Genomic DNA, 230,686 nt, shown 5'->3' with positions numbered 1-230,686 from the left:
GGATCAGGAGATGGTGGACGATCTGGCGGAGACGATCCGTCAGCGGGGGATGAACGAATCCGTCGCCCTCATCAGCCTCACTCTCGACCCCGTGCGCTACAGTAAACGGGCCCCTATCCTCGGAGTTGGTCGGCACCGATCGCGTACACGCCAGTCGCAGGAGGAGGGGAAGCCAATGGACCTGCATGAATACCAGGCGCGTAGCCTCCTCAGCTCCCATGGGGTTCCCGTGCCCCCGGGAATGACGGTGACCCGTCCCGAGGACGCCCGACGGGCTGCGGCTCGCCTCCTAGGAGAAGGCGCGGATAGCGTGGTCGTTAAAGCCCAGGTGAAGACCGGTGGGCGAGGAAAAGCCGGAGGCGTCCGTGTCGCGCGCAGCGCCGATGAGGCCGAAGAGCACGCCCGTAAGATCCTCGGGCTCGACATTCACGGACACCGGGTCGACACCCTTCTCATTGCATCGCGCGCCGATGTCGTCGAGGAGTTCTACTTCTCGATTCTGCTCGACCGCTCCCACAGGCGCCACCTCGTGATCTGCTCGCACGAGGGCGGCATGGACATCGAGGCTCTCGCGAAGGACCGCCCCGAAGCCATCGTCCGCATCGGTGTGGACGCCGACACCGGGATCAATGAGAGGGTCGCCCGCCGACTCCTCGCGTGCACCGGCATGACCGCAGATCACCACAGGGGGCTCACGCAGGTCCTCATGTCGCTGTGGGACGTCTACCAGGGCGAGGACGCGACCCTGGTCGAGGTGAACCCCCTGGGAGTCACCGCCGATGGGGGCGTGTGGGCGCTCGACGCGAAAGTGAGCCTCGACGATAACGCGCGCTTCCGCCACCCCGAACACGAGGTCTTTATCGACGCGGAGTCTCAAGACCCCCTCGAGGCGCTCGCCGCCCAGTCGGGCATCAACTACGTGCGCCTCAACGGGCAGGTCGGCATCATCGGCAACGGCGCAGGCCTCGTCATGTCGACCCTCGACATGGTCGCGATGACGGGGGAGGAAACGGGGATCAGCCCCGCGAACTTCCTCGACATCGGCGGAGGGGCCGACGCTGAGACCATGGCGAAGAGCCTCGGCATCGTCCTGGGAGACGAACGAGTCCGATCAGTGCTCGTCAACGTCTTCGGCGGGATCACCGCCTGCGACCGGGTCGCCGAGGGGATCCTCACGGTGCTCGGCATGCTGTCCGACACGGCGACCACACCCATCGTCGTGTGCCTCAACGGCAACCGGGTCGACGAGGGCAAGGCGATCCTCGCCGCCGCCCGGCACCCGTTCATTCACATGGCGGACACCATGGATGCCGCTGTTCGCAAGGCAGTGGAACTCGCCCGCCTCGGCCGCGCCGACGAGGGCGGGGACCGACAGAGCACAGGGGAGGAGGACTGATGTCGATCTTCCTCAATGAGGATGCCCGCGTCATCGTCCAGGGCATGACCGGAGTGGAGGGACGCACCCATACGCAGCGGATGTTGAGCGCCGGAACGCGGATCGTCGCGGGCACCAACCCGCATTCGTGGGAGCGATCCATGAACTTCGAGGCCGGTGCCGCTGAGGTGCAGCTCCCCGTCTTCCGGACCGTCGCCGAAGCAATGGGGCAGACCGGGGCGAACACTTCCGTCGTCTTCGTTCCCGCACCCTTCGCCAAAGACGCTGCCCTGGAGGCGATCGGCGCGGGTATTGAGACTCTCGTCGTCATCACTGCGGGAATCCCCGTCCACGACTCCGTCATCATCGTCGAGCACGCCACTGAGCGGGGAGTCCGGCTCATCGGCCCGAACTGCCCGGGGATCTTCAGCCCCGGCGGATCGAATGTCGGCATCATCCCCGAGGGCATCGCACCCAAGGGGAGGATCGGCCTCGTCTCGAAGTCGGGAACCCTCACCTACCAGCTCATGTACGAGTTGCGCGACCTCGGATTCTCCACATGCCTGGGCATCGGCGGAGACCCGGTCGTCGGGACGACCCACGTTGACGCCCTCGCAGCTTTCGAAGAGGACCCTGATACGGACTTCGTCGTCATGATCGGCGAGATCGGAGGGGACTCGGAGGAGCGCGCCGCTGGGTGGATCGAGGAGCACATGACGAAGCCAGTCGTCGCCTATATCGCGGGCTTCAGCGCCCCGAAGGGCAAGACCATGGGCCACGCGGGCGCGATCGTGTCGGGAGCGTCGGGTACTGCGGCCGCCAAGGCTCGGGCGCTCGAGGCGGCGGGCGTGCCGGTGGGGAGGACCCCTTTCCACACGGCTGAACTGGCACGCGAGATCTTCGGCGGGTGAGGGCGCCTGAGTGACGCCTCACGGGTTCGGCGCATGATCGGCGCTTCGACCCGGCGGCGGCGCCGACGTGGGCGACGATAGGGGAACAATGAATGAGACTTCCAGGCCCAGGCCGCACCAGACGAAACGGACGACGACCTATGTGCCGTCGAGACGCACCATCCGGATCGAGGTTCCCGATGGGTGGGCTCGCGCTGTCCTGTCGGGAGCGGAGACCGTGTTCATCGGGTGGGCGATCGTCACCCTCGCATCCATGGCCGCCTATTCGACGGTATCGGACAACCCATGGATGGGGTCGATTACCTGGGAGAACGCTTTCGCATTCGGCACCGACCTGTGGGCAGCGGCCCTCGGCGCACCCGTCATCGTCGACTCAGTGGCCTACACGGCGACTCCGACACTGCTCGGCGCATTGCTCATCGCGATCCTGCGGCTCCTCCTCAGATCCGGTCGGGCATTCCCCGCTGCGGCGCACTGGTTCGCCGTCCCCACATTCGCGGCCACCTCGTTCATCATCGTCGGCGCCGGTGCGAATCACGCGCACTGGTGGCAGGCATGGCCGGGCGCCCTTCTCATCCCCCTCATCGCGGTCGGATGGGCCGTCGTCCAACACTGCGACGACAAGGAATCGCGTCTCGTTTTGCACGACTGGATCCGTGACGGCCTCACTCAGGGACTACGATTGACGGGCGCCGTCGTCGCGATGGGGTTCATCGCGTTATGCGCCGCATTGGTCGTGCATCGAGATGCGATCGCGAGCATCCACGCGCTGCTCCTGCCCGCCTCGAAGCTGCAGGACGGGCTCATCATTGCGGCTCAGGTTTTCTACTTGCCGACCCTCATCGCGTGGGCGCTCGCGTGGCTCGGGGGCCCCGGCGTGTGGATCGGAGTCGACGCCCCCCACTCGCCGACCGTGGCCTCGACCGCTCCGATCCCCGGCTTCCCCGTCTTAGGGGCACTGCCCGTTTCAGCGCCCGGCATGTGGGTGATCCTCCTCCCCATCGCCGTGGGAGTCGGAGTCGGCGTCTTCTTCGGTACGAGGTCGGTGTGTCGGACAATCGGAGAGCAGACGCGGCGGACCGCCGTCTCCGTCGGGGTACTCGCCATCGTCGTCGTCGTGTGGATGGCGTCTGCTGTGATGCACCTGGGGAGTGCGCGCATGGCGCTCCTCGGTCCGCACCCGGCGACTGCGGCGTTCGCCCTCGTCGCCGAAGTCGGCGGCGGAATGCTCGCAGGTGCTCTGCTCACCCACCCCGACGCGGTCGCGTGGTTGAAGTCCCAGTGGACCCAGTCTCTCCAACCGGTCGGCGAGGACGCACAGAGGGTCGTTTCCCTTCAGGAGGAGTCGCCCGGCATCGACGAAGCCGACACGGGCATCGAGGCAGACAGTGAGCCACGTGCGGACGCTCCCGACGAGTCTCCTGACGACGTGGGCGGGGCGAGCGACGAGTCCCCGATGGCGGCCATCGTGACCGCCGACGACGGGGGGACTGCTGACAGGATGGAAGAGACAGCTGAAACCACCACGATCAGCACTGATGTGGCACTCGAGGAGGTCATTGAGACGACTACGATGAGCCTCGTCAATGAGGCGGATGCGCCGACGGGACGGCTGAGGCCGTGGACCCCGAGCGAAGAAGCAGTCATCCCCGCAGTCGAATCCCCCGCCCGCCAGGCCGAACGAGAACCCGAGCAGGACTGACGAGCATCCGGGTGAGTGAGGCCCCTCAGGCGGGCCCCTGCTCCCGCAACATCACAAGGACTCGGATGCCGACCCCGCTCATCGGACATTAGACTGGATGCGGTCGCGACTGGCGAGGGTGGGGCACCACCGGGGAGCGGCCGGATAACCCGCGAGGCGCCGCCCGCCTGGGCGCCGGGCATGCACAATCACTCCTGGAGGAATCATGTCCGTAAGGCTGGACAACCTGGAATCCATTGACGTGCGCCCCATCAAGCGCGCCCTCATCTCCGTATACGACAAGACCGGGTTGGAAGAACTCGCCCGGGGCCTCGCTCAAGCGGGCGTCGAGATCGTCTCCACCGGGTCGACCGCGGCCCGCATCGCGCAGGCGGGAGTGTCGGTCACGCCCGTCGACGACGTCACCGGATTCCCTGAGGTGCTCGAAGGGCGCGTCAAGACCCTTCACCCGAAGGTCCACGCGGGCATCCTCGCCGACCAGCGCAAGGCGGACCATCGCGCCCAGATCACCGAGCTCGGCATCAGAGCCTTCGATCTCGTCGTCTGTAACCTCTACCCGTTCTCCGACACCGTCGCCTCCGGCGCCTCTTTCGACGAGTGCGTCGAACAGATCGACATCGGCGGCCCCTCGATGGTGCGCGCCGCCGCGAAGAACCACCCCTCCGTCGCGGTCATTACCTCCCCCGCGCACTACCCGGACATCGTCGAGGCGGCAGAAAGTGGCGGTTCCACCCTCGATGAGCGCCGCGAATACGCCGCAGAAGCGTTCGTTCACACGGCGACCTATGACTTGGCGATCGCCGGATGGATGACGCGGCAGGTCGAGCGCACCGACCTCGTCGAAGAACTCGATGAGGCCTGCGAGGATCACCTCGGAATCGATGATGATCTCTTCTCTCAGATGTTGGAGGGCATTTTCGCGCAGCCGGAGGGCGACGACGACGCCGAGGACGACGACACCGTCATCGTCGCCGACGACGAGGAGCCCGTATTCCCGGCCTTCGTCTCCGCGGCATTCCAACGACTCGACGCCCTGCGATACGGAGAGAACCCGCACCAACAGGCGGCGGTCTACGCTGAACTGCTCGAAGACGAAGAGGGCGCCCTCATCCTTCGCGACGAGGACGACGCCGCCGACGCCCCGCTCCTGCCGGGCATCGCCAATGCCCGCCAGCTGCACGGCAAGGCGATGAGCTACAACAACTACACCGACTCCGATGCGGCGCTGAGGGCCGCCTACGACCACGAGCGCCCCTGCGTGGCGATCATCAAGCACGCGAACCCCTGCGGCATCGCCGTCGCCGACGACATCGCTGAAGCCCACCGCAAGGCCCACGCCTGCGACCCGGTGTCCGCATTCGGCGGCGTCATCGCCGTGAACCGCCCGGTTACGGTGCAGCTCGCCGAGCAGATCGTCCCGATCTTCACCGAGGTCGTCCTCGCCCCCGCATACGAGGACGGCGCGCTGGAGGTCCTGGCGGCGAAGAAGAACCTCCGCGTCCTCGAAGCGCTGCCGCCCCTGCGCGGCGACATCGAATTCAAGCAGATCAGCGGTGGCCTCATCGTTCAGAACCGTGACGAGATCGATGCCGTGGGCGACGACCCCGCGAATTGGACTCTCGTCGCGGGAGAGCCCGCCGATGCGGCGACTCTCGCCGACTTGGAGTTCGCGTGGCGCTCCGTAAGGGCCGTCCGCTCCAACGCCATCATCCTCGTCAAGGATGAGGCGTCCATCGGGGTCGGCATGGGGCAGGTGAACCGCGTCGACTCCTGCAAGCTGGCGGTTGAGCGCGCGAACACCCTCGGCGGCCGCGCCACCGGGGACGCTGCGAAGGATGCGGGCGCGGACGTCCAGTCCGCCGGTGGCGCCAGAGCCGATGATGTTGTTGACGCGCCCGAGCAGCGCTCCATCGGCTCCGTCGCCGCATCGGACGCGTTCTTCCCCTTCGCCGACGGACTTCAGATCCTCATCGACGCCGGAGTGAAGGCCGTCGTCCAGCCGGGAGGATCCGTTCGCGACGAGGAATCCATCGACGCGGCCCGCGCCGCGAGCATCACCCTGTACATGACCGGAACACGTCACTTCGCGCACTGACACCGTGCTTGCGGCCACTGCGCGGATGAATAATCACAATCCTTCGTGAAGGCACTCCCTTCGCGACGAAAGGACAGCTCCGATATGCGAGACCCTCTCGCACGCGCAGCGGCCGACGCAGGCATTGCGCTGCCCCCGCTCGGTCCCACCCCGAGACATTGGATCGCCCCGTGGCGGACCCTGCGGGGGCCCGCGTGGCCACTGCCCGCGGCCGCCCCGCGATTCGCCCGCGAACTCCTGCGCAGACGCGTACCCGCCCTCGCACTGGGGGTCGCAGCGACGACCCTGGGCACAGTCGCCTCCGCCCTCGTCCCCTGGGCGATGGGCGGCGCCCTCGATACTGCCTTAGCGACGGGCGTGTCCGCGGACCTGGCGATCGCCGGAGGAGTGTTCCTGCTCGTCGTCGTCCTCGTCGCAGTGGGGGACGCCCTCACGCAGATGACGGAGATCACCACGTGGATGGGGTCGTCCGTCGGATCGGCCAGAACAGTCGCCTCCTACGCATCGATGCACCCACGCGCCGTCAAACGCGACTCGACGGCGGGCGACGTCGTCACCGCGACGAATTCGGACGCCTCCGCATTGGGCAGAGCGACGTCTCTCATTCCCGAATTCGTGGCCTCCGCTGCGGCGACCATCCTCGTCGCGTTCCTCATGCTGAGAACCTCGCTCTCGCTCGGGCTCATTGTTCTCATCGGGATGCCGATCCTCGTCATCGGGCTCATGGCACTCGGAGGACCCCTCGAAGCCCGGCAGTCAATGATGCGCGACGAGCAGGGGGAGCTGACGACGATCTCCACCGACGCCGTGCAGGGGCTGCGCATCCTGCGCGGGATCGGCGGAGAGGACTCGTATTCGCGGGCCTACCGCGCCCAGTCGCAACGGGCCAGGGCCGCTGCGGTTAAGGTCGCGCCGACTGCCGCCCTCCTGGCGGCGACCCGCTCCGCCGTGCCCATGCTGTTCTCCGTCCTCGTCGTCGCCCAGGGCGCGATGCTCATCTTCGACGGGGTGATGAGCGTCGGCCAGCTCCTCGCCTTCTACGGGTACATGACTTTCCTGCGCCATCCCCTGTGGATTCTCTCCGACTCGGTCGAACACCTCACTCGCGCCTGGGTCGCCGTGAAACGTGCTTCGTCGATCCTCGCGATCCAGCCACTGACCTGCGACGAGGTCGGCGCCTCCGCCTCATCACAGCGCGAGGACCACCCCACGGTCGACTCCGATTCGATCGACTGGGCGAGTGCGACAGTGGAGGACCCGTTGAGCGGTGTTCGCCTGCGCCCGGGGCTCACCACTGCCCTGCTCGCCCCGAGCGTGCAGATCGCCCGCGATGTTGCCCGCCGTCTTGCCCGCGTCAGCGATGACGAGTCCTCCGCGATCCTGTCCGGCTCCGGATTCCACGTGCCCCTCGCGAGCCTGCCCGTGGGCGACGTGCGCAAACACATCCTGCTCAGTGAGGAGACCCCGCAACTGTTCGCGGGCTCATTGCGTGAAAACCTCCTCGGAGCCGACACGCCCCCGCCTCCCCGTCGCCCGCTGTCGGACACCATCTACCGGGAGATTATCGCATCTGCTCCCACGGGTGAAAAGGTCCTCCTGTCCGTGAACCATGACCCCTCAGACGACGACCCCGCCCTCCTGGATGCGCTCACAGTTGCGGCGGCATCCGATGTCCTTTCCTCCCTGCCCGGCGGATTGGACGGGCTGCTCGCAGAATCGGGGCGAAATGTGTCGGGGGGACAGCGCCAGCGCATCGCCCTCGCACGAGCACTCGTGCATGACCCCGACATCGCCCTCTTCGTCGAACCCACTTCGGCGCTCGACTCCCACACCGAGGCCCTCATCGGGGAGCGCCTGGCGAAAGCGCGCGACAAACGCACGACCCTCCTCATCACGGAATCGCCATTGCTTCTCGACTATGCGGACCACATCATCATCCTCGACTCCGATGGGCGGGCCGTCGCGTCGGGGAACCTCAACGACCTTAGAGTCGCAGTGAACGACGGTGTCAAGGGTGTCGCCCAAACGCTGGCGCTGCTGCGCAGGGGGGATGCCCGATGAGACTCCCCCTCGCCTCGCCCGCCCTTACGGGAAAGCGCCTCGTCGCCCTCGTGCGTTCCTTCGCTGCGCCGATGACAGTGATCGTCGGACTGCAGCTGCTCGCCGCGCTCAGTGCAGTCGCCCTGCCCTGGATCGTCGGGGACATCGTTGACGCCATTGGCGCGGGGACGACACGCCAATGGGTGCTCGGGCGCATCACAGTTGCCTTCGTCCTCGTCGCAGTGAACTTCATCCTCGTGTGGCTCTCCGACTACCGCTCGCGCATGCTGGGCGAACAGATCTTCGCAATCCTGCGAGAGGACCTTGTCGACTCCGTCGTCCACCTGCCCCTGTCCACGGTCGAGTCCGCAGGCAGCGGCGACCTCATCGGGAGGACGACCCACGACATCGACCGGGTGCAGATGATGATCCGCAGGGGATTGTCCGCGATCCTCGTCCTCGTGACGACGGCACTCGTCACACTCGTCGCAGCCGCCATCGTGTCGCCGCGGCTCGTGTGGGTGCTCATCGCGGAGATCCCCCTCGTCGTGCTCGTCGCGAAGTGGTACATGCCGCGCACCATCCCCTCCTACCAGGCCTCCTCCGCGGTCGTCGCCGAGTTCTCCGGCGTCATTTCTGAGACCGTCAGCCAGGCGGAGACGGTGGATGCCTTGCGCCTGGGGTCGACGCGGTGGGCCAGATACGACTCCCTCATCGCGCAGATGTGGCGACTGGAGCGCTACGGCGCATGGATGCGGGTCTTCTTATTCATCGGGATGATCATCGTGACCCTCAGCCCGATCGTGGTCCTCATCGGATTGGGCGCCGTCGGCGTCCCCGCGGGGTGGGTGAGCGCGGGCGCAGTGACCACGATGGTCATGTACTGCTACCAGTTGCGCGGACCGTTGTGGGAAGCGACCTTTTGGGTCGATGAACTCCAATTCGCCTACACCTCCCTGCAACGCATCTTCGGCGTCGACCTCGTCGAGGCGGATCGCACGGCGATAGAGGGGGCCACGGGCGGCGGCACCATTGACGTCGACTCGGTGAGCTATGCCTACCGGGAGGGGTCGCCCGTCCTTCACGACGTGTCGCTGACGCTGCGCGAGGCTGAGACTCTTGCAATCGTCGGCCCGTCGGGGGCGGGCAAGTCGACGCTCGGGCGCATGATCGCGGGCATCCACCCGCCCTCGTCGGGCAGTGTGCGAGTAGACGGCGTCGACCTGGTCGATCTGCCCGAGAAGGAGTTGCACCGGACGGTCGTCCTGGTCACCCAGGAGCATCACGTCTTCGTCGGATCGATTGCGCAGAACCTGCGCCTAGCGGCCCCCGATGCGGATGACGACGCCCTGTGGGAAGCTCTGCGCGCGGTCGGCGCCGCCGATTGGGTGGCGAACGAAGGCGGCCTCGAGATACGCGTCGGAGCCGGGGGCGCCCAATTGCCGCCCGCCCGCGCCCAGCAGATCGCACTGGCGCGGATCATCCTCATGAACCCCTCGACTCTGGTCCTCGACGAGGCAACGTCTCTGTTGGACCCCGCGTCGGCGCGCAGCGTCGAACAGTCCCTGGCGCGGGTCCTGCGGGGCAGGACGGTCGTCGCCATCGCCCATCGGCTCCACACGGCACATGATGCGGATCGGGTAGCGGTCATGGTCGACGGGCGGATCGTAGAACTGGGGACTCACGATGAGTTGCTCGCTCTCGAGGGCGAATACGCGCACCTGTGGAGGGCGTGGCGCTGTGGCGACTGAGCGCATCCCTGGGACTGCGAGGCGGAGGCAGCGCTAGAGCCCCGCATCGGGGTGATCGGGAACCGAAGGCCACACCCCCGGAGCATGACTGTGGGCGGTGAGCGAGTGCGTCGGGATCTCGTAGGCGAGCGGTAGGAACGGGCAGATCAACTCGGCGAGGTCGTCGGGCCGCTCATCGGAGATGAAGACGACTTTCGGGTGCAGCTTCGCCGACTCGACGAGGTCGAGGATCGGGCGCGAATCCTCCCACTCCGACTCCACCCAATAGACCGTCCAATCGGGGCCGAGGGGCCCCTGGGCGCTCACGATGAGGCGTCTGACGCGGCAGCCCGGCGGCAGCGCCGTCACCACGTCCTCGTCGAGGTTGATCATGAGGCCGGGCCCCGACACGGCGGTCAGCAAGCCGGCGGGGACATCGCGCGGATCCTCCGCCGTGCGCGCCCAGTGGGGGATCGACGCATCGATCGGCTCTGTCGCGGTGGACAGGCGAGCCACCCAGTCGACGAATCTCCACGTCATCAGCTCCGGGCGGACATCGAGCATCTCGGGGACCGCCCAGCGGAACTGGCACACGGCGAGGAACCACTGGAGCGGATCGACGGGACCCAGGAGAAGGCCCTCGCGCAGGTAGAGTGCCCGCTGCATGATGTCATCGCGGATCGGGTCGTCGGACAGCTTGCGGGCCTTGCGCAGGCGACGGTGGAAACGCTTCTGCGCGGAGGCGTAGTCGTCACCGTTGATCCACTGGTCGCCCGGCCAGTTGTGCAGGCGAACGACCTCCTCGCGCAGTGAGAATCGCTCGCCGATGTGTCCGCGATGGGCGAGGACGTCGTCCCAGGCCTCCACCATGGTGAGCGCCCGTTCGAACTCGGCGGGGATATCGATGAGGGGGATGACGTGAAGATGCATGTCTGCGACCCGGATCTGCCAATTGCGCAGCTGCTCGCGCGTCACCGGCGTGCCCGTCACCCGCTTCCAGCGCTTGTCCTGCGCACGGCGGGTGAATGCCTCCGCCCATTCGTCGACGGCGGCGGTGAGATCCTCATCGGGCGCGGGCGGGGCACAAGCGGGATCGAGGTCGTCACGCGCGACGGAATTCTCAAGGAATGCGATGGCGGACAGCAGTAGGCCGCGTTCGGGCAGCTTCACCCCTTTGCGGGATGCGAGGGAGATCGGGTTGAGGAACTGGTGGAGCAGCCACGTCGTATCGGGCGTCAGGGCCTTCGAGGCCGCCCGTGCAGTCGCCTCGACGACTTCAGCGTTGAGGGAAGCGACGAGGGGGAGGCACTCGCGCTCGGCTTTCGACAGCTTGCGGCCGTCGGGGAAGCGCTTGTGTGCGCCGTGCATCCCCAGATCGGTGATGAACTCGGGTGCGGCCCGTTTCTTGCGCTTCTTCGGACTCATAGTGCCATTGTCGTCGACTCCGCCGCCCGCCGTGGGGCGTGCGCGCCGCGTGGTGAGTCAGTCGGCAGATGTGCGGGGTCCCGTCGGTTCCGCAGGTCCGGGTACCATTGGCGCGTGACTACCACTGCTCCCCGCCCCGTCCTCGTCATCGACTTCGGCGCACAGTATGCGCAGCTCATCGCTCGACGGGTCCGTGAGGCCCGCGTCTACTCCGAGATCGTGCCGCACACGATGCCGGTTGCCGACATGCTCGCCAAGGACCCGGCGGCGATCATCTTGTCCGGAGGCCCCTCCTCCGTGTACGAGGATGGTGCGCCTTCAATCGATCCGGCCCTTTTCGACGCGGGAGTCCCGCTGCTGGGGATCTGCTACGGATTCCAGACCATGGCGGCCGCCCTCGGCGGCACTGTGGGGCGAACCGGCACTAGGGAGTACGGGCGCACCGACGCCTCAGTCGCCCCAGACTCCTGTCTTTTCGCTGGAACACCGACCGAACAGGTCGTGTGGATGAGCCACGGGGACGCCGTCCAGGCAGCCCCCGAAGGATTCGCCGTCACAGCATCCACCGCCGAGACGCCGGTCGCCGCTTTCGAGGATCGGGGCCGCAGGCTCTTCGGTCTGCAGTGGCATCCCGAGGTGGGGCACTCGCAGTTCGGCCAGGACGCGCTGACACACTTCCTCTACGAGGGTGCGGGCATCGAGCCGACGTGGACTGCGGGATCTATCGTCGATGAACAGGTCGAGGCGATCCGTGCGCAGGTTGGCGACGCGCAGGTCATCTGCGCCCTGTCCGGTGGTGTCGATTCCTCTGTCGCTGCAGCATTGGTCCACAAGGCGGTCGGCGATCAGCTCACATGCTTCTTCATCGACCACGGGCTTCTGCGGGCGGGGGAGCGCGAACAGGTCGAGGGCGACTACGCGCGCGGCATGGGCATCCGGGTCATCACGGTGGACGAGTCCGAGCGATTCCTCTCCGCGCTCGCGGGAGTGTCCGATCCGGAGACGAAGCGCAAGATCATTGGCCGCGAGTTCATCCGCTCGTTCGAGGCCGCTCAGAAACAGGTCATCGAGGAGATCAGCGCCGTCGACGGCGAGGTGAAGTTCCTCGTTCAGGGCACGCTGTACCCGGATGTCGTCGAGTCCGGCGGTGGCGAGGGCGCGGCGAATATTAAGAGTCACCACAATGTCGGCGGCTTGCCCGAGGATATGACGTTTGAGCTGGTTGAGCCGCTGCGCGCCCTGTTTAAAGACGAGGTGCGCGCCGTGGGCCGCGAACTCGGGCTGCCCGACTATCTGGTGAATCGTCAGCCCTTCCCCGGACCCGGCCTGGGCATCCGGATCATCGGAGAGGTGACGAAAGAGCGGCTCGACATTCTTCGAGCCGCCGACCTCATCGCCCGTGAGGAGATGACCGCCGCGGGACTGGATTCTCAGATCTGGCAGTGCCCGGTGGTGCTGCTCGCCGATGTTCGCTCGGTGGGAGTCCAAGGCGACGGTCGCACCTATGGCCATCCGGTGGTGCTGCGCCCTGTGTCCAGCGAGGATGCGATGACGGCGGATTGGACGCGCCTGCCCTACGATGTGCTCGCCCGCATCTCGACGCGCATCACGAATAGCGTGCCCGAGGTGAACCGTGTCGTCCTCGATGTGACGAGCAAGCCTCCGGCGACCATCGAGTGGGAGTAGTCTCGTTTGCTTTACTAATAATGAAATGAGATTTATGGAAGTGCAGCTCAGACATGGCTGAACTGCACTTTTTGATAGTGGTTCCCCATTTACAGTCGCCGCTAACATAGGAAGAATCAATTGCGGATTACCGCCGATGACGGTATAAAATTGGCGGTAATAGAGAGGGACCGGGCTATGGGCTACCTACCGCCGTGTGAACGCAACGGGGTGGGTTCTAGGGGTGGTTGCGACACGTGTTCTGTCCTGAGCAGTAGTTCGAGGCGCTGCTTGGGTGTGTCCTAGTGTAGGGTTTTGCGTGGGCGGTCGCCCTGTTGGTCTGCGATGGCATCTAGGTCTGCTTCGGTCAGGGGTGATAGGTCGGTGCCTGTGGGCATGTAATTGGCGCAAAAGTCCGTTTGTGTTTTCGTTGGTGCCGCGTTGCCAGGGTGAGTGCGGGTCGCAGAAATACACATCAAGGCCCAGCTGTGAGCCGATCGTGCGGTGCTGGGCCAGCTCGCTTCCCTGGTCCCAGGTCAGCGACAATCGCAAGGAGAGTGGGGCAATCCCGCGAGCTTGTCGATGATGGCGTCTTGGACCTCGATGGCTGTATGCCCATGGGGCAGGTAGAGCAGCATCGTATACCGGGTGGAGCGCTCGACAAGTGTGCCGACGGCGGATTGGCCCTTCGCTCCAATAATCAAGTCGCCCTCCCAGTGTCTTGGTATGGCCCGGTCCTCTATGCTGGCGGGTCGTTGGCTGATCATCACCATGGGATCCTTGAATCGTGGCCGTACCTGACGGCTGTGTGCGTCTGGGCGTCTGTGGGTGCGTCCTTGGCGCATGAGGGACGCGATCTCCTTGCGGAGTGCGCCTTTGGCCTGGATGAAGAGGGACTGGTAGATCGTCTCCACGCACGGGTTCATGCTCCGATTATGCGGGAAACGCATGCGCAAGTAGGCGCAGATCTGCTCGGGAGACCACTTGATCTCAAGCTTGTCCCACATGATTGCCCACAAACGCGGATTGGCGCATTTGCGTGGCTTGGGGTGTTGGAGGCGCTTGCTTGCTCGCATGTGAGCAATGTAGGGGGTGTAGCACATGGAGGTAATCCCGTTTCGCCGAAGCTCTCGGCTCACCGCCCGGGGCGAACGCCCTAACTGTCGAGCGATGTCCCGGATCGAAAGGCCCTCCACGCGCCACCCGAAGATGAGCATGCGTTCCTTAAGAGACAAGAAACGTTTGCTGACCCGATGAGGCCGACACTTCATGTACAAACGGTACCAATCCGCTTGCGGAGCGATACTAGCTCGCTCACACCGCCCACTTGCGCGAGTACGACCATTACGCCACACTTTGCCTGTCCGCTTCGACACACCAACAGCATGAGCTGCCTGCGTGAAGTTCAAACCATCCCCAAGAACCAAAACAAACGACCGACGCCCAGCCTGACATGCCTCACAACGGGAGGAATACACAACCCCACCAAAACACGACCAACACCAGCCACAACGAACCCCCCTCACAAAGACTCCGCTGCAACCACCACAAGAACCTAGACCCCAAGACCACACATCAGGGGTCAACCAAACACACAGCAGACCCAGAAACCAGAGACTTCAAACCCCACCCACACCCCCAACTACGAAAAGCCAGATAAGCCTCGTCGCGGATGCGTCGTGCGTGTCTGCCATCGTCCCATCCTTCTTACGCTGGGGTCCGCAACTGGTCGACGGGGATGCGCTCCGGGTACGCGCCGGTGGTGAGGATCTGCTCAAGGTAGCGGTTGTCGAGGACCATGTCGTCCTCGATGAGCTGCCAATTGGCTTTCTTCCTGAAGAACACCTTGAAAATGAGGAAGTTCATGACCGGGCTGATAATGGGCGTCATCATGCCGAAGGCCTCGGTGTGGGTGAAACGACAGCCCTCGGACACGCGCTCACCCTCGAAGGTGATCACGGCGGTCTTCTTGTCGCTCACGAATACGTACCGGAAGCGGTCCGCATCGCGCACACTCTCGGTGATAGTCCCGGTCACGTCGTAATCGAGACCCATGACAATTTCGTAAAAGCGCACCTTGGAGCCCACGGCGAGGCTGTGGTCGTACAGGTTGCAGGCCAGGTGGTAGGGGCTCCACTTGACGAACTCTTCCTCAAAGGCGTCCACCCAGGCGCAGAGCTTCTCGAACGGAACCGCTATGTCGATCGCATGGCGTAATACCTTCATCGTGAATCTCCCTTGATGTGCCGTCTGAACTCCTCCCGCACTGCGTCCGGAGCATGGAGCGCATCGGCTGCGAAGTCGATGATGTGCTCGATGAGGCGGGCGCCGTCATCGTCCTTGCGCACGCGGCTTGAGGTCGAGAATTCGTAGACCATCTCGCCTATGCCGCCGGTGATGAAGAGTGCGAGCCCTTCCTTGGTCTCGTCGTCGGTGTCGAGCCAGTCGAGCTGGTTGATGTAGGCGCGCCAGAGCGCAACAAAGCGTTCGGCGACCACGGCGCGCAGGTCGAGGAGCATGAGTCGGTTGGCGGGGTCGGTCAGCGCCTCGTCGGTGTGTTTGTCCTGCGAGAGCGTACGAGCGAAAAGCTTGAGGACCTCGACCATCATCTGCTCGGGATTGTCGGCGTGCTGCACCATGCAGGCATCGACCTGTGCCAGGTAGCGGCTGGCGTACTCCTGCATGACGACCTGGTAGAGGTCTGCCTTGGAGGAGAAGTAATAGTAGAACACGCTGGGGGAGGCCGTCTTATCGCCTACCGCGTCGAGGATGTCGCGGACGGAGGTGCGCTCGTAGCCATTGGAGAAGAACAGTGAGGCGGCGGCCGAGACGAACTTGCTGCGCCGGACATTGGGGTCCTTCTTCGTCCTCGCCACAGACGTCGCCTCCTCAAATTTATAGAATGTTGCTCTATATTTAATATATAGAACGATATTTCACGTATGTCAACTAAGAGCAGAAAGACTGTTCGAAAAGAGATGCGGACGAATACTCGGACCACGGGACCGGAAGGGAGCATGCATGACGACGTGGTCGAGCCGACGCCGCTACTACTACGACTGGGTATGGATGCGCAGTTCATGGGCGACTTCTTCGGCGTCACCTTCTTGCTCGGCATCGAGAAGCACCTCCGCCCGGGCGATTCGGGTGACAAGGGCATCGGCATCATCAACGGTTGGTCTGGTATGGGGATTGGCGACGACCCGATGTGAGTGCGCTGTGGTGTGTTTCGGACGGATTATTCTCATGTCGAGGGCTTACCTGGAAAGTTCCGTGAGGACGCGGAGTTGAGTTTCTCCTTCGTCATAGACGCCTTCGACGAAGATGCGTGGACGTAGAGTTGTCTTCGGATCGTTTGATGGATCATTCCTGTCCCGATGAAGGAGAGCCCGATGGACTTCGCTTCGAACATGCGTCCCGACGACATGGAGCGCATCACCACCCCCGAACTGGCCGATGCTTTCATCGCTGAGGCAGTCGAGGCCATCCGCGCCCAGGTCGGCGACGGCAAGGTACTGCTCGCCCTGTCCGGCGGCGTCGACTCCTCCGTCGTCGCCGCGCTGCTCATCACAGCCATCGGCAAGCAGCTGACCAGCGTCCACGTCAACCACGGCCTCATGCGCAAGGGCGAGTCCGAGGAGGTCATCGAGGTCTTCGTCAAGGGGATGGGTGCCAACCTCGTGTACGTCGACGCCTCCGGCCGCTTCCTCAGCCTGCTGGCGGGAATCGATGAGCCCGAGGCCAAGCGCAAGGTCATCGGCAATGAGTTCGTCAACGTCTTCGCCGAGGAGGCCGCCAAACTCGAGGACATCTCCTTCCTCGGCCAGGGCACCATCTACCCCGACATCCTCGAATCCGAGAAGGGGGTCAAGGCTCATCACAATGTGGGCGGACTGCCCGAGGACCTCCAATTCGGGCTGGTCGAACCGGTCAAGCTGTTGTTCAAGGACGAGGTGCGCGTCGTCGGCAAGCGACTCGGCTTGCCCGCCTCCATGGTCGACCGTCAGCCCTTCCCCGGTCCGGGCCTTGGCGTGCGATGCCTGGGCGCCATCACCCGCGATCGCCTCGAAGCCCTTCGCGAGGCCGACGCCATCGTCTGTGAGGAGATCGAGGGCGCGGGCCTGAACATCTGGCAGTACTTCTGCGTCATTCCCGACGTGCGCGCCACCGGTGTCCGTGATGAGAAGCGCGCCTACGAATGGCCCGTCATCATCCGCTGCGTTAACACCGTCGATGCGATGACCGCCGAGGTCCCCGAACTCGAGTGGCCGCTGATGAAGAAGATGACGACTCGCATCCTGAGTGAGGTGCCCGGCGTCTGCCGCGTCGCCTATGACCTCACCCCCAAGCCCATCGGCACCATCGAGTGGGAATAAATCGTATTTAGCATTGGGGCTGGACTAGTTTAGTGTTCAGGAAGGCACTTGAATTGGCTCATGACCAGTAGATATAAGCCCAAGAATAAGTACGTTATGAACTCGCACCTCTCCGAGTGCACATTCAGGGAGTTGCTGAGGCTCTTCTGCGCCGACGTGACGGCCGCCTTTGCGGCCGAGCTGACGGGACTCAACCGCAACACGGTCAACCGCTACTACATGATGCTCAGGGCGAGGATCGCCGAGCTCTGCGAGCGGGACTCGCCGTTCAACGGCGAGGTCGACGAGAGCTCCGTCGGACCCAGGCGCGTCAGAGGCAGGCACGACCACGGCGCCGGGCGCAAGACGATCGTGTTTGGCCTGCTCAAGCGGGGTGGCAAGGTCTACGCACAGATAGTCCCTGACATCTCCAGGAGGACGTTGATGCAGGGCATCGAGAAAAAGGCGGACAAGTCGTCGACCATGTACACCGACGGCTTCAACTCCTCCGACGGCCTGGTCGACTGGGGCCACCGTCACCACTACCGCGTGCACCACGGCGCGGACGAGCTCGTGGAGACGAGAACCCCCCGCACTCACATCAACGGCATCGAGAGCTTCTGGGGATACGCCACGAACCGGCTGGTAAACACCAGGGGGCTGCCAAGGAGGGCTTCCACCTCCACCTCACGGAGCGCGAGTTCAGGTCCAACACGCGCGAGCAGGACATGTACAGGTTCACGCTGAAGGAGCTCCGCGAAAGAACACTAAACTAGACCAGCCCCTTGTGTTATAGGTCCGTGGCATGATTGTTGCATGGACGACTACCAGGCGTTGTCGAGCAGTGAGGCATACACAATCGCGGAGTTGTGCGCACTCGTAAAATCAGGTGGGCTGCGCGTGCCTCAGTTCCAGCGCTCGTTTCGGTGGGATGGGAAGGATGTGCTCAGCCTCTTCGACTCGATCATGCGCGGGTTCCCTTTCGGCAGTTTGTTGTTGTGGCAGCGTGAGGCCGAAGCAGACGATCTGCTTGTCGGCGCGTTGCATGTTGAAGCCCCGGCGCGGTCGGATACTCTGTGGGTGGTCGACGGCCAGCAGCGTGTCACCAGCCTGGTCAACGCCGTTGATCCTGAAGGGGTGCAGGACCCGCGCTTCGCCCTGGGGTACTCACTACGGCAGAAGAACGTGGTGGCCGGCCGGTGGCTTGAGGACCCACTAGCGATCCCATTGCCCGACCTGTTTGACTTCTCCCGGGCACTCGCCTGGCTCGCGGACAACCCTAACGCCGCCGACCAAGCGACACACATTCAGGACATGGCGGCCAGGCTCAACCGTGTGACCGTACCAGCCACGGTCATGAAGCAGACAGACGAGAAGACGCTCCGTGAGGTGTTCGACCGGATCAACTCCCGCGGCAAGCGCCTGAATGCAGCGGAGATCTTCAACGCCATCCACGGCGGGCCCGAGGCGGGAAACACCACCTCCGGCATCGCCGCCAACGTTGATGCGCAGACCCGCTTCGGCTCGCTGGATGACAAGGTTGTAGTCCAGGCGATCCTAGTGCGACGGCATACGGACATCACCAGGGACGTCCACGGAGAGTTCTCCGCCAGCCGTCGTCGCGTGAGCGACTTTCCCGAGGAGAGCGAGGCGGAGGCCTACCGGGCCACGGAGCGCGCGCTCGTACAAGCGGTACGTTTTTTACAGGGACGCTGCGGGATTCCGCATCTGGTGTTTCTGCTCTTCCGCTTTCAACTGCTGGTTCTCACACGTTTCTTCGCTCTCTTCCCCGAACCGGCCGATCGCAATCTGGAACTGCTGTCCCGTTGGCTGTGGCGCACGAGTGCGGGTGCCGATTCGCTGGGCATCAGTGGCTCACAGACGGACCTGCGCGACATGGCGGCACGGGTGAAACGGGGCGAGGAATCCGCATCGGTGCAGCGGCTCCTCGAGGCGGTCGATCTCAAAGAGGCCCCGAAGCCTCCGGACCTGACGGTCTTTCGTGCGACTCGCTCAGACTCAAAGATGATTCTCGCGGCATTGTGGAGCCTTCACCCGGTGGATGTGCGCACCAACCAACCGATGACCATTGAAGCCTTGGCTGAGCAGTTGGAGGGGGAGACGACACCGCGTGCCGTAGTAGCCGACCTCGTGTCCCTATCGGAACTCAAGGAGCAGGACCCGGTTGCTGCGTCGAAGCTCATCTCCATGCTGGATAAGAGGGAGCTGCTGACGCTCCTCGAAGCACAACTCGACCTGGGTTCCCTGCTACTGGATGAAACCATGCTGGAGCGGCTGCAAGACAATGACTTCAGTGAGTTTCTGCGACTGCGCGCGGAGGCGTTGCAGATGTATCTGAACGAGTTTCTGATGGTGCGTACCGCATGGGGACAGGAGGACACTCCGCCGCTGTCTGACTATGTGTCAGATGTGGAGAACCAACCGTGAGCGATCGAATATATGCGGTGCTTCTACACGGCAAGCACGTGGCCTCTATCTACAGACATGACCAGGATGACGGGGGACCATTCACAAAGCTAGTCTTTGACCAGGACTACTGGGATCGTCCGGGACGGATGGTCCTCGGACGCTGGTTTGAGGACCATCCACATAAGCAGCCGCACGCCACCAACCGGGTACCAGCATGGTTCTCCAATCTCCTTCCCGAAGGACGGCTTCGGGAACTCATCGCTCGTGAGCAAGGCGTTAACGTTCACCAGGAGATGGATTTGCTGGGTCGCGTCGGCCATGATCTGTCGGGGGCTGTAGAAGTGCGCCTGGATCCAAATGCAGATCCAGGTGCTGAGCCTTCTGACATAGTTGATGTTTCAGACGAACATTCTCGGCGACCAGTCGGCGCCCTGCGTTTCTCGCTGGCCGGTATGGCGCTGAAGTTCTCTGTTCGGGACGACGGCGGCCGCTTGGCGCTCCCCGCCCAAAGCGAGGACGGTGACTGGATTCTGAAGACTCCCGATCCGGCGTACCCGGGACTTGCCTCCAACGAACTGGCAGTAATGGAGTTGGCACAGCAGGTTGGGATCGAGGTTCCGGAAGCCGCGCTGTGGGCTCGGGATAAGATTGACGATCTGGGCCCGGGCGCCTGGCTCTCAGGAGAAACCGACGCCTACGCCGTACGTCGCTTCGACCGCTCGCCTGAGGGGCGTATACATATCGAGGACTTCGCGCAGGTCCTGAACCGCTACGGCACGGGTGACGGCAAGTATCAGTCCAACGTGGAGACGGTTGCCGGTTTGGCTTACCGCGGGCGGGATCACTTCTCCCTGCAGGAGATGGTGCGACGCACGGTCTTCAACCTGCTGGTTGGCAACGGGGATGCCCACCTGAAGAACTGGTCACTGATCTACCCCGACGGGCGGCGTGCGCGGCTCTCTCCTGCCTATGACCTCGTGTGTACCGCCGCCTACCCGAACCATTCGGAACTCGGATTGCCATTCTTCCGCGCCACCAGGCTGGCCGACGTCGCTCGGGAGCATTTCGTGTGGCTCCAGAACAAGCTTGATGTCGGTGATGAGGACGTGCTTGACGTCGTCAATGAGACGGTGGACCGTTTCTTTTCTGTCCGGGAGAGCATCGACGCCGCACCAGTGCCGGTGCGCGAGTGGATCATCGGCCACATGGAGCAGACGGCGAGCCGATTGCGTCACTGACTTGAGGCGGTGTGCACGACCGCGTGAAGGCGCCGAGCCATCCAGGGGGTGTCCCTGTGTGGTGTGTTAAGCGGCGGTGGCGAGTTTTTCTGATGGGTGTGGGTCGTAGAGGGTAGCGTCGCGGAGCATGGCGTGAAGGGTCAGGACGCGGCGGTGTGCGAGGGCGAGGACGGATTGGTTGTGTCGTTTTCCTTGTTCGCGTTTCTTGAAGTGTCGTGGGTTTGTGAGAGGCGTTGATTTATATAGGAGATAGTCTCAGATCGTGGCTGATGTGAAGTGTGATAAGGAAACCAATAGAGCGTGTGCTGTGCTTGCGCTACGAGGCGCTCGCTGGAGGTGGTTCCACTAAAGCAGGCGCCCGATGCACGATCGGCAGCATGGTGGATATCACTCCAACTACCCTCCACAACTGGATACGGAAATGCTGAAGCAAAACAGGCTGCCGGCACGGCCCAAACCGAGCAGGAGAAAGACGCTGAGCTTGCCCAGTTGCGCAAAGAAAACAAGCAACTGAAGGAAGCCAACGAGATCCTGAAGTTGGCCTCGGCTTTTTCGCCCAGGCGGAGCCGGGCCGCACACGCAAATAATCGTGGATTTCCTCCACACGTACCAGCACCAGTTTTCCATCGAGCGGATGTGCCAAGTTCTACGACAATCAATACCAGATCTCACCAGCAACGTACTTACCGCTACCAGGCGCGTCTCTTCGGGCCTACACCTGTTGAGTTGCGCGACGCGTATGATGCCAGGGTGTGTGTCTTAACGTGGTGTCATTTCCTGCTGGTGGTTCGTCGTCGTTGACGTGGAGAGGGGCCATCGTGGGAGGCCCCTGTTGTTTCCGGCAAGAAGCAAAGAAGTGATCCCACGATGACCCATAACCAGTCGGCCTTGTCCGCGCTGATCCAGGAAGTCCTGACCGATCCCGACCTCGCCCACTCGGACGTGTTCCGACGGATGCTGCAGGCGGGACTGCAGGACCTGATCAACGCTGAAGCGACCGCGAGGATCGGTGCGGCCCCGCACGAGCGGACCCCCGAGCGCACGACCCGGCGTAACGGGACGCGCCCCAAGACGCTGGCGACGCCGGCTGGCGAGGTGGAACTGGCGATCCCCAAGTTAAGGGAAGGATCGTTCTTCCCCTCTCTACTGTCTCCTCGCAGGAGGGTCGACAAGGCCCTATACGCGGTGATCTGCCAGGCCTGGATCGACGGCGTGCCCACCCGTCAAGTCGACCAGCTGGTGCGCGCCCTGGGCAACAAGACCGGTATGAGCCGTTCGACCGTGTCGCGGATCTGCACCGAGATCGACGAGGCCGTCGCCCACTTCCTGACACGCCGCCTCGACCACACCTGGTTCCCCTACCTGTTCCTGGACGCCACCTACCTCGACGTCAGGGTGCGAGGCCGGGTCGTCTCCCAAGCGCTCGCGGTCACCACTGCCGTCTCGGACGAGGGACGCCGCGAGATCCTCGGGATCAGCCTGGGGGACGCCGAGACCACCGACTTTTGGACCAGCTTCCTGCGCTCCCTACACGACAGGGGCCTGAGGGTCGCCACCAGCCACGACCCTCTGGGCGTCGCCATGGTCACCAGCGATGCCCATGCCGGCCTCAGGGCGGCGGTCAAGGCGATCCTGCCGGGAGCGGCCTGGCAGCGCTGCCGCATCCACTTCTCGCGCAACGTCACCCAGCGTCTCGGATCAGCCCACTCCAAGCCCGTGAACGCCCTGATCTCCACGATCTTCGCTCAGACCACGCACGAGGCTGTCACCGCCCAATACCGGGCGGTGACCGACTCCCTGACCGTTTCCTTCCCCCAGATCGCTGAGATGCTCACCGACGCCGACGCCGACCTCACCGCCTTCGTGACCCTCCCGCGAGACCACTGGCAAAAGGTCTGGTCCAACAACCCCATCGAGCGGCTCAACCGCGAAATCAAGCGCCGCGCCGACGTCATCCAGATCTTCCCCGACCGCCAGTCCGTCAACCGCCTCATCGGCGCAGTCCTCCTCGAACAGCACGAAAAATGGCAATACGGCGAACGCCGCTACTTCTCCAACACCTCCATACGCAAACTCATCCACATCCTCACCGACCAGCACGAAAGCACCAGACCCCAACTCCCCCTCACCGCCTAAGCAAGTGACACCACGACACGAGACTTGACCTGATGCCAACCGATTGGTGGACATCTGGACACGCAACAGGCGTGTCTACGGTCGACATAAGCTGTGGTGTGCAGCCACACGGGCTTTTCACAGATGAGGGTGTAGGGCGGTAGCCGGGTCGGCTGCTGCGACTGCTGGGTATTTAGGGTGTCCTGCGGCGCAAATCCACGCGTACGACAGTCGACAATCCGAATACCCCCGATTCGCTGACCACTGTAAGCGGGCGTGGTCGAGTGTTACTCGGCCGGATCACTGGTGGGTGGCAGACTTACCTACGTCTACACCCAGCAGGGAGTGTGCTATGTCGCTTTCATCGCCGACGTCTACTCCCGGAAAATCCTCGGATACGCCGTGTCCCGATCACAACAGACAGATTTCGTGCTTGACGCACTACGACAAGCACTCAGCGTACGAACCCGCCCCAACCCCCACTTCAGTCCTGTGGGCATTATCCACCACTTCGATGCAAAGGTCCCAGTACACCAGTGAGAGCCTGTGGGCCCTGCTTGCTCGAGAGCGGCTGACCGGCTCCACCAGCACAGTCAGTGATGCCTACGATAACGGGCTGATGGAGTCGACCATCGGCCTGTACAAAAGTGAGGAGACCCACATCCACAACCTCACCCGGCCTACCTGGCAAGACGTCGAGGCCACCACCACCGAATGAGTCTACTGGTACAACACCGAACGTATTCACGAATCCATCAGCTATATAACACCCGACGAACACGAAACCTGCCACCACCAAACCCCTCCCAGAAGGGAATCAACCAAAAGTCTCAGCAGCTTAAACACCCACACTCACAAAACCAGGACGAATCACCTCTGACTACATGGCTTCGGCGATAGGAGGGTGGAAGAATCTCCAGCTCACGCGCCCCACCGGCTCCATCAAAACGGGCTATGTAACAATCGAGTGGGAGTAGTCATCGCCTGATGTTCTCCAACAGTTGGTTTGTCGCCGCCTTATATCGCCGTAGTGCGCGATCATGCGGTATCTGCTGCAGGGAGGCAACTGCGGACAGAACGCTCATGGAGAAGTGTGGCTCCTGAAGGAATCCGGCAGGCGGTGTTTCGATAACGGTGCCTCCGTCGACTTCGATGAAAACCCATGAAAGAGCGGTTCGAGCTGGTTACGCCATTGCCCGGATTGTCGCGGCAATCCAATGCGAGATCGATCGGGTCGTTCGCGAGGGACAGACGCTCATTCTGGAGGGAGGACTCGTTCCAACGCCGGTCACTCGAACTCAAAGAGGAGCGCTTCTCGAGGGAAACGCGATCGTCGGCATCATGGTCCCGTCGTCCTCGGTATGGCATTCGGCATTGCTTGCCTCTGGCACAAGGACGTGCATGCGATGATGACGGCGCCATCGCCGAGGGGCGCGGATGACGCGGAGATACGTCGCCTATCGGGATACTCGCGCGCGGTGTTCGCCAGGGTCTTCTCCCTATTTCGGATCATGTCCACACTACGGCTGACACTCAGAGTTACAGGAGGAGAAATGAAGGTCAGCATCCAAAGGAAGCCCGCGTTCGTCGTCTCAGGGCTTATGCGTGAGACCATCGGGAACTCGGAGTGCCCCTCCACTTGGGACGCGCTCTGACGGGGACTGGGACGAAAAGATGCTCTCCGCGCCCGGAAACGGACGATGCTACGGCATGTGCTTCGACGTCGAGGCCCCGGGAACGATCAACTACCTGGCGGGCTATGACACATCGGATGGCGCGCCGGACTTCGAAGCGGACGGCCCGGGAGACATGCATGCGGACGACTACGAGATGGAGCTGTGGGTACCCATCGAGGAAGCGTCGAGCAGCCGACAAGAGGGTGTTCTCCTCAACGGTCAGGTACGGACGGGGCTGTGCTCCCGAAAGACGAAGCGGACGCGCTTCGTCCAGGAGGTTCTGGGGCAATTCCCGACGCCCTCTTGAATTCCGCTGCCCGCATGGTGTTATCTGTTGCCGACGGAACTTGCAAGTCGAACGGGGAGGGACTGTGACGGAACTGAGTGAACTGTCGAAAACCTTGTACGTCCCCCTCGCGGGGCGCATCTACGCGTCGAAACACTATCCTGCGATGATTGCCGATTTGAAGGTCCTCGCCCTCGAATCCGCCCTCCCCGCCGAGGCCGAGAGGATGCGTCACGGGCAAAGCGAGTACACGATGCTTGCGAGCGTCGCCCGCTCCATCAATATGGACCGCCGTATCCGCGCATTCCTTGCGGACTACCCTGACGCGGCTGTCGTCAATGTCGGATGCGGGTTGGAAACCGCGTTTTGGCGGTGCGACAATGGGCGTGCGCTGTGGTTTGAGCTCGACTTGCCCGAAGTCATCGACCTGCGCAATGAACTCCTCGGGTCGTCGGAACGTGATATCGGCCTTCCAGGCGACATGTTCGACTACTCGTGGATCGACCGGGTCAAAGAGTACGGCGAACGGCCGACCATCGTCATCGTGTCCGGCGTCTTCTACTACTTCCACGAGGACGAGGTCGTCGACTTCATCAATCACCTCGCTGCCTTCGACAATGTGCGCCTCGTCTTCGATTCGACCTCCTCAATCGGGGTCAAGATGTCGCAGTACTACGTGAAACGGATGAAGAACTCCTCTCTCATGCACTTCTCGATCGACAATCCGAAGTCATTCGTCGACGCCCTCGTCGAGGGGGCGCGACTCATTGAACACACCCCCTACTACCGTGATATCGACAGGCGCGGCATCGGGCTCGGCGCCCGGGTGGCCATGTGCATTTCCGACGCATTCCATATGGTCGCCATGAACACGATTCAGGTTCGGGGGTGAAAGAGCGGCAGTCATCCGTCGACCCCGACTATTCTGCATGCGACCCCTCACTGCCCCCGTCGGCACGGCATGCCACGACATCGAGCGGCTGCCATGCGTCGAAGAGGCGCTTCTCAATGATTCGCAGTCCCTGCTCGGACAAGAACGCCTCGAAAGCGCCGCCGTCCCAGTCGTGGGCGGATTCGAAGCCGAATCTGCGCAAAAGCTTCATGCGTCCAGAACCGGCCCGTGTTCCGTGGACGTAGTTCGGCACAATGATCAAGCCGCCGGGGCGTACCACCCGCTTTAGATGTGCGATCGCGTCCTCGGGCGAATCGAGAAGGTGGAGGACGTTGGCGCACACGGCCGCATCGAACACACCCGTCGGCAGGCTCAAAGCAGTGATGTCTTGAACCCTGAACGCGATATTGTGCAGGCAATGGTGCGCGGCTTTGCGTCGTGCCCGGGCGAGCATCTTCTCCGAGTAGTCGCATGCCATGACGAACTCGACCTTGGAGGCGAGCAGACAGGCGAACGCCCCCGTCCCGCACGCGGCGTCGAGGATGCGATCACAGGGACGGAGGAAACCTGCGATCCACGCGCCAGCCTCGGCGAGCTCCGCGTCCCCGGAGCGCGTTACGAGGTCGTAGACCCGGGCGTAGTGATCCCAGAAGCTTCGGTTCAACGCCTTCACTCTCCCATCCTCATTGGAGCTGTGCGGTCAAGTCATCCGCATCCAGGCTAGAAGGTGAAGTGTCCGACGGGGACGGACCTCGGTCACTTGAAGACGGAGAAACGGAGGACACGCAATCAGCGCATGAGGATCCTCGTTTACGGGTGCGGAGTCTCGACTCCCTCGCCGCCCGCAAGCTCATGCGTACAGGGAACGATGTCACTGTGCTCGCCCGGGGCGCTGGGAAGAGGTTTTCGATGAGGATGGGCTTGTCATCGATGCTCTCGACCCTGGCGACTGCTATGACCTTATCGCCGTCTTCATGACGATGCTCCGCTGAGGAGACTCGTCGGGCGACCGTGCACAAGCGTGTCTGTCGATGTGCTCTGTCGGGTGCGTGCCCAGGCGGGTTTCATTGAGGGCGACAGTCGTGCGGGCCGTCTCCAACGACTCACCCCTTAAGGAGGCGGCGGAGCTCGCCGCGTAGGCGTTCGCGTCCCTCGCCAGGTGCTCGCAACGTCCCGTCCCCTCACAGACATGTATTAAGGCCCCGGGGGTAGGCGTGCATTCACATGCGGAGGCGGATCACGTGTCTTGATGCGTCGAGGAAGGGAGAGGTTGACGGCCTGCGCTCCAACAACGTCGGTAAGCCGATCACCCTCAAGATGGTCACGGGCATGCCGCCCCCGAGGGAGGCGTGACATGGATGAGAGCGTTACAGTCCTTGAGGTGGCAGACGAGGACGCTGTTGGGGCGGGCGCGTGTCAGACCGCCGACTCAAGCAAGTTCGGTGCATACCTTGCCGACGAGTTCGGCGAGAGCACTCGTGTCCTCGACATCGACGAGGCGCATCGGCTTCGCGCCTTTGTAGGGGATCTCCTGCTTGTTCAGCGCCTCCGTCGAGGACGGCGTCTCCTTCATGAGGAATCGGTCGTCGTAGATTCCGCCGAAGAGTACGCCCTTCGAGTAGAGCAGATACTCCCCCATCATCTTGCGGTGGGTGATTCCGTCTACTCCGCCGAGCAGGTCGAGGACGTAGTTCAGGAATTCGTGAGATGACGCCATAATGGTTCCTCCTCTGTCAGACGGTTTTGATTTGGTGACGCAGACCGTCCCGAGCCTTTCGGGCGTTATCCGGAGCATGCTCTTCGATCGTATCTTCCACCGTCTCACACTGCTGATCGATCCGGCTTCCAATCCGGTGTTGCAGGTCGGGGCAGAATCGTTGCAGCGGAGATTCGAGCCTGATTATTTTAGTATGATATGACGCGCGGTGCGACGATGCAATCGAGTTCTGTCGGAACGTCGGAATCCGTTTCGTCATGCTTCACCCCTCTCCGAGCGCCTTTTCTGTGCACGGCGTTCGAGCGAAGACGGATTCGGATATGCAGAAGGCAGCCAAGCCCTGTGAAGCGGAGGGCGTCGGCTGAACCTCTCATCCCACTGCAGCGCGCTTAGCGCTCTGACATGTATTTCTCTATCTCGCCAGGGGTCGGTTTCCGCATCTGTGCGCCTGCGTGCTCTTTGTAGTCGTCAATGATAAAGGCGGGGGACATGCTGCCGCAGCCCTTTTCCCTGTGCCTCTTCAGGTAAAGTTGCAGATCCTCATTGTCTGCGAAGATCTTGTACGAGAGTCTGCCGCCCCCACCCTCTATTTCGTAGATGCCGCACGGCTTCGCCATAGTGTAGTCGGCGGTGCGCAGGTACAGCTTCGCGATGTCCAACGATTTGAAGGGGAAGTTCCACCGCTGCAGTCCGCGTTTGGGATCGCGCTCGATGCAGATGCACCTGCCGCCGACGTCGATGCGCGTGAGCGCGCGGGACTATCGCAGGGCACTACAATTCGAGTCTCATATATACGAGCTCTTGAAAACCAGTCGATCGTGAATTATACCCTTGGGGGTTACGCCCATATTCCTCGAACCCCGCGTTTTTGTACATGGATATCGCCCGTACATTATCGGCTACCACCTCGAGTTCGAGCTGCGCATAACCGGCTCTTCGGGCGCAGTCGATACATGCGCTCATCAACGCTCGACCGATTCCGGATCCCCAGTGCTTCCTCAACACACTGATCCCGCACTCGGCCCGGTGTCTCACCTTGTAGTTGCTCCCCACGGCTTTGACGGACGCCGTTCCAACGATTTCCTCGTCGGTCAGGGCGACGATCTCGATTTCGTTATCGCTTTCCTCCGCCTTCTTCAGAAGAAGGGATTCGTGATCGATGTCATGGATCTGCTCATCGGGATATGATAGAAGGTAGTCAGTTTCAGAATGTGTTCGACGCACGTTCTCATACACTGCGCGAGCGTCGGATTCCACTCCATTCCTCATATGGAGTTCCGTTCCGTCTTTAAGTGTCACTGTTTCATCATATCTCATTGTTCACCTTTCCGATCCTCTTCGTCATATGCTGCTTTCAATGAAAAATTGGAGAATGAATATAATCGTAACTCTCAGTCAGCTCTCATTCAAGTATCGCACTCGCCCGGCTGGTCTCATATGGTTGCACGTCACATCGACCCGCCCTTTCGTGTTGACAGAATCGAATCATTCTCGAATCAATGCCCGATGCGACCGCATGTCTTGCAGGTTGTCAATACGTCATATCACGCGAAGGCTTGAGCGCGTTGCGTGTGGAGCGAGCCCTTCTTGCAAACGGTGGACCGAAGCAATATTCGTAATTTGATTTCGGGAAGATTCCTGAAAGAGGGCCCAGAGGGCATTTTAGTTCGAATACGGACGGCTGACGATCCAGCGGCAGTGAGCTCTGCCGCCATGAGTTGGACCCCGGTCCCACGGTGTTCGGCGGCGCAATGGCCTCCCTCGTCGGACGCGGTCTCGAGTAGGAGAAAACGGCGACATGCCGCATGTGCAATCACGAGCAATCGGCGGTTTAACATGAGTGAGGGAGAATCGTGCGCCTACGAAAGGAGGCTGTGATGCCCAAGGCTGTGCGGATAGCGCTGCCCATCGTGCTCCTCGCAGCGGTGTACGCCGGTTGGGCCCCCATCGAGGCCCTTACGGCTGATGCTGGTGACGCGGGCGATGCCATGTGGTTCGTCTGGAGCGCAGCAGTACTTGGCGCTGGCTCTGCGAACGTGGTCAACGCGTGCCTCGACCGCGGGGAGGGCAGTCCGCGTAGACTCGCCTTTTGGGACATGCTGCTCAAGCTCTGCTTGATTCCGTTTTTCCTGTTCGTATTCGTCGCCGGATTCGTCATGTCCCTCGCATTGGCGGTGGTGCCCGGTCTGATTTTCGGCGCCCCCGTCGTGGTGGGCATATTGGTCGTGGTCGACTACGGTCTGCTGCTGTTCACGTCGTCGTACGGCTTCGCCGCAGTGGCGCGTGCACGCAGCCGAGGCCTCATTACCGGCACGGCTGCGGCGGTGCTGTCCGTGTTGCACGTCCTCTTCATCACCGACGTAGTAGCCGCGATCGTTCTGTACGTGATGGTGCGTCGAGCGGATGATGCCTCTCAGTCTCCGGAAGGGTACGCGTCCTCGGAACGAGTTTCGCCGGGAGCTCTTCCCCCGACCGAATGATTGCCGCGGTCGCGCATCCGATTGTGGGCCTGCGATCGCTTCCGCGTGCGAACCCGCTCTCCGGGCAGGCGAGTCGACGACGGCGCGCAGGCATATCGGAGAAGGCTATCGACTCGCTGCGGTCCGCGTGAGAGGATGCTTCTCAGAAGCCGATGCGGAACGAGGACGATCATGGACATGAAGCAGGCGATGAGGGAGAGACATGTGGTGCGCAAGTATCTCGACACGCCACTCGACGGCCACATCGTCGAGCAACTCAATCAGCGAGTTGCCGAGGACAACGCCGCGTACGGTACCGATATCAGACTGGTCGTGGATGGAGCCCCGGTCCTGAATGCCATCGTGGCTCTCATCGCGGCGAAGAATGTTAACAACTACTTCATCGTGTGCGCGCAAGACTCACCCGGCGTCGACGAACAGCTCGGACGATGCAGCGCCGACCTCATGTTGTATGCCCAAACACTCGGCCTCAACACGTGGTGGGTGGGTGGAACCTTCAACCGCAAGGCCGTCGAGCGCCAGGTAGAGCCCGATCGGCGGGTGTTCGGAGTGGTCGTCGTCGGTTACGGAAAGACGCAGGGGCAGGCTCACACATCGAAGAGGCCCGATGAGGTCGCCTCATATGAAGGGGATGCCCCCGAGTGGTTCACCGCCGGAGTCGTCGCCGCGCTGCTCGCTCCGACTGCACGCAATAAGCAGGCGTTCCGGATCGCGGGGTCGGGCCGCGCGGTCTCCTTCTCCTGCGACAACGGGCTCTTCAGCGGGGTGGATGCAGGGCTCGTGAAACACCATTTCGAACTCGGTGCAGGGATCGACAACTTCGAGTGGGCATCCTAACGGTCCATGATGCGGGCGCGCAGTGGCAGACGAGGGCCGGCGGCAGGTACGCGAGACAATGCTCCAACACATATCGAGGTGTGCGGCGCCGCATCGGCCAAGCCGGAGAACCCTGGGTGGGTGAGGCGGTGTACGACTTCGACATGATCGCCAATGCTGATTGGTTGAGCGACATGTGTCCGGGGGCGGTGATGCGCGAGGGTTCAGTGTAGTGGCAGATACCTCTGGGGGCGTTGCCTACCGGATCATGCCGGACGGCGTCAGCGTCGGTGGCCTCGTCGTCACAGGGAACGACGAGATGCTCCGCTTCGAGAAGGTCATGTTCTGACCATCGTGGGGACGCACGGATGACAAGTGTGTGAGGCGCTCAGGAGGAGAACTCGTCGTCGCGCGCGGGCGCGTCCTCGTCGATGGACGAGGACGGGGTGAGGCGGAGCAATGACTTCCACGAAGCGGCCGTCGCGTTCATCGTGGGAAGACGGAAGCCCAGCACACGATTGATCGCCTCACGGGCGAGGCAGCTGAGGTCGCCCAAGCGCTCGCGGCGCGCCGATTCGGCGAGGCTCGTCCGATGCGCCGCCATTTCTTGTGCGCTCGACACGATGGAACCGACGAACTGCTCCATGCGCTCATCAACAGTTTTCTCAATGCGACTGACAACTCGTGCGAACTGCGTGAGAGCAGAGACGGTCAGCGTGATGTCCACCGTCAAGATGATGATGAACGCGAAGGCAATGACTTCCATGACGAGTGGGGGCACCATCGCGTTGACGCGCAGTGCGAAGGGGAGCACTACGAAGTACACGCCGACGCCCGCAGCCCCGAAAAACAGCGAAGCGGGCAGACAGATGCGTCCGTGAATATTGAGCGGCATCTGCGAGTAGTCCCACCAGTAGGCGTGGAACAGCTTCTCCAGCGTCCAGTGAATGCCATACTCCAGCGGCATGGATCCGAGGAATGTCACGAGGAATATGTGCCACCAGGCAGGCTGAATGCCGGTGTGATGCAGCGACGCAGCGGCTCCGACGGCTCCGACGGCTCCGATTCCGTAGATCGGGCACAGCGGACCGTAGAGGAAACCGCGGCTCTGCCACTGTCTCTCAATGACAGTGCAGTAGAGCGTCTCCCACACCCAGCCGAGGAAACTGACGATGAAGAACCAGAAGACCGCGGCGCTCAACGACATATCGGCGTCGATTCTCGCCTGCACAGGACAGTCTCCAGCAGAGCGCAGATCTTGTCCGCCATACAGATGATCGCCCCTTCGCGACTCCTCGGGGGTCGCGTCGGCGGCCACGGCCACATATGCGACTCAATGGCCTGTGACATGCGTTCGGACACGTCGAAGTACTTCCGCGCATTCTCTGCCGCGCGAAGGGGATGCAGGTACGAGTGGCTCCATCCCGCGCCGTGCCAGTCGTAGAGGTAGAAGTCGTGGAGCAGCGCCGAGACGGCGAGATCGGATTCGCACGCCCGCCAGTTCAGCCGCCGGTTGAGCCAGAAACTGACGGAGGCGACATTGATGCAGTGGTCTAAGGTCGAGACTGCGCCGTGCTGGACGAAGGTTCGCATGAGCTGGACTTTGTCGTGGTCGAGATACGGCTCGAGAAGATGATCGAGCTGTGCGATCTCGTCGGCGGTGAGTCTCATGCATCGACCCTATAGCCGATTCGCAGCAGCATCTCCGACCGAAGTCACTTGCACATCCAGTGCGATTCTGGCATGGCGATCGGGACGATCCGCTGATGGAGCGCTGATGAGGCGACAGCGGAGGAACCAGTACACTCTCGGGGTGGGCCGACTCGTGAGGAGATGCCATGGATGATGCGATGGCGCGCAACAAACGCCTCCTCGTCGGCATTCTTGCGGCGATCGGCTGCGAAGTCCTGTTCGGACTCAGCTACGGCTTCACCAAACATGCGACACAGGTCGCCAGTGGACTGGCGCTGCTTGGTTGGCGATTCCTCGTTGCCGGGCTGGTCATGGGCCTGGCCGTGGGCTTCGGCCTCGTGAGGGTGAATCTGAGGGGAAAGCGGCTCGTGCCTCTGCTCCTCGTCGCGCTCTTCAATCCCTGCCTGTACATCGCGGCGGAGACCTTCGGCATCGCGTACACGACGGCGACCGAGTCCGGCGTCTTCCTCGCCTCCATTCCCGTCGTCTCCCTCATCGCGTCGACCCTCGTGTTGAAGAAGGGGCCGACTCTGATCCAGGTCATCGGCATCATCATCACCCTCGTCGGGGTCCTCGTCACGGTGCTCGCCGTCGGCGCCGCGTCGAGCCTGTCACTCATCGGGTACGGCGCCCTCGTCGTCGCGGTCGTCTCCTACGCCCTCTACTGCGTCTTCGTCGACAAGGCGTCGGCATTCTCCGCGGTCGAGCTGACTGTCGTCATGCTCGCAGTGGGTGCAGCGGTCTTCAGCGGCCTCGCCCTTGTCGAGGCCGTCGCGAACGGGGGAGTGGGGTCCCTTGTGATGCTGCCGTTCACGGATCTGGGTTTCGCGGCGGCCGTCGTGTATCAGGGAGTCGGCTGTTCGATTCTGGCCTTCTTCCTGGCGAATATCGCGATTGCGCGGCTCGGCGTCAATCGTGTGGCATCCTTCATCGGGATCTCAACGGTCGTGTCTATCCTCGCCGGCGTGCTGGTCCTGGCAGAGCCCTTCTCCCTCGCACAGCTTGTCGGAGCGCTCGTCATCGTCGCGGGCGTCTATGTTGCGAACGCCCGCAGCCTGCTGTCCGCCAGGTGAGGGGAGGACTCAGCCGACTCTCCCCCTACATTCTCGACCTCATGGACGAGGTCGCAGTCGGAATGGGACGGCGTCAACCGGGGTGGGATACCCATTGGGAACGGGTGGTCGGAGTCGTCATTCCGTAAAGAAAGTGCGCGTTTAGCTGCGGGGTCAGCGGTAGATCCTCGTCGGTGGCCGATCTCGATCGCGAGGACGATGAGGAACTCATCGCGGATGTCGCAGAGGATCCGGTAATCGCCGACTCTATAGCGCCACTTGCCGATCAATCCAGCCGTCAGTCCCTTGCCTTGAACGCGGGGATTATCGCAGCCGTCAATATTCTTCAGGATCCACGTGATGAGGATGCAGCGCACACCCGGATCCATTTCGTCCATCCCAATGCCACGTCAGTCTTCCCGGCGACATGTTCGACTACTCGTGGATCGATTACGTGACACGCTACGGCGAGCACCCGACCCTCATCATTGCAGCGGGAATCTTCCACTATTTCCATGAAGATCGCGTCATCGACAGGCGCGACCTGGATCTGATTGAGGCGGGCGTGTATGAGAATTTTTGACGCCTTCCACATGGTCGCAATGACGAGTATCGACCTAGCGGGGTGACGGGCGAGGTCCGCCGGATCGGACGGTGGCTACAGGGTCCAGAGCAGGGCGGACGCAGCGGGTGCGAAGGCGATTGTCGGCAGCGGGTCCGCCATCGTCAGGCTGGCACAATGCGGCTGTGGCCGCTAGCGTCGAGTGCATGAATGTACCACTGCCAGCAGCCGTCCTATGGGACATGGATGGAACCCTCGTTAATACGGAACCCCTGTGGCAGCGCTTCAGCCATGAGATCGTTGAAGAGGCGGGCGGCGTCCTCACCCCCGAGGATGCTCGGCGCATTCAGGGCGCTGGAATCAGGCTGCACGGCAGAATCCTCGCCGCCTCCGCGCCGCAGCTCGAGGCGGAAGCTGCGTTCCACGCCGTTGAGGATCGAGTCTGTAGGGCGCATGCATCGAGTATCGCCATGCCCGGTGCACTCGATGCTCTCGACCTTTTCCGCAGCCTGAGCATTCCCCAGTACGTCATCAGTGCATCGAGCACCAAAGCGGTGAGTTCAGCAATGCGCGCGTTGGGGCAGGAACATTTCGCAGGCTTCATCTCCGACGAGGCGGGCCTTCCCTCCAAACCAGCGCCCGATCCCTATCTGGAAGGCGCTCGCCGTCTCGGAGTGAGAATCCGCGACTGTGTGATCTTCGAGGACTCGGCGAATGGGCTCGCAGCGGCACGAGCGTCCGGTGCCGCCGTGTGGGACGTCAATGACACTCCGCTCACGGCACTGACCCTGGAAAAAGTGCGCTTGCTTTTCGCGCGCTGAGCGCACGTATCGACGAAGGAGATGCCGCCCTGGCCTATTAACGAGGGCGGGATCGCCTCGGTCGGACACCCACGGGCCGGGGCGGTCAGCAGCGATCCGTGGGAATCAGTTCAGATTCGCGATATCGAAACTCCGAGTTGCGGTCGGGAAATCCGGCCCGGCGAGAACCGCGTTCATGACCTCCACCTGAATTGCACGGGTGGTGGGCGCCGATCCCGGTATGCAGCCGGGGAATCGGCGCCCACATGCGGAGATACGCTGAGGATGAAGCGATGTGAAAGTCGAGTCGCTATGCACTATCCGACTTTGCGAACCGGTCCCGTCAACGCGTACAGAGAGGGAACGATGACGGCGATCACAGTCGTGCCGAAGACGATCGGCAACCAGGGGAGTCCACTCATGATGGAAACCGCCATCGCGGTAAGGAGCAGTGCTCCGCCTCCGATTGCACACGCGCCGAAGAGGGCGCGATGACGGAAGGCGTGTCCGATCGTCTGGCCGATTCCCGACATCAGGATGCACAGCAGGATCACGAAGACCAGGGCTTCCCATGTCACCGCCGTGCTCGGGATGCCCGCGTTGTATGACAGGGTGAATCCGTCATCCGTTGATACCTCGAGGGATGGGGCGGCATGGGCGACGAGAGACAGCACTGCCCACAGGGCGATGGCCGGGATGCCGTGGATCGCCACCGATATCCACTGCGCGGCGTAGTGCCGCTGGAGTCCCGCCCCGCTCAGGGCGTCGATGGGTGTTGTCAACGGCGCGACGATCCCGTCAATGAGGAAGATGATGACCCACGAGAAGATGAAGTTCGACAGACTGGCGGTGAGGACGGCGACGGGTCGCTCAACGGCTCCAGTGAGTTGATTCGCAATGATGTATATGATCGCGTTGGAAGCGGCGATTCCCCCGGAGATCAGCCAGAAGAACCAGGTGACGCGGACATTGACGAGGGCGAGGGCGATGGCGCTGGGCGCGCGCAACACGGCGGTGCGGGGTGCGGATACGGCGGTCATGAGAGTTTCTCCGAGTTGATGAGGGAGACGAAAGCGTCTTCGAAGGACAAAGAGCGGATATCGATTCCTTCGTTTTTGCAGGATGAGGCGAGGGAATCGGACAGGTCGAGCACACGGACCTCGGCATAACGGCCGATGGAGCGTGTCGACAGGACGGTGGGGGAGACGGGTGCGTTATCGAGCAGAGCCCGAATCTGCGACTCGTCGCCGACGAGGGCGGTGACGCTCGCGCGCACTTCTTCGGAGGTTCGCGTCATCACGATTCGTCCGGATGTCAGGACGATGACGTCCTCGACAACTGCTTCCAACTCGGATACGAGATGAGAGGCGAGCAGGAAGGATCGGTCGCCGTGAGCACTCAGTTCGATGATCTCCTCGGCGAGGGCTTGGCGCGTAGGTACATCGAGATGGGACGTCACCTCGTCGAGGATGGTGAGACGAGCCCCTGAGGCGAGTGCGAGGGCGGTCGCATAGAGGGAGAGTTGGCCGGCAGAGCGGCGAGACAGCGAACCGCGGCGCACGAGATTGAAACGCGTCGCCAGGTGTTCGAAGACTTCTTCGGACCATGTGGGGCGCAAACGCGCATAGAGCAGTGCCTGCTTCGCGGTCGCGCTCGACAGGGAGAACCCCGCGTCGCAGTAGAAGGCGAGTGCTGCGCGTTCGGTCCGTGTCAGGGGGTGGGAGTCAAGTGAGACCGTGCCCGATGCCGGTTCGAGGGCACCGGACAGGATCCGTGCCAGGGTCGTCTTACCGGAGCCGTTCGGTCCGATGATGCCCGTAATGCCGGGCCGAATGTCGACTGTCACCTCTTCAAGGGCAGGTGTTTCGCGTAGCCCGTAACGGTGGGTGATGTGACTCGTGGTGATCATTTGTCGTCTCCTGACTGGGAGAGGGTGAGAGTGGGGAGGAGTGCGGTGACGTGATCATGAATGTCATCCGCTGTCAGGCCGAGGGCGATCCCTTCGGCGAGGGCGGGCGCGAGGATGTCCGTGACATAGGTGGTGCGGCGCGATGCTGCGAGCGTTTCTCGTGATCCTTTTGTGACGAACATTCCGATGCCGCGGCGCTTCTCGACGAGTCCCTCGTCGACGAGGAGTGCGAAGGCCTTTGCGGCGGTGGCCGGGTTGATCCTGTATGTCGTTGCGTATTCGGTCGTCGACATGACACGATCGCCGTCGGCGAGTGCGCCGATGAGGATCTGATGACGAAGGTCGTCTGCGATCTGAATGTAGATCGGTGTTGTCGAGTCGAACTCCATGACACCTCCTTGCGTCTGCGGTTCATTACATGACTAATTAACCATAGAGGTAGTGTGATGTCAAGCGGTTTGCTCGAACAGTTATGACAACAGTCCGGTCGGTTCACGCCGATGAGTCCGCCATCGGCGAAATCATGCCGCAAATTGTGGGCATCCTCGGGCGCACCGTCCTAATGTCGAAGGGGATGCGCACCCGGACATCCCTCAACCGACAAGGACCACCCATGACGACCGTCGTCCTCCTCTTCCACCCCAACCTCGATGCCTCCACCGTCAACGCCCGCCTCGCCGAAGCGGCGCGCAGCGTCGACGATGTCATCGTCCGCGACATGTACGCCCTCTACCCCGACTTCGCGATCGACGCAGCCGCAGAACAGAAGGTGCTCGAAACAGCGGACCGCATCGTCTTCCAATTCCCTATGTACTGGTACTCCAGCCCCGCCCTGCTCAAGCAGTGGGAAGACACCGTCCTCGCTTACGGTTGGGCCTATGGGACCAATGGGACCGCCCTGCACGGCAAGCAGCTCATGATCGCAGTGTCGCCGGGCGCCCCCGCCAACCGATACGGCTCCGAGGGCATGTACAGATACACCGTCGAAGAACTCCTGCGCCCCTTCGAGACGATGACGGTGCTGACCGGCCTGGAGTACACGAAGCCGTTCATCACGATCGGCGCGCAGGACATCGCTGACGCGGATCTCGACGCCGCTGCAGCCGCCTACAGCGAGCGCCTGTCAGCGGACGAGTGGGAGCCCGCCAGATCATAGGATCCCCCTGTGGAAAACGGTGAACTCACAAACGCCCTGGTCGCCAGATCGAGCAGGGTCGGCGTGCACATCGCACGGACTGTCTTCCTCCTCCTCGCCCTCGGCGCAGTCGCGCTGCTCATCGTCGCTGTTCTTGACCTCGTTTCAGGGGCGAGTGAGGGCGCATCCGAGCTCGTCGTCTGGGCGCGCCTTGCCTTCCTGCTCATCGATGCGCTCGGCTGTCTCACCATCGTCGTCTTCGACTACACGATCGCCACCCGGCAGGCGCGCCTTGCCGCACGTGCGACGCTCGCCGTCGTCGTCTTCGCCCTCGTCTTCGACATCGCACATTCGGGGATCGCCGCGAACCAGCTGTACTACGCGCTCCAACTGGTCCTCATCATCGGATTCGTCACCGTGAGCGATCGCGAACTCAAAAGCGGTCACGTCCTGACTCAACCGTGGGAAATATCGACGGATACGAGTCGGAGGAACTTCATCCCCCTGAACTTCTTCAACGTCTTCTGGGTGTTCTTCGTCGCCTCGTTCGCTGGTCTCATCATCGAACTCGTGTGGCACGTGTTGACAACGGGCGAATACCAGGATCGTGCAGGTCTGCTGTGGGGGCCTTTCAGCCCCATCTACGGCTTCGGGGCACTCCTCATGACAGTCGCCCTCAATCGGTGGTGGAACCGGTCCAAGACCGTCATCTTCCTCGTTGCGGGCACCATCGGCGCTGCCTTCGAATTCGCAGTGAGCTGGTGGATGGAAAAGGCGTTCGGGATTGTCGCCTGGGACTACTCGGGGACATTCCTCAATATCGATGGGCGAACGAACGCAGCGTATTTCTGCGCATGGGGGCTCCTCGGCCTCGTATGGATCCGACTCCTCCTGCCCGACGTCCTCAAAGTCGTCGACCGGATCCCACTGCGATGGCGGGCCATGATCACTGTGATTGCGGCGATGCTCATGATCGTTGACGGCGCGATGACCCTCATCGCATTGGACCGGTGGAACGATCGGCACACCGGCGTCGCCCCGAGCGGGCAGATCGAGCGCTATATCGACGCCCGCTACGACGACGAGTTCATGACGACCCGCTTCCAAACGATGGAAATCGACACGGCACGCTCCTCCCACTGATGCGTTGAATACCCGGGGCGCGCGGGCGACTCTTTGATAACGATGCGCGGCAAGCCTCCCAAAGGCGTCCTCAATCCGCCGGTGATCTGTACGGTTGCATGAATACCATCTCGTCGGCGCATCGAGGTGATCGTCTCCCGTGCTCTCCGCCCTCGCCCGTGTTCTCGTAACGCGACGCCTCATCATCATCACGGTGATGAGCGCATTGACGGTGCTCTGCGGCTTCCTCATCCCCAAAGTCGGGGTGATCACGGACATGGCGGAGTTTCTGCCTGCCTCATCATCGATGCGCCAGGGCTTGTCGCTCATGGAGAAGGAGTTCCCCGAGTCATCCACCCCCTCAACGACGCGCATCATGTTCACAGGGCTGAGCGACTCCGAGGAAGAGGAGATCCTCGCCGAACTCGAATCCCTCCCGCACGTCTCCGCAGTCGATTACGAGGCCGACTCCGATATCTACCACTCGGGCGACCACACGCTGTACATCGTCACAACCCCCTATGACTACGGCTCCGCTGAGGAAAGTGCACTGCTCGCCGCCCTCGAAACCGACTTCGCCGATCGGGGCATCCAGATCCAATCCGACAACCCCTCTCCCGCCTCCGAACTGCCCGCGTGGATCGTCATCGTCGCCGTATCACTGCTGACCCTCATCTTGTTCATCATGTGCGCGTCGTGGCTCGAACCCCTCCTCTTCCTCATCACTATCGGCATGGCGGTCGTTCTCAACCTCGGGACGAACCTCATCCGCGGATCCATCGCCGACATCACCTTCACCATCGGCGCGATCCTCCAACTGGTCCTGTCAATGGACTATTCGATCATTCTGATGAATCGCTACCGCCACGAGCGCCTCACCGAGCCCGACCCGCGCGCGGCCATGGTGACAGCGGTGCGCGGAGCGTTCTCCTCCATCGCATCCTCGTCAATGACGACAGTCGTCGGCCTGCTCACCCTGTGCTTCATGTCGATCACCATCGGAGTGGACCTGGGCGTCGCCCTCGCAAAGGGCGTGTTCATCTCAATGGTCTGCGTCTTCACCATCCTGCCGACGCTCATCATCTGGTGCGACCGCGCCATCCGCGCAACCGCCAAGCCCTACCTCCAGCCGCGCCTCGGAGCACTCGCGCGCTTCGGCCACCGCATGCGATGGCCCATTCTCGTCCTCTTCATCGCCCTCTTCGCTGCGAGCGCCGTCACCGCGACCGGCACTCCCGTCGCCTATACGCTGTCGAAGGAAGACCCGATTGCGGATGTCTTCCCCACGCAGAACCAGATCGTCCTCGTCTACCGCAATAGCGACGAAGCGGCGGCTGCGCGGATTGCGGCCGACGTCGCCGAGGAGGATTTCGTGCGCTCGGTGTCCTCCCACTCGGAGACGATCGGCAAACAGCGCACCATCGAGGACATGGAGGCCGCGCTCGCACAGATGAACGAGGGCGGCCTCGCCCTCGACCGCGACTTCCTCGAACTCGTGTACTTCCTCGCTCACGGCGGCGAGGCGACCCCGACGATGACACTCGCGCAGTTCGTCGACTTCATCGAGTCGAGCGAGGCCGTGTCCTCCAGGCTCGACCCTGCGATGACGAGCAGGATCGATGAGATGAGGCCCTTCCTGGATAAGGACCGGATGGCGAGAGCCGCATCGCCTGCGGATCTGGCGCGCCTGTTGCGCATGACTGAGGACGAGGTCGAACGGATCCTCTTGCTGAGGGCGATCTCGGACCCGTCTATCGCGGCGGACTCCATGACGCTGCCTGGCTTTGTCTCCTTCATCCTCACCGACGTCGCCAACGACCCGCAATATGCTGCAGAACTCGGCCGAAAGGCTGTGGCGCAACTGCGGCAGGTGGAAGTCTTCACCGACGCCAACGAGATGACGACCCCGATGGGCTACTCGCGGATGAGTCGACTCCTCGGCGTCGAAGAACCAACAATACGGTTGCTCTATGCGCAGATGAGCGCCGAGTCCGGGGCACATGACTCGGTGCAGATGCCGATGCCCGCCTTCGTCGAAACCATGTCGACCGTCATCCAGTCAGCGCCCGGGGTCGGTTCGGCGATGAGCGCCGACCAGATCGCCGGACTCGAACGCCTCAGAACATTCACGGACCCCGCAGTGATCACTCGGCCGATGGACGTGTCAGGACTCGCCCAGCTGTTCGGCATCGACCCCGAACTCCTGTCCGCGCTCTTCGCGACGAACTCCCAATCCCAGGGGGAGACACCGCCCTCTCAGGGGCAGAACCCGCCGAGCATGGAGATGAGCCCCCTGAACTTCGCCGCCCTCGTCGTCTCCTCCGCCTCCGACCCGTCCTCCCCGGTTGCGCAGATGATGGAGCGCGAACAGATTGAACAGCTCACCACACTGGCCCGCGTCATGCAGTTGAGCACATCGGGAACCCCCATCCCCGTGAAGCAATTCGCGCAGATCGTGGGGATCGAAGCCCGACAGGTTGCCCTCATCCTCGCGATCGCGGACTCCGAGACCGTCGGCGCCGACTGGGCGTTCACCCCGCAGCAGGTCGTAGCCGCCCTCGAGGAGAATACGGATCTGCTCGACGCCGACCAGGCAGAGGACCTCGCCCGCCTGTTCACGATCATCAACGACTCGATCGCGGGACGTGCCTACACCCCCGCGCGCCTCGCCTCATTCACAGGTATGAGCGACTCCCAGGCGCGCCAACTCGCCCTCGTCCACACGCAGCGATACGGCGACACCTCCTCGTGGAATATGACGCCTCAAGACTTCGTCGCCTTCCTCGTCGACTCCGTCCTGACCAATGGGCGCTCCTCAACTCAATTCACCCCCGACCAGGAGACGCGTCTGCGGGCACTGCGCACGCTCATCGACGCCGTCGTCACCGACGCCGAGTTCACCCCCTCCGCACTGTCCTCACTGTTCTCCCGGCTCGGAGAATCTGTCGGCACCGACAAGCTCGCCCTCGCATACCTCGCCCACGCCGCATCCGGCCAGTCGGCGTCGACCCTGTCGATCGCGCAACTCGTCTCGACGCTCCAATCGAAGATCGTCCCCGATCCGCGCTTCGCACCGTTCCTGACGACGGATGCGACATCGGCGATCGCAGCGGCGGACTCTCAGATCGATTCCGCCTCTGCGCAACTCATCGGCGACACCTGGTCGCGCATGATCATCACGACGACGCTGGACGAGGACGGCGACCAGACCCTCGCTTTCATCGACTCGCTCGACGAGCGCTGTCGGGCGGAGTTGGAAGGCGGATGTCATCTCGTCGGGAACTCGGTGATGATCGCGGAGATGAGCAAGAGCTTCTCCACGCAGATGTCCCTCATCTCCTGGTTGACGGCCGGAGCGATCTTCCTCGTCATCGCGCTGACATTCTGGTCGCTGTCGGTGCCCCTCCTGCTCGTCCTCCTCGTCCAATGCGGCGTGTTCATCACGATCACGGCGATCGGCTTGCAGGGGTACGACTCCTACTACCTCGCCCAGTTGATGGTCCAGTGCATCCTCATGGGCGCAACCATCGACTATGGGATCCTGTTGACGACGCAGTACCGCGATGCGCGCCTTAGCCTCGACATTCCCGGTGCCCTTGCGCGGGCGCTCGACCGCTCGATCCACACAATCGCAACATCCGGCTCCATTATGATCGTCGTCACCGGAATCCTCGGCCACCTCTTCGAGAACCCCACCGTGGGACAGATCTGCAGGACCATTTCCATCGGTGCGATCGCGGCCACATTCCTCATCGTCTTCATCCTTCCGGGCCTGCTCGCAGCAGGTGATCGCTTCGTCGCCGGGCGGGGTGAGATATCTCGAATGAGATCTATTCTGCGGCCCGAGTAGCCTTCCCGTAGGGTGGAAATATGCTTGAGCTCCGCTCTATCACCAAGTCGTATACAACGGCATCATTGACGCAGACAGCACTCAACGACGTGTCCGTCGCATTCAGGGACAACGAATTCGTCGCGATCCTGGGCCAATCAGGCTCCGGGAAGACGACGATGCTCAATGTCATCGGTGGACTCGATCACTTCGATGCGGGCGACCTCGTCATCGACGGCATCTCGACGCACGACTACCGCCCCCGCGACTGGGACTCCTACCGCAACAACAGGATCGGCTTCGTCTTCCAGTCCTACAACCTCATCCCTCACCAGTCGGTCCTGTCCAATGTTGAACTTGCACTGACCCTGTCGGGAGTGTCCCGATCCGCTAGGCGCGAGCGAGCGCTCAATGCGCTCACCGAAGTCGGCCTCGCCGACCACGTCCACAAGCGCCCCTCACAACTGTCAGGCGGACAGATGCAGCGAGTCGCCATTGCCAGGGCACTCGTCAACGACCCCGAGATCCTCCTAGCGGATGAGCCGACCGGCGCACTCGACTCGACGACATCCCTGCAGGTGATGGACCTATTGCGAGAGGTCGCCAGGGACCGGCTCGTCATCATGGTCACCCATAATCCCAACCTCGCACACGAGTATGCGACGCGCATCGTCGAACTCGCCGACGGACGGATCACCGCGGACTCGAAGCCCTTCATCCCCGGGACTGAGGACGTGCGCGAGGCGAAACCCACGCGCAAGACATCCATGTCGCTGCTCACCGCGCTGTCCCTGTCGGGGATGAACCTGTGGACCAAGAAGGGGCGCACCCTCATGACCTCCTTCGCGGGGTCGATCGGAATCATCGGGATCGCAGCGATCCTCGCCCTCGCCAACGGCGTCAATGCGTATATCGCAAAGACTGAGGAAGACGCCCTCACCTCCTATCCGCTGACGATTCAGCGCACCGGCATGGATATGGCTTCGATGATGTCCTTCTCCGTGGCCGGCTCTCCGCAGACGGATCAGTCGCAGTCCGGGGCATCGGGACAGATCACAACGAGGAGCGCCTTCACGTCGATGATGGATTCGACGACGACGAACGACCTCAAGTCCCTCAAGAGCTACTTCGACGCCGACGGGGGCAACATCTCCGATCACGTTGCCGCCATCGAGTACAACTACGACGTCCAGCCGCAGATCTATCTCACCGACACATCGAATGGCGTCGTTCAAGTCAACCCCGAGCAGTCCTTCTCAACGATGACAGCCGCCTACGGGTCGGGGGCGTTCTCCTCCTTCGTGACAACGGATGCCTTCCATCAGCTCCCTGAGTCGCGCGAACTGTACGACGACGCCTACACGGTGCTCGCAGGACAATGGCCGACCGAATCGGATGAGCTCGTCCTCATCGTCGACTCCAATGGCTCCATGCAGGACCTGTACGAGTACGCGCTCGGGTTGCGCGACCACTCCGAACTCGACGAAATGATGGAGGAGTATTACTCGGGGAGTATGGGCTCCTCATCGTCGAAGCCCGACGACTCTCCGCAGTCCGCAGACGCTTCGAGGACCGCCTCCTACGACTATGAGAACATTCTGGGAACCACGTTCTCACTCGTGAACGCCACTGACAGGTACGTGTACGACGAGACCTACAAGGTGTGGACCGATAAATCCAAGGACTCGGCGCATATGAAGGACCTCGTCGCCAATGGCACCGAACTGACGATCGTCGCCATCGTCAAGCCCCTCGAAGAGGACACGACGATCTTGACGCAGGGCATCGGTTACACCGCCGGGCTCACGCGCGACATCATGAAGGCGGCCGCAGCATCCGACATCGTGGCTCAACAGATTGCGAATCCGACGATCGACGTGTTCACCGGAAAGTCCTTCGAGGACCTCACAAAGGAGGCCGAATCCTCGTTCGACATGTCTTCCCTCTTCACCGTTGACGGGTCGAAACTGCAGGCCGCATTCCGGATCGACCCCTCCGCACTGCAGATGGACCTGTCGGGACTCGACTTCTCCGGCATCAGCGCCTCCAGCCTCGATATCGGTTCCCTTGACATGTCGGGCATGGATCTCTCCGCCCTCGACGCCTCGCAGCTCGCGGGCTCCATCGACCTGTCGACACTGGATCTGTCGAGCCTCGACCTGTCGGATTTGGCGGCGAAATACCCGCAGCTCGCGGATATCGACTATGCGATGATCATTTCAAGGACCCTCAAAGACGGCGTCATCGCTGAGGGCGCGGGCGAGTATCTGTCGACGACGCTCACCGGCATCGTCAAGGGCTTCACCGCCTACTACTCGGAGAATGCGGACTCAGACGGCGACGGGATCCCCGACGTCGACGCGGGGACCCTCGCTCAGCGCTACCTCGCAACACCCGAGGTCCGCCAGACCCTCAATTCGCTGATCACCTCCGGGAAGGTGATCAACACGGCGAAGTTGACGAGCAATCTCGCGACCGCCCTCGGCGAGGATCCCGCTGTCGCCGATATCGCCGCCTCTGTATCCCAGAGGCTCGCCACCACCATCGGCACCCACATCGCGACCCAACTCGGGCAGGCGCTGAGCGGCGCCATCGGGGACCTCATGTCGACCTACATGACGCAGACCCTGTCGACAGTCATGACGCAGTTCATGACGACGCTGCAGACCCAGATCGGAGCGCAGCTGACGAATGCCATGACGCAGATGTCCGAATCGTTGGCGAGCGCCTTCACCATTGACGAGTCCGCCTTCGCAGAAGCGTTCACGTCGAATATGAACGCAGATGATCTCGCCTCGCTCATGTCGACCATGATGTCGACGAACCGCGCCTCCTACGACTCGAATCTGAGGAGCCTGGGCTGGGGTGAGGAGGCGAGCCCCTCGCAGATCAGCATCTATCCAACGACCTTCGAGGACAAAGACGCCGTCAAAGCGATCCTCGACAACTACAACCAAGCGAAGCGCGACGCAGGCTTCGATGACCAAGTCATCACCTACACCGACTTCGTCGGCCTGCTCATGTCATCGGTGACCAGCATCATCAACATCATCTCCTGGATGCTCATCGCCTTCGTGTCGATCTCCCTCGTGGTCTCTTCGATCATGATCGCGATCATCACCTTCATCTCCGTCCTCGAACGCAAGAAGGAGATCGGCATCCTGCGTGCGATCGGCGCCTCGAGGAGGGACGTGTCGCACGTCTTCAACGCTGAAACCGTCATTGAGGGCTTCCTCGCCGGCGTCATCGGCATCGCCATCACCCTGGGTCTGTGCGTCGTGGCGAATGCAATAGTGTCGTCGAGTCTGGGCGTTGAAAACATCGCCCAGCTGCCGCCCGCGGCCGCAGTCATCCTCATCGCCATCTCCGTGGTGCTCACCCTCATCGCCGGAGTCATTCCGGCGGGCAAGGCGGCACGCGAAGACCCCGTCGAAGCACTGCGCAGCGAGTGAGTCCAACGGGTAACCTCGAAGATACATGTGCCGACGAGGAGAATGATATGCCCACCCCGAATACTCTTTCGACCGATGCTGCGGTTGCGGTGCTCATGGCGCCCGGATGCGAAGAGGTCGAAGCGCTCGCAGTCGTCGATTGCCTCTACCGTGCGGGGATCCGTGCCGACCTCATCGCCGTGTCGGACTCGGAGACGATCGAATCGTCTCACAGTATCCGCATCGTCTGCGACCTGCTCCTGTCAGAGGCCGTCCTCGCCGACTACGCGCTGCTGTTCCTCCCGGGCGGCATGCCGGGCACCCTCGTCCTCGCCGACTCCCCGGTCGTCGCCGACGAGCTCGAACGGCGCGTGCGCGCATCTGGGCCCGTCGCCGCGATCTGTGCCGCCCCCTCGATTCTCGCCGATCGGGGACTGCTCGACGGAAGACGGGCGACCGCGAATCCTAGCTTCATGGATGCCCTGCGCGCAGGAGGGGCGACTGCCCTCGAAGACCCTGTCGTCGTCGACGGCGAGATCCTCACCAGTCGCGGCATGGGAACCTCCGCCGAGCTGGGGCTCGCCCTCGTACGCTATATGCTTGGAGACGACGCCGCAGCGGCGGTCGCCACTGGGATCGTGTATCAGGGCTGAGACCATCACAGGGCGCGATGATGAACGGGACGCTGCTACAGGGCTTCTCCTGGTATCTGCCCTCCGATGGGACGCACTGGGAATCAATGGCCGTCCAGGCTCGGCGATTGGCCGACCTCGGTGTGACAGCTGTGTGGCTGCCCCCCGCGTACAAGGGCCATGCGGGTGCTGATGACGTTGGATACGGGGTCTACGACCTCTACGACCTCGGCGAATTCGACCAGCGCGGCTCGACGCGGACCAAGTACGGGACCCGCGACCAGTACCTTGTGGCCATCCGGGCGCTCCAAGCAGAGGGGATCAGCGTCCTCGCCGACACCGTCCTCAACCACAAAATGGGCGGCGACGAGTTGGAATCCGTCCGCGCCACCCCGATCGACCCCGCCAACCGCTATGAGACGATCGGCCCCGAGGAGACCATCGAAACCTGGACGCGGTTCACCTTTCCCGGCAGACGAGGAGCATATTCCGACTTCACCTGGGACTGGACGTGCTTCCACGGCATCGACTGGGACGAAGCGACGCAGCGGCCGGGACTGTGGCTTTTCGAAGGCAAGGAGTGGAACGCCGATGTCAACTCCGAATACGGCAACTTCGACTACCTCATGGGCGCCGACGTGCACCTCACCGATCCGAAGGTGTACGACGAACTCGTGAAATGGGGACTGTGGTTCCTTGAGACGACGGGCGTTGACGGGTTGCGCATGGATGCGCTCAAACACATGGATCGCAGCTTCACCATGTCATGGCTCGAAGAGCTGCGTACGGCCTGCGGGCACGAGCTGTTCACCGTGGGGGAGTACTGGTCGGGCGACCTAGGCGAACTCCTCGCCTTCATCGGCACCGACCGCTCCCTCGCCCTGTTCGACGTGCCCCTGCACTTCGCCTTCCACCACGCCTCCCAGTCGAATGGGGACTACGACCTCGGGGGGATCTTCAACGGAACACTCGTGGCAGCGGATCCGACGATGGCCGTGACCTTCGTGGAGAACCACGACACCCAGGCCGGCCAATCCCTCCAATCCCCGGTCGCCGACTGGTTCAAACCCGCCGCCTACGCGCTCATCCTGCTGCGCGAAGCGGGCTACCCGTGCGTCTTCCAAGCCGACCTCGACGGCACGGAGGGTGAGTACGCGATAACAGCCGTACCGGGGCTGGAAACACTCATGCGGCTCAGGGCGACCCACGCCTACGGCGCCCAATACGATGCCCTCGACGATCGTGAGGTGATCGGCTGGGCGCGCGACGGCACCGACGACGATCCCTATACGGGTGTCTCCGTCGTCGTCTCCGACCGCGGAGCATCCTCCAAGCGGCTCTTCGTGGGATCACGCCATGCGGGCCAAACCTGGCAGTGCACCGTCGGCGAGGGCATTCCGATTGTCATCGACGAGGACGGGGCCGCGGACTTCCCCGTCGCCGACTCGGGGCTCGCCGTCTACATCCCCGCACGTTGACCGGCGTCGGCCTCAGTCGCGCGATGCGCGGTGGGGAGGAGCATTCGGATTAGGCTGGTGCCCATGACCATTGACGGGGCGGAAGCCTCGTCGGAACCACACGAGGGAAGAGGAGACAGATGGGCAAGCGCGGTCTTCGCAGGTGGCCGGGGGAGGATACTCCACTGGCGGCGCCGATCATGGACAATCACACGCACCTGCCCGTCCACGAGGGCGAGATCCCCCGCGCCGATGGGGTCAGGCTCCCCCTCGATGAACAGATCGCGAGGGCGAGGCGTGCGAATATCACCCACCAGGTATCGAGCGCCTGCGAACTGCCCGATTTCGACCCGATGATCGACCTCGCCCGCCGATACGAGGGAGTGCGCGTCGCCCTCGCCCTGCACCCGAACGAGGCGGCCCTGCACGCGGGCGTGAACGAGCCTTCTCCTGACGGACTCACCCCCAGGCTGCGCGACCACCACATCCCCCTCGATGAGGCGCTCAGCGAGGTGGAGGAGCGCCTGACAGACCCGATGGTGGTCGCAGTGGGGGAGTCCGGCCTCGACTACTACCGCACCGGCGAGTCGGGGCGCGACGCCCAAAAAGAGGCGTTCGTCGCGCATATCCGCCTCGCCGCACAGGCGGGCCTGCCCCTGCAGATTCACGATCGCGACGCCCATGCGGACACACTCGCAGTCCTCGCCGACGCTGCGAGCGATGACCAGCCGATCGTCTTCCACTGCTTCTCCGGTGACGGCGAATTCGCCGATGCCCTCGCGGCGCACGGCTGGTATGCGTCATTCGCGGGCCCCCTCACCTACCCGGCGAATAGCGATCTGCGCGATGGCTTGGCCCATATGCCCCCGCAGCTCGTCCTCGTCGAAACTGACGCGCCGTATCTGACTCCCGCGCCGCACCGCGGGCAGCCGAATGCTTCCTATGTGATGACTCATACTGTGCGCTTCATCGCAGACCTGTGGGATATGGATGAGCAAGCGGCATGTGAGCAGCTCATGAGGAATTCTCGCAGCGTCTACGGTCAGTGGTAGCCGCGTCGGTGGGGTCTTTCGCCGTGGTTGCTCGCCGCTGGACGCGCAGTGCCGATAAGTGAGACGCGTCACGAAAGACTGCGTGAATGATTACGGATTGATTACGGTGGATGCAACAGATCGTCATCGACCGAGGAGCGTCATGTCGCGAACCGGCCAACGACGAATCCTCTGAAGTCTGGAGTCACGTGAATTTCACGCATCCCTCACGTCCCGTCGTCATCACCACCGCCTCTGTTCTGGCACTGGCGCTCACGGCAACCGCCGGCACTGCCATTGCGACGTCGTATCACGACGTCACTCTCGAGGTGAACGGTGTCAGCGTTCCCGCCGAAGGATTCTTCACGACCGTTGATGATGTTCTCACCTCCGCCGAGGTTGAGGTCTCTTCGCACGACCTCATCGCCCCCTCGGTCGATACGCGGGTCAAAGATGGCGACACCATCGTCGTGCGCACCGCGACCCGGTACAACGTCACAGTCGACGGGGAATCCGTCGAAGCATGGTCCACCGCCGACTCCGTCGACGGCGTGCTCGACTCGGTGACCGCCGACGGCTCCATCATTCTCGCGGCCGACCGCTCCTCCGTTCGCGACGTCATGCCGGTCGCCGCTACCGCCACGACGATGACCGTCGAGGTCGACGGCACCAAGATCCCGGTCGAGTCGACCGGCAACGAGGACGTTGAGGATCTCCTCGCCACGGCGGACGTCACCGTGTCGCCGATCGACCGCGTCTCCTTCGTATCCGAGAACGGGCAGAAGGCGCTGCGCGTCACCCGCGTCACCCGTGGCAACGTCGTCGGTACCCAGGACATTGAGTACACGACGGAGAACCGCGACGACGACACCCTTTACGAGGGTGAGACCTCGGTCGTCCAAGAGGGGACCAACGGCTCTATCACCACGACCAGCTACCGTGAGACGGTTGACGGCGTGACCACGGTGGACGTCCTCCTCTCCGAGGAGCGCACCGAACCCGTCAATGAGATCGTCTCCGTCGGCACGAAGAAGAAGTCGGCGGCCACACCCTCCTCGTCTGCTGCCGTGTCCGTCCCGAATGTGTCCGTCTCCTACGATCCCGCCTCCGCTCAGGGCATCGCGGCGGAGATGGTCGCCGCCCGCGGTTGGTCGACCTCGGAGTTCCAATGCCTCGTCGCCCTGTGGAACCGTGAGTCGGGGTGGAACGTGACGGCGGGCAACGCCTCCGGCGCCTATGGAATCCCTCAAGCGCTCCCCGGCTCGAAGATGGCTTCTGCGGGTGCCGACTGGGCGACCAACCCCGCGACTCAGATCACCTGGGGCCTGGGATACATCGCCGGACGCTACGGAACCCCGTGCGGCGCATGGTCGCACTTCCAGTTGAACAACTGGTACTGACCAACCGCATAGGGGTCCGCACTCGGGTGGTGCGGACCCCTTGCGCGTAGACGTCGGGAGGGCGTGGACCTCATCACGAAGAGTCGTTGATCTTTCGCCAAAGCACACTCGCCCCGCGTACCGTTGAACACACATGTCCTCACGACACTCAGGGGAGCCCGCCGCGTGACACGTGGCTTCGCTTCGACGCACTGTAGCTATGGCGCCCGGGCCATTGTGCGCACCGCTCGTCGCCCGCAGCGGGATTGAACTGCATCCCAATGACCGCGTCGGTGTGACGGCCGAGGGGGAGACGGGGCTGACCATCACCGTGACCCGCGTCGAGTGCGGCGAGATCGTCGCCGAAGTCCCCATCGATTTCGAGTCCACAACCGCCTCCTCCGATGCCCTTTTCGAGGGCGAATCCCAGATCACCCAACAGGGTGTTGCAGGCGTTGCGGCGCAGAGCCAATGGCGGGAGAGCATCGGCGGCGTCACGAAGAACGTGACCACTGCGCAGCACACCGTCACCGCACCCGTTGACGAAGTGCGGACCAAGGGGACAAAGAAGGTGACGCCGGAAGCCCTCCTGCAGGCGGGCATCGACCCGAAGTCGCCGCTTGAGACGTCGACCGATGCGAATGGCGCTTCTCAGACGAAGTACTCAGCCGCCCTGGGATCCTCGTCCTCTGCTGAGGAGATCACTGCGAGCATCAATGCGATGACCGACCAGAATGAGAAGCTCGCAGCCGCAGCAGGGGCTCAGCGCACTGGACTGACGATCGCCTACGCGGGGCAGGACCCCAAGGAGACCGCCCATATCATGGTCGTCTCGCGCGGCTGGTCCGCTGCGGAATACCAGTGTCTCGTGAGCCTGTGGAACAGAATCGGGGTGGAACCCGTATGCGCAGAACGCCTCGTCGGGCGCCTATAGAATCCCCCAGGCGCTCCCTGGCTCGAAGATGGCGGCTGCGGGCGTCGATTGGGCGACGAACCCCGCGACTCAGATCACCTGGGGCCTGGGCTACATCGCCGGACGCTACGGCACCCCCTGCTCGGCGTGGGCGCACTCTAATGCAGTCGGGTGGTACTGAGGGGCGCGACTCGGTCCTCCTAGGAGCAACTGTGAGACAGGAACGGTGTGCCGTGAAACTCTTCAGTTTGAGAATCGGTGTCGGGGATGCAAGCCACGGTGACCGTGTCGTATTGTGAGGCTGCTGACGCCCGATGTTACGCAGGTGGTGGTCGTGATTCGATTCTCAGCCGACGCTGTGGATCCGCGTTCATTTCTGGGCGTCATGTCCATGTCTTCGCGTTGTTGGCGCACGTTGCACGTACTTGCCTGCGATACCGTCGTTGTGATCCTCGGATGAAAGCTACAGGTTGTCAGCCTCTTGTTTCTCGAGCATCGCGCGATCTCGAATAACTGAAAATGCACATGGCATTGGCTACGATTCACGAAGAATCAGCTGAACAGCTGATCTGTACGAGAATCCAGAGTGGGAGGGCACCACAGTGGCTGTGAACGAGCAAGTGATCAATGGAGTGGTCCTGCAGATTCTGCCACGCTATTTGGGGCCCTACGTTCGTCGACGCCTCGCAGAGGAACACCCTGATGTTGCGTGGGAGTCGCCAGTACGTCGCAGGCCAGGCGAAGCGCCTATGTTGGACGATCTCTCAGAACAGATCTTCGCTCTCACCGGCAAAGATCGACACGGGGATCCAATTCTGTCAACAGACATCGAGTTTCGTTCAAGACTGCATGCGATTCGTAAGGCGAGAAACAAGTACGCCCACCAGCAGCGCTTCGAGGTTCACGAGGTGCTCACTGTTCTCGGTCAGGTGATCGACATCCTTCGGGAAATCGGCGCTCCAGAGGGTGCAGCCGATGTGAATACTGTGCTTAAGCAATTCATGGCTCATCAAGTTCCGACAGTATTGACTGAGGACACTACTGAGATCAATTCCACGACTTCGTCCAACCCTGGGGACGAGACTGCATTGTCTCGAACGACCGATGAAGGAGCGGGGCATCATTCACCCGATGAAAACGTTGCGGAGCCGACGGGCATCATCGAATCCCCCGATGTCACGAGTGTCAGGTGCTGTGGCGATGTCGAAGCGGCTGAACGGGCGTTGCCGGGATCCATATCCATGGAACCTGGCAAGGGACTATCAGATGTATCAACAAGCGACACTGCAGAAACGTCCGTGCGAAAGACACCCGAAATCCGTGCCATCGATGCGCTCAGAGTTGAGTTCAATCACCCAGAGGTCTTCTCCTACGCGCACGCGGTGGCCCGTTTGAAACCGCGAATTGATGTCAACATCTTCACGGTTGCAGAGGACTACGTAGAGGATGACGACGGCTTGCCTGGTTCACAGACGGCGGAATCTCAAGAACAAATGGAAGGGGTCACCGCTTGCCCTGCGCCCGTTCTTCGCGGGGTACAGGTGACAGTCTCAGTCGAAGATGACGGAGAACCGCTCATCAAGCCATACTCTTTCGCACTTGAGACCGTCAACGGCAACCGTACGACTGTCATGTTCGAGCCCGAGTTCGAGGATCGTACACTTCTCCAAGCGGTATCGGAGTCTAATTCGACAATTATTGTGCGATTCGAGTGCGACGGGCAGTTCACTACTGTGCCCCTGAAAGGTCCGAAGGTTCTCTCGCCGCATCAATGGATGCGAACCAGTGACGAAACCTACGCTGCCTCAGCGCTTGCAACATTCGTGCAGCCACAGCATCCGGAGATCGCTCGTCTTGTGAAAGAGGCATCAATCATTCTAACTGAGGAGATAGGTTCTGGATCACTGGAGGGATATCAGGGCGGTTCTCAGCGAGTCGATGAGATAGTTTACGCTCTATGCCGGGCATTTTATGATAGACACATCGCTTACACGGTTCCGGCGAATAACTGGGCCGAGATCGGCCAACGTATCCGCAATGCGGAGGCAGTGCTTGATGGTGGTCTCGCCACGTGCCTCGATTCGACGCTCGTCCTTGCAAGCGCCCTCGAGTCCTTGAAAATTGAACCTCTCGTCATCGTTCTCGACGGACATAGTCTCCTCGGTTATTGGAAGACGCCGAAACACAATTCCGAGGAAGTCGCCATGCCGGGGTGGACTATCATCAATCCGATTGCGCGAGGCGAGATCGGACTCGTCGAGACGACTCTCTTAACCTCTGAGGCGTTGCCGCTCCTTCGAGTGCTGCACACGACCGGACGCAGGTCTCTGGGAGAAGATGGGACGCACGCGCGTTTCGTCTTGTCGATTCGTGAAGCTCGCGAACGGGGGATTCCCCCTCAGAAAACCCGCACACGAAACATCGATGGAAGCATCGTCGAGAATACTGCTCCTGTCATTGTGCGCGAGAACACGCTCACGCTTGAAAACTCTCACGGATCGCTTCCCGGTTCTGGCCCTCGTAAAGAAAGAGCACCGGAACGGGTCGAGAAATGGAAGTCGGATCTCCTTGATCTCAGCGTTCGAAACCGGCTCATCAACTGCTCTGAGAGAGCACTAGAATCTCATAAAATCATTGAGCTAGCCGTCCCTGAGACGCTCATTGGAGCGTTTGAAGATCTCATCAACTCCGGGAAAATAATTACCCTCGTTGCAGCAGGCGAGAGGGCAGCAGATGCCCGACGCCTTGGAAATGCTTTTCACCAGGAACTTGAGCCGCCCAAACTCGCTCCTCGTCTTTCTGATCATCGAGAAGTTCAGATTGACTTATCGGCTGAAGTCTACGATCCGATAATGCGTAGGCTCCGCTCTTCAGCGCGAACCCTCATCGATGAAACCGGTGCGAACAACCTTTACCTCGCTCTCGGAACACTCGTATGGGGGACGAAGGGAAAGGAGTTGCGCTCGCCGCTCGTCTTCATCCCCGTTGAGTTGGAGCATGTGTCGAAGAACAGTCCTTATCGTCTTCGCGTCGACCCGACGGGAGGTACGACGCCGAACTATTCGCTCATCGAACGTCTGCGCGTTGACCTCGGTCTCGAATTGCCCGAGTTAGCTGAGCCTATTGAGGACGAGTCGGGCATCGATCTTCCAAGATTATTCGATGTCGTTCGCAAGACGCTCTCCGACAACCGGCTCCCATTCCGCATTGAACCCACGACGTATCTTGGCATTTTCCAGTTCGGGTCGTTCCGTCTTTGGAAGGATCTTGACGAGTCCTGGAACCTCCTCGCACGAAACCCCCTTGTTAGGCATTTGATCGAAGCACCCGGTGAGATCTTCGAGGATCCTGCGGAACAAAGCCGCGTTCCGGATCTTGAGCAAGTTCTGCCCACCTTGCCGATCCCGGCTGACGCTTCACAAACGGAAGTGGTTGCGCACACCATCGCAGGGCGAACGCTAGTCGTTGAAGGGCCTCCTGGCACAGGGAAGTCGCAGACGATCACTAACCTCATCATCCGGGCGATTTCCGATGGCAAGAAGGTGATGTTTGTTGCAGAGAAACGGGCGGCGCTCGACGTTGTCGCGCGACGATTGAAAGCTGCGGGAGTCGGAGATCTTGTTCTCAATCTTCATGATCGCAAGCAGAAGCCCGACGATGTTCGACGTACACTTCTCGCCGCAGCAGATATCGATGTTCACCCGAATTCGACAGGACTCGATGTCCACAGGAGGCTCGCAGATAGCGCTCTGAGCACTCTTGAGCGCTATCGTAAGGCTCTTCATTCGCCTTCTTCCTCCGGTCTGACGGTCTACTCGGCTTATTCGACGCTCCTTGCGTACGGTGATTCGTCGGATGAACTCCCCATACCCGGCGAAGCGCTTATTCGCACCGATTCCTCAGCCGTTGATCAGCTGAAGAGCTCCGCGCTTCAGACTCTCTATAAATGTTTCCTTGAGTATCGCGAGGGCGCTGGTGATGCATATACCTTCCTCCAGCGTCCCGTTCCCCCCGATGAAACGGATGCCCTCTTCGGAGTTATCGAACGCGCTCAACATCTCAGATCGCTCGAGTTTGATCCAGAGATCATTGGAGCAATCTCTCGGCTCTCACAATCCGATCTTGAGAAGATCTTGTCCGTTCTCGACTCGACGGAGATCGACCCTCATTCGCTTAGAATCGTTCAAACTCCTGAATGGATGAATGCTGCTGCCCAGTTGGACGAGACCCTGAGGTATTGCGAGACGATGCCAAATGACACACTCGTATACTTCTATACGAGTGTCTTCTCCGCCGATCTCATGACCATTAGACACGAGGTCATCGATTCCAAGAATGCATGGTTCGGGAAGTTGAAGAAAATCGAGAAAGCCCTCAGCCCTCTCGCAGTCCACCGAACGTCGATCCCACTGCCATCGGATCCGGGTGTTGTTCTCGCTCTTGTCGACAGTCTGATCCAGCTTCAGCACACGCACCTGTTTGCGCTTGAGAGGTTGCGTGAAACTCTTCCTAGTTATGCAGCTAGACTACAACATCGTTGGTCGCCTTTCGATCTCGCGTGTCGACAAGAGGCTCTGGATGCGATCCGGTGGCTTCGTTCAGTAACCGACCTTGTTCCGAGCCCGGGAGACGAGGCTAATGAGCTCCAAGAACTCGCGGGTAAACTATTCGACATGCCGCATCGATCTACTGTGTCGACTCGTGTCCGAGAGTGCCTTCAGACTGTCATGTCGGTCGCTTCGACTCGTGTGCTGGAGGGTATTCCCTTATATGAGATTATCAACGCTCCACGGGCATCGGATTACGAGCAAGAGCGGCGCGACGACCTCGTTGCTCGTCTCGCACTGTTGGATGCTGTCGAGCCATTCCGACGGCTCGGATTCGATGAGGCTGCTGATGTTCTCCTGTCCCGACGTATTCCCACTGAAGACCTCGAAACAGCCCTTGAAAAGGGAGTAGCACGAGCAACCGTGGATGGAGGGCTCGCGAGTGGTCCGCTCCATTCTTTCTCGGCGGATACTCATGTGAAACTATCGACGAACTACTCGCAGGAACTGGGAAAGGTTCGAAGTCTACTTCCCGATCTCGTCGTTCAGAAGGCCGTTGACCAACGCTCTTTCTCTGACCCTATCAGTCGCAATTCTCGTTTCTTCTTATTGAAGAGCGATCTTGAAAGAAAACGGAAGAAGAAACCGATCCGCGATCTTATTTCTGACTACGGTGATCTCATTACTGAGCTAACACCGTGCGTACTTGTCTCCCCCGACTCGGTTGCTCGTTTCTTTCCTCCGGAAAGACAAGACTTCGACCTTGTTGTTTTTGACGAGGCTTCTCAGATCACTGTCGCGTCGGCGATCGGGGCTATGGGTCGGGGACGCGCGATAGTAGTCTGTGGTGATTCCAAACAGATGCCGCCGACATCCTTCGCCGAGCTCACTCGTGATGATGAAGATGATGATCGCCCTGTTGATGAGGAGTCCATCCTCTCTGAGTGCGTCGCTGCACATGTGCCACGAAAGTGGCTGATGTGGCACTATCGCAGTCAAGATGAGTCGCTGATTGCTTTCTCCAACACGCGTTATTACCAGGGTAAGCTCTTCTCGTTCCCGAGCCCGATCTCCGGTACAGTCAACCATGCCCCCGAAGGTTTCGGTGTGTCGATGAGACGAGTCAATGGACACTTCCTTCGTTCGATTCCGAGAGGTGAATCTCGAAGGCTCTTTCGAACGAATCCTGTCGAGGCTCAGGCTATCGTCGATGAGATTCGACATCGTTTTGATCGTAGGCCCGCACCATCGCTCGGTGTCGTCACATTCAATATTCAACAACGTGATCTTATTGAACACAAACTTCGAGAACTGGATGATCCAAATATCACTGCATCGTTGGAAAGTGATGACGGAATCTTTGTTAAGAACCTGGAGAATGTTCAGGGAGACGAACGCGACACAATCCTCTTCTCGATTGCGTTTTCCGCTGATCAGAACGGTGAGGTTCCGCTGAATTTTGGCCCTCTTAATCGATCAGGAGGAGAGCGGCGATTGAACGTTGCGATCACCCGTGCTCGTAAAGAGGTTATCCTTTTTTCGAGCTTCGCTCCGTCTGCGCTTCATGCAGAGCGATCTCAGTCATTGGGTCTCAATGACCTAAAGTCGTATCTCGAACTCGCAGACAAAGGGGCGTCTTCGCCAGATCAAGCGCGTCCTCTCCAAGACCTTCCTGATCATCACCGGGATGCCATTGCCAAGGCACTCAGGGATGCAGGACTCGTTGTTTCGACAGACGTCGGGCTTTCTGAGTTTCGCCTTGACCTCGTTCTCGCGAAGCCGAGTTCGCCCGATCGCCCTTCAGTCGCTGTGATGCTCGATGGCTCCGGGTGGAATCTTCGAAAGACTACCTACGATCGTGATGTTCTGCCGGGCGAGATCTTAAGATCAAATATGCACTGGCCTCATGTCGAACGCATCTGGCTGCCAGATTGGCTGTCAGATCGAGAGCGAATCATCCACCATCTGGTTGAACTCACATTAACCACAGAAGTTGGAGAAGCAGAGCCTTCAGATACGGCGAAGACGCTCGCTGCTGTGCATAACGAATCTTCGCGTGCAACGGTTTCCGATTTAATGACTGTTAATCCGCCGTCCGACAATCGATTGATCAAGAACTTCGAACAGGATGCCTCAAGTGATCCTGAAGAATGTGGCGGCAGTGATTGTTCAGAAACGTCTTCGAAGCCCTCTTCTATGCGGTCGGCCCAGAAAGACAATGTCACTGTGTTGACTCCCGATACCGACAATCGGGTGAACAATTCATCTGTGTCGGGGGAATCACTAAGGGACTTCTCGATCTTTCCTTCGCGCCGTAGTCTTCATAGTCACAATAGGGAACTGCATCGAGTCGTTTATCGAGACTTGTCAAAACCCGTGAATTTCATCCCCGCAAATGTAGGAATTCGTGGGACCCAAGTGTATCTCGATATGACGGAGCACTCTGGGGAGATTTGTGCCCATGTAAAAGAGACTGCACGCATGATTTGTGCACAGGAATTCCCTATTGAAGGACGTCGCTTCAGGTACCTTGTTGCCCGGGCGTATGGTTTTGAAAGGATGAAGGCATCGCGAGAGGAGCGAATTAAGAAGATAATCGGTACAGAAGACTACATAGTCGACGAATTCGGATTCTTTTGGCCGAATGATGTTGATCCTGCTGCTCTCATCTCATTCCGTCGAAATGCATTCGATCATGTGTCCTTAGAAGAAATGCATCCTCGTGAGCTCGATAATCTCACAAGAACCGTTCTGCGGAGTCGAGTCTTCGCTTCGCACGAAGAAAAGATCCGTACCATCTTCAATAACCTCGGTGAGTCGAATCATCGGTTGACACCGCGTCTTCAGAATGCATTGCAGGAATCCGTTCAAAGGGTAGAAAGAAATAGATATTAAGAGGCTTTTCGCAGATGAGAGTGTAGGTCACTTGTCGGGGTTGGGTGGTGACAGGGAGCGAGGTCCTTGGATGATGGACGTTGTCACACAGTCACCGCCAAATACCACGACATGGATAACGGGCTCTTCTTAATCATCGGAGGAAGGTGGGTCTGAAGCCTCCGGTGTCGAGGAGTGCTCGGTCGGTGTAGATGATGGAGAAGTCCGAGCCGTGGTCCGTGTGCTGTTCGAGGTGGCTGTTGGATCTCCTATGTTTGTCAAGTTGTTGCAAGTTGTGTGCGGGCTGCGGTGTTGAGGTGTCGGTAGATCTTGTGGGCTAGGTAGCGTTTGAGACAGCGGCGGATTTCGCGGAGTGTGCGTCCTTCAGTGGTGCAGTGGTGCGGCGTTCAACGTAGGTGCGGGTGCGGGGGTCCATGCGCATGTGGGTGACGATGGCCGTGTGGAGGGTTCGGTTCAATCATCGGTCTTTCCCTCGGTTGATGCGGTGCCGGACGGTGTTGCCGGAGGATGCGGGGATCGGGTTGACGTTGGCGAGGCTGGCGAACGCGGCCTCGGTTCTGATGCGCCTCAGGTGCGACCACGCGGTCAAGGTGACTGTGGCAGTGACCGGCCCGATTCCGGGCTGTTGGAGGAGGGGGCCGCGGGGCTCTGACGAACCGGGTCGGTGATTCGCTTGGTGACGTTCCGAAGCTCGTTGTCGAGTGCTGTGATGCGCTTGGCACGTGTCTGATGACTTCACCGCGTGCGATTGCGGTGGCGAGGTCTTCATCGCGTGTTCTCCATGCGGCGATCGTGACGATCTGCATGGTGGTGAGTGGATGGCGCGTCGATGCCGAGATCAACCACTCGCACCAGCGCGGTGAGCGCGTTGTTGATCGTCGCGGTGCGCTCGGTGCTCATGTGGTCGCGGGAGGTCTGAAGCACCTTGACGCCAGCGCGGACACCGCCATCAGTTCGTGGTTCGCGCAGCTGTGTGTCCTGAAGCGGGAGTACTGCGGCTCCAATGCGGCGGGAGTCCAACGTGTCGGACTTGCCGATGTCGTGGTTCGTGCGGGTATTCATGCGCGGGGCCTTGACGAGCGCGTATCCAGCATTCGATGCGGCGCGCGCCAGACGTGCCCCATAGGTACCTCGATCACCCAGAGCACACCAGCATCGCCACCGGCGCGTCGTCCGGCCCAGGACACAGCGCCTGACAGACCCGTTGTAGTGGTGGGGAACTGCGCCTCATCGACGATCTCACCGGTCGGGCAGGCCAGGATCGAAATGGCGTGGTTACGGGCGTGGGTGTCCACACCGATGATGAACGAACGGGTATGCGCGACAATGGCCATAACGATCGACGCTCCTTTCTTCATGATGAACATGGTCACGGTCGCTGAGCAGTCGACGCCGGTCCGAGAAGAAGTCACGTCGGGGCGAATCTGCGATGGGCCACGACCTGCAGGGTCAGGCAGTCTCCTGATGAGGTCACCGAGGTGGGCCAGACGAATACCGACCGCGACGATCTGAGCAGACAATTCAACGCAAAGGCACCACGAGCGGGCCAATAGCATTCGAGACTCACACCCGGATCAACACGACCGGCATCCATCCTGACCAGCCGATCCCAAACCAACCAAGACCAGACTCACAGACGGCCTCGCTTGGTCTGTTGTTGATCGGGGATGGTCTAGGTTGGCGAGGAGATCTCGCTCTTCACATTTGAGGGTTTAGGTCAGTAGTAGTGTCCGGCTGTCGACAGGGATTGACGTATTCTGATGATGGTAGTTATCACACTGCCTATCCAGATGACCTCGGCATGGACCACGCTACCTTCGCCACTGCTGATCTGACCAAGTTCTGCAGTCTCGACGACCTCGGTCTGACAGTACCGGGCCAGCATGCCAGAGCCATCTTGTCGTACCGTCGAGCGTCACCTTCAATGAAGTGACCGCAAATGCCTACGCACTCTGAGATCCTGATCATCGGAAGGAGTGATCGGATTGTTGGGTTATCGGACCACATTCACCGTGAACGTTGTAAAGTCCGAGGGAATCGAAGCGGAGAACGCGATCGACGTTCTCTTGCGTGAGGGATTCGACTGGCTGCGCAAACAAAAGCAGCTCACGGGGGTCGATGATCTGGAACCGTGGGTAGAAAAGCCTTTTCCTGATGGGTCGCGGGCGATCTACGGGAGGGGTACCACAGCGGCAGGTGACGAGTATGCCAAGCTCGTCTATTTTGATCGCCCACAGAAGGCGGGGCAATGGGTAACGACTCTCCTTGTCGGTCGTAGCCAAAAGAAGCAGTGGCTGTTCCCTCTTGTCTCCGTGGAGATCGATGTCCCGGAGGATCCGAACTGGCCGGGGCACCCGATGTTCTCCAATCGCCCTTGGCTCGTGAAGAACATCCTCGATGGTTATGCATGCTTCGATCGGAATATGAGGACCTCTGATGATCCGATCATCGTGTTCGATGAAGAGGGGGTGGAAGAATTCCTCGATCATTTGGCGGATGAGAAGCACCGGGGACTTATCATCGCCTGCGGCACCGATGGGACGGTCGAGGCAGCGACCTGGAGACAGATCCTCGATGATATTACGACCGAATGTGCCGGTCAGGCAACCGTCTTCCTCCTCCATCCCGCTGCGACAGAGATGGTTAATGCACGAGTTTCAAAGGCGCACGTTCTTACTCCGTATGCTCTGCGAACTTTCAAACCGGGTGCCCTCCTTGACGATCCCAGCGACGGACTGCGCCATCGAGTCCTCACAGCTCGCGCACTGCTGGGGAAGAACCGCAAAGAACTCGCGCGGATGTTCGGGCGCCTGAGCCGGGCGCATTCAAGCTCTCTTCCCCCCGATCCATTCATGCGCCGCCTCGATACGGTCACCGGAGCAGAGTTCGATCGCATGACTTTTGAGAGGAGCTCGAACGATCATAGTGATGTTCAACTTCCGTCGGCCGGACCACTATCCATCAATCCTGGGTCCCGCCCTGATAGTGGGGAGATCCTTGAACAACTCGAAGTGCCTGCATCCGCTGAGCATGCGGAGCCCGAGGCCACACCGACAGCGGCCTTTGAAGGGGAAACCGATGAGGAGCTTGAAATGCTTCGTATCGAGGTTCACGATCTTCGTGCACGTCTTGAGGAGAGGGAGTGTTCGCTCGCAGTGACCAAGACCGAGAACCTCCGCCTGCATGAAGAGGCGGCGCTTTCAAAAGCTCGATATGCTCGCTCAATCGAGCTCCACATCGATGAGCTCGATCGTCGACGACAAGAATATGAGTCGGCCATTGCGGGCTTGAATGCCGATCTTCAGGACAAGACACTTGAAGTTGAGATTCAACTTGAGGCGAAGAAGACTCTCGAAAAAGAACTACGCTCTATCCGGTACAAACTCGGAATCGCGGTGAGTGAGCTTCGGAAGAAAGGAGTCAATAATGAACTCTATCGCGAGAAGGAAGACCCCTATGAAGGCATCGACTTCTCCGAATGGGAAGAGCTTGAGATCCTCGGTCCCGAAGTCTTTACCCACCTATGGTTCACCTACGATCCGAAGGATACGAACGAGCTCAGTCGTCATGGGCGCTCATTGTCCTGGTTGAGAGAGACCTTCGACATCCTCGCAATGCTGGATGAGTATGCTGCTTTCCGCTCAAGTGAAGAAGGAAGAGAATTCAAAGGAGGGATCCATCAATACCTTCGGGAAGGCGCTCCTCCTGGGGCGCGTCTCATCGCCGCCGATCGGGTACGTGACTCTGAGTCCGATACCTCCCAGAATAAGTGGGGAGATCAGAGGACTTTCAAAGTTCCGAAGGAAGTCGATCCTACTGGATATCGGAAGATGCACGCTCATATTGAGATCCAACGCTTCAAGTCGGTGAGTCCCCGCCTGTACTTCGAGGATCGAACAAGCGATCTGGGGAAGGTAGTCATCGGGTATATTGGACGGCACCTGAAGAATACACAGAGCGCGTGAGAGTAAGGAATGAGTCTGTGTAAGGATTGGTGACACGTGATGTGAGCGTATCAGTGTGTTCTGGAGGGGTGTCATTATGCCTAGGGTGTGCCCCTCAAGAGTTCCGTGAGGGCGTTGTGTGTGGGGCGTACAAGTGATGTTCCTGTCGGTCAGGTTGCTGCTGATTTCGGTATTGCCGAGTTGCGCCTGTGCCGCTGGATACACAAAGCAGAGCAGGCTGAAGGCCCGAACGTGCCGACGGTTTCAGAGCCGACCGAGTGTCGGGCGTTGAAGCGGCGCATTCAGGGGCTCTTCGCATTTGAGGGTGTAGTGGCGGGGTAGCCGGGTTGGTGGCGTGCCCATGTGTGATCGGACCGTGTGGAAGATCGCTTCTGACTGAAGTGTTCTGGGTTTTGTTTTGATCTGTTTTGCTAAGGAGATTGGGTCGTGTCCTAGGAGTGCAGTCTTGGGTTTAAGGCTTGGGGTCTGGTGTTGGTTTTGGTGGCTGTGGAGTTTGGGTGGTGGTTGTTGTTTGAAGTGTCTTGGGTTTGTTTTCTGGGTGTTTGCTTTGGTTTTCGTTTTCTTTGTGGTGCTTGTGATGTGCTAGTGGTCGTTTTTGATCTTGTCCGGTGTGTGGTAGTTGAGGGGGTGGTGGGGGTGGGGTGTGTTCCGTCAGTTCGCCCGCTTGAACGTCGCGTTCTCGGTCTTGGGCGCATCGTGCCGGGTACGGTTATGGATCGACTCGTTCTTGTATGAGCCGTTCACGTTCTCAGCCAGCGCGTTATCGTAAGAAGCCCCAACCGTCCCAGTCGATGGCATGCTACCCGCATTGATAATACCTCTCGTTATACATAATGCTGACGTACTGCGATCCGTGATCCGAATGATGAACCAGCCTCACAGTCTCTTTTGCGCTGGTGATCGCATTGATTCGATGCGTGTAGCGGCAAGGCTTCAGTGCGCATCGAATCCGAAAGCGCCCATCCCACAATCTTGCGTGAGAGCACGTTCGTAACGAACGTTGTATAGACGAAGCCAGCCCTTGTGCGAACATAGGTGATATCAGCCACCCACCGGCGGTTCGGCTCAGGGGCGTAAAACTCACGATGCACTGAATCCGGCCTGGTATCTTCCGTCCTGCCTTTGCGTGTGGTGATCGGCGATCGGCCCCCCTTGCGGTTGCCTGACACTCCTGCCAAGCGCATCAACTGTGTGGTCTGCTCCCGTCCGACCTGCAAGCCGCAGCGGGAACGCGTGTGCCACATTTTCCTTATCCCGTACACACCGTAGTTCGTGGCATGTATCTGGCGAACCTTGCCAACAAGCTCCAGGTCCCGAACGCTCCTGACACTGGGCGAGCCATGCTTAGCGTAACGGTAACCGCGGGAGGTGATGAGGCCTCCCTAGCGCTGCTCATTTAACGTCTGATAGATGAACTCGACGCTGAAATGATCGCGGTATTTACCAATGAATGCGATCATTTCCGACGGTGGGGGTCGAGTTCCGACGCGAAAAAAGCCGAGGCTGCTTTCAATAACGCGTTCGTATCCCGTAGCTCTTGATTTCCCGGCGCAACCCGGGCGTTCTCAGCAATCAGATCCTCTTCAGCGCGCGTGACCCGACCCGTCTTACGTGCTTGTTGTAACCATTGCCGTGCCGTATGCCACAAGACCCCAAGCTTGGGCGCCACAACTTGGCGCGCATCGTGAATCGAGAGTCCCTCGGCAAGGATCCTGTCCTCAACCAACCAGACAACCCGACCCTTCGCTTCCTGATCACATTTTCTTCGGCATACTCCAGACTTTCCCATCCACTCAAACAGAAACAAACCCGGGACATTTCAACCTCCCCAAACACACCCTCATACACTCACATCACGTGCCACCAACCCCCACACCAGACCCTTCGAGGGGCATTTGTGTGGTGGCTCTTAGGGTGCGGGGCATGGTCCTGGCAGCGTTGGCGATGATGGCAGCGTCCTTCGCGTCGGTCTTGGCGCTGCCCGGTGTCAGGTCGGCGATGCGTCTCATGGACAGTGCGGGCAGGTAGCCTATGGCTTGGGCTACCGTCACGGCCAGGGCACCGATGGTGGGGGGCTGGTCGACCACCACCAGCACCCGTCCCTTCTCTCGTAGATGCTGGTAGACCTCGCGCAGCCGGTCCTCGTCGTTGGGCAGGGCCTTGTCACAGACCCTTCCGCCCGTCCCGGTTCAGGGCCGTAGCCCAGTGGTCCGTCTTGCCGACGTCGACGCCGATGAAGACCTCGACATCCTCGATATCCATCTTTCCTGCTGCCTCTGGCTTAAATGGGTGCGGGGCCAGCCGGTGGACGACCGGCCCCGCACCCACGCCTGCGAAAGACCTCACACCCAGTGGGCCGTTCCCCTTATCAGCGGTCACCAGCGCCCGACTGCCGCGGGTGACAACACTCCCCGGATCATTGGAGACAGGGGCAAGACATCATGCCCGCAGCAACTGGCCCAACCCCCGGCACCTACCACCAGGGACCACCAACAAAGCAACGGAGAAGGTGATGACCTCGGCGAAGGGTGGAGGTCGCTACAGCCACTTTTTGCGCTTGAACCACACCACCGACCCCACTGCGATGATCAGCGACAGGGCGATGACGCCGGGGTAGCCCCACCAGGCCGACAACTCCGGCATGTGCGTGAAGTTCATGCCGTACCAGCCGACGATGAGGGTCAGCGGCGCGAAGATCGCCGTGAGCACCGTCAGGACCGTCATGATGTGGTTCTGCTGGATGTCGAGGTGCATTTTGTGCAGGTCTCGCATTTGCAGTGCCTGATCGCGAAGCGAACCCGCCTGGTCGCGCAGTTTGTCGAGCCGACTCGAGATCGTCCGGAAGTAGCGCAGATCCTCGTCGCGGAAGAACCCGTTCTCGTTCTCCTCGAGCAGGTCCGTCAGGTCCATGAGATGCATGTAGTGATCGTCCAGATCGCGCAGTTCCGAGCGCATCTCATTGATGCGGGTCGCGAAGTGGCCGCTGGCAACCCCTGCAACGATCGCGTCCTCCATGTCATCGAGCTCGCGCTCGTAGCCGCGTAGCAGCTTCGCGTCGCCCTTGATGATCTGGCCGAGGAAATCCGCCAGGAACCGCTCCAACCCCGGTTGCCTCCACCTCTTCGTCGCCGCGATCGCGCGGATCAGGGTCGCCGCAGTGTTCTCCGCGTCAATGAACACGACGCCCTTCTCGTCGAGGGCGAACGCGAAGCGCGCCTCCGGAAGGTCCGGGTTGGCGCGATCGGGGATGAAGATCGTGCCCGTGATCGCGTCGTAGTTCGCGTCCGCCTGGGTGTCGAGGGCGGTGGCGACATCCGGGTCGAAATCGATCCCCATGTCGAAGGAGTCGCGCTTGCGGCTCCACCCCTCGGGAGTCAAGATGACGACGAACTGTCGGTCCGCCGCCGCGAGGTCGGCCTCGTCGCATTCGATGAGGTGCTCCCCGATGAGGTAGTGCATGGGTCCTCCTGAATGATCCGGTAACGCTACGAGTGTGCCACGCCCGTTGGGTTTCCATCGTCTTCGCGCCGGGTCGAATCGACCCGCTTCGGTGACGATCGGCATTGACACCAACAGTTGTTGTTCCTACCCTTCACATACCGCGCCGCCACGAGGGCGCCCCGTATCGAGCGAGCAGAGGAGGCAGCCGTGTCCGCCACCGAATGTGTCGAATGCTACAGCGCCGATCCTCGCACGACGCCGCTTCTCGAGCCGGAGAAGTGCCTGCGCGCCCACACCCAATACGTGTGCGGGACTTGCGGGCGCTGCATCTGCATCGAGGCCGATCCCGTGCGCGGACTGCATCGCTGGAACTTCCCCTTCCGCTCGCTCGACGTCGCCCGTCTCTACCTGCGTGCCGCCGACGCGACAATGGGGCGTGCCTGCGGCATCTACGCCATCGACAGTGCGAACGGCAGGCGTTCGTACAAGATCTTCACCGACCGGAAGGAGCTCGCGGCCTACCTCGAGAAGAACCGCGGGAGAACCTGTGCGAGCGGTGAGCCCGAGTTCGAAACCGGTCGGTTCCTCAAGTTCGCCAGGGCCCGCATCCGTCGCCTCGAGCCCGACGAGGTAGAGAGGTACCTGGCCGAACGGGCCTAGAACGGGGCGTTGGAGTCCCGCTCTCCGGTCACTGACCGGAGCCGCGGAGGATGATCATCGAGCAGTCCTTCGAGGCGGGGATCGCGGAGAAGAACGTGCCCTCACCGGGATCGTCGCCATCGCCGTGGAACCGGCGCGCACCGCGACAGGCGCGGTGACGAGGGCGGGGCGAACAGGTGGGAGAGGGCGCAGTCCCTCCTCTTGACGAGAGTCATGCGAACGCTATGATAAACAGTGTTCAGTGAACAGTGTTCAGAAAGGTGGGGACGTGCCCAAGCAGACGATCGAACGAGACCGCCTCGTCGATACCGCCTACGACATCGCCGAACGCGACGGCCTATCCGCCCTGTCCATCCGCCGCCTCGCTTCCGAATGCTCCATCTCCATCGGATCCGTCTACAACTTCTTCCCCGCCAAGACCGACCTGACGACCGCCGTCGTCGAGCGCTTCTTCCGCGCCGCCATCGTCGACGAGTTCTGCCGCGTCGAACCCGGTGAAGGATTCGTCGACTACCTGCGCAGACTCGAGGGCGCCCTCGTGCGCGTCCTCGGCGAGTACCGCACCACCTGGCTCAAGGAGATCCGCAAGCTCCCCTATGAAGAGCGAACAGCAGGGCGCGCCGCCCAGGCCGCCCGACTCGGCCACATCGAAACCGGCCTCGCGCGCGTCCTCGCCGCGGACCCCGACATCGAACCCGCCGCCCTCGTCGGGCCCCTCGCCCCGAAGGTCCTGTGCTCCTTCATCGCCGAGCACCTCCTCGCAGCCGTCCAGAACGGAACCGACTGCGCCACACTCTTCGCCCTCCTCGACTCCGCCCTCTACGGCGAGTCAGCAACCCACCACTGAACGGCGAAAGAACCACCATGACCCCTCTCATCGTCATCGCCTCCGGCACCATCACCCTCGCCCTCGTCTCCTACACCATCGGCGTCTTCGGTGAGCGCCGCGCCGGAACCCTCACGTCCCGCCACCTCGCCTTCTTCTGGACCGGATTCATCTTCGACACCGCCGGCACGACCGTCATGTCGAAGATCTCCTCCGAGGCAGGTGGGGGAGTCGCTCCCATGCACGCCGTCTCGGGGGCGCTCGCCCTCGGCCTCATGGCCTTCCACGCCGTGTGGGCCACGATCATCCTCATCCGGCGCAACGAGCGCCGGCTCGCCGGATTCCACCGCTTCAGCGTCGTCGTCTGGCTCTTCTGGCTCGTGCCCTACTTCATCGGCATGCTGCTGGGCATCCCCGCCGTGAACCTGTCGAACATCGCGATCATCACCGTCTCATTGGTCGCCGTCGCGATCATCGCCGCCGTCCTCAACCTTGGCCCGCGAGCAGCAGTGCGCATCAACAAAGAGAACCTCCTCGTCATCGCCGGAATCGTCTGGTTCATCGCCGGGATCAACGTCGCCAACCTCGGCATCCGCTCCGCGTTCACGCTCAATGGCACCGGGCTCATCATCGCCGCACTGCTCGGAGTCGGCGGCGTTGCCGTGTTCCTCGCCTTCCACACCATGTTCGGGCGCATCGTCAAGAAGAACTCCGCGCGCATTCGCGCTCTCGTCGTCCCCGCGCAAAGTCCCCTGCGGTTCCTCGACGCCAAGGGATACATCATCATGGCCGTCATGATGGGCGGCGGCTTCGGGGCGCGAGCCGCCGGGCTCGCACCCGACTGGTTCGTCGCTTTCTTCTACACGGGGCTGGGCATCGCATTGGCTCTGACCGGAGTCGGATTCCTCATGCACCGCGCCCGCGGGGAGGGCTGGACCTTCCACGCGAAGAAGGAATTCGCGGCCTGAGGCCGACTTAACGGACGCGGCCTCAGCCGGGCACCCCGTTCAGCCAGGCGGCCAACTCGGCCCCGGACTCGGCGGGCTCGAAGCAGGCCCATCGTCGTCGATGGATTCCCAGGGGCCTTTGTGGCGGATGAGTTCGGCTTTGTACAGGGAGTTCAAGGCTTCGGTTAGGGCGTTGTCGAGTGGAGTCACCTGTGGAGCCGACTGAGGCGACGGCCTTGCAGTCGTCTGGGGCTTGGCCGTAGCGGACTTGCCCGGTACTGGATGCCCTGGTCGGAGTGGTGGACGAGGCCGGATAGGTCGGCCCCTGTCGCGTTTTGTGTTGCCAGATCGCCATCTTCAATGCGTCGAGGGCGAGGTCGGCGTACACGCTGGTGGGGTCTGCCACCCGACGATTTGACGTGAGAATCACGTTGGCGGGTGAACGCGACGATTCACCCACCCCGAGAAGGTGCGCACGTAGACGGGGGCACCTCCCGCTTGCGGGGGAATGTCCGCCACCCACAACATGTTCGGAGCCAATGCCGCGAAATGCCTGTTGACCAGTGTCTATCGGGCACAATTCCTTGGGCGCGGACCGGGTGGTCTTCGGGCTCTTCGCCCAGCGGATACCGCTGATCCCATGGCTGTTATGAGGCGTTCGACGGTGCATCGGGCGACGTGACCTGCCCGATGCTGGGCTTCGACCTCGAGCAGGCCCCGCACCACGTGCATCTTTGGGGCCCCGAAGGCCTCGTAGTTGTCGGCATGAATCCGCACGATCTGTTCCTTTCAAGACCTCATCACGCCTGCTTCGCACCGACCACAGGCCGACTCTTGCGCGCCCAATAAGCCGACGGGGCGACCTGTACGCCAGCTGCGGTCAGCTGTTCACAGATCGGCTAGGCCCCGTACTCTGCTCGGTTCGCGTCGATGAACCCATCGACACCCCCTTATCGGCGGCCCGGCTCCGCCTGGGCGCAATACGCGCTCGCTTTGCGCAGGATCTCGTTTGCCCTACGAAGCTCGCGGTTCTCTTTCTCCAACTCCTTGATCCGCTGAGCATCCGCACCCTCATCCCCGCCCGAAGACCCCCATCAATCTCAACTCTTTTGACCCACGTGTGCAACGCATTCTGGATGCACACCCAGCTCGCCGGCGATCCTATCGATCGCGCCCCTGGAACGCTCAGGGTCCCGACGGGCCTCAAGAGCCAAACAAGTCGCGCGCCCACGCAACTCATCCGGATACTTCCCCGAACATAGTCATGACAATGATCCTTCCCACTCATCACTGCCTCTACCAAACCCAGGACGATCTAGTGGCCGTCTTTGTCCCAGGTGATGGTCGACGTCTGTAAGGCGCGTTGTATTGAGGCGAGTTGACTTGTTGGGGTCCACGAGTAGGACACGGCGCCGTCGGGCCCGTCCTCGCGGGTGCGGCGCCCGGCCTCGTCGTAGGATAAGACGGTCGTAGACGATCCCTGCGGGGTCTGGACCTGGTAGGAGGCGACGCGGCCCAGCTCGTCGGTGTCCCACTGTTGGGTCAGGCCCTCGGCGATCATACGGGTCGACGAATCGGCGTACTCATACGACACGGTCCCGAACGCGCCGCCCTCGATGCGCACCAGCGCCCCGTCCTCGTCGCGCACGTACACCAGGTCGTCAGAGGCCTCGTCGCACGCCACGTCGCCCGGAGTCGGCACCGCTGCCAACGCGTCGACGCGCACCCCATCGGGGGACTCGGTGAACAGGAGACGACCGGCGGCGTCGTAGCCGGCTCGCCACGTGCGCCCCACAGGGTCAGTGACGGCCGAAACGAGGTCGTCGGGCGTGTACTCGCGCCGCGTGGTCCCGCCCACGGGATTCGTCTGCGACACCAGGCGAGCGCACTCGTCATAACCGAAATGAGTGGACCCGCCCAACGCATTCGTGATCGACGTGAGCTGACCCGCAGCGTCGTAAGCGAAACGCCTCTTCCCCCACGCCGCATCGCGCATCGCGACGAGACGACCGGCCAGATCGTAGGAGTACGTGGTCGGCGTCGTTCCGGGTGCGCTGACGCGCGTCAAACGAGAGTACACATCCCACTCGTAGCGAACCTCGCCCACGGGCCCGCGCTGACAGATGAGCCGGTGGTCCGCATCGTAGTCGTACTCCACCGCACCCGCGGACCCCTCGACTCGTACCCGGCGGCCAAGGGCGTCGTAGGCGATCGTCGTCGCAACACCGGCCCGCTCGACACGGATCGGCCGCCCCGCCGCATCGCGTTCGATGCTCGTCAGCGTCCCGTCCGCATCGACGGTCTCGGCGATGCGCCCCGCCGGATCGCGCACGACGATCTGATCGCCCGACCCATCACGGAAACGGACAGGCCGACCCAAAGCATCCGAAACGACCCCCTCAACGGCCTCATCATCGACGGCGGACGCATCCTGGCCCCACGCGACCTCAGTGATCGTGCCGACCGGGTCGCCCCAGTCGGCGAGACGACCTCCCGCAAACGCGACAGCGGATCGTGCACGAATCCCCAGGTCCGCCCATCCGGCAGCGTCACCGAAGCCAGATTCCCCAAGTCATCCCAGGTCGACGTAATGACGCGGCCCAACGGATCCGTCGACGACGCCTCCAAACCCGATGGCCCGTACTCGACGCTCGACCTCGCCCCATAAGGGTCGATGGTCGCCGTCAGGCGCCCGGCATCGCTGAACTCCCACCGCCACTGGGCGCCATCAGGATCCAGGCGCGACACCACGCGACCGGCCTCGTCGTACGCGTAGCGCGTCACCGAACCCGCTGCGGACGTGAACGACACCGGACGGCCCGCGCCTCGTCGTAGTCGAACGAAGCCCGCCCGCCCTCGGCGTTGACGATTCCGACAAGGTCGCCGAAGCGGTTGTACTCGTACCTCAATGACACACCCGTCGGATCCGAGACCGAGCGCAACAGGCCGGCCTCCCACTCCATCGTCGTGCGCCCGCCAACCGGGTCGACGATGAGGCTCGGATCGCGCGAATCGCCCTCGTAAGCGAAACTCGTTCGAGACACCGACATCGGCTCCGCAGCCGGGACGCCCTGAGGATCCGCGGGCGCCGGATACGACACGACCATCTCGGTGAGGCGATCGAGCTCATCCCAGGCCATCTGCGTGCGCACACCCGCCGGGTTCAACGACGCCACCATGCGCCCGCGAGAGTCGTACTCGCTGACCGTCAGACCACCCGACCTGTCCTCAGCCATGACCCGCCGACCCCACCGGTCGTACGCCAAACGCTGGTGGCCGCCATCGGCGTCGATCACGCCGACGAGACGCCCGGACGCGTCATTGATCCACGTGTTCGCGCGCGATCCGTCCGAATCCGACACCTCCGTCACACCGCCCGGGGCGTAGGTGTAGCGCGACACGCGCCCCGCAGGGGAACACTGGGTGGACACTCGGCCCGGCCTCGTCGTAGGAGTACGTCACGCGACGCCCGCAGCCTGCGACCTCAACGATCCGCGAGGAGTCGTCACTCCACGTGATGTCGAGGCGACGGCCCCTCTCATGAACGAGGGCGGACAGAGTTTCGCCCGTCCATTCGCAGCATACGGTCGTCCCAGGGCCCTGCGTGAACGCCATCAAACGCCCGGAAGCATCATAGGTCCAGCTTCCGCCCTCCGCGTCGGAGACGATGAAATCCCCGACGAGGGGGTCCTCACGACGAATCCAGAACGAGTCGCCCAGCGAACGGCCCCACCCCCCGCCCTCGCGAGGAAAACGCACCAGGCGTCCATCGGGCATCCACCACCGGGCCTCGCCGACCCCGCCGACCTGGTCGAGCTCGACGCGCGAATCCGCGACGCTGAACCAGCCCGGACCGAACGCGCCGACCTGTGTCGACATGGAGTTGTACATCCTGCGCCACGCCATCCCCACAGCGCCGCCCATGAACGCCAGGTCGGTCTCCGGCTCGATGAAATTGCCTGTCGCCGCATTGACCGGATCGTCGACGAAACCCGATGAAGGAGCGATGCCCTGCATCTGCGCCGGAACCATGGCGACGCCCTGACGCGACAATTCGACGCCCACAGCCGCCAACGCCGACATCAGCGTCGCATTTGACAACGTCGAGATTCCGCCTGAACCGCCTGAGGCCTCGAAAGCCGCAGCGATCGTATTCGCCCACTGGGCATCCGCCCGATTCGCCGCGATGTACGAATCGAAGCCCGTCCATACCGACGCGACCGACAGGCTTCCCCACTCGCACCCCGATTGGAAAGCCTGATCCGCCGCCCGAAGTCCCGCGATGATCGAATCCAACTCGTCATCCGCGCCATCGTAGTTGACGGCGAAGGAGCGCAGGTTCTCCGGTCGCGCAGAGGATGTGCCGTTCTCGGCTCCCGTGCCCGACGACGGCGTCTGACGCGCCAGCATCGTCGTCGGCGCAATCTGCAAAGACGGTGCAGGACCATTCGTGCCCGCAGGACGCTGATCAATATCCCAGAAGTCGTTCCACTCCCGCGTGACCTCCCACATCTGATCCCGGCGGGCCTGCCACTCCCGGGCGCGCTCACGCGCCGCATTCTCCAAACGCGCAAGTTCTGCCAGCTTCTCGGCCTTCGCAGCGACATCCTCCAAGCACGTGCACAGATTCGCCGCGTCGACGCCCTCAGCCCTCGAGTTCTCGGCGAAGAGCCTGGAGAAATAGCCCGAGAAGTCCTGCATGGCGGTGAACACCCATCCCAGTCGAGAACCGTGCAATTCCTCGATGCGCGACTTGGCCGCCCGGCACTTCGCCGCCAAATCCGACGCCGCCGCGAAATCGAAACGAACATCCGCAGTGGTCATCGGAGTAGACATCAGAACCTCTTGTGTCAAAGCCGTCCCGAGGGCGGTCGAACACATGAGCGGGTAGGCGCGAACCTCGGGACGATGGGAAACGAACCGCGACCCATACTAGGCAACTGTCCAGACGATGTCACAGGGCTTCTAAGAATCCTGTGGAGGGGATTCGACGGTGGTCGGATCGCAGTGGTCGGGTCTTGGTCCGAGGGCGGAAAGACAGCCAGCGCCAGGGGGATCGATCCTGGATTGGCTCGTCCACACGGAAACGAGCGTCGCCACGATCGCGACGAGGCTGACCTGCGTGAAGAGCACAGTGCGGAGAACCATGAGAGCGGCGATGAGCCCGACGCAAGCGAGAGGGAAGCGCCGCCTGTACGCGATCGCAACCGCCGTGCACACTCCCATAAGGAGGAACACTTCACGCCCGGCTAAACCTTCCGGGTTCGTGGTGTCATTCCGCGCCGTCATGATCACGAGGCAGGCGACGAACAGATCGCCCCAATTCGGGATGACGGTGCGTCAGAGTTCGGACTTGGTCCGTCGGGACTCGGCGTTACTATGCTCCCACCGTAAAAGAGTGCCTGCTATACCTCGTCATACCCTGGTATGAGTCGACGAGGACAAGAATGATCCCCCGGCATGATGCGGGGCGCCCGGCGAAACGACATCATCATCGTCATGACGTATACAACATTGTCGCAACAACAAGAGGACTCCTCGGCCTCATCCGCCACCGATGTCGTCGTCACCCATGACCTCACCAAGCGCTTCAACGACCGCGCAGTCGTTGATTCCCTCGACCTTCGCATCCCCGCCGGATGCGTCTACGGGTTCCTCGGCCCCAACGGGTCGGGCAAGTCGACGACGATGAAGATGATCCTCGGCCTGCTCGTCCCGACTTCCGGTGAGGTCGACCTCTTCGGACGGCGCGCTGATGAAAGGACTCGGGCCCAGCTCATGCCCCGCATCGGCTCGATGATCGAGACTCCGCCCGGATACGGCCACCTCACCGGAATGGAGAATATGCGGATAGTCCAGAAGATGCTCCGCCTGACGGATCAACAGATCGCTCATGCCCTCGATCTCGTCGGACTCACCGCGCACAAGGATCGTCTCCAACGCCAGTACTCCCTCGGCATGAAGCAGCGGCTCGGCATCGCGATGGCGCTTGCGCGCCAGCCGCGCCTCCTCGTCCTTGACGAGCCGACGAACGGCCTCGACCCCGCCGGAATTGAAGAAATCCGCGAACTCCTCATCCGCCTCGCCGGCGAGGGCGTCACCGTCATGGTCTCCAGTCACCTCCTCGACGAGGTCGACAAGATGGCCTCCGTCCTCGGAATCCTGTCCGAGGGGCGACTCGTCTTCCAGGGCAGCCGGGACGAACTCTTCTCCCGTTCCATACCCGATGTCATCATCTCGACTCCCCAAGCCGCACGGGCGCACGACCTCGGTTTCCCCGGGAGCGTGACTCCGCTCGGCCTCACAGTCCCCGGATGCCGCGAGGACGATGTCGCCCGTGTCATCGCCGAGCTCGTACAAGCCGATATCCCGATTCACGAGGTCCGACGGGCGGCACAATCATTGGAGGACGTGTTCATGGATCTCACCGCTCAGAACGGCGGTTTACGATGAGCACCCGTGTCAGAGCCTCGTCGACGACGGGAGCCCCCGGAACTTCGAAGGCGCGAGTGTCCGAACGGGCCCGGATCGGCCTCGTCGCACTTGTGAGGATAGAGATCTCGAAAATGCGACGCTTGCGCACCCCGGCGATCGTCCTCGCTCTCATCGGCGTCATCATCCTCTTCGAGGGAGCGACCCTGTACAGCGCGAGTTCCCAGGCGATCGCCTCCGAGCCGTCGAAATCGCCGTGGGCGCACGAGCTCCTCGGCGTCGCAATGATCAACGCGCTCCTTCATCCGATCCTCGTTGCCGTCATCTCCTCTCGGCAGGTGGATATGGAGAACAGCGGGGGAGGATGGATCCTCAACGCTGCAGCGGGGACAAGGCCGGGGAGGCTCATGCGCGTCAAACTCATCGTCCTCGCCCTGATTCTCCTTTTCGCGTGCGGTCTCCAGCTCGGAGCACTGATTCTGCTCGGACTGCATTCGGGGATCACAGTCCCCCTCGATGAGGGTCCCTGGATCGGCTACTTCCTCATGCTCTGGATCGTCGACTGCGCGCTCGCGGCCGGTCACGTTCTCCTCTCCGCCCGTTTCGAGAACCAGCTCATCGGCATGGGAATCGGAATCCTGGGGGCCTTCGCGGGAATGTACCTGTTCCTCGCTCCTCTGGCCGTCGCCCGCTGGCTGCCGTGGGGGTACTTCGCCGTCATCAATCCGACTCGCCTGATTGGCGAGGGCGAGCACGTGCAGATCGAATACTGCGAGCCGGGCGTCGTGTGGCTCATCGGGCTCGTCCTCCTCGCAACAGCCGTTTTCGTGGTGCTGACGCGCCGCGCGGACACGATCGAGAGGTGAGTGGCGTGGTCCGCGCAGAGCTTCTCAAACTCCGCCGCTCGATGGTGTGGGCGTTCGTCCCGCTCCTGTCGTTGCTCGCCGTCATCTCCGGAGGCATCAACTACTGGATGAACAGGGACGTGCTTGATAATGGATGGGTATCCCTGATCGGTCAGACGACCTTGTTCTACGGAATCATCTTCTACGCGGTGGGGATCGGCCTCATCGCCTCCGCCGTCTGGCGTCCAGAACACCGCTCGTCCTCATGGAATGCGGCATTGACCTGTGGAATCTCGCCCCTGAAACTGGTTCTCACCAAGGCGTTCGTCATCATGATTCCGACATCGGCGCTCCAAGCGTGCTTCATCGGCTACACCTGGGCATTCGGGACCGCCGTCGGTCTGGGCCCGAGCATCCCCCCTTCTTTCATCGCCTCATCCCTTCTCGTCATCGTCCTCTCGGTGCCGCTCATCCTCGTCCAATCGTTGCTGTCGATGCTGATGAAGTCCTTCGCCGGGCCCGCCGCACTCGCCATGGGGGCCTCGATCCTCGGTTTTCTCTCGACGGTTCTGCCGGGCACGATCGCTCGGGCGCTGTCCTTCGCCCTCCCGCACGCCTTATGCACACGGGGAATACTCCTCGGATCGTCCGCTGTGAGCGGTTCTGGGGTGATCGAGGGGGAAACGGTTGCGATTCTCATCATGGCCGGTCTCATCGACACCGTTGTCGCAGTGGGGATCACTGCCCTCGTGGTCCGCCATCGAACGATCGAGAGAAGATGAGGGGAGCGTGAATCCGCTGGCCCGACGAGGGGGAAGCGACGAATGATGTGCAGAACGTCCCGGCGTTCGAATAGGGGAGGTCCGGAGTCCTGTCGATCAGGAACCCGGTCCCTCCTCGTATATCGGGTTCTCACAGATGACGGTCAGCGGCCTGGCGCGCGATCGTCGACTCCTCATTCGTCGGGTAGACGAGCAGGGTCACCGACGAGTCGGATTAACACGATGTGCGGTTTGCCGATGCCGGCAGTGAAGGTGATGACGTCGAGGCCTGCGAGCTCAGCGGTGTAGGCGCCGACGTACTTGAGCAGGCTGCGTAAAGCCCCCGTTCACCGGTCATGCAGTCGGGAATCGGTGCTCAGGAGGCGACGGGCTCGCGCCTGCCCAGACGCACCTTCTTCACCTCGTGTTCGGCCTCGAAGTCCTCCTCTGTGAAGCCGAAGAAGTAGGTGGCGGTGAAAGACACGATCAGCGCCGCCAGTGAGGCGATCCAGAAGCCGGTGAAGCTCCCGTCGATGCCCTCGGGGTTGACGAACGAGGGGAAGCCGACGAAGGCGCCGGTGAAGCCCCACATGTTCACATTGAACAATCCGGTCAACAGGCCGCCGACGGCGCCGCCGAGGGAAGCGGTGATGAAGACTCGGCCGTACTTGAGGTTCAGACCGTACATGGCGGGCTCGGTGATTCCGCAGAATGCGGAGATCGTCGCCGGGCCGGCGAGAGTCTTGATACGGGCGTTGCGCGCCTTGAGCCAGATGGCGAGGGCCCCGCCGCCCTGGGCGATCATCGTGGCTGAGATGATCGCGTTCAGCGGAGAGGAACCATCGATCGCAATCTGCGAGGCGACCAGCGGAATCACCGCCCAATGCAGGCCGAAGATGACGAGCACCTGATAGAAGCCGCCGATCAGCAGGCCCGCCGCCGGGTAGCTGAAGGACAGGATCGAGTTGATGCCATTGGCCAGTCCGCCGGAGATGAACATGATGATCGGGCCGAAGACGACGAGCACTAGGGCGGAGACCACGAAGACCTCGATGAGGGGAGCGAAGATGGAGCGCAGCACGAGGGGGATGTACTTCTTGAGCAGCGGCTCGATCTTCGCGGCCAGCCACGCGGCGACGATCATGGGGAAGATCGAGTAGGCGTAGGCATTGCCAGACGGCAGCGAAATCGGGATCCCGAAGAAGTCGGAGTTGAACACCGTGTTGCCGAACTGTGCGACGACTCGGTAGCCCTCGGCGTCGGGATTCGACATATTCACCAGGGACGGGAATACCAGCACGCCGCCGATGATCGCCACGATGATCGGGTCGGAACCCAGGCGCTTGGCCGCGGTGAAGCCGATGATGATCGGCAGGAAGTAGAACATCGAGGACGACATCGCATCAATGATCATGTAGGTATTCGTCCCCGCCTCCACAACATTGAATTGTGTGAGCAGCGCGAGAATGCCCTTGAGGATGCCGGAGGCTGCGAGCAGGCCGACGATGGGGATCATCGAGCCGGTGATCACGCCGATCAGTGAGGAGAATCCGAAGGTGATCCAGCCCAGCAGCGTGGTGGGCCGCTCGATCTCCTCCTCCACGGCCTCGCCCGCACCGCCCAGGCGCGCGGTGATCGCCTCGTAGACGTCGTCGACCGCTTGGCCGATGACCACCTGGTACTGTCCAGCTGCCTTTGCCACGTCGATGACATCGAGGCTCTTGACGAACTCGTCGTCGGCCAGGGAATCGTCATTGAGGTAGAAGCGGATGCGGGTGATGCAGTGGATGACGCTCTTGATGTTGTCGGGGCCGCCCACTCCCGTGATGATGTCGTGGGCTAGCAGGTCATAGCCGCTCAGTTTCGCGCGAGCCGGATCGTCATTCGCGGGGGCGGACGGCGCGGCCGCCGCGCTCGGCGCCGCTTGGACTGGGCTGATACTCGCGACGGGGGTGCCGAGGCCGACAGCGCCGGGGTTGAGGCTGAAGGCTCCGCCGTGCTTCTTCCCATTGGTGAAGACCACCATGGTGGTGGTGGACTTCCCAGCGGCCTCGACCGCGGCCAAGTCCATGGTTCCCACCGAATCGCCCGTAGAGACCGTGTCGCCCTTGGCGATTTTCAGCGTGAAGGGCGCCCCGTCTAGCTCGACGGTGTCGATGCCCATATGGACGAGGATATCCGCGCCCGACGCGGTCCTCACCGCGAAGGCATGAGCGGTGCGGGCGACCATTGTGACGGTGCCCGCCACGGGAGAGACGATTGCGCCGCCCGTGGGTTCAACACCGAATCCGTCGCCCATCTTCTTGGATGAGAAGACCGGATCCGCTACTTGCTCGATCGGTACGATCGTGCCCGCCATGGGCGCCACAATCACATCGTGTTCCGGGTGCATTGCTGGGTCCTTTTCGTGTGTCGTCATGTCGAAGATCGAATCGGGGCGATCATCAGATGAGGATCGCCAGGGACTGATAGGGCGCCAGGGGTACCGACGCGGCAAAGGGGGCGGTGACGTCGGGGTAGTTGGAGATCAACACCTCTGCCCCGATGAACTCCGCGGGGATGTCGATAACGGTCTGCGTGCCGTAGAAGTTGTTCAAGACCAGCAGTCGGCGCTCATCCAATGTCCTCATATATGCGAAGACCTGCGGATGCTCGGTCTGGTAAGGTTCGAAGGATCCTTCGGCGATGATCGGGTGGCTCTTGCGCAGAGCGATCAATCGACGGTAATACGGCAGGATCTGGCCGCCCGCCTCCTCGGCTTCGACATTGATCCGATCCTGGTTGGTGGGGCGCAGCCAGGGTGTCCCCGAAGTGAACCCCGCCGTCGGCGAAGAATCCCATTGCATCGGGGTGCGCGCATTGTCACGGGCCTTGGCGGCGACGATCGTGAAAGCCTCATCGGTCGACATGCCCGAGGCGACCAGTTCGTGGAAGGCGTTGACCGCCTCGACATCGCAGTAGTCCTCGATCGAGGAATAGTCGGGGTCGGTCATCCCGATTTCTTCGCCCATATAGACATACGGGGTGCCGCGCAGCAGGTGGATCGTGCTCGCCAGCATGGTGGCCGTCTCAACCGGGTAGTCGACGACGTCTCCGAATCGGTTATTCGCGCGGGGCTGGTCGTGATTGTTCCAGAAGAGGGCGTTCCAGCCGCCGCCTTCTTGCATGCGAACGCCCCAGTCGGACAGCAGCCCCTTGAGGGCCGCGAAGTCGAAGGGCATCCGGGTCCATTTCTTCCCGTCGGCGTAGTCGACTTTGAGGTGGTGGAAGTTGAAGGCCATCGACAGGGCATGGGATTCGGGATTCGTGTAGAGGATGCACTTGTCGATCGAGGTCGAAGACATCTCACCGACGGTCACGATCTCGGGATCCTGACCGAAGCTGGTTGCCGCTAGTTCGCGCAGGTAAGGGACGACCAGGTCGGTGTCGGTGTACATCCTGCGGTCGTCGGCGCCCTCTGGCGCAGAGGGAAGGTCTGCGGGTTTGCCGATCACATTGATGACATCGAAACGGAATCCTCGAACGCCCTTGTCGCGCCAGAAAGCCACAACATCGGCGAGCTCTCGGCGCACCCGCGGATTGTGCCAGTTGAGATCCGCTTGGGTGATGTCGTACAGGTGCAGGTAGTACAGGCTGGGATCGCCCGCATCGGGGCCCGCGGGGTTCAGATCGAAGCCGTTCTCAGCGGCCGTGTCCTCAGTGATACCGGTACCTGCGGCCTGCGCGGTGAAGGGCGCCCAGGCGTTCCCGCCGAACTTCGACACCCAGTTATTAGGCAGCGCTCCGTCGTGGCCCGCCGAGCGCAGGTAGTAGAAGTCCTGATACTCCTCCTCGCCCGCCAAGGCACGTTGGAACCATTCGTGTTGAGTGGAGGTGTGGTTGAGCACCATATCGAGCATGACGCCGATGCCGCGTGCCCCCAGGGCCTCGACTAGTTCCTCGAAGTCCTCCATGGTGCCGAGTGCGGGATTGACCGCGCGATAGTCGGCGATGTCGTAGCCATTATCCCGTTGGGGGGAAACGAAGAAGGGGTTGAGCCACACCATATCGACGCCCAAGGACGCGATGTAGGGGACTTTGTCGATAATGCCGCGCAGATCGCCGACACCGGTGCCGGTGGAGTCTTTGAATGAGCGCGGATAGATCTGGTAGATCGTCTGATCGTGGAAAGTCATAGCCGGTCCTTCGCCGCTCGTCATTGAGTCGCAGTAGAAACTCCACGGTAGAGCGGATGCAGACGATCCCGTCAGATCTTTGCGCGATTTATTGCGCTGCTATGCAAAAATGTTGCGCATTTGCGTAGAAAGGCGTGGCGACGACCCTCAGGAGTGGCGCCGCGTAGTGTGGCGCATGACGAGGCGAGTGGGCAGTGCGATGGATTCTCCTACGCTGTCGGACGAGGGCGATTCGAGGATCCTCAATGCCAGGCGAGCGGCTTCGCGCCCCTGTTCCCGCGCGGGCTGTGCGATCGTCGTGAGCCCCAAAACCTGGGCGATCGGGTGATCGTCCACCCCGATGACGGAGATGTCCTCGGGGATCTCCACTCCCGCCCGCCTGAAGGTCGATATGAGGTCGACGGCGATCTCATCTGATGAGCAGATCACTGCGTCGGGCAGATTCTCAGTGGCCAGCAGATACTCCGCGGCTGCACGACCGGGACCCGGGGTGAAGGGAACTTTGACGAACCGCGGTTCCAGGCCCGCCCTCGTCATCGCCTCTTCATAGCCCTCGCCCCTGCGCTGTGTGGCAACACCCGAGGTTCCCTCGTGATCGAGGAAACCCACATAAGCGATCGAGGCCAAACCCAGATTGTGCAGGTAATTCGTCGCCATCCGCCCCACTTCGACATCGTCGATGCCCACGCTGGGCACCCCGTCAACGACGGTTCCCGCGATGACGATGGGGAGGGGCAGAGCCTTGAGAGCCTCAACGGAGATGTCCCGGGGCGCCGGAACAAGGATGACCAGATCCGTTCGATTCGCCAGATTCGGGTCTGCGAGGAAGCTGGCCCGCTCCGATGCGCTCAGACCTTGGCGGACCTGCAATGCGGCATTGTAGGGGGAGAGGACGTCGTGGATTCCGGCGAGGATCGAGCCGAAGATCCACCGATCGGATTCGGGAACAACAGCCGTGATCCGCAGCGTCCGTCGATCCGATTCGCGCGATCCGGGTCCCGATGCCGCTGGCTCTGAGTGTGCGTCCGTTGGCGCGAGGTAGCCCATGCGCCGCGCAAGGGCGAGGATCTCCTCCCGTTTGGCGGCTGAGACTCCCCGACAGGGGATGGTGGGTATGACCGCAGGCGAGGATCTCCTCCCGTTTGGCGGCTGAGACTCCGGGCGCGTTGCTCAGCGCCCGGGACACCGTGGATACGGCGACAGACGCGGCTTCGGCGATGTCCGCCATGCTCACACTGGTCTGCGACTGATCCATACTTGACACAATCTCACGGCACGCACCGTCAGACAAGAGGATCACGGCATGATTGCCCAAGACCCTCGACTAGACTCGGGGCGTGACCAGAAGCCGCAGACCCGCCGAGAACCGCACCGGGACGAAGAGTGCACCGCACCGCACCGACCCGACACTGCCCGAAGGCGCCCAGCCATCCGCTTCGGGCCTCCTCGGCCCTCTTGAAGTGCGCGCCATCGCCCAAGCCCTCGGCATCCGCCCCACCAAGGTCCTTGGCCAGAACTTCGTCCACGACGCAGGCACCGTCCGGCGCATCGTGCGCGCCGGGGGAGTAGAAGCGGGGGACGAGGTCGTCGAAATCGGCCCGGGGCTCGGCTCCCTCACACTCGCCATCTTGGAAGCGGGCGCCAGAGTCCGCGCTATTGAAATCGACCCGCCGCTGGCCGCGGCACTGCCCGAGACCGTGCGCTCGCGCATGCCCGAGGCCGCGCACAGACTCCACGTCGTCACCGCGGACGCCACAACGATCAGCGGCAACGACGACTTCGGCGTCGACTGGCCGCCTCCGAGGAAACTCGTCGCGAACCTGCCCTACAACGTCGCCGTGCCCGTCCTCCTCGCGATGCTGGAGAGCTTCCCCAGCCTGACCGACGTCCTCGTCATGGTCCAGGCCGAGGTCGCGGACCGCCTCGCCGCAGGCCCCGGCTCTCGCACCTACGGCGTCCCCAGCGTCAAAGCCGCCTGGTACGGCGATGTTGAAAGGGTCGGGACGATCGGGCGCACCGTGTTCTGGCCGGTGCCCAATGTCGACTCCGCCCTCGTTCGCCTGCACCGCACCGAAACCCCGCGCGGAGACGATGCACTGCGCCGAGCCGTCTTCGAAGTGTGCGACGTCGCCTTCGGGCAGCGGCGCAAGACCCTGCGCGCAGCCCTCAAAACATGGGCGGGCTCTACGGCCGGAGCTGAAGCCCTCCTCGACGCCGCGCGGATCTCCCCATCGGCACGCGGGGAAACCCTCGGCATCGACGACTACGTCCGCCTCGGTCGCGCCCTCATCGACCTGCGCGAAGCAGGAATCATTGAGATGCGGATCGATCCGAGGACGAAGGACACCCCCGAAGCGGCGACCAGCGATGCCGCGCACGAGGGGAGCGCCGATGCGTGAAGTACGTGCGAGCGCACCCGCGAAAGTGAACCTCACATTGAGGGTCGGCGAGCCCTCTCGGGACGGCTACCACCCCCTCGTCACCGTCTTCGAGGCCCTGCACCTGCGCGAGTACGTCACTGTGCGCACTTCGAAGACACTGGGCATCAGGATCGACACGACCGCCCACCTTCCCGGCGGCGGAATCGACGAGGCGACGACGCGTGCCATGCGCGACCTGCCCGCCGACTCCCACCTAGCGGGCAGAGCCGCGAAAGTCCTCCAAAGGCTTGCCATGGCGGGACCGTGGGCAGCAACCGCAGCAGGCCTTACCATCACCGTCGACAAACACATCCCCATGGCAGGGGGAATGGCGGGGGGCTCCGCCGATGCCGCAGCCGCACTCGTCGCCTGCAATGAACTATGGGAGCTGGGGCTGAACCCGGACCAGTTGGAAACGATCGGGCGGACCCTCGGTGCAGACGTACCCGCATGCCTCATGGGGGGAATCGCCCTGGGAACCGGCAGGGGCGACCATATGGAGCTCCTCGCTGCGGGCGACCCCGATCCGAGCGAGGCTGGCCACCACTGGGCGATCGCCCTCGCGCACGGGGGGCTGTCCACCTCCGAAGCATTCGCCGCCCTCGACACTGTAGGAGGGCCCCAGGGGTCGTGGAAACCGCTCGAATCCCTCACCGGCGCCGAGCGGGTGGCGCTCACCGGAAGCGTCCAGGATCTCGCTCCCGCCCTCGTCAACGATCTCGAAGAGACGGCGCTGAGCCTGCGTCCCGAACTGGCCGACACCGTCGAAGCAGCAAGACGGGCAGGGGCGCTCGCGGTCCACCTGTGCGGATCCGGACCCTCGATCGCGGCCCTCGCAGCCGACGCCGACCACGCCCGCTTCCTCGTGGAGGACCTCGCGTCCTGCGAGAGCGTCAAAGCTGCCCTCGCCACCTCGGGGCCCGCTGAAGGCGCGCGCATCGAAGTCGAGGGGACCCGCTGAATGGCGCATCTTCTGGGAACCCAGGCCATCTCCGTCCTCGCGGGCTCGCGCAAACTTCTCGCCGATGTCACCGTCGGACTCGACGACGGTTCACGGGTGGGAGTCCTCGGCCCGAATGGAGCGGGCAAATCGACGTTGCTGCGCCTCATCGCGGGAATCCAAGAGCCCGACGGGGGCATCATCACGCGCCGCGACGGGGTGCGCGTCGCCGTCCTCGACCAGGCAGACACCCTCAATCCGGCGGACACGGTCGTCGAGGCCGTCCACCCGGGTATCGCGGAATACGAGTGGGCGTCCTCGCCCGCGATCCGGGACATCCACCGGGGTTTGCTTGTCGACATCGACCTGCGCTCCGCCGTGTCCGCGTTGTCGGGCGGTCAGCGCCGCCGCGTCGCCCTCGCCCGCGTCCTCGCGGTGCCATCGGATGTCGTCTGCCTCGACGAGCCGACGAACCACCTTGACATCGAGGGCGTTTCCTGGCTCGCCGCCCACGTCAACGCGCGTTTCGCCAGGACCGGCGCTCAGGGGGCGCTCATGGTCGTCACCCACGACCGCTGGTTCCTCGACGCTGTGTGCGAACACATCTGGGAGGTCGTCCCCGGCATCGACCCCGGTGGGGATCGGCCGCAGATCGCGGGGCGCGTCGAAGTGTACGACGGCTCCTATGCGGCGTATACGCTGGCCCGTGCAGAGCGTGCGCGCCAAGCGGATGTCGCCGCCGCGAAACGGGCGAATCTGCTGACGAAGGAACTCGCGTGGCTGCGCAGGGGAGCGCCCGCGCGCACATCCAAACCCAAGTTCCACATCGCCCAGGCCGAAGCGCTCATCGCCGATGTGCCGCCGCCGCGCGACCATGTGGAACTCGTCACGATGGCGACCGCACGCCTGGGCAAGGACGTCATCGACCTCGAAGAAGTCTCCCTGTCTTTCGAGACTCCCGACGGTGCGCGCAATACGATCTTCGAGGACGTGACGCTGCGCCTCGCCCCGGCGGAGCGGGTCGGCGTCGTCGGAGTCAACGGCGCCGGTAAGACGACACTGCTCAACCTTTTGCGCGGTGACCTCACCCCCGATCGAGGGCGCGTGAAGCGGGGGAAGACCGTCGAGGTGGCGACCCTGTCACAAGACACGCACGAACTCGACGCGCTCGCGGACATGCGGGTCGTCGACGCTGTTGCGGACGTCGCCCAGGTGGTCGTCGTTGATGGGCGCGAGCTGACGGCCGCACAGATGACGGAACGGATGGGCTTCACCAGAATGCGCGCCTACACGAGGATCAGCGAGATCTCCGGCGGGGAGAGGCGCCGCCTGCAACTCATGCGTCTCCTCATGGCCCAACCGAATGTGCTGCTCCTCGATGAGCCGACCAACGACCTCGACACGGATACCCTCGCCGCGATGGAGGACCTCCTCGACTCCTTCCCGGGCACCCTCGTCGTCGTCTCACACGACCGGTATCTGCTCGAACGGGTCACGGACCACCAGGTCGCTCTGCTCGGGGACGGACGAGTCCGCGCTCTGCCGGGAGGGGTCGAACAGTACCTTCAGCTGCGCGCACAATCCGCTGCAGCGCCAGACAGGCGAACGGATGCGGAGCCGATGAGGGCGGCGCCCGGCGCGGGAGCCGCGCGCTGGGCCGCGAAGAAAGAGGCGGACAGGCTGGAGCGGCGCCTGGCGAAGTTGCAGGCCGAGGCGGACGCCGTTGAGGCGGAGTTGGAGAGGCTCAGCGAGGCCGTCGCCCAGGACCCGTCGAAGGTGGGAGAGCTCACTGACATGTCATTGACTCATCATCGGCTGGTGGAGGAAATCAACGAGGCCGAGGAAACCTGGTTGGACGCTGCGGCGGCAGCCGAATGAGGACGCTGCTGTAGCAGATTCCCCTTATCGAATTACGTGATAACAACAGCAGAAAATACGATGCATTTCGTTGCGTCGGCGCTACGGAATACGTTGAGTAGCTCTTTATTGTAAATAGGTTTTTACCTGCGCAAATAGCGGGTTTATCGACATATGCGAGACGGGGGAGTGCAATAGATACAACATCCTCGGCGCATACGGCGCGAGGACACGGACACTATGAGGAGAGATCGACATGACCGCCATTCCGATGCCCCGTGTTATGGACTGCTCTGTTGAGAGCTGCTCCTACAACCGGACCAAGAGTTGTGGTGCTGCTGCCATCACCGTCGGCTACGCCCAGACCTGCACCACCTTCGTTCCTCTGAACATCAAGGGCGGACTCGACACGGCAGTCCCATTCGTCGGCGCCTGCCAGAAAGCCGACTGCGTGCACAACTCCGCCCTCGAATGCACCGCTGAAGCGATCCGCGTGGGCGCCACCACTGCCGACTGCCTCTCTTTCGAGGCCCGCTGAACACATGCCGCGGAGCGGGCACGGTTCTTAGTGGGGATTCTTGCCCGGCGGATCAGACGACGAACGGACGATGAGGGTCGGGGCGGGGCGCATATTGCGCACCCCATTCCACACGAGGTTGACGACGTGGGCGGCGACCCCGTCCTTCTTCATCCGCCGATCGTCGAGCCACCACTGGCCGACCTGCGCGATCAGACCGACGAGCATCTGCGCGTACAGGGGCGCCAGATTCGGGTTGATATTCGTGCGGTCGAATTGTTCGGCGAGAAGATGCTCCACCTTCGATGCCACATCGCCCAACACGGAGGAGAACGACCCCTGTGTGCGATCCGTCGGCGCGTCGCGCACCAGCACCCGGAAGCCGTCGGTATTCGACTCGACGTAGTCGAGCAGGGCGAGTGTCGCATTTTCCAAGAGGACGCGGGGGCGTTGCGAAGACTCCAGCGAATGGTGCAGTGACGAGACGAGGGATTGGACCTCGCGGTCGACGATCACCGCGTACAGGCCCTCCTTGCCGCCGAAATGCTCGTACACCACGGGTTTGGAAACTTTCGCCTTCGCGGCGATCTCCTCGACGCTCGTCGCATCGAAGCCCTTGAGGGCGAAGAGGGAGCGTCCCACCGCCACCAGCTGCTCGCGGCGCTCGAAACCGCTCATCCGTGTACGTTTCTCCGACATGACACCAGTATCCCATCGACGCCTGTGCGCCGACAGTGCTGCGCCGCCGGGCACGGTCAGAGCGCGCCAAGAGTGACGTTCGCCCAAGGATGCGCATATCGGCGCGAATCTATGACACAATCAGACCGCGCTTTCCGCCTTGGTGTAACGGCAGCACAGGGGTTTTTGGTGCCCTTAGTCCAGGTTCGAATCCTGGGGGCGGAGCTAGAGCCGACCCGGTGGGCGGGTCCGGCGCAAACACCGGAGGATGACATGGCCTCTCCCGCTGCCGTCATCGTTCTGGCCGCTGGCCAGGGCACTCGCATGAAATCCCGACTGCCCAAAGTCGTCCACCCGGTCGCGGGACTCTCACTCATCGGCCATGCACTACGTGCAGCGAAGGGCCTGGACCCCCGACACCTCGTCGCAGTCGTGCGCCACCAGCGTGAAACAGTCGTCGCCGAAATCGAACGCGTCATGCCGGATGCTTTCATCGCCGACCAGGACGACATTCCGGGGACCGGCCGGGCGGTCCTGTGCGCGCTCAACGCCCTGAGCAACGCCCACGGGGCGCCCGACGGCACCGTCGTCGTCACCAGCGGTGACGTCCCCATGCTCGCCACCGACACCCTCGCCGCCCTCGTCGACGAGCACGAAACTGCGGGCAATGCGGTCACCGTCCTCACCTTCAACGCCCTCGACCCCACCGGGTACGGCCGCATCATCCGCGACGAGGCCGGAGCAGTCACCGGAATCGTCGAACAGTCCGACGCGAACCCCGAACAAGTCGCCATCACTGAAGTCAATTCCGGCGTCTACGCCTTCGATGGGGCATTCCTTGCCGCCACCCTCGCCACCGTCGGCACCGACAATGCCCAGGGGGAGGTCTACCTCACCGATGTCGTCGCAGCCGCCGCGCCCTCGGGGCGCACGGCGGGCGCCCTCGTCCTCGACGACGCCTGGCAGACGGAGGGCTGCAACGACCGGGTTCAACTCGCTGCCCTCGGCAAGGAGTTCAACCGCCGCACCTGCGAGATGCATATGCGCGCCGGGGTCACCATCATCGACCCCTCCTCGACGTGGATCGGAGTCGATGTCACCATCGGCCAGGACACCACGATCTGGCCGAATTGTGTGCTGCGCGGGGCCACCTGCGTCGGAAGCGGATGTGAGATCGGCCCTGGAACCGTCCTCGATAACGCCACAGTGAGCGACAGCGCCACGATTCGCGCCTCATGGGTGGAAAACGCAGCCGTCTCAGCGGATACGATGATGAGACCACTGAGCGTTTTCGGCCGTACCGAACGCGATTGACCGGATCCGGGTTCACAAGTAAGGGGAGGAACGCCGCATGAGCGGATTGGTGACCACCGGGGAGAAGAGCCTCGTCCTCGTTTCAGGGCGCGCGCACTTGGAACTCGCAGAGCAAGTTGGTGAGGAGATCGGGTGCGGACTGACTCCGGTCACCGCCTACGACTTCGCCAGCGGCGAGATCTACGTTCGTTTCGCCGAGTCCGTCAGGGGCGCCGACGTCTTCGTCCTCCAGTCGCACACCGGCGACATCAACAAGTGGCTCATGGAGCAGCTGCTCATGGTCGACGCCGCCAAGCGCGCCTCGGCGAAGCGCATCACAGTGGTCTCCCCCTACTATCCGTATTCGCGTCAGGACAAGAAGCACCAAGGCCGCGAGCCGATCTCCGCGCGCATGGTCGCCGATATGTACAAGACCGCGGGCGCGGACCGTGTGATGAGCGTCGACCTTCACGCTTCCCAGGAGCAGGGCTTCTTCGACGGACCCGTCGACCACCTGTGGGCGATGCCCGTCCTCGTCGACTACGTGCGATCCCGCGTCGACCTGACGAACACGGTCATGGTGTCCCCGGACGCGGGCCGCATCCGCGTCGCGGAGAAGTGGTCGAAGAAGCTGGGCGCCTGCCCCCTCGCCTTTGTCCACAAGACCCGTGACACGACGCGTCCGAATGTCGCCGTCGCCAACCGGGTCGTCGGCGATGTCGCCGGCATGGACTGCGTCCTCGTCGACGACATGATCGACACCGCGGGCACGATCACCGAGGCGGTTAAGGTCCTCATGGACGCCGGGGCGAAGAAGGTCATCGTCAGCGCCACCCACGGCATCCTTTCCGATCCGGCGACCCGCCGCCTCGCAGAATGCGGAGCCGCTGAGGTCGTCGTCACCGACACCCTGCCGATCCCCATGGAGAAGCGCTTCCCGACTCTGACGATCCTGCCGATCGCCCCGCTGCTGGCGCGCGCGATCCGCGAGGTCTTCGACGACGGATCCGTCACATCCCTCTTCGACTGACTCGCGTAACGCCGCCCTTGTCGGGTACCCTCTAAGGGTTGCTCCGGCGAGGGCGGTCCGCTGTTCGGGTCGCCGTTATCGACAGGGCCTCCTGACGGCACGATGTGCCCACGGATCCTGACGCGCCGAAGCGTCAGACGCCGTCAGATCCCAGGAGGAGCCCCCATGAGCGACAACCCCGTTCTCGTAGCCCAGGTCCGCACCGAATTCGGAAAGGGTGCTGCGCGTCGCGCCCGCCGCGCGAAACTCGTCCCCACCGTCCTGTACGGACACGGCGGCGAACCGATCCATCTCGACGTTCCCGCTCACGATCTGTTCCTCATTGTTCGCGGCAACAAGAACGCCCTCGTTGAACTCAAGATCGACGGTACGTCGCAGCTCGCACTCGTCAAGGACGTGCAGCGCCACCCGGTGTCCCGCGAACTCCTCCACGCGGACTTCCTCACTGTGAAGGCCGGCGAGAAGGTTGACGTCGAGGTCTCCATCGTCGTTGTCGGCGAAGCCGCGCCCGGCACCCAGCATGCCGTTGAGGAGCACACCGTCACCGTCAAGGCATCAGCGACCGCGATCCCCGAGTCCATCAAGGTCGACATCACTGGCCTGGAGGCCGGCACCGTCGTGCGTGCGAGCGACCTCGTCCTGCCCTCCGGTGTCGAGTGCGAACTCGACGCCGAGCAGGACATCATTATCATCACCGAACTCGCAGCGGCCGAGGTCGAAGAAGAAACGGAACAGCCCGCGCAGGAATGATCCGCGCCCGTTTCGTCATCCGGTGGGCGGCCCGACCACGGTCGGGCCGCCCCGGCGTATGCACTCCGATGCGCTGCTCCTGAGCGCTCACAGCAGGCGACTGATAGCGTGTAGCGCGTAATTGGACCCGGGGAGGGGACACATGGTGAAGAAACACGTCGCACAAGCGCTCATCGTCGCCGTATCCGCACTCGTCTCCTGCGCCTCCCCGAAGGCCCCTGACTCGGATCCGGATGAGCGCGCCATGATCTGCGCCGCCTCCTCGATTCCGGGCTGGGCCGCGAACGACGCCTCCGATGAGTGACGCTGACAGAGGTGCGTCGACCCGGCCTCGCAGCAGACTCCCCGTTCCCGCGTCCTACCCGAGGCAGGTCGATGCGACGACATGCGCGATAGCGGCGCTTGCCGTCGTCGCCGCGCGAGCACAGGCTGATCCGGGATATCTGACAGCGTCGCGCGAGCGCGTCGAGCGCACTCAGCTCGAACTGCATGCGATCGCCGCGAGGATCGCAGTGCCGTGGCCACAGGCACTGGGGACATCCCCGTGGTCGCTTGCGCGCCTCGCCCAAGCCGCGACCGGTCTGCGCTACGGGATCGTCGTCGCCGGTGCCGCAATGCGTCGACGCATTGACCGCGCCCTCGCATCGGGGTTCGACGTTTTCGTCTATACCGGAGGATCAGGGGTGCCGCTGTCGGGGCTCATTCCGCGACACGTGGTGGTGCTCCTCGCTCATGAGGGCGCTACCGAGCGTTTCTACGCGGTCTTTGAACCCTCATCTGGACGGGTGTACCAGGTGGATCCCGACGACTTTTATTCCCATGCTGAATCGGTTCTTCCCGCTCTTGGGCATTGGCGGCGAGTCCTCTTCGCCCTCGTGCCAAAAATCGACGATGATCCCGGGTGAGGGGCGGCCATTGCGCACGCCCGCGTGGAAGACCCAAGGAGCACTATGACGAACAATGAGGCGCATAGGCGCGTCTATCAGCGCGGACCCGTCATCCTGCGCGGGCAAAAGATTCCGACGGAGACCTCGGATGCCCGCCTCCTGCGTCCCCAGCCTTCTACTGATTGGCTCCACGAGGACCCATGGCGGGTCTTGAGGATTCAAGCGGAGTTCGTTGAGGGCTTCGGCGCTCTGTCTGAAATCGGACCGGCCGTGTCGGTGTTCGGATCCGCAAGGACCGTTGCCGGATCGAACTGGTGGGAGAAGGCGTATCAGATCGGGCGCATGCTCGCCTCGCATGGCATCGGCGTGATCACGGGCGGTGGGCCCGGGGCGATGGAGGCCGCGAATAAGGGCGCCTGGGATGCCGGTGGAACGTCGGTCGGGCTCGGCATCGAGTTGCCGCATGAACAGGCGATGAACCAGTGGATCAATATCGGCATTAACTTCCGGTACTTTTTTGCGCGAAAGACGATGTTCGTCAAGTATTCGAGCGGCTTCATCGTCATGCCCGGAGGGTTCGGCACATTGGATGAACTCTTCGAGGCGATGACCCTTGTTCAGACGAATAAGATCGATTCCTTCCCAATCGTCCTGGTCGGCAGGGACTACTGGGGAGGACTCATCGATTGGATGAGGGAGACGATGGAGGGAGAGGAGACGATCTCACGCGGCGATGTCGATCTGGTGCAGGTCGTTGACGATCCTGAGGAGGCCGTTGGCCTGGCACTTCAGGGGTGAGACGCACTCGTCGGGCTAAAACCGTCCAAACTCGGTAAAATGAGTGAGTCAACTGCGGCACGCGGCGTTCGCAGACCTCAATATTCAAGGAGCGGCACATGGCAGCCATGAAGCCCAGAACCGGTGACGGACCGTTAGAAGCCACGAAAGAGGGGCGCGGCATCGTCATGCGGATCCCATCCGAGGGCGGCGGCCGACTCGTCATTGAGTTGACCCCCGACGAAGCGGCGGAACTGGCCGACGTTCTGTCCGCCGCGGTCTGACTCCTCAAACTGATGTGGGTGTGCCCCCTGCAGCGTCACTGCAGGGGGCACACCCACATGACGGATCAGCGCTTGACTGCGACGGCGAGACCATCGCCCACCGGCAGCAGGGCCGGTAGGAAATCAGCGGACTCTCCGAGGAATCGCACCACCTCACGGCAGACAACGGTTTCAGCGTCCCTGCGCGCCGGATCGGCTACCTGATCGTGCCACAGCGCATGGACGAAGACGATGACGCCGCCGGGACGCAAGACCCGGACCGCATGATCGAGGTACTGCGGCGTCTCAGCGATGTCGGCGTCGAGGACCATCATGTCGTAGCCTCGCGCCGCCATTCGGGGAAGGACGTCAAGGGCTCGACCGGCGATGAGGCGGGTTCGCTGCGACGACACCCCGGCCTTGGCGAATGCGCTCCTCGCGTGTTTGTGGAACTCCACCTCGGCGTCAATCGACGTGAGCACCCCATCGGCCGCCATCCCGTCAAGCAGCCACAGGCCCGACACCCCCGCGCCGGTACCGACTTCGAGGACGGCGCGAGCGCCCGCCACAGCTGCGAGCATGCGCAGAGCAGCTCCGACTCCCGTCGATACGGGTTCCGCGCCGAGCTCGACTGCAGTCGCCCGCGCCTCGGCGACAATGTCGCTTTCGGGCACGAAATCTTCAACGTAGACCCAGGCCTGTGCCTTATCAGCCATGAGAGACCCTCCGACGTGGTGGATGACGAACCGCTTCAAGCCTAACGCCCTCGCGTGCCGAAGCACGGGACATACTCAGTGGTGAATCGGTGAGACCCCGAGCGGGCGCCCCTTCAGACCGCGTTCGCCCTGACTGAGGGAGGAGGCGAGCAAGGCGAGGACTTCGGCGGCGGGACCCGCATCGAGAGCGACGGGGCGTCCCTCATCCCCGCCCTCGCGCAGGGCGATGTCAAGGGGGATCTGCCCTAAGAGGGGTACGTCGTAGCCGAGCTGGGCGCTGAGCCGGGCGGATACGGACTGGCCGCCGCCGTTTCCGAAGATCTCGAGGCGAGAGCCGTCCGGCTGAAGGAGGAAGGACATATTCTCAACGACACCGATGACCTTCTGCTGGGTCTGAGAGGCGATCGAGCCGGCGCGTTCGGCGACTTCGGCGGCGGCGACCTGCGGGGTCGTCACGACGAGGATCTGAGAATCGGGGAGGAGCTGCGCGACTGAGATCGCAACGTCGCCGGTGCCCGGGGGCATGTCGATGAGGAGGACGTCGAGGTCGCCCCAGAAGACGTCCGCGAGGAACTGCTGAAGGGCGCGGTGCAGCATCGGGCCGCGCCAGATGACGGGCTGGCCGTCGGGCACGAACATGCCGATCGACATGACCTTGACCCCGCCTGCGCCGACGGGCGGAATGATCATGCCGTCAATGACCTGTGGATCGTGGTCGACGCCGAGCATCCGAGGGATGGAGAAGCCGTAGATGTCGGCGTCCATGACACCGACCTTCAGGCCCGCCTGCGACATCGCAGCGGCCAGGTTCGCCGTCACCGAGGACTTCCCGACGCCGCCCTTGCCGGAGGTCACCGCAATGACCCTCGTGAGGGAGTCGGGCTGGGCGAAGGGGATCTCCCTCTCCGCCCTGCCGCCATTGAGCTTCTCGCGCAGGGCTTTCTTCTGCTCGTCGCTCATCACCCCCATCGACACCTTGACGGACTCAACGCCATCAAGGTCCGCCACGGCCTTGTGGACATCCGCAGAGATCGTGTTGCGGAGCGGACAACCGGCGGTGGTGAGGAGAACCTCAACACTGACGGTGCCTCCATCAATGGCGACCCGGTCAGGGGAGACCATAGTGAGGTCGGTAATGGGGCGGTGGATCTCAGGGTCGATGACTGTGGACAGTGCATCCATGACGCGTTCAATGGTGACAGACATACCCGTTATCCTACGTGGCGCAGTCCGATGACTCGAAGCGAGTTGGAACCGTGGGCGAAGGTGCGAGGGGAGGGGTCGCCCCCTCACTTATTCCCCGTGATCCGGCGGGGTGCGGGCGCAGAATCGAGGTCGTCCGGGGTCGGTATGGTTTCGATCTGCTGGCGCTCGTCCCATTCCTCCTTAATGTCGTCTATGAGTTCGCGCAGTTCCGAGCGCACGAAGTCACGGGTAGCGACCTCTTGGAGAGCGAGGCGCAGACTTGCGATCTCACGGGTGAGGTACTCCGTGTCCGCGAGGTTGCGCTCGGCGCGCTGGCGGTCCTGCTGTGCCTGGACGCGATCGCGGTCGTCTTGGCGGTTCTGCGCCAGTAGGATGAGGGGCGCCGAGTAGGAGGCTTGCGTGGAGAAGGCGAGGTTGAGGAGGATGAAGGGGTAGGGGTCCCAGGAGTAGTCCGTCGAGATCTTGTACAAGAGGATATTCGCGCTGATCCACACGATAACGAAGATCGTCATATAGAGGATGAACTTCGGCGAGCCCATGAAGCGGGCAGTGGCCTCCGCGAAGCGGCCGAAGCCGTCGCCCGAGGAGCGCTTCCGCCGAATGGTGCGGAAGAAGCCCCTGTCACGCGGGGTATCGAGACGTTCAGCCATCAATGCTCCTTGCCATCATGAGGTCCGTCACTTCGTCGTCGTAGTCGCGCCAGTCATCGGGAAGAAGCTCGTCGAGGATGTCGTCGACCGAGACGGCGCCGACGAGATGGTCGTCCTCGTCGACAACGGGCAGAACCGTGAGGTTGTACGTCGCGAGGAGGCGCGTGACGGTTGCGATATGCGCTTCCGGGGAGACCGCTTCAATATCCGAGTCGAGAATCGTGCCCAAAAGCGTCTGCGGGGGCTCGCGCAGCGCTCGCTGAATGTGGACCATCCCGAGGTAGGGGCCCGTCGGTGTCTCCTCGGGAGGGCGAGTGACGAAGGCGACAGTCGACAGGGAGACGGGGAGGTCCTCGCGGCGCACGGACGCCAGCATCTGTGCGACTGTCGCATCGGGCCCGAAGATGACGGGGTCCGTCGTCATGAGAGAGCCCGCGGTGGATTCTTCGTAGGTGAGGAGTCGGCGCACGTCCTTGGCCTCGTCGGGCTCCATGAGGGCGAGGAGCGCCTGGCCCTGCGCTTCAGGGAGCGAGGACACGAGGTCGGCCGCGTCGTCGGGCTGCATGACGTCGAGGACGTCTGCGGCGCGGCTCGCGTCAAGACCGGAGAGGATGGCAACGCGGTCGTCATCGCCGAGCTCTTCGAGGACATCGGCGAGGCGCGCATCGGGGAGGTGCCGTGCGACCGCCATCTGACGGTCCTTCGGCAGATCGTGGAGGTAGTCGGCCAGATCCGCCGCCCTCATGTCCTCCGTGTGCTGCAACAGGGCCGTCGCCGCCTGATTCGTGTCGGTTGTGAGTAGTCCGGATACGTCGGCGGGCGCGACGGTGAGAGTCTCGCCGTAGCGGGTGAATCCCAGGGACGTCGTGCGCTGGCGCTGGACGTGCAGTTTCGAGATCACCCAGTCCTTGGGGCGCCGTCTCTGCATTGCGACGTCAATGATCTTGACATTCCCAGACCCGTCGTTCATTGTGACGACGCGGTCGAAGAGTTCGGTGAGGACGAGAGTCTCCCCGGGCCGCTGCGTGAAGGAGCGGATATTGAGCAGCCCCGTCGTAATGACGGAACCCGCTTCAATCGAGGTGACGCGAGTGAGGGGGAGGAACACCCGTTTTCGCGGACCCACTTCGACGACGAATCCGATGACGCTGGTTGACGCTCCCAAGCGGAAGGTGACGACGACGTCATGGATTGAGCCGACCCGATCGCCGATCGGGTCGAATACGCTAGTGCCTGCAAGTTTGCCGATGTAGACGCGCTTGCCGGTGGTGCCGAATCCCATGGGTGCTGAGCTCACAAGGACAGCCTAGGCGCCAAGTGGGAAAATAGGCGGTATAGCACGACTGAAATGGGTCGGGTTTCACGGAAGGACGTCCATGCCACCTCAATCGAATAGCCTGTGGATGGGGATGCCGGTCATGCCGTCGGGCACCGAGGTCGCCTCGTACCGCACCTATGCGGAGGCCCAGGGAGCAGTCGATTACCTTTCCGACGAGCAGTTCGACGTCAAGTCGATCGTCATCGTCGGTACTGACCTCCACCTCGTCGAGAGGGTCACCGGTCGTTTGACGATGGCGAAGGCCGCCGCGTCGGGCGCCTCCTCGGGCGCACTGTGGGGTGCCTTCATGGGCCTCATGATGTCCTTCGCATCGACGAACCAGTCGGCGATGCTGTGGGTCGTATTCGGCATCGCGGGCGGTGCGCTCGCGGGCACGCTCATCTCCGCCGTCGGCTATGCGATGTCGGGAGGGCGCAGGGACTTCACCTCCTCCTCACAGGTGGTCGCCTCCCGCTATGCGGTCCTCGCATCGGCCGACATCGACCAGGCCTTCCAGATGCTGCAGAAGACTCCCGGCAATCAGATGCGCCCCAGACCCGTGCGCACGCGCCCCGAATCCGACGGTCCGACGGAATACGGGTCGAGGCCCGATGAGAAGCCGCGCTTCGGGGTTCGCGTCGCCGACCACACAGATGCGGCGACGGCCCAGTCCGATCCCATACCGCCGACTTTGCCGCCCGTTTCCGGCGAGACATCCGACTAGTCCGCATACCGAACAGCGCCGCCCGGGTTATTGGGAGGCGCTGTTCATTTGACGAGGGCGAGGCGACTCGGCCCGGCACCATCTTTGTCGATTCGTCTGAGGGACTGGCCCGCTAGCGGGATTGGACGTCGGCGATCCACGTCTCCACATCCGCGATGGTGCGGGGGATGTCCTCCGACATGCGCGTCACGCTCCCATCGGCGTTGACGAGGACATCGTCCTCGATGCGCACGCCGATGCCCCGGTATTCCGCCGGGATCGCCTCATCATCGGCGCGGAAGTACAGGCCCGGCTCAATGGTAAAGGTCATTCCGGGTTCGAGCAGCGCATCCTGGTACATCTCGCGCCTGGCCTGCGCGCAGTCGTGCACGTCGAGGCCGAGGTGGTGGCTGGTGCCGTGGGGCATCCATCTGCGGTGCTGCTGTCCGGCGGGGGAGAGGGACTCCTCGACGCTGACGGGCAGCAGACCCCACTCGTGCAGGCGCGCGGCGATGACGCGCATTGCCGCGTCGTGGACGTCGCGGAAACGGGCGCCCGGCTCATTGGCTCTGGCCAGAGCCGCTTCGCAGGCATCGAGGACGGCCTGGTACACGCGGGCCTGGACCTCGGTGAAGCGGCCGGATACGGGCAGGGTGCGCGTGATATCCGCCGTGTATAGGGAGTCGACCTCGACTCCCGCGTCGACGAGGACGAGGTCGCCCTCGTCGACGGGGCCATCATTATCGATCCAGTGGAGAGTATTGGCGTGGTTGCCCGACGCGGCGATCGTGTCGTATCCGAGGCCGTTGCCCTCTTCGCGGGCGACCGCTCCGAAAGCGCCCTCGATGACGCGCTCCCCGCGGCGGTGCCCGACCGCCCGGGGCAGTGCCTTGATAATGTCGTCGAAGCCAGCGCGGGTCACGTCAATGGCGCGCTGCAACTCGGCCACCTCATAGGGGTCCTTGCACAGGCGGATCTCGGACAGGTGCTCTTCGAACTTCTCATCCGCGTCCAACGCGTCACCGTCCGCGGGGAGACCCGCCTCGGTGCGCACCTCGTTCACCATCGCTTCAACGGAGGCGTCGACATTGCGGACCACGCGCAAGGAGACGGTGCCGGCGTCCTTGGCGAGGATGTCGCGCAGTGCGTCGATGTGCTCGCAGCGCAGCCCCGTCTCAGCACTCACCTCGTCGAGGGAGGGGCGCGCCCCCACCCAGAACTCCCCGTAGTGCGAATCGGCGTAGAACTCCTGGGAGGAGCGCGACGCGCGCGGCTTGAAGAACAGGATCGGCTCATGTGCGTCGTCCTCGCGCGGTTCGAGGACGAGGACGGCATCCGGCTCGCGCTCGCCGCCGAGCCCCGTCAAGTGCACGAATGCTGAGTAGGCGCGGAAGCGGTAATTGCAGTCATTATTGCGGACCTTGTAGGTGCCCGCGGGAACGACGAGGCGCTCGCCGGGGAAGGGGACGCCAGCGGCTGCGGCGCGCGAGGGGAGGAAATCGGCCGCCCCGGAGCGCTCAATGGGCGTCTGGAGGCGAGGCCCCCAACCCGAGCCCATGAACTCGCGGAATGTGTCCGAGTCGGGGCGCCGGGATCGGCCCTCGGAGCGGTCCGCCATGGACTGAGCGGGCTGCTCGGCAGCGCCTTCGGATGATGACTTGGGAGAGGATATGTCGTTCATGAGTCCCATCATGTCACTAGCTGCGACCTCAGTAGACATCTCCCCGCGCTGGCGCATCGATTGTGGGGATCGGACGAGGGCGGATACCCTTCGGTCATGCTCCGAATCGATCCGCATACGCACTCGACTTGCTCCGACGGCACTGACAGCCCCGCACAGCTGCTCCGCGTGGCGTCGGGAGCGGGACTCGACATGGTCGGATTGACCGACCACGACACCTTCGCCGGATGGGACGAGGCCGCAGCCGAGGTTCCGTCGAGCGGCGTCGCACTGCTGCGGGGCGTTGAGATATCATGCGCAGCTGATCGCATCACCGTCCACCTGCTCGCCTACCTGCCCGATCCGACGAACGCACCGCTCCTCGAGTGTTTCGAACGCGCGCGTCGATCGCGCGAGACCCGCGCTCAGGCCATCACCGAGCTCCTCAGTGAGGACTACCCGATCACCTGGGAGGATGTCCTCGTCCGCGCACCGCAGGGAGGCCCGATCGGACGGCCGCACATCGCAGACGCCCTCGTCGCCGCAGGGTGCTTCGAGAAGCGGGAAGAGGCCTTCGCCTCCGTGCTCCACCCCTCCGGCCCCTACTATGTCCACCACTGGGCGCCCGACCCCGTCGATGCTGTCGGCCTGGTCCTCGACGCGGGGGGCGTGCCCGTCCTCGCCCATCCTAAGGCCCGTCAACGCCAGCACCTCCTTCCCGATCAGGTCATCGCCGATATGAAGGACGCGGGCCTGTTCGGGATCGAACGCGATCATCGCGATCATGAAGCGGGGGATCGGCGCGCGGTCGACGCGCTCGCGGCGCGCCTCGACCTGGCGATCTTGGGCTCATCGGACTATCACGGGCGCGGCAAACCGAACCGGATCGGCGAGAACCTTTCCGATCCTGTCATCATCGACGAGATCATTGCACGAGGTGCGAAGGAGGTCGTCCACCCGTGAATCCGGCCACCCTTTTCGACTGGACCCTCTTCGGGACTGCTTTCGCGACCCTCGTCGTCATTATGGATCCTCCGGGCACAATCCCCGTGTTCCTCGCCCTCACCGGCAGGTACACGGCGGCGGGGCAGAAGAAGGCGGCGCTTCAAGCGACGCTCGTTTCCTTCGGCGTCATCGTCGTCTTCGCGGTGCTGGGGCAACAGATCCTCAAGTTCCTGCAGATCTCCATCGAGGCCCTGCAGTTATCGGGCGGGGTGCTGCTGTTCCTCGTCGCCATGGAGTTGCTGATGGGGCAGGACTCTGCCAAACCCGATACCGGCGATGAGAAGGTCAACGTCGCCCTCGTTCCATTGGGGACTCCGCTGCTGGCGGGACCGGGCGCGATCGTCGCGGTCATGGTGTCGGTGTCTCAGGCGAGCTCGTCTCTCGGAGGATGGGTCGCGGTCATTGCGGCGGTCGTCCTCGCCCATCTCGTCATGTATCTGACGATGAGGTTCTCACTGCTGCTGTCGAAGCTCCTCGGCACGGGCGGCATCATGCTGCTGACGAAGATCTCCGGTCTATTACTCGCAGCGATCGCCACGCAATTGGTGATGGGCGGAATCTTCGAATTCATCGCATCAGCGCAGATCAACGGATAATTATCGGGAACGTTCCGACGAGGCGCTATTGTGTGCACTGAACGAGGAGCCCGCAACCGGCGAGCCAACCACGTAATACTGTTGAACATCGGGAGTATCCAATGACACAGAACCTCCACGGGACACTGGCGACCCACGTACGCGCAACCTCGGGCCGCCCCGTTGCGCAGTCCACGACGATGGAGCTGTGGCAGGGCCTGTCCGCAGCCGTCATCGACCAGATCGCCGACCGCTGGGCCGACACGACCCGGACCTACGCGAAGGGGCGCCAGGAGCACTATTTCTCCGCGGAGTTCCTCATGGGCCGCGCCCTCCTCAACAACCTCTCCAATCTCGGCCTCGTTGATGAGGCGCGCTCCGCCCTCGCCGAATACGGTCAGGACCTCAGCGTCGTCCTCGAAGAAGAGCCCGATGCGGCGCTTGGCAACGGCGGCCTCGGACGACTCGCCGCATGCTTCCTCGATTCGTGTACCACCCTCGACCTGCCGGTCACCGGCTACGGAATCCTCTACCGCTACGGACTCTTCAAGCAGCTCTTCGACAACGGATTCCAGACCGAGCACCCCGACCCTTGGATGGAGGAGGGATACCCCTTCGTCATCCGCCGCGAAGAAGAATCGCGCATCGTCTCCTACGCCGATCTCACCGTCCGCGCCGTCCCCTACGACATGCCCATCACCGGTTACGGCACCAAGAACGTCAACACCTTGCGCCTGTGGAGGGCAGAGCCCCTCGAAGAGTTCGACTACGACGCCTTCAATTCGCAGCGCTTCACCGACGCCATCGTCGACCGCGAGCGCACCAACGACATCTCGCGCGTCCTTTACCCCAATGACACGACCTTCGAGGGCAAGGTCCTGCGCGTGCGCCAGCAGTACTTCTTCTGCTCCGCCTCCCTGCAGGCCATCATCGACACCTACGTCGCCGAACACGGTGAGGACCTGTCCGATTTCGCCGCCTTCAACGCCATCCAGCTCAACGACACCCACCCGGTGCTCGCGATCCCCGAACTCATGCGACTGCTCATGGATGAGCACTCGATGGGGTGGGACGAGGCGTGGGAGGTCGTCTCCACGACATTCGCTTACACGAACCACACCGTCCTCGCCGAGGCCCTCGAGAAGTGGGAGATGACGATCTTCGACCGTCTCTTCCCCCGCATCGCTGAGATCGTCCGCGAGATCGATCGCCGCTTCCGCATTGACATGGCGGAGCGCGGCATCGCCCCGGACACCATCAACTACATGGCGCCCATCGACGGCAACACCGTGCGCATGGCGTGGATCGCCTGCTACGCCTCCTTCTCCATCAACGGCGTCGCAGCCCTCCACACGGAGATCATCAAGCGCGAGACCCTCAAGGAGTGGCACGCCATCTGGCCCGAGCGCTTCAACAACAAGACGAACGGCGTGACGCCGCGCCGCTGGCTCAAGCAGTGCAATCCGCGTCTGGCCGCCCTCCTCGACGAGGTCACCGGCTCCGATGAGTGGGTCACCGATCTGTCCGTCCTCGGCTCGTACACGGACGCGGCAACGGATGACGTCCTCGACTCCCTCGCCCGCATCAAGCATGCAAACAAGGTCGACTTCGCCGCATGGGTGAAGGAGCGTGAAGGCGTCGACATTGATCCGGATGCGGTCTTCGACGTTCAGATCAAGCGCCTCCACGAGTACAAACGACAGTTGCTCAACGCCTTCTACGTCCTCGATCTGTACTTCCGCCTCAAGGAGGACCCGGGCCTGGACATCCCGAAGCGCGTCTTCATTTTCGGGGCGAAGGCGGCGCCGGGCTACATCCGCGCCAAGGGCATCATCAAGCTCATCAACGCGATCGGGGGCCTTGTGAACTCCGATCCCGACATCAACGGTCGGATGAAGGTCGTCTTCATCCACAACTACAACGTCTCACCCGCCGAGCACATCATCCCCGCAGCCGACATCTCCGAGCAGATCTCCACCGCCGGTAAGGAAGCGTCGGGCACGTCGAATATGAAGTTCATGATGAACGGGGCGCTGACTCTGGGCACCCTGGACGGTGCGAATGTGGAGATCCTCGACGCCGTCGGCGACGAGAACGCGTACATCTTCGGTGCCACCGAGGATGAGTTGCCCGAACTGCGCCTCACCTACGATCCGCGTTGGCATTACGAGAACGTTCCGGGCCTCAAGCGGGTCCTCGACGCGCTGGTGGACGGCACTCTCGACGACTGCGGCTCGGGCTGGTTCCACGATCTGCGCTGGTCGCTCCTCGAAGCGGGATACGAGCCCGCCGACGTGTACTACGTCCTCGGTGACTTCGCGGCCTACCGCGAGGTGAAGGACCGCATGGCGGTGGACTACCGTGACGAGCGCGCCTGGGCCCGCAAGACGTGGATCAATATCACCCGTTCCGGCCGATTCTCCTCCGATCGCACGATCAGGGACTACGCCGACGAGGTGTGGAAGCTGGAGGGGACCCCGATCGGCTGACCTGCGACTATACAAGTGCGCCCCGGCTGCGGAACAATCCGCAGCCGGGGCGCTCGTATGTGGTGCCCCCTCGACTGATTGACCGCGAGGCGCATTCCATCTGTATTAACTGTTTGACACAGTCGTTGACGGAGCGCTACAGTATTACTGTCTTAATACAGTAAGACAGAGAGGAGGAGTATGAACTTCGACGATACGCGCCCCATCTGGATCCAACTGGTCGAGACCTTCGGTCAGAAGATCGTGTCAGGCCAGTGGGCTCCGGCCTCGAAGATTCCCAGTGTCCGCGAACTCGCCATTGACGCCGGAGTCAACCCCAATACCGTCCAACGCGCCCTCAGCCAGCTCGACGCCGACGGACTCACCGTCGCAGAGCGAGCCCAGGGACGCTTCGTCACCACCGACACTGAGACGATCGCCGAAGCGCGAGTGGAATTCGCAACCCGGGCCACCGACTCCCACGTCGCCACCGTCCGTCAACTCGGCCTCGCGCGCGACGAAGCCGTCAGCCTCTTGAACGCGCGGTGGAACGCCAACTCCCCAGAAGGAGGACACAGACAATGACACCATCAGCACCCATCATCCACGTCGACCATCTGACGAAGGCCTATCGAGGGAGCCCCGCCCTCGTCGATCTCAGCATCGACCTGCATCTCGGGCGCATCATCGGCCTCGTCGGGCCCAATGGATGCGGAAAGACGACCCTGCTGAAGATCCTCGCAGGAGTCCTCGCCGACTGGAGTGGCACCGTCACTATTGATGGCGAGGCTCCCGGAGCCTACACCAAGGAGCGCGTGGCATTCCTCCCCTCCGCGGACTTCCTCGATCCCGCTCTCACACCCGTTGCAGCCGTCGACCTATACGCCAAGTTCTTCGACGACTTCGACGCCGACAAGGCGATGGCGTCCATTCGCTTCTTCGACCTCCCCCTCGACCGCAAACTCAAAGAGATGTCGAAGGGAATGGGCGAGAAGCTGCAGGTGTCCCTCACCATGGCGCGCAAAGCGCAGGCGTACCTGCTTGATGAGCCGATCTCGGGGGTCGACCCCGCTGCGCGCGACATCATCCTCGAGGGCATCCTCCGCGACTTCGACGAGGACGCCCTCATGTTCATCTCCACCCACCTCATCTCCGACGTCGAGTCCATCCTCGACGAGGTCGTCATGCTCAAAGACGGTCGACTGCACCGCGCCGGCCCCGTTGACGAACTACGCGATGAGTACGGCATGTCGCTCGACGCGCTGTTCAGGAAGGAGTACCGCTGATGTTCACCACACTCTTCGCGCACGAAGTGCGCACGCTCGCTCCGAAGATCGGCATCATCGCCGGAATCGGAGCGCTCATCATCGCCGTGAGCCTGGGGCTGTCCGCCCTCAAGATCCCCTACGTCTCGGGACTGCTCATGCTCACCACCGCTGTGACAGCCGTCGCGATCCCCCTTGCGATTCTCATCCTGGTGGCCGGCATATATTGGAAGACCATGCACTGCGACGCCGGATACTTCACGCACACCCTCCCGGTCACGGGCGGACAGCTCTTCTGGGCGAAGACCCTCTTCGCCTACATGGCGGGCCTTTTCGGCCTCTTCATGAGCATTGGGGGGATTCTGGCCGTAACCGTACAGATCGCCTGGATGAACGGGCTTCCCCCCGGCGAGATCGCATCGTCAATGATCGACTCCTGGAGTGCGCTGACCGTGACGATGAAGGCCTTCCTTATTATTGTCGTCTTCCTGCAGCTCGCCAACAGTGTCTTTTCGATCGCCGCCGTCATGAGCATCGGCGCGAGGAGCACCTGGAACCATATGGGATTCGGAGCACCCGTCATCGGTTTTGTCTTGCTCTATCTCGCCAATCAGATCGCTGCTCTGTTCGGAATGCTCCTGCTCCCCGGAGGCCTGGATACGGCAACGGGCGAATTCACGTGGGGATTCATGCTTCCAGAGTTGATTGAAGCGATGAATGGGGGGAGCAATACGACACCATTCATCGGCATGGGGCAGATCGTGACGACTTCACTCGTGACCATCGCCGTTGTCTGGTGGGGCGTTCGCTCGCTCAACCGCCATCTGTCGTTGCGCTGAGGCTCTGTCCGCTCCGAACGCTGTCCGACTGACAAGGCGGGCCGCCTGCTGGGAATGATCCTCAGCGGGCGGTCCCTCGCGGGTGAGGAGGAACCGACCGTTGAGTCATACTGATAGGAGGCACTGAGGAGGTTGCAATGAACGTACTCTCAGCTGTCATGTCCGCATTCGTGCAGCTCGGGCTGGTACTCGTGCTCCCGGTTGCATGGTGGGCGTTCACCGCGCGAGGGCGCCTCGACTTCGCGACCTGGATCGGACTACATATGCCGAGATGGCGGGTGAATAGGAGGCGGACAGTAGCTGCGGTGCTGGCATGGGTGCTGATTTCTACAGCATCGATCATGCTGCTCCGATCGCTCGGCGAGGACGTGGCAGCTTCGCGCTTCGCAGGAATGGGTTTGGCAGGGGTCGTGCCGGTCACACTCCACGCCCTCGTTCAGACGGGTCTGTCGGAGGAGATCTTCTTCCGTGGGTTTCTCGGCAAGCGGCTGATCGCCGGATTCGGATTCGCGATCGGCAACGTCGTGCAGGCATTGGTCTTCGGCCTCGTCCACGTCGGATTCTTCGCGTCCTCGGCTACGCCGACCCGGCTCGCGCTGATCGGAGTCATTACCGCGGCGAACGCCTGGATCATGGGATGGATCAACGAGCGATGCGCGGGGGGTTCGATCGTTCCGAGCTGGATGCTGCATTCGACGGTCAACCTAGCGGTAGGCTTGGGGGCTGCCTTCACTCTGCCGACATGAGGCGGGCGAATCACCCACGGGCAGATGGTCGCTCACCTGATCGAGGAAAGCATTGACCCGCGCGTCCATGAACGTACCCTTCGCCGAAGAGAAGGACACAGCCGTTTCGACCTGAGGGACATCGACCGGGTCAATGCTTTCAGAAGCGACAATCCGTGGCGCGAAGGACTGTTGCATCTGCTCGCCGAAGCCATTAGGGATCACGAGGATGTAGTTGATGCGGTCACCCGCAACAGCGTCCTGCATGGCGCGCGAAGAACGCAACGGCTGGCCCCGCTTCTGCGCGATATCCACAAGTCCCGCGCCAGTGCGGCCCCTGTGGATGTCCGGGCGCGGTTTCGACGATTCGGCGCGAACCCGGTGTGGTGTGAGTATCGAGGAAATCCGCGCCGAACATTGAGGATTCCCACAGACTCCTATGATGTACTGAAAGCGACATACATCGAGAATCCCTCGAAAGGAACCCTGTGGAAACAGCGGACGTCTCTTTTGTCCCGGCCAGCCCAGACCTGATTTGGATGGTGTTCATCCAACAGGTGCTCGTTCTTATCGCGTGGATCATCGGCCTCGCCGTGCGCCGCGGGCTGAAGAATCGCATGACGATGTCGACGGCGTCGGCGACCTTGACGGGACTGGCCGGGCTGTGGGGAGGCCTAGTGCTCGCCGGATGGATTTTCGATTCGGGAGACCTGTGGAAACCCGGCATGATCGGGTTCGCCGCCGTGGTCGCCGTACTCGTTGTCGTTGTCGTGGCAGTGGTTCTCGCTCGCCTCAACCCGCGCCCGGGTTTGCCCTCCATCGGCGAGACCGCTGCGCTGGGGGAGTCGGAGACCCGCGAGTTCAAGTCCAGCGCCCGGTGGAACATGCGGACGGGCAAGCGCGACGAAGCGCTCGAAACCGTCATCGCCAAGACCGTCGCCGCGTTCATGAACTCCGGCGGCGGCACCCTCCTGATCGGAGTCGACGACGAGGGCCGACTCATCGGTCTCGGCCCCGATTACGAGACCCTCAAGACTCCGGACGCTGACCGCTTCGAGTTGTGGATCCGCGACCTGTGGAGGCAGCGGCTGGGGACCAATGCGGCCGCGCTGCCCCGGCTCGACTTCGCTGAGGCCTCACAACCGCAGGAGGGTTACAAGTGTCAGGAGGTGTGTCGGGTAACCATCCCGCCCTCGCCTCGTCCCGTCTACCTGAGGGGTCCCAAGAGCAAGGGGGAAGCGGAGTTGTGGGTGCGTGTCGGCAATTCGACGCGGCGCCTCGAGGTGGCCGACGCGGTGCAATACGTGTCGCTTCGCTGGCCTGAAAGCGTGCGAGTGTCCCTCCTGACGCGCGTGAGGCTGTTCATGACGCTGCGCCACCGCGAGACGCCCACGCGCCTGCCGGGCGTCGTACAGCGCGTGCTCGCCGAACGTGGGAGCGGCGAGGTTCCCGCATCCGAGGGCGAATGACCCGCGGGGAATCAGGCGGATGGGTTCGACTCTCTTCAACGCTGTTGAGAGACTCGAGGTCGCTGATATCGAGCGGTTGATCTCCTGGGATGCGGATGCTCGGGCGGTCGCGGAGCCGCGGATCCACGGCAGGGCGACGCTCACGGAGCATGCACTGGCCGGCGAGAAGCTGTTCTGTTCGACGCGCCTCAAGCTCTTGAGGCCACTCGCGTTCTCCTTGCCACGGCGCGTCGACCGGCGAGCGCGAGCAGGGTTCGGGGATGGTCCCTAGACTGGAGGTGACGTCAAAGAAGGAGCCGTTCATACTAGCAAAATCCCAGGTTATCGCCGATCCCCAAACCAACCGAGGAACCGCCTTCACCGTTGAAGAGCGTAAACGCCTCGGGCTCATGGGCCGCCTGCCCGCAGCTGTTGAAACCCTCGAACAGCAGGCCGCCCGCGCCTACAAGCAAGTGTGCCGTCTCGACGATGACCTCGACAAGTACATCTATCTGGAACAGCTCCACGACCGCAACGAGGTCCTCTACTACAAGATGATCATCGACCACATTGCCGAGCTCCTTCCCGTCATCTACGACCCCACCATCGGCGAAGCCATTAAGAAGTGGTCCGCCGACTACCGTCGCTCCCGTGCCATCTACCTCTCAGTGGACCGCGTCGAGGACGTGCGGCCAACGTTTGAAGGCCTCGGCCTCGGCCCTGACGACGTGGACCTGCTGGTCGTCTCCGACGCCGAACAAATCCTCGGCATCGGCGACTGGGGTGTGAACGGCACCGACATTTCCGTCGGCAAACTCGCCGTCTACACGGCGGCAGCCGGCATCGACCCCTCGCGCGTCATCGCCGTCAACCTCGACGTGGGGACCGACAACGAGGAGCTGCTTAACGACCCCGACTACCTCGGCAACCGACACGCGCGCGTGCGCGGAGAGCGATACGACGCCCTCGTCAATGAATACCTGAGTGTCGCCTCCGAACTCTACCCGCACGCCCTCTTGCACTTCGAGGACTTCGGCGCTGCGAACGCGCGGCGCATCCTCGTCGTCAACCGGGCGAAGTACCGTATTTTCAATGACGATATGCAGGGGACCGGCGCTATCGTCATCTCCGCGGTCATCGCCGACATGAAGACGAACGGAACCACCTTCGCGGACCAGCGCCTGCTCGTCTACGGCGCGGGCACCGCGGGAACCGGCATGGCCGACCAAATCCATGCGGGAATGGTGCGCGCCGGGCTCACGCCCAAGGAGGCCAAGAATCGCATTTGGCTGATCGACCGCTCCGGTCTTGTTACCGACGACATGGAAGATCTGCCCGACTATCAGGCCACCTACGCGCGCAACGCTTCCGAGGTCGCCGACTGGGAGCGCACGGACGGTGCCATCGGTCTGCTCGAAACCGTGCGCCGCGCTATGTGGCAGCCCATGTATGCGGACCTCAAGGCCTGAGCAGCGATAGTTGCGGTCGCACCGGTTGCCCGAGGGGCGACTGGCGCGGCCGCGCTGCCCTGTACGGGGGAGGTAGGGGGCGAGGGGGCTGTTGCGCGAATGGGCTTGTCGCTGGGCGGGTACTACACCCGATCGGTGAGGATTACACCACTCCGATCGGGTGCTATGTCTTAGAAGATCGGTGACAGATGCTGTTCCTTGTGTGCGATATCGGGAGGGAACGGGCGTTACAACGAATAGCTGCGAGGGGTCCCGGGCCGCACGGCCCGGGACCCCTCGCAGCATTGCGGCGGCGGACTTAGGAAGCGCTAACCCGCGGCAGGCGACACCGCGGGCGCGCAGCGCGTAATGCAGTGCCCGCGCCCGGCATTCACGTAGCCCGCGAGCGGCGCCACTCGCCCGCCTACTCGGCAGAGTTCTTGCGGCGGCGGATGCGCTTGCGGGGAGCGCGCTGGGCGGGCGCCTCGGCGCGCTGGGAGTGTTCGCCGCGCCCGCGCCCGCGTGCGCCGCGGTCGGAACGGCCACCCTTGCCGACGTTCAGCGTGCGATCCCCGTCCTGGGAGCCGCGCGACCGGGACCCGCGGGTCGAGCGCGAGGGGTCAGAGAACTTCGACGAGCGTCCGCGCCCGCTGCGCGAGGAACGTGACCCACCGCGCGAGCCACGGCCTCGTCTCTCGGAGCGGGGTGAGAACCCTCCCAAATCCTCCAGGATCTCAGCGCTCAGACCCGCAGCTGTGCGCTGAGCGCGTGGGAGGCGGCCCGTCGTCCCCTCGGGGATGTCGAGGTCGGTGAAGAGGTGCGCCGAGGTGTGGTACGTCTCCAGCGGGTCGGAAACTCCCAGGCCCAGCGCCTTGGAGATGAGCGACCAGCGCGGCGTGTCATCCCAGTCCACGAAGGTGATGGCCGTGCCGGAGTTACCGGCGCGACCGGTGCGCCCGATGCGGTGGATGTAGATCTTCTCGTCCTCGGGGCACTGGTAGTTGATGACGTGGGTGACATCGTCGACGTCGATGCCGCGCGCGGCGACATCCGTCGCGACGAGCACATCGACCTTGCCCTTGCGGAATGCTCGCAGCGCCTGCTCGCGTGCCCCCTGACCGAGGTCCCCGTGCAGCGAACCGACAGCGAAGCCGCGAGCGGTGAGATCCTCTCCGAGGCGGGCGGCGGTGCGTTTGGTGCGGCAGAAGATCACGGTGCGTCCCCGGCCCCGCGCCTGCAGGATGCGCGAGACGACCTCGACCTTGTTCATCGCGTGAACACGGTAGATGACCTGCTTGACGGTATTGACCGTCTGGTTCTGATCTTCGGGGTCCTGGGCGCGGATATGCGTCGGATGCTCCATGAACTTACGGGCGAGCGCGACGACCGGGCCGGGCATGGTCGCCGAGAAGAGCATGGTGTGCCGGTTCGAGGGGACCCGCGACAGCAGGGTCTCCACGTCGGGCAGGAAGCCGAGGTCGAGCATCTCGTCGGCCTCGTCGAGGACGACCGTCTCCACGCCGTTGAGGTGGAGGACGCCCTTGCGGAGCAGATCAATGAGCCGACCCGGAGTGCCGACGACGACATCGGCGCCTTTTTCGAGGGCCTCGATCTGCGGCTCGAATGCGACACCGCCATAAATGTCGACGATACGGGTCGATAGGTACTTCGCCGCTGCGCGCAGATCATCAGCGACCTGTTTGGTCAACTCGCGGGTCGGCAGGATGATGAGGGCCTGCGGCTGGTTCGGGTTGAGCAGTTCGTCATAGCCCTCCTCATCGGGGGCGATAACGTCTTCGAGGACGGGAATGCCGAATCCGAGGGTCTTGCCTGTGCCGGTCTTCGCCTGACCGATGATGTCGTGGCGATCGAGAGCCGGGGGCAGGGTGAGCGCCTGGATGGGGAAAGGGTGGAGGATCCCCTTGTCCTCGAGGGCGTCGACGATCGGGTCGGTGACCCCGAAGTCGGCGAAGGTGAGGGCGTCGAGGTCTTCGTCGCCCGAATCGACGACATCAGGCGTGGCGTCCTCGTCGACGGCGACGGGAACGATATTGCCGATGCGGACGACGCCCGCGGAGTATTCGATTGCGTCGGCGGCGGGGCCGGCTGTCTGGGTGGGTTCGGGCGCATTGGCGCCCTCATGCGTCGTGGTCGTCACGATCTGCCTTGTCTCCGGAGCAATTCCGGGTGGGGGTGGCAGCCGATCGCGCAGTGTCGGGTGCGCGCTAAGCACGGAAGAGAGTATTCGGAGCGACCGGTCAGCCGTGGTCACCTCCTATTGTACGAGGCGGGACCGCGACTGGCGTTCACCCTATGGTCAATCACTCACCCTTCTCAGAATGCGCCGACCTGTCCGCCGACCATCATCCAGGTGAAGAGCGCCGCCCCCACCGTGGAGGCGACCCATATCGAGCGGATCCTCACGTGCAGCCACACGTTGAGCGCGACGAGGGCAGTGAACTGGGGGATGATGACTGCGAGCATCATCATCCACCGTCCGCCGAAGGCAGGAAGTCCGATCACATCCATTCCGGGGCCGATCCCCATGTATCCGGGAACGAAATGGAAGAGCCACAGGAGGCACAGGCCGAAGACCGCTGAGATCCAGGAGAAGGTGAAGCGCTTCGCCCACAATACGACCGGTCGCTCATCGTCTCGGGCTGCGATGCGGGACATGGTGTTGAGCGACAGCCCATTGACCACGAAGAAGAACGCCCAAATGATGAGGAAATAGGGGAGGAGCACTCTGGCGCGCTCAGGGGTCAGTGTTTTGAGCATCGGCCACAGTACCCTGAACTCGGGTCCTCTGAAGAATGCCGTCACAGTGACGATGAGGACGGGCCACGCGATAAGGGCAGCCGACAGGCCGAACGCTGTGAGGATCCGGCGCCCAGCATCTTGTGGGGGCACAACCCCAAGATCGGACCAGCTCTCGCCTCGTCCCCCTCCGATTCGCTTCCAGATGAGGAAGACGACGAGCGTGAGGACAGTGGTGACGACGAGCCATATGGCGATCCCATTGCCCATCTGTAGCGGCAGGAATGGGATCGTTGCGGAGATCGGGTCGTCGCCCCCGCCCTTTTGCGTGCACAGGGGATAGAGCACGATCGTCATTGCGATGCTCGCTGCAGCGGACAGGACCAGCCCCATGCGCCCGCCTCCGGTGAAGGAGCCCTCAGATCCCTGGACGCCTGCGAAAGCCCGGAACCGAAGGAGCAGACCGAGCAGTGGGATCAGTGAAGCCACGAGTGAGAAGAGAGCAATAGAGCCTCCGATTTCCTTCCACTGGTAGACATGGGATTGAGAGGGGATCCAGTGCGAATCCTGCTCCCCGTCTCGAAGAGCGGTATTGAACCAGTCGACGACCGCGGTGTTCGAAGCGCCCGAGGTCATCACACCGAGGTGGGTTCCGGAAACGAGTTCGGCGCGTCGGGCGCTCCCATCGGAGAAATCGCCGTAGGTGTGGTTCCACTCGAGGGCGTCATCGGGGTGGAGGCCGAATGCTTCGAGCCGTGCGGGGTTGGTCGTGAGCGAGGAGACGGGAAAGGTCTTCTCTCTGTACGGGCCGATTTCCTCGTTGTCCCCTTGGACGAGCAAGTAGTTGCTGACCTCGTGGATATCCGGGTCTCCGCCATTTCCCGACAGGGCGACGACAGCGCGAACGGCATCGTCACTCTTGGCGAGTTTGACGGCGTATATCGATCCCGTGGAGTGTCCGAATGTCCCCAGCCGCGTTGAATCGACGAATGGGAGAGACTTGAGGTAGTCCAAACCATAGGCCGCCCCTGACATGATGTCGGGGTCCACCCCGTGCTGGGTGGAGTATCCGTGTCCGAATTGGTCGATGCTCACGACGACGAAGCCCCGTCGGGCGAGTTCGATCGTTCCGAAGGTCGTCGTCGCTTCCTTGTCGGACTGGTAGCCGTGGAGTGCGAGTAATCCGGGCGCCGGATTCTCCGTGCTCACCCATGTCGGTCGATAGATCTTCGCGACCATGGGGGTGTTCGACTCGGTCATGAATTCAACCGTCGTGACACTCACTCGGCCGAAGCCCGAGTCAGCGGATTTGGCGAGGAATGCACCGCTCAGGGAGAGTGCGATGAGCAGCAGCAGCGACAGCCATAGTGATGTCTGGGTAGTCCGACACTGGCGGGTTTTCTGTTGGGATGCTGTTGATGACATGGTGGTCCGCTCCTGTGGGTCACGCTCTGCCGGAGACTCGTCGGCAGTCGCGCGTCAGTGTTGGAATCCTGTAGATCGATGTGCTCGCAGCGATGTAGAGGTCCGTTCCCTCGATGCCGCCGAAGCAGAGATTGCCCACCTTCTCAGGGACGGGAATCCTGCCGATCTCCTCGGCCTCAGGAGAGTAAATGACGACGCCGTCGAGGCACGACGACCAGACGTTGCCGTGTTCGTCGACTTTGATACCGTCGGGGACTCCCGGAGATACCTCGACGAAGTCTTCACCCGCCTTGACCCGCCAATCGTCGATGAGATAGCGGCGGATGTGGTGGCGCTCGAAAACGCCCTCTCTGTTGAGTGCGGCTGAGTCGGCGACGTAGAGGAGCGATTCGTCGGGGGAGAAGGCGAGTCCATTGGGTTCGACAACATCGGTGAGCGCGACGGTGAGCCGTCCTTGTGGAGTGATTCGGAAAACCCAGTGATCGCAATATTCCCGCTTCCCGGGGTGGCCTTCTTCCGGATAGATGATTCCGTAGGCGGGATCGGTGAACCAGATCGATCCATCGGAGGAGACGACCACGTCATTGGGCGCGTTGAATCGGTACTCCTGCCAGTGGTCAACGATGACTGAGATGTCGCCATCGACATCGCGCTCGAGCCTGCGTCCCCCGTGGGAGCACTGAACGACCGCTCCGTCGAGATCGATGGTGCGCCCGTTGACATGATCGGGTGACTCAGAGTGGACAGTGCTCTCTTTGGCGGCGGGATCGTAATCCCACACCCTGTTGCCGATGACGTCGGAGAAGCGAAGCGTGTTGGTCTGCGGCAACCAGCATGGTCCCTCAAGCCAGCGCCCTCCCGTGAAAACTTGTTCGAGCGTCGAGGTATCGGCGACGAGGTCGGACATATTCATAGTGGTCTCCTTGTAAGCATCACATCGTTGTGCCGGTGGATATCAGTGTTGGGGGCTCAATATGCGGATGACAGTCGAGTCATCGTCACCGCCGCGCCCCTGCGCGTCGCCCAGGATGTAGAGCTGTTCTGCGGCTGCAGCGAGTGGAACCGCGATACCCGCGCTCTTGGCCGCAGCAGTCACGATCCCCATGTCCTTGACGAAGATATCGAGACGCGAACACACTTCGGGCTCATCGCCCTCGTAGGCCTCAATTGCGCGCGGTCCACGATTGCCGAGCATGAACGACTCTGCGGCTCCCGCCATGAGTGCGTCGAGGACCATTCGCTGGTCAAGTCCGAGGCTGCCGGCGAGAGCGAGTGCCTCTGCGGCGGCGGCGATGTGGATGCCGCACAGGAGTTGGTTGACAGTCTTCATCGCTTGGCCCTTGCCGGGGACATCGCCGACGAGGACGAGTGTGCCCGCCATCGCGTCGAGGACGGGCTTCGCATGCTCCCACGAGTGCCGCGTCGCACCGACTGTGACGAGGAGATCCCCCTCGCCTGCTCGGACGGGGCCACCCGACACGGGCGCGTCGACGAGACCGATGCCGACGTCGGCGAGGCGCGCGGCAGCGTCTTCAACGGCGTCGGAGCCGACAGTGGAGGTGAGAATGACGGACGCTCCCGCTTCGAGGACCGGAACGACTCCATCAGCGCCGAAGAGGACGGTATGCAGCTGTGCGGCGTTGCGGACCGCGATGAGCACGACATCTGCCCCCTCAGCGGCCTCGGTAGCCGTGCTGGTGACATCCAGCCCTTGAGCTGCGCCGAGATTGCGTCTGTCCTTGAAGGGGTCGAATCCGACGACGGTGAAGCGCTTCGCGAGATTGGTTGCGATCGGCAGGCCCATGGCTCCGAGTCCGAGGACTGCAACGGTGAACGACATTGTTCTGCTCCTATGGGGTCAAAGAGGACGAGTCGGGTGGGCGTGACGCTCCGGCACTCACGCCTCAAGGGTGGCGACGACGTCCGCGAGGGACTCGTCGGTGCCGACGTTTCCGGCGAAAACGACGTAGGGGATTCCCCGCGCGGGTCCGTCGATCGCCGACCAGAGGGAGACGATGCCCGGCAGCATCGGCCCGATGACTCGCGCCCGTCGAATTTGAAGGCCCTTCGATGCGATGTCGGAGGAGGTGATACCGCCCTTGGCGATGACGAAGCGGGGAGAAGCGCGCTCAATGATTCCGCGGACGACCGCGACGAGCGCCGCGGAGATCATGCGCGCCTGGGCGAGCGCCGTGTCGGGGTCGTAACCGGAGAGCATCGCCCGGGATGTGTGCAGGATGACGGTCCGCTCATTGAGCCCGGCGATGGCGCGGTCGATGAGCTCATGAATATGTGCGTCCTCGTCCTCGCCGGTGATGATCCGTGCGGAGTCGAGGACGAGGACGTCGGCGCTGCTCCGTTGGGTGAGATGATGGAGCTGGCGGGCGGTGACGCCGACATGCGAGCCGACGACGACGAGGCCGCCTGCGGTGGCGGAGCGCCCCGAGCGGGAGGCTTCGATCTCGGCGGGGGTGAGCGGGGCGTGAGGGCGCTGACCGATGCGCTCGCGGACGAACGGTGGGCCGACCCGGTAAATGAATCGAGAGCCTGCCTCTTCGGCGCGGATGAGGGCGAGTGAGAGCGCCCGCATATCGGCGGTGTCGACGATGTCGACTCCGATCGGCTGCGACTCCTTCGCGCTTGTCAGGATCGCGACGGTCGCGTCGGGGTCGCTGCGCAGCGTGTTGATGTCGATGACGAGGACGTCTTCGGCGGTGCGGGCGCCCCCACTCTTCTCCTCGACCCATTCGGCGAAGGAGGAGTGCGAGTAGCCGAAGGTGTTGTCGCGGGCGAATTCGGACTCGGCTGCGGGGACATAGCCCGCTGCAGCGCTTCCCGCGTAGTGGACTCCGTGGACGGAGATGCGTCCGGCTTCGGGGAACGCGGGGACGAGGACGACGCCGTCGATCCTCTCGCCCGTCGCCTCCTCGAGTGCGGCGGCGATGGCGTTAGTCTCCAGGGGGTAGTGGCCGCGCAGGGTCGAGTCGGATCGTGACACGAAATCGATGTCGATGCCGAGCGCCGTTGCTGCGGCGAGGGCGGAGGCGACGACTTCTCGATTGACGCGCTCGGCGTCTTCGGGGGCGAGCGAGCGCGAATTCGTCATGACGTAAACGGCTGGGACTCCGCTCCCCAGCGCCCACAGGAAGTCCTCCTCCTCCCATGAGGTGAGGACAGGCAGGTTGGCGACCGACTGGGTGCCCGTGGGATCGTCATCGAGGACGACGCGGATGGCCGTTCTCGATGCCCGTGCCTGGGCGGCGGCGACATCGTCGGCTGTGACGGCCGGGATGGGGGCGAGTCCCGCGGTGAGCGCTTCATGCGTCGTGAGCGGCATTGTCACTCCTTCGTAGATTGGTCCCACAAAGTGAGCATCATTGCTCAGACCTCTGAGGACTGATGTTGATCGTACGCACTAATCACCCATGTGGCAAGAGGGCCTCTGAGGATTTGTGAAAGCGGTGCTATTCGGCAGTATTCGCGATCAGATCGAGGCGCGTCTGAGTCATATGAGCGCGCATTGCGTCTTTCGCCGCTTCCTCGTCCTGCATGCGGATGGCATCGAGAATCATGCGGTGGTGGCACTGGGCGCGTTCTTGGACATCGGGCTGCGAAGCAGTGACAGTCCGTGATTCGTGGAGAGCCAACTCGAGCGGTGACATGACGACCGGCAGGAAGGGATTGTTGCTCGCGAGGAGGATCCGCCGATGGAATGCGAGGTCCGCCTCGACAGTCGCCGCAACATCGCCGACGTTCCGCGAACTTTCCATCTCTTCAATGAGTGAAGCGAGGGCTGTGACGTCCTCGTCGGATCTGTTCCTCGCCGCGAGCCCGGCGGCTCCGACTTCAATCATCCGGCGAAGCTCAACGAGTCGCAGGCCGACGTCGCGGGGGGACGAGTCTCGCAGGGTGAGTGCGATGACCGTCGGAAGATCCGTCCACTGGGAGCGCGGTGCGACATATGTGCCCCGGCCCTGGATGACTTCGAGGACCCCGCGCTCCTTGAGCACCTTCACTGCCTCGCGGACAGTGAGGCGCGAAACGTCGAGCTCTTGGGACAAGACGACCTCGCCCGGCAGAGCCCCTCCTTCGGGGTACGTCCCGTTGAGGATCCGATCAATAACGGCATCGACGACGCTGCCGACGAGATCCTTGCGCATATCATCCTCCCGTCTGTGATTCTCCCACACGCGCCCGGCCCGTTATGACATCGGTGCATGCATTAGGGGTGAGTGAGAGTGGCTGTGCGACTACCCTGGGAGCATGGCACACGAGTACGCACCAGTCTCCAGCACCGACGCTGAAGTCGTCGGTCTTCTCGCATACTCCGCTCTCGCTGCGATGACTCGCCTGGCGAAGGACGGGGACCAGGCGCCCACCATCGAGGCGCATGTCGAACACGCCCGCATGTCCGCCCGCGCCTTCGAGATCTTCGAGCAGCTCGAAAAATGGTCGGACCATCGCGACCACGATCTGAATGCGTGTGCGGGCGAATACTCCGGGCTTTACGACGACCTGGATACGCGCACGCGACCGACCACGTGGTTCGAACGGTCTGTCAAGACCTATGTCACCGTCGGCATCATCGGCGACATGCTGCTTGAAGTGTCACAGCGCCACGAACTCTTCGACGCTGATGCCGCTCCCTGGGACCTCGAACAGGGGGCGTGGGAGCGCCGACATATCGCGCCCGTCACGGCGGAGGACCCTCAACTCGCCGCGCGCCTGTCTCTGTGGGCGAGGCGCGTCGCCGGCGAAGTGCTCGGCCTCGTCCGCGCAACGCTGTTCACCCACCCCGCCCTCGCGGAGGACCCCGACACTGTGGACGCGATCGTCGCCTATGTGACGAAGCGCCACGGCGAGCGCATGGCGCAGATCAACCTCAAAGCCTGAGGCCCGCCTTCAGTTGACGGTGAATCCGACTCTGCGCTCCTGTTGATCAGAGATGTGGATGAAGGCGAGGGATTGTGCGGGGATCAGGTAGCGCTGCCCCTTCGAGTCCGTGAGATCGAGCAGGGTCGACTGCGACACGGCTTCTTCGATGCGGGCGATGAGTCCGGCCTCGTCGGTGTCGATGTCGAGGTGGAGTTCTCGGGCCGAATCGCCCACTCCGATGACGATATTCATGGCGTCCTCCTTTTCGTTGGCGTATGGGTCCCATGCTATTCGCCGCAGACGCACATGGCCTCTGCGATGATTCAGTCATGAGCGAAACCAGGCTGTTGATCCAACCGCGACCGGATCATTGGGCGGATCTGCCCACTTTGTCCGACCTGCAAGAACAGGTTGTAGCGGCCGGTCGCGCCGAATCGCTCGTCGTTCGAGGCGCCCCCGGATCTGGGCGCACCACCTGCGCCTTCGCCCTCGCTCTCGACGCCGTCACGAGGGGCGAATCCTTCGTCATCCTCACGCCCGATCGAATCAGGGCAGACCTATTGACTCCGAGGGTCCACGCCCTCGCCCCCCAAGCGGTCCGCCCCGTGCGCACTCCCGCTTCCTTCGCCCACCACATCGTGTCCACTTGGAGGATCCAGCGCGCGGATCCGCTCGGCCCCGTCGAACTCGTCACAGGCTCCCTCCAAGACGTCCTGCTCTCCGAACTCCTCGAGATCGTTGACGCGCCATGGCCGGATTTCATGCAGGGCACGATGCGCGCCATGCAGGGCTTTCGCGCAGAGTTGCGGGACCTCTTCGCTCGCGCCGGAGAGGCGGGGCTCAACGGCGAAGATCTGCGCCGGGCGGCCGACGAGTTCGGGATCGAGCAGTGGAGGGGGGCGGGAACCCTCTTGAGCGCCTATCTCGACAATTCCGAGTTCTTAGTCGACTACCGCGACATCCTCAGAGTCGACCTGTCGCGCATCCAGGCTCTCGCGGCGGACCTCGTCGAGCACTGGGAAGAGCGCGCCATCGCTGAGTCGGTCAGCGCCCCCGCGCCCAAGCCCGACCTCGTCATCGTCGATGACCTGCAGGACTGCACGGCGTCCACCCTCTCCCTGCTGTCCACCCTTCACGCCCGCGGCAGCCGGGTCATCGCATTCTCCGATCCCGATGTCGCTGTCTCCTCTTACCGGGGCGGTGAACCCCACCTCGATATGCGCCTTGCCGGGTTGCTCAAAGCGCCGATCATGCACCTAGGAGACGTTTTCACCCAGACGCGGGTACTGCGCGACTGCATCATCGATGTGACCGAGGGGATCACCCAATCCGGTCCCGCACTGCGCCGCCGCGCCGCCACACTCGCCTCCTCCGCTCAGCGGGGCGATGTCACCAGCCATGTCGCCGCCACGAACGCGCAACTCGGTGCGCATATCGCGCAGGCGCTGCGCCGACGCCACCTGCACGACGGCATCGCCTGGCGGGACCAGGTCGTCCTCGTGAGGTCGTCGTCTCAAGCGTCTGACATGATGCGCGACCTGCGCAGGGGGGGAGTCCCCGTTGAAGCCGGCACCCGGGCCTTCGACTTCGCCTCGCAGGCGACGACGCGCGCCCTCCTCGAACTCATCGTCTCCTCGGGCGCCGACGATGAACGGGCGGCCCGCCTGCTCATCGAATCCCCGCTCATCGCAGTCGACCCGCTCAACGTATTCCGGCTCGTCCACACCCTCAACGCTGAGGACGGAGCCGACGACCATGCGACGGCTGGGGGAGCCCACGCCCGCCTGCTCGGCGTGGGGGACCTCCTCGCAGATGAATCCTTGTGGAGGGAGCGTCTGTCGGGCGAACAAACCGACGAGATGACCCGCGCAGCGCGGATGTGGAGTGCGCGCACCGGAGCGGGACATATGCGTCCCAGGCAGGCCCTGTGGCACATGTGGAGCGCCGCGGGCCTCGCCGACGCGTGGCGCGACGGAGCGATCAGCGGGGGAGAGGACTCCGACTGGTTCGACGACCAACTCGACGCCCTCGTCGCACTCATGCGGGTCGCCGATGTGTGGGAGCAGCGCAACCCCACGGGGACAGCGACGGGTTTTGCAGCACAGCTCCTCAACGAATCCATCCCCATTGACACGATCTCACGGACCGGGGTGCGCCCCGAGGGCGTGCGCGTCCTCACGGTCGCACAAGCCATGGGTCGGCAGTGGAGCGTCGTCGCCATCGTCGGACTCCACGACGGCGCATGGCCGAATACCCGCCTGAGGTCGCAGATCATGCGCGCCGATCTGCTCGCAGACCTGGGGGCGGGCCGCTTCGGAACCGACGATGCAGGGGGGCGCGTCTTCATCGACGACCCTCGCAGCGCCCGCAGGGCCGTCCTCGACGACGAGCGCAGGCTCCTCGCAGCAGCGGTGTCTAGGTGCACGACCCATCTGCACATCGGAGTCGTCTCTTCGCAGGACTGCGCACCCTCGTCTTTCTTCGACCTGCTCGCCCGGCACGCCGACTCACATGCCGACGGACAGGCGCTGCAGGTCCAACTCGCGCCCGCGCCCCTGTCACTGAGGGGCCAAGTCGCGGATCTGCGCCGGGCCGCGACCGGCGTCGACGAGGACACCGATGCCGCGACCGCCGCCCGCTTACTCGCCCTCCTCGCACGCGAGGGCGTGACAGCCGCGGACCCGTCGACGTGGACCGGCGCCGGAGGAACCTCTTGTGAGGAGCAGATCCACGCCGGGCCCGTGTGGATCTCGCCGTCAAGATTCGAGGCCGCACTCCAGTGCCCCCTCAAGTGGTTCTTTTCATCGATCGGGGCCGAAGGGGGCGACGGGACCGCTCAACGGATCGGCACCCTCGTCCACGAGATCGCCCAAGAGCTGCCCCACGGCACGATGACGGAGCTCAATGACGCCCTCGAGGCCAGGCTCGCCCTGCTCGACGTCGAGGAGGACCAGTGGGCGCACCTCGACTTCGTGGACCGTGCTCACGAGAAGGTGAGCGGCCTGGGGATCTACATCGAAGGGGTGCCCGGGCGCGTCGATGTCGAAGTCCCCGTCACTGTGGAATTGGACGGCATCGTCATCAATGGGCGACTCGACCGGATCGAATACGTTGACGGCGGGGTGCGCATCACCGACCTCAAAACCGGCAGCCCAGTGACGAAGCGGCAGGCGGAAGAGCACCCGCAACTCGCCGCATACCAGCTCGCCCTCGAAGCGTTGGGATACACCGTGGCCGGGGCGCAGCTCGTCTACCTGACTGAGAACAAGGCGACGCTGCGAATGCAACAGCCCCTCGACGAGCCCACCCGAGCCGAATGGATGAACAAGATCCGCGCGGTCTCACAGATGGCGCACGGAAGCCGCATCCCTGCGACACCATCCACCGACGCGTGCAAGCACTGCGCCTTCACGTGCATATGCCCCGCCCAGCACCAAGGACGAAGGATGGTGGACTGATATGACATCCCGCTGCCTCTCCGCCGCACAGATCCAGACAATCGTCAACCCCCGAGTCGCGCCCACCCCTGAACAGACCGCCATCATCGAGTCCAACCTTCGGCCCCACCTCGTCGTTGCGGGCGCTGGCTCGGGAAAGACCGAGACCATGGCGATGCGGGTCCTGTGGCTCGTCGCGAACGACGAGAACATCACCCCCGCGTCGATACTCGGCCTCACCTTCACGAAGAAGGCTGCCGGGGAACTGGGGGAGAGGTTGCGCTCCAGGCTCCGCCGCCTCGGCGACGTCATCGGCGCCTTCGACCCGAATGAAGAGCCCGTTGCGCTCACCTACAACGCATTCGCCCAGCGGATCGTCGCAGAGCACGGGCTGCGCATCGGAGTGGACCCCGATTTCGCGATGCTCGGCGAAGCCGGTGCCGTCCAGCTCATGCACGACATCATCACGACCTGGCCGGTCGCCCTTGACGATGTGTCCTCGCTGTCGACAGCGGTGACATCCGGACTGCACCTGGCCGGACAGATATCCGAACACGGGCTCTCACTCGAACAGGCGCGGCTCGCTCTGGAAGAGTTCAGCGCAGAACTGGAAGCCGTGGGCGACACCAATCTGGACGCCCGCGCCGCTCAGAAAGCGAATCGGGGGCGCATCGCACTGCTCGACCCGATCGGCGAGTACCAGCGCCGCAAACGCGACATGGGCGTCCTCGACTTCGCTGACCAACTCTTCCTCGCCACCAGGATCGTCACCGAATCCCCCGAGGCCGTCGCCCAGATCCGCAACGAGCACAGAGCCGTCCTCCTCGACGAATTCCAAGACACATCCGTCATTCAGATGACGCTTCTGTCGACACTGTTCCACGACCACCCTGTCACCGCGGTTGGAGACCCGAACCAGGCGATCTACGGGTGGAGGGGAGCCTCCGCCTCCTCCCTGGAATCGTTCCTCAGTCGCTTCCACACCGGCGCACCCTCCGTGGAGCAGACGCGCACCCTGTCGACTGCGTGGCGCAATGACCGCAGAATCCTCGTCGCCGCGAATCGGGTGGCGGCGCCACTGCGCAGCGACACGAGCATCGCGAACTCGCCGATCCTCACCCAATCGCCGAAGGCGGGCGAGGGCGAGGTCGAGATCGCCTACACGGGTTCGAAACAACAGCAGATCGACGCGGTCGTCGATTACGTCGAGTCTCGTCGGAGCGCCCGAGCGGACGCGCCGCCCTCGATGGCAATCTTGTGCCGCAGGCGCGCGGACTTCCTCCCCCTCGATACGGCACTACGGGAGAGGGGGATCCCCACGCAGATCATCGGGCTCGGCGGTCTCCTCGATCAGCCCGGAGTCATCGACGTGAGGTGCGCGCTCGAGATCACCCACGATGTCAGCGCCTCCACGGCCCTGACCCGACTCCTCATTCGCGCCGACCTGGGGGCTGCCGACCTCGTCATCCTCAACCGCTGGGCTGCCCGCCTCGCCACGCAGGCCGGACGCGACCGGCATTCCGCGCTCCTCATCGAGGCCGTCGATTCACCCCCGCCCCCGGGGTGGTCTCCTGGCGAGGGCGAGCCCGCCTTCTCCCGCGCCGCACACGACAGGGTGTCATCGCTGGGAGAGCGGCTGCGCCAGATCCGCCGCCTGCACGGCAGGGGCCTCGTCGATATCGCCGAACGGGCCATGAGGATCCTCGGAATTCTCGACGACGCGATCTGCGACCCGGTGGGCAGGGGAGGGCGAGAGGCCCTCGACGCATTCGTCGACGTCATCGCCGAATTCGAGTCGGAAGCGGTTGCACCGACGCTCGGGGCCTTCCTCACGTGGCTGTCCTTCGCACAAGAGGAGGAGCGCGGGCTGACGGCCATTGCCGCCGAACCGGATCCTGCGACGGTGCAGATCCTGACGATCCACGGGGCGAAGGGCCTCGAATGGGACCATGTCGCCATCGTTGGAATGTCGGACAGCATATTCCCCCTGCACAGGGGAAAGAACAGCGTGCACTGGCGCTCCGATCCTCCGAGCACTTTCGGATGGGTGAATGACACGGGCGAACTGCCGCATCCACTGCGGGGAGACTACGCGGATCTGCCCGCTTTCGACATGGACCTGTCGAATGGGAGAACCCCGTCGAGCGCCTTCAAAGCATGGCTCAACAACGACTACAAGCCGGCCCTTGGCCGACACGCGGAGGCAGAGGAGCGCCGCCTCGCCTATGTCGCATTGACGCGCGCCCGACACTCCGAGCTGCTCGTCGGATCCTGGATGAATGAGGCGACGACTCCGAAGCATCCATCGCGCTACCTCATGGAGTCCTATGACGCGCTCCTCGACGACTCCCGACGGCTCGTATCACAGCGCACCGCGACCCGCGGCGACGGCGCTTCCCACGCGCTTACTCCCGAGCAGATTCAGCGTGCGCAGCGCAACATCGAGGCCCTCGAAGAGGCGATCGCACCCGAACCGAGCGCCGAAGAGGCGAAGCTCCTCGCGCCCGAGCCCACCAGAGCCATGTTCCCCGTTGCTCCCGGCCCGTCCCGCAGGCTCATCATGGAGGCGGCTGCCGCCGTCCGCCAGGAGATGGCTCAGATGCCGACGAACGCAGACGCCTTCGCCCTGCTCACCGAACTCGGGCCCGACCCCCGCGTCAGCGACATCACCGCCCTCTTGGAGGAGCTGCGGATTCGTGCCCAGAGCCGCGACCGCGTCATCATCCAGGATCAGGTCCCCGCCACGTCGGTGGCGGCACTCCTCGACGACCCCGACGCCTTCGCCCTCGACATTAGGAGGCCCATGCCCCGCGAGCCGCTGCCCGGTGCAGGACTGGGGACGGTGTTCCACGCGTGGGCGGAGCGCCAACTGCGGCAGGTGAGCGGAGAACTCTGGGACGAGCCGATCATCGGCGTCGACGCGCTCACCGAGGCGGAGCGCGTGCGCCTGAAGCGAATGCAGGAGAACTTCGCTGAACTCGACATCGTCGTCACCGGCACGCCGGAAGCGGTAGAAGAGCCCTTCGCAGTCAATATTGCGGGCATCGTGGTATCGGGGCGCATCGACGCCGTGTTCACCCGCCCTGACGGCGCCGCCGTCATCGTCGACTGGAAATCGGGGATGGCCCCCGATGCGGCAACGGATCCGGCGAAGCTTCGCTACTACGCCACCCAATTGCGCCTCTACCGCCTCGCCTGGTCGCAGGCGCATGCGGTGCCACTCGACTCAGTGACCGCTCAACTCGCATTCGTCGCTCAGGGGAGCGTCATGAGTCTCGATCAGGTCGAGCATCTCGCCGGAATAGACCCGAGCGTCAGCCTCGACGACCTGCTGCGCGGCTCTCTCAACCGTTGAGTGGGGGCCGCCCCTGCGCTGCCGAGTGCCATCGTCTGCAGCATCGGCCGCAGGAAACTCAGGGGGCGTGGTTCCCATGGTCGTCGAGTTCGAGCCGCTCAGTCGAGGCATCTTCGTCGGACACGATGCGCAGGCGCCCGGTCCGGGGGCGCGGGGACTCGTCAACGAAGGGGCCATCCTGAGCCGATGGCGCCGCGGGGCCGACCGCCTGCGCGAGGATGCCATCGGGGATCGTGTCCGTCGACTCGGGGTCCGCATTGTGAGCGTCCGCGTGGTCCGGCGCTGGGACGGGAATGGTGATGGGACGCTGCCTGGCGACCAGTTGGTCATCTCCCAGATCCGTCGACAAGTCGGTCAGCATCTGGCGTGCCTGGGAGATGATCGACCGGTCCTCGGCGTGTAATCCGTGAACGAGCCACCGGATGATCGCCAACTCAGATACCAGCTGTGCGCGGGTGAAGAGTTTGAGGTCTGTGTGTGCGCGCTCGCGCGAATACGCCTCGCGGAAGCGGTCGAGGAACACGTCGGATGCCTGTGCGAGCACCCAGGCGATGTCCGTCGCGGGGTCTCCGACGTGAGCGGAGGAGAACCCCGTCATTGCGGTGATGGCGCCGGAACTCACAATGACGGCGTTGCCCTGCAGGTCCCCGTGTATTGGCGCGGGGGCGAATCTCCACAGGGAGACGTCGTCGAGGGCGGCCTCCCATCGGTTCCACAGGTTCGCGGGGATGAGGATCTGACCGGCGGCCTCATCGAGGAGGGCGAGGTGGCGATCCCGGCACTCGGCCGCCGTGTAGGCGGGCAGGTGGATGCCGGTGTAGACGACCTCGGGCAGGTTATGCAGTGCTGCGAGTGCCTTGCCGAGGGAGGCTGGCAGAATATGGGGGTCGTCGAAGTCCGAGTCCTCCATGGGGCGGCCGCCGAGGTCCTGGTGGACGATGACGCGGTCCCCCTGCGGAGTGAGGGTCGTGCCGTGGATGCGGGGGACGTCGAAGGGGATGCGCTTGGCGTCGGTGGCCTTGGCGAGGCGGGCGAGGACGCCCGATTCGGAGTCGAGGTCGAGGCCGCCGACGGTGGAATGAGGACAGGTGACCGTCCATGCGTTTCCCGCCGTGTCGACGAGGCCGGTCACGGAGGTCACCTCATCGCAGTACTGCGGAGGGCGCAGGCCCGCAACCTTGAGACCGGGGACTGCTGCAGTCGCCAGGGCGGCGAGTTCGAGTGGAGTCTTGGCGCGCATCATCTCTTCACGGTACAGCCCCGATTGTGCCTCGTCGGGTTCCCGATCCGACCGTCGCCCGAATCGGGGGTAATCCATGGATCGGAAGGAGGGTCTTGTGGCGCGCCGGAGCAGACTGATAGTTTCCATCAGGATAGTCAGCACGAGGGGTGGTCCTGCCTGTCCTGACGCTCCGGGGCGGGCAATGGTCGGCTGTCGGTTGACCAGATACGAGGAGGCAAGTCATGTCCAAGTGGAAATACATCCCGGTCCTGCTGGCCGCCATGCTGATGTTCTCGGGTTGCGGCGGAGGTGGCACGGCGTTGCCGAAGAGCCCGCCCAAGGACGCCGAAGGCATCCAACAGGCCTTCGAGAAGCTGCTGGCGGCTTCTGATAAACAGTTGGTCACCAAGATCACCGTGGGGTATCTCGGCTTCATGTTGAACGCATACGACAGCTCGCAGTCTGCGACTGGCGCTTTGATCGTCCAGAACTGGGGAGATCCCGAGCCGTATACCAGCGATGGTGCCCCGCAGCCGCCTGGGACCGCGTTCATTCCAATCACTGAGATAAATGTGGGCGGCATCTATCAGTCTTTTGCAGATTCCCTGCCGGATTGCGCCGAAGTCAACGTGCAAATCGAGGCCGCGCCCAACGGGGTGGTGATCAGTTCCGCGAATTGCGGGCTGGACAGCGAACGCACGATCGAGATCGGTGGGCAACGGTTCAGCGGGAAGCCGGACGCCTCCACTGTGGAGACCAACGCGCAGTTGCTGCAGATCCTCAACCAGTTGAAAGTGGGCAGGATGTCTGGGGTTGAGGCCAGTCGGGAAACGATCACCGCGATCGTCAGCCAACCGGGCCTGCCAGGGCTCGGCGGCAAGAGCTGTCCGGCGTGGTCGATCGATTGGGGGTTCTCCGGTATCTCGACGTCCTGCCGTGAGACCGACCCGGCGGAGGGGCATTTCTTTGAGCTGGCAGATATCAACAAGGACAAGTTCCCTGCGAACGCCGCCGATGTCTTTCGGGCCACCGTCGAGAATCCATCGATAGCCGAGGGGTACGCCATCACCTGGTCGCTCACCAAAAATGCCCTTGCCGTCGTTGCCACCCTCGGATTGTCTCCCACCGAGGCCCGCGAATACGGTTACGATCTGGCCGGTAACCCATTGCAGTGAGGCGAGTGTCCGGGGAGCGAAAGGCAGAGCCCGGTCGGAATGCCGGCTCGATATTCACTAGAATTGACACCGTGTTCGCGATCGATGGTGCGGGGGAATGCCGGATCAGCTGACGCGAGGCGACAGTCGATCAGGTGCTCGCTGCACCACGAACTCGACACCCCGGGCTTTGAGTTCGTTGATTTCTTCACTCAAGGCGATCCATAGTCATCGTCGATGACCTGAGTGTATGGCGGTTCCCGTCCTCCGGTTGCACCATCCGACCATCACCGGCGGCGACTGACGACTCGACCGCGCCCTCCACGTGGTCATCGACTCGCATACGCAAGGATCCTCGGTCGCCTACGTCGAACGGCGCGCCGCCGAAAGACACACCGGAGACCCGCCGCCCCAGGCGTTGCCCCGAAGAAATCTACCGCCGACTCAACACCACCGCTCGAATCCGACTCACAATGTGACGAACATAGGAGACTCAACTGAAGAGTCGCGTCATGGGTCACATGCCGTGCGGAGAAACAGCGTGTTTCATGTGTCCGCCGCATGCCCGGACCTATATGACAGAGGAACGACTCGCGAAAACGCACGCAGTTTCTGGAAGCCGTTGACACGAAGATATATCACTGGTATATATCACTGATATATACCGGTGGTCGACTTTCAAGAAGGGGCACGACCGAGATATGACCGAATTGAGCACGACGCAAGAGAGGATCCTCGCGGTCGGAAAGGATGAGTTCCTTGAGCACGGCTTCAAGGGCGCCTCGCTTCGGACCATCGTGAGGAAGGCGGGGTTCACCCTGGGCGCCTTCTACGGCTACTACCCCCATAAGGAGGCGCTGTTCGAGGCTCTTGCCGGGCCCGCCGCCGATGGCCTGATCGAACAGTTCAAAGCGGCCCAGGATGCGCACTTCGACCTGATACCCGATGATCGCACCGCTAAAAGCCGAGATTTGTCAACGGACTACCTTCTGCATTTCGTGAACTACATCTATGACAACTTCGACGCGTTCAAGCTGGTGCTGTGCTGCTCGGACGGCACCCGCTTCTCTACCTACGTGCACGACCTAGTGGAGCTCGATGTCAACCGGACCGAGCACTACTACAGCCGACTGCGCAAGATCGGGAAGATCGAAGGCGAGGTCGATCATGATCTGCACCACATAATCACGAGCGCCTACTTCACGGCGGTATTCGAAACCGTCGTTCACGATATGACGCGCAAACAGGCCGTCGAATATGTCCAGCAGCTGGCCATATTCTTCACCAGCGGATGGGAGAGGATACTCAGGCTCACGTAGCGCGTCGACAGAATCACTCATGAATTTCCACGTGTAACCCTATGTTCGGGATGGAGGGGCATTTGTGTCTCACAAAGAGAGGAGCAGTTGTGCGCGGCTGATGGAATTTGCCGCGCACTGCAGGAGCGAGATGGCCGCATCCGTGCTGCTCGCGGTCCTTGGCGCGACGTGCGGGATGATCCCCTACTTCGCCGCGTCGGACGTCATCGTGCGCATCTGCGCCGGTGAACCAGAGCTTGGCCCCGTTGCCGCGGATAGCGCCATAGCGCTTGCGGGATACTTCGGCAGCGTGTGGCTGGGCACCCTGTCCACCGTCGTCTCTCACAGAAGCGCCTATACCGTGCTGCGCAATGTGCGCATGGCGCTCGCCGACAAGCTCTCGCGCGTGCCTCTGGGCGTAATCACAGGAAGGCCCTCGGGGAGTTTCAAGACGCTGATCATGGACACGGTGGAGAAGCTCGAGTTGCCTCTCGCACACATGATTCCAGAGCTCACCGCCAATCTGCTCGTGCCCATTCTGATATTCGCCTACATGTTCTACCTGGACTGGCGCATCGCGCTTGCCTCGCTCGCCACCTTTCCCCTGGGGATCGTGTGCTACATGGGCATGCTCAAGGACTACGAGGCGCGCTACGCGCGCGTGCTGGTGGCCAACAAGAACATGGACGCCGCTATAGTCGAGTACGTCGGCGGCATCCGGGTTATCAAGACGTTCAACCAGAACGCCCGCTCGTATGGGAAGTACGTGGATGCCGTAGAGGAGAACAGAGACGCCAAGGCCACCTGGTTCGCGCAGACGAACAAGTACTACGTGCCGGGTGTGGTTGTCACGCCGGCATCGCTGCTGAGCGTGCTGCCGCTGGGCGCCTACCTGTACATGACCGGCGGCATGGCCGCCTCCACCCTCATCACCTGCATCATCCTATCGCTCGGCATGGTCAAACCCCTCATCCAGGCATTGCGCTATACCGACAGCCTGGCCGTGGTCGACTCGACCGTGAAAGAGGTGTCATCGCTGCTCGAAATCGAGGAGATGGACAGGCCCAGCACACCCGTCGAGATTCCGGATTGCCGCATCGCATTCGACCATGTGTCGTTCGGATACGGCAGCGTCGAAGTGCTTCACGATGTGACGTTTGCGGCTGCACCCAGGGGTATTACCGCGCTGGTGGGACCGAGCGGATCGGGGAAGTCGACCGTGGCGCGCCTCATCGCATCGTTCTGGGAGGCGAGCGGGGGCACCGTGTCCATCGGCGGTGTAGATGTCCGCACAATGCCGCTCGACCAGGTGATGGATACCGTCTCGTACGTGACCCAGGACAACTATCTGTTCAATGCGTCCCTCGCGGACAACATTCGCATGGGTCGGCCCGATGCGACCGACGAGGAGGTGCGCGAGGCGGCGCGCAAAGCCCGCTGCCATGATTTCATATCCGAACTGCCCGACGGCTATGCCACGCGTGCGGGAGATGCGGGCGGCCGCCTGTCGGGCGGAGAGCGCCAGCGCGTGGCCATCGCGCGCGCCATCCTGAAGGACAGCCCTATCGTACTGCTGGATGAGGCCACCGCCTTCACGGACCCGGAGAACGAGGTGGCTATCCAGCACTCCATATCCGAGCTCGTTGAGGACAAGGTTCTCATCGTCATTGCGCACCACCTGTCCACCATCGTGAATGCGAGCACCATCATCGTCCTCGACGACGGCAGGGTGAGCGCCCAGGGCACGCATGCGGAACTGTTCGAAAGCAGCCCGCTCTATCGCAGCCTCTGGGAGGCCCAGAGCGATACCTGTGACGAGGAATGCGCGGTAAAGGCATGATACGGATCACCAAAAGACTCCTCGCATTCTCCGGAACACAGAGGAAGTCGCTGCTCCTTTCGTTCTTATTCACTATTCTGAACGCATTCTTCGAGATCCTGCCCCTGCTCGCCGTGCTTGCGGTGCTGATGGAGACGCTTGACGGACTTGCGGGCAGGCCCCTCACGACAACGCCCATATGGGCATCGCTCGGCATCATGATTGTCGCCATCATCGGGCAGATAGTATCCACGAACCTCGCGTCGTCCCGCCGTGTCTTCGGAAGCTTCGCGATGTGCGCGCAGAAGAGACTCGAGATAGGCGAGCGACTCAAGCGCGTGCTCATGGGTTACTTCGACGAGAAGCGCCTGGGCGATATCACCGCAGCGGCAACGACGACCCTCGACGACGTGGAGACCAACGCCGTGACCGTGATGGAGATCCTGGCCGGCGGTTTCCTCCAGGCCGTGGTGATCTCCGTCTGGCTGCTAGCCTATGAGTGGCGCATCGGACTGCTCGCACTTGCCGGACTCGCCGCAGCCATGCTGGTTTACATGCTGACACAGCGCGTCGGCGACGCCTATTCCCCGCGTCGTCAGGCAGCGCAGGCGACCCTCGTCGCATCGGTCCTCGAGCATATCCAGGGCATGGCGGTTGTGAAGGCGTTCGGACTGGGCACGCGCACGAATCGCATGATCGACGATGCGATCGCCGAAAGCTCGGCCGCCAACATTGCACTGGAACGCGCCTTTTCCAGCGTTTCCTCCGTCTATCAGACGGTATTTCGCATCATTCGCTCGGCATTCCTCATCGTGACGCCCTACCTGTTGTTAGGCGGAGAAGTCTCACCTGAAAAATGCCTCCTCCTCATCGTGGCCAGCTTCATGGTGTATTCCGCCGCCGAAGTCGCCGGCTCCGTGGCCTCTCTCGCGCGTGTCATAGACGTGTCGCTCGACCGCATAGATGACGTCATGCGCATGCCGCTCATCGACGAAGACGGTACGAATATTGTACCGGAAACGTTCGACGTCTCCGTCGAAAACGTCACCTTCTCTTACTCCCCGGGCGAAAAGGTCATAGACAACGTGAGCTTCGCAGTCCCGCAGGGAACGACCTGCGCCATCGTGGGGCTGTCAGGATCCGGGAAAACCACGCTGTGCAGCCTGATCGCACGCTTCTGGGACGTGGACGAGGGGCGGATCGCCTTGGGCGGGGTGGACGTGCGCGATTATACGTGCGACAGCCTGCTGGCAAATTTCGCCATCGTCTTCCAGGACGTCTACCTGTTCAACGACACAGTGGAGGACAACATCCGTTTCGGGCGACCGGACGCGACCGACGAAGAGGTGCGCGAGGCGGCGCGCAGAGCCCGCTGCCACACGTTCATCTCGCAACTGCCAGACGGCTACAAGACCATGGTGGGAGAAGGCGGCGCGTCGCTTTCCGGAGGAGAGAAGCAGCGCATATCCATCGCCCGCGCGCTGCTCAAGGACGCCCCCCTCGTGATTCTCGACGAAGCGACGGCCAGCGTGGACCCCGAGAACGAGCGGGAGCTTCAGCGCGCGATCGCCGAACTCACGCGCGACAAGACCATCATCATGATCGCACATCATCTGTCCACCGTGCGCGACGCCGAGCGCATCATCGTGCTTGACGAGGGCCGCATCGCGCAAAGCGGCACGCATGCCGAGCTCATGGCTCAGCAGGGGCTATACCGCCGCCTCGTCGAGACGCGCCAAAGCGCCATCGGCTGGACGATTCCCAGTTGAGCAGTCGCACTCAAACACAGTATCCATACCCGAGAGGAAGGGCATTACATGGACAACGGCAAATGGACGATCAAGGACGTCATCTCCACGCTGCTCATCTCCATGTTGATGATCGTCATCCAGTTCGTGATCAACCTCGTATGCATGCCCAACGATTTCGTGAGCATGGTGCTGTCGACAGCGTTCACCGCGTTCGTCTGCGGCGTGGTGTATATGCTCCTGGCGACGCGCGTGGGCAAGCACGGCTGTACGCTCATCTACACCACGATGCTGGGCCTCGTGTACCTGATATCAGGAAACTGGTACCTGACCCCGTGGTTCATCCTCGTAGGCGTCATCTGCGAGTTCATCCTGATCAAGAAGGGCTCGTATCAGAACACGAAGAAGGTCATCGCCTCGTGGTCCGTCAACGGGCTTCTGCATCAAGGCACCAACTTCCTTCCCATCCTGTTCTTCTGGGATACGTACTACGCCTTCGCCATGCAATCGGGAATGGAGCAGAGCTACGTGGACTCCTACCTGTACTACTACACCACCCCGTTCTGGATCGCGTTCATCGTGATCCTCACCCTGGTCCTGGCGTTTCTCGGAGCGCTTGTCGGCACAAGGCTTATAAACAAGCATTTCAGGAAGGCGGGTGTGCTGTAAAGTGTCGGACGGCCGTTCGTTGAAGGTCCCTGTCAAGCTCTGCGCGTTCTCATGCGTGCTGGCATGCTCGACGCTGACGAACAACCCGGTCATGCTCTGCCTCCCCACGCTGCTCTCGCTGCTCTACGTGGCAATGCAGGGCAGGGAGCGCTTGGCCCTGTCCTTTGCGGCGGCCTATGCCGTGATCGCATTCGTGCTCTGCCTGATCCGGTTCCACGGTTTGCACATGATCGTGTTCTCGGAATTCCATGTCCTCCTGCTGTGGAGCATGTCACCCGTCATCGTGACGGGATGGGACCTCATCACCACCCCGTCGGGCGATCTTTCCTCATTCCTCTCCAAGCTGCGCGCGCCCGTGCCCCTCATCCTGGGGGTGCTCGTCGCGTTCCGCTTCTTCCCCACCATGGCGGCCGAACTCTCGAGCATCGTGCAGTCTATGCGCAACCGGGCTCTCACCACTCCCGCGCGCATGATTACCCACCCCGCCGCGAGCGGCGAGTACGTCATCGTGCCCCTTATGCTGCGATGCCTACAGATAGCCGACCAGCTCACCGTGTCCGCCGTCGCGCGCGGAGCAGAAAGAAACGGCATCCGGAGCAGCTATTACGGACGCTCGTATGCGGCAAGGGACTGGATCTGGCTCGCTGTGTGGATAGCGGGAACCGTCGCGTTCCTTCTCGTGGCGGGGGCGAAACCATGATTCGTCTCGAACACGTTTCGTTCCGTTACGAGGGCGGTGGCTATGGCGTCACCGACATCAACCTGCATGTGTTTCAGGGCGAGTGCGTGGTGCTCTGCGGCGCATCGGGCTGCGGGAAGACCACGGCGACGCGGCTGATGAACGGTCTTGCGCCCCGTTTCTACCGAGGGGGGTTCGAAGGCTCCGTTGCAGTCGGCGGCAAAGAGGTGTCCAGCATCCCCTCATGGGAGGTGAGCGCACGCGTGGGCAGCGTATTCCAGGATCCCACCAGCCAGTTCTTCTCGTCGGAGTTGCCCGGCGAAGTGGCTTTCGCCTGCGAGAACCTGGGAATGCACCGGAACGAAGTGCGCCGCCGCACCGATGCCTCCATCGCCGAGATGGCGCTCGAATGCGTTCGTGACCATCCGCTCGACGTGCTCTCGAGCGGCGAAAAGCAGCGGGTCGCCATCGCCTCGGTCTACGCCCCGGCGCCGAAGACTCTCATATTCGACGAACCCACCGCGAACCTTGACGCCGAAGGCGCGCACCGACTCGCACGCATCGTGAGGCATTTCAAAGATGAAGGGGTCACCCAGGTCATCGCCGAGCATCGCCTCGCCTGGCTCGACGGTGTAGCTGATCGCTACGTATACCTAGAGGACGGACGCATTCTGGAGGAGTTCACGCCCGATACCATGCGTTCGATGGGCGCGGGTGAGCGCCGACGGCGCGGCCTGCGCTCGCCAACGCCCGTATGCAAGCCCGAGTTGCCCCCTCCGCGCGGCGAGAGCCCCTCGATACATACGGCGGAGCTCTCGTGCACGCGAAGCAAACGGATTATTTGGAAGGGGCTCAACCTCCGCTTCTATCCAGGTTGCGTGACCGCCATCACGGGAAGTAACGGCGTAGGGAAGACGACTCTCGGAACAATCCTCGCGGGGCTTTCGCGCCCTAGCGGAGGGACCGTCTTCGTAGGGGGAAAGAAACTGCACGGCGCGCAGCGGCGCAAGTCCGTGTGGTTCTGCTCGAATGACACCGGCACGCAATTCTTCACGAACTCGGTGGCAGACGAGCTGCTTCTGGACGCGGAACTGACCGACGAGACCATGGGACGCACGCGTGCGTTGCTCCAGCGACTGGGGCTCTACGAGTTCAGGGAAGCCCACCCCGCAGCCCTCTCGGGAGGCCAGCGCCAGCGGCTCGCCATTGCCTGCGCTCTGCTCTCGAATCGCAAAGTGCTCATATTCGATGAACCGACAAGCGGGTTGGACGATACGAACATGAAAATCGTCGCCCAGGAGCTCGCCGCGGCCGCAAGAGCGGATAGAAGCATCCTGGTCATCACGCATGACGACGAGTTCATGACCGCATGCTGTGATAGTGAGTATTGCCTCGACGGCCCCTGATGCGGCCGACAGGGCGAGTATTTTCCGGTTCTTCGTACCCGACGTGGGACGACCACGGTGTCAGCGGCGGGCGTGTTGAGGGGCGGGCGGGGCCGAGGTCGAAGCCTTTGTCGGATGCTATTCGACGTGTGCATGCCGAACTCGGTTTTGCTGACGAACCCAGGGCGATGCATCGATCCGACCATCGCCCGAATTTGGGAGTTATCCACAGATCGGAAGGGGGGGGCTTGTGGCGCGTCGGAGTCGACTGATAGTTTCCAGCAGGACAGTCAAACGCTTGACATGCCCGGAAGGAGGGGAGTGGACATGGATACCGGCCCGTCATCTGCGGCTGTGGATACGCATGTCGCGTGGATCCGAGAGCGCCTCTCCGCACGCGGAATCGACCCCTACGCCCAGCCCTCCCTCACTGCCGAGGTCATTGACGAGGCGCTCGACGCGCTCAGCGGACCCCTGCCCCCGCAGGTCCGCGACGATCGCGCGAGGGAACTCATGGCGGAGGTGGCAGGGCTCGGACCGCTCCAGCCGTTCCTCGACGACCCGGATGTGGAGGAGATCTGGCTCAACTCCCCACATAACGTCTTCGTCGCCCGCAATGGCGTCGCAGAGCTGACGACGGCGATCCTCGACGACCAGCAGGTGCGCGACCTCGTCGAGAGGATGCTCCTGTATTCGGGTCGGCGCCTCGACCTGTCCTCCCCCTTCGTCGATGCGATGCTGCGCGGAGGCGAGCGCCTCCACGTCGTGATCCCACCGGTGGCGGGCAAGCACTGGTCGGTCAATATTCGCAAGCACATTCACAGGGCGCGTTCCCTCAATGACCTCGTCGAGTCGGGGATGGTGCCGGGGACGGTCGCCCGATTCCTCAAAGCCAGTATCGCAGCGGGACTGTCGATCGTCGTGTCAGGGGCGACCCAGGCGGGCAAGACGACACTGCTGCGCGCCCTCGCCGGAGAGATCCCCAGGTCTCGCCGTGTCATTTCCTGCGAAGAGGTCTTCGAATTGGGGCTGACGAATCGTGACGGCGTCGCCCTGCAGACCAGGCCCGGCAACATCGAGGGCCGCGGAGAGGTCACCTTGCGCGACCTCGTCCGTGAGACGCTGCGCATGCGCCCCGAATGCATCATCGTCGGAGAGGTGCGCGGTGCCGAAGCCCTCGACCTCCTTCTCGCCCTCAACGCGGGCGTCCCCGGCATGGCGACGGTCCACGCGAATTCCGCGAGGGAGGCGCTGGCGAAGCTCACCATGCTGCCGCTGCTGGCGGGAGAGAACGTCACCACTGCATTCGTAGTCCCCACTCTCGCCTCCAGTGTCGACATCGTCTGCCACGTTGAGCGCGATGGGGCGGGGCGCAGGCGCCTCACGGAGGTCGTATCCCTGCCCGGGCGAGTGGAGGGTCAGCACATCGAAGTGTCGGAGCTGTGGACCATGGATGGGAACAGGCTGGTGCGCGGAGCAGGCGGAATGGAACTCCACGAACGCTTCGCAATCGCCGACTTCGATTTGGCGGGCCTGCTCGCAGGGGGCACGTGATGGCTCCCGTATTCGTCGGGCTCCTCTTCGGAGTCGGTGTCCTCCTCGTTGCATCCCCCATTATCGGTGTGCCCCGCCTGGGGATGCGCACTCCGCGGTGGCTGCTCACGTGGCGCGACCTCGTGACGCGCTCCCAGCTGTCGGGATTGACCGTCGGGCGCCTCGTCGGCATCTCAGTCGGTGCAGCATTCGCCACCTTCATCGTAGTCTTCGTCTTCACATCCGTCCTCGTCGTGTCCGCGATGATCGCGTTGATCGTCCTGCCGCTGCCGAATCTGTTCGTCGCCTCCCAGGCGCGCACCCGCGTCAAAGAGTCCCGCGGTGCATGGCCGGAGGTCATCGACTCCCTCGTGTCCGGTGTGCGCGCGGGCGCCGGCCTTCCCGAGCTCCTGTCCGACGTGGGCGAGGAGGGCCCCGAGCCGCTGCGACCGGCCTTCAGGGCTTTCACTGCCGACTACCAGGCGCAGGGCCGCTTCGACGTCGCACTCGATCGCCTCAAGGATCGACTCGCCGACCCGATCGCTGACAGGATCATCGAGGCGCTCAGGCTCGCCCGCGACGTGGGCGGAGCGGATCTGTCGATCCTCCTGCGCGACCTCGGGTCGCTGCTCCGCGAGGACGCGCGAGTCCGCGGCGAATTGGAGGCCCGCCAGTCGTGGACGGTGAACGCCGCGCGCCTCGCCGTCATCGCGCCGTGGATCGTCCTCGTCATGATCTCCGCCCAGCCGCAGGCCGCGAATGTGTGGAACAGCGCAGAAGGCGTGACGGTCCTCATCTGCGGGGCCGCCGCCTGCATCATCGCCTACCTCCTCATGCAGTATCTGGGGCGGCTCAGTACCGATCCGAGGACGATGCGATGAGCGTCGACGCGTTCCTCGCCTCCGCCGCCGTCACCGGGTGCCTCGGCGCCGGGGGACTGCTCATGGTTCATGCCGCTTGGCGCTTGCGCCGTCCCACCTTCGCGCAGCGAGTCGCAGCAGGGCGCGTCGCCGCCCCCTCATCGCGGGCGGCTCGAGACAGTGGGTGGATGCTCCGAGCACTCGAGTCCATCGGGTCGACGACCTCGTCGGTGGAGCGCAGGCTCATCCTTCTCGGTGCGGAGACTGATATGGCGGCGTTCCGCCTCCACCAAGTCGCCACCGGAATCGGGCTCACCGCGATCGCCCTTCTCATCGGCGCGCCGCTCGCGGTGGGTAGGGGAGTGCAGGGCGTGTTCGTGCTCCTGCTCATTTCCATTATCGGGTTCATCGGCGGTCTCGGCGCGTGGGACAGGCTCTTGACCCACCGATCTGGCACGCGCCAGCGCCGCATCGACATGGAAGTGCCTGACATGTCGGAACTCCTCGCGCTCGCCGTGGGTGCAGGCGAGTCCATTCCGGCGGCCCTCGAACGCGTCGCACAGATCTCGTCGACGGATCTGAACGGGGAAGTCGCCAAGACCGTGTCCGAGATCCGCCTGGGTGCCTCGTCGACGAAGGCGCTCGCCGACTTGGCGGATCGCAATGACTCTCCGTCACTCGACCGACTCTGTCAGACCCTCATCACTGCGATCGAGAGGGGCGCCCCCCTCGCCAGGGTGCTCCACGATCAAGCGCGCGATATCCGCGAGGCGTCGCGCCAACGCCTCATGGAGGAGGGCGGCAAGAGAGAGATCGCCATGCTCGTGCCCGTCGTTTTCCTCATCCTGCCCGTCACGGTGCTCTTCGCCCTCTATCCCGGCCTCATGGCCCTCGATATCGCCCCGTAACCGCGGGTGCCCGATGCCGACCTCGATTACCAGCCCCCACTGATAAGGACATGACCATGGATTCCCTCACACGATTCGCGATCGTCGCCCTGCTGTCCATCCGCGACTCCTTCATCGCCCCGCACGACAACTCCGAACGCGGCGATGTCCCCGGATGGGTGCTCATCACCCTGATGACGGCGGCCCTCGTCGTCCTCATCTGGGGCGTCGCCTCTCAACGCCTCGTCGAGGTCTTCAATCGGGCGATCGACTCCCTGTCGGGGATCTGAGTGTCCATGAGCACCGGGACGGATGCGCGAACGCCCCACACGCAGGTCGGACGCGCCGACTCTACGTACCGGTCGGCAACGGCGGGGGAGGAGGGGGCGGAGGTCGTGTCCTACGTCCTCGTCCAGGCGATGGTCCTCATCGTCGTCCTCGCAGTCTTGCAACTCGGTTTCGCCCTCCACATCCGCAATATGACGATTGCCGCTGCGAGTGAGGGAGCGCGCCGCGGAGCGATGCTTGCGGGCAGTGATGCATCCGCGATCGAGCGGACGGAGTCGATGCTGGACTCCATATGGGGGTCGGCTCGTGAGCGCACGATTGAGACCGGCCGCACGCAAATTTCGGGGCGAGAGGTCCTCGTCGTGACGGTAACGACCGATCTGCCAGTCCTCGCATCCTGGGGGCCCACGTGGCTGACCGTTACCGGCAGCGCTGTCGTCGAGGCGGAATCATGATGGAGTGCAGGAGCAACCGGTGGAGCGATGACCGGGGCGAGGCGACGGTGGAGTTCATTGGACTCGTCGCGGTCCTCGTGATCCCCATCGTCTACCTCGTCGTCGCCCTCGCCCAGATCCAGGCGGGGCTCTTCGCCGTCGAAGCGGGGGCGCGCGAGGCGGCGCGCGTGTTAGCGGAGGACCCAGGGGCCTCGCAGACGGCCGCGGCGCAGGTGGAGTGCGCATTCTCCGACTTCCACGTGCACGGGTCGCCGTCGATCCACACCGACTGCCAGGTGTGTGAAGGACTGGACCGCGATGTCAGGGTGACGGTGTCTACGTCAATCCCTCTGCCGCTCATCCCGCGCTGGTTCTCCGATCGTGCGGCCTTCCCGGTGTCGGCGGCGTCGATGTCGCGAGTCGAACAGGTGAACCTCAATGAGTAACAACAGGTACGCCCCGCCTCGCGACGAGGCCGATCTGCGGTGTGAGGAGGGACGGATCGGCGTCCTCATGGCGGCGTGCCTCATGCTCGTCACCGTATTCGTCCTCGTGTCCTCAGCGCTGACGGCGGTGGCGATTGAGGACCGCAGGCTCGTGTCCTGCGCGGATCGCGTGGCATCGGGCGTTGCGGGTCTCGTCTCCGGGCCGTCGCTGTACGCTACCGGAGGGGATTCACAGGGGACATCGCAGGTGCAGGCGGAGTATGAGGCGCCGCGCGTGCTGGAATCCCTGCGCACTTCGACGTGCCGGGTCGGGCGCGGGGCGGAATTGGAGTCGGTGTCCGTGGGGGGCCAGTGGGTCCGCGTCGAGGTGAGCGCCCGCGCCGTCTTCCCTTTCATTCCCGTCATTGCGGCTGATCTCGCGGCTCCGACTCTGGTGCGCGAATCGATCTCGCAGGTAGGCGCACGCTCATAAAGAGTCAAGAGTGCGTAAAGGGTAAGTCAAAATCAGATTACTTGGGTTTTAGTGAATGGTGAAGCATGGCCAGAATATGAAAGGCATAGGGTGTGATCGCCAAGTAATGCCAATATTTTAGTCATGAGCACTCTTGATTTGGAACGCCTCTCAGACGTTCTCCGCCCCGTGTATCAGGCGGTCCTCGACCGCGACCCCGAACAGTCTGAATTCCACCAGGCCGTCTACGAGGTCCTCCTCACGATCGCGCCCTTGGTTGAGCGCAAGCCTCAGTACGCCGACCTCGCGATCTTCGATCGTGTCATCGAGCCGGAGCGCCAGCTCATGTTCCGTGTTCCCTGGACCGATGACGAGGGACGAGTCCACGTCAATCGTGGATACCGCGTCGAATTCAACTCGGCGATCGGCCCCTACAAGGGAGGTTTGCGCTTCCACCCCTCGGTCAACCTGTCCATCATCAAGTTCCTCGGTTTCGAGCAGATTTTCAAGAATGCTCTGACGGGTCTGCCCATTGGCGGCGGCAAGGGCGGCTCCGACTTCAACCCCAAGGGCAAGTCCGACGCGGAGATCATGCGTTTCTGCCAGTCTCTCATGACTGAACTCTCCCGCCACATCGGCCCCGATACCGACGTCCCTGCAGGCGACATCGGCGTGGGCGGACGCGAGATCGGATACCTCTTCGGCCAGTACAAGCGCATCACCAACCGCTACGACGCCGGAGTTCTCACGGGTAAGGGACTCAACTGGGGAGGCTCCTTCGCGCGTACCGAGGCGACGGGCTACGGCCTCGTCTACTTCGCTGAAGAGATGCTCAAGACGAAGGGCCAGTCCTTCGACGGTCTGCGCGTCGTCGTCTCCGGATCCGGAAATGTCGCAATCTACGCGACGGAGAAGGTTCAGCAGCTCGGCGGCACCGTTGTCGCAGTCTCCGACTCCTCCGGTTACGTCGTCGACGAGGCCGGTATCGACGTCGCACTGCTCAAGGACATCAAAGAGGTGCGCCGCGGACGCGTCGCTGACTACGCGAATGAGCGATCCTCCGCGCGTTTCGTCTTCGACGGCTCCATCTGGGACGTCCCCTGCGATGTGGCGCTGCCTTGTGCGACCCAGAACGAGTTGCCCCTCGCAGGCGTCAACACCCTCATCAAGAACGGTGTGAGACTCGTCGCCGAGGGCGCGAACATGCCGACCACTCCCGACGCGATCGAAGCCCTGCAGGCCGCAGGCGTCGCCTATGCCCCGGGCAAGGCGTCGAACGCGGGCGGCGTCGCCACCTCGGCCCTTGAGATGCAGCAGAACTCCGGGCGCACCCAGTGGGCCTTCGAGGAGACCGACTCCAAGCTCCACCGGATCATGGTGAATATTCACGCTCAAGCGGTCGCGACCGCTGAGGAGTACGGCGTCCCCGGCGACTACGTCGCAGGTGCGAACCTCGCCGGCTTCATCAAGGTCGCCGACACGATGATCGATCTCGGCGTCATCTGATCCGAGACCTCGACGCGGGGTGAGCCGGGCGGCCCTCAGGGGCCGCCCGGCTCCACGCGGATGCGTCTGCATGCCCCGACTGCGGGTCGAGCCGATGCGTCAGGGCGGCTGCGAAGAGCGCGCCTGCGCTAGTGTGATCCACAGAATCCTATCGGCGGAAGGCGATGATGGTGGGCTGGTGGTTCGCAGCGGGCGCCTTTGCGGTGGCGCTCCTCGGCGCCGCCCTCGCTGTTACCACCTGGAGGGCGCTGCAGCGCACGAGATCCGAACTTCAGCGCGTGCGCGAACTCCACGAGGAGAGGATCAAGCGTCCGGGCGTCCTCTTCCACGAACTGCGCACGCCCCTGACCGTCGTGCGAGGCGCGGCCGAATTGCTCCTCGACGAGAGCGCGGGCCCCCTCAATCCCGTCCAACGCAAATTCGCCAAGACCATCGCGGAGAACTCCAATCAGGTCATCGAGATGGCGGACGACCTCTTGGCGGAGATCCGACTGGAGTCGGAACTGTTCAAACTCAGGCTCGACAGGGTCGAGATCCGTGAACTTGTCCGCAGGAACGTCGTCCAGATGAGGCGCTTCCACTCCTGCCCGATCACACTCGACAATCATGGTGCCCCCATCCACATGTACGCCGATCCGAGACTCTTGGGGCAGGCCATCGCCAATGTCGTCAATAATGCGGCGCGCCATGCCGGTGACGGGGCATCGATCCTCGTCGCGGTCGCCGACTCCGATGAGGATGTCACGATCTGTGTGAGCGACGACGGGACAGGGATGACCCGGGAGGAGCGCGACAGGCTCTTCATCCCCTTCGCGACGGGCGGCTCGCTGCGACCGGGCACCGGGCTCGGATTGATGATTACTCAAAAGGTCCTCGAACTACATGGTGGCCGGATCCTCGTCGACACGATTCAGACGAAGGGAACGACCTTCTACCTCACGCTCCCGCGCCGATGGCGAGCGAACCCGAATGAAAGGAGCGAGCAGGATGAGCAGTGACGAGACGATCCACGACTCGCCGAGGGCACTGGTCGTCGACGATGAGCCGCAGATCCTCATGATCATGCAATTCGCCCTCGAAACGGAGGGATTCTGCGTCACAACGGCGAGCGACGGCGCTCGCGCCTGGGAGCACTTCTCCACAACCGAATTCGACCTCGTGGTCCTCGATCTCATGGTTCCCGTCGTCGGAGGACTCGCACTGACCGAGAGGATCAGGGCCGTCTCCGATGTGCCGATCATGATGATCACCGCGCTGTCGGAGGAAGCGGACAGAGTTAGGGGCTTCGAACTCGGCGCCGACGACTACGTGACCAAGCCCTTCAGCCCCCGTGAATTCACCTTGAGGGCGAAGGCGCTCGTCCGCCGGTGGAGAGGACGCTCCCGCACGACGGTGCACACTGGAGCGCTCAGCGTCGACACGGTTGAGCACCGGGTGTCCATGGAGGGGCGTCTCATCGACATGCCCGCCACCGAGGTCCGCTTCCTCGAAGCCCTCGCCATGCATATCGGCGAGGCCGTAAGCTACCGCGAGTTGCTCAACCAGGTGTGGGCGACCCACGAGCTCTCCGGGGCTAAGGACATGATCAAGATGACCGCGTATCGAGTCCGTCAAGCCCTCGGCGACCGGGGGAGGACCTACGTTCAATCGGTGCGCGGCGTCGGGTACACGATGCCGAGGCTCGACTCGCAACGGTAACCGGAGAGTTACCCGGCGTTACTCATAGCGGATGCGCGAGGGCCGATCGACGGGGAAGCATGGAAGGGCACCGGGATCGACGCCGATCCTGAGCCTCATCCTCGTTCGATTCGAAGGAGAATCCCAATGACGAAGAGATATCTGCTGCCCATCGCAGGAATCGCCGCTATCAGCATGTTCGCCCTCAGCGCGTGCATCGTCCCCGAGGAGCAGAGCGGGGGGAGTGCGGACCCAGGCTCACAGTCCCTCACCGTCGCATGCGGCGCGATGGAAGACCTGTGCCAGAAGTGGACCGACGAGTTCTCCGCAGCGACCGGGATCAAGACCACCTACGTCCGCCTCTCCTCGGGCGAGACCGTTGCGCGCCTCGACTCGGCCAAGGGGAACCCCGAGTTCGACGTCTGGCACGGCGGGCCCGTCGACGGATACGGCGCCGCAGTCGAAAAGGACCTCATTGAGGCCTACGAGTCGCCCTCGGCCGCCGACATCCCCGACAAGTACAAGGACCCCGATCACCATTGGACGGGTGTGTACGTGGGCGTCCTCGGCTTCTGCTCGAACCAGGCTGTCCTTGATCAGCTCGGCGTCGATGTTCCGGATTCGTGGGACGACCTGCTCGACCCCGCCCTGAAGGGGCAGGTCTCCACCGCCCACCCCTCGACTTCGGGCACCGCGTTCACGACGCTGTGGACCCAAGTCGTCTTGCGGGGCGGCGAGGACGGCGCCTTGGACTACATGAAGCAGATGCACAACAATGTCCTGCAGTACACCAAGTCCGGCACGGCGCCCGGACAGATCGCCGGCCGCGGGGAGGTGGGCGTGGGCTTAGTCTTCTCCCACGACTGCGTGAAGTACCGCGATGAGGGCATGAAGGACCTCGTCGTGTCCTTCCCCAGGGAGGGCACCGGCTACGAGATCGGAGGGGTCGCCCTTATCAAGAACTCCAAGAACTCCGAGGCCGCGAAGAAGTACATTGACTGGGCGATCTCCGCCGACGCCCAGAACATCGGCCAGACCGTCGGCTCTAACCAGGTGCTGACGAACCCGAAGGCGACTGCCAACGACAAGATGGTCAAACTCGACGAGGTCAACCTGATCGACTACGACTTCGCAGCAGCATCCGCCGCCAAGTCGGGACTGACATCCCGCTTCGACGAGGAAATCGCCGCGCAGCCGCGCGAGTGATCCCCCATCCGGTTCCCAACGCGCGCCGGGAACCGGATCCCACCCCGGCCCGTTGACGCGCATCGGGCCGGGGCATGCTCCCTCCTGTCGAATAGAACGGATCCCCTATGTCTTCCGATATCGCCACGCGCGACGTAGCGCGCACACCGGCGAAGAGTCGAACCAGGGTTCGTCAAGACCCCGTCACGGTCCTCATCGTCGCCGCAGTCGCCTTCGTCCTCTTCCTCCTCGTCCTCCTGCCGCTCGGAACCATCCTGGCGAGGGCATTCTCCCCGGACGGGACCCATGTCCTCACCGGGATCATGTCAACGACCACGAACCGGACGATTATCATCAATACCGTCGTCCTCGGCTGCGTCGTCGGCCTCATCGGCACGCTCGCCGGATTCTTCCTCGCCTATGTCCAGGCCAGAGTCGACATCCCCGGCAAGAAGCTCCTCCACCTCATCTGCCTCATCCCCATCGTGTCGCCCCCCTTCGCCGTCGCAACGGCATCGATCACCCTTTTCGGACGCAATGGGATCGTCTCCACGCAGCTGCTCGGACAACAGTGGAATATCTACGGCCTGTCGGGCCTCACCCTGGTGCTCTCCCTGTCGTTCTTCCCCGTCGCGTACATGAACATGCTCGGCATGCTGCGCAATCTCGACCCGGCGATGGAGGAGGCTGCCGCCTCCCTCGGCGCATCGCAGTGGACTGTTTTCCGCACCGTCACCCTGCCCATGCTCATCCCGGGCTTCGCCGCCTCCTTCCTCCTCCTCTTCGTCGAGGCCATTGCGGACCTGGCGAACCCACTCGTCATCGGAGGCGACTTCACGGTGCTCGCTTCGCGCGCCTATATCGCCGTCAATGGCGAGTACAATACGGCGGCGGGCAGCGCCTACTCGCTGATCCTCCTCGTTCCCGCCTTGCTCGTCTTCCTCCTGCAGCGCTACTGGGCATCGCGATCCTCCGCGGTTACCGTGACCGGAAAACCGACGGGCAGGGTCAAGACGGTCTCCGCGAATATCGCGAGGATCCCGCTCGGAGTGGTCACCGCGATCCTCGCCGTGTTCATCGTGTCCATCTATGCGACTGTCATCGTCGGCGCCTTCGTCAACATCCTCGGCGTCGACAACACCTTCACGCTCAGCAACTTCCAGTACATCCTGTCCGGAATCGGCAATGACGCGATGATCGACACGACGATCCTCGCCCTCGTCGCCACCCCGATCGCGGGCGTCCTCGGCATGCTCGTCGCATGGCTGGTGGTCGTGCGGCTGCGGGCGACTGCGGGAGTCATGGACTTCCTCGGCATGCTCGGCCTGTCGGTTCCAGGAACGGTTCTCGGCATCGGCTACCTCATCACCTATAACAAGCCGTTCATCATCGGGCGCCTCCAACTGCTCCCCGCGCTCGCAGGCGGCTCCGCCGTCTTCGGCGGCGCGCTCGCGATTATCCTCGTCTACATCGCCCGCTCCATGCCGTCGGGGCAGCGTTCGGGCATTGCGAGCCTGCAGCAGATCGACAAGAGCATCGACGAGGCCTCGACGTCGTTGGGAGCCTCCGGGTTGCAGACCTTCGTCAAGGTGACGATGCCGCTCATCCGACCGGCGTTCATCGCGGGCCTCACCTACGCATTCGCGAGGTCGATGACGACGCTGTCGCCGATCGTGTTCATCACGACGCCCCACACCAAGATCATGACCTCGCAGATCCTCGCCGAGGTCGATGCGGGGCGCTTCGGCAACGCATTCGCCTTCTGCACGATCCTCATCATCATCGTCATGACCGTCATCGGCCTGACCAACCTGCTCGTGCGGGATAAGTCCATTACGGCCCAGACGGGCGCGGGCCTGTGAGCCCCGAGCAGTCCAAGGAGAACAACATGTCCACCGCACCAACCGCTTACGCGGCCACAACCCCCCAGCCCGGACGAGCCGATGATGCGGCGACGGGCAGCCTCTCGCTCGTCGAACTGACGAAGACCTTCGGTAATACTCAGAATCCCGTGACCGCCGTCGATCACATCAATCTTGACATCCTGCCCGGCGAGTTCATCACTCTGCTCGGACCGTCGGGGTGCGGGAAGACAACGACCCTGCGTATGATTGCGGGCTTCGAGGACGCGACCTCGGGCCAGGTGATGCTCGACGGGGAGAACATGGTGAGTGTTCCGCCGAACAAGCGCCCCATGTCGATGGTCTTCCAGTCCTACGCCCTCTTCCCGCACCTGTCGGTGCGAGAGAACGTCGCCTACGGGCTCAAACTCCAGCGCATGCCACGGGCCCAGCTCGACGAGGCCGTCGATGTTGCGCTCGCGGCGATGAACCTCACGGCGATGGCCGACCGCGCGCCCTCGCAACTGTCGGGCGGCCAGCAGCAGCGCGTCGCCCTCGCCCGCGCGATGGTCGTGCGCCCCAAGGTGCTGCTCTTCGACGAGCCGCTGTCGAACCTCGACGCGAAGCTGCGCGTCAAGATGCGCATCGAGATCCGCCGGATGCAAAAGCGCCTGGGCATCTCCTCTGTGTATGTCACGCACGACCAGTCGGAGGCGATGGCGATGTCCGATCGGATCGTCGTCATGAATGCGGGCCGTATCGAGCAGGTGGCGTCGCCCGCAGAGATCTACCTGCATCCCGCGTCCGTCTTCGTTGCGGACTTCGTCGGCCGTGCGAACTTCCTCAACACGGAGGTCGTGCAGGCGGGCGAGTCGGGGCCCGTGACGGTCAGGGCGCTGGGTGAGACGCTCGTCGTTGCCTGTGAGGAGGGCGCACGCCGCGCCGCAGCTCAGGGTGAGGACGTCGTGCTGATGGTGCGCCCCGAGTCCTTGCGCCTCGAACGCGTGGCCGAGGCGCAGCAAGCGCTGACCGGTTCCTTCGGTCAGATCGTAACGAGCGTCTTCTACGGGGAGACCGTCGAGTATGAGATCGAGACGGAGTTCGGGTCGATCGTCTGCGTCATGTCCGATCCTAAGAACGAGGATCTGTTCGAAGAGGGGCAGGTCGTGCGCGTGCAGATCGAGCAGGATAAGGCGTGGCTCCTCACATCGGGGGAGACGATGAGCGCCTGACGCTTGTACATGGGCCGGGCGGATGTGCATCGACGATGTGCTCCGCCCGGTTCGCTGTGTCCGGGTGTTGGAAACACAGGCTTGAACATGCTGTATATATGCGATATAAACAGTATGTGCACATCATTTTGTCCAGAACCTCGCAGGTCCCCATGTACGAGCAGATCTTCACCCAGATCCGCGACGCGATCTGGCGCGGCGAGTTGTCCCCGGGCGACTCCCTGCCCTCACTGCGTCAACTCGCCAGGGATCTCGAAGTCTCACTCATCACCACCACCCGCGCCTATAACGACCTGTCCGCCCAAGGGTTCATTGTGAACATCGCCGGTCGGGGCTCCGTCGTCCTCGCCCAAGACGAGGAGGAGACCCGCACGCGATTGCTCGCACAACTGGACTCGGGCATTGACGACGCGATAGCGATCGCCGACCTCGCGGGCCTCGACCTCGACGCATTCAACGAAAGGAGCGCACAGCGATGGACTCGCACGCACCGCTGAACGCCATCAGCTGCTCTGCCCTCGTACGCATCCAGGGAGGATTCACTCTCGGCCCGCTCGACTTCGCCGTTCCCTCGGGATACGTCACCGGATTCGTCGGTCCCAATGGAGCGGGCAAGACCACCACCCTCAAATCGATCCTCGGCCTCGTCAAGACGCATGCGGGAAGCATCTGCGTTCTCGGCGCGCCCGTCGGACAACGCCACGAGCGCATCGGCGTCGTCCTCGATTCGCTCGCCCTGCCCCATGAATGGACGGCGAAGACCGCCGCACGTACTCTCTCGCGCTTCTACCCGACCTGGGACCAGCGCTACTTCGACGAGCTCCTCGAGCGCCTGGACGTTCCCGCGACGGTCAAGGTTCACAACCTCTCGCGCGGCCAGTCGATCAAACTCCAACTCGCCCTCGCCTTCGCCCACCGACCCGAACTACTCATTCTCGACGAACCGACATCGGGAATGGATCCGGTCGCACGCCTCGACATTCTCGACCTCTTCCGCGAGTACATGGTCGATGAGCGGCGCACGCTGCTCTTCTCCACGCACATCACCTCCGACCTGGAACGGATTGCGGACCATCTCCACGTTATCGCCGCCGGACGCACATGCTATGCCGGACCGATGACGGCCCTGAGCGAACGCCTCGTCGTAGTGCGAGGCCCCCTCGCCTCGCTCAACGCGAAGGGGAGGGGCGTCGTTCACGGCCTGAGCGAACGCCACGGTGTCTTCGAGGGCGTCATTGACGTCGCGAATACCGCGCTCTTCGGCTCCGATGTCCTCGTCGAACCCGTCGGGCTCGATGAAGCGATCGCCGCGCTGACGCGCCGCCGCGAGAGAACGCCAAGCGCCGCATCACCCTTCGTCGCTGAACAGACGCTATGAGAGGAGAAGAACACCGATGACAACCCTTCTGCGCGTCGCATGCGCCGATATATCCGCCCACGCCCGCGACCTCCTCGCATTCGGGATCCTCGGGCTCGCCGTCGTCGTCCTCGCCGTCGGCATAAATGGGGCCGACAGCCTCGCCATAGTCCCCACAGTATTCACCTTCGTCGTCGCCTTCATGCCGTCTAGGCTCTTCGGGCAAGACGAGCGGTCGAACCTGCCGACGATGTTCTCCCTCCTGCCCGCCTCCCGCAGCGCATTCGTCGTCGCCAGATACCTACTGGTGGCGACCGCAGGCGCGATCGCCATTGCTCTCGGCCTGGCGATCCACGACCTCGGCACCAGGCTCCTGCTGCACTCGGGCGGGGAATCGTCATTCCCGGTGTTCGCCATTCTTGGCATCGCCTCGCTCGCCGTCTTCTCCGTCTGTGCTGTTCAGATGCCGTTCTTCTTCGGTTTCGGTGTCGGTCGCATGGGGACGGTCACCGTCATCATCCCCATGATATTGATATTCGGGGCGAGCGGCTTCATCAACAACTTCCCCGATCAGGCGGCCAGGATCACAGGCGCGCTCGATTCGGCGTGGACGCTGCCGGTGTGCCTCATCACCTCGGCGGGACTGCTCATCGTGTCCGCGTGCGCGTCAATCCCCCTATTCGCCCGCAGAGACCTGTAGGAGGAGTGCCGGGCGCTGTATCGGTCTCGCCCACGACGCCAAACGGAGTATCGGCGAATCGACTAGGCTGGGCCCGTGGCCACTGAATTCACTGAAGAGATTCGATCCCTGCGTCTGACGATGGACAACGTCCTCGCCGTGGTGCAGCCCGACAAGCTCCGCGCCCAGATCGCCGAATTGTCGGAGCAGGCGACCGCCCCCGACCTGTGGGACGATCCCGCACACGCGCAGGGGGTGACCTCCGAGCTGTCGCACCGACAAAGCGAACTCGACCGCGTCATCAAGATGAGCGAGAGAATCGACGACCTCGAGGCCATGGTCGAAATGGCGGGCGAAGATCCCGACGAGGCTGCCCTCATTCTCGACGAGGCCGAGTCCGACCTCGTCTCTCTCAAGGAAGACATCTCCGACCTTGAGATCCGCACTCTCCTCGATGGTGAATACGACGAGCGCAACGCCGTCATCACGATCCGAAGCGGCGCGGGCGGAGTCGATGCCGCCGACTTCGCGGAGATCCTCCTTCGCATGTACCTGCGCTGGGCGGAGCGCCACGGATACCCCACGAAGGTGATGGACACCTCCTACGCGGAAGAGGCCGGCCTCAAGTCGGCGACCTTCGAAGTCCAAGCACCTTACGCTTACGGCACCCTCTCCGTCGAGGCCGGCACGCACCGCCTCGTGCGCATCAGCCCCTTTGACAACCAAGGCAGGCGCCAGACCTCTTTCGCGGCCGTCGAGGTCATCCCCCTCATTGAATCCGACGACCACATTGAAATCCCCGAGTCGGAACTCAAAGTCGATGTGTTCCGCTCGTCGGGCCCGGGCGGCCAGTCCGTCAACACGACGGACTCCGCCGTTCGCATGACGCACATCCCCACCGGCATCGTTGTGTCGATGCAGGATGAGAAGTCGCAGATCCAGAACCGCGCCGCCGCCCTGCGGGTCCTCCAGTCCCGCCTACTCGTCCTGCGCCACGAAGAAGAGCAGGCGAAGAAGAAAGAACTCGCGGGCGACGTCAAGGCGTCCTGGGGTGATCAGATGCGCTCCTACGTCCTGCAGCCGTACACGATGGTCAAGGACCTGCGCACGCAGTTCGAATCCGGCAATCCGCAGTCCGTTTTCGACGGCGATATCGACGGGTTCATCAACGCGGGCATTCGTTGGCGCAAGAACCGGCAGAACGACGGGGCTGCCAACGCCTGAGCCGACTGCGAGCCGTATCACGCGGGCGGACGCGCGCGTGCGCGGGGGGATGAGGCGATCACCGGCGGATCGCGGCGTGTCGCCCCATCCGAGCGTCCCCGCGGTGGCCTAGTCTAATTGGGACCATGACCCCGAACTGGACGGTCCCATGATTCGATTCGATGACGTCACCATGGTGTACATGCCGGGTGCGAAGCCCGCACTCGACCATGTATCCCTAGAAGTCGAGCGCGGAGAGTTCGTCTTCCTCGTCGGCAAATCCGGCTCCGGCAAATCGACTTTCCTCCAACTCGTCATGCGCGAGATCAAGGCGACCGGGGGAACGGTCTGGGTCCTCGGACAGGACGTGTCGCGCCTGTCGAATTGGGCGGTGCCCAAGCTGCGCCGACAGATCGGCACAGTCTTCCAAGACTTCCGGCTGCTCCCGTCGAAGACCGTGTACGAGAACGTCGCCCTCGCCATGCAGGTGATCGGTAAGCCGAAGCACCAGATCCAAACCGCCGTTCCCGACGCCCTCGACCTCGTCGGACTCAAGGGCAAGGAGAATCGCCTGCCCCACGAGCTCTCCGGCGGTGAGGAGCAGCGCGTCGCAATCGCCCGGGCCATGGTCAACCGTCCTGAACTGCTGCTCGCCGACGAGCCGACCGGCAACCTCGACCCGGATACCTCGCTCGGCATCATGCGCCTGCTCAGCCGCATCAATCGCCAGGGCACGACAGTCGTCATGGCGACCCACGATGCGGATATCGTCAACCAGATGCGCAAGCGCGTCATCGAACTCCACGAGGGCGACGTCACCCGCGACCAGTCCCACGGTGTCTACGGGGCGGTGAGATAGACGATGAAGCTCCGTTTCATTCTGTCCGAGGTCGGCAAGGGACTGTCCCGCAATCGCGCCATGTCCGTCGCAGTCGTCCTCGTCACTTTCGTGTCCCTCCTCTTCGTCGGAGTCGCGGGCCTGTCGCAGATGCAGGTCATGCGCATGAAGTCCCAGTGGTATGACAAGATCGAAGTGTCGATCTACATGTGCGCCATTGATGACGGGACGCCCTCGTGCAATGCGCAGGAGGCCACGGACGAGCAGATCAGAGCGGTCCGCGATAAGTTGGCCTCAACCGAGATGGCGCCCTACGTCAAAGAGGTCTACGAGGAGTCGAAGGAACAGGCCTACGAGAATTTCCGCGAACTCTACGGCGATTCCGCGATCGGCCAGTGGACGAGCGCAGACATGCTGCAGGTGTCCTTCCGCATCAAACTCGTCGACCCGGAGCAGTATTCGATCATCAAGGAAGAATTCTCGGGCGCGCCGGGAGTCTCCGAAGTCAAAGACCAGCGCGAAATCGTCGAGCCCCTGTTCAAGGTGATCGACGCAGCGCGCCTGCTGGCACTCGGACTCGGCCTCGTCATGGTCGTCGCCGCGATCATGCTCATCTCCACGACTATCAAACTTTCAGCGATGAGTCGAGAACAAGAAACCCAGATCATGCGCTACGTCGGCGCATCGAATCTGTTCATCCAGGCGCCGTTCATGATCGAGGGCGCGCTCGCCGCCGTCGCGGGGGCCCTGCTGTCAGTGGGCGCCCTCTTCGCGGGAGTGCACTTCTTCGTACAGGGGTGGCTCGCCCCCGCATTCCAATGGACGAGTTTCATTGGAGCGCGCGAGGTCGCGTACATGACTCCGGCACTCATCGTGGCGGCGGTGCTCCTCGCCCTTGTAGCATCGGCATTCACCCTCGGAAGGTACACGAAGGCCTGATCATGACAATGACTCCAACACGAAGGGGACGGCGCGCCGTTGCAGCGGGATGCGCAGCGGTCGTCGCGATGCTCGCAGCATGGGCCGCACCGACTGCGGCGGAGGAGAGCCGCGACGAGGCAGCGAACCAACAGTCGCAGGCGCAGTCGACAGTGGACTCCCTCAGGAATCAGCTCACCGATATCGACGCCGAACTCGCTCAGATCTACCTCGATCTGGCGGACGCGAATGCGAAGATCCCCGTGGCGGAGCAGGCTCTCGCCGACGCCCAGCAGCGCCTCGATACTGCGAACCGTGAGCATGAGATTGCCCGCGGCCAGCTCACCGCCGCCCAAGCAAAGAACGACGCCCTCGACGCCGAGATGGACGAGGCGAGCGCGAAGCAGGACGAGGCCACCAAGGCGATCGGCGACCTCGCCCGTCGCATGTACAAGGACGGGACCTCCTCAGCGGTCGTCGTCGCACTGACGAAGTCGGGCACCCAGTCGATCGACCAGCGCACCGCTGCGGCCGATGCGATGGCGCGCACCCAGACGCAGGCCCTCAATGCGGCCCTCGACGTTCAGGCGACCCAAAGGACCCAGGTGAGTCGCCAAGAGGCGATCACTACGCGCATCGCCGAGCTTGAGGACAGGGCGAGGATCGCTCTCGAAGACGCAGAAGCGGCGCGTACCGACGCCGAGGAGAGCGTGAAGTCGCTCGAAGCGGCGAAGGCGGACGCCGAAGGTAAGCAGCAGGCGTGGGATGCGCGTAAGGCGGAGGCGCAGTCCCAGCTTGCGATCGCTCAGGCCGACCTCGATGCGGCGACCGCTAGGCTCGCCGAGATCGACGCGGCGAACCGTGCGGCGAATACGACCTACGTCTCGTCGGGCGGATTCGTCAACCCCGTCCCGGCCTCGTCCATGATCGTGACATCCCCCTTCGGATGGCGCATGCACCCGGTTCTGGGGTACCAGAAGTTCCACTCCGGAGTCGACCTCGCCGCCGCATGTGGCGAGCCGGTCTACGCCGCCGCGAACGGGCAGGTCTCCGCAGTCTCGTCGAGCGTATCCGCGGGCACCTACGTCGATGTCAACCACGGTATGATCGGCGGCAACTCCGTCGTCACAGAATACCTCCACATGCAGGCCGTCTACGTGTCGCCCGGTCAGTACGTCACTGCGGGGACCGTCCTCGGCGAGGTCGGGATGACGGGCTATGCGACGGGCTGCCACCTGCACTTCGGCGTCGCCGAGAACGGTTCCTACGTCGACCCGATGGGCTACTTGTGACACTTCGCGCTAAACTGTGCATCCTATCCATCCGCTGCGACTGCTGAAGAGGAGGTGCGTCGTGCCCAAGGCCTGGAAGAAACCGAAGATGACCGAGGGGGAGCTGCGCAAGGCCGCCTCCGACGCGAAGAAGACGATTGCGCGCAATAAGAAAGCGCGCCACGACTACCTCATCGAGGACGCGTGGGAGGCGGGCCTTGCATTGTCCGGCACGGAGGTGAAGGCGCTGCGAATGGGGCGCGCCTCCCTCGTCGACGCCTGGGTGGAGACGAAGAACGGCGAGGCGTGGCTGTACGGCGCGAATATCCCAATGTATGCGCAGGGCTCGTGGAACAACCACGCTCCGACTCGCAAGCGTAAACTGCTGCTCCACAAGGCTGAGATCGAGCGCATTGCGCAGAAGGTCGCGGCCAAGGGCTACACCGTCGTCCCATTGGAGCTGTACTTCATCGGCGGACGCGCGAAAGTTGAAATCGCCCTGGCCAAGGGCAAGCAGGAGTACGACAAGCGCCATGCCCTGCGCGAGAAGCAGGACAAGCGCGAGGCCGAGCGCGCAATGAGCCGCTACATCAAGCGTCCCCAGCGCTGAATCGCGGCGACAATGACTGGGCGTCTCAGCGGCAGGAAACGATGGCTCGTGCCCCTGTCGCTCGCCGTGTCCTTCGCCGCCAATGATGGGGAGGAGCTTCTCACCCTGACCCCATCCCTTCAGCGCACTGTAGATGCTCTGCCAGCATGGATCCCCGTTCCCGCGCGGGTCGCAGCGATCGATCAACGGCACGTGAATGCCGCTATTGTCATGATGGGGGCGTTGTGTGCATCGGCCGTCGTCAATGGGATGCGCACCTGCGGGCGGGGGAGGCTCTACCAGGACTTCCAATGGGCATACGGGCTGCACGGCTTCGGGCACCTCGCCGCGGCGGCTCTTACCAAGGGCTACACTACGGGAGTGGCGACCTCGCCGACGGTGGTCCTGCCGCAACTCGCCTACGCGCTCCACTCGCTCGACGCGGCGGGGGTGCCTCATCGGATGCGTCCTCTGCGAGCTCTCGCCCGAGTCGGCGGCTGGCTCGCACTGTCCCACCTCACCGGCGCCCTGTGGTCACACGTTTACAGATGCGATGAAGACGAACACTGATCGGGCATGGATGCTGACCGCGCTCCTTGTGGGGGTGCACCAGGCGGAAGAAGTGGTGTTGCCGATTCGTCGATGGCTGGATGAAGCGGGTACGACGGGGTGCGGATGGTTGGACGACCATCTGCGGGCGAATCCCCTCGCCAGCACCAATCCGTGGATTCGTGCAGGCCTCGTCGCCGGGCAGGGGGGTGGATTGTGGGTTCTGTACCGACTCACCCGCGGGGATCGGCGTGCTACGAGGAGGGCGACCACAACCCTGGTGACGCTGTGGTCGGTCGCATTCTGCATGCATATCGGTGTGTCATTGAGGACGCGGTCGTTCATGCCTGGGACTGCGACATCGATTCTCCCGGGGATTCCGGGGGCGGTCAGCGTCCTCAGTCGGATCGACGCGCTCACCCGGTGAGGCTGTTGTTGAGAGCTCTTGTGCGGTGTGCGTATTGTGAGGTATCCTGGTGTGTCCGGTTGAGTCAGCTGACCGGTGAGTTGATGAACTCAATAGGGGATGATCGGTTTCGACGACGGTCGTCGATCGAGGGGAAGCGGGCCGAGGACGCACGCTCTACTCGCAAACGATGTGTGCGAACCAATAGGTGCCGAACAGAACCGCACCGACTACGTTCTCGCCGCCTGATATCGCCGCGTGAACCTTTAGTCCGTCAGCCCAGGTGGTGCTCTCAGCCTGGTGCCTGGCGTCGTTCAGAGAGCCACTGGGTGCGGGCCATGTCGGTGGGTCCGCTCCGACACTCCATCGACTGAGCCCATCTGACAGCAGGCCTGCATGACGTCAGGGGCCGAGAAATTATCAGCAGGATGCGCCCGGAGAAGACCTCGGGGTCGGCCGTCGGACGGGGGTTCGATTCCCCCCATCTCCACTAAGTGCCTGCTGGCGTTGACACATTGATGCGCCAGTGGGCATTTTGTCATGTGCGTGTGCCATTTTTGGCCCCGCGCGTGAGAGTTGGGTGTTTTGCCGATGCGGTGCGGCGCTTCGACTGGTGAGCCAGGCATCGGCGGACGTGAGGATCTGGGCTCCTATGTGGGCAGGTCGTCACTCTGGGTGTCGGTGAGCTCGGATTCGATAATGATGTCGGTTGATGTGTGGCTTTGACTGTCATCGTCGTGGGGTGGTGGCTATGTCTCTGGTGCGGGGCCGAGGATTTTTTCGCCTGCTTTGATGACGAAGGATCCGAACAGGAGGTTTCCTCCGCCGCCGATGGCTGCCCCGATCATGAGGGGGATTTGCTTGCCGAGGACTAAGATGCCGGTCTTGGTGCCCCACTTGGTGACAAATCGTGGTCCCAAGATCTTGTTGGCTTGCTTCACGGCTTCCATGGGGAGCGCTTCGACGAGCTTCTTGCCCCAGTAGGGTGCGGTTCGTCCGATGGCCTTGTCGAGAAGCTTGGATGATGCGGAGTTGCCGAGCAGGACTGCGGTGATGAGCATCTTGCGACGCTCCAGATCTTCTAGGTCAAGGTCGTGGATCTCGGCCAAGCAGAGGATGTAGAAGACTGACGCTTCGAGGTAGGTCACGAGATCGACGACTGCGGCCGAGGTCTGGGCGACTCCGTTGGGAACGACGGCCGCCGTTCCTGCCCCGGTGCCGGAGGCCGTCACTGCGCCGAGGTACCACTTGTTGATGTATGAGATGAGTTCTTGGGGAGTCTTGTCTGGGTGGACACGGCGCAGCCGAGCGATGTTGGCCTGCGCGCGTGGCTGCTGGAGGGTGAGGGCTTTCTCGAATCCTGCGGAGATGAGGGCTCGTGGGTCCACCTTGGTCAAACTCTTCATGGCAAAGATTATGGCGTGCGTCGCCGTGGATTATGGGGAGGTCGTCGCGTCTACAAGGGATCTCAGCCCGGCGGTGTCCTCCCTTGACATCGATGCGCGTCCCGTCCTTGAACACAACCGTCGCGTGCCCGTTGGGTGTGATGTCGATGTTGTGGCAGAGAACGTGGTAAGTGGCGGGGTTGAAATCACCAGCCACCTGCAGCCCAGTGAGCGTGTTGCGGTAGGTGGCCAGGTCGGTATGCAGTCGTTGGCGGCGGGTGATCTCCGCCTCCGTCGCAGTGAACTCGTCGACTGCTTCCCCGGCGTTGGGTCTCGAGCTGGGCGAAGTGTTGCTGGTCTTGTAGGCAGGTGGCGTAGGCGGTGATCGCGTCTTCCATCATCCTCGTCACAGCATCGATCGCACCCCGTTGCTGTACGGCTTGCGTCTCCAGCTCGGTGGTATCGCAGAGGGTGGTGTGGAGGAGGTTCCAGTCGACTAGGTCCTGACGCCGAACCAGTTGGGTGAGGGCGGTTTGGAAGATCTGCTTGTGTTGCTGGTCGCGTAGAACTGGCATCTCGGTCGGGTGTGGGGTGCGGTATCTGTCTTTAGGCGGTCTGACGAAACCTCGATTTGAGGGATGACGAACTGTAGACTTCATGCGTGACTGATTATCGACCTCGAGTGGTGGACGGCGAGCTGAACCGGCGGATGGCAGCGATGGGGGCTGTGCTCATCGACGGCCCCAAGGCGGTTGGCAAGACGCGCACTGCTGTCGAGGTCGCGGCCTCGGTGTTCAGGATGGATGTCGATGAGGCGGCTCGCGCAGCCCTCGAGGTGGTGCCCGAGCAGCTGTTCTCCTCCCCGACTCCGATCGTCTTCGATGAGTGGCAGGAGACCCCGCGTCTGTGGAATCTTGTGCGTCGTGCTGTCGACGACCATGACGGGAGAGGTCTCTACGTCCTCACCGGCTCCTCTCGTCCGCGCGATGAGGTGGGGGTTCACTCGGGTGCGGGACGGATTGCGCGCTTGCGCATGCGGCCGATGACCCTGTTCGAGACCGGGCATTCCACGGGTGAGGTCAGCCTGCAAGGTCTCCTGGACGGGGGCGATCCCGTAGGCGCGAGTTCTGGTCTGAGCATCGATGGACTGCTGGAGCGGATCGTGGTCGGCGGGTGGCCGGATCTACTCGACGCCGGCGAGCGAGAGGCGTCGTTGTGGTTGAGCGACTATCTACGAACGCTCGCCGAGGTGGATGTTCCGGGACTGGGTCCTCGGCGAAACCCCGGCAATATCACACGACTGCTGGCCGCCCTTGGACGCTCTGCAGCGACTCCGCTGAATCTGACGTCATTGGCGAAGGACGTCGGTGGGGCCAGGGGGCCGATCGCGTCGGAGACCCTCACGAACTACATGGATGCGCTGGAGCGCCTCATGCTCATCGAGCCCGTTCCGGCCTGGCGTCCTCATATGCGTTCTCGGACTCGGCTGCGTGCATCCGCCGTCCACCACTTTGTCGATCCCTCGCTGGGGACGGCAGCCTTGGGGGTCGGGACTCGGCAGCTGCGTCAGGATCTCAACGCTGCGGGCCTGCATTTCGAGTCTCTGGTCATGCGCGACCTGCGGGTTTACGGGCAGTCCTTGGGTGCCACGTTGGCGTCCTGGCGCAATTCCCAGACCGGGCACGAAGTCGATGCGGTGCTCGAGCTCCCTGATGGCAGATGGGCCGGGATCGAGGTCAAGCTGGGAGAGTCTGCAGCAGATGCTGCTGCGGCTTCACTACTGCGGATGGCCAGCAAAATCGATCACGAGAGACACGGCGATGCGGCGGCGCTCATCATGGTGACAGGAGGTCGCTTCAGCTACCGGCGCCCCGACGGCGTCTGTGTCGTCCCCATCACGGCTCTCGGTCCGTGATAGCCGCTTCGGGACACGCTCTGACCGGGCGCGTCCTTCACAGCGTTGTGCACAAGTCGAGAAGTGATGATTCCTGACGTCGACCAGAGTGGATGGTGGACTCGAGAGCATTCCCTTGAACGAGCAATACATGGTCGCGAGTCGGAACGAGTTCGACACGTACTCCCTGGGCTTCATAGGGTGTTGTGGAGCGCTCGTCGGCTGCACGGATCCGCGTGCCAGGAGAATGCCTCGCGCAACTGCACACAGTCTGTGGAAACCTCAATTAGTCACCCGGTACGTGCGCCTGTGACCTGTGGATGTGCAATGGGTGCGAAGGGTGTGCATGCGGAAGACTGTGTGCAATTGTGCGGGTCGACCGACTGCTCCCAGCCCGTGTTTGCCGATACTGTCAGATCAAGCTGTGTGCCGAGTAGTTGCTATCCGCGCGATGAAGGCGCGTCGGAGATTCTGGTCGACGAAGGGGGAGAAGCATCATGGGGACCATTGATCAGATGAGTGACATATAGGATTTGATTACAAATCCGAGTATCCATGGGATGCGAAGAATGAGTTTTCAGAATATTTCAGTTCTCTGAATTCCCGATACGATAGATTATCGATAATCGCTAATAGTATTGGTGCATACTTTTCTTTGGTTTCGTTATCTGAAGTGCCGATTGAAAAAGCGATGTTCGTCTCGCCGATTGTGAATATGGAGAAGCTGATTCTTACAATGATGAGGCGAGTGGGCGTGGGAGAGGATGAACTTTGGGCGAAGGGTGAAATAAGAACGGCATTCAATGAGCAGTTATCATGGTCTTACCTCGTGTTCGTCAAGGAAAATCCAATTGTCTAGGATGTTCCTACCAGTATTCTTTATGCGGAGAATGATCACGTGACCAGCTTAGATACCGTGACTTCGTTCTCGCGTATGACGAACGCGGAGCTAACGATCATGCCTGGCGGTGATCATTGGTTCCATACCCGGGAGCAGTTGAAATTCCTAGACGATTGGATAAAGAAGAGCATCTGAATACTGGGATGAAGGTGTGTGACTAGCGGGCAAGAATCATTTCGGGCTCAACGATATCAGCTTCGCCATAAGTCGACGTATGTCGTCGCGTCGACTTCAGGAACATCGAGACCTGCGACGCGATGCCGAATACTCCGTCGAGAACGTACACCTGTGTGACGATCGGCTCGTCATCGCATCGGGGTGCTCCGAGGGCAGACCCGAGATAAAGGCGCATGACGGATGGCGGGGGGATCAGAACCTGTGGCGTGGTTGATTTAATGTGCCTGCACTGTCATGTCTCTTCAAGACAACAGTTCCTCGTAGATCCTCCGGTCGGAGTCGTTGTAGACGCAGAAGATGATCTGTTTGACCGAGTCGTTCCGCTCGGTGAAGTCGCGGACCTCACGAACGGCGATTTGTGCGGCCTTAAGCACGGGGAACCCGAAGGTGCCGGTCGATATGCAGCATAGGGCCACCGATGTCATCTCGTGGTCGCGGGCGGCATTGAGCACGTTGCGATACGCGCGGGCGAGCAGTTCGTCGTGTTCGGCGGTCAGCCTCCCGGACACGATCGGTCCGACGGCGTGGATGACATGGTGCGCGGGCAGATTCCAGGCCGAGGTGACGCGCACATCCCCGGTCGCAAGGCTCCCGCCCTGCATGATCTCGTTGCATTCGGCGCGCAATTGGAGGCCCGCAGCGGAGTGGATCGCATTGTCGACGCAGTAGTGCAGCGGCCCGAAACAGCCGAGCATTCCAGAGTTCGCCGCATTGACGATGCCGTCGACTGCGAGGTGCGTGATATCGCCTTGCCACAGGACGACCCGCTGCGTCTTCGGCAGGCGAACGGTGCGCGCCGCGTTCTCCTCGGACAGAACCTCGTCTTGAAGTGCCAACCAGTCGGCGCTGATCGGAGCGGGGGGACGGATGTTCATGAGGGCGCGCAGTGCGAGGCGCTCATCCGAGTACCCGTCCGCCAATGAGCGCAGCTCCTCCGACTCGTCAATGAGCCCCTCGACAAGGGCGTGGATGCGCGGGTCAGTCATGGCTTCTCCCTTCGCTGCTCGCCAGTCTATGCGCCTGCCCGCCCCGATGAACGGCCCTCAGGCACGAGTGTGTCGAGCCGGGGCGTTGCTGTGGACGAGTCATGGCGCGACGAGTACATTAATACCCCTAGGGGTATACGCTGAGGGTGTTGCCGATCCCTCGGACCGAGCACCCCGATGCGCAGCTCGTCGGATCCCTACCACCACATGCGCGGCACGGATCTGCGTCCGAATGCGTTGAGAGGAGCTTCTAATGTCGACATCGCAACGGTCGCTCACCCACATGCCCGTGACGGTATTCGCCTCAGTCATGGGGGTGGGTGCCCTGTCCCTGGCGTGGAAGCGCGCCGCGCACCTGTGGGAGCTGCCCCTATGGCCCTCCCTCGTCATCCTAGCCCTCGCCGCCTCCCTGTACGTCGTCGTCCTCGGCGCCTATGGCGCGAAGTGGGCGCTGCACCCCGCAGCGGCGCGAGCCGAACTCTCACACAAGATGCGCATGCCTTTCGTCCCCACGATCACAATCTCAACGATCGTTCTGGCCACCGCGGGAGCCGATGCCGCCCCCGGCATCGCCCGGGTCATGTGGTGGGCGGGAGCCATTGGACACCTCCTCGTCACGGCACTCGTCCTCACCGCATGGTCGATGCGCTCCGACATCACGAGTACGGACATCACGCCCGCGTGGCTGATCCCCGTCGTCGGCAATGTCGTCACACCCCTGGCGGCGCACCGGGTCGGAGACATAGACCTCGCGTGGTTCTCATTCGGTGTCGGAGTCGTCTTCTGGGGCGTCTTCCTCACCCTCATCATTGAACGCCTGCTCATGCACGACAAGGGGATTCCCGTGAAACTCCTGCCGACCTACGCGATCATGGTCGCCCCGCCCTCCGTCGCCCTGGTCGCGTGGTCGCGCCTGGGACACGAATCCGACGACGCCCTCAGTCGGATCCTCTTCGCCATCGCCTGGATGTTCGCCCTGCTCATCGGGTTCCAGATGAAGAAACTGCTCACAATCCCCTTCGCATTGCCCTCTCTTGCCTACACCTTCCCCGTCGCAGCCCTCGCCGTCGCCTCCCTCGTGATGGCCGAGGCCCTGCCCGGAGCCGTCTATCAGTGGCTCGCCCTCGTGGCCCTCGCGGTGGCGACCATCGCCATACCGATCATCCTCGTCGGCGTCATCATTCTGACGGTCAAGGGCCGCATCTTTGAAGCCGAGTAACAGGCTCGCGCAGGGTGAGTCGGTGCCGAGCGGTACGCATTCACGCAGGCCAGACGAGGGCGAGGGCGACGAGTGCGCACCACGCCATTTCGCTCAAACCGATGATGAGTGGGGGGAGAGGTCGGACTCGGTGCCGTTGCCAGGCAGGCATGGCGAGTGTGCGCGCGATGAGGCCGACCCATACGAGGGCGAGCGTCCAAGAGACGCTTCCCCGGGCAACCGCCACCGCAACAGCGGCGGCACCGATGATGTGCCAGACGAATGCTGTCCACATCCATCTCGCGTCGCCGCGCCCCCGGATGAGCGAGCGGACGAAGGGGACAGTTCCCGTGAAGTAGAGGCAGACGAGAGCGCCGGTGATCCATGCGTGAATGAGCTGCACATCGGCGATGCCGCTCGCCGGATCGAGGGCGTACCACGAGGCGACGGGAGTCATGAGAGACGAGGCGCAGATCGATGTGATGCGAGTGAGGATCGCCCTCTCGTATCTGCGCCAGATCTTCCACAGGGCGACGAGGACGAGGGGGAGGAACAGCGGGGCCCACATGAGTGCAGACGGCCTCGACCACAGCAGCGGAACGCTGAACGCGGCGGTTCCCCCCGACCAGACGACCAGTGCCGGGACGATGCCACGGCGCCGCCGAACAGTGGTCCTCCTCCAGGTCTCGAAGGCGTTGAACCAGGCGAAGGCACATATCCACGCCCCGACGAGCAGCACGTGCATCCCCGTCCAACCGGCATCGAGGATACCGAGTACGAGGGGGATGAGGGCCATCGGCCATGCTCCGTGCTGATCGGGCAGCCACCCGAGGCGCGCAAGAGTGCGAGCGCGCCGCGCCCGCACTCGTCGCATCGTGGCCGAACGAGCACCCTCGCGATCCGGCGACGAGAGGGCAGAGGAATGTCTTAGATCGGGCTGAGCATCCATAGGATGACTGTATAAGGTAAAGGTGTGCCTCAATGTACCGCGGGATCGGCCTACAAGCGCGGAAGGGGATTCTCATCACTGAAACGGGACTCCCGCAGTGAAATAGCCGAGGATGGAGGTATGACAGATCACGTTCGTGAATCAACGCTCCCATCGACGCCGGTATCCGGGGCCGCCTCGTGTGAGGACCGCTCGGCCAGGATCGCCGTCACCGTGTTCCCCCTCATCATCCTCGGCGCCCTCGTTCTGGGACTCCTGTTCCCGAGTTTCGCAGCCCCTCTCGTCTCGGGCGTCAACTACGCCCTCATGATCATCATGTTCGGCATGGGGCTCACTCTCACACTTCCGGACTTCGCCGTCATTGTGCGCAGGCCGTTCCCGGTCATCGTCGGGGTCGCCGCACAGTACATCATCATGCCCGTCGCAGCTCTGGGAGTGTCCACAGCCTTCGGACTTGATCCGGCCCTCGCAGTCGGCGTCATCCTCGTCGGATGTGCACCCGGCGGAACGGCGTCCAATGTCGTCGCCTACCTCGCCAAGGGGGATGTCGCATTGTCAGTGGCCATGACCTCCGTATCCACGCTCCTGTCTCCGCTGGCGACCCCATTGCTGACGAAGTGGCTGGCGGACCAGTACATGCCGGTCGATGCGGGCGCCATGGCGAAGTCCATCATCATGATCGTCGTCATCCCGATCGTCCTCGGGCTCGTTGCCAGGCGCTTCATCCCGCGCTTCGTCGACGCGGTCATGCCTGCGCTGCCATGGATCTCCGTCATTGGGATCTCCTACGCGGTGCTCGGCCTCGTCGGCGCCTCTGCATCCCGCATCCTTGCCGCAGGTCTGCTCATCCTCGCCGTCGTCATCGTCCACAATGCTCTCGGCCTCGCCTTCGGCTACACGATGGGCAGGGTGACGCGCATCGGCGAACGCGCCTCGCGGACCGTCGCGATCGAGGTCGGGATGCAGAACTCGGGCCTCGCCGCCGGGCTCGCCGCGCAGTACTTCACACCAGAGGCGGCGTTGCCGGGTGCGGTCTTCTCCGTCTGGCACAATGTGTCGGGTTCTGTGCTCGCGGCCTTCTTCCAGCGTCGTTCTATCGGCGCCTAAGCCCCCGGGCGGCCGCCCAGCGGGGGCGCACCACATCCACAGAGAATTCATAGGGACCCTCAACGGTTCCTCCAGCATCGCTTCCTACAGTGGGTACCACGACAAAGGAATACGGCTACGGGCCCATCCGGGGCACGCACAAGCCGACGATCTGTTTCAAGGAGACGCCTTCGGAAGAACTCGCACTGTGTTGATGGGATATGTCAGGAGTGGTCGGCCACTGGCCGACCACTCCTGGCATGCGAGCGGTGGATCAATCCACTTGGTCGAATTTGCGCCCCCATGTCGTGCGGATCGGATTGACATCTGCGAGGGGCATGGCGACGCGTCCGCAAGCGCCCCGCACGCAATCCGGTGGTCAATGCCGCAGCGTCACACGGCGGCACAATTCGTCGCACAAGTCACACTTTGGTGGCGCGAGGACGCTCTGAAGTTGCCCTAAGAGTATCCAGATAGCGGGAAATCCGTGACAAATTGCTGAAATACCGCGCCAAAACTGACAATCAGGGGTTTCATTCCGTACTGTATTCCCCAGTGACCACCACAGTGGTAGCTACCAAGTTCTACTAGGAAGAGGTTCCTACATGTCAGTGAATCGCACTGAGCTCGTTGCTCAGATCGCCGAGCGCGCAGGTCTGACCAAGGTCGAGGCGGATGCCGCCCTCGGCGCTTTCCAGGATGTTCTCGTCGAGTCCCTTGCCAAGGGAGAGGCCGTCAAGGTGACCGGCCTGTTCTCCGTTGAGCGCGTCGAGCGCGCCGCTCGCACCGGCCGTAACCCCCGTACCCGCGAGGAGATTCAGATCCCCGCGGGCTTCGGTGTCAAGCTTTCGGCGGGCTCCACGCTGAAGAAGGCTGTCTCCAACAAGTGACGCTTTGCTGAAACTCCGTGTGGGGCGCAGCCATGAGGCTGCGCCCCACACGCGTATTCGGGGACTTCACCTGTGGGGATGTCCAATGTGGCGGCTGGCCCTACAATGGGGCCCATGCGTGACGCCCTCGATGAACCCACTGGTCCGGAAGCCCCACAGGGCCCCGTAGGCCCCTCGACTCAATCGTCGACCGGGCTACTCGAACGCACCGAGGTCGAGCAGGAGAAGTCACCGGGAGACGGCGACCGCTTCGCCCACTTCGTGCGCAAGGACAAAGCGGACTCATCGATGATCACGGGACAGCCCGTCGTCGCCCTGTGCGGCAAAGTGTGGATCCCCTCGCGAGACGCGTCGAAATACCCCGTGTGCCCCACGTGCAAGGCCCTGCGAGACTCCATGGGCAAGAACGGGCGCAACTGGCCCTTCTCCGGTGGTTCGGGAGGCTCCGACAATTGAGCGCAGCGCAGGAACGACGCCATCCGTCCCGCGCCTCCCTCTCAGCAGCCCGATCCCTTCCCCCGGCGTTCCCCGCTCATGCGCGCCGCGGAACGGCGGGATCGCTGCGCGCCTGGCAGGCCCGTGCACTCGAGCTCTACCTCGACCGTCAGCCGCAGGATTTCCTCGCCGTGGCGACGCCGGGCGCGGGTAAGACGACATTCGCGCTGAGGATCGCGGTCGAACTCATCGGCAAGGGCGTCGTCGAGAAGGTGACGGTCGTCTGCCCGACTGAACACCTCAAGGGGCAGTGGGCGGATGCGGCGGCGCGCGTCGGCATCTACATCGATCCCGCCTTCACCAATTCCCAGGGCCGAGCGGGTTCGCACTACGACGGCGTCGCCGTCACCTATGCGCAGGTGGCTGCCAATCCTCCGGTGCATGCCGCACGTACCCGCGCCTATTCGACGTTCGTCATCCTCGACGAGATCCATCATGCCGGCGACGCCCTATCCTGGGGCGACGGCGTCCAGGAGGCATTCGCCGACGCGACTCGGCGCCTCGCACTCACCGGGACTCCTTTCCGCTCCGACACGTCCCCGATCCCCTTCGTCCGCTATGAAGAAGACGCTACGGGGGTGCGCCGATCGAAGGCGGACTACACCTACGGCTACGGGGATGCGTTGCGCGACCTCGTCGTCCGCCCTGTCCTGTTCATGTCCTATTCGGGGACGATGGCGTGGCGCACCAGCGCCGGCGATGAGGTGTCGGCCCGCTTGGGAGAGCCCCTGACGAAGGATCTCATCAAGCAGGCCTGGCGAACCGCCCTCGACCCGAGAGGGGAGTGGATCCCCGCTGTTCTGCGGGCCGCCGACCAGCGTCTTGAGGAGGTGCGCCGCCTCATCCCCGATGCGGGCGGCCTGGTCATCGCTTCCGATCAGGAGAATGCCCGCGCTTACGCCCGCCACCTGAGGATGATCACGGGACAGCGGCCGACGATCGTCTTATCCGACGACGCCGACGCCTCCGATCGCATTGACGCCTTCCGCGAGTCCACCGACAAGTGGATGGTCGCGGTGCGAATGGTCTCCGAGGGCGTTGACGTGCCCCGACTCGCAGTCGGCGTCTACGCGACGAATGTGGCAACATTCCTGTTCTTCGCCCAGGCGGTCGGCCGCTTCGTGCGCGCCCGGCGTCGCGGTGAGACCGCCACCGTTTTCATCCCCTCCGTCACGCCCCTGCTCGACCTCGCCGGGCAGATGGAAGTCGATCGGGACCACGCCCTCGACCGCCCCGACAAGGGAGGGGATGGTCTGTGGAACCCCGAGGACGCCCTCGTCGCGGCGGCCAATCGTGAAGAGAAAGCGTCATCCGAGCTGACCGGCCGATTCGAAGTGCTCGGCGCGGACGCGGAATTCGACTCCGTCCTCTTTGACGGCGCCGCCTGGGGGCAGGGCGCCGAGGTCGGCTCCGAGGAGGAACAGGAGTACCTGGGGATCCCCGGGCTGCTCGATGCCGAACAGTTGACGACCCTGCTGCGTGCACGCCAGGCCGAGCAGATCGCCGCACAGAAGAAGACGAGGGCGGCCGCCCGCCAGCGCGAGGCGAACTCCGGGGTATCGGACCACCGTGTGCGCGCGGCAAAGCGCAAGGAACTCCAGCATCTCGTGTCGGCGTGGTCGCGCCGCTCCGGAGACACGCACGCCGTCATCCACTCTCAACTGCGGAGCCGATGCGGTGGCCCGGAGATCGCGCAGGCCACGACCGAACAGATCGAAGCGCGGATCGCCCTGCTGCGCCAGTGGTTCGTCGGCAGGGGCTGAGCGGCTCAGAGAGTGATGTAGCGCGTCGGGATCGCCGCCTCGCCCTCGGACAGGCGCCACGCCTGGTAGGGGAGCTCATTGCGGGAGCGGATGTGGCGCGCCTGAGCCTGTTCGAGGGCATCGGGGCCCCACAGCTCGGAGTTGATGGCGCCGCCCTTGATGAGCGGGATCTGCAGGCGGCGCGCGCCGAGCTCGTCGAGGCGGGCGAGGGCCTGCTCGGCGCCGTCCGCGACGACGAGGACCTCTTCCGATGCGTAACCGTCTTCGTCGAGGAGGCGTCCGGCGTACTTGCGCCCGCCGACTGTGGACTTCGACTCCGACTTCTTCGCAACCCTGAGGCGAGTGCCGTCCGGGCCCTCACGCTCGACGAGTTTGTAGACGAGGGCGGCAGTGGGAACGCCGGAGCCCGTGACGAGTTTCGTGCCCACGCCATAGGAATCGATGGGGGCGGCGCCGAGGGCAGCGATCGCGTATTCGTCGAGGTCGTTGGTCACGGTGATCTTCGTGCTCGTTGCTCCGAGGGCGTCGAGCTGACCGCGGACCTTGAACGCCGAGGCGACCAAGTCGCCCGAATCGAGGCGGACCGCACCGAGTTCGCCACCGGCGGCGCGTGCCGCCTCAACCGCGTTGATGACTCCCCGTTCGACGTCGTAGGTGTCGACGAGCAGCGTCGTCGACGGGCCGAGCAGAGCAACCTGCGCGTCGAAAGCCTCGCGTTCGGAGTCGTGCAGGAGCGTGAAGGAGTGTGCGGCGGTGCCGATCGCGCGGATCGAGTAGCGCTTGGCGGCCTCCAAGTCCGAAGTTCCCGCAAAACCACCGATAATGGAGGCACGAGCGGCGGACACTGCGGCGCGCTCGTGTCCGCGCCTGGCGCCCATGTCCATGCAGGGGCGGCCGTGAGCGGCGATCGTCATGCGCGATGCCGCCGATGCGATGGCGCAGTCGTGGTTGAGGATCGACAACAGCAGCGTCTCCAGCATCGTGCATTCGGCGAAGGTGCCGACGACGGTCAGGAGCGGGGAACCGGGGAAATAGCACTCGCCCTCCGCGTAGCCGATGATGTCGCCGGAGAAGCGGAAGTCCTTGAGGTAGTCGAGGGCGTCATCGGAGACGATCGCGTTCGCGTGCAGCCAGTCGATCTGCTCGGGCTCGAACTCGAAGCGCTCCATCGCCTCGAGGATGCGGCCGATTCCCGCGACGACGCCGAATCGGCGGGTGGCGGGCAGCCTGCGTCCGAAGACTTCGAAGGTCGAGGACCTGAATGCGGTTCCGGCTTTGAGGGCGGCGTCGAACATCGTGAGTTCGTACATGTCCGTCAGCAGTGACGTGGAGACTGAGGAAGGCATATCTCTAACCTAGTCGCAATCGGTCGATTCTGTGTGCGCGAAAACCCGACGAATCGGGAACTCCTTGCTTAGTCTGGTTCTCATGTCGTGCGCTTCGACCAGTCCGGACACCGTTGCGGAGGCGCTTCATGCGCGCCACCCGCTGTGGCGCACCGTGGTGTGGGACGACCCGGTGAACCTCATGGACTACGTGACCAGGGTTTTCATGCGCCACTTCGGGTATTCGCATGAACAGGCCGAATCGCTGATGATGCAGGTGCACACGGTCGGCAGGGCCGTCGTCTCGTCGGGGCCGCGTGAGCGCGTCGAAGCCGACGTCGTCGCCCTGCACGGGTACGGCCTCCACGCGACTCTGGAGCCCGTTGAATGATCGGACCGTTCGTCTACGAGGATGGGGCGTACCGGGCACGGCTGACAGCGCCCCACACGACGCTGTTCATCCAACTCGTCCGTGAGATCCTCGTCGTCCTCGACGAGCCCGCCGAATTGTCCTCCGTCGTCAGTGCGACGACGGGATTGGAGACGCGGCGCGACATCCCCGAAGAGAGGGCACTTGAGCATCTGCTCCCCCCGATGAGCCTCGACCCCGACGATGCGTCGAGCCTGCGCGCGATGACGGAGGACTTCCTGCGTGCGGAGAAGTCCTCACGACTGCGCAGGGCCCAGTTGATGCTGGAGAAGTGCGAGCACCTGGACCTCGGCGAAATTGCGATCAGCGAGGACGAGGTGTGGGAGTGGCTCGGTGCGCTCAATGATATTCGTCTCGGATTGGCGGGCGAACTGAGCCTCCAGACCGATGAGGACGTGGTGAGAATCGAGGAACTCGCAGGACAAGCGCCTGTTGGAACACACGAGCAGAGCGCTGCGGCGATCTACATGATTATCACCTGGTGGCAGGATTCACTGATCTCGACCCTGAATTCTTGAGCCGGGTCGAACTAGTGTCCTGGTATGGACAACGCGCCGATCGGCATCTTCGACTCTGGCCTGGGCGGCCTGACTGTCGCGCGCGCGGTCATCGACAAACTGCCCGATGAACAGATCCTGTATCTGGGGGACACCGCGCACACGCCCTACGGGCCCCGCCCCATCGCCGAGGTGCGCCGCTACACCCTCGAATGCCTCGACGAACTCGCATCCCGGGGAGTCAAGGCGATCGTCATCGCATGCAACACCGCGACCGCTGCGGCCCTGTCAGACGCCCGCGAACGCTACTGGATCGACGCCCACATCCCCGTCATCGAGGTCATCACCCCTGCGGCCCGACAGGCGGTCACCTCGACGCGCAACGGTCGAATCGGCGTCATCGGGACGAATGCGACGATCCACTCCGAGGCGTATGCGGGGGCGCTCGCAGCCGTTCCCGGGCTCGCCGTCATCCAGCAGGCGTGCCCGCTGTTCGTCGACTTCGTGGAGCGGGGTGTGACGACGGGCCTGGAGCTTGAAGTCGTTGCGCGCGAATACCTTGAGCCCCTCAAGGCTGCCGACGTCGATACTGTCATCCTCGGGTGCACGCACTACCCGCTGCTCACCGGCGTCATCGGCCGCGTCATGGGGGACGGGGTCGCCCTCGTCACCTCCTCCGAAGCGACGGCGAATGTCGCCTACAACGAGCTCACCGACCGGGAACTCCTCCACGGGCCGTGGGGGAAGGGGGAGGAGCCAGCCCACGAGTTCCTCACCACCGGAACCGGTGATGCCTTCCCCGCACTCGCCAGGCGGTTCCTCGGCCCCGAGGTGGTCCGTGTCCGCGAAGTCACTCTCGAATCCGGAATAGGAGCCTGATGCGCCTCACCATCATCGGATGCACGGGCTCCATGTCGGGGCCCGCATCCCCCGCGTCCTGCTACCTCATCCAAGCGCCGGGCGTCGACCCGCAGACGGGGCTGGAGCGGATGTGGAATGTCGTCCTCGAATTGGGGCCGGGCTCCTTCGGCGCACTGTGGCGCCATATCGACCCGCGCGACCTCGATGCCGTGATCTTCTCCCACTGCCACGCGGACCATATGGGCGACGTCGTCTCCCTCCAGGTCCACCGCCGGTGGGGCCCCGCATCCGACCTGCCGCCGCTGCTCGTCGCAGGCCCCGCCGACACCGCCGAGCGGATCCGTCAGATCGACGGCGCTGCGCCCGATGAACAGTACTGCCGCGAGTTCTCATTCTTCACCCTCAGTGCCGAACAATCCTTTATGATCGGTCCGCTGAGCCTCACCCCCGCAGCGGGCTGGCACACGGTCGAGGCATACGGCGTCAGAGTCGAGGGGCCCGGCGAAGAGGAGGGGATGGCGTCCATGTTCTTCACCGGCGACACCGACGAGATCTCGACGATCCGCGAGGGCGCCCGGGGCGTGGACCTCCTGCTGACCGAGGTCGGCTTCACCCGTGCCGATACGACTCGGGGCATTCACATGGACGGGGTGCGCGCGGGCCGCCTCGCAGCGCAGGCGCAAGCGGGGCGCGTCGTTGCTACTCACATTCAGCCGTGGACGGACAGGGGCATCGTCGAAGAGGAGTTGAGGACCCACTGGTCGGGTCCCCTTGATTTCGCCGACGCCGATCGCGTCTTCATCGTCGAGGGCGAGTAAGCGCGGATTGCTCGGCTGCGGGCCATTCCCCGTGGTGGTCGGCGACCCATTGGAATAGTGCGGCGAGGATCTGCCCCGTCGCAGTGGACGAGTCCTCCTCGCCGGTGCGGTAGCGTACGAGTATCCGCCTGAAGCCCAGCCCGGGCAGGTGGGTGATGCGCATGCCGTCGAGGGAGATACCCCGTACCGCCATTGCCGGCAGGATCGTCGACCCTTTGCCCGCGCGTACGAGGGCGTGGGCGGCCTCGTAGTTGACGTACGAGTAGGGCACCCATTGGGGGTGGGGGAGGGTGGCGACGATCCGTGCGAGGGTGTGGGAGCCGATCGTGTCGGGGTGGACTCGCAGCCATGCGACATCGGCGAGGTCGCGTTCGGAGCCGACTCGCGGGGCGCCCTCGGGACTGACGAGGACCCATGGTTCGTCGATGAAGGGAGTGTCGGTGAAGCCGCGGGGCGCGGGCTCCGGCGTCGTGTCGCGCTCCAACATGAGCAGGTCGATGCGTCCCGCGCGAAGGGCCCCCATGCCGTGCGGCTCGTCGGTCTCGTCGAGATGGACTTCAATGCCCGGCAGATCGCGTTCGAGCTCGCCGATGAGGGGGAGGAGGACGGTGCGGATGACGGTGTGGAACGCGCCGATGCCAACGATCCCGGTGATCTGCCCGGCGATGGGGCGCAGACTGCGGGCGATGTCGTTGAGATCGTTCTCGATGCGCTCCGCTCCGGCGACGAGAATGCGTCCGGCGGGCGTGAGCGCGGCCCCTGTCGGTGAGCGATCGACGAGGTCGAGGCCGACTTCTTCTTCGAGGCGTCGGATCTGCTGGGACACGGCCGACGGGGTGAGTGCGAGGACATCGGCTGCGGCGACGATGCCGCCCTGGCGGTGGACTGCGAGGAGGTAGGCGAGACGCCTCGGATCGATATGCACCGCCGCCCCCGATTGTAGAAATAATGAAGTGTGACTATAGGGTAGTTCAATTGTGCTGCATGTGTGTGACGGGCATAATAGAAGTGTTGAAACGAGCAAAGGCGCTTGTCATCAACACAGAACGGAGTCAGTCATGTTTGCCCTTGTCCACGCTCTCTTCGTCCGAATCCGCAGGTCCGTCACCCGATACCGCAGACAGCAGCGCAACGAGCTCCAATTCTGCATGGACCGCTCCATTTACGGGGCCCTCGTCGCCCGCTGACAACGAGGCATCCGAGCCGCTCATGTCGATGAGCGGCGTGTTGGTGCGCCCCGGGTGTCCGCCGCGTCCCGACGGACTGCGTCGTGCTGCTCGATCCTCGTGCCGGTCACACATCCCGCCCATATTCTCCTTCCCGTCGGCGTTCGAAATGCTAGGACTATTCCTAGTCGCTGTGGAGGGCGGCGAGTGACGTGTTAACGGTGATACGTCGTGAGGATGAGGAAGGATCAAGCATACGTGCAAAAACGGTCGGAATTGCTGCTGCAGCGGCTCTTGCAATGACGATGCTCATGTCCCTCGTAGCGAATGCGGCGGGCACTTCAGGTTGTTACGCTTATACGGCGGTAGAAGGGCACCAACTCGGATCGTTCTGTCCGCTAAGATGAGAGCTATAATTGGCACAGGGCTGGCGGTCGATTCTACTTCAATTCTGGCTACTCAACCAACTACTACACTGCCTGGGCGAATAAAGGAGTGTATGCAACGACCGTGTGTGTTCATGGAGGTACTGTGACAAGTAAGTGGCAGCATTTTTCCAACTGACCGTTGAACGGTAGAAGTTGTTGTCAGTCGTGTGAGCATGGGCTCGTATGACTGACAACACCGTTTTTTCAGGAAAGGGGTCGGCAGTGTCTGTTCTTCGGAAGACTTCGACGGGTGCTCTCGTCGCCCTGTTTGCCGTGGTAGTCTCCGGATGTGCGTCTGAAGGCGTGAGCGGTCAACGGTCAGGTCTTTCTGATACCTCGCTGGCGGCATCAATTGAGCAGGAACGTGAGAATGCGAAGGGGAAGCCGTACGAGGAGTTCGTTCTGGCCGTTCTTGAAGATGGGGAGATCTCTGAGTCGGAGGTTCTCGAATCTCAAGCCCGAGTGACTGAATGTATGCGAGCAGCCGGGGTTGACGGCTTCGAATATCTGGGCCTTACTGGAGGGTCAAAAAATGATAACACGGCCGAAGATCCGAATGGTGAAAAGGCTGACGCGGCTTTGGATTCCTGCGAGAGGAAGCTCGGTCATATTCCGATATCAGGCTTGTATTACATAGCTAGAACCAGTCCTCATGGTGAGGACCCGGATGTGCTCGTCGCCGCGTGTCTCGTTAGGCGTCAAGTGGTCGATCCGTCCTATTCCGCCGAAGATTTCAAACGCGAGTTCATCGGATACATGGAGCAGCACGTGGATGGGGGTGTGGAAGGTGATCCGATGCTGGCCCTCTCCTACACGGTTCCCGTCGAAGAAGGAGCACGGGTGCTGGGCGAATGCATCGATCACCCGCTGGAAGGCGAAAGATGAGGCGCGCATGGGCGTTGGACCTGCTGGCGGCCCTGACCCTTGCGGGAACGGGAATGAGCGCCGGGATCCTGATCGCGCGCCAGCCCGTACCCGGTTCCCTGGTGGAGGCGCAAACCCTCGCGGCTGCTCCGGTATCGCACAGGGACTTCGCCGATGGGCGCAGAAGCCTCGATATCGACAGGGAGAAGATCATCGCCCTGGCGACGGATACTCCCCTCTGGCGCCCTCTTGAACGGGACATGCGCGGAGCCGATGTGGCCGCCCTCCAAAAGGAACTGGCCCGGCTCGGTTACGACGTAAGGGAGAGCGGGGTCATGGACTGGTCGACCCGCTTCGCGGCCGCCGACCTCTTGGGAATGGACGACGGCGATGGCGGCGTTCCGGACTCCATCCCTCACGACCGCTTCCTCTGGATCCCCTCCGAAACGGTGACGGTCGAAACTGTCGATGCTGCCGTCGGACAATCCGCCGACGTCACGACGCCCCTGTTCACACTGGCCGCCGCGCAGACCGAGGTCCGAATACAGATCCCCGCCGATGCGCTGGAGGGCGAACGCGAGATCGCCTTCGGCGACACGATCATCCCCGTCGGCGACTCCGGGCAGATCGACGACCCCGAGGCGATCGCCGTCATCCTCGCCTCCCCGCAATACGCCGCGGCGAAGGAGACGGCGAAGGAATCGGATGCCGTCTCCTTCCAAATGGAATGGAGCTTGCGAGAATCCACTTTGGTAACGGTGGTGCCCCCTGGAGCGCTGTTCGGCCTGTCCGGTTCCACCGGATGCATCGCCCATGAGGGCGTGGTCGTGCCCGTGTGAATCGTCACCCCCCAGGTGGGGCAGACCTATGCGGTCCCCGACAGTGACATTGACAGCGACGCCCTGAGCGCCGATGTTGGCGGCGCGCTCGCCCTCGAACAGGGAAACACCACGGTTCGCGCGGTATTCCCCTGGGACGAGCATGACGGTAGACGCCCCGGGTATGCCTATTCGATGTTCATTCCGACCACTGCCACAGGCGCGTTCGACGAGTGCTGGATCGACATGTGGCCGCTCAACGAACACGTGAACACACTGGCGCTCACCGCGATCATCCCCAGCGGCAGCAACGACCCTGTTCAGGTGGAGCAGTACAGCCTCAACCCCTCATTGGCAGCGCAATTCACTGGCCCGCAACTCTATGCGAATCGCACAACGCGCTACGCGACGGTAGCAGCGATCGGTATCGCCGCTGCGCTTGGAGCAGTGAGTATATGGCGGCGCCGCTTAGAAGTCGCCTCTGATTTGCATGCGGGCGTCACTAGAACCGATATGACTGTCAAACTCCTCATAGAGACAGCGCTTGTCGCATGCGCTGCTCCACTCATCGCTTCACCCGCCATCGTGTGGATCATCACCGCGAATGCCGTTGAGAATCACGGAGCCATGTGGACACTAGCGGCTGTGACACTGATGGGAACCATGGGCGCGGCGCTCGCCGGAGCACTCGCAGCAACCGCGCTCATCCGAGAACGCCGACTCTTCATCTATTTCAAGCGCCAATGAGGCGCGCCGGAGGCAACGGTGCGATGTACACGCGAACAGCCTCAGGCACCCGCCAGGGCGTCGATGATCGCGGGGGTGAGCGCCCTGAAGGCGATGCCGCGGTGACTGATCGCGTTCTTCTCCTCAGCGCTCAACTCGGCGGTCGTCCTCGAAAAGCCTTCGGGCACGAAGATCGGGTCGTAGCCGAAACCGCCGGTGCCGCGCCGCGAGCGCACGAGCGTGCCGCGCACTTCGCCCCGTTCAACGAATTCGCGGCCATCCGGGGTGACCAGCGCCGCCGCCGACACGAAGGCGGCGCCGCGATGGCGATCGGGAACATCGGCGAGCTGTGCGAGCAGCAGATCCAGATTCGCAGCGTCATCGCCGTGGCGGCCGCACCAGCGCGCGGAGAAAATACCGGGAGCCCCGCCCAGAATGTCGACGCTGATCCCCGAATCATCAGCAATCGCGGGAAGCCCCGTCGCCCTCGCGAGGGCGCGCGCCTTGATGAGGGAGTTCTCCTCGAAGGTGACGCCGTCCTCGACCGGGTCGTCGACGTCGAAATCGGACATGCGGGCAATGACGCCCGCCTCATACCCCTCCCACACGGGGGCGAGGATCGCCTCCAACTCCACGATCTTATGAGCATTGGAGGTCGCGAAAACGAGCCTGGGCGCAGCCGTCACAGCGTCACCGTCTCACCCGCGGGGGCGTCGAGGCAGCGGCGCTGCAGATCGGCGAGCCGAGCATTGCCGATCGACGCCAGATCGAGCAGATCGCCCAGTTCCTCGCGGTTGAAGGGCGCGTGCTCAGCCGTGCCCTGCACCTCGATGAATGCACCGGAGCCGGTCTGGACGATATTCATATCCGTCTGCGCGCGCACGTCCTCCGCATAGGGCAGGTCGAGCATCGGCGCGCCGTCGACGATGCCGACGGATATCGCGCTCACCGAGTCGGTGAGGACCTTCGCCCCCGCGGTCATGATGCCCTGGGAGACGCCCCATTTCACGGCGTCGGCGAGGGCCACGTAGGCACCGGTGACCGAGGCGGTTCGCGTTCCCCCGTCGGCGCGCAGCACATCGCAGTCGAGGACGATCGTGTTCTCACCGAGAGCCGCGACATTGATGACGGCGCGCAGGGAGCGCCCGATGAGGCGGGAGATCTCCTGGGTGCGCCCCCCGATCTTGCCCTTGACGGACTCTCTTTGCGAACGTTCGGATGTGGCGCGCGGGAGCATCGCGTACTCCGCCGTCACCCACCCCTCGCCGCCGCCCTTGCGCCAGCGGGGGACGCCCTCGGTGAGGGAGGCGACGCACAGGACCCGGGTGTCCCCGAACTCGACGAGGACGGAGCCCTCGCCCACTCCCGCCCATCCGCGGGTCATGGAAACGGGGCGGAGCTGGTCGAAGGTGCGCCCGTCGGCGCGCAGTTCACTATTCGTCATATGGAACAGCCTAGCCGAGGGGCGCCTACGGTAAAGACATGCATCTGGACCTGCCGCTGTTGCGCGCCGACTTCGCCCCCGCCCCCTCCATCCGGGAGAACATCGCCGTTGAGGCCCTCGTCAGGGACGGGCTGAGTGCAGTGGGACTCGATCCGTGTGTGAGCGAGGAGGACCGGGCGGCATGCGCCTCCGCGGCATTCGTCGTCGTCACCGAGGGCGGCGCGATCGGCATTGATCGGCGCACCCGCGACGACGAGGGCGCAGTGCGACTCATGCGCATCGGCGGCGAGGAGCGCGCCGCCCTAGTGCGCGAGGGCATGGGCGCCCACGTGGTGGGCGTCGTCGAGGGCGAACTCGTCATCGCGATCACCCCCATTGGCGCCGGGACGGGCGACCGCGCGTCGGATGCGCGCGAGGCGAGGAACTTCATCAGCGGCATCGTCGGACCCGATCTGCAGTGGGCGAACCTGCGCAGGTGCGGACAACTCCTCGCTCCCGCAGACGCAAGGATCGCGCTCGTCGCGGCAGCGATCACGAACTGGAACGCCGCCAACAGCTTCTGCAGTGCGTGTGGATGTGCGACTGCGCCGATCAACGGCGGCTGGGTGAGGAAATGCTCCGACTGCGGCCTCGTCGAGTTCCCACGGCACGACCCTGCGATGATCGTGCGCATCGAGGACGAATCCGGGCGGATCCTCCTTGCGCACAATCGCCTGTGGTCGAACACTATGTGCTCCCTGCTCGCCGGTTTCGTCGAAGCGGGGGAGACCCCCGAAGAAACGGTGATCCGTGAGGCCTACGAAGAAGTGGGGCTGCGAGTCGCGCCGCCGACTTACGTCACCTGCCAGCCGTGGCCGTTCCCGCGCTCCCTCATGATGGGATACGTGACGACACTGGCGCCGGGGCAGGCTCCCGAGCCGCGCCCGGACGGCGACGAGATCGAATGGGCGCGCTTCTTCACCCGCGAGGAGTTCCTCCGGGCCGTCGACGACGGGCAGATCAGCGCACCCGGGCCGACATCGATCGCCCACGCACTCATCGCTCACTGGTTGGGCCGTCCCATTCCCGCACCTGCGGATGCGCTCGATCCCCTCGGTTGAGATCGGGCGCAGCCCGATGCGCATCGACCGATGTCGCAGATGCGGATGGCGCATGGGAAGATCCGACTATGAGTGAGAACGAACCGCAGGCGCTCCTCGACGCCCTCGACCCCGACCAGCGGGCGGTCGCCCTGCAGGTCAAGGGGCCTCTCGTGGTCTTGGCGGGCGCGGGCACCGGCAAGACCCGGGCGATCACCTACAGGATCGCCTACGGCGTCGCCACGGGCGCCTACTCGCCCGACTCGGTCCTCGCCGTCACCTTCACGAAGCGCGCCGCCTACGAGATGCGCCACCGACTCGCACAGCTCGGAGTGCCCCGCGCCCAAGCCAGGACATTCCACTCCGCAGCGCTGCGCCAACTGCGCCATTTCTGGCCGACCGTCATCGGCGGCCCCATGCCGTCGCTGCTCGCAACGAAAGCGGGAATCGTGTCCTCGGCTGCGGCGCGCTTGGGAATCGCAGCGGATAAGACCACGGTGCGCGACCTGGCTGCCGAGATCGAATGGGCGAAGGTGTCGATGGTTGACGCCGAGCACTATGGGGAGCGGGTGCGGGCGGGCCACGTCGTCCCCGCGGGGCTGGGCGCCGACGACATGGCCAAGCTGCTTGACGTGTACGAGGACGCCAAAGCCGAGCGCGGCGTCATCGACTACGAGGACATCCTCGTCATGATGTGCGCGATGCTCCAAGAGCGCGCCGATGTCGCGGCGAAGGTGCGGTCCCAATACCGCAACTTCGTCGTCGACGAATTCCAGGACGTGTCCCTCGCGCAGCGGCGCCTCCTCGACCTATGGCTGGGGGACCGCCACGACGTGTGCGTCGTCGGCGACGTCGCGCAGACCATCTACTCCTTCGCGGGGGCCGACCCCCGTCATCTCGTGGACTTCCCGACGAGCCACCCCGGTGCGCGCGTCCTCGAATTGACGCGCGACTACCGCTCGACCCCGCAGATCGTCGCCATTGCGAATCGGGTGATGTCCATGGCCGCCGGAACCTCAGGGGCGGTGCGACTGACATCGCAGCGAAGCAGCGGCCCTGCCGTGTCCTTCACCTCCTACGCGTCTGACCGGGACGAGGCGGCGGGCGTCGCGGGCAAGATCCGAGCGCTCATCGATTCTGGAACCCCGGCGCACGCGATCGCCGTACTCTACCGTATGAACAGCCAGTCCCAACCATTCGAAGAGGCTCTCGCCAATCAGGGGATCCGCGTCGCCATGACCAATTCGACCCCCTTTTTCCAGCGCGAAGACGTCGCCAGGGCGATGAGCGCGCTGCGCACCGCCGCGATGTCCCCGGAGGCGCAATCGGGGGAGCTGGCCGCGCTGGTGGCGAACGCGCTCGGCGCTGTCGGCTGGACGGAGGAGGCCCCCCAAGGCGGGGCCCTCCTGGAGCGGTGGAACAACCTGAACGCGATCATCGCCTGGGCCGAGGACTCGGCTGCGCCCACAGTGGAGGGGTTCCTCGCAGAACTCGACGAGAAGGCGCAATACCAGGTGGAGCCCGAAAAGCAGGGGGTTGAGCTGTCGACGCTGCACGCTGCGAAGGGCCTGGAATGGGATGCGGTGTTCCTCGTGGGCGCCGCCGAGGGGCAATTGCCGATCTATCAGGCAACGACGCCCCGGGCGCGCGAAGAGGAGCGGCGCCTCCTCTACGTGGGGATCACCCGCGCGAAGGACGTCCTCGACATCTCCTGGGCGCGTTCGCGCGGCAGCGGGGGCCGTCAGGCTCGCACCCGCTCGCGCCTCCTCGACGGGATCTGGCCTGAAAACGAGGGCCGCTCCTCCTCGCGGCCCGCGCATGCGGCGCCCTCGGCGAAAATGCGCGCGAGAGAATTCGAGGCGAGCGCCCCGGCTGAGGTCCTCGCCCTTTTCGAACGACTCAAGGCATGGAGGACGCTGGTTGCGACAGCCTCGTCGAAGCCGTCCTACACGGTATTGACGGACCAGAGCCTGCGCGACATTGCCATGGAGCGCCCCGAATCTGAACGGGAACTGTTGAGGATCAAAGGCATTGGGGACGTCAAGATGTCCCTCTACGGCGCGGATCTCCTCGCGATCGTCGCGGACAACCGCGTCATCGAGGCGCCATGATGCCGCTATTGCACGGCCGTCGTGCGGGCGCTTCAGGCGTCTGAGCGCTCGATGAGCGCCGCCAACGGCGCATAGTGCAGGTCGACGGCTGCCAGATACGCGTCGATGTTCCCCGCCTCGCATGCGGCGAGGATGTCTCCGTGGGCCTGTGCGGCGGCACGCATTGCCGCACTGTCGGCGGATTTGAGTTGCGGCGTCACCGACTGGTGGATCAGCCACATCGCCGACACGAGTTGCTGGATGAGGTCGTTGTCGAGGTATTCGAGGAGTCCGGAGTGGAATGCGATGTCCTCCTCGTAGTAGATCCGCCCTTCCGTCGCCTTGGTGCGCATCCGGTCGACCAGCGTCCACAGGTCGGGGTTCTCGCTGCCCTTCATGGCGGAGACGAGTTCGACGGAGATGCCCCGATCAAGGGCGCGGCGAATGGCGACGACCTCGGACAGCGATTTCGCGCCGTCGCTTCCGAGGGCGCTGCGCAGCAGGAGTGTTTCGACGAGGGGCTGCATGGACATCTCTCCGACGAAGGAGCCGCGCCCCTGGTGGGAGGACACGATGTCGAGTGCTTCGAGCTTTCGCAGGGCCTCGCGGACGGAGGAGCGCGATACACCGAGGTCGGCGCACAGGACGGCCTCGGTGGGCAGGGGCGCCCCCGGTTTGAGGTCATGGGTGAGGATGTAGCTCTTGATTGCGTTCATCGTCATTGATGAACGATTCGAGCCGACGGGAGGCTCTTTATCGTTTTGCAACATTCTTGAGCCTACAAGATCACTCAAAACCGCTTGCAAAGATTTGTCAGACAACATATCGTCATTCTACCGGATACGAGCCCCCCGCTCGATCGATTCTCAACGATGAGGAGTAACAATGCGTTTACGCAAGCATCTGGCTGCAGGCGTCGCGCTCATGGCGACCGCGACTCTTGCTCTGACTGCCTGCGGTGGCGGCACCGCCAAGACCGCGACACAGTCGGAGAGTACTCAGACCTCGACTGGATCCACGGCTCCGAAAGGTGAACTGAACCTCGGCGTCGCCTACGAAACGACGGACTATGGTCCGATCACGACCTCTGCTCTGGCAATGGGCACCAACTGGGAGGTCCTCGAAGGCCTCTATCAGTTCCACATGTCCGACTACTCCGTCTACCCGGCGCTTGCCAAGGGCGAGCCCACCAAGGTATCCGACACCGTTTACGAGGTGACGCTGAGGGACGGCGCCAAGTTCTCCGACGGCACCGACGTCACCGCTGACGATGTTGTGAGTTCCTACGCCCGCACCACTGACGATAAGTCCATCTACAAGCAGTTCTTCACCTTCGTGAAGTCCGTGGAGGCCAAGGACGCGAAGACCGTTACGATCACGCTCAACTATCCCTTCGCGAACATCAAGGAGCGTTTCGCGAACGTCAAGATCGTTCCCACCTCCATGGATGCCGACGCGCTCAAGGCCAAGCCGACCGGCTCCGGCCCCTACAAGTACGAGACCATCTCCCCGACCGAGGTCACCGCGGTTCCCAACCCGAACTACAACGGCCAGTACCCGGCACAGGTCGAACGCCTGCGCTGGCACGTCCTCAAGGATGACTCTGCGCGCCTGGCCGCCGCCCTCGATGGCACGACCGATGTGATGGAAGCGGTTCCCTCTTCCGCAGCCGACCAGATCAAGGCTGCGGGCTGGACGGTCGACGCCGTCCAGGGGTACGGCAACCCCTTCCTCATGTTCAACACCTCCAAGGCGCCCTTCAACAACGCCAACGTCCGCCAGGCGCTCCACCGCGCCATCGACAAGCAGAAGCTCATCGACTCCGCAATGGAGGGCCAGGCAACGGTCGCGACCTCGTTCCTCCCGGATACCAACCCCTCGTACAAGAAGACCGCGACCCAGCTGGACTACAACGTTGACGCCGCGAAGGCCGCCATCGCCGAGTCCGGCCTCACCGAGATCAACCTCACCACTACGGACCACCCGTGGATCCAGAACCTGATCCCCCAGATCAAGGCCGACTTCGAGGCTCTCGGCCTGACGGTCACCGTCAATTCGATGGCGTCCTCGGATCTCTACTCGAATGTCGCCGACGTCGACAACCCGACATACGATGTCATCCTCGCCCCCGGCGATCCCTCAGTCTTCGGCACCGACCCTGGCATCATTCTCGGATGGTGGAACGCTGACAACGTGTGGACCAACAAGCGATCCCAGTGGAAGAACGCTGATCCTGAGACCTTCAACAAGTTCCAGGAGATCATGAACGAAGCAGTCCAGCTCGACGGCGCCGAGGCGAAGGCCAAGTGGGGCGAAGCCCAGGACTTCCTCGCTGAGCAGGCAGTGACCTACCCGCTCTTCCACCGCAAGCTGATCACCGCCTACAACGGTGGCAAGCTCACCGGTTTCAAGTCGATCGCATCGACTGGCCTCGACCTCGTAGGAGTCGGACTCAAGTAATCGAGTCCCTTCTGCCGCTTGGCAGCCCCAATCCGATGAGGAGGGGCGGGTGCTTCCCGTCATCCGCCCCTCCTTTTCTGTGCCGAGCGGACTATTCAGGAGTATGAGCAGTGAATAATCTGTTGAGATTAATTGGGCGCCGCCTCGTCGCGCTCCCCATCATGATCATCGGCGTTTCCTTCCTCGTTTTCTTCATCATGTCGCTCTCACCGATCGACCCCGCCTACTCGGCCCTTGGAGAAACGGCGAGCCCCGAAGCACTTGAGGCCTACCGCGTCGAGCACGGCCTCGACAAACCCTTCTTCGTCCAATACGGCACATACCTGCTCGGGATGCTCACAGGCGATCTGGGCACCTACGGCGTCGGCACCGCCAACAGGGTGTCCGACCTTGTTGCGCAGGCACTCCCCGTCACCCTTCAGCTGACCTTCCTCGGTCTGCTCTTCGCCATCATCCTGGCCTTCCCCCTGGGCATCCTCGCGGCGATCTACCGCGACCGTTGGCCCGACCAGCTGATCCGCGTGATCTCGGTCGTCTCCATCGGCACGCCGTCCTTCTGGCTCGCAGCACTCCTCGTGCTCGGATTCGTGGGCACACTGCCGGTTTCCGGGCCCCTGCCCGCATTCACCGACAACCCTGCGGGCTGGTTCGGGCGCATGCTGCTGCCCGCGGTCGCCCTCGCGGTCCCCGTCGTCGGGCAGATGACGCGCGTCGTGCGAACCTCCATGGTGGAAGAACTCGATCGCGACTACGTGCGCACCGCGCTCGGCGCCGGCATTCCCAAGTCGATCGTCGTCGCCCGCAACGTCCTGCGGAACGCCCTCATCACGCCGATCACCGTCCTGGGCCTGCGCATCGGCTACCTCATGGGCGGCGCGGTGGTCATCGAGATCATCTTCGCCATTGACGGCATGGGTAAAGCGGTGCTCCTCAAGGGCATCCAGGAGAACTGGGTGACTCTCGTGCAAGGCGGCGCACTCGTCGTGGCGATCGCCTTCATCGTCGTCAACATCATCGTTGACATGCTCTACCTGCTCATTAATCCGCGTATTAGGTCGGTGTGATGATGAATCAGAAGGAAAAACTCGACACTGTCACTACCCCGGGCGCCCGCTTCAGTCGCATCGGCGCAATGTCGATCGGTGCGAAGATCGCCATGGGCGTTCTGGCGATCGTCTGTCTCATCTCCGTCCTCGCGCCGCTCATCGCGCCCTACGCCGCCGACCAGATCTTCACCAAATGGGAGGCGCCCAGCGCCGAACACCTCTTCGGCACCGATCACGTCGGCCGCGACATCTTGAGCCGCGTCCTCTACGGCGGACGCTTCTCCTTGATGATCGGCCTCTTCTCAACCCTCATCGCACTGTTCTTCGGTGCGATTATCGGGTCGGTCGCAGCGGTCGTGCGCAAGTCGATCTCCGAAGTCATCATGCGAATCCTCGACATCATCATGGCTGTGCCGGGTATCGCCATGGCCGCAGTCTCCGTCCTCGTCTTCGGACGCGCACTGCAGAAGGCGGGTAATGTCACCGCCCTCGTCTTCGTCATCGTCTGCTCGATCGCATTCGTCTACATCCCGCAGTTGTCGCGCATCGTCCGCGCGAATGTCATGGCGGCCTACGGCGAGGACTACGTCCGCGCAGTCATCGTCGCCGGTGCCCGCGCACCGTGGATCCTCATCAAACACGTCATGCGCAACACTGCGGCACCGGTCCTCGTCTTCGCGACGGTTCTCGTCGCCGACGCGATCATCCTGGAGGCATCCCTGACCTTCATCGGTTCGGGTCTCCAAGCGACGACCGTTCCCACATGGGGCAATATCCTCTCCGAGGCGTCCTCGAATCTGTCCGTCATGCTCGGCAAGTGGTGGACGGCATTCTTCCCCGGCGTGTTCATCATGCTGACGGTCTTGTGCCTCAACATCTTGTCCGAGGGCATCACCGATGCCATGGTCGCAGCTCCCAAGGGCCCCGCAGTCGCCCCGGTCTCTTCCGGCGCCCAGCGCGAGGCCGACCGTCTGCTGCTCGACCCGCGTCGCGCCTACGCAGAACAGGCAGAGTCGCTGCAGGCGAGCCTCGACGCCCTCGAAAAAGTTGAGTCCAGCCGCACCGACCGTTTCGAATCGACATCGACCGAGGCGCCGCTGCTCGAGGTCAAAGACCTGTGCATCAAATTCGACAACCACGGAGACGTCAACGTCGTCGACCACGTGTCATTCTCGGTCCGCCCGGGTGAGACGATGGGCCTCGTCGGAGAGTCCGGCTGCGGCAAGTCCATCACCTCGCTGTCAATCATGGGACTCATTAGCCCGAAGTCGACGCTGTCGGGTGAGATTCTCTACCAGGGCAAGAACCTCTTCGACATGTCGCCCGACGAACGTCAAAAGCTCCTCGGGCACGAGATGGCGATGATCTACCAGGATGCCCTCTCGTCGCTTAACCCGGCGATGCTCATCAAGACTCAGATGAAACAGCTCACCAGCCGCGGCGGCACCCGCTCCGCGGAGGAACTGCTCGAACTCGTCGGCCTTGACCCGAAGCGCACCCTGGAGTCCTACCCGCACGAGCTCTCCGGCGGCCAGCGCCAGCGAGTACTCATCGCCATGGCGCTGACCCGCGATCCGAAGCTCGTCATCGCTGACGAACCGACTACCGCCCTCGACGTGACAGTCCAGAAGCAGGTCATTGCACTGCTCAACGAACTGCGCGAGAAGCTCGGCTTCGCCATGATCTTCGTGTCGCACGACATCGCCCTCGTAGCCGAGGTCGCGCACTCGATTACCGTCATGTACGCGGGTCAGGTCGTCGAACAGGGCCCCACCTCGGAGCTGCTCGAACACCCGACTCACGAGTACACGCGGGGCCTGCTCGGCGCCGTACTCTCCATCGAGTCCGGTTCGGGACGCCTCCACCAGGTGCCCGGCGTCGTCCCGTCGCCCCGCGACTTCCCCACAGGCGACCGCTTCGCACCGCGCTCCTCGCACCCGGACTACGGCCTGGATATTCGACCCGTCCTTACCGAGGTCAGCCCCGGTCACGTGTATGCGGCACTCCCGCCGCGCCCCGAGACCGTCGGCGTCACCACGAACACAGGGGAGGAGAACTGATGACTTCCGCACACACCCCGATCATCGAACTCAAGGATGTTGAAGTTTCCTTCACCTCGCGAACGGGTTCGCTATTCAAACCGAATAAGGTTCACGCGGTGCGCGGCGTCAACCTCGCCGTCATGCGCGGACAGACGCTCGGCCTTGTCGGCGAGTCCGGCTGCGGCAAGTCGACGACCGCCAACGTCATGTGCGGCCTCGTCGCCCCCACCGCCGGACACGTGTACTTCAACGGCGAGGAAGTGACCAAGCGGACCGCTGAGGCCCGCCGCCGTATCGGACGAGTCGTCTCCGTCGTCTTCCAGGACCCGGCGACCGCGCTCAACCCGCGAATGATCGTCCGCGATCAACTCGCCGACCCGATGCGCGTCCACAAGATCGGCACCGAGGCCGAACGGCAGAAGCGAGTCATGGAACTCATCTCCATGGTGGGCCTGCCTTCATCCGCCCTCGAGACCCTGCCTGGCCAGCTCTCCGGCGGCCAGCGCCAGCGCGTCGCCATTGCGAGGGCGCTGTCACTCGGCCCCGACGCGATCATCGCCGACGAGCCGACCTCTGCCCTCGACGTCTCGGTGCGCGCCCAGGTTCTCAACCTGCTCACCGACCTCAAGAGGGAGCTCAACCTCGCAATGGTCTTCATCTCTCACGACATCCAGACAGTCCGTTACATCTCCGATCGCATTGCCGTCATGAACAAGGGACTTGTCGTGGAGGAGGGGCCCGCGGCCGAGTTGCTCGCCAATCCGAAAGACCCCTACACGCGTACGCTGCTCGGCGCAGCGCCGTCCCTGTTGCACCCGACTCTTGAAGGAGACAAGAAATGACCGCTCCGCTCCGCGGCGTCATCCCGCCATTGGCGATCCCGCACAAGGACGGCGCACTCGACACGGTTTCACTAGACCGTCACGTCAATCGCATGATTGACGCCGGAATCCACGGCCTGTTCGTGCTCGGCTCCTCCGGTGAAGTGGCGTTCTCCACGTCCATCCGCCGCGCTGAGATCCTCGACGCCGCAATCGCCAGCGTCAATGGCCGCATCCCTGTCATCGCGGGTGTCATCGACACGGAGACCGACAGAGTCATCGAGCACATCCGCCAGGCAGAGTCCTTCGGCGTGGACGCGGTCGTCGCGACCGCCCCGTTCTACGCCCTCCAGGGCGAGGCCGAGGTGTATGCGCACTTCCGCGCGCTACGCGAGGCGACAGACCTGCCGATCTGGGCCTATGACATCCCCGTATGCGTCCACACAAAGCTGTCGAACAAGCTGATCATGGATCTCGGCACAGAGGGCGTCATCGCGGGCGTCAAGGATTCGTCCGGAGACGACGTCGCATTCCGCTGGCTGTGCCGTGAGAATGCCGAGGCGGAGCACCCGCTTCAGCTGCTCACCGGACACGAAGTCGTCGTCGACGGCGCTTACATGTCCGGCGCCGACGGGTCCGTCCCCGGACTCGGCAACGTCGATCCGCACGGCTACGTGCGCCAATGGGACGCTTACCAGGTGGGCGACTGGGAGACGGTTCGCGCCGAACAGGACCGCCTCGCCGACCTCATGCGCATCGTCCAGGTGTCCGGAGTCCAGGGCTTCGGCGCTGGAATCGGGGCCTTCAAGACCGCTTTGATGCTGCTCGGAGTTTTCGACACGAATGACATGCCGACTCCGGTCAAGGCCCTTGAAGGTGACAACGTCGCGTGGGTCGAGAAGGTGCTCCGCGATACGGGCATGCTCGACTGATCGTACTCGCCGGGGGTGGTGGGGCCGCGGCCCCACCACCCCCGGACCCACCGTAAATTTTCGAGGAGTATCCAGTGTCTGACCAGCCAGTGGAGGAGACCTTCCCGATTCTCGCGCTCGACATCGGCGGCACGAAGATCGGATGGGCGATCGTTGATGAGGTCGAAGGCGAACTGTCGATCATCGAGTCCGATGCCATCGCAACGAGGGCCAACGAAGGCGGCCCCGCCGTCGCCGATAGGATCTGCGGCCTCGTCGAGGAGATACACCAGCGCTTCCCGGCACTCACAGGCATCGCCGTCGCCAGCGCTGGCGTCGTCAACCCCACTGACGGGTCGATCATCTCCGCAACCAACACGATGCCCGGATGGGGCGGCACTCCCCTGGGGGAACGCCTGCGCGCATCTACCGGACTGCCCGTGCAGGTCCTCAACGATGTCCACGCCCACGGCCTCGGCGAAGCGCGCCTGGGGGCCGGACGCGGATACGACACGGTCCTGTCCATCGCAGTGGGCACCGGGATCGGCGGAGCCATCATCCACGACTCCGAAGTCGTATTCGGAAGCCACTACCTGGCCGGCCACGTCGGCCACATCCACCACCATTACGCCCCCGACATGCAATGCTCATGCGGGCGTATGGGTCACATCGAAGCCTTCTGCTCGGGGTCGGGCGTCACCGCCTGGTACGCCCAGCGCCGCTCAGACTCCGACCCCGAGGCCCGCAATGGCCGCGAACTCCAAGAACTCGCGGACTCCGGTCACGCCCTCGCCCTCTCCTGCTTCACCGAATCCGCCTACGCGCTCGGGGAGAGCATCGGATCACTCGCCAACACGATCGACCCGTCGATCATCATCATGTCGGGATCGATGACCCGCTCGGGTGAGGCGTGGTGGGACGCCGTGGCGGCAGGCTATGCCTCCAGCGCCATGAGCGCTGTCGCCCCAGTCGCAATCGTCCCAGGCGAACTCTCTGGCGCCGCCCCGCTGATGGGAGCGGTTCTGCACTACCTCAACCGCCGCGGTGCGCGCTGACGCGCTCCGAAGCACTCATCGAAACACGAAAAAGGGAATACATCATGGTTCATCCGCTCATCGAATCACTTCGCGGCACACTCATCGTCTCCGTCCAGGCATACCCCGGGGAGCCGATGCGCCATCCCGAGACGATGGCGCAGATCGCGCGGGCAGCGGAAATCGGCGGCGCGAGCGCGATCCGCTGCCAGGGACTGTCCGACATCTCCGCCATCAAGGGCCGCGTTCAGGTCCCCGTCATCGGACTGTGGAAAGAGGGTCACGAAGGTGTGTACATCACGCCGAGCCTGCGCCACGCCCGTGCCTGCGTCATGGCGGGCAGCGACATCGTCGCCGTCGATGCCACCTCGCGCCCCCGCCTTGACGGGCGCAGCTTCGCTCAGACTTGCGAAGCCCTCCACGGGGACGGCACTCTCGTCATGGCTGACTGCGGCTCCTTCGCTGACGCGGCAGCGGCTTATGAAGCCGGAGCCGATATCATTTCGACGACCCTCGCCGGGTATAGTGACGACCGTGAGAAGACTGAGGGGCCCGACCTCGAACTTCTCAGGGAAATCGTCGCCGCCTACCCCGACGCCGCAGTGATCTGCGAGGGGCGCGTCCACACGCCCGCTGATGCCGCCGCCGCTATGGAGGCTGGGGCGTTCGCCGTGATCGTCGGAACGGGTATCACTCATCCCACGTCGATCACCTCGTGGTTCGCTGCCGCCGTCGAGACGCGCTGAAGGATCGGCGAATTCAGTCGATATGGTCACGACATGCCGTTATGAGGTTGACGGGGTTCACGAGCGGGGAACGATGATCCTTTTGGGGGATCCCGCCGGGCACACTGACCACTTGGATGCTATTCGGGATCTCTTCGCACCACAGTGGCGCATCATCCTCGTCCGCAGGCTGTGTGCCGATGGCGTTGACGAGGATGGAGCCGGACCCGATTGGGCGGGGGCTGCCACGGATTTCGTCGCCTCCCGGGTCTCAACGACACCGGGGCGGGGAGTCGTCCTCGTCGGAGTCGGCGCGGGGGCCGCCATCGCCGCGACGGTTGCCGCGTCGATCCCGCAGGTGATCCTCGCGCTCATCGTTGACGCCGGGGATGTTGTCGCGGCACCGGTGCCGACGCTCGCAGCCCCATGGGACGATGCCGAGGCGGTGGCCTTCCTCGGCCGGGAGGTCCCCGAGTTCGCGGTCGCCCGCCCGTATTGCGCCCCCGATCAGCGGGCCAAGGTCGACCTCGATCCGCTTGCCGGTTGGCGCCCGACCCTGCAGTCGCGCGCCGTCACCGCCCGCACCTTCACTCCGCCGGAAATCCCCGACGGCATCCGGGTACGGGTGGAGGACTTCGGGGGAGTGGAGTGCCGGGTCTTGGCCGACAAGTCACTGCCCGTCGGCGCCGTCCTCTTCGTCATCCACGGAGGCGGATTCACTCGCGGCGAGGCAAGATTCGAGGACCCGCGCAACCTTACCTTCATCGAGGACTACACCCGCAGGTGGGGCGGGGGCTTGGGGGGCGGCTTCATGACGATCACGCCCGAATATCGACTCGCCCCCGAATACCCCTACCCCGCGGGGCTTGCCGACACGCTCGCCGCGCTGCGCGCCGTATTCGACCGATATGCGGGGCTGCCCCTCATCATCGTCGGCGACTCTGCGGGGTCGGGCATGGCGAATCAGGTTCTGTGGAGCCTGCGATCCGATGAACTCGCCCTCATCAGCGGCGTCGTCGCTTTCGAACCGTGCCTGGACCCCGCAGTTGATACGACTTCGACCTACGACTACGCTACGGGGCCCATCTGGCCGCGTCCGACGGCCATTGCGTCGTGGGGTGAGTACTGCGATTCGGGAGCGCGCCCCTGGCAGGTGCATCCCCCCATCGGGCGGGTCGACCCGGCCTTCCCGCCCGTGTTCGTCACCGTCAACACTGCAGATGTCCTGCGAGATGAGGCGATCGCGTGGACGATGCGTCTCATCCGCGGCGGTGCCATCGCTGAACTGCATTGCTTTCCCGGTACTGTGCACGGCTGGAGCTCGGTGCCCGGCACCAGCACGTGGGACAGGGTGACGGATGCGCTGCTCCCATTCGTGGATCGGTGCCTGCGCGGGCGGGATGCATGGATCGCACCTGCGGACGCCGAATGAAGAACTCGGTCATATGACACACTGGGCACTGTTCGTGCCTGCCTCCATCAGAAAGGAATGACGATGCGCATCGCCATTGTTAATAGTGAAGAAGAAATCGCGCGCCTCGCTGCCGACCGCGTGTGCGAAGTTTACCGTTCCAAGCCGGATTTCGTGCTCGGCCTGGCAACAGGATCCTCTCCGATCCCCCTCTACGATGAGCTGGTTCGCCGCTACGAGGCGGGTGAAATCTCATTCGCACAGGTGAAGTCGTTCAACCTCGACGAGTACGTCGGCCTGCCGCGCGACCACTTCGAGGGGTACGCGAACTTCATCCGCCGCCACCTCGTCGGACGCGTCGACATGCCCGAGGGTGCTGCTCACGGACCCGACGGATGGGCGGAGGACCTTGATGCGGGAGCCGCTGCCTACGATCAGGCGATCAAGGATGCCGGGGGCATCGACATCCAGGTCCTCGGCATCGGTTCCGACGGCCACATCGGCTTCAACGAGCCCGGCGGCTCCCTGTCCTCGCGCACGCACGTCGGCGTCCTCACCGAACAGACACGCCGCGACAACGCCCGCTTCTTCGACGGCGACATCGACCAGGTGCCCACCCACTGCGTCACGCAGGGCATCGGTACGATCATGGACTCGCGCGCGCACGTGTTCATCGCCACCGGCAAGGGCAAGGCACGCGCCGTCAAGGAGATGATCGAGGGCGGCGTCTCGCAGCGCTGGCCGGCGACTGCACTGCAGTACCACAACGACGTTCTCGTGATCATTGACGAGGACGCGGCGTCCGAACTCGAACTCGCAGACTTCTACAAGGAAGTGTGGACCAAGGAGAACGCCTGAGTGATGTGAGCCGGAGGTCGACCGGGGATCGCCTCGGTCGATCCCCGTGCATGATCCATCGCCATGGTGCCGCGGTGCTACTGCAGTGCAGCGGCGGGCTCGTTGATGCTGAAGGGAGCACCCGCGGCCCCACATCCGCATCCCGGGTGGGCGTGAACGACCTCGCGCGTCTGCCGCCCCGCCGCATCGACCCGGATGATGACGGCAGAGGCGTCTGCTCCGTTGGCCGATTGTGTTTCCTCATAGTGACTGAGCATCTGGGCGGCGATGGACGCCGCCTGGCTCGTCGCCGCCGACGATGCGGCGAGTAGTGGCCATGAGGCTGCCCAATGATCGACGAGTGGGGCCAGGGGGTCTGCATCGGCTCGGTGCAGCGCCCCGCACAGGTGGCACGGGGTGACCCCCGGGACGGTGTACGGGCCGATCTCGTACCCGAATTCCGTGCGCAACACCATGAGATGGGGGAGGTCCTGTGCGATGTACGCGCTCGTCTCATCGAGGCCGATCGTCCGGTCACGGATGATGATCGCCGCGTCGGGCAGAGACGACGGGCGCAGATCCACATGCGGCCATCGCTCTTCGACATAACGTCGGATCGCCGAGGTGCGGGTCGTCCCGCGCTGCTGAGTGCCCAGGAGGCGTGAGAGACCTTCGTCAACCCTTGATGAGTCCCGAATGGTCAGCGCGACGGCGTACTCGTCGAGGAGGCGATCAATGAGCGGGGGGATCAGTTCGGTGACGCCGTCGATCAGGAGATGCAGACGCTCACTGTGAGGGTCATTCGCTGCGAAACCGGTGGAGCGCAGGCGCGCCTGCAAATGCGCGGGGATGAGGCGCGGGCTGCGCCCCCACGAGCTGGTCGGGCGGATGTAGGAGGGCAGAGCGGCGTTCGCCCCGTGGATGAGGGCTGCGATGTCGCTGCTCGGCAGGTCGGCGATGATCTCATGATGATCGGCGTCCGTGCCGATCTGAATATGCGTCTGCGTCCTGCGCACGACGGCGGTGCCCGGTCTGAACTTCATGGGAGCCTCCTAGAGAATCGGTCACTGCATCGAGTATGCCGATTGCGGAGGCCCCATGGGGGTTATCCACAGGCGTCAGGAGGGGTCGTCCTCGTCGGGGTCCAGGCCGGCATCCCGCAGGGTCTGCGATTCGGGGTCGTCGTCGGGCGACAATCCGGGCGCCCATCCCATCGTCCCGTCGAGGAGCGAGGCAAGGGCAGCGTCGATATCCGCATCCTGCTCCTGGGCAGCGCGACGAAGAGTGAGGAAGGTATCCGGGGTGTCCAGTTCAGTGCGGGTGGGCACCATATCGGGGTGCGACCACAGTGCGTCACGGGCCTCCGCACCGCCGTCGGCCTGGACGAGGGAGAAGATCGAGGCGGCGCCGCGCGCCCGGCGGGGGCGCATCGTTAAGCCGATGAGTTGACCGAGGATCTGCTCGGCGGGGCCGCCAGAGGCGCGCCTGCGGCGCATCATCTCCCGCAACTGATCCGCGTGGGGCAGGTAGGGGGCGAGCGCCTGAGCGGTGACGACCTCCACCCACCCCTCGATGAGTGCGAGCAGGGTTTCGAGGCGCTCGAGGGCGACCCTCTGCTCCTCGGACACGCTCAGGGCGAAAATGCCTCCTGACAGGGCGTTCTCCATGGATTCGGGATTCGACGGGTCGATGCTGCGGGCGGCCTGCGCGATCGCCTCGGCGTCAATGTCGATGCGGGCGCTGTAACGTTCGACGGCCCGCACGAGGTCGCCCTCGAGCCAGGGCACTGAGGCGAAGAGCCTGCGGTGGGCGCACTCGCGGACCGCTATGAATTGGAGGATTTCGTCGAAGGGGATATCAAGCCCCTCGGCGAATGCTTCAACGTTGGACACGACGAGTCCGGTCGTCGATTCTTTCGTCAAGGGAATGCCCACATCGGTGGAGCCGAAGGCCTCGGCCGACAGGCCCGCTAGGGCGTTGCCGATCTGTGCGGCGAACATCATTGCCGACAACTTCGGCATCATGTCACGCGTCTGCCCGAGCATCGCCGCCATTCCCTCCGGCAGGGGAGGATCGGCCGAGTCAGCGCCCTCGTTGCCCAGCTGCTGGGTGAGGGCGGAGGTGAGCGCCCGGGACACGTTCTGGGCGACCGGGTTGCAGATGGTCTTCCACATGTCGAGGGTCGCGTCGATCCACTCGGTGCGGGTCCATGCGGCGCGGGCGACCCTGCCCGGAGAGAAATCCGTCGCCGTGTCGAGCCACAGGTCCGCGATCGTGAGGGCCTGTTTGGCGCGCTCGGCTTGGGCAGCGGTGAGCGTCGGATCCCCTGAGGCGTAGGCGCGCTGGCGTGCACCGTCTGAGACGAGACTCCAATTCACGGGCTCCGTCGTCGTGTTCATGAGGAAGCGCAACTGGGTCAGGGCGGTGTTGAGTACCGCCGGGTCCGAGAATTCGGTGGGAAGCGACGAGGCGTCGAAGCCCTGGGCCTCCATGGCGCGCATCGCTTCTTGTGCCGCCTGCTCGCCGAGCATCTGGCGCAGAAAGTCCTCGAATGGATTCGCTCCCTGGGAGCCGGAGTCCTCTGTCATGCTTCGACATTACCCGCCGTCGCCCGTTCAACGCTGGATGAAACCTCACAATCCGCTGTGAATGAACAGGGGAAGCCCCGACGCGTGACGCAGCAGTGGGCGCACGGAGCCGCGAGGGCACACAATAGGGCGATGATGAACTCGAACGATGCCGCCTCCGCCACCTCCACGCCCCCGCCGGACGAGGGGGAGACCGGGCTCCGGCCCCGCCGCGATTTCATCGGCGAGCCAACGCATTCTGACCTGCGGCGCCCCCTGTGGTGTTTCGGCGCCAAACAGTGGCTTGCCGTTGCAGTCGCCGCAGTCATGGCGCTTGTGCTCTTCGTCATCCCCGTCCCCTACGTCGTGGACAGGCCCGGGCCGACCTTCAACATCATCGGCTCGGCGAACGGCCGCCCGTTCATCTCGATCAGCGGGACGGACCCTGCGACCGGTAAGGAGGTTGCCACCGACAGGGGCGGCGCTTCGGCGGGAGAGCTGCGCATGGTGACGGTCTCCCAGTCCGGCGGTCCGGGTTCTCGACTCTCCCTCATCGAGTTGATCGGCGCGTCATTCGACTCTCGCAACAGGATCGTCGCCTACGACGAGGTCTACCCTGAGGATCTCACGAAGGACGCGCTCGATGAGGCGACGAAGACACAGATGTCCTCCTCGCAGTCGACCAGCGAGGTCGCCGCCCTCGAATACTTGGGTTGGACGGTCGGCGCCACCATGACCATCGCCGGAGCCGTCGAAGGATCGGGCGCCGCGGGGAAAGTCGAAGAGGGCGACGTCATTGAGTCGATCACAACCGCAGATGGGGTCGTGCATCCGGTCGACGCCGCCTCCACGGTCTTCGGGCTGCTCCGCGAGACCCCCGTCGGAACCACCCTCGTCCTGAGCATCATCCGCGACTCCGAGCGCCTCGACATCCCCGTCGTGACTTCGAGCGGCGCTGAAGGGGAGCAGGGCTCGAAGCTCGGCATCTACCTCAATGCTGACGTGTCCCTGCCACTCGACATCTCCTTCAATCTCGAGGACGTGGGCGGCCCCTCTGCGGGGATGATGTTCGCCCTGGGGATCATTGATACCCTCACCGAGGGGGACCTCACGGGCGGGCGGATCATCGCGGGCACGGGGACGCTCTCCTACGACGGCCAGGTCGGCGCCATCGGGGGGATCGTGCAGAAGATGTGGGGTGCCTCGCGCGATGGAGCCGAGTGGTTCCTCGCACCGGAGTCGAATTGCGGCGAAGTCGTAGGAAACGTCCCCCAGGGGCTCACCGTCGTCTCCGTTGCGACTCTCGACGACGCCGTCGGTGCCGTCACCGCGATCGCTGAGGGCCGTGGGGACTCACTAGCGACCTGCGACGCCCAGGGCTAGAGGGCCGAGTCCTCGCCCTGGAGGGAGAGCGCCAGCGCTTCGACGAGATTGGGGACGAGATTCGCGCCCTGACCAACCTTGTCATCGGAGTCGAAGGCACGGGTCCGCAGCGCGCACCAGGTCTCGCCCGTGCGCAGGGCTCCGACGACGAGACGCACATCCGAGCGGCTCGGATGGTGAGAGATGAAGCGGAGTGCCTCGTCGGGATCGTCGGGAGCCTGGTCCTCCACCTCGGGCGGGACGACGATCCGCTCGACGCTCACCGCTGCGCCCGCAACCTGGGGCGGCCAGGCTAGGTGTGCGAGCATTTCTTCGAGATCGTCTTGCGCCAGGTCCTCTTGGATGATCGCCGACAGGTGGTTGGGGCTGGAGTCCCAGCCCTTGCGCAACTGGTCGGCGAGTTCCTCGGGGATATTCGGCTGGGCAATGAGCTCCCCGGTGGGGACGAGGGCGTAGAGGGTGGGGGCGTGGTCCCATCCGGCGCCAGAGGCCGTCCGCTCGATGTCGACGACGACATTGGCGAGGGCGATCTGGTGCGCCGTGGGCGTCATTGCATCGGTGTCCGTCATGACACCCATCGTCTCACGCCGACGCCCTTCACGGGCGAATCCACAGGCTCAGCCGAGCACATGTGAGCTAGCCGGGTAGGATGGTCACCACGTGCACCAACGGAAAGGAAAACGACGTGATCTCCTTCCCAATGTCCGCCTTCCCGCCGCGCGAGCCGACGCAGAGACAAGCCAGCGTTGAACCGCCGAAGGTGGGGCCGCTAGGCATCACCATCGCCGTCCTACTGGCACTCGTGGGAGTCATCTACGCCGCGTCGAGCGTGTGGACCGAAATCCTCTGGTTCCGCCAGATGCACGCGACCCGGGTCATCCTCACCCAGTGGTTCGCCCACGCGGGGCTCTTCCTCGTCGGATTCCTTATCGTCGCCGGATCTATCCTCGGCACCGCCCACTACGCCTACAAGCATCGGGAGGCGTCCACCAGGGGAGAGGCATCGGCGAATCTGCGCCAGTACCAGCAGGCCTTCGAACCGCTGCGGAAGGTCGTCTTCTGGGGGGCGGCCTTGTTCTTCGGCTTCACCAATGGTGCGAATCTGGCTCTGAACTGGCGGACCGTCCTGCAGTTTTTAAATCAGACATCATTCGGCACGACCGACCCGCATTTCGGCTACGACGTCTCTTTTTTCGTCTTCACCCTGCCGCTGCTCAGCCTCGTCGTGGACTTCCTGCTCAAGACCACTGCGCTGTGCCTGGCCGCATCCCTCATCGTCTCCTACCTGTACGGGACGATCCGTCTGCTTCCCAGGCCCCACGCCTCCAAGCAGGCGCGCCTGCAGACGGGACTCCTCGCGGCCCTCGTCTCGCTGTTCATCGGGATGAACTACTGGATCGGGCGCTACGAGCTGCTCACCCAGCAGGGCAGCAGCGTTGACGGCGCGCTCTACTCGGATATCAATGCGACCCTCCCGGCACATTCGATCCTCGCCGTCGTCTCCGTTCTCGTTGCCCTCCTCTTCGTCATCGCCGCATTCCGCGGCACGTGGCGCCTGCCCACGATCGGCGTCGCCGTGACGATCGTGTCCGCCATCGTCATTGGCGGCATCTATCCGGCACTCATCCAGCAGTTCCGCGTCACGCCGAATGAGCGCGCTCTCGAAGCGGAGTTCATCCAGCGCAATATCGATGCAACACTCGCCGCGTACAACCTCTCCGACCTTGAGTACACGAACTACGATGCGGCGACGACGGCTCAGGCCGGCCAGTTGCGGGAGGATTCCGAGTCGACCTCGCAGATCCGTCTCCTTGATCCGCAGGTCATAACGAAGACCGTTCAACAGCTCCAGCAGTCGCGTCCCTACTACGGCTTCAACTCCGGCATGTCTGTCGACCGCTACACCATTGGTGATGAGCGCCGCGACACGGTGATCGCCGTGCGCGAACTCAACCTCGAGGGCCTGTCTTCCGAGCAGAGGACCTGGGTGAATATGCACACGGTGTACACCCATGGATACGGCGTCGTCGCCGCCTACGGCAACACGGTGAACTCCGACGGACTGCCTTCGTACTGGGAGCAGTCGGTGCCTTCCACCGGGGAGATGGGCGACTACGAGGAACGTGTCTACTTCTCGCCCAACGCACCCTCGTATTCGATCGTCGGTGCGCCCGAGGGCGCGGGCGACCAGGAACTCGACTACCCCGATGACAGCGCCCAGGGCGGTCAGGTCTCCACCACCTTCACCGGTGATGGCGGGCCGAGCGTCGGCAACCTGTGGAACAAGCTGCTCTACTCGATCAAGTTCGGGTCGACGGACATGTTCTTCTCTTCACAGACGAATTCTGCCTCGCAGATCCTCTATAAGCGCGATCCGCTCCAGCGCGTCGCCGAGGTCGCTCCGTATCTGACGCTCGAACAGGACGCCTATCCGGCGGTCGTTGACATGGACGGCGACGCGTCTACCCCCAAGAGGCTCGTGTGGATCGTCGACGCTTACACGACGACGAACAAATACCCTTACGCCGAGCACACATCCCTTGAACAGTCGACTGTCGACTCGCGTTCCTCTCAGGTGAGCGAGTATGTGCAGGCGGAGACGATTAACTACATGCGCAACTCCGTCAAGGCCGTCGTTGACGCCTATGACGGGTCGGTGCGGCTCTTCGCCTGGGACGACGCCGATCCCCTGCTTAAGACGTGGACGCGGATCTACCCCGATATGGTCGAGCCCCTGTCGAATATTTCAGGTGATCTGATGAGCCACCTGCGCTACCCCGAAGATATGTTCAAGGTACAACGCGAACTGCTCACCAGCTACCACGTGACGAATGCGGCCGATTTCTACGCGGGCGGCGATCGCTGGCGCCTCGCACAGGAGACGTCGACCGCCGTGCCGACGGCCACGACGAACGCCGATGGGACGACGTCGACTACACCCGTCGCCCAGCCGCCCTACTACCTCACCATGCAGATGCCGACGCAGGAGAGTGCTGAATTCTCCCTCACCTCCGTGTTCGTCCCCGGCGGCGAATCCAAGCGCGAGGCGATGGCTGGCTTCCTCGCCGTCGACTCCGAGACTGGCAACGAGGCGGGCAAGGTTCGTGAGGGCTACGGGAAGCTCCGACTCATCGCGCTGCCGTCGTCAACGACTGTGCCCGGCCCGGGTCAGGTGCAGAACGCTTACGACTCGAATGAGAAGATCGCGACTCAGCTCAACGTCCTCAATCTGTCGGATTCGACGGTCATCCGCGGCAACCTCTTGACCCTGCCCGTCGGCGGTGGACTGCTCTACGTCCAGCCGGTCTACGTCCAGGGCACGGGCTCTGCCTCCTATCCGGTGTTGCGGTCGGTGCTAACGGCGTTCGGCAACCAGGTCGGCTTCGCATCCACGCTGGCGGCCTCCCTCGACCAGACATTCGGCGGGGACTCTGCGGCGACTGTCGCCGATACGGGTGCTAAGAATGATGCGGAGAACGCTCCGGATGCTGCTTCCGTGACGGCTCAGGAGCGTCTCAATCGGGCTCTCCGGGACGCCTCGGCCGCGATGCAGCAGTCGCAGACCGCTTTAGCGGGCGGCGACTGGGCCGCCTACGGAGAGGCGCAGAACGCGCTCAACGCTGCGATCACCGAGGCGCTCGCAGCGCAGGAGGAACTCGGTCAGGGGATCGGCGATGTCGGTACCCAGTCGGGTGCCCGCGCCCCTGGAGTTGGCCAACCGCAAAGTGGTGGGGCGTCGCGCGCTGATGGGCCGCAGTCAACTGGCTGACCACGGCTGACATGGATAGGATGCTGGGCGGTGGATTTGCGAGAGACGAAGCTCACCGTCCAGCGTTTGAACCATCCGGCGAGGGCCGCTAATGTAGTAGTTGCCGACGCGGGGTGGAGCAGTTCGGTAGCTCGCCGGGCTCATAACCCGGAGGTCGCAGGTTCAAATCCTGTCCCCGCTACCACCACAGGCCCGGTCCCAGCAGGGGCCGGGTCTCGTCGCATCTGAGCCGCTCCAGCGGGCACGTACGGGGCGGGCACCCACCCGCGCCGTCCGGCGTCGGCATCAGAGCGTCAACGGAGACGCCGAAGAGAGTCGCGGCCAGGGAGACTTCCTGGGCGGACCAGGTCACATGTCCGCGAACCTTGCGGCTAACGGTCGACTTCGAGATGCCGAGCGCCTCGCCGAGTTCGATGTTCGTCAGCCGTTCAGCGAACATCTGCTGGTTGATCGCGAACCCCAGAGCTTCGTCATGTTGCATATGCGGTGGCAAGGCCCTGAAGCGAGGCCGTATCCTCCGGCGTTGACAATCCCCCGCACTCGATGCGGACAGGGGGAAGGCCACAGGCGATGAGATACCTACACTGACAACGTGAGTTCTCAAACGGCATCCGGATCGTCGACGAAATCCCCCCAATCCCTCCTCCTCGTGATCGCTACGGGTGTCGTTGCCGGATTCCTCTCCGGCCTCTTCGGCGTCGGCGGCGGGCTTGTGATCGTCCCCGCACTCGTGACGATCCTCGATATGGAGCAGCGGCGCGCATCCGCGACTTCGCTCGTCTCGATCATCCTCACCGCAGCTGCCGGTTCGACCACCTACGCGATCAGCGGTCAGGTGTCCCTCATCGCCACGGCGTTCCTCGTCGCGGGCGCCCTCGTCGGCGCTCAGATCGGCGTCTACCTGCTGCGTAAGCTCCCCGACTGGATTCTGCCGTGGATCTTCGTCGGTTTCGTCGCCGTTGTCATCGTCTCCCAGCAGCTTCAAGTCCCCACCCGCGATGCCGCCCTCGTCCTCGATGTGCCGCGAGGGATCGGGCTCATCGTGGTCGGCGTCGTGTCGGGGATATTCTCCGGCCTTGTCGGCGTCGGCGGCGGCAGCGTCATCGTTCCCTGCCTTGAACTCGTCGTCGGCGTCGGGGATCTCCTCGCACGCGGGACCTCACTCCTCGTGATGATCCCCACGGCAGCGACGGGTACGTGGACCAATCTCAAGCACGGTCTCGCCGATCTGAAAACGGGCATCATCGTCGGCCTCGGAGCCGCCGCTATCACCCCCATCGGAGCCGCCGTTGCCGCGCATGTGAGTCCCGAGACCGGGAATCTCCTCTTCTCCGGCTTCCTCCTCGCCGTCGTCATCAATACCGTGGCGAAGGCCCGCAAGAAACAGCGACTCGCGCGACAGACGAGCGCCGCAGCCGACGAGTCGGCCATTGATGCGCTCGGAGTTTGCGGCGATTCCGGCTCCGATGCGGATGATGTCCCTCACGAGGGCGGACTGAACAGCGATGCCCGCTGAATGCGGCTGAGACTCCCGACCATACGCCACTCGTGAGAGGCCTGACAGGATCCAATGCTCTTCCTCTTTGCCAGCACCGCAGTCGGCTTCCTCATGCCGCTGCAGACCGCGATCAACTCTCGCCTGCGCCGCTCAATCGGGTCGCCCTTCGGCGCGAGCCTGGTGAGCTTCGCCGTGGGAACGTTCGTTCTGGTCGCCGTCGTCCTCGCCCTGCTCGGCGTCATCGATGTCGTCGACGTCCTCGCTCTTGCGACGAGCGCGCCGTGGTGGATGTGGATTGGCGGGGCGCTGGGCGTCATCATGCTGACGTTGAACATCCTCATGTTCCCCAGACTCGGGGGGATCGAGACGGCTTTGTGGCCCCTACTCGGCCAAGTTCTCGCCTCAGTCGCAATCGATGCTTTCGGCTGGTTCGGTGTCGGCGTGAGGCCGGTGACGGCGGCGCGGGGGATGGGCGTCCTTGTCGTCCTCGTCGGGATTGCGATGGCGACGGGCCTGTTGAATCGGCGCTCGACGCCTGCCGGGGCGTGCTCCTTCCTTCCCGAAGGGCCGGGGAAGTGGCTGTGGCGGATCACGGGATTCCTCGGGGGCATCGTATCCCCCGTGCAGTCCGCCATTAACTCCGCGCTCGGACGATACGCCGGATCAGCTGTTGTCGCTGCTCTGGTGTCGTTCCTCGTGGGAACAGGGGTTCTCGTCCTGATCGTCGCGGGGGCAGGCCTCACCCGCGCGGCAACAGTGACTATGACGCGGCCACGGGAAGACAATAGCTCCGTTACGGTTGGGGCCGGGAAGGACGCGTACGTTCACTCGACTGCTCCCTCCGATCGTCGAGGGCGATGCCGCCCCGGCACTGGGCCGTGGTGGATGTGGATCGGTGGGGCATTCGGAGCGGCGTTCGTCACCGTCATGGCAGCCGCCGTGCCCGTCATCGGCACGGGACCCGCAATGCTCGGCGCTTTGACCGGGCAGAGCGCGGCGAGCGTCGCCGTGGATCGCTTCGGTTGGCTGAAGGCTCCGCGCAAGTGGGTGGCTCCGATTCAACTGCTCGGCATCATTGTCATGCTCGCCGGGGTCGCCGCTGTTCAATTCGGTTGAGTCCCTTTTGCGGGGCTGCGCGATCGGGCGCAACGACAAGGATGGTCCGGCTTCAGCGCAGGCGTGCTGCGGGTCATTCCTGTGCAATGAGTTCCGTCGAGTAGATCGTGTAGTCGCACCGATAGATAAACAGCCGTTTGCCGTCAACCATCAGAACGGTCGCATTGGGGATGCCCTCAGCGGAGTACGAGGACACTTTCTCGCCGGTGTACACCGCAATCGGAGTGCCCTCCTGGCTGCGGACGAGGACCGTGTACTCCTTGCCCGTGAAAAACTCGTCGAACGAGGTTCTCAGACGGGTGAGGAAGGGGACAGCGGATTCTGTCGAGTTCACCTCGGCTCGCGCATTCTCGTCATTGAGGATCGATTCGAGACCGGACTGCGTCATGATGAGGCTAGAGCCGACGTGGTACATCGGGCTTTTGCCGACTGTCAGTTTGAGGACTGAAGACTCTTTCGTGACGTTGCCCTCTGCGTCGGTGATGTCGAAGCGGTCGTCAATCTCGATATGGATGGAACTGCCGGTGATGCGGTCGAGGGGCGTTGCGTTGACATCGAAGGTCTCAATGGTGGCCTTGACGCCGCGGAACTCCCACGCAACGTCTTTGACGCTCTTGTCAAAATAGGCGCATCCGCCCACAGTGAGGGCGGTTGCTGTGACCGCAAGGGAGGCGATGAGTGCTCGAAACTTCATGGGGGTCCGTTCGACGCAGAGTGGGAGACGAGGGCGGGTTTGACGCCGCTCCCAGCCTAGGCGACGCCGATCGATATCGACCCCGCATTGCGGCGCGCCGCGCATGCTCTCCGCGCGGATGAGCCCGCCCTTCGCCCTCGAACAATTTGTGGTCGCTCTACTTCACGATCTCAATGCCCAGGGTCTTTGAGGCCTCCTCGTAGCCGCCGGCATTGGTGAGATTAGTGAAACCCATTTGCTTCATCTGGGCGATGGCCTGGCTGGAGCGATTCCCCGAGCGGCAATACAGCGTGTAATCGCCCTCCTTGTCGAATGCGGCGATTTCATCGGCGAATGTTGGGGAACTGAAGTCGACGTTGATGGCGCCGTTGAGGTGGCCCTCGGCGAACTCTTCAGGGGTGCGCACATCGATAAGGGTGCCGGTGGATATGGTGGTTCCGGTTGATAGCGCCGGTGCCGTGGAGGCCGACTGCGTCGTTGTGTCCTCGGCTGCGGGGGCGGCGGAGTGAGTACCGCAGGAGCTGAGCGCGATGAGGGCGAGGGCGGCAGCTCCGACGAGGGCGAGGGGCGAGTAACGGAACATGAGAGTCTCCTTGGTGGACGTCTGATTCGTAGGGCTGCTCCCAGTGTCGCAGGATGAGCCTCCTCAGGGGCGTCGAGGTGGCGGGTGTCACACGCGTCACATAGGGGCGCACGAACCCGACCAGTCGGCAGGCGAAGATCGTCGGGGCAGCGGAGGCCGTGATTCGTCGTCACTCGGATACGACGAACATGACGGCGTGGGCTCAGCGGTAGACAAACGCCCTGTCGAGGGTTGCGACGAGACCGTCATTGACAGCGCGAGGACCGCCGAATAGGTGTCGGTCACCTGGCGGTTCCACGGGTTGTCGACGGATCGATGTGCGCGTACGAGAGGGAATCGTCCCAGAACGTCCACCGCGGATCCGTATGAATGGTCTCGAGTGCGGTGGTGGGGATCCGTTGCGGGATGCCGGATATCATTCCGAATTGGATGAGAGCATCTTCGACGATGGGATCAGTGGCGAAGGAGGATGCCAGTCCGAGGCTGGTGAACCACGTTCGGGCGATCCGGTGATGCTCGTGGGCGGTCATGGTCGTTCCGAATGCGGAATGAACCTGAAACGCCTATGCCCGTGTGTAATCTGTGGGCGTGTTCAGATCCGCCAGTATCGTACGAAGGCAGGGGCAGTCGATGGAGGCGTCGCCGATCCATAGACTGCTGGCCTGGGCACGAGAAGACGAGGAGGACGTCTTCGAGGGAATGTCATCGTCCGATGGCGATGAACTGTTCCTCAATGAGGACCGCGCTCGGCTCGCTGAATCCGAACTCTCGGAAGGAAACGAGTCGACGTCATATCGAGGCGGGCATGTCGCCGGCGCTGCCACCATGTCCGACTGGGATCGTGTCCTCCTGAAGGGGAGTCGCTTGCCGGGACTCCCCGGTAACATCCTGCTTCACGATCTGCTCACCGCCGATGAGGAGCAGGAACTCGCCAGGACGATCCAGGCGGGCGTCGTCACCGCCCGCGACGTGAAAGCAGCGGGAACGAGGTCGGGGAGAGGGCGCATTGAACGCGGCGTCACAGCGATGGATATCCTCATTCGATCGAACATCCGCCTCGTTCGCGCCGTGGTGGTGCGCCACGGAGGGCGCCTCGAATATGAGGATGCGATGAGTTTCGGGCTCCTCGGTCTCATGCGCGCCGCACAGAAATTCGAACCGGGGCGCGGCAAGTTCTCGACCTACGCAGTGTGGTGGATTCGACAGGCGTTGAGCAGGGGAGCGCACGACACGGCGAGCCTGATCAGGCTGCCGGTCCACCAGGCGGAGACGAATCGCAAAGTCTTGCGTCTCCTCAGAGAAGCAGGAGCAGACTGGTCCGTTCCCGCTAGGAGGCTTCCCGATTCCGTTTTCGTTGAGATATCGAGGGAAAAATACGACGCGATCCGTGGAGCTATTCAAACTCCGTTGAGCCTCGGAGATGCGTCTACTCCCGACGTCGGTGACGAATGGTGGAGCAGAATTATAGCTGACGAAGATCCGATCGACGGGGCTGACGAACAACTCATGAGCGAACGGATCTGGGATGTACTGTCCGGGTGCGTCGGTCGGACGCCCAATCTCGACTTTCGGGGGTTCGACATCCTTCGAAGGCGCATGGGCGCTTTCGAAGGAATTCCGCAGACGCTTGATGAGATCGGTAAGGAATACGGAATCACGCGTGAACGTGTGCGTCAGATCGTGAACAAGATTCTCAGGGATGATCTGGTTCGAGAAGCCCTCGTATCTTTCGTCGAATGGGACGCCCCTTCTATCGATTGGGAGGAGAAATCCTCCCAATCGATAGAAGAAGCCGACGACAGCGCGAAGGGGGAGGAATGAGGACGGCAAAAGGCGTGAATCGAGTGCTTCGTTCATAAGAGAGGTCCTTTGCTGCTCGCACATAGCCCGTCGTCTCACCCGCTTCGCTGCGATCACGGACGGTGGGAGAACACGGGCTCATCCACCAGTGCGTCTGGACGGTCATCACCCTGATGGGGGCGCGTCACTCGTCGGCGGCGCTCGGATGCGTCATATCGGCGGGCACTACCCAGGCGTCGAACTCCTCCTCGGTGACGAAGCCCAGTTCGAGGGCGGACTCGCGCAGGGACAGGCCCTTGTGGTGAGCGTTCTTCGCGATCTTCGAGGCCTTGTCGTAACCGATGTGGCGGTTGAGTGCCGTGACCTGCATGAGGTTCGACTCCAGGTTCGCCTGGATCTTCTCGAGGTTCGGCTCGATGCCGTATGCGCAGTTCTCATCGAAGGAGACGCAGGCGTCCCCGAGCAGGCGGATCGATTCGAGCACATTCCACGCCATGACGGGCTTGAATACGTTGAGTTGGAAATTGCCCTGCGAACCGGCGAAGCCGACGGCCGTATCATTGCCGAAAACCTGTACGGCGACCATTGTCATCGCCTCGCACTGCGTGGGATTGACTTTGCCCGGCATGATCGATGAACCCGGCTCATTCTCGGGGATGATGAGTTCGCCGATGCCATTGCGCGGTCCTGACGCGTACCAGCGGACATCGTTCGCAATCTTCATGAGGGCGTCGGCGAGGACCCGGAGCGCGCCGGACACAAGGACGAGGGCGTCATGCGCGCCCAGGGCCGCGAAGAGATTATCCGCCTGGGCGAAGGGGATGCCCGTCTCTTCGCTGATCTTGTCGGCGCACAGGGAGCCGAAGGCGGGGTGGGCGTTGAGGCCCGTGCCGACTGCTGTGCCTCCGATGGCGAGCTCCCGCGCCCGCGAATCCGCATAGCGGATCCCGTCGAGGGCGAAGTCGATCTGAGCAACCCACCCGGAGAAGACCTGGCCTAAGCGGATCGGCGTGGCGTCCTGAAGGTGGGTGCGGCCCACCATGATGATGTCGTCGAACTTCTTCGCCTTCTTGTCGAGGGTGTTGCGCAGTTGCATGACTCGCGGATACATGTTCTGGAGTTCGGACACGACTGCGATGTGCATGGCCGTCGGGAAGGTGTCATTCGACGACTGACCGCGATTGACGTGATCATTCGGGTGGACGGGGGTTTTCGACCCCATGGAGCCGCCGGCGAGTTCGATCGCACGGTTGGAAATGACCTCGTTCGAGTTCATATTGGATTGGGTGCCCGAACCCGTCTGGAAGACGACGAGGGGGAAGTGATCGTCGAGGTCGCCCGCGATGACCTCATCTGCTGCGCGCGCGATGAGCTGTGCGATGTCGGAGGGCAGCTCGCCGAGCTCGGCGTTCGCGAGGGCTGCGGACTTCTTGAGCACTCCGAGGGCGCGCACCATGGGGCGCCCCCAGACGAAGGTGTTGCGACCGATGTTGAAGTTGTTGAGCGAGCGTTCGGTCTGGGCCCCCCAGTAGCGGTCGGAGGCGACCTCGATAGTGCCCATGGAATCGGATTCGGTGCGGGTGGTAGTCGCCACGATGTGCTCCTTCTATAGACTTCACCGCTTATAAGCCTACTGGGAAGGCACTCCTAATCGCAGTGTGTGTGCACTTATTGTCTGACGCGCAGCTGCGGATGCACCCATGCGCACAGGGCTGAAGCGCTGACCAGGGAAAATGCCAGGATGAATGGCATGACCGGATGCCATCCGTAGAGAGCGGTGGCGCTGACAGGGGCGACGATCCACGTGACGGCGCCCGTCGCATTGAGGATCCCAGCAACGCCACCCTGCTCATCGTCGTTGACGGCGAGAGAGCCGCCCGCAGTGAATCCGGGCCCCGCCATACCGCTCGCGCATCCCATCGCGAAAGCGGATGCGGTGATGAACGCCAGCGAGGGGGCGAACATCAGGGCGAGAACCGCCGCGACTCCGAGGCTCATGCCCGCCCGCAGCAGCACAATGGGACGCGCACTGAGCCTCGGGACGATGATGAGCTGCATGAACATCGCCCCCGACGCATTGGCGAGCAGCATCATCGCCGTTACCGACACTGCGGTCTTGGGATCCGTATCGAGGCGGTCCTGCACGATGAAGCCCATCGTGATCTGGACGACTCCGGCTGCGAAAAAAATCCCGAAAGCACCTGTAATCCACGGCAGGATCCTCCGATCCCTCCAGGAGACGCGCGGCGGCAGAACGGTCGCCTCGTCGTCCGTCAATGTCGAGTGGGACGAGGCGGCGGGGGAGTCCTCGGGGACCGCGACGAGGGCGATGACGAGGGCGATCGCAATGAACCAGGGCGTTGCATGAACAGGCGCGTAGATCCACCAGGTCGACAGCGCCGACGAGATGAGCGAGCCGATCATGATCGACAGATTGATCGCCCCGGAGAATGCGGACATTCCCCGCAGCCGCGTCCTCTCATCTGGGGTGATATGCGCGATCAGTGCCTGGCCCGTCGGCGGGATGGCCGCGACTGCGGCGCCGAAGAAAGGGCCCCTGGCCACCATGATGCCGATACCCGCTCCGATTGCGCAGATGAGCCCTGCTGCGCGCAACCACACGGCGCCGGAGAAGACGATGCCCGCAGCAAGGGCGAGCGCGAGTGCCCACACGAGGACGCGCCTGCGCCCCCAGGCTATCGAACGGCGCCCCCAGAACTGACTGAGCAGAGTGACGGCGACCGCGGCCAGGGACACCGCTGCTCCGACGATCCACTCCGGGACGGATAGCGCCCTCGCCAGGGGTGCGATCGAGACGTTCAGCATGTTCTGCGCCGTGTAGGTGAACAAGGCGATCGCAAGCATGGCGCGCAGAGTCGGATTCGACAATACGGGGTGAGAAGTCGAGTCGGGCACCAGGGGATTGTACGCCTCGCGACTGGCGGTGTGCCGTCCCGGTTCAGCGTCTCACGTAGGTCGTCACTCTCCACGCAGCATCACCGGAGACGGGTCGCCAATCGGCATCGGAGCGCTCCTCGTCCACCCTCCAGACCGACTCGTCAATCACAGGGGCGCGCACAAGATCCGAGTCGCCCCCTGAGACGATGTCGAGGTCAAGATCCGTGACAACGAGTTCATCGACCAGTCCCATCGTTTGTTCGTAGAGTGCGCCCCCGCCGGTGATCCACACATAGGGCGCTCCGCTGCGCTGAGCCTCGCGTATGCCGAGTTCGATCGCCTCGTCAATGGAGGCGACGACAACCGCTCCGGGCGCCTCAAAGCCCTTGGTGCGGGTGAGGACGATATTCGTCCTGCCGGGCAGGGGAGCACCGAGCGCCTGCCAGGATCGGCGCCCCATGATGATCGGGCAGCCCATCGTCGACCTCTTGAAGTGCGCGAAATCAGCGGGGACCCGCCATGGCATTGCAGAGCCGGTGCCGATGATGCGCCGGGCGTCCTGCGCCCAGATGGAGGCGAGGATCGTCATACCGCCACCGGCGCCTTGATCGTCGGATGGTGCACATAGTCCTCGACTGACACGTCGTCGAAAGTGTAGGAGAACATGGAGTCGGCGTACGCGAGGGTGAGAGTCGGGAAGGGATAGGGGGTGCGGGACAGCTGCTCGGCGACCTGCTCCTGGTGGTTGGAATAGATATGGCAGTCCCCGCCCGTCCAGATGAAGTCGCCGACTTCGAGGCCCGCTTGCTGGGCGAACATATGCGTGAGCAGCGAATAGGAGGCGATGTTGAAGGGGACGCCGAGGAACATGTCGGCGCTGCGCTGGTAGAGCTGAAGGGACAAGCGCCCGTCGGCGACGTAGAGTTGGAAGAAGGCGTGGCACGGTTCGAGCGCCATGGCCCCCAATTCGCCGACATTCCACGCCGACACCATCATCCTGCGCGAATCCGGATTCGTTCGCAGGGTCTCAACGACCCGACTGATCTGGTCGATCGTCCCGCCATCGGCGGTGCGCCACGAGCGCCACTGGACGCCGTAGACGGGCCCGAGTTCGCCGTCCTCATCCGCCCACTCGTTCCAGATGCGGATGCCATTGTCCTGGAGCCAGCGGACATTCGACTCCCCCGACAAGAACCACAGGAGTTCACCGACGACGGACTTGAGGTGAATGCGCTTCGTCGTGATGAGCGGGAAGCCTTTCGACAGGTCGTAGCGCAGCTGCGCCCCGAAAAGAGAAGTCGTTCCCGTGCCCGTCCGGTCGCTTTTGCGGCTCCCTTCGGCCATGATCCGTTCGAGCAGGTCCTCATACTGTCGGTCGATCACTGGCACTTGATCCTCCTTCGGTGTTACTGCTCACTCAGCGCTGTGCTTCGTGGGCGACGGTATCAAATAATTCGCGTCGGACGCCGCCGTCGCCTGGCAGCGGCGTCCTCGTCCTCGGCGCCGATGGGCAGGCGTAGGGTCTCGAAGGCCCGCGACGCGGCCTCGTCCCCCGATATTTGAACATCGACGATCTTCGGGGCGGGGAAGGACAGTGGAGGAGCACCCAGGGCCAGTGACAGGCCTTCGATCGTGGTCTTCGCGAGTGCGGAGCCGACGCCCCAACCCACTGCGGCGCCGATCCCGAAGGGGATGAGTCTGCCGACGGTCGACATTGCGGTGGACGTGGCGGCTTTCCGCTTGAGCCACGAGAACATCAGGCGGTTGAACTGGTCCGCGGATATGGTGCGGATATTGATGAAGGAGGAGCGGAACCACGCCGCAGTCGCAATGCCCACCTGCAGGGAGATCGCCTCGGCGCCCTCTTGCCCTGTTAAGGCGGCGAGGACGAGTGCGGTGCGCTTGGCGGGATCGCGCATATCGATGCCGTATAAGTGCGCGACGACGAGACAGTGATGCGCGGCTTCCGATACGAAGGCGGCGAGTTGGGCGCCGGATGCTCCTACGCTGACAGCAGTCCCGGTCCCAGGGAAAGCGGCGACTGCGCCGACGAGGGCGGACTCGGATGACACGCGCTTCTTGAAGCGCCGATTCGCGATCTCAATGAGCTCGCCGGGACTCGCCTGGGGGTAGCGGCTGCGCAAACGCTCAGCAGAGTGCGCCGTCACCTTGTAGGGGACGTTGAGCATCGCCTCCCATGTCGTGGCGACCCGGCCCCACACGGACATGTCAGACCTCGCCGACCGGTTCGTCGGTGAAGGTCTTCGTGTAGTCGGCTCCCCGAAGAAGAGTGTGGCCGATCGTGCAATTGCGGTCGATCGCGCCCTCGGCTCGGCGCAGCAGTTTCGCCCTCTCCTCCTCGTCGACTCCCGACAGGTCCTGGATGAGTTCCACATCGAAGGAGGAGAAGCGGTCCTCCTGTTCGACATAGGCGCCGGACACGCCGATGAGTTGTTCGAAATCCTCGCCGAGTCGATCGGTGAGCCGCTTGTCGGAGGACATGGCATTGCAGCCCGCAAGCGCGATCTTCAATAGGTCGCCGGGGGAGAAACGGCCGGGACCGTCCCCGACGAGGACCTCGGCGCCGCGGGCGTTGCGCGCCACGTACTGGCGCACTCCCTGACGGTTGAGGAAAAGCGCCGACGAGGGCGTAGCAGCGGGGGAGCCTGTTGTGTCAGTCATGGAACCATTGTCACCCGATGCGGCGCCCGGCCGCTCGTCGGCCGCTGTGATTCTCGCGTCGACGGGCGGAGCACCCAGTGCACTCAACGGGCGTCGCACCACTTCTTCGCCAAGGACACTTCCTTGAGGATCACCTTCGAGGCGTGTTCGAGGGCCTCGCGTTCGATTCGCGCGCCGAAGAAGGGGATCGACACCGACAGGTCGCCCGACACTGCGCGCACGGCGGCCCCGTCCTCGTCCATCATCGTTGACGAGCATTCGAGGGCGACTGGTGCTCCCTGTGTCTTCACGGTCGTAGTCGCGGTCAATCGCCCTTCGTCGCCGCTCCATTCCTCAGTGAAGGTCACGGTGACCGCGCCCCTAATGATCGACCGTGCTGCGGCGGGGATGAAGCGATCGGAGACAGCGCCCATCGCTCGGACGCGCCTGCCCTCCACCTTGACATCGAGGGAGTCGCACAGCTGGGAGAACCTGGATCGGATGTATTGAGGATCGAGACTCATCTCCTCCACTTGAGCGCTCGTCATCGGATACGAGGCGGACTGGGTGAAACGCATGAGACTCTCCTTGCAAGACATCAGGTGCATATCAGACGCTACACGCTCTGGGCTCGATCATCCGCTTCGGATGCGTCGAGCCGAGTCACTCCCATGCGTCGGCACACTACAGTTGACCATTATGAGAAGTCTGACCCAACTGGCGGAAGAAGCATCGAAGGGCTCTCTGACGGACAAGGATATCGAGTGGCTCCACCTGTTACTCGCGGACTGGCAGGTCCTCGCCGATCTGTCCGCCGCCGACCTCGTCTTGTGGCTGCACACCGACGATGACCGATTCGTGGCGGTCGCGCATTGTCGACCCGCAACATCTGCTACGGTCCACGTCGAGGACACGATCGGGCTCTACCTGCCGGCCGCCCGAGAGGTCGAACTGCGCCGCTCCATCGCCACCGGGCAGGTCGTCAAGTCCTCAGCAGCGCGTTGGGCGGGCACTTACTCCATGATGGAGACCTGTATCCCCGTCTTCCACGACGGACGGATCATCGCCGTGATGACGCGCGAATCGAACCTGTCTTCGCCGCGCGTGTCCGTCGGTACCGAGAACTGGCCCACCGAGGCGGCCGACATGCTGTGCCACATGATCACCAGGGGCGAATACCCCTATGATTCGACGCCGACCGTTACCACCAGGGGGCTGCCGCGCGTGCTCGACGGCATCATCATGCTCGACCCCGATGGGCGCGTCCAGCATGCTACTCCGAACGCGGTGTCGTGCCTGCGCCGCCTGGGCATCCGCTCGGCCATCCGCGGCAAAGTCCTCATCCAGGAGATCACCGACGTCATCGGCGACGACATGATGATCGATGAGTCCACGCCCGTCGTCGTCATGGGGAGGGCGTCCTGGCGCGTAGAGATCTCCGCGAGGTCATCGACGATCACCATGCGTGCCCTGCCTCTCATCAATGGAAGGAGGCGACTCGGAGCGATCATCCTGACGCGTGACGTGTCCGAAGTGCGCCGCCGCGAGCAGGAACTCATGACGAAGGACGCGACGATCCGGGAGATCCACCACCGGGTGAAGAACAATCTTCAGACAGTGTCCGCCCTCTTGCGCCTTCAAGCGCGCAGATCCGACCAGGAGAGCGTCAAACAGGCTCTCGCGGAGGCCGAACGACGGGTCCAGGCGATCGCCACGGTCCATGCGGCGCTGTCGCAGAACGTCGACGAAGAGGTGGAGTTCGACGAGGTCGCCCGCTCGGTGACACGACTCGCCGGAGCAGTGGCATCAACGGATCATGCGGTGGAGGTCGTTCTTCACGGCTCGTTCGGGACGATTCCCGCCGATCAGGCGCTCGCCTTGTCGACGGTGCTCAACGAACTCATCGCGAATGCGGTCGAGCACGGACTGGCCGACCGGGACGGCACTGTCGAAGTGAGAGCCGACCGCGATGGCGAGCAACTCATCGTCACAGTCGCTGACAATGGCGCGGGCTTCGAACCGGGGTCGCCCATGAGCGGCCTGGGGACTCAGATCGTCAAACAGATGGTGCGCGGCGAACTCAACGGCTCCATTGATTGGGCGCTCGGCGACGATGGGGGCACGGTGGTGACGGTAAAGGCTCGGGTCGATATGCCTTGAAACGGTTGCTGAACAGCGTTGGGCAGTCGCATCGGGGCAGATGAAAGTGTGGGGCGACCGATCGGCCGCCCCACACCTCAACAGTCCTGATTCAGGAGGCGCGGCGAGCGCGTGCGGCTCGGCGCTTGAGGGAGCGGCGCTCCTCTTCGCTCATCCCCCCCCAGACGCCGGAGTCCTGATTGTTCTCGATAGCCCATTGCAGGCAGATCGCCTCAACGGAGCAGGTATGGCAGACGGCCTTCGCCTCAGCGGCCTGGGCGATTGCCGGGCCGGTATTGCCAATGGGGAAGAAAAGCTCGGGGTCAACGGTGAGACATGCTGCCTTGCTCCGCCAGTCCATTTTCTTCGATACTCCCTTGATCCGGTAATAGATTCACTCGCGTCTTCATCCGCACGAGCCGCCGCGCACACGAACACCACAGACAAGTGTTGAGCATTGAGATAATTCCGGCAAGAGAAAACTGAAAATCACGCGAATTTCCGCCTGTGGAAGTGGTCACGTCGCCCGTGAATGCACGACCCTCACACGCTCCCACACCCCGTGCAGGCGGATAAGACCCGTGTCTGGCTGCCAGTGGCGAACAGCGAGCGCATCGGGAATGTCGTAACCGCGCCCAGTCAAAGCTGCAAGAGCCTCCCGCGGCGGGCACATAAGGAATAGTACGCGATCTGAGAGCGCGCCGGGCGCGGGCAGCATCTGCCATGTGACGTGCTCGATCACCGGATCAAGATGCCCCCGCAAGCGGTATTCGCGCCGTATCCACTCGTCGATCCGCCCTGTTGAATCCCCCATGACCGCCCATCCGCCCGCATTCGTGATGTTCGTGTCGACGCGCAGCCTCTCCCACGCATTGCCCGCATACACCAGTGGAAAGCCTGTATGGTCCGGCGATGATTGATCGGCGATGAGCGCCCACGAGCGAACCCTGAAGGTCGTTGTGGCAAGGGGGCCGCCCGGAAGAGGCGCTTCGGCCGCGTCCGGAATGACGGCGAGCATTGGATGGGCCCCTGTCGACGCGCAGATCCACTGGCTGTCGCTGGTCGGCAGATCGCAGGATTGAGGAAGCCCTGCGAAACTCAGCGCCTCGCGTGAGGATGCCCGGATGAAGCGGGTCGGGAAATGGGTGGTCGCCCCGGTCTGGCGAAGGGCTCCTGGTTCCGCACAGACCAGCAGTATCCCCCGATCGCGGCACTCTTGGAGCATCCGCTCCCACATGTCGTTCGCGCCGACAGGCCCATAGGCGCGGCTGAGGGCACGGCGCGCCCCCGTCCCGTCGTCGATTGCGAGGATGGAGGGGCCATGGTCGACGATCGACGTGAGGAGGATTCCGAGATCTTGCCCGTCATCGCAGGTCAAGGATGACACTGATGAGTCGAGGGGGAGCGAGGTGCAGGCGTGGAGAGGCAAATGCAGTTCGGAAGAGAGCCGCAATGCGAGGGAGCGGACCACGCGGGCGAGCAGCGCGGACTCGTGGGCGGGCGCCTCGAGGAGGATGTGACCGCTCTCGTAAACGAGCGGACGATGCTGCCCTTCGTCGATGCCGTCGAGGATGGCGATGGCGCAGGAGGCGGGCGTCGGAGCGTCCTCGCCACCGGAACCGATGAGCGCCTCGCATTCCTCCCATGTCGCACAGTCTGGCAGCTCCGGCGCCCAGGGGAGGGGATGGGGGGTGTTGAAGAGGGCACTTACCCGCGTGCATTCCGCAGCAATGTCACCGATGTGGGCGAAGTGGACGGTCTGGCCTCCAATGATCGCGCGTCCCGGCAGGCGCTCTAGTCCGGCCGCATCAGCTGTGCCGATGACGTCAATCGAATCGCCATCGCTCACGCAGCGCAATGCGATCCGCAGGTCGATATTCGCCCGCATTGACGCGGGAACTGCCCCTTGGGGGCGCTGCGTCGCAATAATGAGATGCAGGCCGAGGGAGCGCCCCTGTGCGGCGATGCGCGACAGGATCGCGGCGGCCTGTGGGTGTCCGTCGGTGAGGACGCGGAACTCGTCGATGACGACAACGATCCTGGCAGGCGGAGCCTCACCCGTGGCGGCGCAAGAATCCGCCCACTGGGAGTAGTCCGCATGACCCAGTTCGGACAACTCGCGCTCGCGGCGGGTCAGGAGGGAGGCGATGCCCCGTAGCGCCCGGGTCGTATGCGCGGGGTCGAGATCGGTGAAGACTTGGTCGGTGTGCGGCAGCTGTGCCAGTGGGGCGAAGGTCGCGCCGCCCTTGTAGTCGATAAGGATGAAGCGCAACTCGTCGGGCGGATAGCGTTGGGCCATACCGAGGAGCCACGTGAGCAGGGCCTCCGACTTCCCCGATCCCGTGGTCCCGGCGATGAGCGCATGGGGGCCGTCTGCGACGAGGTCGATGCTCTTCCACCCCCGGGCGGCCGCCGCAACGGGCACATCGAGTGACTGATACGGCGCCGACGTGGTTGAGGGCGCCTGTTTAAGGTCGGCGAAAGACACCCTTGAAGGGAGCGACTGGACTTGAGGGCGGGTGGAGGCGATCTGGTGCAACCACAGGCTCGACACAGCAGCGGAGTCCGAGTCGATGATGTGTGTGCACCAGGTGGGCAGAGCCGAATAGTCGTCGCCCACGCCGATGTGCCAGGCACCCGCCTCATCCGGTCTCTCCTGGCAATGCGGACACCTCGAGGTGCGGCACAGGTGGATCAGTTCGTCGCCCTCGCCGATGTTCACTCGGCGCCCCCCGCAGGTCGTCAATCGGGCGCCTCCACGATGGTGGGCGATCTGCGCTCCGATCCACCAGGCGTTCTCTTCGGCCCAGGGGCCGACGCATCCGAAAACGGGGCGCGCGCCCGCCTCCAAAGCCACTGATGCCGAGCGCCGAGTCGGCGTCTCCCACACGAGGCCCTCCGAGTGCCCCGCCGATGGGGGAGAGGCCGGTGCATCAGCGGCGAGGACGAGGGCGAGATGCGCGCCGTCGACTGGACGCCAGTCTCTCCTGCGGTGCATCAGCCACCGTCCGAGGGCAATGCCTCCGCCCACCATGACGGCGGCGACGATGACGAGGAGCAGCGGCGAGTGGACGGAATAGACGGCGGTGAAGCGGGCGAGGGCGAAGGCTGTGAAGAATACGAGGGGGATCAGGGTCCACAGGCGTCTGCGCCGAGGGGGAGCTTCGCGCCAGTTGAGGCGCCGGGGCCGTCGGCGCACGACGAATACATCCGCTCCCACTGTCAGTCGGCGTCCAGGGCACAGCCTGCGCCCCGCGCGGCCGACGACCGTTGTGAAGGGGCCCCACGCAATGAAGGTGCCGTTCTCGGATCCCTCATCCCTCACGCGCACCCTGCCGCCCTCGACGCTGAGTGACGCGTGGCGGCGGGAGATGGCGGGGTCGCTCAGGGGCAGCAGTTGCGACCTGCCCAGAACAGCAGGTACAGGCACGACGACACCGATATCGGGACCCTCGATACAGGCGAGGTGCCAGGATGCTCCGAGTGCACTCTCGGCGCCCCAGCGGCCCTCACATCCGCTCTCAGGGTACAGTGTCCGCGCAGGAGTGTCCGCGTGGGCGTCGTCCATTTGCCACCTCGATTCATGCCCATCGCTGATGGCGCCAGTGTGCCCAGACGCTGATCGACTCGTCCCCGCTGTTTGGACCGTCCTGTGGACGAGGAGTCCGGGTAAATACGACATGTGGATAGACAGAGGCTGTGGATGCGTGCCCGCATATGGTGGGGCGGCGCCACTGATACCCATTGCGGGTGCGACAATGAACCCATGAGCGATTCCCCCTCCAGCGCGCCGTCGGCCTCCTCCGATGAATGGTGCGCCACCCGTCGCCGCTACGACAACCTGGTTGAGCGGATCGAGCGCGCTCGCGGCGAGTACTACGGCTCGGACGCCCCGACACTGTCGGATGCCGAATACGATCGGATGTTCCGCGAACTTGAACTCATCGAGCGCGCCCACCCCGAACTCGCCGGGGCGGATTCGCCCACTCAGTCCGTTGGTGGTCAGGCCAGCGGGACCTTCGCCTCCATCCGACACCTCCAACAGATGACGAGCCTCGAAGACGTATTCTCCTATGAGGAACTCGCTGAATGGGAGGATCGCGTGCACCGCGACCTCGATACGACCGGCGTGGAAATGACGGCGGAGGCCAAGATCGACGGTCTCGCTGTCAACCTCCTCTACGTCGACGGCGTCCTCGTCCAAGCGGCGACCCGCGGGGATGGCTTCGTCGGTGAGGATGTCACCGCGAATATCGAGACGATCGACGCCATCCCCAGGCGCCTCGACGCCGATATCGTCCCCCATCGCATTGAGGTCCGCGGTGAGGTCTACTTCCCCGTCAAAGACTTCGAGGAGTACAACGCTCAGCGCATCGCATCTGGGCTGCCCGCGTTCGTCAATCCCCGCAATGCCGCGGCCGGTTCGCTGCGCCAAAAAGACGCTGCCGAGACCGCGAAGCGGCCCCTCGCGATGATCGCCCACGGAGTCGGCTTCGTCGAGGCCGCGCCCGGGGACTCGGACGCTTTGAGTGCGAGCGCAGGAGACGGGGTTTTCTCCCCGCCGACGACCCTCTTCGGCTGGTACGAGCAGCTGCGGGACTGGGGCCTGCCGGTCTCCCCGTACACAACCCTCGTCTCGAGCCCCGACGCCATCGTGTCGCGCATCGAGCAGATCGGAGCCGAGCGCCACTCGCTCCTCCACGAGATCGACGGCGTTGTCATCAAGATCAATGACCTCGACGCGCAGCGGTCCCTCGGAATGACATCTCGCGTGCCGAGGTGGGCGGTCGCCTACAAGTTCCCCCCGGAAGAGGTCCACACCCGTCTGCTCGACATCCGCGTCCAGGTCGGCAGGACGGGGCGCGTCACCCCCTACGGCGTCATGGAGACCGTATACGTGTCCGGCTCCAATGTATCGCGGGCGACGCTGCACAATGCGAAGGAAGTCGCGCGCAAGGGCGTCCTCATCGGGGATCTCGTCGTCCTGCGCAAGGCCGGCGATGTCATCCCGGAGATCGTCGCCCCCGTCGAGGCGGCCCGCGACGGGTCGGAACGCCCCTTCGTCATGCCGACCCGGTGCCCCGCCTGCGGAACCGCCCTCGTCGAGGAAAAAGAGGGCGACATCGATGTGCGCTGCCCCAATAAGTCCGCGTGTCCCGCCCAGATCACGGAGCGCATCGCCCACCTGGGTGCCCGTTCGGCACTCGACGTCGAAGGACTCGGCGACGAGGCCGCACTCGCCCTCACCCAGCCGGAGACGAACCGCGAGGCGGCGGCGGCGGCCCTCGTCGCAGGCCACAGGGTGTTCTTTGAGAACGGCCGCGCGCTGAGCCTCGATACAGCGGACGGTCTGGGCCACGCTGATCAACTCGCCCGCGCCGAGAAGCTGCTGCCCCCCGCACAGTCTCCCGTCTTGACGTCCGAGGGCGATATCTTCGATCTGCGCGAGGATGATGTGAAGGACGTATACGTGTGGCGCCCCATCCTTCACTGGCAGATCATCGAGACATCTCCCGGCTCGGGCGATGGTGACGCGCCTGCGACCCGCAAGCGCGTACAGGTGGAAACGGGGGATTGGCAGTACGTCCACTACTTCTGGTCGAAAGGTTTCAAAAAGCGCAGCCCCGCACAGATCCGGGCCGATGCGCGCACGCGCGTGGACGAGGCGAGGGCGGCGGGACACGAACTCGACCTCGCCCACTTCCTCGGCGACTCCTTCGAAGCGCCCCTCGCCGACCCGACGAAACCCGTGTGGGATCCGATCAACATCGACCACCGTTATGAGGCGCAGCCGTCGAGCCCACTCAAGACCCTCACCGTGATGCTCGCCGAGTTGGACAAGGCGAAGAGCCAGCCCCTCGCCAGGATCCTCATCGCACTGTCGATCCGCCACGTTGGGCCGATTGCGGCGCGAGCGGTCGCATCCGCGCACCCGTCGATGGAGCAGATCCGCGCCGCCTCCATCGAGGAACTCGCCTCCATTGACGGCGTCGGCGAGGTCATCGGGCACTCCCTGGCCTCCTGGTTCCACGAGCCGTGGCACCGGACGATCCTCGACAAGTGGGCTGCTGCGGGTGTGCGCATGGCCGACGAAGACACGAGTGCGGCGCTCGACCAGAATCTTGCGGGCCTCACCATCGTCGTCTCCGGAACGATGCCGGGCTTCGACCGCGAGGGCGCGAAAGAGGCGATCCGCATGCGCGGAGGCAAGCCCACCGGATCCGTGTCGAAGAAGACGGACCTCGTCGTCACGGGAGAGGGAGCGGGATCGAAGAGGACGAAGGCGATCTCCCTGGGCGTCCCCCGCATCGAGGCGGACCAGTTCCAGGTGCTCCTCGACGGGGGCATCGACGCGGTGACGCCCATTATCGGGGAGGGGTGAGCCGCTTCAGACCATGAATTCGAAGGGGTGGAGGAGGCGTTCGGTGAAACGGGTCAGCAGGGTGCGCCCCTCCCACTCGTCGATGGTGAGGCGCCGGGCGGTCGTCAGATCATTCGCGAAGATCTCCTCCATCCGCGCGGCGAGGTCGGTGGAGAAGAACTGCATATTGACCTCATGGTTGCCGCGCATCGACAGACGGTCAATATTCGCCGTTCCGATCGTCGACCACTTCCCGTCCACGGTCATCGTTTTCGAGTGAACCATCGCATGCTGGTACAGCCAGATTTCAATGCCCTCACGGATGAGGGAGCCGTAGTAGGGACGGGCTACCCAGTCTGCGAGAATATGGTTGGAGTACTCGGGGATGAGAACCTTCACGGTGACGCCGCGTTTGGCTGCGGCGATGAGGGCCTGGAGGATCTCCTTATCGGGGATGAAATAGGCGGTGGTGATGAGGATGTGGTCGGTCGCCCTCTCCATCGCGTCGATGTACATGCCGCGGATGGGGTAGAGAATGCGCTGGGGCATGTTGAAGGCGGCGGTGACTTCCGCCTGCCATTTCTTCGCGCCCCTGTCGGGCAGGCGCGGTGAGTGCCTGGGGCGGTAGTGGTTCCAGAAATCGACGAAGCCGTTCTCGAGTTCCCACACGGCGTTGCCGGTGACGCGCACATGCGTATCACGCCACTCATTCGCGAAAGCGTCTCCGATATTGTATCCGCCGACGAATCCGACTGTGGAGTCGACGACGAGGATCTTGCGATGATCCTGACCGGTGTTGCGCAGATTGAGGGTGAATAGTCCCGAGCGGATCGTCGGGAAGCGACGCACCCACAGATGGGCAAGGTCGGGGAATCGGTAGAAGCAGGGGTCTTGGTTGAGGACTCCGAACCCGTCGTACACGCAGAACACGTCGACGCCGCGTTCGGCTGCGGCGATGAGGGCGTCTTTGAAGCGCTGACCCCAGTCGTCGGCGCGCCAGATGAAGGTCTCGAAGAAGACGTGGCGCTCGGCGCTATTGATCGCATCGAGCATGTCGGTGTAAAGGGAATTCCCCTCGGTGTAGGTGCGGACCGTGTTCTGCGAGACGGGCGTGTCCGCCGGGGCGAGAGTCGGGAAGCCGTGGCGTCCGCCGGGCACGCGCTGCTTGCGCGTGTAGTCGATGGCGTGAATCGCGGCGATCGCGGTCGTCTGGGCGATGAGGATCCCGACGCCGACTTTCTTCGCGAGGGTCCACGTGTCCTGATTGATCAGAGAGAAACGCCGCCAGCCCATGGGCACACTCTAGTCGCTCGCCATGGCCGAGTGCGTCTTATCTGCGGAGGCGGGCGCGGAGGCGGCCGTTGTCCGAGTAGGATGCGGATCATGTCACGCATCAGTACTGACGAGGTCGCCCGCGTTGCCGGGCTGGCCCATATCGCATTGACCCAAGAGGAGATCGAGAGATTCGCCGGAGAACTCGATGTCATCGCCACATCCGTGGCGAAGGTGTCCGAGGTCGCGACCCCCGATATCCCCGCCACTTCGCACCCGATCCCGCTGACGAATGTGTGGCGCGACGACGTGGTGGCCCGGGTCGTGGACCGAGATGAAGTCCTCGCCCAAGCGCCCGCTTCTGAAGACGGGATGTTCCTGGTTCCGCAGATCTTGGGGGAGGACTGATGAACGACCTGTTGAAGAAGTCGGCGCTCGAACTCGCCGACATGCTCGCCGCGGGTGAGACCACCTCGGTCGAGCTGACGAGGGCGTGCCTTGGTCGCATTGACGCGCTCAACCCGACGATCAACGCCTTCCTCTACGTCGACCGTGAGGGTGCCCTGGCAACGGCGGCTGATGTCGACGCCCGCCGCAGCGCCGGCGAGAGCCTCCACCGGCTCGCGGGCATTCCGATCGCCATTAAGGACAACATAGTGACGCGGGGCATCCCGACGACCTGCGCGTCGAAGATCCTCGGCGACTGGCGGCCCCCCTATGACGCGACCGTAATCGAGAAGATCCACAAGGCTGGGCTCCCGATCGTCGGCAAAACGAATATGGATGAGTTCGCCATGGGGTCGTCCACCGAGCACTCCGCCTTCGGACCGACCCTCAACCCGTGGGATGTGGAGCGCATCCCCGGAGGCTCGGGCGGAGGCTCTGCGGCTGCGGTCGCCGCTTTCATGGTACCGCTCGCCCTGGGCTCCGACACGGGTGGTTCCATTCGCCAGCCCGGCTCCGTGACAGGAACCGTCGGTGCGAAGCCGACCTACGGGCAGGTGTCCCGTTACGGCCTCATCGCGATGGCGTCCTCGCTCGACCAGATCGGCCCGGTTACCCGCACGGTCTCCGACGCTGCAGTGCTGACCGAACTCATCAGCGGTCATGATCCGCTCGATTCGACATCCCTGGACGAGCCGGTTCCCGCCCTCATTGACGCCGTGTCGCGCGTGGGCGCCGACGGGCGCATCGAGGGGCTGCGCGTCGGCGTCGTCGCCGAACTGACCGGAGAGGGCTATCAGGACGACGTTCTCGACGCGTTCACCGCGACGGTGGACGCGCTGCGCGAGGCCGGTGCCGAGATCGTCGAGGTGTCGTGCCCGAGCTTCAACTACGCCCTTGCCGCCTACTACCTCATCATGCCCGCCGAAGTGTCGTCGAATCTCGCGCGCTTCGACGGTATGCGCTACGGCATCCGCGTCGAGCCGACAGAGGGACCCGTCACCGCCGCCACCGTCATGGCGGCCACCCGCGAGGCCGGTTTCGGCGACGAGGTGAAGCGCCGCATCATCTTGGGCACTCACGTCCTGTCGGCCGGATACTACGACGCCTACTACGGCAGCGCCCAGAAGGTCCGCACCCTCATCCAGCGCGACTTCGATCGCGTCTTCGAACAGGTGGACGTCCTCGTCTCCCCGACGGCCCCGACGACAGCCTTCACGTTCGGCGACAAGATCGACGACCCGATGGCGATGTACCTCAATGACGTGGCGACGATCCCCGCGAACCTCGCGGGCGTTCCCGCGATGAGCGTTCCCAACGCGATCAGCTCCGAGGGGCTTCCCATCGGATTCCAGATCATTGCGCCCGCGCGCTCCGACCTGCGGATGTACGAGGTCGCCCGGCTGGTGGAGACCCTCAGTGATGATGTCGCGTCGGCGTGCCCGGCTGCGACCTGGGAGGAGAAGTGATGACCGAGCTCATGGATTACGCCGATGTCGTGAAGAACTTCGACCCCGTCCTCGGCATCGAAGTCCACGTCGAACTCGGCACCGCGACGAAGATGTTCGACTCCGCGCCGAACGCCTTCGGCGGGGACCCCAACACCCACGTCACCCCGGTGTCGCTCGGTTTACCCGGCTGCCTCCCCGTGGTGAACAAGACCGCCGTCGAATACGCCATTACCATCGGATTGGCCCTCAACTGCCAGATCGCTGAGTACTGCCGCTTCGCGCGCAAGAACTACTTCTACCCGGACCTGACGAAGGCCTTCCAGACCTCCCAGTACGACGAGCCGATCGCCTACGACGGCTGGGTCGATGTGGAGCTCGAGGATGGCACCATGTTCCGCGTCGAGATCGAACGCGCACACATGGAGGAGGACGCCGGGAAGAACACGCACGTCGGCGGTGTCGACGGACGCATCCACGGCGCCGACCACTCCCTCGTCGACTACAACCGGGCGGGCGTCCCCCTCGTTGAGATCGTCACCCGCCCGATCGAGGGTGCAGGAGAGCGCGCCCCCGAGGTCGCCGCCGCCTACGTTCAGACGCTGCGTGACATCTTCCGCGCGCTAGGCGTGTCCGAGGCCCGCATGGAGCGCGGCAATGTGCGCGCCGACGTCAATGTGTCGCTGCGCCCGAACCCCGATGCGCCCTACGGCACACGATCGGAGACGAAGAACGTCAACTCCTTCCGCGGCATCACAGCCGCTGTGCGCTACGAGATGCAGCGTCAGGGGGCGATCCTCGCCGCCGGTGGCTCTATCGTTCAGGAGACTCGCCACTTTCACGAGGGCGACGGATCGACCTCGTCGGGGCGTGAGAAGTCCGACGCTGAGGACTACCGCTACTTCCCCGAACCGGACCTCGTGCCGGTGGCGCCCTCGCGCGAGTGGGTCGAGCAGCTGCGAGCCTCCCTTCCCGAGCTCCCGGTCGCCAAACGCCGCAGGCTCCGCGAGGAGTGGGGCTTCGCCGAGATGGAGATGCGCGACGTGATCAACGCGGGCGCAGTCGAGCTCATCGAGGCGACGGTCGGCGCGGGCGCGGATCCCGCATCCGCCCGCAAATGGTGGATGGGCGAATTGTCGCGCCGCGCGAAGGAACAGGAGTCCGCTCTTGAGGATTTGCCGGTGACCCCGACCCAGGTCGCCGAACTCCAGGAGCTCATCGACTCCGGTCGCATCAATGACAAGCTTGCCCGTCAGGTGCTCGAAGGAGTGTTGGCGGGTGAGGGGTCGCCGACCGAGGTCGTCGAAGCCCGAGGCCTAGAGGTCGTCTCCGATGAGGGGGCGCTAACGGCGGCGGTTCACGAGGCGCTCGATGCAAATCCGGATGTGGTCGCCAAGATCAAGGGCGGTAAAGTCCAGGCGGCGGGCGCCCTCGTCGGCGCCGTCATGAAGGCGACGCGCGGTCAGGCGGATGCTGCGCGCGTGCGTGAGTTGATCATGGAGATGGTCGGGGTCTGATCCCCGCTGTGCTCGTGGGCCCGTCGGCGTGAGTCGGCGGGCCCATGGCGTGTCATGGGGTGCGCGGGGCGTAGAGGGTGGCGCCTGTGATCGCTGCGATGATCTCTTCGGCGCTGGCTTCGTCAGCGTCGAATACCCCGTTGACGCGGCCGTGGCGCAGGACGACGATCCTGTCGGCGATGGCGCGCACATCGGTGATGGAGTGGCTGATGAGGATGACGCCGAGCCCCAGATCGCGCAGGCCAGCGACATGGGTGAGCACATCGGCAGTCTGTGACACTGACAGGGATGCGGTGGGCTCATCGAGGATGACGAGGCGCGGATCGGCGACGAGTGTGCGCGCGATCGCCACGCATTGACGCTGCCCACCAGAGAGCTGATGTAGGGGTGTATGGACGTCGGGGATGCGGCTCGACAGGGAATCGAGGTAGGCGCGTGCCTGGGCGTCCATCGTCCCCTGGTCGAGGAGTTTGCTCCGGGAGTTGATCTCCCTGCCCAAGAAGATATTCGCGGCGACATCGAGATTGTTGCACAGCGCGAGTTCTTGGAAGACCGTTGCGATTCCCAGTTGGAACGCTGCGCGCGGAGTGGGGATGGCAACCGGCTCACCGTCGAGGAGGATCATGCCTGAGGTCGGCCGGTAGACCCCGGCGACGGTGCGGGCGAGAGTGGACTTTCCAGCCGCATTGTCTCCGACGAGGGCGACGACTTCGTGCCTGTGGACGGTCAGATCGACGTCGATGAGGGCACGGACTCCTCCGAAGAAGCGGGAGACTCGGCGCAGTTCCAGCACTGGTGTTTCGCGGGTCATGGCGTGCCTCCGAGTAGGGGTGAGCGGGTTGGCGAGGTTTGGAATGCATCTCGCGCGAGGGCGAGTACACCGAGGACTTCTGCGCGCCCGTCGAGTGATGAGGCGACGATGTCGACATCGGGGGGGATCGCGGGACGTTTGGAGAAGATGTCGCGGATCGGGTTGAAGAACAGGTCACCGGTCGCCGGGAGGTCCCCGCCGAAGACGATCCGTTTGGGGGCGAAGACGATGGCGAGGTCGGCGATGGCATTGCCGATGGTCGTCGCTGCGTCGGAGATGATGCGTCGACAGCCGACGTCGCCTGCTTGTGCGGCGGCGACGAGGTCGGACAGGGAGCGCGCAGTGCCGTGCAGGCGCAGCAGGGATAGCAGGGCGTCGACTCCGACGATTGTTTCGAGGCATCCGCGCGCTCCGCAACGGCAGACGAGGCCATTGGGGTCGACTTGGACATGGCTGATCTCGCCCGCCATCCCCCTGTATCCGTGGTGGATGCGGCCACCGACGAGGATCCCTGCGCCGATCGAACGCGAAGCGTGGATGTAGAGGGCGTCATTGATGCCCCGCAGTGCGCCGAAGCGGGATTCTCCGACGACGCCGGCGTTCGCGTCGTTCTCAACGATGATGGGGCGCTGAAGCCGGGCTCCGAGGACATCGCGGATATTGAGGTTGTCCCATCCTTCCAGGCACAACAGCTTGTCGGTAATCCCCGTGTCGGGGTCGATGGGGGCGGGGAGGCACACACCAATGGAGTTGATCGATTCGAGGGAGGACCCCACTTCTTCGGCGAGTTCCATGACGAGGAGTGCGACGCGGTCGAGCGTCGTGTCGACGCGGTGTTGGGCGGGGAGGGGGAGGCGGTGGTGGGCCGTCACTTCGTGCGTTTCATCGGAGATCTCGAGGGCGAGATGGCGATGTCCGATCTGAACGCCGACGGATAGCCCATTCGATACCGCCATTGACACGAGTTGCGCCCGCCTGCCCGAGCGGATCGTCGTGTCGGTCTGGACGATGTTATTGGCGACGAGTTGCTTGACGATATTGGAGATCGTCGCAGGGGAGAGGCTCGTGACCGCTGCGAGCTCGACTTGGGTGATCTGCCCGTAGTGCTTGATCGCTTCGATGATGCGCGCAGAGTTCGCTTCACGAAGGGAGGATTGCGATCCGATCGCACCGTTGAATGGGGACACGGGCTCAGATTATCAGGGTGAAGCCGCCGTTTACTCGCTGTTTTACGGCACTTCGCTCGGTTGGGTTCATGATCGTAACGATTGGATTACGGTTGGATTTAAGTCGTGACTTCAAGATGTGAAGACAAGTAGTGTCGTGTCGACGGCGAGCGACGCGGCTCGCCCCGCTTGAAATGGAGGCGCGATGGTAGGCGGCGACGTCATCCTCGAAATGCAGCGCATCGTCAAAGAATTCCCGGGCGTTCGAGCCCTTGACGACGTTACGATGAAGGTGCGACGAGGCGACATCCACTCGATCTGCGGTGAGAACGGCGCAGGCAAGTCGACGCTCATGAAAGTCCTGTCGGGAGTCCACCCGCACGGCACCTACTCCGGGAGGATCCTCTTCGAGGGCAGCGAGGTGACATTCCCGAATATTAAGGCCTCGGAGAAGGCCGGCATCGTCATCATCCACCAAGAACTCGCACTCATCCCGGAGCTGTCGATCGCGGAGAACATCTTCTTGGGGTCGGAGACCGTCTCCCACGGGCTCATCGACTGGGACGTTGCCAGATCGCGCTCCTTCGACCTGCTCACGCGGGTCGGCCTCGAAGCCGACCCGGCAACCCCCATCAAGAATCTCGGCGTCGGCCAACAGCAGCTCGTCGAAATCGCCAAGGCCCTGTCGAAGGACGTCAAACTCCTCATCCTCGACGAGCCGACCTCGGCGCTCAATGAGGAGGACTCCCAGAACCTCCTCGCCCTGATGAAGGAATTCAAGTCCAAGGGCATCACCTGCCTCATGATTTCCCACAAGCTCGGAGAGATCGCCCAAGTCTCCGATGCCGTCACCGTCATCCGCGATGGAAAGACCGTCGAGACCTACGACGTCGTTGCGGGCGAAGTCGACGAGGATCGGATCATCCGGGCAATGGTCGGACGCTCCATCGAGAACCGCTACCCCGATCATGACTCCCACCCGGGCAGGGTCCTGCTCAAGGTGAGCGACTGGAACGTCGAGTCGGGAATCATTCCTGGGCGCATGCTCGCCAAGAACTCCTCATTCTTCGTCAGAGCCGGTGAGATCGTCGGCTTTGCGGGACTCATGGGGGCGGGGCGCACCGAGCTGGCGCGCTCCATCTTCGGTCGCTCCTTCGGCACATTCGTCTCCGGCACGATCGAACTCGACGGCGAGGTCGTCGAATTGCACAACGTCTCGCAAGCCATCAACAAGGGGATCGCCTACGTCCCCGAAGACCGCAAGACGCTCGGACTCAACCTGCTCGATTCGATCCGCCATACCATTGTGTCGGCCAATCTCAAAGACGTCATCCGCAATGGGCTCCTCGATCGGGGAGAGGAGGCGAGCGTCGCCGAGAAGTACCGGGAGGACCTGCGAATCAAAGCGCCCTCCATCGACACCGGTGTCGTCACCCTCTCGGGTGGCAACCAGCAGAAAGTCGTCCTCGCCAAGTGGATGTTCCCCGACCCGAAGGTCCTCATCCTCGACGAACCGACGCGAGGCATCGACGTCGGAGCGAAGTATGAGATCTACAAGCTCATCCACGTTCTCGCCGACGAGGGCAAGGGCGTCGTCGTGATCTCCTCGGAGTTGCCCGAACTGCTCGGGATCTGCGACCGCATCTATACCATCTGCGAGGGCGAGATCACCGGGGTCATGGACCGGTCCGAGGCCACCCAAGAGTCCCTCATGCGCCGCATGACCACCTTGCGCACTTCCAACCCCGCCAAAGCGTCCTGAACGCCGGACGACATCCCACAACAAGGAGCCTTCTACACATGAAAAGCCTCAAACAGGTCTTCGGGGGTCATCTCCAGCAGTACACCATGGTCCTTGCACTGCTCGCCCTCGTCATCGCCTTCGAAATAGTGTCCGGCGGGCGCATGCTCACCTCGTCGAACTTCCAGAACCTCATCTCCGGTAACGCCTACGTCCTCATCCTTGCCATCGGCATGGTCATGGTGATCGTCATCGGACAGATCGACCTGTCCGTCGGATCCGTCGCGGGCTTCGTCTCCATGGTGATGGCATTGACCATCAGAGACATCGGCCTGCCATGGTGGCTCGCCTTCGTCGTCGGTATCCTCATGGGCGTCGCCATTGGCGCCTGGCACGGATTCTGGCTCGCAAAAGTCGGTATCCCCGGCTTCATCACAACCCTCGCCGGCATGATGATCTTCCGCGGTGGCGTCATCTGGATCTCCAACTCGATCTCTGTTCCCGTCCCCGATGAGTTCAAATTCCTCGGCGCGGGCTACCTTCCCGAATGGGGTCCGGCGTGGACGCAGCTCAATAACTCGACCCTGCTGCTCGGCATCATCGCCATTGCATGGTTCGTGTGGAGCGAGTTCAAGAGGCGCGCCCGCGCCCTCGCGCACGGCGGGGACATGCCCGTCTGGGTGCCGATCGTCCGCTCCGTCCTCATCTCCGTCGTCATCGGCTACCTCATCTTCCTCTTCGGACACGGGCGACCTGGCACCTCCTTCCCGATCCCCGGCCTCATCCTCGTCATCCTCGTCATCGTCTACCACGTCATTACTCAGCGGACCGCCTTCGGCCGTCACATCTACGCCGTCGGCGGTAACAAAGCGGCGGCCGCTCTGTCGGGTGTCAACACGGCGAGGACGTACTTCCTCGTCATGGTCAATATGTCCTTCCTCGCCGCCCTCGCGGGCATCCTATTCGTCGGGCGCGCGACTTCCGCAGGCCCCTCCGACGGGAACATGTGGGAACTCGATGCCATTGCAGCGGTCTTCATCGGAGGCGCAGCGGTCTCAGGCGGGATCGGCACCGTCGTCGGTTCCATGATCGGCGGCCTCGTCATGGCCGTTCTCAACAATGGCCTCATGCTCATGGGCGTCGGCGCCGATAAGACCCAGGTCATCAAAGGGCTGGTTCTGCTCGCGGCTGTCGCATTCGATGTCTACAACAAGCAGCAAGGGCGCCCCTCCATCATGGGCCAACTCACAAAGGGGCTCCGCTCCTCCAAACAGGATCGTAACGCCACTGCGGCTCAACCGTCCTGAGTCCTCCAAGCCCGACCCCATCACATACGGGCGGTGAGACCACCGTCCGGTCGAGAGCCCGAATCCGAAAGGAATTCTCATGAAGAAAATACTGACAGGCCTGTTCACATGTGCGGCGGCGACCGCCCTCGTCCTCGCCGCTTGCTCCGGCGGCGGTCGCGAAGGCGCATCCGCTGACTCGGCCGACGGCGGCGCCGCGGGCGCGGGCTTCCCCGCAGACGCCACCATCGGTGTCGCGCTGCCGTGGCTGGGCACGCAGAATTGGAAGGAGGCGGAGCAGATGTTCACCGAACAACTCGCCGCCGCCGGTTTCAAGCCCCTCGTCCAGACGGCGGATCAGAAGGTCCCCCAGCAGCAACAGCAGATCGAGGCGATGATCGAACAAGGAGCCAAGGCCATCGTCGTTGGACCGATCGACGGCACACAACTCGGCTCCGTCCTCGACAAGGCGAAGGAGGCGGGCGTCGCGGTCATCGGATACGACCGCCTCATCGAGAATACCGCCTCGGTCGACGCCGTCGTGCAGTTCGGCTCGGTGCGCACGGGCGAACTTCAAGGACAGTCCCTCCTCGAGGGCCTCAAGGAACTCAAGGGTGATGGACCCTACAACATCGAACTCTTCGGGGGCGGCCCCGCAGACCCCAACGCCCCCAACTTCTTCACCGGGGCGATGAACGTCCTGCAGCCGAAGATCGATGATGGGACGCTCACCGTCGTCTCCGGTCAGACCGATTTCACCCAGGCGGCGACCCCCGACTGGGACAACTCGAAGGCGCAGTCCCGCATGGACTCTCTCCTCTCTGGCTTCTACGCCGATAAGAAGATCGACGGCGTCTTGTCCCCGAACGACGGCATCGCCCGCGCGATCCTCACCTCCTCTGAGCAGGCGGGTCAAGAGCTCCCGGTCGTCACCGGCCTCGACGCCGAGAACGAATCTGTGATCGCAGTGTGGCAGGGGCGTCAGTACTCCACCGTCGCCAAGCCCACACAGACTCTCGTCGGTAAGACGGTTGAACTCATCCAGATCCTCCAAAAGGGCGAGAAGCTGCCCGAACCGAGCGAGAGGGTCGCCAATGGCAAGGCCGACATCGCCGTCTACGCACTCGACCCGATCGTTGTGACGAAAGCGAATATCAAGGATGTCTTCAAGGACGATCAGACTCGTCTCGACCTCCTCCAGTAGGCGGCGCTGGACCCTCTGACCCTGTGAGCAGGAGTGGGGACTAATGGGGGTGGTGGCCCGGATGCATATCCGGGCCACCACCCTTATTGCCGGGGACGAAGCCGCGTGTCCGGGGCCTTCGGTAGGCAAGGTCAACGCCTGCGCCGTGTCCACGAGGCGTATACCTCTCGCGGGAGGGGGGCGAAAGTCCTTAGGCTTGAAACGTCTTGAATCCGCCGCGGCCCCGGGGCCGCTTCGCTAAAGGTTGATATGCGTACCTCTCCTTCATACACAGCGTCATTCAGACTCGACATTGACGAGGCCGTGTCCTCAATCGCAACCCTCATCGACGCGGTATCGGACACGGGCGCAGAGGTCAAGGGCCTCGACGTCGCAGACTCGAATCGCGGACATATCACCCTCGATCTCACGGTTGATTTGCGCGACTCCGAACACCGTCGCGAAGTCCGTGCGCTGCTGCGCGACCTCGAGGGCGTGTCCCTGTCGTCGACCGCCGACCAGACGTTCATGTCGCACATCAGGGGCAAGATCGAAGTGCGCTCGAAAGTGCCGCTGCGCAACCGCGATGACCTGTCCCGCGCCTACACGCCGGGGGTCGCTCGCGTGTGCACGGCGATCCACGACATGCCTCAAAAGGCCCACATGCTCACCATGAAGTCGAACACGGTCGCGGTCGTCTCTGACGGCACTGCGGTCCTCGGCCTGGGCGACATCGGCCCTGAAGCGGCTCTGCCCGTAATGGAGGGCAAGGCCGTCCTCTTCAAGGAGTTCGGCGGTGTCGACGCGTGGCCCGTCGTGCTCGATACGAAGGACACCGAGGAGATCATCTCGATCGTCAAAGCGATCGCTCCCGCATACGGCGGCATCAACCTCGAGGACATCTCCGCGCCGCGATGCTTCGAAATCGAAGAGCGCCTGCGCGCCGAACTCGATATCCCGGTGTTCCACGACGACCAGCATGGCACAGCGATCGTGGTGCTTTCCGCCCTTATCAATGCCCTCAAACTCGTCGACAAGAAGATCGAAGACGTGCGCATCGTCGTCTCCGGAGTCGGGGCGGCGGGCAATGCGATCATCCGTCTCCTGCTCGCCCAGGGCGCCTGCGACATTGTCGGCTACGGCAGAAGCGGAGCGCTCGCTGCGGATGACACCGAGGGGATGCACCCCTCGCGCAAGGCACTCGCCGAAGCGACGAATCCGCGCCTCGTTCACGGCTCCCTCAAGGAGGGGCTCATTGACGCCGATGTCTTCATCGGAGTGTCTCACGGCGACATTCTCGACCCCGAGGACATCGCCACGATGGCGCCCAATGCCATCGTCTTCGCCCTGGCGAACCCGACCCCCGAGGTCGATCCGATCGGCGCGGGCGAACACGCGGCGGTCGTGGCGACGGGTCGTTCCGACTTCCCCAACCAGATCAACAACGTCCTCGCGTTCCCCGGACTCTTCCGAGGCCTGCTCGACGCGAAGGTCAAGGAGATCACCACCGAGGTCCTCCGTGTCGCGGCCGTCGCGATCGCCAGCGTCATCTCCGAAGAGGAGTTGTCGCCGAACTACATCATCCCCGGCGTCTTCGACGAGCGCGTCGCTCCCGCGGTGTCGCGCGCGGTTCGACAGGCCGTCCGTGACCTGCCGACCTTCGACATCCCCGTCCAGGAGGACGTGGATCGTCGCTGACGAAGGTGGATCATTCCTCTCGCTTTCCCCGCCGTTCACAGCATGACGAATCGGTGAACAGCGGGGGAAGTCGTATTCGGTCAGTGGCACACAGCCGATTTGTGTGGTGGTGTGGTGGAGGTTACGTGGTGTGGGTTTGACGGTGTGGGGGGTGGTGGGTATTGTTTTGGTTTGTCGCTGTGGCCTGTTGTGGTTGTGGTGGTGTGCCTGGCTCTTGTGGTTGCTGCTTGTTGTGGGTGGTGGCTGGGGGTGTGGGGTGTTGTTTGTGAACTCGATAGTGTGTTGTTTGTTTGTTTT

The 230,686-nt window shown here is 63.3% G+C and carries 200 protein-coding genes, 2 tRNA genes, 1 other RNA gene, 6 pseudogenes, 1 riboswitch and 1 other annotated feature (1 of these 211 cut by a window edge); of the genes and pseudogenes, 140 read left to right on the top strand and 69 right to left on the bottom strand.

Annotated features, from left to right (window positions below; all coding sequences use genetic code 11):
* From BQ7471_RS01080 to BQ7471_RS01050, 7 genes are all read left to right on the top strand, one after another.
* Window positions 1-53: the end of a glycerophosphodiester phosphodiesterase family protein gene (locus BQ7471_RS01080; protein WP_076463539.1), read on the top strand. The gene continues 349 nt to the left of window position 1, outside the view; 53 of the gene's 402 nt are visible here — the last part of the coding sequence; its start codon lies off the left edge, out of view; the stop codon is at window positions 51-53.
* A gap of 122 nt (window positions 54-175) precedes the next feature.
* Window positions 176-1,396 carry an ADP-forming succinate--CoA ligase subunit beta gene (gene sucC, locus BQ7471_RS01075; protein ID WP_076463600.1) on the top strand — a complete coding sequence of 407 codons (1,221 nt, stop codon included), beginning with the start codon at window positions 176-178 and terminating at the stop codon, window positions 1,394-1,396.
* Window positions 1,396-2,286, top strand: a complete 891-nt coding sequence (gene sucD / locus BQ7471_RS01070; RefSeq protein WP_076463537.1) for a succinate--CoA ligase subunit alpha — start codon at window positions 1,396-1,398, stop codon at window positions 2,284-2,286. Before sucC ends, sucD begins: the two co-directional genes overlap by 1 nt.
* A gap of 88 nt (window positions 2,287-2,374) precedes the next feature.
* A complete protein-coding gene (locus BQ7471_RS01065) occupies window positions 2,375-3,988 on the top strand; it encodes a cell division protein PerM (RefSeq protein ID WP_076463535.1) in 1,614 nt (537 codons plus the stop codon).
* 95 nt (window positions 3,989-4,083) lie between these two features.
* Window positions 4,084-4,168: riboswitch (ZMP/ZTP riboswitch) on the top strand.
* Window positions 4,169-4,193: 25 nt separating this feature from the next.
* Window positions 4,194-6,083 carry a bifunctional phosphoribosylaminoimidazolecarboxamide formyltransferase/IMP cyclohydrolase gene (purH, locus tag BQ7471_RS01060; protein WP_076463534.1) on the top strand — a complete coding sequence of 630 codons (1,890 nt, stop codon included), beginning with the start codon at window positions 4,194-4,196 and terminating at the stop codon, window positions 6,081-6,083.
* Window positions 6,084-6,167: 84 nt separating this feature from the next.
* Window positions 6,168-8,144 (top strand): ABC transporter transmembrane domain-containing protein, encoded by a 1,977-nt coding sequence (locus BQ7471_RS01055; protein WP_076463532.1) that lies wholly within the window; start codon window positions 6,168-6,170, stop codon window positions 8,142-8,144.
* Entirely contained in the window at window positions 8,141-9,874 is a 1,734-nt protein-coding gene (locus BQ7471_RS01050; protein ID WP_076463531.1) for an ABC transporter ATP-binding protein, read from the top strand. The genes BQ7471_RS01055 and BQ7471_RS01050 overlap by 4 nt, the downstream gene beginning before the upstream one ends.
* A gap of 33 nt (window positions 9,875-9,907) precedes the next feature.
* Here BQ7471_RS01050 and BQ7471_RS01045 read toward each other — a convergent pair whose 3' ends face one another.
* A complete protein-coding gene (locus BQ7471_RS01045) occupies window positions 9,908-11,278 on the bottom strand; it encodes a hypothetical protein (protein ID WP_076463529.1) in 1,371 nt (456 codons plus the stop codon).
* 114 nt (window positions 11,279-11,392) lie between these two features.
* Between BQ7471_RS01045 and guaA (BQ7471_RS01040) the strand changes: the two genes are divergently transcribed.
* Window positions 11,393-12,964 carry a glutamine-hydrolyzing GMP synthase gene (guaA, locus tag BQ7471_RS01040; RefSeq protein ID WP_076463528.1) on the top strand — a complete coding sequence of 524 codons (1,572 nt, stop codon included), beginning with the start codon at window positions 11,393-11,395 and terminating at the stop codon, window positions 12,962-12,964.
* A gap of 281 nt (window positions 12,965-13,245) precedes the next feature.
* Here guaA (BQ7471_RS01040) and BQ7471_RS01030 read toward each other — a convergent pair.
* The 3 genes and pseudogenes from BQ7471_RS01030 to BQ7471_RS01020 all read right to left on the bottom strand — a co-directional run bounded on the left by BQ7471_RS01030 (window position 13,246) and on the right by BQ7471_RS01020 (window position 15,819).
* Window positions 13,246-14,469, bottom strand: a pseudogene (locus tag BQ7471_RS01030) (IS30 family transposase).
* A 181-nt stretch (window positions 14,470-14,650) separates the two neighbouring features.
* Window positions 14,651-15,169, bottom strand: a complete 519-nt coding sequence (locus BQ7471_RS01025; protein ID WP_076463523.1) for an SRPBCC family protein — start codon at window positions 15,167-15,169, stop codon at window positions 14,651-14,653.
* Complete coding sequence (locus BQ7471_RS01020; RefSeq protein WP_076463521.1) at window positions 15,166-15,819, bottom strand: TetR/AcrR family transcriptional regulator; 654 nt, start codon at window positions 15,817-15,819, stop codon at window positions 15,166-15,168. The genes BQ7471_RS01025 and BQ7471_RS01020 overlap by 4 nt, the downstream gene beginning before the upstream one ends.
* A 141-nt stretch (window positions 15,820-15,960) precedes the next feature.
* On the opposite strand from BQ7471_RS01020, the gene BQ7471_RS10965 reads away from it, so the two are divergent.
* From BQ7471_RS10965 to BQ7471_RS00975, 10 genes and pseudogenes are all read left to right on the top strand, one after another.
* The gene (locus BQ7471_RS10965; RefSeq protein ID WP_129583296.1) at window positions 15,961-16,155 is read left to right on the top strand and encodes a hypothetical protein; all 195 of its coding nucleotides are present in this window, start codon (window positions 15,961-15,963) and stop codon (window positions 16,153-16,155) included.
* Window positions 16,156-16,335: 180 nt separating this feature from the next.
* The gene (guaA, locus tag BQ7471_RS01015; RefSeq protein WP_076463520.1) at window positions 16,336-17,319 is read left to right on the top strand and encodes a glutamine-hydrolyzing GMP synthase; all 984 of its coding nucleotides are present in this window, start codon (window positions 16,336-16,338) and stop codon (window positions 17,317-17,319) included.
* 60 nt (window positions 17,320-17,379) lie between these two features.
* Window positions 17,380-18,074 (top strand): annotated as a pseudogene (locus tag BQ7471_RS01010) (IS1595 family transposase).
* A 40-nt stretch (window positions 18,075-18,114) separates the two neighbouring features.
* Complete coding sequence (locus BQ7471_RS01005) at window positions 18,115-19,746, top strand: DUF262 domain-containing protein (protein WP_076463518.1); 1,632 nt, start codon at window positions 18,115-18,117, stop codon at window positions 19,744-19,746.
* Window positions 19,743-20,966 (top strand): type II toxin-antitoxin system HipA family toxin, encoded by a 1,224-nt coding sequence (locus tag BQ7471_RS01000; protein ID WP_076463516.1) that lies wholly within the window; start codon window positions 19,743-19,745, stop codon window positions 20,964-20,966. Before BQ7471_RS01005 ends, BQ7471_RS01000 begins: the two co-directional genes overlap by 4 nt.
* 867 nt (window positions 20,967-21,833) lie before the next feature.
* Entirely contained in the window at window positions 21,834-23,102 is a 1,269-nt protein-coding gene (locus BQ7471_RS00995; RefSeq protein WP_076463514.1) for an IS256 family transposase, read from the top strand.
* A 255-nt stretch (window positions 23,103-23,357) separates the two neighbouring features.
* Window positions 23,358-23,621, top strand: a complete 264-nt coding sequence (locus BQ7471_RS11855) for a DDE-type integrase/transposase/recombinase (protein ID WP_407922669.1) — start codon at window positions 23,358-23,360, stop codon at window positions 23,619-23,621.
* Window positions 23,596-23,799 carry a hypothetical protein gene (locus BQ7471_RS00990; protein ID WP_076463513.1) on the top strand — a complete coding sequence of 68 codons (204 nt, stop codon included), beginning with the start codon at window positions 23,596-23,598 and terminating at the stop codon, window positions 23,797-23,799. Before BQ7471_RS11855 ends, BQ7471_RS00990 begins: the two co-directional genes overlap by 26 nt.
* A gap of 956 nt (window positions 23,800-24,755) precedes the next feature.
* Window positions 24,756-25,064, top strand: a complete 309-nt coding sequence (locus BQ7471_RS00980; RefSeq protein WP_076463509.1) for a hypothetical protein — start codon at window positions 24,756-24,758, stop codon at window positions 25,062-25,064.
* 64 nt (window positions 25,065-25,128) lie between these two features.
* Entirely contained in the window at window positions 25,129-25,935 is an 807-nt protein-coding gene (locus BQ7471_RS00975) for a class I SAM-dependent methyltransferase (RefSeq protein ID WP_076463507.1), read from the top strand.
* A gap of 28 nt (window positions 25,936-25,963) precedes the next feature.
* On the opposite strand, the gene BQ7471_RS00970 is transcribed toward BQ7471_RS00975, so the two are convergent.
* The 4 genes from BQ7471_RS00970 to BQ7471_RS00950 all read right to left on the bottom strand — a co-directional run bounded on the left by BQ7471_RS00970 (window position 25,964) and on the right by BQ7471_RS00950 (window position 28,969).
* Entirely contained in the window at window positions 25,964-26,608 is a 645-nt protein-coding gene (locus BQ7471_RS00970; protein WP_083663171.1) for a class I SAM-dependent methyltransferase, read from the bottom strand.
* Window positions 26,609-27,364: 756 nt separating this feature from the next.
* Window positions 27,365-27,652, bottom strand: a complete 288-nt coding sequence (locus BQ7471_RS00965; protein WP_076463505.1) for a TfoX/Sxy family protein — start codon at window positions 27,650-27,652, stop codon at window positions 27,365-27,367.
* 389 nt (window positions 27,653-28,041) lie between these two features.
* Window positions 28,042-28,311 (bottom strand): hypothetical protein, encoded by a 270-nt coding sequence (locus BQ7471_RS00955; RefSeq protein WP_129583294.1) that lies wholly within the window; start codon window positions 28,309-28,311, stop codon window positions 28,042-28,044.
* A gap of 112 nt (window positions 28,312-28,423) precedes the next feature.
* Window positions 28,424-28,969, bottom strand: a complete 546-nt coding sequence (locus tag BQ7471_RS00950) for a GNAT family N-acetyltransferase (RefSeq protein ID WP_076463502.1) — start codon at window positions 28,967-28,969, stop codon at window positions 28,424-28,426.
* Window positions 28,970-29,529: 560 nt separating this feature from the next.
* Here BQ7471_RS00950 and BQ7471_RS00945 point away from each other — a divergent pair.
* Both BQ7471_RS00945 and BQ7471_RS00940 read left to right on the top strand, forming a co-directional pair.
* Window positions 29,530-30,132: a DUF6652 family protein gene (locus BQ7471_RS00945; RefSeq protein WP_076463501.1), complete on the top strand. Its 603-nt coding sequence runs from the start codon at window positions 29,530-29,532 to the stop codon at window positions 30,130-30,132.
* Window positions 30,133-30,303: 171 nt separating this feature from the next.
* Window positions 30,304-30,969, top strand: coding sequence for a nitroreductase family protein (locus BQ7471_RS00940; protein WP_076463499.1), 666 nt, complete (start codon window positions 30,304-30,306; stop codon window positions 30,967-30,969).
* Window positions 30,970-31,336: 367 nt separating this feature from the next.
* Here the strand turns inward: BQ7471_RS00940 and BQ7471_RS00930 are convergent, their stop codons facing one another.
* Together BQ7471_RS00930 and BQ7471_RS00925 are read right to left on the bottom strand one after the other, a co-directional pair.
* Window positions 31,337-32,179 (bottom strand): putative ABC transporter permease, encoded by an 843-nt coding sequence (locus BQ7471_RS00930; protein WP_076463496.1) that lies wholly within the window; start codon window positions 32,177-32,179, stop codon window positions 31,337-31,339.
* On the bottom strand, window positions 32,146-32,619 hold the full coding sequence (locus tag BQ7471_RS00925) for an HD domain-containing protein (RefSeq protein WP_076463494.1): 474 nt from the start codon (window positions 32,617-32,619) through the stop codon (window positions 32,146-32,148). Before BQ7471_RS00925 ends, BQ7471_RS00930 begins: the two co-directional genes overlap by 34 nt.
* Before the next feature lie 167 nt (window positions 32,620-32,786).
* Here BQ7471_RS00925 and BQ7471_RS00920 point away from each other — a divergent pair, with 167 nt between their 5' ends.
* On the top strand, window positions 32,787-33,713 hold the full coding sequence (locus BQ7471_RS00920; RefSeq protein ID WP_205408228.1) for a DMT family transporter: 927 nt from the start codon (window positions 32,787-32,789) through the stop codon (window positions 33,711-33,713).
* Here the strand turns inward: BQ7471_RS00920 and BQ7471_RS00915 are convergent.
* Complete coding sequence (locus tag BQ7471_RS00915; protein ID WP_235821200.1) at window positions 33,674-33,982, bottom strand: type II toxin-antitoxin system RelE family toxin; 309 nt, start codon at window positions 33,980-33,982, stop codon at window positions 33,674-33,676. The genes BQ7471_RS00920 and BQ7471_RS00915 overlap by 40 nt on opposite strands.
* Here BQ7471_RS00915 and BQ7471_RS11580 point away from each other — a divergent pair.
* From BQ7471_RS11580 to BQ7471_RS00910, 3 genes are all read left to right on the top strand, one after another.
* A complete protein-coding gene (locus BQ7471_RS11580; RefSeq protein WP_235821201.1) occupies window positions 33,887-34,150 on the top strand; it encodes a hypothetical protein in 264 nt (87 codons plus the stop codon). The two genes, BQ7471_RS00915 and BQ7471_RS11580, sit on opposite strands and share 96 nt — an antisense overlap.
* A complete protein-coding gene (locus tag BQ7471_RS11765) occupies window positions 34,147-34,275 on the top strand; it encodes a hypothetical protein (protein ID WP_268874446.1) in 129 nt (42 codons plus the stop codon). The genes BQ7471_RS11580 and BQ7471_RS11765 overlap by 4 nt, the downstream gene beginning before the upstream one ends.
* Before the next feature lie 185 nt (window positions 34,276-34,460).
* Entirely contained in the window at window positions 34,461-35,075 is a 615-nt protein-coding gene (locus BQ7471_RS00910) for an HAD family hydrolase (RefSeq protein ID WP_083663169.1), read from the top strand.
* A gap of 296 nt (window positions 35,076-35,371) precedes the next feature.
* Here BQ7471_RS00910 and BQ7471_RS00905 read toward each other — a convergent pair whose 3' ends face one another.
* Genes BQ7471_RS00905 through BQ7471_RS00895 form a run of 3 tightly spaced genes read right to left on the bottom strand, consistent with a single transcriptional unit; the run spans window position 35,372 to window position 37,352 of the window.
* On the bottom strand, window positions 35,372-36,094 hold the full coding sequence (locus BQ7471_RS00905; protein WP_076463489.1) for a hypothetical protein: 723 nt from the start codon (window positions 36,092-36,094) through the stop codon (window positions 35,372-35,374).
* On the bottom strand, window positions 36,091-36,963 hold the full coding sequence (locus tag BQ7471_RS00900) for an ATP-binding cassette domain-containing protein (protein ID WP_076463487.1): 873 nt from the start codon (window positions 36,961-36,963) through the stop codon (window positions 36,091-36,093). Before BQ7471_RS00900 ends, BQ7471_RS00905 begins: the two co-directional genes overlap by 4 nt.
* Complete coding sequence (locus BQ7471_RS00895) at window positions 36,960-37,352, bottom strand: GntR family transcriptional regulator (RefSeq protein WP_076463486.1); 393 nt, start codon at window positions 37,350-37,352, stop codon at window positions 36,960-36,962. Before BQ7471_RS00895 ends, BQ7471_RS00900 begins: the two co-directional genes overlap by 4 nt.
* 224 nt (window positions 37,353-37,576) lie before the next feature.
* On the opposite strand from BQ7471_RS00895, the gene BQ7471_RS00890 reads away from it, so the two are divergent.
* The 11 genes from BQ7471_RS00890 to BQ7471_RS00845 all read left to right on the top strand — a co-directional run bounded on the left by BQ7471_RS00890 (window position 37,577) and on the right by BQ7471_RS00845 (window position 59,334).
* Window positions 37,577-38,119, top strand: a complete 543-nt coding sequence (locus BQ7471_RS00890) for an NAD(P)H-dependent oxidoreductase (protein WP_076463595.1) — start codon at window positions 37,577-37,579, stop codon at window positions 38,117-38,119.
* A 9-nt stretch (window positions 38,120-38,128) separates the two neighbouring features.
* Complete coding sequence (locus tag BQ7471_RS00885) at window positions 38,129-39,241, top strand: putative ABC transporter permease (RefSeq protein WP_076463484.1); 1,113 nt, start codon at window positions 38,129-38,131, stop codon at window positions 39,239-39,241.
* A gap of 139 nt (window positions 39,242-39,380) precedes the next feature.
* Window positions 39,381-43,070, top strand: coding sequence for an efflux RND transporter permease subunit (locus BQ7471_RS00880; RefSeq protein ID WP_076463483.1), 3,690 nt, complete (start codon window positions 39,381-39,383; stop codon window positions 43,068-43,070).
* A 20-nt stretch (window positions 43,071-43,090) separates the two neighbouring features.
* Window positions 43,091-46,501 carry an ABC transporter ATP-binding protein/permease gene (locus BQ7471_RS00875; RefSeq protein WP_076463481.1) on the top strand — a complete coding sequence of 1,137 codons (3,411 nt, stop codon included), beginning with the start codon at window positions 43,091-43,093 and terminating at the stop codon, window positions 46,499-46,501.
* Window positions 46,502-46,548: 47 nt separating this feature from the next.
* Window positions 46,549-47,133: a DJ-1 family glyoxalase III gene (locus tag BQ7471_RS00870; RefSeq protein WP_076463480.1), complete on the top strand. Its 585-nt coding sequence runs from the start codon at window positions 46,549-46,551 to the stop codon at window positions 47,131-47,133.
* Window positions 47,134-47,150: 17 nt separating this feature from the next.
* Window positions 47,151-48,590 carry an alpha-amylase gene (locus BQ7471_RS00865; RefSeq protein ID WP_076463478.1) on the top strand — a complete coding sequence of 480 codons (1,440 nt, stop codon included), beginning with the start codon at window positions 47,151-47,153 and terminating at the stop codon, window positions 48,588-48,590.
* Window positions 48,591-48,709: 119 nt separating this feature from the next.
* Complete coding sequence (locus BQ7471_RS00860; RefSeq protein ID WP_076463476.1) at window positions 48,710-49,621, top strand: TatD family hydrolase; 912 nt, start codon at window positions 48,710-48,712, stop codon at window positions 49,619-49,621.
* A gap of 188 nt (window positions 49,622-49,809) precedes the next feature.
* Window positions 49,810-51,000, top strand: coding sequence for an aggregation-promoting factor C-terminal-like domain-containing protein (locus BQ7471_RS00855; RefSeq protein WP_159438500.1), 1,191 nt, complete (start codon window positions 49,810-49,812; stop codon window positions 50,998-51,000).
* 199 nt (window positions 51,001-51,199) lie between these two features.
* On the top strand, window positions 51,200-51,913 hold the full coding sequence (locus BQ7471_RS00850; RefSeq protein ID WP_083663167.1) for a G5 domain-containing protein: 714 nt from the start codon (window positions 51,200-51,202) through the stop codon (window positions 51,911-51,913).
* Window position 51,914: 1 nt separating this feature from the next.
* The gene (locus BQ7471_RS11760; RefSeq protein WP_456236389.1) at window positions 51,915-52,073 is read left to right on the top strand and encodes an aggregation-promoting factor C-terminal-like domain-containing protein; all 159 of its coding nucleotides are present in this window, start codon (window positions 51,915-51,917) and stop codon (window positions 52,071-52,073) included.
* 421 nt (window positions 52,074-52,494) lie between these two features.
* Window positions 52,495-59,334 carry a DUF4011 domain-containing protein gene (locus BQ7471_RS00845; protein WP_205408227.1) on the top strand — a complete coding sequence of 2,280 codons (6,840 nt, stop codon included), beginning with the start codon at window positions 52,495-52,497 and terminating at the stop codon, window positions 59,332-59,334.
* 257 nt (window positions 59,335-59,591) lie between these two features.
* On the opposite strand, the pseudogene BQ7471_RS00840 reads toward BQ7471_RS00845, so the two are convergent.
* Window positions 59,592-60,668: pseudogene (locus tag BQ7471_RS00840) on the bottom strand (transposase).
* A 678-nt stretch (window positions 60,669-61,346) separates the two neighbouring features.
* On the opposite strand from BQ7471_RS00840, the gene BQ7471_RS00835 reads away from it, so the two are divergent.
* Entirely contained in the window at window positions 61,347-63,299 is a 1,953-nt protein-coding gene (locus BQ7471_RS00835; RefSeq protein WP_129583293.1) for a hypothetical protein, read from the top strand.
* Between the two features lie 824 nt (window positions 63,300-64,123).
* Here the strand turns inward: BQ7471_RS00835 and BQ7471_RS11850 are convergent.
* From BQ7471_RS11850 to BQ7471_RS00815, 3 genes and pseudogenes are all read right to left on the bottom strand, one after another.
* Entirely contained in the window at window positions 64,124-64,561 is a 438-nt protein-coding gene (locus BQ7471_RS11850) for a DDE-type integrase/transposase/recombinase (RefSeq protein ID WP_407922668.1), read from the bottom strand.
* Between the two features lie 642 nt (window positions 64,562-65,203).
* Window positions 65,204-65,561 (bottom strand): annotated as a pseudogene (locus tag BQ7471_RS00820) (IS110 family transposase); the annotation flags it as partial.
* 276 nt (window positions 65,562-65,837) lie between these two features.
* Entirely contained in the window at window positions 65,838-66,758 is a 921-nt protein-coding gene (locus BQ7471_RS00815) for a magnesium transporter CorA family protein (protein ID WP_076463468.1), read from the bottom strand.
* Window positions 66,759-66,947: 189 nt separating this feature from the next.
* On the opposite strand from BQ7471_RS00815, the gene BQ7471_RS00810 reads away from it, so the two are divergent.
* From BQ7471_RS00810 to BQ7471_RS11820, 3 genes are all read left to right on the top strand, one after another.
* Window positions 66,948-67,400 (top strand): hypothetical protein, encoded by a 453-nt coding sequence (locus BQ7471_RS00810; protein WP_076463466.1) that lies wholly within the window; start codon window positions 66,948-66,950, stop codon window positions 67,398-67,400.
* A 268-nt stretch (window positions 67,401-67,668) separates the two neighbouring features.
* On the top strand, window positions 67,669-68,247 hold the full coding sequence (locus BQ7471_RS00805) for a TetR/AcrR family transcriptional regulator (RefSeq protein ID WP_076463465.1): 579 nt from the start codon (window positions 67,669-67,671) through the stop codon (window positions 68,245-68,247).
* Between the two features lie 17 nt (window positions 68,248-68,264).
* Window positions 68,265-69,194: an HsmA family protein gene (locus tag BQ7471_RS11820; RefSeq protein ID WP_083663165.1), complete on the top strand. Its 930-nt coding sequence runs from the start codon at window positions 68,265-68,267 to the stop codon at window positions 69,192-69,194.
* A gap of 833 nt (window positions 69,195-70,027) precedes the next feature.
* Window positions 70,028-70,160, bottom strand: a sequence feature (AL1L pseudoknot).
* Window positions 70,161-70,488: 328 nt separating this feature from the next.
* Here BQ7471_RS11820 and BQ7471_RS00790 read toward each other — a convergent pair.
* Window positions 70,489-71,331: an RHS repeat domain-containing protein gene (locus BQ7471_RS00790; RefSeq protein WP_235821193.1), complete on the bottom strand. Its 843-nt coding sequence runs from the start codon at window positions 71,329-71,331 to the stop codon at window positions 70,489-70,491.
* On the opposite strand from BQ7471_RS00790, the gene BQ7471_RS11565 reads away from it, so the two are divergent.
* Window positions 71,305-71,841 carry a hypothetical protein gene (locus BQ7471_RS11565; RefSeq protein WP_235821192.1) on the top strand — a complete coding sequence of 179 codons (537 nt, stop codon included), beginning with the start codon at window positions 71,305-71,307 and terminating at the stop codon, window positions 71,839-71,841. The genes BQ7471_RS00790 and BQ7471_RS11565 overlap by 27 nt on opposite strands.
* A gap of 112 nt (window positions 71,842-71,953) precedes the next feature.
* Here BQ7471_RS11565 and BQ7471_RS00780 read toward each other — a convergent pair whose 3' ends face one another.
* The 3 genes from BQ7471_RS00780 to BQ7471_RS11985 form a co-directional block, all read right to left on the bottom strand.
* Window positions 71,954-72,535 carry a hypothetical protein gene (locus BQ7471_RS00780; protein WP_076463460.1) on the bottom strand — a complete coding sequence of 194 codons (582 nt, stop codon included), beginning with the start codon at window positions 72,533-72,535 and terminating at the stop codon, window positions 71,954-71,956.
* Window positions 72,492-74,009 (bottom strand): DUF6531 domain-containing protein, encoded by a 1,518-nt coding sequence (locus BQ7471_RS00775; protein WP_129583291.1) that lies wholly within the window; start codon window positions 74,007-74,009, stop codon window positions 72,492-72,494. The genes BQ7471_RS00780 and BQ7471_RS00775 overlap by 44 nt, the downstream gene beginning before the upstream one ends.
* Window positions 74,010-74,138: 129 nt before the next feature.
* Window positions 74,139-74,486, bottom strand: coding sequence for a hypothetical protein (locus BQ7471_RS11985; RefSeq protein ID WP_456236388.1), 348 nt, complete (start codon window positions 74,484-74,486; stop codon window positions 74,139-74,141).
* Window positions 74,487-74,672: 186 nt separating this feature from the next.
* Between BQ7471_RS11985 and BQ7471_RS00765 the strand changes: the two genes are divergently transcribed.
* The 3 genes from BQ7471_RS00765 to BQ7471_RS00755 are packed head-to-tail and all read left to right on the top strand — an operon-like array spanning window position 74,673 to window position 77,232.
* The gene (locus BQ7471_RS00765; RefSeq protein WP_076463591.1) at window positions 74,673-75,626 is read left to right on the top strand and encodes an ABC transporter ATP-binding protein; all 954 of its coding nucleotides are present in this window, start codon (window positions 74,673-74,675) and stop codon (window positions 75,624-75,626) included.
* Window positions 75,623-76,471 (top strand): ABC transporter permease, encoded by an 849-nt coding sequence (locus tag BQ7471_RS00760; protein ID WP_083663163.1) that lies wholly within the window; start codon window positions 75,623-75,625, stop codon window positions 76,469-76,471. Before BQ7471_RS00765 ends, BQ7471_RS00760 begins: the two co-directional genes overlap by 4 nt.
* Window positions 76,468-77,232: an ABC transporter permease gene (locus BQ7471_RS00755; protein ID WP_129583290.1), complete on the top strand. Its 765-nt coding sequence runs from the start codon at window positions 76,468-76,470 to the stop codon at window positions 77,230-77,232. Before BQ7471_RS00760 ends, BQ7471_RS00755 begins: the two co-directional genes overlap by 4 nt.
* A 130-nt stretch (window positions 77,233-77,362) precedes the next feature.
* Here BQ7471_RS00755 and BQ7471_RS11560 read toward each other — a convergent pair.
* The 5 genes and pseudogenes from BQ7471_RS11560 to BQ7471_RS11845 form a co-directional block, all read right to left on the bottom strand.
* Window positions 77,363-77,549: pseudogene (locus BQ7471_RS11560) on the bottom strand (acetate kinase); the annotation flags it as partial.
* Between the two features lie 38 nt (window positions 77,550-77,587).
* The gene (locus BQ7471_RS00750) at window positions 77,588-79,630 is read right to left on the bottom strand and encodes a glucose PTS transporter subunit IIA (RefSeq protein WP_235821191.1); all 2,043 of its coding nucleotides are present in this window, start codon (window positions 79,628-79,630) and stop codon (window positions 77,588-77,590) included.
* A 25-nt stretch (window positions 79,631-79,655) separates the two neighbouring features.
* Window positions 79,656-81,386: an alpha,alpha-phosphotrehalase gene (locus BQ7471_RS00745; protein WP_076463453.1), complete on the bottom strand. Its 1,731-nt coding sequence runs from the start codon at window positions 81,384-81,386 to the stop codon at window positions 79,656-79,658.
* 147 nt (window positions 81,387-81,533) lie between these two features.
* The gene (locus BQ7471_RS00740; RefSeq protein ID WP_076463451.1) at window positions 81,534-82,433 is read right to left on the bottom strand and encodes a LacI family DNA-binding transcriptional regulator; all 900 of its coding nucleotides are present in this window, start codon (window positions 82,431-82,433) and stop codon (window positions 81,534-81,536) included.
* 88 nt (window positions 82,434-82,521) lie between these two features.
* Window positions 82,522-82,614: pseudogene (locus BQ7471_RS11845) on the bottom strand (LacI family DNA-binding transcriptional regulator); the annotation flags it as partial.
* Window positions 82,615-82,723: 109 nt separating this feature from the next.
* On the opposite strand from BQ7471_RS11845, the gene rsmA reads away from it, so the two are divergent.
* The 4 genes from rsmA to BQ7471_RS00715 all read left to right on the top strand — a co-directional run bounded on the left by rsmA (window position 82,724) and on the right by BQ7471_RS00715 (window position 87,141).
* Window positions 82,724-83,785, top strand: coding sequence for a 16S rRNA (adenine(1518)-N(6)/adenine(1519)-N(6))-dimethyltransferase RsmA (gene rsmA / locus BQ7471_RS00730; RefSeq protein WP_076463450.1), 1,062 nt, complete (start codon window positions 82,724-82,726; stop codon window positions 83,783-83,785).
* Window positions 83,778-84,767, top strand: a complete 990-nt coding sequence (gene ispE / locus BQ7471_RS00725) for a 4-(cytidine 5'-diphospho)-2-C-methyl-D-erythritol kinase (RefSeq protein ID WP_076463587.1) — start codon at window positions 83,778-83,780, stop codon at window positions 84,765-84,767. The genes rsmA and ispE overlap by 8 nt, the downstream gene beginning before the upstream one ends.
* Entirely contained in the window at window positions 84,768-86,624 is a 1,857-nt protein-coding gene (locus tag BQ7471_RS00720; RefSeq protein WP_076463448.1) for an ABC-F family ATP-binding cassette domain-containing protein, read from the top strand.
* Between the two features lie 235 nt (window positions 86,625-86,859).
* Window positions 86,860-87,141, top strand: a complete 282-nt coding sequence (locus tag BQ7471_RS00715; protein ID WP_076463447.1) for a DUF1540 domain-containing protein — start codon at window positions 86,860-86,862, stop codon at window positions 87,139-87,141.
* Window positions 87,142-87,168: 27 nt separating this feature from the next.
* Here the strand turns inward: BQ7471_RS00715 and BQ7471_RS00710 are convergent, their stop codons facing one another.
* Entirely contained in the window at window positions 87,169-87,819 is a 651-nt protein-coding gene (locus tag BQ7471_RS00710; protein WP_076463445.1) for a TetR/AcrR family transcriptional regulator, read from the bottom strand.
* Between the two features lie 133 nt (window positions 87,820-87,952).
* Here BQ7471_RS00710 and BQ7471_RS00705 point away from each other — a divergent pair.
* The 8 genes from BQ7471_RS00705 to BQ7471_RS00675 all read left to right on the top strand — a co-directional run bounded on the left by BQ7471_RS00705 (window position 87,953) and on the right by BQ7471_RS00675 (window position 92,819).
* A tRNA-Gln gene (locus BQ7471_RS00705) sits at window positions 87,953-88,023 on the top strand.
* A 48-nt stretch (window positions 88,024-88,071) separates the two neighbouring features.
* Window positions 88,072-89,112 carry a bifunctional UDP-N-acetylglucosamine diphosphorylase/glucosamine-1-phosphate N-acetyltransferase GlmU gene (locus BQ7471_RS00700; RefSeq protein WP_076463444.1) on the top strand — a complete coding sequence of 347 codons (1,041 nt, stop codon included), beginning with the start codon at window positions 88,072-88,074 and terminating at the stop codon, window positions 89,110-89,112.
* A gap of 37 nt (window positions 89,113-89,149) precedes the next feature.
* Window positions 89,150-90,121 (top strand): ribose-phosphate diphosphokinase, encoded by a 972-nt coding sequence (locus BQ7471_RS00695; RefSeq protein ID WP_076463442.1) that lies wholly within the window; start codon window positions 89,150-89,152, stop codon window positions 90,119-90,121.
* A 165-nt stretch (window positions 90,122-90,286) separates the two neighbouring features.
* Window positions 90,287-90,871, top strand: coding sequence for a 50S ribosomal protein L25/general stress protein Ctc (locus BQ7471_RS00690; RefSeq protein ID WP_076463441.1), 585 nt, complete (start codon window positions 90,287-90,289; stop codon window positions 90,869-90,871).
* Between the two features lie 142 nt (window positions 90,872-91,013).
* Entirely contained in the window at window positions 91,014-91,175 is a 162-nt protein-coding gene (locus tag BQ7471_RS11300) for a hypothetical protein (protein ID WP_159438499.1), read from the top strand.
* On the top strand, window positions 91,168-91,776 hold the full coding sequence (locus BQ7471_RS00685) for a hypothetical protein (protein ID WP_076463439.1): 609 nt from the start codon (window positions 91,168-91,170) through the stop codon (window positions 91,774-91,776). Before BQ7471_RS11300 ends, BQ7471_RS00685 begins: the two co-directional genes overlap by 8 nt.
* Before the next feature lie 45 nt (window positions 91,777-91,821).
* Window positions 91,822-92,556 carry an LOG family protein gene (locus tag BQ7471_RS00680; protein WP_076463438.1) on the top strand — a complete coding sequence of 245 codons (735 nt, stop codon included), beginning with the start codon at window positions 91,822-91,824 and terminating at the stop codon, window positions 92,554-92,556.
* 98 nt (window positions 92,557-92,654) lie between these two features.
* A complete protein-coding gene (locus BQ7471_RS00675; RefSeq protein WP_076463436.1) occupies window positions 92,655-92,819 on the top strand; it encodes a DUF3117 domain-containing protein in 165 nt (54 codons plus the stop codon).
* A 65-nt stretch (window positions 92,820-92,884) separates the two neighbouring features.
* Here the strand turns inward: BQ7471_RS00675 and BQ7471_RS00670 are convergent, their stop codons facing one another.
* The 4 genes from BQ7471_RS00670 to BQ7471_RS00655 form a co-directional block, all read right to left on the bottom strand.
* A complete protein-coding gene (locus BQ7471_RS00670; protein WP_076463435.1) occupies window positions 92,885-93,514 on the bottom strand; it encodes an O-methyltransferase in 630 nt (209 codons plus the stop codon).
* A 75-nt stretch (window positions 93,515-93,589) separates the two neighbouring features.
* Entirely contained in the window at window positions 93,590-94,720 is a 1,131-nt protein-coding gene (locus BQ7471_RS00665; RefSeq protein WP_076463433.1) for an Mrp/NBP35 family ATP-binding protein, read from the bottom strand.
* Between the two features lie 83 nt (window positions 94,721-94,803).
* Window positions 94,804-95,370 (bottom strand): DUF1003 domain-containing protein, encoded by a 567-nt coding sequence (locus BQ7471_RS00660; RefSeq protein WP_083663162.1) that lies wholly within the window; start codon window positions 95,368-95,370, stop codon window positions 94,804-94,806.
* Window positions 95,363-96,652 (bottom strand): magnesium transporter MgtE N-terminal domain-containing protein, encoded by a 1,290-nt coding sequence (locus tag BQ7471_RS00655; protein ID WP_076463432.1) that lies wholly within the window; start codon window positions 96,650-96,652, stop codon window positions 95,363-95,365. The genes BQ7471_RS00660 and BQ7471_RS00655 overlap by 8 nt, the downstream gene beginning before the upstream one ends.
* A 94-nt stretch (window positions 96,653-96,746) precedes the next feature.
* Between BQ7471_RS00655 and BQ7471_RS00650 the strand changes: the two genes are divergently transcribed.
* Window positions 96,747-97,412, top strand: coding sequence for a YflT domain-containing protein (locus tag BQ7471_RS00650; RefSeq protein WP_235821190.1), 666 nt, complete (start codon window positions 96,747-96,749; stop codon window positions 97,410-97,412).
* Between the two features lie 112 nt (window positions 97,413-97,524).
* On the opposite strand, the gene BQ7471_RS00645 is transcribed toward BQ7471_RS00650, so the two are convergent.
* On the bottom strand, window positions 97,525-99,081 hold the full coding sequence (locus tag BQ7471_RS00645) for an aminopeptidase P family protein (RefSeq protein ID WP_076463586.1): 1,557 nt from the start codon (window positions 99,079-99,081) through the stop codon (window positions 97,525-97,527).
* Between the two features lie 87 nt (window positions 99,082-99,168).
* On the opposite strand from BQ7471_RS00645, the gene BQ7471_RS00640 reads away from it, so the two are divergent.
* The 11 genes from BQ7471_RS00640 (at window position 99,169) to maeA (ending at window position 108,845) form a co-directional block, all read left to right on the top strand.
* Window positions 99,169-100,014, top strand: coding sequence for a PHP domain-containing protein (locus tag BQ7471_RS00640; RefSeq protein ID WP_076463430.1), 846 nt, complete (start codon window positions 99,169-99,171; stop codon window positions 100,012-100,014).
* Entirely contained in the window at window positions 100,011-100,652 is a 642-nt protein-coding gene (locus BQ7471_RS00635) for a MarC family protein (RefSeq protein WP_076463429.1), read from the top strand. Before BQ7471_RS00640 ends, BQ7471_RS00635 begins: the two co-directional genes overlap by 4 nt.
* Window positions 100,653-100,753: 101 nt before the next feature.
* Window positions 100,754-103,120, top strand: a complete 2,367-nt coding sequence (locus BQ7471_RS00630; RefSeq protein ID WP_076463427.1) for a glycogen/starch/alpha-glucan phosphorylase — start codon at window positions 100,754-100,756, stop codon at window positions 103,118-103,120.
* A 180-nt stretch (window positions 103,121-103,300) separates the two neighbouring features.
* The gene (locus BQ7471_RS00625) at window positions 103,301-103,684 is read left to right on the top strand and encodes a GntR family transcriptional regulator (protein WP_076463426.1); all 384 of its coding nucleotides are present in this window, start codon (window positions 103,301-103,303) and stop codon (window positions 103,682-103,684) included.
* Entirely contained in the window at window positions 103,681-104,385 is a 705-nt protein-coding gene (locus BQ7471_RS00620; RefSeq protein ID WP_076463424.1) for an ABC transporter ATP-binding protein, read from the top strand. The genes BQ7471_RS00625 and BQ7471_RS00620 overlap by 4 nt, the downstream gene beginning before the upstream one ends.
* A complete protein-coding gene (locus BQ7471_RS00615; RefSeq protein ID WP_076463422.1) occupies window positions 104,385-105,203 on the top strand; it encodes a beta-carotene 15,15'-monooxygenase in 819 nt (272 codons plus the stop codon). Before BQ7471_RS00620 ends, BQ7471_RS00615 begins: the two co-directional genes overlap by 1 nt.
* A 137-nt stretch (window positions 105,204-105,340) precedes the next feature.
* Window positions 105,341-105,949: a CPBP family intramembrane glutamic endopeptidase gene (locus tag BQ7471_RS00610; protein WP_076463421.1), complete on the top strand. Its 609-nt coding sequence runs from the start codon at window positions 105,341-105,343 to the stop codon at window positions 105,947-105,949.
* A gap of 24 nt (window positions 105,950-105,973) precedes the next feature.
* A complete protein-coding gene (locus tag BQ7471_RS10930) occupies window positions 105,974-106,462 on the top strand; it encodes a hypothetical protein (protein WP_129583288.1) in 489 nt (162 codons plus the stop codon).
* 5 nt (window positions 106,463-106,467) lie between these two features.
* Window positions 106,468-107,397 (top strand): AlbA family DNA-binding domain-containing protein, encoded by a 930-nt coding sequence (locus tag BQ7471_RS00600; RefSeq protein ID WP_076463418.1) that lies wholly within the window; start codon window positions 106,468-106,470, stop codon window positions 107,395-107,397.
* A gap of 19 nt (window positions 107,398-107,416) precedes the next feature.
* Complete coding sequence (locus BQ7471_RS00595; RefSeq protein ID WP_076463416.1) at window positions 107,417-107,668, top strand: hypothetical protein; 252 nt, start codon at window positions 107,417-107,419, stop codon at window positions 107,666-107,668.
* Window positions 107,658-108,845, top strand: coding sequence for an oxaloacetate-decarboxylating malate dehydrogenase (gene maeA, locus BQ7471_RS00590; RefSeq protein ID WP_235821189.1), 1,188 nt, complete (start codon window positions 107,658-107,660; stop codon window positions 108,843-108,845). The genes BQ7471_RS00595 and maeA overlap by 11 nt, the downstream gene beginning before the upstream one ends.
* A gap of 403 nt (window positions 108,846-109,248) precedes the next feature.
* On the opposite strand, the gene BQ7471_RS00585 is transcribed toward maeA, so the two are convergent.
* The 6 genes from BQ7471_RS00585 to BQ7471_RS00560 all read right to left on the bottom strand — a co-directional run bounded on the left by BQ7471_RS00585 (window position 109,249) and on the right by BQ7471_RS00560 (window position 117,166).
* A complete protein-coding gene (locus BQ7471_RS00585; protein WP_235821188.1) occupies window positions 109,249-110,982 on the bottom strand; it encodes a DEAD/DEAH box helicase in 1,734 nt (577 codons plus the stop codon).
* A gap of 176 nt (window positions 110,983-111,158) precedes the next feature.
* Window positions 111,159-113,006 (bottom strand): alpha/beta hydrolase, encoded by a 1,848-nt coding sequence (locus tag BQ7471_RS10925; protein WP_076463415.1) that lies wholly within the window; start codon window positions 113,004-113,006, stop codon window positions 111,159-111,161.
* 19 nt (window positions 113,007-113,025) lie between these two features.
* Window positions 113,026-113,919 carry an SMP-30/gluconolactonase/LRE family protein gene (locus tag BQ7471_RS00575; protein WP_083663161.1) on the bottom strand — a complete coding sequence of 298 codons (894 nt, stop codon included), beginning with the start codon at window positions 113,917-113,919 and terminating at the stop codon, window positions 113,026-113,028.
* A 42-nt stretch (window positions 113,920-113,961) separates the two neighbouring features.
* Complete coding sequence (locus BQ7471_RS00570) at window positions 113,962-114,846, bottom strand: NAD(P)-dependent oxidoreductase (RefSeq protein WP_076463413.1); 885 nt, start codon at window positions 114,844-114,846, stop codon at window positions 113,962-113,964.
* 57 nt (window positions 114,847-114,903) lie between these two features.
* Entirely contained in the window at window positions 114,904-116,343 is a 1,440-nt protein-coding gene (locus BQ7471_RS00565; protein ID WP_076463412.1) for a four-carbon acid sugar kinase family protein, read from the bottom strand.
* Between the two features lie 127 nt (window positions 116,344-116,470).
* Entirely contained in the window at window positions 116,471-117,166 is a 696-nt protein-coding gene (locus tag BQ7471_RS00560; protein WP_076463410.1) for a FadR/GntR family transcriptional regulator, read from the bottom strand.
* Between the two features lie 103 nt (window positions 117,167-117,269).
* Here BQ7471_RS00560 and BQ7471_RS00555 point away from each other — a divergent pair, with 103 nt between their 5' ends.
* Complete coding sequence (locus BQ7471_RS00555; protein ID WP_076463408.1) at window positions 117,270-117,899, top strand: ferritin-like fold-containing protein; 630 nt, start codon at window positions 117,270-117,272, stop codon at window positions 117,897-117,899.
* A 9-nt stretch (window positions 117,900-117,908) separates the two neighbouring features.
* Here the strand turns inward: BQ7471_RS00555 and BQ7471_RS00550 are convergent, their stop codons facing one another.
* Window positions 117,909-118,133: a DUF3107 domain-containing protein gene (locus tag BQ7471_RS00550; protein ID WP_076463407.1), complete on the bottom strand. Its 225-nt coding sequence runs from the start codon at window positions 118,131-118,133 to the stop codon at window positions 117,909-117,911.
* Between the two features lie 77 nt (window positions 118,134-118,210).
* Between BQ7471_RS00550 and BQ7471_RS00545 the strand changes: the two genes are divergently transcribed.
* Window positions 118,211-121,339, top strand: coding sequence for a UrvD/REP family ATP-dependent DNA helicase (locus BQ7471_RS00545; protein WP_076463581.1), 3,129 nt, complete (start codon window positions 118,211-118,213; stop codon window positions 121,337-121,339).
* 1 nt (window position 121,340) lies between these two features.
* Window positions 121,341-124,673, top strand: a complete 3,333-nt coding sequence (locus BQ7471_RS00540; RefSeq protein WP_076463406.1) for an ATP-dependent helicase — start codon at window positions 121,341-121,343, stop codon at window positions 124,671-124,673.
* Window positions 124,674-124,731: 58 nt separating this feature from the next.
* On the opposite strand, the gene BQ7471_RS00535 is transcribed toward BQ7471_RS00540, so the two are convergent.
* Window positions 124,732-125,991: a phosphotransferase gene (locus tag BQ7471_RS00535; protein ID WP_407922667.1), complete on the bottom strand. Its 1,260-nt coding sequence runs from the start codon at window positions 125,989-125,991 to the stop codon at window positions 124,732-124,734.
* A gap of 146 nt (window positions 125,992-126,137) precedes the next feature.
* Between BQ7471_RS00535 and BQ7471_RS00530 the strand changes: the two genes are divergently transcribed.
* The 31 genes from BQ7471_RS00530 to ssrA all read left to right on the top strand — a co-directional run bounded on the left by BQ7471_RS00530 (window position 126,138) and on the right by ssrA (window position 155,290).
* Window positions 126,138-127,070: a hypothetical protein gene (locus BQ7471_RS00530; RefSeq protein ID WP_076463405.1), complete on the top strand. Its 933-nt coding sequence runs from the start codon at window positions 126,138-126,140 to the stop codon at window positions 127,068-127,070.
* Window positions 127,071-127,750: 680 nt separating this feature from the next.
* Window positions 127,751-128,368, top strand: a complete 618-nt coding sequence (locus tag BQ7471_RS00525; protein WP_076463404.1) for a TetR/AcrR family transcriptional regulator — start codon at window positions 127,751-127,753, stop codon at window positions 128,366-128,368.
* A 130-nt stretch (window positions 128,369-128,498) separates the two neighbouring features.
* Window positions 128,499-130,187 carry an ABC transporter ATP-binding protein gene (locus BQ7471_RS00520; RefSeq protein WP_205408226.1) on the top strand — a complete coding sequence of 563 codons (1,689 nt, stop codon included), beginning with the start codon at window positions 128,499-128,501 and terminating at the stop codon, window positions 130,185-130,187.
* Window positions 130,169-131,935 (top strand): ABC transporter ATP-binding protein, encoded by a 1,767-nt coding sequence (locus BQ7471_RS00515; RefSeq protein WP_205408225.1) that lies wholly within the window; start codon window positions 130,169-130,171, stop codon window positions 131,933-131,935. The genes BQ7471_RS00520 and BQ7471_RS00515 overlap by 19 nt, the downstream gene beginning before the upstream one ends.
* A 48-nt stretch (window positions 131,936-131,983) precedes the next feature.
* Complete coding sequence (locus BQ7471_RS00510) at window positions 131,984-132,583, top strand: MptD family putative ECF transporter S component (protein ID WP_076463399.1); 600 nt, start codon at window positions 131,984-131,986, stop codon at window positions 132,581-132,583.
* Complete coding sequence (locus BQ7471_RS00505) at window positions 132,573-133,283, top strand: energy-coupling factor transporter transmembrane component T family protein (RefSeq protein ID WP_076463397.1); 711 nt, start codon at window positions 132,573-132,575, stop codon at window positions 133,281-133,283. Before BQ7471_RS00510 ends, BQ7471_RS00505 begins: the two co-directional genes overlap by 11 nt.
* Window positions 133,280-134,668, top strand: a complete 1,389-nt coding sequence (locus BQ7471_RS00500; protein ID WP_076463395.1) for an ABC transporter ATP-binding protein — start codon at window positions 133,280-133,282, stop codon at window positions 134,666-134,668. Before BQ7471_RS00505 ends, BQ7471_RS00500 begins: the two co-directional genes overlap by 4 nt.
* A 306-nt stretch (window positions 134,669-134,974) precedes the next feature.
* Complete coding sequence (locus BQ7471_RS00495; RefSeq protein ID WP_076463394.1) at window positions 134,975-136,201, top strand: TadA family conjugal transfer-associated ATPase; 1,227 nt, start codon at window positions 134,975-134,977, stop codon at window positions 136,199-136,201.
* Window positions 136,201-137,061: a type II secretion system F family protein gene (locus BQ7471_RS00490; RefSeq protein ID WP_076463392.1), complete on the top strand. Its 861-nt coding sequence runs from the start codon at window positions 136,201-136,203 to the stop codon at window positions 137,059-137,061. The genes BQ7471_RS00495 and BQ7471_RS00490 overlap by 1 nt, the downstream gene beginning before the upstream one ends.
* Window positions 137,058-137,948, top strand: a complete 891-nt coding sequence (locus BQ7471_RS00485; protein ID WP_076463390.1) for a type II secretion system F family protein — start codon at window positions 137,058-137,060, stop codon at window positions 137,946-137,948. Before BQ7471_RS00490 ends, BQ7471_RS00485 begins: the two co-directional genes overlap by 4 nt.
* A gap of 56 nt (window positions 137,949-138,004) precedes the next feature.
* The gene (locus BQ7471_RS00480; RefSeq protein ID WP_076463389.1) at window positions 138,005-138,217 is read left to right on the top strand and encodes a hypothetical protein; all 213 of its coding nucleotides are present in this window, start codon (window positions 138,005-138,007) and stop codon (window positions 138,215-138,217) included.
* A gap of 6 nt (window positions 138,218-138,223) precedes the next feature.
* Window positions 138,224-138,670 (top strand): TadE family protein, encoded by a 447-nt coding sequence (locus BQ7471_RS00475; RefSeq protein WP_129583287.1) that lies wholly within the window; start codon window positions 138,224-138,226, stop codon window positions 138,668-138,670.
* Entirely contained in the window at window positions 138,667-139,095 is a 429-nt protein-coding gene (locus BQ7471_RS00470; RefSeq protein WP_129583286.1) for a hypothetical protein, read from the top strand. The genes BQ7471_RS00475 and BQ7471_RS00470 overlap by 4 nt, the downstream gene beginning before the upstream one ends.
* Window positions 139,088-139,567 (top strand): hypothetical protein, encoded by a 480-nt coding sequence (locus BQ7471_RS00465; protein ID WP_076463385.1) that lies wholly within the window; start codon window positions 139,088-139,090, stop codon window positions 139,565-139,567. The genes BQ7471_RS00470 and BQ7471_RS00465 overlap by 8 nt, the downstream gene beginning before the upstream one ends.
* A gap of 123 nt (window positions 139,568-139,690) precedes the next feature.
* Complete coding sequence (gene gdhA, locus BQ7471_RS00460; protein WP_076463382.1) at window positions 139,691-141,052, top strand: NADP-specific glutamate dehydrogenase; 1,362 nt, start codon at window positions 139,691-139,693, stop codon at window positions 141,050-141,052.
* Window positions 141,053-141,216: 164 nt separating this feature from the next.
* The gene (locus BQ7471_RS00455) at window positions 141,217-142,050 is read left to right on the top strand and encodes a sensor histidine kinase (protein ID WP_162841038.1); all 834 of its coding nucleotides are present in this window, start codon (window positions 141,217-141,219) and stop codon (window positions 142,048-142,050) included.
* Window positions 142,040-142,750: a response regulator transcription factor gene (locus tag BQ7471_RS00450; RefSeq protein ID WP_076463380.1), complete on the top strand. Its 711-nt coding sequence runs from the start codon at window positions 142,040-142,042 to the stop codon at window positions 142,748-142,750. Before BQ7471_RS00455 ends, BQ7471_RS00450 begins: the two co-directional genes overlap by 11 nt.
* Window positions 142,751-142,876: 126 nt before the next feature.
* Window positions 142,877-143,935 carry an ABC transporter substrate-binding protein gene (locus tag BQ7471_RS00445; protein ID WP_076463378.1) on the top strand — a complete coding sequence of 353 codons (1,059 nt, stop codon included), beginning with the start codon at window positions 142,877-142,879 and terminating at the stop codon, window positions 143,933-143,935.
* A gap of 107 nt (window positions 143,936-144,042) precedes the next feature.
* Window positions 144,043-145,776, top strand: coding sequence for an ABC transporter permease (locus BQ7471_RS00440; RefSeq protein ID WP_076463376.1), 1,734 nt, complete (start codon window positions 144,043-144,045; stop codon window positions 145,774-145,776).
* 26 nt (window positions 145,777-145,802) lie between these two features.
* The gene (locus tag BQ7471_RS00435) at window positions 145,803-146,987 is read left to right on the top strand and encodes an ABC transporter ATP-binding protein (RefSeq protein ID WP_083663158.1); all 1,185 of its coding nucleotides are present in this window, start codon (window positions 145,803-145,805) and stop codon (window positions 146,985-146,987) included.
* A 98-nt stretch (window positions 146,988-147,085) separates the two neighbouring features.
* Window positions 147,086-147,484, top strand: a complete 399-nt coding sequence (locus BQ7471_RS00430; protein WP_076463375.1) for a GntR family transcriptional regulator — start codon at window positions 147,086-147,088, stop codon at window positions 147,482-147,484.
* Window positions 147,463-148,365 carry an ABC transporter ATP-binding protein gene (locus tag BQ7471_RS00425; RefSeq protein WP_076463373.1) on the top strand — a complete coding sequence of 301 codons (903 nt, stop codon included), beginning with the start codon at window positions 147,463-147,465 and terminating at the stop codon, window positions 148,363-148,365. The genes BQ7471_RS00430 and BQ7471_RS00425 overlap by 22 nt, the downstream gene beginning before the upstream one ends.
* A 16-nt stretch (window positions 148,366-148,381) precedes the next feature.
* Entirely contained in the window at window positions 148,382-149,044 is a 663-nt protein-coding gene (locus tag BQ7471_RS00420; RefSeq protein WP_076463372.1) for an ABC-2 transporter permease, read from the top strand.
* 75 nt (window positions 149,045-149,119) lie between these two features.
* Window positions 149,120-150,247 carry a peptide chain release factor 2 gene (gene prfB, locus BQ7471_RS00415; protein WP_076463370.1) on the top strand — a complete coding sequence of 376 codons (1,128 nt, stop codon included), beginning with the start codon at window positions 149,120-149,122 and terminating at the stop codon, window positions 150,245-150,247.
* A gap of 148 nt (window positions 150,248-150,395) precedes the next feature.
* Window positions 150,396-151,085 (top strand): cell division ATP-binding protein FtsE, encoded by a 690-nt coding sequence (ftsE, locus tag BQ7471_RS00410; RefSeq protein WP_076463369.1) that lies wholly within the window; start codon window positions 150,396-150,398, stop codon window positions 151,083-151,085.
* Window positions 151,086-151,088: 3 nt separating this feature from the next.
* Window positions 151,089-152,003 carry a permease-like cell division protein FtsX gene (gene ftsX / locus BQ7471_RS00405; RefSeq protein WP_076463367.1) on the top strand — a complete coding sequence of 305 codons (915 nt, stop codon included), beginning with the start codon at window positions 151,089-151,091 and terminating at the stop codon, window positions 152,001-152,003.
* An 8-nt stretch (window positions 152,004-152,011) separates the two neighbouring features.
* Window positions 152,012-153,274: a peptidoglycan DD-metalloendopeptidase family protein gene (locus BQ7471_RS00400; RefSeq protein WP_328586640.1), complete on the top strand. Its 1,263-nt coding sequence runs from the start codon at window positions 152,012-152,014 to the stop codon at window positions 153,272-153,274.
* Between the two features lie 61 nt (window positions 153,275-153,335).
* Entirely contained in the window at window positions 153,336-153,863 is a 528-nt protein-coding gene (smpB, locus tag BQ7471_RS00395) for an SsrA-binding protein SmpB (RefSeq protein ID WP_076463363.1), read from the top strand.
* A 12-nt stretch (window positions 153,864-153,875) separates the two neighbouring features.
* Window positions 153,876-154,412, top strand: a complete 537-nt coding sequence (locus tag BQ7471_RS00390) for an HXXEE domain-containing protein (protein WP_076463361.1) — start codon at window positions 153,876-153,878, stop codon at window positions 154,410-154,412.
* A complete protein-coding gene (locus BQ7471_RS00385) occupies window positions 154,396-154,818 on the top strand; it encodes an HXXEE domain-containing protein (protein WP_076463360.1) in 423 nt (140 codons plus the stop codon). Before BQ7471_RS00390 ends, BQ7471_RS00385 begins: the two co-directional genes overlap by 17 nt.
* Window positions 154,819-154,913: 95 nt before the next feature.
* Window positions 154,914-155,290: a transfer-messenger RNA gene (ssrA, locus tag BQ7471_RS00380) on the top strand.
* A 256-nt stretch (window positions 155,291-155,546) separates the two neighbouring features.
* Here ssrA and BQ7471_RS00375 read toward each other — a convergent pair.
* The gene (locus BQ7471_RS00375) at window positions 155,547-156,203 is read right to left on the bottom strand and encodes a hypothetical protein (protein ID WP_076463358.1); all 657 of its coding nucleotides are present in this window, start codon (window positions 156,201-156,203) and stop codon (window positions 155,547-155,549) included.
* Between the two features lie 640 nt (window positions 156,204-156,843).
* Here BQ7471_RS00375 and BQ7471_RS00365 point away from each other — a divergent pair.
* The gene (locus BQ7471_RS00365; RefSeq protein WP_083663157.1) at window positions 156,844-158,097 is read left to right on the top strand and encodes an ATP-binding protein; all 1,254 of its coding nucleotides are present in this window, start codon (window positions 156,844-156,846) and stop codon (window positions 158,095-158,097) included.
* A 1,299-nt stretch (window positions 158,098-159,396) separates the two neighbouring features.
* On the opposite strand, the gene BQ7471_RS00350 is transcribed toward BQ7471_RS00365, so the two are convergent.
* Window positions 159,397-160,140, bottom strand: a complete 744-nt coding sequence (locus tag BQ7471_RS00350) for a protein-ADP-ribose hydrolase (protein WP_076463352.1) — start codon at window positions 160,138-160,140, stop codon at window positions 159,397-159,399.
* A gap of 253 nt (window positions 160,141-160,393) precedes the next feature.
* Between BQ7471_RS00350 and BQ7471_RS00345 the strand changes: the two genes are divergently transcribed.
* Window positions 160,394-161,359, top strand: a complete 966-nt coding sequence (locus tag BQ7471_RS00345) for an SLAC1 anion channel family protein (RefSeq protein ID WP_076463351.1) — start codon at window positions 160,394-160,396, stop codon at window positions 161,357-161,359.
* 40 nt (window positions 161,360-161,399) lie between these two features.
* Here the strand turns inward: BQ7471_RS00345 and BQ7471_RS00340 are convergent, their stop codons facing one another.
* Window positions 161,400-162,203 carry a YwiC-like family protein gene (locus BQ7471_RS00340; protein ID WP_205408223.1) on the bottom strand — a complete coding sequence of 268 codons (804 nt, stop codon included), beginning with the start codon at window positions 162,201-162,203 and terminating at the stop codon, window positions 161,400-161,402.
* A 204-nt stretch (window positions 162,204-162,407) separates the two neighbouring features.
* Here BQ7471_RS00340 and BQ7471_RS00335 point away from each other — a divergent pair, with 204 nt between their 5' ends.
* The 4 genes from BQ7471_RS00335 to BQ7471_RS00320 all read left to right on the top strand — a co-directional run bounded on the left by BQ7471_RS00335 (window position 162,408) and on the right by BQ7471_RS00320 (window position 166,521).
* Window positions 162,408-163,394: a bile acid:sodium symporter family protein gene (locus BQ7471_RS00335; RefSeq protein WP_076463350.1), complete on the top strand. Its 987-nt coding sequence runs from the start codon at window positions 162,408-162,410 to the stop codon at window positions 163,392-163,394.
* 584 nt (window positions 163,395-163,978) lie between these two features.
* Window positions 163,979-164,263 (top strand): HU family DNA-binding protein, encoded by a 285-nt coding sequence (locus BQ7471_RS00330; protein WP_076463349.1) that lies wholly within the window; start codon window positions 163,979-163,981, stop codon window positions 164,261-164,263.
* Between the two features lie 114 nt (window positions 164,264-164,377).
* Window positions 164,378-164,719, top strand: a complete 342-nt coding sequence (locus BQ7471_RS00325; protein ID WP_076463574.1) for a DUF3039 domain-containing protein — start codon at window positions 164,378-164,380, stop codon at window positions 164,717-164,719.
* Entirely contained in the window at window positions 164,716-166,521 is a 1,806-nt protein-coding gene (locus BQ7471_RS00320) for a DEAD/DEAH box helicase (RefSeq protein WP_083663155.1), read from the top strand. Before BQ7471_RS00325 ends, BQ7471_RS00320 begins: the two co-directional genes overlap by 4 nt.
* A 5-nt stretch (window positions 166,522-166,526) precedes the next feature.
* Here the strand turns inward: BQ7471_RS00320 and BQ7471_RS00315 are convergent, their stop codons facing one another.
* Window positions 166,527-167,867, bottom strand: a complete 1,341-nt coding sequence (locus tag BQ7471_RS00315; RefSeq protein ID WP_076463347.1) for a nicotinate phosphoribosyltransferase — start codon at window positions 167,865-167,867, stop codon at window positions 166,527-166,529.
* An 82-nt stretch (window positions 167,868-167,949) separates the two neighbouring features.
* Here BQ7471_RS00315 and clpS point away from each other — a divergent pair, with 82 nt between their 5' ends.
* From clpS to BQ7471_RS00295, 4 genes are read left to right on the top strand one after another with little or no spacing between them, the layout of a single operon-like run.
* Window positions 167,950-168,237 carry an ATP-dependent Clp protease adapter ClpS gene (gene clpS / locus BQ7471_RS00310; RefSeq protein WP_076463345.1) on the top strand — a complete coding sequence of 96 codons (288 nt, stop codon included), beginning with the start codon at window positions 167,950-167,952 and terminating at the stop codon, window positions 168,235-168,237.
* Window positions 168,234-168,794: a DUF2017 family protein gene (locus BQ7471_RS00305; RefSeq protein WP_076463344.1), complete on the top strand. Its 561-nt coding sequence runs from the start codon at window positions 168,234-168,236 to the stop codon at window positions 168,792-168,794. Before clpS ends, BQ7471_RS00305 begins: the two co-directional genes overlap by 4 nt.
* Before the next feature lie 24 nt (window positions 168,795-168,818).
* Entirely contained in the window at window positions 168,819-169,652 is an 834-nt protein-coding gene (gene murI, locus BQ7471_RS00300; protein WP_076463342.1) for a glutamate racemase, read from the top strand.
* Window positions 169,652-170,452: an MBL fold metallo-hydrolase gene (locus BQ7471_RS00295; RefSeq protein WP_076463341.1), complete on the top strand. Its 801-nt coding sequence runs from the start codon at window positions 169,652-169,654 to the stop codon at window positions 170,450-170,452. Before murI ends, BQ7471_RS00295 begins: the two co-directional genes overlap by 1 nt.
* Here the strand turns inward: BQ7471_RS00295 and BQ7471_RS00290 are convergent.
* Both BQ7471_RS00290 and BQ7471_RS11455 read right to left on the bottom strand, forming a co-directional pair.
* Window positions 170,433-171,377 (bottom strand): LysR family transcriptional regulator, encoded by a 945-nt coding sequence (locus BQ7471_RS00290; RefSeq protein ID WP_076463339.1) that lies wholly within the window; start codon window positions 171,375-171,377, stop codon window positions 170,433-170,435. The genes BQ7471_RS00295 and BQ7471_RS00290 overlap by 20 nt on opposite strands.
* 127 nt (window positions 171,378-171,504) lie before the next feature.
* The gene (locus BQ7471_RS11455) at window positions 171,505-171,753 is read right to left on the bottom strand and encodes a hypothetical protein (RefSeq protein ID WP_205408222.1); all 249 of its coding nucleotides are present in this window, start codon (window positions 171,751-171,753) and stop codon (window positions 171,505-171,507) included.
* Window positions 171,754-172,229: 476 nt separating this feature from the next.
* Between BQ7471_RS11455 and BQ7471_RS10920 the strand changes: the two genes are divergently transcribed.
* From BQ7471_RS10920 to BQ7471_RS00270, 3 genes are read left to right on the top strand one after another with little or no spacing between them, the layout of a single operon-like run.
* Entirely contained in the window at window positions 172,230-172,931 is a 702-nt protein-coding gene (locus BQ7471_RS10920; protein WP_129583285.1) for a hypothetical protein, read from the top strand.
* A complete protein-coding gene (locus BQ7471_RS00275) occupies window positions 172,928-173,749 on the top strand; it encodes a peptidoglycan-binding domain-containing protein (RefSeq protein ID WP_076463334.1) in 822 nt (273 codons plus the stop codon). The genes BQ7471_RS10920 and BQ7471_RS00275 overlap by 4 nt, the downstream gene beginning before the upstream one ends.
* Window positions 173,750-173,764: 15 nt before the next feature.
* Window positions 173,765-174,475, top strand: a complete 711-nt coding sequence (locus BQ7471_RS00270) for a hypothetical protein (RefSeq protein WP_076463333.1) — start codon at window positions 173,765-173,767, stop codon at window positions 174,473-174,475.
* Window positions 174,476-174,516: 41 nt separating this feature from the next.
* Here the strand turns inward: BQ7471_RS00270 and rdgB are convergent, their stop codons facing one another.
* Together rdgB and rph are read right to left on the bottom strand one after the other, a co-directional pair.
* On the bottom strand, window positions 174,517-175,140 hold the full coding sequence (gene rdgB, locus BQ7471_RS00265) for an RdgB/HAM1 family non-canonical purine NTP pyrophosphatase (protein ID WP_076463331.1): 624 nt from the start codon (window positions 175,138-175,140) through the stop codon (window positions 174,517-174,519).
* Entirely contained in the window at window positions 175,137-175,898 is a 762-nt protein-coding gene (rph, locus tag BQ7471_RS00260; RefSeq protein WP_076463330.1) for a ribonuclease PH, read from the bottom strand. The genes rdgB and rph overlap by 4 nt, the downstream gene beginning before the upstream one ends.
* A gap of 38 nt (window positions 175,899-175,936) precedes the next feature.
* On the opposite strand from rph, the gene nudC reads away from it, so the two are divergent.
* Both nudC and BQ7471_RS00250 read left to right on the top strand, forming a co-directional pair.
* Window positions 175,937-176,998, top strand: a complete 1,062-nt coding sequence (gene nudC / locus BQ7471_RS00255; RefSeq protein WP_076463328.1) for an NAD(+) diphosphatase — start codon at window positions 175,937-175,939, stop codon at window positions 176,996-176,998.
* Between the two features lie 68 nt (window positions 176,999-177,066).
* On the top strand, window positions 177,067-179,088 hold the full coding sequence (locus BQ7471_RS00250) for an ATP-dependent helicase (RefSeq protein WP_076463327.1): 2,022 nt from the start codon (window positions 177,067-177,069) through the stop codon (window positions 179,086-179,088).
* Between the two features lie 32 nt (window positions 179,089-179,120).
* Here the strand turns inward: BQ7471_RS00250 and BQ7471_RS00245 are convergent, their stop codons facing one another.
* Window positions 179,121-179,789, bottom strand: coding sequence for a FadR/GntR family transcriptional regulator (locus tag BQ7471_RS00245; protein ID WP_328586639.1), 669 nt, complete (start codon window positions 179,787-179,789; stop codon window positions 179,121-179,123).
* Window positions 179,790-179,952: 163 nt separating this feature from the next.
* Between BQ7471_RS00245 and BQ7471_RS00240 the strand changes: the two genes are divergently transcribed.
* The 9 genes from BQ7471_RS00240 to nagB all read left to right on the top strand — a co-directional run bounded on the left by BQ7471_RS00240 (window position 179,953) and on the right by nagB (window position 190,375).
* Window positions 179,953-181,527: an ABC transporter substrate-binding protein gene (locus BQ7471_RS00240; RefSeq protein WP_076463324.1), complete on the top strand. Its 1,575-nt coding sequence runs from the start codon at window positions 179,953-179,955 to the stop codon at window positions 181,525-181,527.
* Between the two features lie 110 nt (window positions 181,528-181,637).
* Window positions 181,638-182,591, top strand: a complete 954-nt coding sequence (locus tag BQ7471_RS00235; RefSeq protein WP_076463322.1) for an ABC transporter permease — start codon at window positions 181,638-181,640, stop codon at window positions 182,589-182,591.
* Window positions 182,592-182,593: 2 nt separating this feature from the next.
* Entirely contained in the window at window positions 182,594-184,633 is a 2,040-nt protein-coding gene (locus tag BQ7471_RS00230) for a dipeptide/oligopeptide/nickel ABC transporter permease/ATP-binding protein (RefSeq protein ID WP_076463571.1), read from the top strand.
* Entirely contained in the window at window positions 184,633-185,457 is an 825-nt protein-coding gene (locus BQ7471_RS00225) for an ABC transporter ATP-binding protein (RefSeq protein ID WP_076463320.1), read from the top strand. The genes BQ7471_RS00230 and BQ7471_RS00225 overlap by 1 nt, the downstream gene beginning before the upstream one ends.
* Window positions 185,454-186,368: a dihydrodipicolinate synthase family protein gene (locus tag BQ7471_RS00220; protein WP_076463319.1), complete on the top strand. Its 915-nt coding sequence runs from the start codon at window positions 185,454-185,456 to the stop codon at window positions 186,366-186,368. Before BQ7471_RS00225 ends, BQ7471_RS00220 begins: the two co-directional genes overlap by 4 nt.
* Before the next feature lie 74 nt (window positions 186,369-186,442).
* Window positions 186,443-187,402, top strand: a complete 960-nt coding sequence (locus BQ7471_RS00215) for an ROK family protein (RefSeq protein WP_083663153.1) — start codon at window positions 186,443-186,445, stop codon at window positions 187,400-187,402.
* Window positions 187,403-187,446: 44 nt separating this feature from the next.
* Window positions 187,447-188,127 carry an N-acetylmannosamine-6-phosphate 2-epimerase gene (locus BQ7471_RS00210; protein ID WP_076463317.1) on the top strand — a complete coding sequence of 227 codons (681 nt, stop codon included), beginning with the start codon at window positions 187,447-187,449 and terminating at the stop codon, window positions 188,125-188,127.
* A 22-nt stretch (window positions 188,128-188,149) separates the two neighbouring features.
* On the top strand, window positions 188,150-189,538 hold the full coding sequence (locus BQ7471_RS00205; protein ID WP_076463315.1) for an alpha/beta hydrolase fold domain-containing protein: 1,389 nt from the start codon (window positions 188,150-188,152) through the stop codon (window positions 189,536-189,538).
* Between the two features lie 63 nt (window positions 189,539-189,601).
* Entirely contained in the window at window positions 189,602-190,375 is a 774-nt protein-coding gene (nagB, locus tag BQ7471_RS00200) for a glucosamine-6-phosphate deaminase (RefSeq protein ID WP_076463314.1), read from the top strand.
* A gap of 77 nt (window positions 190,376-190,452) precedes the next feature.
* Here the strand turns inward: nagB and BQ7471_RS00195 are convergent, their stop codons facing one another.
* Both BQ7471_RS00195 and BQ7471_RS00190 read right to left on the bottom strand, forming a co-directional pair.
* Entirely contained in the window at window positions 190,453-191,397 is a 945-nt protein-coding gene (locus tag BQ7471_RS00195; RefSeq protein ID WP_076463311.1) for a hypothetical protein, read from the bottom strand.
* 75 nt (window positions 191,398-191,472) lie between these two features.
* A complete protein-coding gene (locus tag BQ7471_RS00190; protein WP_076463309.1) occupies window positions 191,473-192,942 on the bottom strand; it encodes a zinc-dependent metalloprotease in 1,470 nt (489 codons plus the stop codon).
* A gap of 132 nt (window positions 192,943-193,074) precedes the next feature.
* Here BQ7471_RS00190 and BQ7471_RS00185 point away from each other — a divergent pair, with 132 nt between their 5' ends.
* Window positions 193,075-194,304: a YlbL family protein gene (locus BQ7471_RS00185; protein ID WP_083663174.1), complete on the top strand. Its 1,230-nt coding sequence runs from the start codon at window positions 193,075-193,077 to the stop codon at window positions 194,302-194,304.
* Here BQ7471_RS00185 and BQ7471_RS00180 read toward each other — a convergent pair.
* Window positions 194,301-194,882 (bottom strand): PPA1309 family protein, encoded by a 582-nt coding sequence (locus tag BQ7471_RS00180; protein ID WP_235821187.1) that lies wholly within the window; start codon window positions 194,880-194,882, stop codon window positions 194,301-194,303. The genes BQ7471_RS00185 and BQ7471_RS00180 overlap by 4 nt on opposite strands.
* Window positions 194,883-195,004: 122 nt before the next feature.
* On the opposite strand from BQ7471_RS00180, the gene BQ7471_RS00175 reads away from it, so the two are divergent.
* Together BQ7471_RS00175 and BQ7471_RS00170 are read left to right on the top strand one after the other, a co-directional pair.
* Complete coding sequence (locus tag BQ7471_RS00175; protein WP_076463564.1) at window positions 195,005-198,073, top strand: UPF0182 family membrane protein; 3,069 nt, start codon at window positions 195,005-195,007, stop codon at window positions 198,071-198,073.
* Window positions 198,074-198,180: 107 nt separating this feature from the next.
* Window positions 198,181-198,257, top strand: a tRNA-Met gene (locus BQ7471_RS00170).
* Here BQ7471_RS00170 and BQ7471_RS00165 read toward each other — a convergent pair.
* The gene (locus tag BQ7471_RS00165) at window positions 198,252-198,554 is read right to left on the bottom strand and encodes a helix-turn-helix domain-containing protein (RefSeq protein WP_076463307.1); all 303 of its coding nucleotides are present in this window, start codon (window positions 198,552-198,554) and stop codon (window positions 198,252-198,254) included. The two genes, BQ7471_RS00170 and BQ7471_RS00165, sit on opposite strands and share 6 nt — an antisense overlap.
* 111 nt (window positions 198,555-198,665) lie before the next feature.
* Here BQ7471_RS00165 and BQ7471_RS00160 point away from each other — a divergent pair, with 111 nt between their 5' ends.
* Together BQ7471_RS00160 and BQ7471_RS00155 are read left to right on the top strand one after the other, a co-directional pair.
* A complete protein-coding gene (locus BQ7471_RS00160; RefSeq protein WP_076463306.1) occupies window positions 198,666-199,589 on the top strand; it encodes a sulfite exporter TauE/SafE family protein in 924 nt (307 codons plus the stop codon).
* 54 nt (window positions 199,590-199,643) lie between these two features.
* Window positions 199,644-200,687 (top strand): DMT family transporter, encoded by a 1,044-nt coding sequence (locus BQ7471_RS00155; protein ID WP_076463304.1) that lies wholly within the window; start codon window positions 199,644-199,646, stop codon window positions 200,685-200,687.
* Window positions 200,688-200,760: 73 nt separating this feature from the next.
* On the opposite strand, the gene BQ7471_RS00150 is transcribed toward BQ7471_RS00155, so the two are convergent.
* From BQ7471_RS00150 to BQ7471_RS00140, 3 genes are all read right to left on the bottom strand, one after another.
* On the bottom strand, window positions 200,761-201,381 hold the full coding sequence (locus BQ7471_RS00150; RefSeq protein ID WP_076463302.1) for a DUF5052 family protein: 621 nt from the start codon (window positions 201,379-201,381) through the stop codon (window positions 200,761-200,763).
* 157 nt (window positions 201,382-201,538) lie between these two features.
* A complete protein-coding gene (locus BQ7471_RS11815) occupies window positions 201,539-201,964 on the bottom strand; it encodes a rhodanese-like domain-containing protein (protein WP_076463300.1) in 426 nt (141 codons plus the stop codon).
* A 281-nt stretch (window positions 201,965-202,245) separates the two neighbouring features.
* Window positions 202,246-202,494, bottom strand: coding sequence for a hypothetical protein (locus BQ7471_RS00140; RefSeq protein ID WP_076463299.1), 249 nt, complete (start codon window positions 202,492-202,494; stop codon window positions 202,246-202,248).
* A 100-nt stretch (window positions 202,495-202,594) separates the two neighbouring features.
* Between BQ7471_RS00140 and BQ7471_RS00135 the strand changes: the two genes are divergently transcribed.
* Window positions 202,595-203,785, top strand: coding sequence for a sigma-70 family RNA polymerase sigma factor (locus BQ7471_RS00135; protein WP_076463297.1), 1,191 nt, complete (start codon window positions 202,595-202,597; stop codon window positions 203,783-203,785).
* A gap of 163 nt (window positions 203,786-203,948) precedes the next feature.
* On the opposite strand, the gene fumC is transcribed toward BQ7471_RS00135, so the two are convergent.
* The 7 genes from fumC to BQ7471_RS00100 all read right to left on the bottom strand — a co-directional run bounded on the left by fumC (window position 203,949) and on the right by BQ7471_RS00100 (window position 209,901).
* A complete protein-coding gene (gene fumC / locus BQ7471_RS00130) occupies window positions 203,949-205,358 on the bottom strand; it encodes a class II fumarate hydratase (protein WP_076463287.1) in 1,410 nt (469 codons plus the stop codon).
* A 74-nt stretch (window positions 205,359-205,432) separates the two neighbouring features.
* Window positions 205,433-206,629, bottom strand: coding sequence for an MFS transporter (locus BQ7471_RS00125; protein WP_076463563.1), 1,197 nt, complete (start codon window positions 206,627-206,629; stop codon window positions 205,433-205,435).
* A 94-nt stretch (window positions 206,630-206,723) separates the two neighbouring features.
* Window positions 206,724-207,251 carry a dihydrofolate reductase gene (locus BQ7471_RS00120; protein WP_076463285.1) on the bottom strand — a complete coding sequence of 176 codons (528 nt, stop codon included), beginning with the start codon at window positions 207,249-207,251 and terminating at the stop codon, window positions 206,724-206,726.
* Window positions 207,248-208,051 carry a thymidylate synthase gene (locus tag BQ7471_RS00115; protein ID WP_076463283.1) on the bottom strand — a complete coding sequence of 268 codons (804 nt, stop codon included), beginning with the start codon at window positions 208,049-208,051 and terminating at the stop codon, window positions 207,248-207,250. Before BQ7471_RS00115 ends, BQ7471_RS00120 begins: the two co-directional genes overlap by 4 nt.
* A gap of 56 nt (window positions 208,052-208,107) precedes the next feature.
* Window positions 208,108-208,890, bottom strand: a complete 783-nt coding sequence (locus BQ7471_RS00110; RefSeq protein WP_076463282.1) for a VPDSG-CTERM exosortase interaction domain protein — start codon at window positions 208,888-208,890, stop codon at window positions 208,108-208,110.
* Between the two features lies 1 nt (window position 208,891).
* A complete protein-coding gene (locus tag BQ7471_RS00105; protein ID WP_076463561.1) occupies window positions 208,892-209,344 on the bottom strand; it encodes an OsmC family protein in 453 nt (150 codons plus the stop codon).
* Between the two features lie 83 nt (window positions 209,345-209,427).
* Complete coding sequence (locus tag BQ7471_RS00100; RefSeq protein ID WP_076463280.1) at window positions 209,428-209,901, bottom strand: DUF2505 domain-containing protein; 474 nt, start codon at window positions 209,899-209,901, stop codon at window positions 209,428-209,430.
* Between the two features lie 121 nt (window positions 209,902-210,022).
* On the opposite strand from BQ7471_RS00100, the gene BQ7471_RS00095 reads away from it, so the two are divergent.
* Window positions 210,023-211,483, top strand: a complete 1,461-nt coding sequence (locus BQ7471_RS00095; protein ID WP_076463278.1) for a sensor histidine kinase — start codon at window positions 210,023-210,025, stop codon at window positions 211,481-211,483.
* A gap of 91 nt (window positions 211,484-211,574) precedes the next feature.
* On the opposite strand, the gene BQ7471_RS00090 is transcribed toward BQ7471_RS00095, so the two are convergent.
* Both BQ7471_RS00090 and BQ7471_RS00085 read right to left on the bottom strand, forming a co-directional pair.
* Complete coding sequence (locus BQ7471_RS00090; RefSeq protein ID WP_076463275.1) at window positions 211,575-211,823, bottom strand: WhiB family transcriptional regulator; 249 nt, start codon at window positions 211,821-211,823, stop codon at window positions 211,575-211,577.
* A 156-nt stretch (window positions 211,824-211,979) separates the two neighbouring features.
* On the bottom strand, window positions 211,980-215,030 hold the full coding sequence (locus BQ7471_RS00085) for an FHA domain-containing protein (RefSeq protein ID WP_076463273.1): 3,051 nt from the start codon (window positions 215,028-215,030) through the stop codon (window positions 211,980-211,982).
* 198 nt (window positions 215,031-215,228) lie between these two features.
* Here BQ7471_RS00085 and ligA point away from each other — a divergent pair, with 198 nt between their 5' ends.
* Window positions 215,229-217,844, top strand: a complete 2,616-nt coding sequence (ligA, locus tag BQ7471_RS00080) for an NAD-dependent DNA ligase LigA (RefSeq protein WP_076463271.1) — start codon at window positions 215,229-215,231, stop codon at window positions 217,842-217,844.
* 6 nt (window positions 217,845-217,850) lie between these two features.
* On the opposite strand, the gene BQ7471_RS00075 is transcribed toward ligA, so the two are convergent.
* Complete coding sequence (locus BQ7471_RS00075) at window positions 217,851-219,116, bottom strand: phospholipase D-like domain-containing protein (RefSeq protein ID WP_076463269.1); 1,266 nt, start codon at window positions 219,114-219,116, stop codon at window positions 217,851-217,853.
* A gap of 90 nt (window positions 219,117-219,206) precedes the next feature.
* On the opposite strand from BQ7471_RS00075, the gene gatC reads away from it, so the two are divergent.
* Genes gatC through gatB form a run of 3 tightly spaced genes read left to right on the top strand, consistent with a single transcriptional unit; the run spans window position 219,207 to window position 222,504 of the window.
* Entirely contained in the window at window positions 219,207-219,503 is a 297-nt protein-coding gene (gatC, locus tag BQ7471_RS00070; protein ID WP_076463267.1) for an Asp-tRNA(Asn)/Glu-tRNA(Gln) amidotransferase subunit GatC, read from the top strand.
* On the top strand, window positions 219,503-221,008 hold the full coding sequence (gene gatA / locus BQ7471_RS00065; protein ID WP_076463265.1) for an Asp-tRNA(Asn)/Glu-tRNA(Gln) amidotransferase subunit GatA: 1,506 nt from the start codon (window positions 219,503-219,505) through the stop codon (window positions 221,006-221,008). Before gatC ends, gatA begins: the two co-directional genes overlap by 1 nt.
* Window positions 221,008-222,504 carry an Asp-tRNA(Asn)/Glu-tRNA(Gln) amidotransferase subunit GatB gene (gene gatB, locus BQ7471_RS00060; protein WP_076463262.1) on the top strand — a complete coding sequence of 499 codons (1,497 nt, stop codon included), beginning with the start codon at window positions 221,008-221,010 and terminating at the stop codon, window positions 222,502-222,504. Before gatA ends, gatB begins: the two co-directional genes overlap by 1 nt.
* Before the next feature lie 52 nt (window positions 222,505-222,556).
* Here gatB and BQ7471_RS00055 read toward each other — a convergent pair whose 3' ends face one another.
* The gene (locus BQ7471_RS00055) at window positions 222,557-223,315 is read right to left on the bottom strand and encodes an ATP-binding cassette domain-containing protein (protein ID WP_076463260.1); all 759 of its coding nucleotides are present in this window, start codon (window positions 223,313-223,315) and stop codon (window positions 222,557-222,559) included.
* Window positions 223,312-224,502: an ROK family transcriptional regulator gene (locus tag BQ7471_RS00050; RefSeq protein ID WP_076463258.1), complete on the bottom strand. Its 1,191-nt coding sequence runs from the start codon at window positions 224,500-224,502 to the stop codon at window positions 223,312-223,314. Before BQ7471_RS00050 ends, BQ7471_RS00055 begins: the two co-directional genes overlap by 4 nt.
* 184 nt (window positions 224,503-224,686) lie before the next feature.
* On the opposite strand from BQ7471_RS00050, the gene BQ7471_RS00045 reads away from it, so the two are divergent.
* The 4 genes from BQ7471_RS00045 to BQ7471_RS00030 all read left to right on the top strand — a co-directional run bounded on the left by BQ7471_RS00045 (window position 224,687) and on the right by BQ7471_RS00030 (window position 230,389).
* On the top strand, window positions 224,687-226,243 hold the full coding sequence (locus tag BQ7471_RS00045) for a sugar ABC transporter ATP-binding protein (RefSeq protein WP_076463256.1): 1,557 nt from the start codon (window positions 224,687-224,689) through the stop codon (window positions 226,241-226,243).
* A gap of 38 nt (window positions 226,244-226,281) precedes the next feature.
* Window positions 226,282-227,529, top strand: coding sequence for a sugar ABC transporter permease (locus BQ7471_RS00040; protein ID WP_076463253.1), 1,248 nt, complete (start codon window positions 226,282-226,284; stop codon window positions 227,527-227,529).
* Between the two features lie 79 nt (window positions 227,530-227,608).
* Window positions 227,609-228,712: a substrate-binding domain-containing protein gene (locus tag BQ7471_RS00035; RefSeq protein ID WP_076463251.1), complete on the top strand. Its 1,104-nt coding sequence runs from the start codon at window positions 227,609-227,611 to the stop codon at window positions 228,710-228,712.
* A gap of 249 nt (window positions 228,713-228,961) precedes the next feature.
* Complete coding sequence (locus BQ7471_RS00030) at window positions 228,962-230,389, top strand: NAD-dependent malic enzyme (RefSeq protein ID WP_076463249.1); 1,428 nt, start codon at window positions 228,962-228,964, stop codon at window positions 230,387-230,389.
* Window positions 230,390-230,686: the final 297 nt, after the last annotated feature.

Origin of the sequence: Actinomyces mediterranea (assembly GCF_900155595.1) — a bacterium.
GTDB classification, from domain to species: domain Bacteria; phylum Actinomycetota; class Actinomycetes; order Actinomycetales; family Actinomycetaceae; genus Pauljensenia; species Pauljensenia mediterranea.
This window is presented reverse-complemented; position numbering and strand designations above follow the sequence as displayed.

What these genes read in the sequence shown, in the direction of transcription:
- BQ7471_RS00140 (WP_076463299.1), bottom strand. Translation starts at nt 202,494, where the DNA reads ATGACCGCCCACGAGCATCACCGGATCGCCCGAACGTGGTTCACCAGC.
- BQ7471_RS00760 (WP_083663163.1), top strand. Translation starts at nt 75,623, where the DNA reads ATGAGCACCCGTGTCAGAGCCTCGTCGACGACGGGAGCCCCCGGAACT.
- BQ7471_RS00615 (WP_076463422.1), top strand. Translation starts at nt 104,385, where the DNA reads ATGTTCACCACACTCTTCGCGCACGAAGTGCGCACGCTCGCTCCGAAG.
- BQ7471_RS00245 (WP_328586639.1), bottom strand. Translation starts at nt 179,789, where the DNA reads ATGACGATGAACGCAATCAAGAGCTACATCCTCACCCATGACCTCAAA.
- BQ7471_RS00085 (WP_076463273.1), bottom strand. Translation starts at nt 215,030, where the DNA reads ATGGACGACGCCCACGCGGACACTCCTGCGCGGACACTGTACCCTGAG.
- ligA (WP_076463271.1), top strand. Translation starts at nt 215,229, where the DNA reads ATGAGCGATTCCCCCTCCAGCGCGCCGTCGGCCTCCTCCGATGAATGG.
- BQ7471_RS00180 (WP_235821187.1), bottom strand. Translation starts at nt 194,882, where the DNA reads ATGGGTGTCATGACGGACACCGATGCAATGACGCCCACGGCGCACCAG.
- BQ7471_RS00540 (WP_076463406.1), top strand. Translation starts at nt 121,341, where the DNA reads ATGACATCCCGCTGCCTCTCCGCCGCACAGATCCAGACAATCGTCAAC.
- BQ7471_RS00895 (WP_076463486.1), bottom strand. Translation starts at nt 37,352, where the DNA reads ATGGAGTTCGACTCGACAACACCGATCTACATTCAGATCGCAGACGAC.
- BQ7471_RS00700 (WP_076463444.1), top strand. Translation starts at nt 88,072, where the DNA reads ATGGCCTCTCCCGCTGCCGTCATCGTTCTGGCCGCTGGCCAGGGCACT.
- gatC (WP_076463267.1), top strand. Translation starts at nt 219,207, where the DNA reads ATGTCACGCATCAGTACTGACGAGGTCGCCCGCGTTGCCGGGCTGGCC.
- BQ7471_RS00695 (WP_076463442.1), top strand. Translation starts at nt 89,150, where the DNA reads ATGAGCGGATTGGTGACCACCGGGGAGAAGAGCCTCGTCCTCGTTTCA.
- BQ7471_RS00230 (WP_076463571.1), top strand. Translation starts at nt 182,594, where the DNA reads ATGAATCAGAAGGAAAAACTCGACACTGTCACTACCCCGGGCGCCCGC.
- BQ7471_RS01050 (WP_076463531.1), top strand. Translation starts at nt 8,141, where the DNA reads ATGAGACTCCCCCTCGCCTCGCCCGCCCTTACGGGAAAGCGCCTCGTC.
- BQ7471_RS00865 (WP_076463478.1), top strand. Translation starts at nt 47,151, where the DNA reads ATGATGAACGGGACGCTGCTACAGGGCTTCTCCTGGTATCTGCCCTCC.
- BQ7471_RS00385 (WP_076463360.1), top strand. Translation starts at nt 154,396, where the DNA reads ATGAAGACGAACACTGATCGGGCATGGATGCTGACCGCGCTCCTTGTG.
- BQ7471_RS00560 (WP_076463410.1), bottom strand. Translation starts at nt 117,166, where the DNA reads ATGCGCAAGGATCTCGTCGGCAGCGTCGTCGATGCCGTTATTGATCGG.
- BQ7471_RS01045 (WP_076463529.1), bottom strand. Translation starts at nt 11,278, where the DNA reads ATGAGTCCGAAGAAGCGCAAGAAACGGGCCGCACCCGAGTTCATCACC.
- BQ7471_RS00645 (WP_076463586.1), bottom strand. Translation starts at nt 99,081, where the DNA reads ATGGGACTCATGAACGACATATCCTCTCCCAAGTCATCATCCGAAGGC.
- BQ7471_RS00240 (WP_076463324.1), top strand. Translation starts at nt 179,953, where the DNA reads ATGCGTTTACGCAAGCATCTGGCTGCAGGCGTCGCGCTCATGGCGACC.
- BQ7471_RS00305 (WP_076463344.1), top strand. Translation starts at nt 168,234, where the DNA reads ATGATCGGACCGTTCGTCTACGAGGATGGGGCGTACCGGGCACGGCTG.
- BQ7471_RS00990 (WP_076463513.1), top strand. Translation starts at nt 23,596, where the DNA reads ATGCAAAGGTCCCAGTACACCAGTGAGAGCCTGTGGGCCCTGCTTGCT.
- BQ7471_RS10965 (WP_129583296.1), top strand. Translation starts at nt 15,961, where the DNA reads ATGCATGACGACGTGGTCGAGCCGACGCCGCTACTACTACGACTGGGT.
- BQ7471_RS00100 (WP_076463280.1), bottom strand. Translation starts at nt 209,901, where the DNA reads ATGCGTTTCACCCAGTCCGCCTCGTATCCGATGACGAGCGCTCAAGTG.
- BQ7471_RS00210 (WP_076463317.1), top strand. Translation starts at nt 187,447, where the DNA reads ATGGTTCATCCGCTCATCGAATCACTTCGCGGCACACTCATCGTCTCC.
- BQ7471_RS00900 (WP_076463487.1), bottom strand. Translation starts at nt 36,963, where the DNA reads ATGATCACCACGAGTCACATCACCCACCGTTACGGGCTACGCGAAACA.
- BQ7471_RS00105 (WP_076463561.1), bottom strand. Translation starts at nt 209,344, where the DNA reads ATGACTGACACAACAGGCTCCCCCGCTGCTACGCCCTCGTCGGCGCTT.
- BQ7471_RS00510 (WP_076463399.1), top strand. Translation starts at nt 131,984, where the DNA reads ATGGACAACGGCAAATGGACGATCAAGGACGTCATCTCCACGCTGCTC.
- BQ7471_RS00435 (WP_083663158.1), top strand. Translation starts at nt 145,803, where the DNA reads ATGTCCACCGCACCAACCGCTTACGCGGCCACAACCCCCCAGCCCGGA.
- BQ7471_RS00445 (WP_076463378.1), top strand. Translation starts at nt 142,877, where the DNA reads ATGACGAAGAGATATCTGCTGCCCATCGCAGGAATCGCCGCTATCAGC.
- BQ7471_RS00675 (WP_076463436.1), top strand. Translation starts at nt 92,655, where the DNA reads ATGGCAGCCATGAAGCCCAGAACCGGTGACGGACCGTTAGAAGCCACG.
- BQ7471_RS00600 (WP_076463418.1), top strand. Translation starts at nt 106,468, where the DNA reads ATGGTGTTCATCCAACAGGTGCTCGTTCTTATCGCGTGGATCATCGGC.
- BQ7471_RS00575 (WP_083663161.1), bottom strand. Translation starts at nt 113,919, where the DNA reads ATGAATATGTCCGACCTCGTCGCCGATACCTCGACGCTCGAACAAGTT.
- BQ7471_RS10930 (WP_129583288.1), top strand. Translation starts at nt 105,974, where the DNA reads ATGGTCGCTCACCTGATCGAGGAAAGCATTGACCCGCGCGTCCATGAA.
- BQ7471_RS00625 (WP_076463426.1), top strand. Translation starts at nt 103,301, where the DNA reads ATGAACTTCGACGATACGCGCCCCATCTGGATCCAACTGGTCGAGACC.
- BQ7471_RS00980 (WP_076463509.1), top strand. Translation starts at nt 24,756, where the DNA reads ATGCTCTCCGCGCCCGGAAACGGACGATGCTACGGCATGTGCTTCGAC.
- BQ7471_RS00995 (WP_076463514.1), top strand. Translation starts at nt 21,834, where the DNA reads ATGACCCATAACCAGTCGGCCTTGTCCGCGCTGATCCAGGAAGTCCTG.
- BQ7471_RS00205 (WP_076463315.1), top strand. Translation starts at nt 188,150, where the DNA reads ATGGTCACGACATGCCGTTATGAGGTTGACGGGGTTCACGAGCGGGGA.
- BQ7471_RS00185 (WP_083663174.1), top strand. Translation starts at nt 193,075, where the DNA reads ATGATGAACTCGAACGATGCCGCCTCCGCCACCTCCACGCCCCCGCCG.
- BQ7471_RS10925 (WP_076463415.1), bottom strand. Translation starts at nt 113,006, where the DNA reads ATGTCATCAACAGCATCCCAACAGAAAACCCGCCAGTGTCGGACTACC.
- BQ7471_RS00655 (WP_076463432.1), bottom strand. Translation starts at nt 96,652, where the DNA reads ATGGGATTCGGCACCACCGGCAAGCGCGTCTACATCGGCAAACTTGCA.
- BQ7471_RS00225 (WP_076463320.1), top strand. Translation starts at nt 184,633, where the DNA reads ATGACTTCCGCACACACCCCGATCATCGAACTCAAGGATGTTGAAGTT.
- BQ7471_RS00250 (WP_076463327.1), top strand. Translation starts at nt 177,067, where the DNA reads ATGAGTGAGAACGAACCGCAGGCGCTCCTCGACGCCCTCGACCCCGAC.
- BQ7471_RS00910 (WP_083663169.1), top strand. Translation starts at nt 34,461, where the DNA reads ATGAATGTACCACTGCCAGCAGCCGTCCTATGGGACATGGATGGAACC.
- BQ7471_RS00075 (WP_076463269.1), bottom strand. Translation starts at nt 219,116, where the DNA reads ATGGGCTGGCGGCGTTTCTCTCTGATCAATCAGGACACGTGGACCCTC.
- ftsX (WP_076463367.1), top strand. Translation starts at nt 151,089, where the DNA reads ATGAAGCTCCGTTTCATTCTGTCCGAGGTCGGCAAGGGACTGTCCCGC.
- BQ7471_RS00475 (WP_129583287.1), top strand. Translation starts at nt 138,224, where the DNA reads ATGAGCACCGGGACGGATGCGCGAACGCCCCACACGCAGGTCGGACGC.
- BQ7471_RS00045 (WP_076463256.1), top strand. Translation starts at nt 224,687, where the DNA reads ATGGTAGGCGGCGACGTCATCCTCGAAATGCAGCGCATCGTCAAAGAA.
- BQ7471_RS00165 (WP_076463307.1), bottom strand. Translation starts at nt 198,554, where the DNA reads ATGCAACATGACGAAGCTCTGGGGTTCGCGATCAACCAGCAGATGTTC.
- BQ7471_RS00555 (WP_076463408.1), top strand. Translation starts at nt 117,270, where the DNA reads ATGGCACACGAGTACGCACCAGTCTCCAGCACCGACGCTGAAGTCGTC.
- BQ7471_RS00870 (WP_076463480.1), top strand. Translation starts at nt 46,549, where the DNA reads ATGCCCACCCCGAATACTCTTTCGACCGATGCTGCGGTTGCGGTGCTC.
- BQ7471_RS00335 (WP_076463350.1), top strand. Translation starts at nt 162,408, where the DNA reads ATGACAGATCACGTTCGTGAATCAACGCTCCCATCGACGCCGGTATCC.
- BQ7471_RS00945 (WP_076463501.1), top strand. Translation starts at nt 29,530, where the DNA reads ATGCCCAAGGCTGTGCGGATAGCGCTGCCCATCGTGCTCCTCGCAGCG.
- sucD (WP_076463537.1), top strand. Translation starts at nt 1,396, where the DNA reads ATGTCGATCTTCCTCAATGAGGATGCCCGCGTCATCGTCCAGGGCATG.
- BQ7471_RS00630 (WP_076463427.1), top strand. Translation starts at nt 100,754, where the DNA reads ATGACACAGAACCTCCACGGGACACTGGCGACCCACGTACGCGCAACC.
- BQ7471_RS00155 (WP_076463304.1), top strand. Translation starts at nt 199,644, where the DNA reads ATGCTCTTCCTCTTTGCCAGCACCGCAGTCGGCTTCCTCATGCCGCTG.
- BQ7471_RS00465 (WP_076463385.1), top strand. Translation starts at nt 139,088, where the DNA reads ATGAGTAACAACAGGTACGCCCCGCCTCGCGACGAGGCCGATCTGCGG.
- BQ7471_RS00685 (WP_076463439.1), top strand. Translation starts at nt 91,168, where the DNA reads ATGAGTGACGCTGACAGAGGTGCGTCGACCCGGCCTCGCAGCAGACTC.
- BQ7471_RS00640 (WP_076463430.1), top strand. Translation starts at nt 99,169, where the DNA reads ATGCTCCGAATCGATCCGCATACGCACTCGACTTGCTCCGACGGCACT.
- BQ7471_RS10920 (WP_129583285.1), top strand. Translation starts at nt 172,230, where the DNA reads ATGACTGACAACACCGTTTTTTCAGGAAAGGGGTCGGCAGTGTCTGTT.
- BQ7471_RS00485 (WP_076463390.1), top strand. Translation starts at nt 137,058, where the DNA reads ATGAGCGTCGACGCGTTCCTCGCCTCCGCCGCCGTCACCGGGTGCCTC.
- BQ7471_RS00390 (WP_076463361.1), top strand. Translation starts at nt 153,876, where the DNA reads ATGACTGGGCGTCTCAGCGGCAGGAAACGATGGCTCGTGCCCCTGTCG.
- gatB (WP_076463262.1), top strand. Translation starts at nt 221,008, where the DNA reads ATGACCGAGCTCATGGATTACGCCGATGTCGTGAAGAACTTCGACCCC.
- guaA (WP_076463520.1), top strand. Translation starts at nt 16,336, where the DNA reads ATGGACTTCGCTTCGAACATGCGTCCCGACGACATGGAGCGCATCACC.
- BQ7471_RS00455 (WP_162841038.1), top strand. Translation starts at nt 141,217, where the DNA reads ATGATGGTGGGCTGGTGGTTCGCAGCGGGCGCCTTTGCGGTGGCGCTC.
- BQ7471_RS00295 (WP_076463341.1), top strand. Translation starts at nt 169,652, where the DNA reads ATGCGCCTCACCATCATCGGATGCACGGGCTCCATGTCGGGGCCCGCA.
- BQ7471_RS00660 (WP_083663162.1), bottom strand. Translation starts at nt 95,370, where the DNA reads ATGGCTGAACGTCTCGATACCCCGCGTGACAGGGGCTTCTTCCGCACC.
- BQ7471_RS00680 (WP_076463438.1), top strand. Translation starts at nt 91,822, where the DNA reads ATGACGAACAATGAGGCGCATAGGCGCGTCTATCAGCGCGGACCCGTC.
- BQ7471_RS00665 (WP_076463433.1), bottom strand. Translation starts at nt 94,720, where the DNA reads ATGTCTGTCACCATTGAACGCGTCATGGATGCACTGTCCACAGTCATC.
- BQ7471_RS00905 (WP_076463489.1), bottom strand. Translation starts at nt 36,094, where the DNA reads ATGACCGCCGTATCCGCACCCCGCACCGCCGTGTTGCGCGCGCCCAGC.
- BQ7471_RS00670 (WP_076463435.1), bottom strand. Translation starts at nt 93,514, where the DNA reads ATGGCTGATAAGGCACAGGCCTGGGTCTACGTTGAAGATTTCGTGCCC.
- BQ7471_RS00925 (WP_076463494.1), bottom strand. Translation starts at nt 32,619, where the DNA reads ATGAGACTCACCGCCGACGAGATCGCACAGCTCGATCATCTTCTCGAG.
- ftsE (WP_076463369.1), top strand. Translation starts at nt 150,396, where the DNA reads ATGATTCGATTCGATGACGTCACCATGGTGTACATGCCGGGTGCGAAG.
- BQ7471_RS00220 (WP_076463319.1), top strand. Translation starts at nt 185,454, where the DNA reads ATGACCGCTCCGCTCCGCGGCGTCATCCCGCCATTGGCGATCCCGCAC.
- BQ7471_RS00550 (WP_076463407.1), bottom strand. Translation starts at nt 118,133, where the DNA reads ATGAATATCGTCATCGGAGTGGGCGATTCGGCCCGAGAACTCCACCTC.
- BQ7471_RS00125 (WP_076463563.1), bottom strand. Translation starts at nt 206,629, where the DNA reads ATGCTTGCGATCGCCTTGTTCACCTACACGGCGCAGAACATGCTGAAC.
- BQ7471_RS00450 (WP_076463380.1), top strand. Translation starts at nt 142,040, where the DNA reads ATGAGCAGTGACGAGACGATCCACGACTCGCCGAGGGCACTGGTCGTC.
- BQ7471_RS00420 (WP_076463372.1), top strand. Translation starts at nt 148,382, where the DNA reads ATGACAACCCTTCTGCGCGTCGCATGCGCCGATATATCCGCCCACGCC.
- BQ7471_RS00535 (WP_407922667.1), bottom strand. Translation starts at nt 125,991, where the DNA reads ATGGATTACCCCCGATTCGGGCGACGGTCGGATCGGGAACCCGACGAG.
- maeA (WP_235821189.1), top strand. Translation starts at nt 107,658, where the DNA reads ATGGTCCCTAGACTGGAGGTGACGTCAAAGAAGGAGCCGTTCATACTA.
- BQ7471_RS00860 (WP_076463476.1), top strand. Translation starts at nt 48,710, where the DNA reads ATGGGCAAGCGCGGTCTTCGCAGGTGGCCGGGGGAGGATACTCCACTG.
- rph (WP_076463330.1), bottom strand. Translation starts at nt 175,898, where the DNA reads ATGACGAATAGTGAACTGCGCGCCGACGGGCGCACCTTCGACCAGCTC.
- BQ7471_RS00055 (WP_076463260.1), bottom strand. Translation starts at nt 223,315, where the DNA reads ATGACCCGCGAAACACCAGTGCTGGAACTGCGCCGAGTCTCCCGCTTC.
- BQ7471_RS01005 (WP_076463518.1), top strand. Translation starts at nt 18,115, where the DNA reads ATGGACGACTACCAGGCGTTGTCGAGCAGTGAGGCATACACAATCGCG.
- BQ7471_RS00135 (WP_076463297.1), top strand. Translation starts at nt 202,595, where the DNA reads ATGGAGGCGTCGCCGATCCATAGACTGCTGGCCTGGGCACGAGAAGAC.
- BQ7471_RS00545 (WP_076463581.1), top strand. Translation starts at nt 118,211, where the DNA reads ATGAGCGAAACCAGGCTGTTGATCCAACCGCGACCGGATCATTGGGCG.
- BQ7471_RS00350 (WP_076463352.1), bottom strand. Translation starts at nt 160,140, where the DNA reads ATGACTGACCCGCGCATCCACGCCCTTGTCGAGGGGCTCATTGACGAG.
- nudC (WP_076463328.1), top strand. Translation starts at nt 175,937, where the DNA reads ATGCATCTGGACCTGCCGCTGTTGCGCGCCGACTTCGCCCCCGCCCCC.
- BQ7471_RS11455 (WP_205408222.1), bottom strand. Translation starts at nt 171,753, where the DNA reads ATGTGTGACCGGCACGAGGATCGAGCAGCACGACGCAGTCCGTCGGGA.
- BQ7471_RS11300 (WP_159438499.1), top strand. Translation starts at nt 91,014, where the DNA reads ATGGTGAAGAAACACGTCGCACAAGCGCTCATCGTCGCCGTATCCGCA.
- BQ7471_RS00490 (WP_076463392.1), top strand. Translation starts at nt 136,201, where the DNA reads ATGGCTCCCGTATTCGTCGGGCTCCTCTTCGGAGTCGGTGTCCTCCTC.
- BQ7471_RS00710 (WP_076463445.1), bottom strand. Translation starts at nt 87,819, where the DNA reads ATGTCGGAGAAACGTACACGGATGAGCGGTTTCGAGCGCCGCGAGCAG.
- BQ7471_RS00095 (WP_076463278.1), top strand. Translation starts at nt 210,023, where the DNA reads ATGAGAAGTCTGACCCAACTGGCGGAAGAAGCATCGAAGGGCTCTCTG.
- BQ7471_RS00750 (WP_235821191.1), bottom strand. Translation starts at nt 79,630, where the DNA reads ATGACGACACACGAAAAGGACCCAGCAATGCACCCGGAACACGATGTG.
- nagB (WP_076463314.1), top strand. Translation starts at nt 189,602, where the DNA reads ATGCGCATCGCCATTGTTAATAGTGAAGAAGAAATCGCGCGCCTCGCT.
- BQ7471_RS00530 (WP_076463405.1), top strand. Translation starts at nt 126,138, where the DNA reads ATGTCCAAGTGGAAATACATCCCGGTCCTGCTGGCCGCCATGCTGATG.
- BQ7471_RS00815 (WP_076463468.1), bottom strand. Translation starts at nt 66,758, where the DNA reads ATGCACTACCTCATCGGGGAGCACCTCATCGAATGCGACGAGGCCGAC.
- BQ7471_RS00425 (WP_076463373.1), top strand. Translation starts at nt 147,463, where the DNA reads ATGGACTCGCACGCACCGCTGAACGCCATCAGCTGCTCTGCCCTCGTA.
- BQ7471_RS00525 (WP_076463404.1), top strand. Translation starts at nt 127,751, where the DNA reads ATGACCGAATTGAGCACGACGCAAGAGAGGATCCTCGCGGTCGGAAAG.
- BQ7471_RS00500 (WP_076463395.1), top strand. Translation starts at nt 133,280, where the DNA reads ATGATTCGTCTCGAACACGTTTCGTTCCGTTACGAGGGCGGTGGCTAT.
- BQ7471_RS00110 (WP_076463282.1), bottom strand. Translation starts at nt 208,890, where the DNA reads ATGTCCGTGTGGGGCCGGGTCGCCACGACATGGGAGGCGATGCTCAAC.
- BQ7471_RS00565 (WP_076463412.1), bottom strand. Translation starts at nt 116,343, where the DNA reads ATGCCGCTCACGACGCATGAAGCGCTCACCGCGGGACTCGCCCCCATC.
- BQ7471_RS00620 (WP_076463424.1), top strand. Translation starts at nt 103,681, where the DNA reads ATGACACCATCAGCACCCATCATCCACGTCGACCATCTGACGAAGGCC.
- BQ7471_RS01025 (WP_076463523.1), bottom strand. Translation starts at nt 15,169, where the DNA reads ATGAAGGTATTACGCCATGCGATCGACATAGCGGTTCCGTTCGAGAAG.
- BQ7471_RS00740 (WP_076463451.1), bottom strand. Translation starts at nt 82,433, where the DNA reads ATGGGCTACCTCGCGCCAACGGACGCACACTCAGAGCCAGCGGCATCG.
- BQ7471_RS00030 (WP_076463249.1), top strand. Translation starts at nt 228,962, where the DNA reads ATGCGTACCTCTCCTTCATACACAGCGTCATTCAGACTCGACATTGAC.
- BQ7471_RS00950 (WP_076463502.1), bottom strand. Translation starts at nt 28,969, where the DNA reads ATGAGATATGATGAAACAGTGACACTTAAAGACGGAACGGAACTCCAT.
- BQ7471_RS00595 (WP_076463416.1), top strand. Translation starts at nt 107,417, where the DNA reads ATGGGTTCGACTCTCTTCAACGCTGTTGAGAGACTCGAGGTCGCTGAT.
- BQ7471_RS00375 (WP_076463358.1), bottom strand. Translation starts at nt 156,203, where the DNA reads ATGAAGAGTTTGACCAAGGTGGACCCACGAGCCCTCATCTCCGCAGGA.
- BQ7471_RS00275 (WP_076463334.1), top strand. Translation starts at nt 172,928, where the DNA reads ATGAGGCGCGCATGGGCGTTGGACCTGCTGGCGGCCCTGACCCTTGCG.
- BQ7471_RS00775 (WP_129583291.1), bottom strand. Translation starts at nt 74,009, where the DNA reads ATGTCTACTCCGATGACCACTGCGGATGTTCGTTTCGATTTCGCGGCG.
- BQ7471_RS00040 (WP_076463253.1), top strand. Translation starts at nt 226,282, where the DNA reads ATGAAAAGCCTCAAACAGGTCTTCGGGGGTCATCTCCAGCAGTACACC.
- clpS (WP_076463345.1), top strand. Translation starts at nt 167,950, where the DNA reads ATGTCGTGCGCTTCGACCAGTCCGGACACCGTTGCGGAGGCGCTTCAT.
- BQ7471_RS00195 (WP_076463311.1), bottom strand. Translation starts at nt 191,397, where the DNA reads ATGAAGTTCAGACCGGGCACCGCCGTCGTGCGCAGGACGCAGACGCAT.
- BQ7471_RS00315 (WP_076463347.1), bottom strand. Translation starts at nt 167,867, where the DNA reads ATGCCTTCCTCAGTCTCCACGTCACTGCTGACGGACATGTACGAACTC.
- BQ7471_RS00470 (WP_129583286.1), top strand. Translation starts at nt 138,667, where the DNA reads ATGATGGAGTGCAGGAGCAACCGGTGGAGCGATGACCGGGGCGAGGCG.
- sucC (WP_076463600.1), top strand. Translation starts at nt 176, where the DNA reads ATGGACCTGCATGAATACCAGGCGCGTAGCCTCCTCAGCTCCCATGGG.
- BQ7471_RS00330 (WP_076463349.1), top strand. Translation starts at nt 163,979, where the DNA reads ATGTCAGTGAATCGCACTGAGCTCGTTGCTCAGATCGCCGAGCGCGCA.
- BQ7471_RS00940 (WP_076463499.1), top strand. Translation starts at nt 30,304, where the DNA reads ATGGACATGAAGCAGGCGATGAGGGAGAGACATGTGGTGCGCAAGTAT.
- BQ7471_RS00035 (WP_076463251.1), top strand. Translation starts at nt 227,609, where the DNA reads ATGAAGAAAATACTGACAGGCCTGTTCACATGTGCGGCGGCGACCGCC.
- BQ7471_RS00875 (WP_076463481.1), top strand. Translation starts at nt 43,091, where the DNA reads ATGCTTGAGCTCCGCTCTATCACCAAGTCGTATACAACGGCATCATTG.
- BQ7471_RS11820 (WP_083663165.1), top strand. Translation starts at nt 68,265, where the DNA reads ATGACCCCTCTCATCGTCATCGCCTCCGGCACCATCACCCTCGCCCTC.
- BQ7471_RS00440 (WP_076463376.1), top strand. Translation starts at nt 144,043, where the DNA reads ATGTCTTCCGATATCGCCACGCGCGACGTAGCGCGCACACCGGCGAAG.
- BQ7471_RS00150 (WP_076463302.1), bottom strand. Translation starts at nt 201,381, where the DNA reads ATGAAGTTTCGAGCACTCATCGCCTCCCTTGCGGTCACAGCAACCGCC.
- BQ7471_RS00715 (WP_076463447.1), top strand. Translation starts at nt 86,860, where the DNA reads ATGACCGCCATTCCGATGCCCCGTGTTATGGACTGCTCTGTTGAGAGC.
- BQ7471_RS00480 (WP_076463389.1), top strand. Translation starts at nt 138,005, where the DNA reads ATGGATTCCCTCACACGATTCGCGATCGTCGCCCTGCTGTCCATCCGC.
- BQ7471_RS00570 (WP_076463413.1), bottom strand. Translation starts at nt 114,846, where the DNA reads ATGTCGTTCACCGTTGCAGTCCTCGGACTCGGAGCCATGGGCCTGCCG.
- BQ7471_RS00120 (WP_076463285.1), bottom strand. Translation starts at nt 207,251, where the DNA reads ATGACGATCCTCGCCTCCATCTGGGCGCAGGACGCCCGGCGCATCATC.
- BQ7471_RS00720 (WP_076463448.1), top strand. Translation starts at nt 84,768, where the DNA reads ATGGCGCATCTTCTGGGAACCCAGGCCATCTCCGTCCTCGCGGGCTCG.
- ispE (WP_076463587.1), top strand. Translation starts at nt 83,778, where the DNA reads ATGCGTGAAGTACGTGCGAGCGCACCCGCGAAAGTGAACCTCACATTG.
- BQ7471_RS00965 (WP_076463505.1), bottom strand. Translation starts at nt 27,652, where the DNA reads ATGGCGTCATCTCACGAATTCCTGAACTACGTCCTCGACCTGCTCGGC.
- BQ7471_RS00890 (WP_076463595.1), top strand. Translation starts at nt 37,577, where the DNA reads ATGACGACCGTCGTCCTCCTCTTCCACCCCAACCTCGATGCCTCCACC.
- BQ7471_RS00610 (WP_076463421.1), top strand. Translation starts at nt 105,341, where the DNA reads ATGAACGTACTCTCAGCTGTCATGTCCGCATTCGTGCAGCTCGGGCTG.
- BQ7471_RS00175 (WP_076463564.1), top strand. Translation starts at nt 195,005, where the DNA reads ATGTCCGCCTTCCCGCCGCGCGAGCCGACGCAGAGACAAGCCAGCGTT.
- gdhA (WP_076463382.1), top strand. Translation starts at nt 139,691, where the DNA reads ATGAGCACTCTTGATTTGGAACGCCTCTCAGACGTTCTCCGCCCCGTG.
- BQ7471_RS01065 (WP_076463535.1), top strand. Translation starts at nt 2,375, where the DNA reads ATGAATGAGACTTCCAGGCCCAGGCCGCACCAGACGAAACGGACGACG.
- BQ7471_RS00090 (WP_076463275.1), bottom strand. Translation starts at nt 211,823, where the DNA reads ATGGACTGGCGGAGCAAGGCAGCATGTCTCACCGTTGACCCCGAGCTT.
- BQ7471_RS00520 (WP_205408226.1), top strand. Translation starts at nt 128,499, where the DNA reads ATGGCCGCATCCGTGCTGCTCGCGGTCCTTGGCGCGACGTGCGGGATG.
- purH (WP_076463534.1), top strand. Translation starts at nt 4,194, where the DNA reads ATGTCCGTAAGGCTGGACAACCTGGAATCCATTGACGTGCGCCCCATC.
- gatA (WP_076463265.1), top strand. Translation starts at nt 219,503, where the DNA reads ATGAACGACCTGTTGAAGAAGTCGGCGCTCGAACTCGCCGACATGCTC.
- BQ7471_RS01055 (WP_076463532.1), top strand. Translation starts at nt 6,168, where the DNA reads ATGCGAGACCCTCTCGCACGCGCAGCGGCCGACGCAGGCATTGCGCTG.
- BQ7471_RS00515 (WP_205408225.1), top strand. Translation starts at nt 130,169, where the DNA reads ATGCGCGGTAAAGGCATGATACGGATCACCAAAAGACTCCTCGCATTC.
- BQ7471_RS00850 (WP_083663167.1), top strand. Translation starts at nt 51,200, where the DNA reads ATGGCGCCCGGGCCATTGTGCGCACCGCTCGTCGCCCGCAGCGGGATT.
- BQ7471_RS00745 (WP_076463453.1), bottom strand. Translation starts at nt 81,386, where the DNA reads ATGACTTTCCACGATCAGACGATCTACCAGATCTATCCGCGCTCATTC.
- BQ7471_RS00400 (WP_328586640.1), top strand. Translation starts at nt 152,012, where the DNA reads ATGACTCCAACACGAAGGGGACGGCGCGCCGTTGCAGCGGGATGCGCA.
- BQ7471_RS00920 (WP_205408228.1), top strand. Translation starts at nt 32,787, where the DNA reads ATGGATGATGCGATGGCGCGCAACAAACGCCTCCTCGTCGGCATTCTT.
- BQ7471_RS00765 (WP_076463591.1), top strand. Translation starts at nt 74,673, where the DNA reads ATGACGTATACAACATTGTCGCAACAACAAGAGGACTCCTCGGCCTCA.
- BQ7471_RS00190 (WP_076463309.1), bottom strand. Translation starts at nt 192,942, where the DNA reads ATGACAGAGGACTCCGGCTCCCAGGGAGCGAATCCATTCGAGGACTTT.
- BQ7471_RS11815 (WP_076463300.1), bottom strand. Translation starts at nt 201,964, where the DNA reads ATGTTCCGTTACTCGCCCCTCGCCCTCGTCGGAGCTGCCGCCCTCGCC.
- BQ7471_RS00495 (WP_076463394.1), top strand. Translation starts at nt 134,975, where the DNA reads ATGGATACCGGCCCGTCATCTGCGGCTGTGGATACGCATGTCGCGTGG.
- BQ7471_RS00325 (WP_076463574.1), top strand. Translation starts at nt 164,378, where the DNA reads ATGCGTGACGCCCTCGATGAACCCACTGGTCCGGAAGCCCCACAGGGC.
- BQ7471_RS00690 (WP_076463441.1), top strand. Translation starts at nt 90,287, where the DNA reads ATGAGCGACAACCCCGTTCTCGTAGCCCAGGTCCGCACCGAATTCGGA.
- BQ7471_RS00430 (WP_076463375.1), top strand. Translation starts at nt 147,086, where the DNA reads ATGCGATATAAACAGTATGTGCACATCATTTTGTCCAGAACCTCGCAG.
- BQ7471_RS00345 (WP_076463351.1), top strand. Translation starts at nt 160,394, where the DNA reads ATGTCGACATCGCAACGGTCGCTCACCCACATGCCCGTGACGGTATTC.
- BQ7471_RS00650 (WP_235821190.1), top strand. Translation starts at nt 96,747, where the DNA reads ATGCCACCTCAATCGAATAGCCTGTGGATGGGGATGCCGGTCATGCCG.
- murI (WP_076463342.1), top strand. Translation starts at nt 168,819, where the DNA reads ATGGACAACGCGCCGATCGGCATCTTCGACTCTGGCCTGGGCGGCCTG.